Raw genomic sequence first — 230,686 nt, 5'->3', positions numbered from 1 at the left:
ATAACCACGTCCGGCTCCAGCACCCAGCAACTAGACAACTTCACTTCATTGCCCTATGTTAATTCATCATCGGTTTGTCGCCTAAGAGGAAGGCCGACTAAGAACGGATTTGCCGCCCGACATCGGGATCCCCCTGTTTTATGGCTATTGCTAGATTTTTCGTTAATTCGTTCCAGTCGCTACGTTGCTACACGGGCGCCCTGAGCCTTTGTTCATCACTTTTTAATGGGAATACTTTCATTTTCTTTCCAAGCCGGCAACATTTTATAAAGTGGCTTATCATTACGGTAGCCAAGTACGTATTCAGCTTGCATGATCGTATGAATTTCTCTTGTTCCTTCATAAATGACTGGTGCTTTTGAATTACGTAAATAACGCTCAACAGGGTATTCATCAGAGAACCCATAAGCACCATGAATTTGTACAGCATCATCAGCAGCTTTATTTGCAAAATCGCAAGCTTGCCATTTAGCTAGAGAAGTTTCACGAGTATTGCGTTTCCCGGCATTTTTTAATTCTCCGGCACGATAAACGAGTAGGCGACTCATTTGTAGCCCAGCTTCCATGTTGGCAAGCATTTGTTGTACGAGTTGATGTTTCCCTATTTCCTTACCAAAGGTGGATCGTTCATGGCAATAAGCTACACTTGCTTCTAAACAAGCCATAATTTGTCCGACTGCGCCTGCTGCTACTGTAAATCTACCGTTATCTAAAGCTGACATTGCAATTTTAAAACCTTCTCCTTCTTCTCCAAGGAGATTTTCTTTTGGAACTTTCACGTGGTCAAAAAAGATCTCCCCTGTATTCCCTGAACGAATGCCCAGTTTGCCTTTAATAGCTTGTGAAGAAAACCCTTCCCATTCTCTTTCTACAATAAATGCTGAAATCCCTTTATGTTTTTCTGATCGATCTTTTGTGTAGGCGAAAACAATGAAGTTGTCTGCTGTATCGCATAAGGAAATCCACGTTTTTTGACCATTTAGTATATAGTAGTCGCCTTGTCGATAAGCGGTTGAATCCATTGCAGCAACATCTGACCCCGCGCCAGGCTCTGTTAGTCCAAATGCGCCAATTTTCACTCCTTTTGCTTGAGGGACTAAGTATTTCTGTTTTTGTTCTTCATTTGCCCATTGTAATAACGTCATGCTATTTAAACCGGTGTGGACAGAAACAGCCGTACGAAATGCCGTATCTCCACGTTCCAATTCTTCACAAACAATGGCAAGTGCATTATAATCCATTCCACTACCACCGTATTTCTCTGGTATGCACACACCCATTAATCCTAAATCAGCTAGTTTTTCTAAAATAGCTGGGTCAAATTTTCCGTTTCGATCCCAATCGGCGATATAAGGCATAATCTCTTTATCTGTAAATTGACGTACCGTATTGCGTAACATATTTTGTTCTTCCGTAAATTGAAAATCCATTTTCATTACAACTCCTTTTAAATAGTGAATGTATTTTTATAACGATGTTTTTTTAAAAAATTTGCATAGGATTCAAAGGTGGTTAATCATTTAAAATCATTTGATTATGTTCCCCCGCATTTGGCGGGTGATATCGATACGATACAGGTGTACGCGATAGTTTTAACGGACTTCCAATTAAATGAATATCCCCAGCGGTTGGATGCTTCATTTGAACAAACATGTCTCTAGCTAATAACTGTGAATCTCTTGCTACCTCAGCCAGATTTTGAATAGGACCACATGGAATAGATTGCTGTCTGCATTCTTTTAGCCAATAAGCTGTTGGTTGTTGTAAAAACAACTGCTGTAGTAGTGGTACTAACTCGTTTCTGTTCGCTACACGATTAGGATTGGTTTTAAATTTAGGATCTGTTTTTAAAGAAGCAGCACCAAGAATATCGCATAACATCTGAAACTGTCGGTCATTTCCAGCGGCTATGACCATTTCTCCATCTTTTGTATGAAACGTCTGATAAGGAACGATGTTCGCATGCTGATTACCGAGCTGTGAGGGTATTTCTCCAGACATGAAATAGTTGCTTCCAATATTGACGAGTGCACTAACCGCTGCATCATACAAGGCAATATCTAATTTTTGACCTTGCTTGGATTTAGATCTTTCTAGTAAAGCAGCTTGTATGCCTATCGTTGCATACATACCCGTTAAAACATCTGTGATCGCAACTCCCATTTTTTGTGGTCCTGTTTGTTCATCGCCAGTAATGCTCATCAGTCCACTCATAGCTTGAATAATAAAATCGTAACCAGGCAAATCTTTAAAGGGTCCTGTTTCCCCAAAACCAGTAATCGAACAATAAATTAATTTTGGGTTAATGGAGGATAATGTGTGATAACTTAGTCCGAAACGCTCCATTGTACCTGTTTTAAAATTGTGAATGATAACGTCGCTCTCTTTAACCAGTTGTTTAATTTTTTCCGCACCTGATGCCGATTTTAGGTCAAGAGTAATACTTTTCTTATTACGATTTGCACATAAATAATATGCACTCACTTCTTCTTGAAAAGGAGGACCCCATTTACGTGTTTCATCACTTCCACCAGGCGCTTCCACTTTAATAATTTCTGCACCTAAATCGCCCATAATCATGGTGCAATATGGCCCTGCCAATACTCTAGATAAATCTAGAACACGAATATGTTCCAAAGCTCCTGCCATGCTTTCCCTCCTTCTAATACATATTTTGACTGAAACACTTACATGCATGGAATATTCATAACCGCTATACTTTCTGATCGTATAAAAAAAGCCAGTTCAATTTAAATTACAAACGACTGTAATTTAAATATGAACTGGCTTTCGCCTGCTTAGACAACTCTGGAATGGAGTTGTAGTCAGGCTAGGCAGTAAGTTGATAGGAATTATTTAGTAGGAGTAAATAATTTCTTATTTTTCAGTATACTATAAATAGAATGAAATGTAAACGATTGCTTGTAAGGTTTTATATGGTGCCGTAATCTCCTTATTCATAATAAGAAAAGAGGAAACGGCACCAACATAGTAGCTTCATTTAGAAACGGTATACAAACATTTCCTAGAAATGGAAGCAGAACAGTGTACAAATATCGAACGAGGAGTCCCCATTATTTAGTAGCTTTTTGTAATTTATGAATCATTTTTAAAGAGCGTCCTGTTCCTATTGCAACAGACTCCAAAGGATTAGGTGCTAGGTGAACAGGCACAATCAACTCATGAGATAACCACTCCTGCATACCTTGTAGCAAAGCTCCACCTCCTGTAAGTACAATGCCGTGATCTACAATATCACCACTTAACTCAGGAGGACAGTTCTCTAATGTGGTACGAATAGCTCCTAATACTTGTTCCAATGATTCTTTTAAAGCAAGATAAACTTCCTTGGAAGTAATGGTAAGCGTCTTTGGTAAGCCAGTAACCATATCACGACCGCGAATTTCCATTGTCTCTTCTTTATGGTTTGGATGTGCATAACCTATCTCCATTTTTATATTTTCTGCTGTTCGTTCACCAATAAGAATGTTATAGTTTTTGCGGATATGATGAATAATTTCTTCATCCATTTTATCTCCGCCAACTCGAACGGAATTGCAGGACACGACGCCGCCGAAAGATATAATACCGACTTCCGAAGTACCTCCACCAATGTCAACAACTACATTGGCGACAGGCTCATCCACAGGTAAATCCGCTCCAATAGCAGCGGCGATTGGTTCTTCAATTAAGTGAACTTGTTTTGCACCGTAGCTTGATACTGCATTATGGATAGCTCTTCGTTCTACAGTCGTGCTTCCTGATGGTGTACATACGACAACAACAGGTTTACGCATGGACATGCCAATTTGCTTGCTTACTTTTTTTAAAAACGCTTTTAACATTTGGGATGTAACATCATAATCCGCAATCACGCCGTCTTTTAATGGTCGGATAGGAATGATGTTCTGTGGTGTTTTTCCGACCATTTCTTTTGCCTCAGTACCTACTGCCACTACTTGTTTTGTATTTACATCAATAGCAACAACAGATGGTTCATTTAAAACAATTCCTTTTGATTTCGTGTATATTAAAATGTTTGCGGTTCCTAAATCAATTCCAACTTCTGCAGTAGAAAACATAATTGAATCCTCCAATAAATACATTTTTCTTTTTATACTAATTAAGAAAGCATAAAAGTTTAAAGGTTTATAGTATAAGCAAAACTACGATTTGCGCTATAAAGAATATCATGGATATAAGGTGCTGTATGACTTTTGCTTCAAGTATTGGAAATACTTAACTAGGTTAGATAACAGCACCTAACCCTACTTGTTTAAAGATGCACTTTATAGCATTCTCTTAATTTTTACCATTTTAGGGGGTAGCTGGACAAGTGTTAGTTTACATTATAGGAAAGTTTATAGTATAAGAAAAACGAACATCTCCCAAAAATACTTGGCAAAAAGCTGGTGCTTCTATCCAACATGACATGATAACATGAACTAACATGCCAGTCAGCCACTTCATGTTAAAAATCTATTATACTATATTTTTTATCTATCGGGGGAATAGGAGCGTAACAATTTCATTACAGATTGTCAGGTTTTGTAATATAAGCTCGAACATTTCAAGTGTGTCAATACTAAATTTAATGAAATGTTTTCCTAGAGGTTGAAAATTTGCCATTTTTTTTGCCTATAAGCAAATAATAGTTCCTTATGTCTCAAGACTTGATTGTATAGACAAATATGAATAACTGTTTTTGGAAATCGATGGCATAATTATTACAAAAAATCCATGCTATGATGAATTTGCACAAAACAAAACCAGAGGGAGTGTATACAAACATGTTTAAGAAAGTAGCTGTTACCGTAGCTATATCATCAGCTTTATTATTTGGTGGAGCTTTATCAGCCTCAGCAGATACGATGTCTAAAGATAACTCACAATGTCAGTACAAAGTCTACTATTCTATAAATGGTAATTGGCAAAGTATTTCTGAAAATAATATAAATCAATTGCTTCAGAAGTATATGAGTAATATGCAACGTTATGGAAAAAAGATAGATTGGAATAATGTTCATATAGAAAAACAAGAAGCTAACAAGGAAAATGCTAATCAAGCAGCAGATAAGCAAGATAAAAAAGAAGCAAATCAATCAACACCAGAACAACCAAAGCAAGTAGAACAGAAACCAAAAGAACAAACGCCTGCAGAACAACCTGCAGAGAAGCCCGCACAACAAAAACCTGTACAACAAGAAAAACCAAGTAATCAACAAGCGCAAGAGAAAGAGCAGCAAGAGCCTTCTCAAGCAGATAAAAGCGAGTTAAGTCAATTTGAGCAGGAAGTTGTTGATTTAACGAATCAAGAAAGAGCAAAACAAGGTTTACCTGCACTAAAAATAGATACAGAGCTTAGCAAAGTGGCACGTGCAAAGTCTAAAGACATGGCAGCAAATGGATATTTTGCTCATAATAGCCCAACATACGGCTCTCCATTTGATATGATGAAACAATTTGGGGTTAACTACTCAACAGCAGGAGAAAACATTGCAAAAGGGCAGCGTAGCCCGCAAGAAGTAGTCAATGCTTGGATGAATAGCCAAGGACACCGTGAAAATATTATGAATGCTAAGTTTACACATATCGGTGTTGGTTATGTAGAGCAAGGCAACCATTGGACACAACAGTTTATTGGTAAATAATATACCATTCTTTATATGTTTAGCTTGTAGAGAAACAACTCGTTTCCTACAAGCTTTTTTCTGCGTGGTTTTCCTGATGTGCCTCTTCAATAGAACGAGGAAATCTACGACAGCAAAACACGACAAGCAACTTCGAGAGATCTTCGTGTTTTCACTCGAATGCTCGCGCTAAGAGTGAGTGATAAAAGAGCTCTCCACTGCTATAATGAGAAAGGTTGCCCAAGCTGATGTCCGGAAGAAAAGGGCATCCTTAGTAGATAAGACAAGCTTATTACATACAAAGTGTGTATGCACCCATACCTTGTTAAACTTTTCCAATAAGAATAGTTGTGATTTTATCATGTTAAACCTACTATTAAATTGGTATAATAAGGAAAAAGGCGAGGTGATATGATTTTTACGAGAAAGATGATAGCGGTTAGTGTATTCGTTATTGGTACGTTTTCTATTATGAAGTTTCGTTGGAATTCAATTGGTTCGAAAGTATAGTTGGAAGTCTAGTAGCTGCTTGTATTTTCTTAATGACGCAACACAAACCAGATGAGGAATAAGGAGGAAATAAATGTGTTACGTGTGAAGAAATTCTTTTTGAACTCAATATTTTCCTCTATCATGTTATGTATTTTAATAACCATGATATTTTTTGAACTACAGACGTGGATGTATTTAATCATAATTGTTGTTGCAATAATAACGATCCTTTTAAAGTTAATGATTTACATAAAAGAAGAATATTAACACGAGGTGACGTTTCGTATATATTTACGAAATACTAAAACAGCAGGCTACATTTAACTTTTTTAATAGTTTGAGATAAAGCGGTTAAGCATCTTGCATGTTTACCAAAATAAACAAATAACAGCATTAATGTGTTTAAATGAGGGAACATAATGAAATCGTCAATAAAAATAATCGTTTTAGTACTTTATTTTTTTACATTTAATTATTTAACGTCTGTCTTTGAAATACCAAGAAACATATATTTTATTATTTTTGGCTTTCCTATAATGCTAAGTGGCATGTTAACAATCATGTATATATTTAGAGATAAAAAATAAACGCTGTGCGCTAAATTGTAGCCATCTCCGGTATAAGTAAAGGGAGATGGTGATTTTTGATTAAGAGAATTGATTTATCGTCATAATTTCATTTACATGAAAAACCAAGGCGTGTCTTAAAGCTTTAAGGAAGTGGAGCATTGGAGAAGTAAAATTGATTTTCATAAAAACTGACACATATGAAGTCGACTTTATCTTGCTGTTATAGCAATCCAGCGGTATAATAGCTTGTGGTGAAAGGAGCTACTTTAAATGATTCGTACGGTAGGAATATACCTCTATGCTAGCATTTTAGTACTCGGAACATTTTTTAAATTGCAGAGAGCGAAGAGATTACAACATGAACTAACGAAAGAAGAAATTTTCATTCAACCAAGTCTTGTCTCGAAGAAGGTGTTTCAACGAACTGGGAGCACTATTAAAATAGAAGGGCAAGAAAAACTTCCGGAAGGCCCAGCACTATTTGTTTCTAATCATCAAGGGTTGTTTGATATATTAGTGTTACTCGGTTATTTAGGGAAGCCAGTTGGATTTATAGCAAAAAAAGAGATTAAAAAACTACCCATTATTTCCTCTTGGATGGAGCTAATTCATTGTGTGTTTATAGATCGTAAAGATCGTCGACAATCGGTTCGTGCTATCGGTCAAGGGATTGAGTATTTGAAAGAAGGGCACTCTATCGTTATTTTTCCTGAGGGGACCAGAAGCAGGGGGAGACAACTTCATTCCTTTAAACCTGGCAGCTTTCGTTTAGCAATAAAAGCGAACGTACCGATTGTACCTGTTGTGATAGACGGAACATATCATATGTTAGAGGAACAGGATGGAAAAGTTTCTCCGTCATCTGTGCGTCTTACGATCAAAGATGCTATTACTCCTGATAAATATATGGAGATGAAGAGTAACGAGTTAGCGACACATATAGAAGAAATAATTAAAAAGCAACTAGAAATAAATGCGTTAGGGCAAGATAAAGAAAAAGAAGAAAATCAACTGTTATCAGCGGAATAAAGTTAGAAGTAGTGCTTGTAGTCTAACCGTGGGAGTTATGTTACATAACGCTCACGGTTTCACGTTTCAAATTTATTTTTCGAAACATACTATAGTAGAGGTGATAACATGGTGCAAGGTACGGCAAATTGGAATACAGAAATTACGAAAGAGTGGTTGCAATCCTATGTAAATGACTGGGTGCAATTTTACAAGAAAGAGACAAAAGAAGGGAAAGTTGCTTCTTATATTCCAGTATTAAAAAAAGCTGATCCAAATCTTTTAGGAATTACTATCATTGGCAAAGACGGAATGAATGTTCAATCAGGAGATGTTGACACTCCATTTACCATTCAAAGCATTTCCAAAATATTTAGTTTTATAGTAGCTTGTATGGAAAGAGGAGTATCTTATGTGCTCGATCGAGTGGATGTGGAACCGACAGGAGAAGCGTTTAATTCTATCATGCATTTAGAGATGCGTAAATTAAAGAAACCATTTAATCCATTTATTAATGCGGGAGCAATTACAGTAACATCATTATTAAATGGAAAAAGTTCAGAAGAAAAATTAGAACCGATATTTCAGTTGTTTACGAAAATTCTCGGTTACAGACCGTGCATAAATGAAGACGTCTATGTATCCGAACGAGAAACTTCTGTAAGAAATCGAGCTATTGGTTATTATCTCATCGAGTTAGGTTATTTGGAGTCTGCGTTAGAGTTGACGCTCGATACGTATTTTAAGCAATGTTCTATAGAAGTGACAACAGAAGATTTGGCCAAACTTGGTTTAGTTTTAGCTAATGATGGGATAGATCCTCAGACAGCCGAAGAAATCATTCCTAGAAATGTTGTTCGTCTAGCAAAAGCGCTCATGTTAACTTGTGGAATGTATGACGCTTCAGGGAAATTTGCTGCCTATGTTGGTATACCAGCCAAAAGTGGAGTTTCAGGAGGGATTATTGCTACAGCTCCCCCGAGAGTTAGAAAAGAAACATTGCCTTTTATTGAAGGGTGTGGCATCGGTGTATATGGTCCTGCGTTGGATGACAAGGGAAATAGTATTGCAGGCATAAAATTATTAAAGCATATTGCAACCAAATGGGATTTAAGTGTTTTTTAGAAGTAGTAGAGATATTCAAGTAAGCGTTGACACAATCAATTGCACGTCAACATCCAGTGAGATGGTGACGATATTATTTAACGATTGCTTTTTCACAGTGGTTACGAGATAGCATCATGAATAGATTGGATACGTGTGAAAAACTTAAAATATGCACCGCAAAATTTTGTTTGCTTCACTTTGTAATATTGGATGAGACTAGGATAAAAAGTATGCTGAAACTTACAACTATATAGAGATGGAAACTTTTGCTGTTAGGAGAGAAGTTGCTTATAATAGAAGGGAACAATTAGCGGAAAGTGGGGGATGTAATGATACGGGTCATGTTTGTTTGCCTTGGTAATATTTGCCGCTCGCCAATGGCTGAAGCTATTTTTGCTAATTTAATACAAAAAGAAGGGTTAACAGACCGAATTGAGGTGGAATCTGCCGGAACTGGCGCATGGCATATTGGCAAACCACCTCATAAAAAAACGATAGCGATTTTAAAAAAGTATGAGATTCCAACGGATGGATTAGTTGCCCAACAAATAACGCCTAAAGATAAAGGTAAAGCGGATTATTTCATTGCTATGGACGAGGAAAATAAACAAGATTTATTACGGATGTTTGGAGAGAACGATAAAATACGAATTGCAAAATTAATGGATTTTGTGAAGCGTAAGCAAGAAGAGAATGTGCCTGACCCTTATTTTACAGGTAATTTTTCATATACATATGAATTGGTAACTGAAGGGTGTTATCAACTCTTACAATATTTAAAACAAAAACATGCGATACAATAAGGAGTGTACATGATGGGAAAAAGAAAATTAGTTACAGGAGTCGTACTAGGGGCAACAGCAGGTGGATTAATTAGTCTTTTAGATAAAGAAACAAGAGTTTATGCAAAAGAAAAACTTGCATCCGCAAAATCTGGTGCAAGCTACATGTTAAAAAATCCGTCTGAGACGATCCACTCCGTGCGGACTAATTTTGATAAATTAAATCAAGCATTTGCAAAAGGTGCTGAGAATACCATTAATGCTTTGAACCAAGCGGAAACAACACTTGAAAAAGTAACGAATAAAGGGAAATCGGATCGAATAGAATAGAGTATGATGGACAAGTCATACTTCATAATGATGAACCAATGATCTGACCTTGTATAATAACCTATGCTTAAAACACATATCTAAGCATGAGGGAACAAGTTTGGGAGTTGAGTAATGGTAAATAAAGTACTTTCTTTTGGAAAGCAGTTATATCAACGAATGATAAAGATAGACTTGTTTGGATTGGCTGCACAGTTAGCTTATTTCTTTTTGTTGTCACTGTTTCCATTTCTATTATTTTTAGTGACGCTTGTTGGTTATTTACCGATGGATGAATTAGCTGTATTAGATATTATTTCTTCGTATGCTCCACCTCAGATTGAGGAGTTGATTTCAACAAATGTTACGAATTTAATTAATCAACAAAACGGTGGATTGCTTTCTTTTGGTATAATTGCCACACTTTGGGCATCTTCTAATGGTGTAAACGCATTAATGCGAGGCTTTAACTATGCGTATGAAGTAGATGAAAACCGTTCGTTTATTGTTTCAAGACTCATTGCAATTATACTGACGATAGCGATGATAGGGATTATAATTATCGCATTATTACTACCTATATTTGGTAAATTAGTTGGTTCTTATTTATTTTCATTTATCGGTTTATCAGAAGGTTTTATTCATGTATGGGAAGCATTGCGTTGGGTTGTTTCGTCTGTCGTTTTCTTTATTGTCTTTCTTTCATTATATAAGCTTGCGCCGAACAAACGAATCTATTTAAAGAATGCAGCGCCAGGAGCTTTGTTTGCTACAGTAGCATGGCAACTAGTTTCATTAGGTTTTTCTTACTATGTGAGTAATATCGGTAATTATTCAGCTACTTATGGCAGTCTTGGAACTGTCATTGCACTCATGATTTGGTTTTATTTATCAGGGATCATTATCCTAACTGGCGGCCTAATAAATGCTGTGATTCGAAAAAACAAACATGTAAGATAATCTAGGCTTAGACAAGCCATTTTCATAAACTTTGTCAATGATCTTTGCATATAGAAAGAGCAATTATATTTTAATAGGCCTTAGGGAAATTTGTAATCCCCTAAGGCTTTATCGGTCTTGATAGGTGGAGTAAACCTATTATTTTAATAACCGTAACCCATTTAAAATAACTAAAATGGTACTACCCTCATGTCCTATTACTCCTAATGGCATATCAAGAATTTGTAAGAAATTAGACGCAATGAGTATAGTGATAACTGCAAGGGAGAAAAATATATTTTGTTTTACGACGCGATTCATTTTTTGAGACGTGTGAATCGCGTTGGTTATTTTGCTAAGGTTGTTTTTCATAAGCACGACATCTGCAGTTTCTAACGCTACATCTGTTCCTTCTCCCATTGCAATGCCAATATTTGCTGTAGCTAATGCTGGGCCATCGTTAATTCCGTCACCAACCATGCAAACATGTTGATATTTTCCCTTCAGTTTTTTTATTTCTTCCACTTTCTCATGTGGTAAACAATTTGCTACATATTCATCAATACCAGCTTCTTCTGCAATGGCTTTCGCAGTAAGGTCATGATCTCCCGTAAGCATAACGGTGTGAATTCTATGTTGTTTTAATAGTTTAATAGCTTGTATGCTGTCTTCTCTTACCGTATCTTTCAGTGCAAATAAAGCTACAATCTGCTGTCCTTTTTTTACATAGACGATTGTTTTCCCCTCGGCAGCAAGTTGCTTCGTTATATCCTCAAAAGTCGTTTCATAACCAATATAATCAGGCTTACCAATCTCCCAAGTTTCATCCTCAATTACGGCTGAAATACCGTTTCCTGTAAGCGTAGAAACTTGAATATTTTGTAATGAAGTACCTATTTGTTGTTGCTTGCCAAATGTAACGATAGCGTGGGCAAGTGGGTGTGTTGTATCTTGCTCCATAGCCATTGCAATCGGTAATATATCCTCTTGCTTATGATCGGGATGTACATGAAAATCAGTCACTTCCGGTTTCCCTTTTGTTAATGTACCTGTCTTATCAAATGCAATGGCTTGAATATGTCCCATGTTTTCAATGTGGACACCACCTTTAAACAGCACCCCTGCTCTTGCGCTTTTAGATATGGCAGATAAGGTAGCAGGCATAATGGAGGCTACAAGGGCACATGGGGAAGCAACAACGAGTAAGATCATAGCTCGATAAATACTTTCCTGGAGAGTCCAGTCAAACAAAAGATGAGGAATGAACATCATCAAGATCACGACAATTAATACAATTTTCACGTACGCTCCTTCAAACTTTTCAATAAATAACTGGGAAGGAGATTTCTCATCTTGTGCTGATTGAATCATTTGGATGATTTTTTGAAATAGCGTTTGATTTGCTGCTTTCGTAATCTCGATATATATCGAACCATCCAAAGCAACTGTTCCTGCAAAAACTTCTTCATTTTCTGTTTTACGAACCGGAATAGATTCTCCGGTAATGGCACTTTCATCTATGGATGTTGCTCCACGGGAAATGATACCATCTGCGGGGATTCGCTCTCCGGCACGTACATAGATCATGTCACCTATTTGTAAAGACGAAACAGCAACCATTTCTTTTTGATCGCCATTCATTCGTAATGCTTCTTCAGGTTGTAATTTCATAAGCGAAGATATTTCTTTGTTACTTTTATTCATCGTATACGTTTCAAGCGCACCTGATAGAGCAAAAATAAAGATTAGAATGGCACCTTCTGTCCAATAACCAATTGCAGCAGCACCAATCGCAGCGAATATCATTAGCATTTCTACATTTAAGTCTTTATGACGTATGGTTTCTGTAATTCCTTCTTTCGCTTTGGCATACCCTCCGATTACAAATGCGACGAGATGAAGAATTACCCACAAACTGTCAGACAGATGATTTTCAAATGTCCAGGCGATTGCAATAAGTAACCCACTAAATAGAGCTGCAATCAGCTCTTTATGTTCAGATATTTTTTTCGTTATCTTTGTTTCGGTTAACATGACCGACCTCTCCTATCGTTACTTATTGTTAATAAAGTTTACGGTTTTTTAGCGACGGGTGAGAAGACATACAGAATACATGGCTAAAATCCCCCAACCTAAAATCAACGCATCTTTTCTATAATTATTATTATATAATATTTATTGTTATATTATCATAGTAGGTGAGAATGTCAAGGCTGTATATGTTTATTTTACCATGAAACTGTGCTTGAATTTGCTTTTTTTCATTAAAAATTAGCCTAATGTAACAATAATAGCACTTTTTCAGAAAAAACAATAAAATAAATGGTACTTGATTTATTAATTGATAAATATTATCAATTAATAATTTTGTAAAAGATGTGTCTGTAAGCTATTGGTTTCGAAAAAAGATTTTCATTTAAACATATATATAAATTGGAGTGTGTGAACTTAGGTTTCTCTAACAATTAGAGTGAAAGGGTAACAAGTTGTTTTTTTTCTTTAATTTATGTGTATATTCTGTTACAATCCGATATGTACTTATAAATACAACAGATGGAGGAGTCATGATGAAATATATAAAGATATCCTTGATTTTAATTGCTTCAATAGTGTTTATTACTGCTTGCTCTAACAGTACAGGTGATTCAAACAGCGAGGATAAAAATAGTGAAACAGATAAGAGATGGCAAGAGGTAAAAGAAAAAGGAGAGCTAGTTGTTGGAACGTCCGGCACCCTAATAGCAGCCTCCTATTATGATGGGGAAGAAGAAAGTGAGGATCAATTGACGGGATATGATGTAGAAGTAATGCGCGAAGTTGCTAAACGTTTAGAAGTAGATATTTCGTTTGAAATTATGGGAATTGATAGCATGTTACCAGCTATTAAAAGTGGTAGAATTGATGTTGCAGCAAATGATATTGAAGCAACGGACAAGCGAAAAGAGTCCTTTAACTTTAGTGAGCCTTACAAATATTCTTATACTACCATGGTAGTGCGAAAAGAAGATAATTCTGGAATTGAATCGCTGGAAGATTTAAAGGGGAAAATAGCTGGTGGTGGAGCCACTACTATATATAGTCAAATTGCCGAACATTTTGGCGCAGAAGTAAAAACGTACGGAAATGCTCCGAATGAGGCTTATTTACGTGATGTTCACAACGGTAGATCAGATGTCATCGTAAACGATTATTATTTATCAAAATTTGGTGTTGCAGGATTTCCAGAGTTTGATATTCATCTTCATCCAGATTTAAAGTTTCACCCAACAGAACAAGCTGTAGTAATCGCCAAAGATGCAGACATGCTTACTGAAAAAATAAATGATGCTTTAGCTGCAATGAGAGAAGATGGGACGTTATCAGAGTTAGCTAAGAAATTTTATCAAGAAGATGCTTCTCAAAAACCTGAGGGTGATATACAAGAAATTGAAGGATTAGATTTATAATTCATACAAGTGAATTTTTAATCAGTTGTCGGTTTTCTTCCATGAGCACTAATTATTAATCGATCAGGGTTATGACTTCAGCCTTTTATAAAAAAGGGCATGGAGGTGTTGTTACTCCCGCTTAGAATGGTTCAACTTATTTTTCCTATACTAATGGGAGTCTTACAGCGCTTTACACCCAGAATAACCGGTTTAGCAGCCATTTTGAAAGCCATCCTCAGTATTTGGATGGCTTTGTTGCAAAATAGGCGAGCTTTTGCAGACAAATACTTGCATACGAGTGATAGCTTTTCCCATACATGTGAGAGAAAGGGAGATGAATGGTGCAAACATTCCAATTTAGTGACATATTTGATGTTCAGTTAGCGATCGATAATCTTCCGTTTGTATTGAGCGGACTGCCAATGACTTTACTTGTCTCGGTTATTGGTATGCTATTGGGTCTTGTTTTAGGGCTATTGCTTGCTTTAGCGCGAAATTCTACTTATTTTTTCTTGCGCTTACCTGCTAGATTATACATATCGTTTATGCGGGGGACGCCAATCCTTGTTTTTTTGTTCATTCTGTATTTTGGACTTCCGGTTATTGGGATTAAATTGACAGCATTCATGGCAGCTTGCTTAGGGTTTGGTTTAAATAGTGCTGCGTATATTGCTGAAATTGATCGTGCCTCGTTGAATAGTGTAGATAAAGGACAATGGGAATCAGCAAAAGCATTAAATTTAACTTATTGGCAGACGTTGCGAAAAGTTATCTTGCCACAAGCGACTAGAATTGCTATTCCACCATTAACAAATGTATTTATGGATTTAGTCAAAGCTACTTCGTTAGCCGCGGTAATTACGGTCCCAGAGCTGTTCCAAAAAACGCAAATTGTTGCAGGTAGAGAATTTGATGCCATGACGATGTATATTCTCGTAGCGCTCATTTATTGGCCGCTATGTATCGTTATTGCTTTTATCCAAGAACGTTTAGAAGCACGCTTCAGTAAATATGTCGTGCAGGAAGCAGTTTAATTCCTTTTTTGTTCTACTATAACGTACAAAGGTTTACCGTATAAGAAAAGAAAAACTACAGCTTTTGCCAAGTACTATGGGGAAAGCTGTAGTTTTTCTGCTCTAGGAGTAAAAGTTTATTCTATCACAGTAACTGTACCTAAGGTTTGCTTAACATGTGTATGAACATTACAACGTGATACCGACCCTTCCTCAAGTTTGGTGTAACTTTTCAAATGACAGATAATACTATACAATTAAAAAAAAGGGGTGTGAGTAAAATGAGTTTACCAAATGGAGAACTTGTCTCCTTAAAAAAGTTTTACCAAATGCGGCAGCAGACCGATCAGCTTCTGGAATATATTGATGGCGTCGTTTACATGTTGCCCCCACCCTCCACCGTTCATCAACGGCTATCTATGCGATTAGCCGCGCAATTATATAACCTATTAGAAAGCGGTGATTGTGAGGTTTTTTCGGCGCCGTTTGATGTGAAACTAAGTAATGAAAATATTCCTGGAGATAAAGTGGTTATCCCTGATTTGTCTGTCATCTGTGACAAAAGTGGCTTGGATGATCAACAATATACAGGTGCTCCTACAATGATTATTGAAATAATTAGCCCATCCAATCAGGCGCATGACCTTATTACCAAATTGAATTTATATATGCAGTATGGGGTCAAAGAATATTGGATTGTGAACCCCCTGCTCAACACAATCATGGTATATGCCTTAAATGAAAAAGCGAAATACGAACAGAAAGACATTGTCCGTGAAAAGGGTATTGTGACATCATCAGTGCTTCCTGATTTTTCAGTTGATGCTGAGAAGTTTTTTCAGCAATAACAGCGTTACGCGGAGAGGGTTCTCTTGTCCCTAAAAAAGTCAGTCCAAATGTAACATCTGGGCTGACTTTTTGCGCGCTATAGGAAATAAAGAAATCCGCTCCCTCTCGTCAAAAATTCGCTCGTCGTAGCGCTAAACTCGCTCAATAAGTTCTAATAATTTCCTTTTTACGTCCCCACTCGATTTGTTTCGTGTTGGGTGTTCTTCTGTACTAACATAGCTACAGTAATCACAATTAAGATAAAGCTTATAAAATAAAAGAATGAAACGCGTTCAAAAACGTCAATAAAATAGCCACCAATAAAAGGTCCGCTAATGCTACCAATACTAAACATGATGCCAACCATTAAATTTCCAGCTGGTAGTAAGTTTCCGGGGAGTAAATCTGTCATATAAGAGATACCTAAGGAAAACAAAGAACCTACACACATTCCTGCTAAAGTGAACAAGATAAATAAAGCAAGGATAGAAGACTCTAGAACGGCAGTAAACAGGAAACATAGCGAACCGAGTGATAATACAGTTATTAGTACCGATCTTCTACCAAATTTATCGCTTAATGCACCTAATGGAAATTGGGTAATTAAGCTCCCTGCAGCAAAGCAAGGAATAATAAGTGAAAGTGTGTTAACTTCATGGCCAATGCGGAGGCCATAGATAGGGAAAATGCTATGTAAAGATGCCTCTAAGAAACCATATCCAAAACCAGGTAACATTGCAATCCAGGCTATTTTAAAGGTTTGTTTAAAGCGTTGTATTGAACTTGTCGGATAAACTGGGTCTACAGATTGTTCAGGCCATTGATTACGAAGGAAAAACAATAATAGCCAGACGGTGAAGCTCAAAGCTGCAGAAGCTAGAAAAGGCACCGATTGGTGAATGGATAAAAGTCTTGTCATTAATGGACCTATAGCAAAACCTGCTCCAAATGATAAACCATAAAGAGCAATACTTCTTCCTCTTGTTTCCGCTGTAGCTGTTGCGGTTATCCATGTTTGTGTGCCAAAGTGCAACATCTGGTCACCAATTCCTATAATAAGTCGCAATATAAACCAAAACCATAAAGACTCCCATACTGGAAATATAGCCAAAGAAAGAATGACGAGCAAACCGCCGACAAAAATCATTGGTTTAAAACCAAATTTTCGCATGGGCTTTTCCATAAATGGAGAAGCGATTAAAACGCCGATATATAACCCTGTTGCATGTAAACCGTTAATGGAAGAGGCTACGCCATTTTGTTCAAGAATAATAGAAATTAATGGTAATAACATTCCTTGTGAGAAACCGGATATGAATACAAGTGCAATTAATATCCATAAACGATATTTGGTCAGTTGCATGATGGACTCTTCCCTTCTGAGTGTTTCTCTGTTGTTTGTTGACTTGGCAACTCTTTAGGATGCTTGAGCATGAAACAGAAATCTTCACCTGATGACGTATTTTTGGGTGAAATTTGATTATGTGTATATGTTTTTATAAAGATTGTAGCTTTCTAAAACGACAAGGTGGTAAACAGTTATTTGCCCAATCAAACGGTTGATTCGATCCTTATAATTGGATAAACCTAGCAATAATTTACTAGGAATAGAGGAAAAGGTCAATTATTGTGAATAAATTAGCCATATCGTTTATGATAAAAAGGAGAAGTATAATAAAAAATAGGAGGGAAGTTTATGAAATTACATTTAAAAGAACATGGTTTTAGAACTGAATTAGACTTTGGGCAGTTAGATATTTCTGGAGATGAGGAATTTGGTTTTCGCCCGTATCAACTAATGGTTGCTTCGATCGCTAGTTGCAGTGGTTCAGTCTTTCGTCAAATCCTTCAAAAGCAGCGCACAGACGTTCATGACATGCAAATTAATGCTACTGTCGAAAGAAATAAAGATGAAGCAAACCGCATCGAGAAAATAGCGCTTACTTTTATTATTAAAGGTAGCCATTTAGATGCAGAAAAATTGTACAAAAGCTTACATGTAGCCCGTAATAACTGCTCTATGGTGCGTTCTGTGGAGGACAGTATTGAAATTGTAGAGAGAATAGAAATTATTGAACTTAGCAGATGATTTGTTCACGTAGGTATAAAATTCATATGTCAGAAAAAGCTAAGGAAAAAGAAAGGGTTTGACATATGAACAGACGGAAGCATTCCATTTTCTTGATTCTTTTTGTTTCTTTCATAGTTATGGCGCTCGAACCAAGTCAAATACTAGCTGAAGAAAAGAAAGAGTCTTTTAAAATCCCTAGCCATGTACTAAATATTTCAAAAGATAATACTTTTCCTAATTCTACAGAGGATGAGGAAGTAATTGAGCCAAGTGAATTAACGAAAGAATTAACAGATAGTTTAGATATTCAAATTGAAAATCCAGTGTTAATTAAAATGTTAAATGAAACAACTTTAAACCCATCTCCAATTGCTTTTGGTTATCGAGGAATGGTTTATCTAGGACGTTGGCCGTTAAATTATGAATCGCTGGAAACAACGATTAATTGGGAATACCAGCAAGTAAATAAAAATGAGTTGAATAATACGAGTGGGTCAGAGCCTCAAGAAATAAACTATATACAACAAGAACAAAAAGAAATCAAAGGAGCATTGACGAATAAAATTAGCAAACCGTCCGATGTGAAAAAAATGATGTTGCTCACAGCAAAAGAAAAAACGGAACTGCCACTTTCGTATCAGACAGTGATTGGAAAAAACACAAAAAAAGATAATACGTATAAAGTGCCAAGTGATAAACTTGCCGTTCTCCAATCGTATGCGCCAGCAGTAAATGAAAAAGGACAAGTTACATTTGGGGAAGTATATGTGAAGTTAAAGGGATCTGATAAATCCATAGCTGTCAAAAACGTGACGAAACAAGGAATTGGAGCCTGGATTCCCATTCAAGATCATGTCTCTTTCTCTTATAAATTAAACTAACGTATTTCTAAACAAGCTATTGCCCTTGCGATGGCTTGTTTACATTTGCTTTAAAAGGGGTCGTTTTCCTTTCCTACAGTGTTAGAATAACTTGGCCTGTGAGCAAGTAATATGTCGACAGCCTCTGTTATTTTTATACATAAATAAAATATAGTTTACGCTGATAAGCTAGTTTTTGATCTAAGGAAGTAAACGTTTGAAAATCATATTTTCTTTACCATGAGCGTATAATAAATTGTAAAATACTGAAAATGTAAGAAGGGGTTGATTTTTTCTCTTTAATACTTTATCATAATGAAGTATTAAAGAGATGCGAAAGTGAGGAAAAAATAAAATGGAATGGGTCGTCCTTATATCTGTTCTCATATTAACCATATTAAGTTTGTTACGTGTAAATGTCATTATTGCTATTATTGCGGCTGCAATTAGTGCTGGTTTGATGTCTGGATTAAATATAAAAGAAGCTGTTGAATTGTTAGTTAGTGGAATGGGTGGTGGTGCCAATACTGCGTTAAGCTATATATTATTAGGTGCTTTTGCTGTAACGATTAGCTATACAGGTATTACATCATTACTAGTAACTTATCTTATTCGAGTATTATCAGGTAAAAAGACGATGCTTTTACTCGTAATAGCAGCTGTAGCATCACTATCACAAAACGTCATTCCTGTTCACATTGCATTTATTCCAATACTTATTCCACCTTTATTGCCACTATTTGATAAAATGCGTTTAGATCGGCGTGCAGTGGCGACGGCATTAACGTTTGGGCTAAAAGCTCCCTATATTCTAATTCCCGCAGGATTTGGTCTCATTTTTCATGAAACGATTGTGGAAAGTATGAAGCAAAATGGTGCGAGCATCACAGTGAACGAAACAGTGTTGGCGATGCTTATTCCAGGTTCAGGGATGATTGTAGGTTTGCTGATCGCTATTTTTATTACGTACCGTAAAGATCGTGTAGTCAATGATGAACTAAAAGAAGAGACATCAAAGGAAGAAACAAAGGCAGTAACATTCAACAAACAACATGTATTTACACTTATAGCAGTTGCTGGTGCTTTAACAGCGCAAATTATAACAAGCAACCTCATTATAGGAGCTCTTACGGGGCTTGTGCTCATGTTTTTATTTTTTGTTATTCCGTTTCATAAAGCAGATCAAGTTGTCAGTGAAGGTATCGGCATGATGGGAACAATTGCTTTTGTCATGCTTGTGGCCTCAGGTTTTGGAAAAGTATTGACAGAAACAGGTTCCGTAGCAGCGCTTGTAGAAGTATCTTCTGGATTTTTAAATCAAAATAAGGCGCTTATTGCTTTCATTTTGTTACTAGTAGGTCTAATCGTTACGATTGGGATCGGTTCTTCTTTTGGAACCATTCCTATCTTAGCCGCATTGTATGTTCCTATTTGCTTAGCTGCAGGCTTTTCCCCATTAGCTACAGCTGCATTAATTGGAACGGCAGGTGCACTAGGCGATGCAGGGTCGCCAGCTTCAGATAGTACATTAGGTCCAACTTCAGGATTAAATGCTGACGGCAGACATCACCATATTTGGGACACGGTGGTACCGACTTTTATACACTATAATATACCCCTATTTATCTTTGGTTGGGTAGCTGCAATTATTTTGTAAACAAGCCTAAATAAAAATACTGTTTGAATTTAAAATCACTATGACATGACACCCCGTAGGAAGCTTTTTATCCTATGGGGTGTTCGTTTTAGTGTTGCTTCCCTTATTGTTTGTGATAATAGATAAGAATAAATAGGCTGAAAATGTGCATAGTAAGATCAAAAAAGGTGATCATCCATGAGAAAAAGATTTTCTATATGTGCAGTTTTAGTTATATTGGCTTCCTTATGTACGCCACTTTCATCTTTAGCGTCTGGCTATGGATGGGGGTACAGTAAAAACGAAGCGCATAAAATCCCTGATATTGGAAAATATGCAAGCCTGCTTGAAAAATACAATGCGTATTATGCAGATTCATCTGGAGAAAAAAATGTATACGTAACATTTGATAACGGCTATGAACAAGGTTATACAGCTGATATTTTAGATGTATTAAAAAAGCACCAAGTTCCAGCAACTTTTTTTGTTACAGGGCACTACGTTAAAGAAGAACCTGAATTAGTAAAACGTATGGTAAGGGAAGGGCATATTGTAGGTAACCACTCGTATCATCATCCTGACTTTACGGTTATGAATAAAGAAAATATAAAAAAAGAATTAGAATCATTGGAGGAAGCAGTTGCAGCAATTTCCGATCAAAAAGATATGAAATATTTACGCCCGCCAAGAGGAATGTTTAATGAAGATACATTAAAATGGGCGAATGAATTGGGTTATATTCACATCTTTTGGTCGCTTGCCTTTAAAGATTGGGAGACAGATAAGCAAAAAGGGTGGAAATATGCATTTGATCAAGTAAAAGAGCAAATTCATCCAGGCGCGATTATTTTATTACACACCGTTTCCTCCGATAATGCAAAAGCGCTTGAAAAAATGATTCGTGCGTTACAAAAACAGGGCTACTCATTTAAAAGTCTTGATGATCTGGTGTTAAGAAATAAACTCCCTGAAGCTATATACGGCTTATAGTTTCCCTTTACAGCGCATTAGGGGAGGGCTTTCAACAGAAGGAAAATTGAAGGTCCTCTTCCATTGTTTGAAACCATCATGCTTGCAAAAACGGAAGGAGCATGCTTAATGACGGGAGATATAGAATTTGGCAAGCAAAATGAAAGTTATGCTCAAGAATGAAGCCAATCATTTTGAAACTAAAGTCACGTGTACATTTTTATTTAAAATTTTCCTAATATTTGATATGATTAGAAAAAGTACTTAAACGAGGAGTTGATAATATGAAAAGAGAAGCACTTATTCCGCCTAAAGCATATAATATTGCCATGGAGATAGAGCGTCACGCAAACTGTAAGAATAAACTAGCACTGATAAAGGAGAATGAATTTGGAGAAACCGACCAGCTTACATATAAGGAGCTAGTAAAGCAAGCTAACCAAATTGGTAACGTTTTCTTAAAAGCTGGCTTAAAAAAAGGTGACAAAATTTTAATTATGGTCAATCGCTCTTTTGAAGCATATGAAGTATATTTAGCTGCATTAAAAACAGGAATCATTATTATTCCTAGCTCTGAAATGTTAAAAACGAAAGATTTGCAATACCGTGTATCACACGGAGAAGTAAGTGGTGTCGTTAGTTTGCATCGTTTCGCAAACCAATTCGAAGGAATACGTGAATATGATCAGTTACATAAATTTGTTATTGGTGCAGCGGTAGATGGATGGGTATTTTTGGATGAAGAAAAGAAACAAGTCAGTGAGCAATTAGAAGTTGTTGACACAAGTAGAGAAGATACCGCTTTTTTACCATACACATCAGGTACAACTGGGAATCCAAAAGGGGTTGTCCATAGCCATGCTTGGGGGTACGCTCATTTAAAGGCAGCTGCATATAATTGGCTTGCTATCCAAGATGGAGATCGTGTATGGGCGACAGCAGGACCTGGTTGGCAAAAATGGGTGTGGAGCCCATTTTTATCCGTTCTCGGAACAGGTGCAACAGGCTTTTTTTACACCGGAAAATTTAACGCTGAAAAACATTTACAATTAATAGATGATTATGAAATAAACATAATCTGCAGTACGCCAACAGAATATCGTATGATGGCGAAAGTTGATAGCCTTCCACATTATAAGCTAACGTCCCTTCATAGCGCTGTATCAGCAGGCGAGCCACTAAACGTTGAAGTAATAGACATATTTAAGCATCATTTTAATATTACTGTACGAGATGGGTATGGACAAACGGAGAACACATTATTGCTAGGGTTTACAAAGGATATGCAGGTGCGACCGGGATCAATGGGAAAGCCAACTCCAGGCAATAATGTAGAGGTAATTGATGAAAATGGTGTTCCGCTAGGCCCAAATGAAGTCGGAGATATTGCAGTGAGATTAGATAGCCCGGCTTTGTTTTCTGAATATTATAAGGATACAGAGCGTACCAGTATGGCTAAACGAGGTTCGTATTATATAACAGGGGATCGTGCTTATAAGGACGAGGATGGCTTTTTCTGGTTTGAAGGAAGAAGTGATGATATTATTATTAGCTCTGGCTATACGATTGGTCCTTTTGAAGTGGAAGATGCGCTTATAAGGCATACAGCCGTACAAGACTGTGCAGTCGTTGCAAGCCCTGATGAAATAAGAGGAAATGTAGTAAAAGCATTTATTGTTCTTCGGGAAGGCTTCCAACCGAGTGATCAGCTAATAGAAGAATTACAAAATCATGTGAAAACGATAACGGGGCCCTATAAGTATCCAAGAAAGATTGAATTTATGGATGATTTACCAAAAACAACATCTGGTAAGACGAGGAGAGTAGAATTACGAAATAAAGAAAAGGTGGTAAATAAATAGACCTATCTTGTGAGGAGACCAAATAAATGGTTCTCCTCTTTTTCTTGGACTATAGAAAGAAATTATAGACCAAACGGACGTCATTTTATCTGCATGGAGAATGAATGATAGTCAAGTTTTCTAATAGAGATTCATTCACCTTGTGATGTTATGATGCATTTGAAAGTGAGCAAAGACCTTGAAAGTCAAATAAAGTCAAAGTATAATAATAGTCGAAAGGTCAAACAAAGTCAAAGTAATGCGTAATTCATTAAAAACAAGCTTAAAACCTCGTATTACAGAAAAAAATAAAAAAGTAATACAAACCCCTTGAAAGTCAAAGAAGGTCAGAGTATAATATTAATTGAAAGGTCAAAGTTAGTCAAAGTCAAACATTGATGAATATATAGGTAAACTTTAAAGGAGGAGTTCCATATGTTATGTCAAAATTGTAAACAAAATGAAGCAACAGTTAATGTAGCAATGCAATTAAACGATCAACATATGCAAATGCATCTATGCAATGAATGCTTCCGTAAAATGCAAGGTCAAATGATGAATGGTAGTAACTTTTTTTCTCAATCCCCATTTAGCAATGCTTATGGGTCATTTGCAGCATCAGGAAATGGTTCACCGAAAATGGGAACACGCACAAGACAACAAGCAGGAAATCAAGGAAATGGTTTGCTTGAACAGTTAGGTAAAAATCTAACTGATGAGGCAAGGGGTGGAAAGATTGACCCAGTAATCGGGCGAGACAATGAAGTGAAACGGGTTATTGAAACATTGAATCGTAGAAATAAAAACAACCCTGTTTTAATTGGTGAACCAGGTGTTGGTAAAACAGCTATTGCAGAAGGTTTAGCTTCAAAGATAGTAGAAGGGGATGTCCCAACCAAATTATTGAATAAAGAAATTTATTTGCTTGATGTAGCATCACTCGTTGCCAATACGGGCGTACGAGGACAATTTGAAGAGCGAATGAAACAATTAATCCAGGAGTTGCAACAACGCCAAGATGTAATTCTATTTGTTGATGAAATTCATTTACTAGTCGGTGCAGGAACAGCAGAAAGCTCACAAATGGATGCTGGAAACATCTTGAAACCAGCGCTTGCTAGAGGGGAGATTCAACTAGTTGGAGCAACCACGCTAAAAGAATATCGTCAAATTGAAAAAGATGCAGCATTAGAACGTCGTTTACAACCAATTATCGTTGAAGAACCAACTCCGGAAGAAGCGGTGCAAATATTAAAGGGTATTAAAGATCGTTACGAAAAATTCCATGAAGTACGCTATTCTGATGAAGTAATAGTAGCTTGTGTAAACTTGTCTAAACGCTATATCCAAGATCGCTACTTACCAGATAAAGCAATTGATTTAATGGATGAAGTTGGTTCTAGACTAAATTTAAATAATTCATCTAAAGATTCTGAGTCTATTCATCATCGTTTAGAAGAAATAAAAAAAGAAAAAGAAGCTGCGGCTGAGCGTGAAGATTATGAACGAGCAGCACACTTACGTTATCAAGAAATTCAGTTGCAAAAACAGTTAGAAAAAGCAAAAGGGGAAGAGCAAGATATAGATGTAGATGTGTCTGATATTGAGTTAATCGTCGAAGAAAAAACGGGTATTCCAGTTACGAAACTACAAGCAGATGAACAAGAAAAGATGAAAAATCTTGCTAAACATTTAGGCGAAAAAGTTATTGGACAACAAGAAGCAGTTAATAAAGTAGCAAAAGCAATACGCCGTAGTAGAGCTGGTTTAAAAGCAAAAGAACGCCCAATCGGTTCGTTCCTATTTGTCGGACCAACTGGAGTAGGTAAAACAGAACTAACAAAAGTGCTAGCTGAAGAATTGTTTGGTACAAGAGATGCGCTTATTCGACTTGACATGAGTGAATACATGGAGAAACATGCTGTATCTAAAATTATTGGGTCACCTCCTGGTTATGTAGGACATGAAGAAGCCGGACAATTAACTGAAAAAGTGCGTCGTAATCCGTACTCCATCGTTTTATTAGATGAAATTGAAAAGGCGCACCCAGATGTACAAAATATGTTCTTGCAAATCATGGAGGATGGTCACTTAACAGATTCTCAAGGTAGAACAGTGAGCTTTAAAGATACTGTCATTATTATGACAAGTAATGCGGGAACTGGAGATAAAACAATAAGTGTCGGTTTTAATAAAGATAAGCACAATTCTGTCTCCACGTTGGAAAGACTAAGTGACTATTTCAAACCAGAATTTCTTAACCGTTTTGATGCGATTATCCGCTTTAATGAGTTAGAAAAAGAACACCTATTAGAAATTGTAGATTTAATGCTTCAAGAGCTACAAGATACCATTGAAGAAAACAATATTTCAATTACCATTACGGACGAAGCAAAAGAAAAGCTTGTTGATGTAGGATATGATGCACGATTTGGTGCACGTCCACTACGAAGAGTAATTCAAGACAAAGTAGAAGACCAGTTAACGGATCTAATACTTGAAAATGAAAATGTAAATCATGTTCAAGTCGACGTCATAAACGACAATATCGTAGTGAAACAAGCTTAAAAATTACAATGAAAAGCTACTGAGCACGAATAAGTGTTCAGTAGCTTTTTTTAAACTATAGGAAAGCAGATTTTATCGTATAAGAAAAACCATTAAGAGTTGGTGGAAGTCTTTGCTTTTCTAATGAAAAATCGTCTAAGGTGAGCCACTAACGGAAGACCCACTTCATGCTTTTGTCTGTACCTGAAAACAACCGTTCAAATTTCACTTTACACCTAGTCTAAGGATAACTTTAAAGTACATCCAAAAAATGACTGTTTGTATCGTTCATAAATGCACCTTGTTTGCAAGAGAATAAACAGTAAACTCCAAAATGCAAAGGGTGCAGTTTCTTATGTACAAAAGACAGCATATTTCCATAATAATTCTTGCTATAGTTATCACTTTTATACCTTTTCAACCTGTACATAGTGATAATGTTACCAAGGATATGCAAGTTCATTTCATTAATGTTGGTCAAGGTGACAGTATATATATTCGAACCCCGAGTAATAAACATATTTTAATCGATGGCGGACCCCCGAAATATGGAAAAAAGGTAGTCAATTACTTAAAGCAGCAAGGTGTGAAAAAATTAGATTTAGTAGTAGCGACACATCCAGACGTAGATCATATTGGCGGGCTCGTCACCGTAATGAAACAATTGGAAATAAAAAAGATGTTAGATTCCGGTAAGTTGCATACAACGAAAAGGTATTCCAAATATATTCAGGAGCTTGTAAAACAGGAAATTCCTATATCAATTGCAAAAATGGATGAAGAAATAGAGCTTGATCCATTATTAAATATCCAAGTACTTAACACGTATCAACCGTCAAGGTCGAACAACCAATCTTCTATCGTTTTACAAGTATCGTATAAGCAAGTTGATTTTTTATTTATGGGGGATGTAGAAATGGAACAAGAAAAAGATATTCGAAAAAAAGTCGATGCGCCAGTCGAAATATTAAAAGTCGCACATCATGGATCGAAAACAAGTTCTTCGCTCTCGTTTTTGCAATCTATCCAGCCGAATATAGCTATTTTAACGTATCACAAGAATAACCGTTATGGACACCCAGTTGAAAGAGTGATTCATCATTTATATAAAGTAGGAGCTTCCATATATTCAACGGGAGCGTTAGGGCACCTAGTAATTCGTACAGATGGGACAACCTATATAGTCGAGCCGGAAAAAGAACCTTATGACGCTTTATATGCTAGTTAATTATTTACAAAAATATACAAAAGTGATATCATTATAATATAAAAATGATAGGTAGGTGTAGGCATATGAAGGAGAAACCAGCTTGGTCGTTTAATGGGTATGCGGGAGTTTTAATTATTGCATGTTTGTTGGCGGGTACGGTATTTAGCTTTTTAGAACAACAATTTATTATTGGAATTCTTTGTGTCATCGTAGCTGTTACTTTAGGAAGTGGAATTACGTTAATCCAGCCAAACCAGTCTGCAGTTGTCATGTTTTTAGGGAAGTACATGGGTAGTATTCGGAAGGAAGGAATTGTGATAACCGTCCCTTTCTCTGTTCGTAAAATGATTTCGCTTCGTGTGCGAAATTTTAATAGTAATCGCTTAAAGGTTAATGATGTTAACGGAAATCCAATTGAGATTGCTGCGGTTATTGTTTTCAAAGTCATTGATAGTGCAAAAGCCGTATTTGATGTGGATCGGTATGAACAATTTGTAGAAATTCAAAGCGAGACGGCAATTCGTGCGGTAGCTACCAAATATCCTTATGATTCTTTTTCAGACGCGGAACTATCCCTTCGTGGAAATGCAGAAGAGGTATCGAATGAGTTGAGAGTTGAATTACAAGAGCGTTTGAAGGTAGCAGGTGTAGAAGTAATTGAAACACGGTTAACCCATCTGGCTTATTCTACGGAAATTGCTCAAGCAATGCTCCAACGTCAACAAGCAAGTGCGATTATTGCAGCAAGAAAACAAATTGTGGAAGGAGCAGTAGGGATGGTGCAGGATGCCATTATGCAATTAGAGAAAGATGGCTCTGTAGAACTTGATGATGAGCGCCGTGTGGCCATGGCCAATAATTTACTCGTATCCATTGTTGCTGATCAAGGCACGCAACCTGTTATAAACACAGGATCCCTATACCAGTAATTAAAAGAGGGGTTTTATGGCAAAAAAGAAAAGCTTTCCGTTACGGATGGATCCAAAGTTGTATGAAATATTGCAAGTTTGGGCTAAAGATGAATTTCGCAGTGTAAATAGTCATATAGAATTTCTGTTACGAGAAGCAACTAAAAAAGCGGGTAGACTACCAAAAAGTGATGATAAAAAAATAGGAGAAGATTAATTGTAAAGCTTGCAAAAAGCCAAGGTGGCATTCTGCAAGCTTTTTTTGTACTTATTTTATGTAATGAGTCACATTCCATATAAACTTTTCCATAGTTATCCCGAACATATAGCTTGTGTGTTTATAAAACAATCATTGTATAAAAAATAGCAAAAGTGTTGATAAATAGCGCATTGAAAATATGTCGAGAAAAACTTGTTACATATTTGCTAAAAAAAGGTTGACGAGTGAGTTGTTATGTTATATGGTTAGTTACATAAGTAATTAACCAATGAAGGTGATGAGATGAAGCCTAAATTAGATGAAAGCAAACCGATCTTCTTGCAAATTAAAGAGCAGTTGGAAGATTCGATTATAACTGGTGCTGTAAATCCTGGCGAACGAGTACCATCGACAAATGAATTTGCCAGTTACTATAAGATAAATCCGGCAACGGCTGCAAAAGGAATTAATGAACTCGTTGATGAGTGCATTTTGTATAAGCGAAGGGGTGTAGGTATGTTTGTAACGGACGATGCAAAGCAATTATTAATTGATAAGCGAAAGCAATCCTTTTACAAAAATTATGTATTACCGTTAAAAAGTGAAGCAAAGAAACTGCATATTAGTCAATCAGAGTTGGAAAAAATGGTAGAAAGGTTGGATGAAGAATGAAAATTGAAGTTCGCCAGTTGACAAAGCAGTATAAGAACAAGTTTGCTTTAAACCATGTTTCCTTCACCTTAGATGAACCGAAAATTTACGGATTGTTAGGAAGGAATGGCGCTGGAAAAACAACGTTCATGGATATGCTAGCAGGAAATATTTTACCAACAAAGGGCGATATTTTCGTAAACGGAGAGAAACCATTTGATAATCGACATGTACAGGAAAATGTTTGTTTGATTAAAGAAGGAAATAACTTTAAAAAAGAGTGGAAAGTGAAAGAGGTAATTCGACTTTATTCATTTTTCTATCCAAAGTTTGATCAACAGTTAGCGAAACAGTTATTAGAAACGTATAACTTGAATCCAAATGCAAAAGTAAAGACACTTTCCAAAGGAATGGAATCCGCACTCGGTATAACAGTTGGATTAGCTAGCAAGACGCCAGTTACCATTTTTGATGAGCCTTATATTGGGTTGGACGCTGCAGCGCGAAAACAATTTTATGATGTCATGTTGCAAGAGTATGAAAGTGAAAAACGAATGATTATTTTTTCCACGCACTTAATTGATGAAGTGAGTCTTATGTTTGAAGAAGTGCTTATATTACAACAAGGGGAATTGGTATTGCAAAAATCTGCAGAAGCATTACGCCAACAAACGATTTCTGTAACCGGACGACAAGAACAAGTGCAGCAGTTTATAAAAAATAAACAATTAATTAGTAAGAAAGAATTCATGGGTACGATGACTGCTTATGTATTTGCAGATAGGCAAGAAGCAATAGAAGAAGGGCTGGAAGTTGAAAGTATTCCAACGCAAGACTTAATGATACAGTTAACAGAAAAAGAAAGAGAGGATCGCCATGAAGCAATCAGTTAAAGGGTTAATTTATTTTTTATTAGTGGAAATTCGCAGGCCATTAATCATATTTTGGACCATTTTATTTACTATTTTACTTGTTTCACTCGCTTTTTCTTATTGGCTATCACAAATAGAAGAAGGCCCTTTTACTTTTAGTTTAACAGGACCTATCTATGTGTTCTTTAGTGTTTGGGGATTTATTTGTATTAAAGAAATTATTCCTTTTTCGATTAAGCTTGGCGCTACTCGGAAGCAAATATGGAGTACAATCGGTCTATTTTTCCTTAGTTTAGCAATGATCAAAGCCGTATTTGTTCAATTTTTACGAGAAGCGATATGGTTAATCAACGATTGGGTTGGCATTGATGTTTTTAGGTTTTTACACCCTGCTCATTTTCTTACCGATAACTGGTATAGCCGTATGGTCATAGATGTTGCTATTTTTTCCTTTCTCTTTGTAATATCTTATGTTATTGGCTTTGTATTCTATAAGTACGGGCTCATTGGCGGTGGAGGTTTGTTAGGGGTTATTTTACTTGCTTTACTGATGACAATTGCCACAGGGGACTTTGCCCAATTTGTACGAGAAATGATAGCGAACATGAGCCTTACTTTTTATATACAATTGTTTGCAGTGAGCGTCGTGCTTTACCTGTGCTCTTTCTTACTCATCCGTCGAATGACAACGATAAAAGTTCAATAATATTTAGCTTACCCTATCCACATGCTTTGTTAGTTTGAAGCAAATGGATAGGGTAATAATTTATTTTATTGGGTTCGACGAATAAAAGTCCGATTAAAACGATAGATGGATGCTAGTAGTATAAGCGCAATGAGCACGATACTTATAATCGTTGTATACATCAATTCAGAAGATACGTCGCCGGTAACAAGGAGTTCTTGAATATACACGGATAAATTAGTTGGACTCCATGCTAAACGGGTTCCTAGTAAGCTTGTTACAAGACTGATACCAGCTGTTGTCCCAATGGTTGCAAAAGCGACTATGCCAGGTGATTGTGTTACTGTATTAAAGAAAATGGAAACGGTGCAAACAAACAGCAACCATAGCCCGTAGTAAAAAATGACAGCGAGCAACATAGAGAAAGTGATTTCCCCATAAAGTATGTTCGTATAATACCAGCTCGCCATCATACCAATAATAAAAGCAGCGAAGACGAGTAAAAGGAGGGAAAGCCACTTCGCAAGCACAAATTTGGTATATGACACAGGTTTGACAAGGACAAGCTCTATAACTCCGCTTTTTCGCTCCCCACTAATGATACCCATGGATAAGAGGACAATAACTAGAACACCTAACGTAGAATATTGGCTTACACTCATCATGATGGCATCAGCAGGTGAAAACGTAGGTAACTCAATTACTGCACCACCTTCTAAACCACCAACCGATTCTAAGATATCTGGAAGGTAGTAATTTGTGATCGGGTCCATAATAGCTAAAAGAATAAAAACGAGAGGAACCCATATCCACTTTTTATTACGCCAATTTTCTAACACTTCTTTTTTAAAAAGTACTTTCATCATGCATCGTTCACCGCCTTCATAAACATTTCTTCTAGTGTAGCTTGCTCAAGTTTAAATGCTAATAAAGGCCATTTTTCATCCGCGGCTTGTTGCAATATTTCTTGTCTTGCTGTTTCTATATTAGTAGCAATCACTTGTACGGTGTCTCTTTCTAGTAATGTTCTTGTAACATGAGGAAGAGCTGCCACTTTCTTTTGATAAAATGCTTGGTTTTCCAAGAATTGTAACGTTATTTTTGTCGTTTGATATTTTTGACGTAAGTCCTTCATTTTTCCTGATTCAATCATTTCTCCCTTACGTAATAAAATTAATTCATCACTAATTTCATCTGCATCACTTAAAATATGGGTGGAGAATAATACGGTCATTTCTGTTTTTAGCTCTTCCAGTAACGTAAGCACTTCTCTACGTCCGATCGGATCAAGGGATGATACAGGTTCGTCGAGCATGAGTAGCTTCGGTTGATGGATAATTGCTTGGGCAATGCCGAGGCGTTGCTTCATACCACCTGAATAATTGCCAATTCGTTTGTTTTTTGCTTCAGCAATCCCTGTTATATCAAGTAGTTCCGCACTTCTTTTACGTGATGCGGTCTTGGTTAGACCACCCAGCTGTCCGCTATAGACGAGAAATTCACTTCCTGTCATCCATGAATAGAATACAGGATGCTGTGGTAAGTAACCAATAAGCGTTCGCCTATCGATACTTTTATGTTTGTCAAAAATAATTTCTCCTGATGTAGGTTGTAAGAGACCGGCAATCATTTGTAGTGTCGTCGTTTTTCCCGCACCATTTGGACCAATTAATGCAATACATTGATGTGGAGTGAATTGATAGGCCAGATCTTTTACCGCATATGTATTGTTAAACTGCTTTGCCAAATTAGAAACAGATAAAATCGTCATTTATTGCTGTCTCCTTCCGAATAGAAAGTATAAAATGGGGCCAATAATATTAAGAAAAATGATGATAATGAACCATAACCACTTAGGACCATTTGTATTTTTGGCTTTTGTCCAATCAATGAGTGCAACAATCACTAATATAACTTGAATAATGATAAGCGGTGCAACGACAGCCCAGTTAATAGAATGTAAGATATCTTCCATTATCCATCTCTCCTTTAACGAGTTAGCAAAATAATACTGAGCGTAAACAGTGAAAATACGAATAGTATTCCCCAAGATTTAGGGTTTCCCCAATTAAACGTCCAACCAATTCCAAAACGTTTTTCTAAAAAAATTGACGGATCCTGTTTATTAACATAAAATACGCCTAGTTTCCAATAGCGGTCATTGTCACGATCAATAATTTTATCGTTTCGCTCATCCGCTATTTTTACTCTACTACCACCTTGACCAGTAGAGAATGCTAAATAGATAACGCCAACTAACATAAGCCCATGAATAATGACAGATGCAACAGTAAATACATGGTTACCTTTAGGAAGAAGAGAAATAAATTGTGCTACAAAGAGCCATATCGTGAGCAATATACTGCTAGCGATCATATACAGTGACCAGCGTCTTCGAAAAATGACATTTTGTTGTAAAGATCTATCTGGATTTTCCGAACTAATCTGTTGCTTTACCTTTCCAATGAGAATATTGACTGCGAAGAATAACGTGATTAGAAATAGCTGGGTTAACGGTAAAGCAAATACGGATAAATAAGATTTGGAAACAAAATTTGTCGCTTCACCGAGAAAATCAAAGTTAGTCGGCAATTGATCTGGAAATTGGGCATACCATACATATGTCAGTGTGGTGGTGGTTAGGAAAATTAGAAATGGTATGATAAACCATTTATTAGAAAACCTTAGTTGCTGCGTACGAAACGTTGTGTGAACCATGACTTTTTCTGTTTTATCGTCCCACCATGTAGCGGCTTTTTTCCGTTGCTTCATTATCCTGTGAAAATAAAGATAAATAAAGAATTCAATGATCATATAGCCAAAAATGAGAAAGGTGAGAAATATGCCTCCTCTTTTATCTTCCATGATCGATTCGGGCGAAACTAATACAATTCCAAACATAACGATGCTTACAACTACTGTAAGTAAAGCGTATTTTTTTCGTAATTGTTTCATTTCTGAGGTTGCATATATTTCTTCAGGGATGGACACACCAAAGCTTTCTGTTTTCCTAGTCAAATAGGGTATGAAAATGAAAAAAAGTGCTAGTGGAATAAATGTGATAGCTAAACTAAAAGTGTTCATAGTTAGTTGCCTCCATGCATAAGGTTATCGAAAACGCGTTCGCAAATTTCCGAAAAATCTTCCTGCTTTAAATCACGGCAAATGCTCTCGGCTATGAGTGGGCGTAAGTTCTTTTCTAATGCCATTTTGTAAGCTTCTGTCGCCTTTGGAATGCCATCTGGATGAATCATTACCCCTTTCTGGCGATGAACTTGTAAAAACCCTTCCTGTTTTAATTGTTGGTAGGCTTTATTAACAGTATGTAAGTTAATACCGATATCAGCAGCTAGTGATCGAACAGATGGTAAAGCATCACCTGGAAGTAGCTCTTTCTTTGCAATTCCTTCAATAATTTGTCTCATCAATTGTAAGTAAATGGGGTCTTCCGATTCAAAATCTAGTTCAATAAACACACTATATAAACTCCTTTTTTGTTCTATCTGTTATACTTATAATATAACAGATAAATAAAAATAACAATGTTTGTTTTATTTTTCTTGACAATTTGTTTAATAGTAGCTGTTTAGAATGGTTAGCACTTTACGCCTCTTACAGTGTTAAAAAATTATATTGCCAAATTGTTATGGTGAACGCCCTTTTTTATCGTAAAAAAAGAGTCGGAATAAAGTAATCTTTATTCCGACTCCATGTGCGAGTTATAGTTGCTTATATTGTTGAATGATAGCTCCTAGCAATTCGTGTATAGAATGTTGCTTTTTAGGAGTGAGTTGTTTTAATTGAAATAATCTTTCTTTGAATTCTGGAAATGTCATTACATATTCCATTATTTCTACAGCCTCATCGTCAAATGATTGATCAGAAGTTTGAAAGACGTGCTTTAGTTCAGCAATCACATTTTCATGAAATGTGTTATTGCCTGCTAAATAGTCAATGGACACATGAAAAAGATCTGAAAGTTTCATTAGCGAAGAAATATCAGGGGTAACATGGCTGTTTTCCCATTTAGCTATGACAGAGCGTGAAAGCTGAAGCTTATCTGCTAATTGCTGCTGAGTCCAACCTTGTTGCTCTCGTAAACGTTTAATGTTGTATGCAATTTGTATGTTCATGGACTATCACACTCAATTGGTTAAAATTAGAAAATATTCTATAGTAATTTCCATCCTACCATGATTCTTAAAAGAAAATGGGAAATCATTGTTCTTATTTTGAGCATATTGTAAAATGTTCCTATAAAGAATAAAAGAGGAGGAAATCCATGATCTGCTGTCTAAAGATTTATCACCCAACAGTTACGACTTTAACCAAATGTAAGATGTTGCGATTTATGTTTAAAGATTATCCACTTCAAATTGAAGTGATATCAAAAAATGCTGTACTTATATATGTATGGAATGTACCAAAAAAGGAAGTTTGGCAAGCTTTTATTAACTTTGAAAGTACGAATGTAATTACTGGATACGGATTTAGTGAGGAAAAAGCGGAAGCAAGACTGATAGCAGAAGCAATGGTAATTAAGTTGTTATCCATGCGAAACAGGAGACAAAAGCATCCACTTGTTTTGTAAAATGGATGAAGGTTTCCATACACCCAATAAATAAACTGGCAGCTTAAGGTATTATATTGCAAAACTGCCAGTTCATTTTTTCTTCACTTTGCTATCCCGCACAGGTTTATTTGTGGTGAAGATGGTGGAGTGCTTCCTGTAGATAAGGGAAAGAGAACGTAAATGAATGATCTAGTGCTTTTTGGGGAATGACGTACTGACCTTTAGTTATTAAGCCCGCCATTTCGCCAAGTGCCGTGTACATAAATATGGAAGGAACAGGAAACCAATAGGGTCGTTTTAACACTTTTGCTAATGTCTGCATAAATGCTTTGTTTTGCTTTGGGTGTGGTGCAGTTATATTTACAGGTCCAGATATAGCTTTATTTTCCATACAAAAAACGATTAATTTCACAGCATCTTCAATATGAATCCATGATATCCATTGTTCCCCGGACCCAATTTTTCCTCCTACACCTAGTTGGACAGGGAATCGCATCATTGGTAAAGCGCCACCGTTTCCTAGAACAACACCAAAACGAGTAAGTACTGTGCGAATATTGTATTTCTCAGCTTGTTTAGCGACGTTTTCCCATTTCGTTGTAACCTTTGCTAGAAAGTCATCACCAGGAGTAGTCGTGTTTTCCGAAAACATCAGGTCATTGGAAGTTCCAAAATATCCTACAGCAGAACCACTAATGAATACATCTGGCTTATTTGGCAATTTTTCCATAAATGCTAGTATTTTTTCGGTTGTTTGAATTCTGCTGGATAAAATGGATTGTTTCTTTGTTTTTGTCCAATAACCAAATAAAGATTCACCAGCAAGGTTAATTACACTTTTAATAGGCGGCAATTGTTCAATAGGATAGTCATAACCAATGAAAGTTTGTTTATTTGTATCTGTATGTTCTTGGGGGGAGCGTGTCAACACATATACATGATAATCACGCTCACATAAATAGTCCGTTAACGCTTGGCCAATAAATCCAGTTCCTCCTGTTATTAGTACATTCATGTTTTCTCCTCCTTCATATTCAATATGTTAATCTTAAGTTAATGTCAGTTTCCCCAATATGTGCTATTCCATGTTTCTCATCAGCAGAGCGCATTCAAAGATGCTATCATTTCGTAAATTTTATTTGCTCACATAAGATGTAGCGGCAAGGGGTTTTGGGTCTAAGTTAGTATAAGTTTTCGTTATAAAGACTTGCAATCATGAAAGGGCTACATTACATTTCAACTTCTATCTCATTATAAACGATACAAAAAAGCTAAAGTAGCAAAAGGTGCTATCCACAAAGTACGGCGAAAAGATGATCTGTACTCGAAAATGTAACAATGCTACGCAGTGGAGAACGAAACCTTGTTAGCATGTTAAAAAAGCCTTCCTTAATAATATAGAATAACTTTTTCATTCCGCCCCATTTTGGTATGATGAAAAAAAGGAGAGAGAGTGGAATGTCAAAAATCACTCGTATTACAACACAGAAAAAAACGCATCAACGATATAATATTTTTTTGACTGATGATAATAAAGGGGAACGCTACGGTTTTAGTGTAGACGAATCTGTATTAATTCATTTTCAGTTACGAAAAGGCATGGAAATTTCAGATTCCATGATGGACGCCATCAAAAGAAGTGATAGCATGTACCAATCTTATACCCTTGCTATTCGATATTTAAGCTTCCGCATGCGAACAAAAAAAGAAATAGAGGACTACTTAACAAAAAAAGAAGTAGATCAAGCTCATATAGTAAGCGTGATGGACAAGTTGGTAGAAGAGCAACTTCTTAATGACCATCAGTTTGCTGACATGTTTGTACGATCACGAATAAATACATCCACAAAAGGCCCGGCAATCATTAAGCAGGAATTGTTGAAAAAAGGAGTAGAGGAAAATATTGCAGATGATGCGTTAAAGCAATTCTCATATGCCATTCAATATGATAAAGTGAAAAAATTGGTGGAGAAAAAACAACAACAGAAAAAAACAGAGTCATATAAAAAGCGACTACAAAAAATGCAAACTTTTTTACAACAAAAAGGTTATGATAAAAGTGTAGTCCAAACAGTGGTGCAGGAACTTCCATCAGCCATTGATAGGAATGCCGAATGGGATGCTATTACCCATCATGGAGAAAAATTAAAGAAAAAGCATGCAATGAAAAGAACAGGGTTTGAGTTGAGGCAGAAAATAACAGAAGGATTGTATAGAAAAGGTTTTTCTTTTGAACTTATTCAGCAGTATTTAGAAAGACATGTGGATGATAAAGAGTAATCGTGATAGGGCTGTTAGGTTTCTTTTCTGCTTGTTGATTGGTAAAATAAAGAGGATTTAGTTTCTATCGCTGTAGGAAATAAGAATTTCGCTAAGCTAAACATGTAATAAAAATGCAAATGGGGAGAAGGATGGGAAACAAAAATGAACAATAATTATCGCTATAGTGACTATTCTATTGAGCAATTGCGCCAGGAAATAGGCAGGTTAAAAGAAAAAGCACAAAAAGCAGAACAGCTAGGAAATATTTCTGAGGTGGCAGTTAATGAGCGTAAAATGCAGGTTGCTTTAGCTTATACAATAAATCCAGATGATTTTACAGCAAATGAGACGTATGAATTTACAACAGATCCAGGATGGAACTTCAAGGTGGACTATATAAACGGTGTGTTTGCTTGGGGGCACAGAGTTAATTTATTAGGAGAGATACTAGAAAAACAGGAAGCAATTCCGATATCTTTGTTAGGGAAACGCGTAGAATAAATGGATGTTTTCAAGTTGTTATATAGTTTTTTTAAATCTACAGGTGGTGCAGAGTTTGACTTATGTGCATGCTAATAGTATATAATATAAAGTCTAAAATTGCCTAACCAAAGAAAACAGCAGGGGTTAGCCTGCTGTTTTACATCGGAAGAGAAGAAAGTGTAGAATTTGATTTAACGGAATAGCCACATCCGGCTCCAGCGCCCAGCAACTAGGCGACTTCACTCCATTGCCCTAAGCTAAGCCATCATTGAAGTTCGTGCTTTAACATGATTCCTAAAACTTAGTTGATTCGTTCCACTCGCTACGTTGCTAGGGCGCTCTGATCCTTTGTTCTTTAAATGGGACTTTCTTCTACATATAGTTTATGCTGAAGTTTCTTTTCTGAAAAGATCCATCCTGTGTAAGAACTTGTAATGTGCATCGAATCATCTATTTGCACAACGGCAACAAAAGGATAATGCCCTTTGGAGCGATAGCGTAAGTCGATGAATCGCACTTCCGTATAATCTTTATATTCGTTAATTTCCCATCGGTATACGGGAGAAAATGAAAGGAAAGCAGCAATATTTTTATCCGTCTTGGCCATTTTCATCAGCTCTGTATCTGGGAGCGGTACTCTTGTGAACTCATCAATAATTTCAATGTGATTGTTATCGACGACACCAACATAGAACCTATCTTTAGTCGTTATAGCGACACGCCAATAATTTTGTTTAATCGTTGGTGATGTAGCAATCTGCTCTAAGTCGGAAAAATAGCTGTTAATTTTCTTTACGATGAATCGTTTATCCATATAACGTTTAATGTAATAAAGTACAATAACGCTATAGATAACAGCCCATATAAATGCAGGATTTGCCCCTAACGCCCAAGCGGCAATGCCGGCAATATGCAAGAAAAATATATATGGATCGAACGTATTAATAAATCCATAAGCTACCCATCGATTAGAGAAGGGTCGATATGCTTGTGTTCCATAGGCATTAAAAATATCCACTAACACATGGATGATTACTGCTATAGCAGTCCATAGCCAAATATGAAAGAAACTCTTTTCTGGTATAAACAAGTGGATTATACTTGCAATTAAAATTCCCCACATAAGAACTGCTGGAATAGAATGTGTAATTCCACGGTGATGGCGTATATAGGTAGCATTATTTTTTAATTTTAAAACGGTATCAAAATCTGGTGCATGGGAACCTACAATTGTTCCTACTAGGACAGCATTGAATAAAGCGGGGTCATTGCTTATAACAGGATCAATGGTAGCTAATCCCCCAAGCGCAACTCCCATTACAATATGGGTACCAGTATCCATAATGTTTTTTCCTCCTTAAGCTGCGTTTATAGTTTGTATATTCCTACTGCAGTAATAGGTATGTTCAAAAGCCTACGTATGTTTTTGCGAACTCTGAACACGCACTATAAAGGACAGGAAATATTTTATGATGTTTTTATTGTACCATATAGGAAGTGAATTTATGAATGATGAAAAACTACAATCTATTGACATTTTAACATTTCGACGTGATTTACTAAGCTGGTATAAGGAAAATAAACGCGATTTACCTTGGCGCCAAGATCAGGATCCTTACCGAGTATGGGTCTCTGAAGTAATGCTACAACAAACAAAAGTAGATACGGTTATTCCATATTTTAATCGTTTTATGTCTAAGTTCCCAACTGTAGAAGCATTAGCACAAGCGGATGAGCAAGTAGTGTTAAAGGAGTGGGAAGGGCTTGGCTATTACTCTAGAGCGAGAAATTTGCAAAATGCAGTGAAAGAGGTAGCAACGAAGTACAATGGAAGGGTGCCAGATGATGCAGAGCAACTAGGTGCATTAAAAGGGGTAGGGCCGTATACAAAGGGAGCGATTTTATCCATTGCTTACAATCAGCCAGAGCCAGCTGTTGATGGAAATGTCATGCGTGTTTTATCCCGAGTATTAAAAATTGAAAGTGATATTACGCAACAACGGACGAAAAAACTATTTGAAGTCTATGCACGCAAGCTCATTGATCCACAAGACCCCTCATCGTTTAATCAAGCTGTCATGGAATTAGGGGCTTTAATATGTACACCTAAATCTCCAGCTTGTTTATTATGTCCGGTTCAAGCGCATTGCCAAGCTTTTGTAGCAGGTACGGAAGAACAGTTGCCTGTAAAAAAGAAAGCAAAAAAACAAAAGAATATTGCTTATGTTGTGTTGTTAGCAGTTGATGACCAAGATAATTATGTAATTGAAAAGCGAAAAGAAGATGGTTTGTTAGCTAATTTGTGGCAATTTCCTATGGTTCCTATAAAAGAAGTAGAGTGGGTTCATTTAGAAAATTGGGTTTATAATGAGTATGGATTAGAAATAACGTTAGGAGAAAAACAAGGTAAGCTAAAGCATGTTTTTTCCCATTTAATATGGCATTTAGAAGTATATGAAGCAAAACTAATTAAAAAGTTAAGCAAAAGTAACAGGTTACAGGTAGTTAGTAAACAGGAATTAACAAATTATCCTTTTCCTGTACCACATCAAAAAATTAGAAATAGTTTATATGAAAAGGAACAAAATATGTAACAGGAACACAAGGCAAATTGATGCCTTGTGTTTTTTATACTATAGGAAAGTGAATTTTTAGGGCTTATAGTATAACCAAAACGACGTTCTATCGTTATAAATATTTTGGCGACAGCCATCGTTTTTTATTTTTTTCTTGCTTGCATCTCTTTATTAATTTCATGCAGGATGCTTAGTCCTTCTGGGTTTATATATGGCAAAAGCTGTGACAAAGCGTGTTGAAAATAATCTAATTCATTCTTATCCCAATCTTGTTTACTGATCATGGAAAGTTCTGTGAAATCACGTCTGTTTTCTTCCATAACTCACCCTCCAGTAAGTCCATAACAATTTCAGTTATAAGATAAAGCTATATAAATACCCCGTTCTTAATATGCGTATTTGACCAAGGTTTTATTCGTTTATGGAATGAATAACCAAAAAATCATTATTTTACTACAAAAATAATGGATAACTTCATGTGTTATCGGACAAATTAATTATTGCGGAGGTGATATTGATGGCTAAAAAGCAACAACCAAACCAAACTTCTACTGGTACAAACATTCAAAAGGTTAAGCAACAGAATCAACAAGCCGCTCAAGGGCAAGGTCAGTACGGTACAGAATATGGTGCTGAACAAACAAATGCTCAAGAAGTAAGAAAGCAAAACCAAAAATCTCAACAAAACAAAAAGTAACAATTTATAGCCTCAATTATGCCAAGGACTATACCAAAAGCTGTGTTAAAGCATTTGGTATAGTCCTATTTTTATTTTGCTATAGGAGTAAATTTTTACTGTTTATAGTATAAAAACGACAGCTTTCGTTATAAGACTTGCGACAAGCATAGTTTTCTCTTGCATTCTTAGTGGGAAGGTATATTTTGTAAATAGAAACAGGCAAGATGTTTGCATATTGAAAATGAATTACTTTATATTTCTCTCTATTACCATTATAATAATATGCATGATTCGTTATGGAGGTTTTTTGTAAAGGAAAGGGAGATTGAATGGTTGCTCCGATCCCAGGAACTAATATACAAATACAAAGTTATAAACATAATGGACGGTTGCATCGTATGTGGACAAACAGTCTTGTTTTAAAAGGGACAGAGACCGTTGTTATCGGAGCAAATGACCGAACAGAGGTAAAAGAAAGCGATGGTAGGTCATGGTTTACGAGAGAACCAGCTATTTGTTATTTTCATGCAGCGCATTGGTTTAACGTCATCGGTATGCTTCGAACAGACGGTATTTATTACTATTGTAATATCAGCTCTCCATTTCTATATGAGCATCGTGCAATTAAATATATTGATTATGACTTAGATGTAAAAGTTTATCCAGATATGACATATACTTTATTAGATGAAGACGAGTATGAGCTACATCGACAACAAATGAAATACCCAAGTAAACTTGATTATATCTTACATCACCAATTGAATATTCTTGTAAGATGGGTGAGACAAAGGTATGGTCCTTTTTCACCAGGGTTTGTCGATGAATGGTATGAGCGATACTTAACATATCGATAAAGCAAAAGGAGAACGAAAATAGAATGATTACACCTTGTTACAAATGAGTAGCAAGGCTTTTCTTTGCACTGTAGGAAAGTAAAAAGTCTATAAGTATAAGAAAAAACTACAGCTTTCGCTATCATACCTGGCGACAAGCCAAGGGGGTTCTAGTGTTGGCTTGATGCTGCAATTGTATCGTGTATTTAAACGGACAACTGCTTTTACTTTATTTTTTCGTAAAGGACGTATTCGAAATGAATTCAATGAAGCAATATATGTATTTTGTAAAACCTTATAAATGGAAGATATTTTGGACAGTTATAGTCGGGATTGTTAAATTTGGCATTCCGTTATTAATGCCTTTGATCCTAAAATTTGTAATTGATAACATTATTGGTAATGAAGCACTGAGTCAAACGGAAAAGACAACCCAACTTATTTGGTTGATGGGAACTGCTTTTATCATTTTCTTTGTTTTACGACCACCTATTGAATATATTCGACAATATTTAGCTCAGTGGGTTGGAAATAAGGTGCTTTTTGATATTCGGGACCGTTTATTTGACCATTTACAGCGTTTAAGTTTGAGATTCTATTCCAAAACAAAAACAGGCGAAATTATTTCCCGGGTAATACATGATGTCGAACAAACAAAAACGTTTGTCATTACAGGACTAATGAATATTTGGTTGGACCTGATAACGATACTGATTGCTATCGGAATTATGTTGTCGATGGATATTGAATTAACCATTGTAGCTATTATTCTATTTCCTTTGTTTGGTTTTTCCATTAAATATTTTTATGGAAGACTGCGGCAACTCACTCGTAAACGCTCACAAGCGCTTGCAGAAGTTCAAGGTCATCTACATGAACGCGTGCAAGGCATGCCGGTAACGAGAAGCTTTGCATTGGAAGATTATGAACAAGAACAATTCGCTAAAAGGAATAATAATTTTTTGAACAGAGCACTGGAGCATACAAATTGGAATGCTAAAACTTTTGCAGTAACGAATACAATTACAGATGTAGCACCTCTGTTAGTAATCGCTTATGCGAGCTATCAAGTTATTCATGGTCATTTAACAATGGGAACAATGGTCGCTTTTGTCGGATATATGGAACGGGTGTATAGCCCGTTAAGAAGATTAATTAATTCTTCGACAACACTTGTGCAATCGATCGCTTCCATCGACCGCGTTTTTGAGTTAATGAATGAGAAATATGATATTACAGATCGACCTCATGCGGCGGAATTAGATAACCTACGTGGTGAAGTAACTTTTGAGCATGTTTATTTTCAATATGAGGATGAAGAACAGGCTGTGTTAAGGGATGTTTCCCTTCATGTGAAAGAAGGAGAAACCATTGCTCTTGTCGGTATGAGTGGCGGAGGGAAGTCAACGTTTGTAAGTCTCATACCACGTTTTTATGATGCTACGAGTGGAGCAATAAAAGTAGATGGAATTGATGTTAGAGATGTGAAGGTGCGTTCACTACGAGATCAAATTGGAATGGTACTACAAGACAACACCCTGTTTAGCGAATCAATCGCAATGAATATTCGCATGGGCAACCCTCATGCTACGGATGAAGAAGTGATGAAAGCAGCTAAAGCGGCAAATGCTCATGAATTTATTCAGCAGTTACCATATGGCTATGATACGCTTGTTGGTGAACGAGGTGTGAAATTATCAGGGGGACAGAAACAACGAATTGCCATTGCACGTGTTTTTTTAAAGAATCCACCAATGCTTATTTTTGATGAAGCAACATCCGCTCTTGATTTAGAAAGTGAGCATACGATTCAAGAGGCAATGGAAAAATTGGCATCTAACCGTACAACGTTTATTGTTGCGCATCGATTAGCCACAATCACGCATGCGGATCGTATTGTCGTAATGGAAGATGGAAAAATTAAAGAAATTGGAACGCATCATGAACTGATGCATAAACAAGGAATATATTATAATTTGTACCAAGTGCAACACCTAGACACTACTGTTGAACAAGGTTAAGCAAAGAAGTATACGTGATAGCTTCAAAAAATAAAATTGGAATTAGATGATGATTCGCACAAGCGTGTTATGAAGGTTTTTAATTCACTATAGGAAAGTAGGTTCATAGTATAAGAAAACGGTATGAAATTTTTACATGATCGGGGCGAGTAGATTACCGCCCCGTAGCTTTTATTCCACCATAGGAATTAAAACATATGTCTAACAATTTTTACATGTTCACTTCCTTCTTAAAGTGAACATGCGAGTATATAAAATCTAAAGAGTATCAAGACTTGTATTGCGCGAATTGAATGAAAGTTGTTTCATCTTCAATGACGCCACAAGCTGCACACTGGATTTTAAATTTAGGCCCTTGATACATGATATGAAAGGTTTCCACTTGATTTGTTTCATATGTCTCGACTATTTCTCCCGTTTGTGCATCCATCTTTATCGGGTTTGCTACTTGATCAATTTTGTTAAATCTCGTCTTATTTGTTTTGCAATTGGGACAACAATATGGCGCTTGCATTATGATCCTCCTTCTGTTCTTTTTCCTATTATTCTAATAGAGAGGTTGTTTTATGCATACGTAAAAGGACTGCTTGTAACTTTACAAACAGTCCTTGCTTACTATATAGGGAACCATCAAGCTGTTTAAATGAGATTCGTTTCGGTATTACGAGCGATAAGCTAACTTACTCTTATGTGGCTTACTTCGTTTGCATGTGTTGAAATGTTTTCTCTACAGCCGCGATGGTTTCTTCAATATCTTTTTCCGTATGTGCAATGGTTAAGAACCAAGCTTCATATTTTGATGGGGCTAGGTTAATTCCTTGGCGAAGCATGAGGCGGAAAAATGTTGCAAAGCTTTCTCCATCGCTAGCCTCAGCTTGCTCATAATTGGTAATCTCGCCATCACCAAAATATAGGGTAAGGGCTCCGCAAAGTCGATTGACGGAAATGGAAATATTGTATTTGTCAGCTTTCTCTAAAATTCCCGTTTCCAACTTTTCACCAAGCTGATCAAGCTTTTCGTAAAGGCCATCTTCTTGTAGTACTTCTAGACATGCTATTCCAGCTGCCATGGAAGCTGGATTTCCAGCCATCGTTCCCGCTTGGTAAGCAGGGCCAAGCGGAGCTACTTGTTCCATGATCTGTTTTTTACCGCCATATGCACCAATTGGTAGACCACCACCAATGATTTTACCCATAGCTGTCATATCAGGTTCAATACCATATATTTGCTGAGAGCTTCCATATGTAAAGCGAAATGCAGTAATTACTTCGTCATAAATAACGAGGGCTCCAGCATTGTGTGTAAGGTCGTTGACAGCTTGGAGAAAGCCTTCCTTAGGCTCTACAATCCCAAAATTTCCAACGATAGGTTCAACAAGCACAGCTGCTATTTGGCCTTTCCAAATATCTAAAGCATGTTTCAACGCTTCTATGTTATTAAAAGGAACCGTAATAACATCTTGGGCTACGGATTCCGGGATACCTGCTGAATCAGGTGTACCGAGCGTTGCTGGACCAGAGCCCGCTTCTACGAGGACAGAATCAAAATGTCCATGGTAACAGCCAGCAAACTTAATAATTTTTGTTCGGTTAGTATAAGCTCTTGCAACACGAACAGTGGTCATTACGGCTTCTGTACCTGAGTTGACAAAACGCACTTTTTCCAACGAAGGAATGGCTTGCTTCAGCATTTTAGCAAACTGGTTCTCTAATTTTGTTGGTGTACCATATAACACACCATTCGTAGCTGCGTGTGTAATCGCTTTGGCAATATGTGGGTGCGCATGACCTGTAATAATTGGCCCGTAAGCCCCTAAATAATCAATATATTTATTACCGTCGACATCCCAAAAATAAGCGCCTTCCCCTTTTTCCATGTAAACGGGTGCGCCGCCTCCAACTGCTTTATAAGCACGTGATGGTGAATTAACACCTCCCACAATATGCTTCAATGCTTCCTGATGAAGTGCTTCTGATGTTAAAAAATTCATAATTATTTTCCTCCTAGGTTACATGAATCCATGTAATTGTATACCAATTACCTAAATTTGCAATACGTACCTTGCAAACTTGTTGAAAACTGGAATCATGCCTTGCTTGTAAAACTTTGAAAACATGGTGTATTCACCTGAGCCCTTTAGCTCCTGTTGTAAAAAGTAAGTTAATCACCTATTTTATAGCTTATCAGATTAGTGTGCTGTTATAAAGCAGAAGAGCGTGCCGCTTTTTTAAGTCTAGAAAGGTAGAAATTACGAATAAAAATAAAATTGATAAAGTGCACAATAAAATAAAATGAAATAATATACATACTAGGTATGAGCACAGATGATACAAGCATATTTTGTAATGCTTTATAGGCAAAAGCAGCATGAATAACGGCTACGAAAAATGGTAGAAAAAATAGAAAGGCAATTTGCCTCGTTGCAATTTTCTTCATTTCTTTATTTGTTAAGCCAATACGATAAAGGGAATAGTAATGAGCAATGTCCTTATCAATGCCTTGATACATACGGAAATAAAGAATCGATCCAGCGGCTAGAAAAAATAGCACACTAATAAAAATCCCAAAAAAGAACAAATACGACATCGATTCATTGAAACTTGTATATAAGTCTGCTCTAGAGCCTGCACGGATAGTATCATTGGAAGCAGCAACTTCTGCTTGTTCTATTTTCTCGACGTACTGTACCCAATTAGGTATATTTGCCGTATAATAAAAAGCTTTTTCCCCGTGTTTTTGAAATTTGTCAAATGTAGCATCTGATACAACTAGTGCACTTCCACCTAATGCGGTAGCATTCGTCGTATTTTTACCCAGCTTTATTTTCAGTTCGATTTGTCCTTTTTCAGGAATAAATCGTAATTTTTTTGGTGGAGGTGGGATATATGGGCTAAACACAGCTTCCGTAAGTAATATGGCCTCATTATGTTGTAAAGTTTCTAGTTTTTTTTGTTGATTTACATCCATCATTTTATTGTAATCGGAGAAACCAAATACAATTACTTCCACATTGTCCCACTCAGATTTATTCGAGACAGACGACGTTTTTACAGCAGGGATGGCTAAGGATTGAAAGGGTATTTCTGATTCATGAAAAAAAGATTCCACTTCTTTTATAGTTTCATCCAATTCCGCTTTATTTTCTTCCCCTTCTGTAAGCAGAGAGTAATCATGCGGTACGAAACGTTCGCTTTCTTCTTCCGCTGCTTGGAATAGCCCGTACAATACTCCGGAAGATGTAAAAGCAACGGCGCTTAATATAGTTACCATAGAGAGTAACTTAGCGTTATCTTTTAATTTATATGTTAAGTCGGAAATAATTAATAAGTTTAGTCGCTTGTAAAAAATGTTTTTTCTGCGTTGTAAAAAACTAGTTAAAGCGATACTAAATTGCGTAAATAAAAAATATGTCCCTGGAATAATTAATGCTAAAATAATAAACATTCGATACATCATAGATATAAGGTCAGCAGTATATGCTAAATAATAGGAATAAGTTACAGCAGCTAACGCTAGTACGCTTATAATCCAAGAAAAACGCGGTTTTTTCCTTGGTGCTTGAGCGCCACGAAATACTTCCATAATCGATTTTGTTCGCAATGTAAGTACAACAAGCAGCGAATTGATTTCAAACATAAAAAAGAACAGTATCACAGTGATAGCAATTGCCTTCCAGGATAAATAAAAGGAAAACACTTCCCCTGTTCCTAAAATGACAGAAAATATCATTAAGAAAAGCTTCGTGAATAAAGCTCCTACTAATATTCCTGCAACAATAGAGGCTACACCGATAATTGTATTTTCCAAAATGAGCATTCGATTTAATTGGAATTTACTAATTCCTAACGTTGTTAAAATACCATATTCTTTCTTGCGTGATTTAATAAAGGCAGACGTTGAATATAGTACAAATAAAAAAGAAAACAAATAAATAATGACTTCAGAAGCAACGATGCCCGTTTTTACGGCATCAATAAAGTCGTATGTTGCTATTTCAGGGTGGAAGATAACTACGGCATACATAAAAAAGACGATGACAGCAAACATACAACTTAGAAAATAACTTAAATATGCACGTGTATTACGTTTGACATTATTAAAAGTGAACTGTCTGAAGGTCATGGATGTTTCCTCCCAATAATGACTGCATGTTTAAGATTGCTTCAAAAAAAGTTTGCCGATTGTCACCTTGATGTATTTCGTTATACAATTTTCCATCTTTAATGAAAATGACTTTTTGGCAAAAACTTGCAGCAAACGGGTCATGCGTTACCATTAGTGTTGCTGTTTCATAATGCTTTTGCAAGTGACTTAGCGTATTCATTACTTGTAGTGACGCTTTAGAATCTAAATTACCAGTTGGTTCATCAGCAAATATAATGGAAGGATTATGAATAAGCGCTCTAGCGATGGCCGCTCGTTGCATTTGACCACCAGATACTTCCATAATGCGTTTTTCTAAAATATTTTCAATGCCTAATTGTTTAGAAATGATATGTAATTTTGGTGTCATCTCTTTCACTTTTACTTTATTTAATGTTAAAGGGAGCAAAATATTTTCTCCAATAGTTAATGTTTCCAATAAATTAAAGTCTTGAAAAACAAACCCCATTTCTTTTCTTCTAAATTTCGCCAATTTGTGATGAGAGAAAGAAGTGACATCTTCTCCATGAATAATAATTTTTCCCGAACTCGGTTTATCAATGGTCGACAGTAAGTTTAGCAAGGTCGTCTTGCCACTTCCTGAAGGTCCCATAATACCTATGAATTCTCCTTGTTGTACAGTAAGCGTAAATTGGTGCAAAGCTTCGTACGAAATTCCACGTTTGCTACCGTACGTTTTGGATAAATTTTCTGCTTGTAGTAACGGCATATGTGCACATCCCTATTTGGTAGCGATTTTATACTATGTTTAAAAAGTTAGGTTATATAGTTTTTACTTCAAACGTGTTTATAACCAAACGAATCTATTCATCATAATTCTATGATACAGGAGCCATATATCCTATTGATTTTTCTTTCAAACAGTAATGGTTAAGCTTACAAGGTTGTAAGCCTAACGATGACTAAAATGGATGGACACGGTAGTTCCTTTTCCTTCTTCAGATGCAATGGTTAACTCGTGTCCAAGTTCTGTACAAATTTGTTTAGATAAATATAGACCCATTCCTGTTGATTCTCTAAATTTCCTCCCATTTTTCCCGGTGAAAAAGGGATCAAAAACTCTGTTGATGTCTTCACGCGGAATTCCGTAGCCAGTATCGGTGATTTGCAATACCAGTTTATGATCGTCGGATAAACTTGTACAAAAATATATTTTGGCTACTTCGTCTTTCGAATATTTGATGGCATTGGAAACAGCTTGACTAATTACAAAACGGAGCCATTTAGAATCGGTTGTTACCACGTATTTTTCTTCAATGGTAAGTTCAGGATACACTTGGTTACGAATAAAGCTAGATTTAAATTCTTGAATAATATCTTTAACTAAATCTCTTAATACAATTTGTTGTACTTGAAAATCACGATCAAACTTTTGCAATCGAGATTGGTATAAGGCTAAATCTAAACCTTGTTGCATACGCTCTAATTCTTCGTGCATACTGTGCAAGAAATTTTGGGACAACTGTAATTTTTCTTTTTGCAAAGTTAGATGCATGACAGAAACAGGTGTCTTCATTTGATGCACCCATTGTTGAATGAAATGAAACTCCATTTGTTTTTGTTCTTTCAACCGCTCGATTTCTTCGGCGTAGCGGTTTGTTTGTGCATCATGTTGCTGCTTAATATTTAAAAGTAATTGTGTTGGCGGATCTGGTAGCCACGTTGCATTATCCTTATCATGATGGATTGTCACGTAATAATCACGTAATCGGTAATAACGATAGGCCAGAAATAGGAGTAATCCAAATGTTAATAAAATAAATAAATAGATAATCAAATCCCAGTCCATTGGTACAGCTTTAATACCATAAAATAGCTGAACGATGAGGATGAAAACAATTAACTGTGTGTAAAAGAAAAGTATGGTTGGGACACTATCTTTGAGAAAATCTTTCATTATTGTTCACTCCACGTATCGATCATTTTGTATCCGGCACCACGAACGGTTTGAATACTTTGGTGTACACCAATATCTTCAAGCTTTTTACGTACGCGCGTAATATTAACGGATAACGTGTTGTCATCCACAAAATGTTCGTCATCCCATAGCATTTCCAATAAGAAGGTTCGTGATAATACGTGATTTACATTCTCCATAAATGCTTTAAGTAGAATAAATTCATTTTTTGTTAAAATAGCTTTATGCCCGTTAAGACTAACTTCCATTGCAGTTAAATGTAAGCATAAATCACGAATCTCTAACAAGTCTATAGGTGTACTTGAGGCGTATTCTCCATAGATTCTACGCATAATTCCTTTTATTTTTGCCTGAACCACATCAAAGTTAAATGGCTTGGTAATATAGTCATCGCCACCGTTTTCTATTGCCATCACCTGATCCATACCTGAATCACGTGCGGAAATAAATATAATTGGACAATTAGATATACTGCGGATTTTTCGGCACCAATAAAACCCATCATAGCTAGGAAGATTAATATCAAGTAATATTAAATGTGGTTCAAAGACTTGAAACTCTTCTACAATACGGTCGAATTCTTGAACAAGCTGTATGTCGTATTCGTATTTTTCTAGATAATCTTTTAATAAGTCAGCAATTTTTTTGTCATCTTCTATAAGATAAATTTTCTTCATTGGATTCACCTTCCTTTTCTACTTTATAGCTAACCCACCAACAATCCTCCGCTGTGCCACAAGTAAATGGTTAATGCTCGAACAAATTCATGTATTTTAGGTTAAAACAATTAGTTCATTAGTTCATAAAAACTAATACATTCCATCTTTAAGTCACTACTACTATATAAAAGCTTACATCCTATTTTACTCTATCTCTTTTACAATTTGAACTGTACTCTTTTTATAGGGGCACTTTATTTGAAAAAACGGTTTTGGAATTTCTATAGTCTGTCTTATGGAAAACGATAAACGATAGAAGTCGTCATCAATTGTTCTTGGGAAGCCACGTTTTACTAAAAGTATTGACAACCATGTCTAATCCTTTGCATAAACTAATAATACTATGCAATTGGAGAGGGTGTGCTATGTTAGCGTGGTTACTAATCATTGCTGTCACTTTTGTTATGGGTAGGAGCTTCATTGATTTTATCCATGTAGGGAAAATGCAGACTTATATACGAAGAAGCGGTTTTTCTTTGGAACTTTTCTATATGCTATTGGTCATTTATGCAGTAGTTATCGTTGGATTTGGACTCATTTATTTTGTGCTGTCCATGCAAGATATCGTACTTGTAGAAAATGGAGCATTGAGACAAGTGAGTATACTTGACGCTCTTGGACAGGCTGTTTATTTTAGTGGAGTAACAATGCTAACAATCGGATATGGTGATATAACGCCTGTTGGTATTGGGAAAATTATCGCCCTCATGCAGGCCTTAATTGGTTATATATTACCTACTGCTTTTGTGTTAAGATTAGTGCAATACCAAGATCAGAGCAGGAATCAGTGAATAAGTAGGCGAATATATGATATAGTAGAAACGCAACTATTGGATGGAGGGATAACGATGACTGTACAAGTAGGAGAAAAAGTAGCGGATTTTTCTCTACCAAATCAAGCTGGAGAATTAGTTCGTTTATCTGATTATAAAGGAAAATATATCGTTTTATATTTTTATCCAAAAGATATGACACCAGGCTGTACAACAGAAGCTTGTGATTTTAGAGATGCGCATGAGAGCTTTGAAGATCTTGATGCGGTGATTATTGGTGTTAGTCCTGATCCTGTTGCATCGCATCAGAAGTTTATTGATAAGCATGACTTGCCATTTATGTTATTGGCTGATGAAGAAAAACAAGTGGCAGAACAATTTGGTGTTTGGAAACTAAAGAAAAACTTTGGCCGAGAATATTATGGTATAGAACGCTCCACGTTTATTATAGATAAAGAAGGCGTGTTACAGAAGGAATTCCGTAAAGTAAAAGTGAAGGGGCATGTAGAAGAGGCGCTGTCATTTATTCGCGAGCAATTGCAGTAAATATGTAACAAGTGGCCTCTCATAGAACTTTACTATCTTTATAACTAAAGGCAAACAAACGGAAGTGCTCTTAGCTCTCATATGCACTTACTTTTAATCCGTCGTTTTAAGGGCAGATAGTCGATTTTGACTATCTGCTTTTTTATAGTCTAGGAAATTATAAAAATTTTGCAGCTGGATAAACTTACTAAGTTATTTAGCCACGCCCGGCTCCGCCGCCCAGCAACTAGGCGACTTCACGAATCGCCCTACGATAAGTCATCATTGGTTCGCTCCAGTCGCTACGTTGCTAACCGGGCGCTTGCGCCTTTGTTCTTTACGGTATAGGGAAACTTTAAGTGTTTTTAAAGAATTAGGAATAAGCCTGATATTTTAACAAACAATGAAGAAAGGTAGCGATACATTCAATTTATTGTCATCATGGGTAATAAGCTAAGTCTTTATAACGAAAAAATTTAAATTTTCGTATTAGGAACAAGTTTTTAAAAACGGTTATAAGACGATAAATTTTTAATAGCATACTAGGGAAAAAGAACTCTTATTTCTATGTTAAAGTGTTAAATTCTTTTATAATTTAAAAGCATAAAGGATGATAAAAACTGATAAATTAGGAGGGTAGGATACATATGCGAATATATACACGTTCTGGAGATAAAGGAAAAACATCGCTTATATATGGTGAGCGCGTGAATAAAAATGATCTTCGCGTTGAAGCTTATGGAACTTGTGACGAGGCAAATTCGATGATTGGTTTAGCTATTAGTTATTTGCAACAAGAGAGTACGTTTAAAGAAAAAGAGTTTGTTATCGAAGAACTTTCCCGTGTGCAAACATTGTTGTTTCATGTTGGTTCAGAGCTAGCTACACCATTAGATAAAGAAGTCCCTTGGAAATTAACCGAGAAGCATATTGAAACATTGGAAAAGCAAATTGATAATTGGGATAAGCAGTTAGAGCCGTTAAAAAATTTTATTTTGCCATCTGGAGTACCAGCCTCTTCGGCCTTGCATGTCGCTAGAACAGTATCGCGAAGAGCAGAACGTCTAGCTGTAGGGATAGAAAACGTCAATCCATTAAGCCTTACTTTTCTGAATCGCTTATCGGATTATTTATTTGTTGCAGCGAGATACATGAACCAATTGCTTGAAGGAGAAGAAAGAACTTTGCACACTACATGATTTTTGTAGCAGAATAATAGCGTAAGCAGCCTTCTTAAGATAATACCTAGAAATGTGTATTATAGGAAAGTATGAAGTTTTAATTTTTATAGTAACAAGAAAAACTACAGCTGCTTCCGTAAAAATTTGATAAGCCAAGTTTTTCTAATATGAGAATGTAGGTAAATGTGTGTATGCATGTAATTAATCTGTGCGGGGTAAAATAATTATAATATGATTACTTGTTAATAGAAATTCTACGCAAACAATTATTTTAAGGGGCTATGATTGACAGAACGCGGTTGTAGGGCTTAAACTATTTATAAAGATTATAATTTAAGAATAGAATTATTTTTGTATAAACTACTGAAAGTGAGGTGGATGAGGGTGTCTGAAAACAGATTGCAAGAGGCTATAAGCACATTAAAAGCATCAGGCGTCCGTATCACTCCACAACGACATGCGGTTCTTGAGTACTTACTCAATTCGATGGTTCATCCTACAGCTGATGATATTTATAAAGCTCTTGAGGGTAAGTTTCCTAATATGAGTGTCGCAACGGTTTACAATAATTTACGTGTATTGCGTGAAGTAGGCCTCGTTAGAGAATTAACATATGGCGACTCTTCAAGCAGGTTTGATTGTAATACTTCAGATCATTACCATATTATTTGTAACTCATGTGGAAAAATTGTTGACTTTCATTATCCTTCGTTGGATGAAGTCGAGGCATTAGCTGAGCAGGTAACTGGATTTAAAGTCAGTCATCATCGCATGGAATTGTATGGTGAATGTGAAGAATGCCAAAAAGAAGAAAAAAACAAACAAAAAAGTGGATAATGAATGTAAAAAAGTCTCGATTGCATTTAGCGATCGAGACTTTTTTACAACTACAGGAAATGACAGTGCGTATTTCACTATAAATATAGCACTAAGCCAAGTTCTTCTAAACTTTAATTAGAATGCAATGCGTGTGTGTTTGTATTCCGAATATAAAATGTGCTTTAAGAAACAATATTCATACCCAATAACCATCTAAATAGGCTGACGCGGGAATGGTTATTTTTTTATAGAACTTTCCTCTTTTTTCATTGCTTTCCAATAGCGCCTTGTATTGTATTTTTCATCAAATTCTTTACCTTCTAATTCTTTATCCAGTGTCAATGGTTGTTTACAATGCATACAGGCGTCAACGCGGCCAAGCATCTTTGTTGGTTTTTCGCAGCTTGGACAAATAATCGGCACTGCTTTTAGCGATAAAGTCCCTATCCAAAGGTAAACTACACAACTTAAGACGACCATTATAACCCCTAGTATGAAGAATGTAACCATAAGCCACGGAATTTTTTTGGTTAGTATGCCACCATACATAAGAAGAATTCCAGCAAATATAAGAATCAATGCAAAGGATCTAATTTTGTTTATTTTGCTTGAATATACGATTTGAGCCATGATGTCCCCCCTTAACCCCTTCATAAGTAGTATAGCATATATTATATGAAAAAGATTTGATAATTCAATTCGCATTTTGCGTTGTCTATTACCGAGTAATGAGCTGAAAAAATCATGCACTTCCCTGAACCCTTTTATAATCCATTCCTAAGAAGACTACTTAAAAACAAATAAGACTAGGAAAGAATTTGACTAATAAAAGAGGGAATCGAACCTTTTACAGCGAATGTAATATAATACGACAATTTATGCAAGTAAATGTACATATAAATGACATTCTATGTCGATTTAAGTTCATATCTGTAAACAAATGGAGGAAAAGTAATGGAACAATACTTGCGATCAATTTATCAACACCATGCTAGCAATTCTGATGTATTAGGAATTTTAATATTGGAAAAAACGAAGCCTGATAGCCCAATAACGGATAATTTCGATGTCGTTTTACTTATCATTGTTCAAGAAGCTGAAAAAACTTGGAATGTGAAACACTATGAATTTGCGGATAAAACGTGTGCGCTTCATATAGTAACGGAAGAACTATTAATGGAATGGATAGATACGAGCGGTTACCGGAATGCAGTGGAGTGGATAATTTATGGTAGAATCATTTTTGACCGAAATGAATTTTTTAATAATTTAAAAGCTACGTTGCAAAGCTTTCCAGATGATAAACGAAATTTACGTAAAATCATGGAGTTTGGTAAGCTTATAAAAAGCTACAATGAAGCTAAAGAGTTATTTGAAGCGGGTGAATATATGGATACGAATAGTAAAATTTTATATTCACTTCATTATTTGGCTAGATTGGCTGTTATTGAAAAAGGGTATTATCCGGAAGTAACTGTTTGGAGCCAGGTAAAACAAATTGATATTGAAGTTTATAAACTATACGAAGAATTTATAGAAAGTAAAGAAGAACTGAAGAAGAGAGTACAGTTAATGTTAATCGCTATGGATTATGTCATTAAAGCAAGAGCAAATATGGCTGTAAAGCATTTGTTAGACATGATGCACACAAAAAACGAATGGTACTATGGTGAATTAAAAGCTTTGCCTAAGCTTCAGCCTTATTCTCTAGACTTATCAGCGATTATAACGTACCTTGTTGATAAAAATATGCTAATAACTGCTACAGAGCAAACAAAAGGCGAAGGAGTGTATCATAGAAAATATATGGTAAGTAAATAGTGGAACGATTTTTTATACTATAGTAAGTAAATCATAAAAGCTTAAAGGTTTATAGCATAAAAAAATCGGGCTTCCACGATAAAGAGTTGGAGATGAACCAATTATTTCCAATGTTTTTCAAACGGTTATTTTGGGGTAATGAGCAAGAGGTTCGTCATAATTGTGTTCAACAAGCCCCCTTCTATTTTGCTTATTTGCAATGAAATGAAGTATAAATTAAGAACATCTTTTATACGTATTAAATTTGTTGCACTAGTGATGTAAGGAAATGAACTTTTAATATAATTAAACTCTAAGACGTTTTCATATGAAAAGGCACTTCAGATTTCGAAAAGGAAAAGGTTAAAGATTACTACTCTATTTCAAAGAAAGAAAGAGAACTGCTCATTTGTATCAGAACTTCAAATTCCCATCGCAATATTTAAATTTTCATAGTATAAGAGAAAGGATTGTTTTAGCAAAAAAATATAAAAAAGGATTGACTTTAAAATTAACACATGGTACAGTTATAAGCGTCGCAAAAATTGCGTTGGAAATTAGCGGTAAAAATGTTCGAAAAAACTTATTGACATATCTTATAGAAATGTGTTAAGTTAATTAAGTCGCCATTTTGAATAAATAAGTCACAAAAAACTTTTTAAAAAAGTTGTTGACAAGGTTTTTGAAAAATGGTAAACTTAAGAAGTTGCGTCAAAAAAGACGAACTAACAAATTTGCTCTTTGAAAACTGAACAAAACAACCAGTATGTCAAGGAAAAAACAAACCCTGTTTTTTCTTAAGAAATAAACTGAGAGAAATCTCAGCAGCTAAGAATGATGAAGAACGGTGTTCATCATCACAAACTTTTATGGAGAGTTTGATCTTGGCTCAGGACGAACGCTGGCGGCGTGCCTAATACATGCAAGTCGAGCGCGGGAAGCAAGCAGATCTCCTTCGGGAGTGACGCTTGTGGAACGAGCGGCGGACGGGTGAGTAACACGTGGGCAACCTACCTGTAAGACTGGGATAACTCCGGGAAACCGGGGCTAATACCGGATGAAACAAAGCGTCGCATGACGCAATGTTAAAAGGCGGCATATGCTGTCACTTACAGATGGGCCCGCGGCGCATTAGCTAGTTGGTGAGGTAAAGGCTCACCAAGGCAACGATGCGTAGCCGACCTGAGAGGGTGATCGGCCACACTGGGACTGAGACACGGCCCAGACTCCTACGGGAGGCAGCAGTAGGGAATCTTCCGCAATGGACGAAAGTCTGACGGAGCAACGCCGCGTGAGTGATGAAGGTTTTCGGATCGTAAAACTCTGTTGTTAGGGAAGAACAAGTGCCATTCAAATAGGCTGGCACCTTGACGGTACCTAACCAGAAAGCCCCGGCTAACTACGTGCCAGCAGCCGCGGTAATACGTAGGGGGCAAGCGTTGTCCGGAATTATTGGGCGTAAAGCGCGCGCAGGCGGTCCTTTAAGTCTGATGTGAAAGCCCACGGCTTAACCGTGGAGGGCCATTGGAAACTGGAGGACTTGAGTACAGAAGAGGAGAGTGGAATTCCACGTGTAGCGGTGAAATGCGTAGAGATGTGGAGGAACACCAGTGGCGAAGGCGACTCTCTGGTCTGTAACTGACGCTGAGGTGCGAAAGCGTGGGTAGCGAACAGGATTAGATACCCTGGTAGTCCACGCCGTAAACGATGAGTGCTAGGTGTTAGGGGGTTTCCGCCCCTTAGTGCTGAAGTTAACGCATTAAGCACTCCGCCTGGGGAGTACGGCCGCAAGGCTGAAACTCAAAAGAATTGACGGGGACCCGCACAAGCGGTGGAGCATGTGGTTTAATTCGAAGCAACGCGAAGAACCTTACCAGGTCTTGACATCCTCTGACACCCCTAGAGATAGGGCATTCCCTTCGGGGACAGAGTGACAGGTGGTGCATGGTTGTCGTCAGCTCGTGTCGTGAGATGTTGGGTTAAGTCCCGCAACGAGCGCAACCCTTGATCTTAGTTGCCAGCATTTAGTTGGGCACTCTAAGGTGACTGCCGGTGACAAACCGGAGGAAGGTGGGGATGACGTCAAATCATCATGCCCCTTATGACCTGGGCTACACACGTGCTACAATGGATGGAACAAAGGGTAGCGAAGCCGCGAGGCCAAGCAAATCCCATAAAACCATTCTCAGTTCGGATTGCAGGCTGCAACTCGCCTGCATGAAGCCGGAATCGCTAGTAATCGCGGATCAGCATGCCGCGGTGAATACGTTCCCGGGTCTTGTACACACCGCCCGTCACACCACGAGAGTTGGTAACACCCGAAGTCGGTGAGGTAACCTTTTGGAGCCAGCCGCCGAAGGTGGGACCAATGATTGGGGTGAAGTCGTAACAAGGTAGCCGTATCGGAAGGTGCGGCTGGATCACCTCCTTTCTAAGGAAATATAGAAGGCGGAAGCGTTTGGTTAGCGACGTATGAACTGGACTGACCCAAAGGAGATAAAGGAAACACGATGAACGTAAGTGAATCGATTGTTGACTTATCGTACGGAGGGGAAGGAAGTTGCACTAGTCGCTGAACGCTGGAGCTAGACTATTATACGGAAGACATACTCGGTTGTTTGGTTCAGTTTTGAGAGAGTAAATGCTTGTCTCTCAAGGATGAGATAGAAGGATCTTCTGTTAAAACCCGTCACGTCCTGTGACGAACACAGAAGTCACCACATCCTGTGGAAGCTTGTACCTTGAAAACTAAATAAGAGTAACAACGACATCAAACCAAAAGCGGAAGCGAATGTTTAGCGATGTACAGACTGGACTGACTCGTAGGAGATAAAGGAAACACGATGAACGTAAGTGAATCGATGTTGACTTATCGTACGAAGAGGAAGGAAGTCATGCTAATCGCTATGAGCTGAAGCTAGAAAACCAAAAGCTGAAAAGCAATATGCTTATTCATAGATAAATTTGTAAGATTAGTTAAGTGAATAAGGGCGCACGGTGGATGCCTTGGCACTAGGAGCCGAAGAAGGACGGGACTAACACCGATATGTCCTGGGGAGTCGTAAGTAGACATCGATCCAGGAATTTCCGAATGGGGGAACCCGCTGCTCGTAATGGAGCAGTACTTCTATCTGAATTCATAGGGTAGAAGAGGCATACCCGGGGAACTGAAACATCTCAGTACCCGGAGGAAGAGAAAGCAAACGCGATTTCCCAAGTAGCGGCGAGCGAAACGGAATTAGCCCAAACCAGAAGGCTTGCCTTCTGGGGTTGTAGGACACTCCATTGGAGTTATCAAGAGATTCTTTAGATGAAGCGATCTGGAAAGGTCGGCCAAAGAAGGTAACAGCCCTGTAATCGAAAAAGAATCTCCTCCGGAGTGGATCCTGAGTACGGCGGAACACGAGGAATTCCGTCGGAATCCGGGAGGACCATCTCCCAAGGCTAAATACTCCCTAGTGACCGATAGTGAACCAGTACCGTGAGGGAAAGGTGAAAAGCACCCCGGAAGGGGAGTGAAATAGAACCTGAAACCGTGTGCCTACAAGTAGTCGAAGCCCGTTAATGGGTGACGGCGTACCTTTTGTAGAATGGACCGGCGAGTTACGATCGTATGCAAGGTTAAGTGGAAGACACGGAGCCGTAGCGAAAGCGAGTCTGAATAGGGCGAATATAGTATGCGGTCGTAGACCCGAAACCGTGTGATCTACCCATGTCCAGGGTGAAGGTCAGGTAACACTGACTGGAGGCCCGAACCCACGTATGTTGAAAAATGCGGGGATGAGGTGTGGGTAGGGGTGAAATGCCAATCGAACACGGAGATAGCTGGTTCTCTCCGAAATAGCTTTAGGGCTAGCCTCAAGGAAAGAGTACTGGAGGTAGAGCACTGATTGAACTAGGGGCCCTCATCGGGTTACCGAATTCAGTCAAACTCCGAATGCCAGCTACTTATCCTTGGGAGTCAGACTATGGGTGATAAGGTTCATAGTCGAAAGGGAAACAGCCCAGACCGCCAGCTAAGGTCCCAAAGTATACGTTAAGTGGAAAAGGATGTGGAGTTGCCCAGACAACCAGGATGTTGGCTTAGAAGCAGCCACCATTTAAAGAGTGCGTAATAGCTCACTGGTCGAGTGACTCTGCGCCGAAAATGTACCGGGGCTAAACGTATCACCGAAGCTGCGGATTGTTCTTACGAACAATGGTAGGAGAGCGTTCTAAGTGCTGTGAAGTCAGATCGTGAGGACTGGTGGAGCGCTTAGAAGTGAGAATGCCGGTATGAGTAGCGAAAAAAGAGTGAGAATCTCTTTCACCGAATGCCTAAGGTTTCCTGAGGAAGGCTCGTCCTCTCAGGGTTAGTCGGGACCTAAGCCGAGGCCGAAAGGCGTAGGCGATGGACAACAGGTAGATATTCCTGTACCACCTCATGAACGTTTGAACGATGGGGGGACGCAGTAGGATAAGGAATGCGCACCGATGGACGTGTGCGCCCAAGCAGTGAGAAAGTCGGATAGGCAAATCCGTTCGACAATTTCAAGCTGTGATGGGGAGGGAAATAGAGTACCGAAGTTCCGGATTTCACACTGCCAAGAAAAGCCTCTAGTGAGTTCATAGGTGCCCGTACCGCAAACCGACACAGGTAGGCGAGGAGAGAATCCTAAGGTGAGCGGGAGAACTCTCGTTAAGGAACTCGGCAAAATGACCCCGTAACTTCGGGAGAAGGGGTGCTCCTTTAAGGAGGAGCCGCAGTGAATAGGCCCAAGCGACTGTTTAGCAAAAACACAGGTCTCTGCGAAGCCGAAAGGCGAAGTATAGGGGCTGACACCTGCCCGGTGCTGGAAGGTTAAGGGGAAGCGTTAGCACTTCGGTGCGAAGCGTAGAACCGAAGCCCCAGTAAACGGCGGCCGTAACTATAACGGTCCTAAGGTAGCGAAATTCCTTGTCGGGTAAGTTCCGACCCGCACGAAAGGTGCAACGACTTGGGCACTGTCTCAACGAGAGACCCGGTGAAATTATACTATGCGTGAAGATGCGCATTACCCGCGACAGGACGGAAAGACCCCGTGGAGCTTTACTGTAGCCTGATATTGAATGTTGGTACAGCTTGTACAGGATAGGTGGGAGCCATCGAAGCGTGAGCGCTAGCTTACGTGGAGGCAACCGTGGGATACCACCCTGGCTGTACGAACCTTCTAACCCAGGGCCGTAATCCGGTCCGGAGACAGTGTCAGGCGGGCAGTTTGACTGGGGCGGTCGCCTCCCAAAAGGTAACGGAGGCGCCCAAAGGTTCCCTCAGAATGGTTGGAAATCATTCGTAGAGTGTAAAGGCAGAAGGGAGCTTGACTGCGAGACCTACAAGTCGAGCAGGGACGAAAGTCGGGCTTAGTGATCCGGTGGTTCCGCATGGAAGGGCCATCGCTCAACGGATAAAAGCTACCCCGGGGATAACAGGCTTATCTCCCCCAAGAGTTCACATCGACGGGGAGGTTTGGCACCTCGATGTCGGCTCATCGCATCCTGGGGCTGTAGTCGGTCCCAAGGGTTGGGCTGTTCGCCCATTAAAGCGGTACGCGAGCTGGGTTCAGAACGTCGTGAGACAGTTCGGTCCCTATCCGTCGTGGGCGCAGGAGGTTTGAGAGGAGCTGTCCTTAGTACGAGAGGACCGGGATGGACACACCGCTGGTGTACCAGTTGTTCCGCCAGGAGCATAGCTGGGTAGCTACGTGTGGCAGGGATAAGTGCTGAAAGCATCTAAGCATGAAGCCCCCCTCAAGATGAGACTTCCCATCACTATAAGTGAGTAAGATCCCTCAGAGATGATGAGGTTGATAGGTTCGAGGTGGAAGCGTGGTGACACGTGGAGCTGACGAATACTAATCGATCGAGGACTTAACTAACCTTTTTGGTAGATGTACGTTGAATGATCTCTTATTTAGTTTTCAAGGTAACAAGGAAAAAATGACTTTTTTCAACAAAGATCTTGATTTTTTCACAAAAACGATTATAATAAGATTTGTGCCTCTTTGAAGCACAACATAACAGATAGCAACTTTGCCTGGTAGTAATGGCGGAGAGGTCACACCTGTTCCCATGCCGAACACAGTAGTTAAGCTCTCCAGCGCCGATGGTAGTTGGGACTTTGTCCCTGCAAGAGTAGGACGCCGCCAGGCATAGTCATTCTAATTGGTATTATTCCACAGTAGCTCAGTGGTAGAGCAATCGGCTGTTAACCGATCGGTCGTAGGTTCGAATCCTACCTGTGGAGCCAATGGAGAGCTGTCCGAGTGGCCGAAGGAGCACGATTGGAAATCGTGTAGGCCGTTACCGCGGCCTCGAGGGTTCGAATCCCTCGCTCTCCGCCACTATAAACTGTCACATACATAATTGGCCCGTTGGTCAAGTGGTTAAGACACCGCCCTTTCACGGCGGTAACACGGGTTCGAATCCCGTACGGGTCACCATTTGAGGAGGATTAGCTCAGCTGGGAGAGCACTTGCCTTACAAGCAAGGGGTCGCAGGTTCGAGCCCTGCATCCTCCACCAGTTCGAAAATGCTTGAAACTTTAATTTAGTTTTAGTAAACTGTTTTATAGGCTCTTGAAAATATCATTCATATCGCGGGGTGGAGCAGTCTGGTAGCTCGTTGGGCTCATAACCCAAAGGTCACAGGTTCAAATCCTGTCCCCGCAACCAATATTTGTTAGTTTTTTGGTCCGGTAGTTCAGTTGGTTAGAATGCCTGCCTGTCACGCAGGAGGTCGCGGGTTCGAGTCCCGTCCGGACCGCCACTTTAAACTAGTTTTGCTTTCATACATAAAACAAATGGCTCGATAGCTCAGTCGGTAGAGCAAGGGACTGAAAATCCCTGTGTCGGCGGTTCGATTCCGTCTCGAGCCACCATTTTTGTTTCCATATCGTGGAGGGGTAGCGAAGTGGCTAAACGCGGCGGACTGTAAATCCGCTCCCTCAGGGTTCGGGAGTTCGAATCTCTCCCCCTCCACCATTTTCATATTTAGGGGTATAGTTTAATGGTAAAACGAAGGTCTCCAAAACCTTTGATGTGGGTTCGATTCCTACTACCCCTGCCAATCATATGGCGGCCGTGGCGAAGTGGTTAACGCACCGGATTGTGGCTCCGGCACACGTGGGTTCGATCCCCACCGGTCGCCCTTTTTGTATATTGGGCCATAGCCAAGCGGTAAGGCATCGGGTTTTGATCCCGTGTACCCCAGGTTCGAATCCTGGTGGCCCAGCCATGAAGCGGAAGTAGTTCAGTGGTAGAACACCACCTTGCCAAGGTGGGGGTCGCGGGTTCGAATCCCGTCTTCCGCTCCAATTTTGTTTTTAGGATGGCGGTATAGCCAAGTGGTAAGGCAGAGGTCTGCAAAACCTTTATCACCGGTTCAAATCCGGTTACCGCCTCCAATATACTATGCCGGTGTGGCGGAATTGGCAGACGCGCGGGACTCAAAATCCCGTTCCCTTTTTGGGAGTGTCGGTTCGACCCCGACCACCGGTATCATTAAGATCGATATGACGACATTCTTACGGAATTTATTCGTAGGGATGTCGTTTTTTTGCGTTGTATATAACATAGTACGTGCGATATCCAGTCCCGCGCGTACGGACGAACAGACGCTTTCCTTTAAACTAACCAGAGGAGAGCGCTTTTTTAATGGGATATATTAGGCGAAGAAATGAGTTGCCGTATGAAATAGATATGGCGACAGAACTGGTAGAATTTGAAACATGGTCTTTTGATGATGCCTTGGAACGATTTATGGCAGACGCAAAACAGCGAGGATTAAGATCGGATACTATTCGATATTATAAAGATAAAACTGCGATATTTCGCCGATGGCTTGGAGAGGAAAAATCGGATTTTATTAGCGGAGTCCTGCGCGCTGATATTGATAGATAAGTAGAAAAAAACTCGACAATTGAGTAACGGTTCTATAAATACGCACATACGAGGTTTTGATAATACATTAAAGAATCATTGATTATTTATTGAAAAGATTAATATACTCGATATTTAGGCAATATCTTTACATTGAAAACTCAATGGTTATTCATTTCCGGGTAAATAATTCTATATCAGCCATAATCTATTTTTATCATGTAACAAAAATAGGTTATGGCTTTAAATATAAGTTAGTTATTTAGAATAAAGTTTATTGCAATAATTACGAATTATTCTGATATAATAAGGTTGATAAGAGTATTATGAAACAATTCAACAATCGGGCCATTTAATGGAATAACCATCTGTGAAAATGGGGATTTTGGGGGATTACTTATGACGAAAATAATTTTGGAAACAAGTGTAGCAAATGAAGTTCCAAATTTAAGTGTTTTTCAAGAGAACTTATATAATTGTCCGTTAGTATTTTTTGTTCATGGTTATGGGGCAGATCGTGAACAAGCTATTGATTTTGGGTATTGCTTGCAAAAAAAGGCTTTTATTACGTAAGCATAGATTGTAAAGGACACGGTGCAAGAAAGCAGGAAAATGAATACAAAAAATTCTTTAATGTTTTCCCACCAGATACTGGATTAGATACGTATGTCCATATGCATGAAGTTATTGAACAATCGGCAATTGATATAGAGAACTTAATTGAATATTTTAAGGATAAAGATAGAATTGATACAAGTAAAATTGGTATATCAGGTTTTTCAATGGGAGGCTATGCCTCATTTTATATATCGGCAAATAATCCTGATATAAAGGTTGCTATTCCCATAGCGGGTAAGCCATCATTCACAAAAGCATGGCTCGATACCATTACCTCAACTGCCACCTATGAATAATGGAGTACACAGATTCAAGATGAGGTGAAAGAAGTCGAAAAAAGAACTGAATACTTTCAAATGATAGACCCCTTTGACAAGTTGAGTGGTTTTTTTCCAAAACCATTTTTTTATTAATGGCGACCAAGATATTGATTCGCCGTACTTTTAATCGTTAGAACTATACAAGAAGTTATCACCGCTGTATTCTGAACATCCCGATAAACTTAAACTTAGTATGCCTTTTGTTAATCATCAGTTTACTTACAGTATGAAGCTCGGGGCGTGCGACTGGTTTGAAAAACATCTCAAATAATAAATAATTAGGGGCTGTGAGAACATAGGTGTTTACTGCCATCGGGCGCTATTCACTAACAAGGTATGTAGCCAAATAGCGTATAAAGGCCATATTCTTGCATAAGGGTTATCAGCACCGAGCAGGATTATTATTGTATAAAAATATCGAGTTACTTGTATAAAAAGCCACTTTAAAATCGGAAATGCGAGAACGTCGTACTAAAGGTTGGTAAATCTATATGACGAGGAGGAAAATATGATGATAATTGAAAGAGTTACATCGCTCGAACAGTCTAAGTTAGATTTACTAATAGAAGATAGTTTATCTGAAGGTTATAAATTTATAAAGAGATTAGTTGATGAATATACATTAGGGAGCAACAAATTTGATAATAATGGAGAGGCACTTTATGTTGCAATAATTAATGACGAGGTTATTGGAATTGGGGGTCTTAATATTGACCCCTATCTTAATCTTTCCGATGTAGGAAGAGTAAGGCATCTTTATGTTTTGCGTAAAAACAGAGGTATTGGTGTAGGAAAGAAACTTCTAAATACAATAATTGATAAAGCAAGGGATAGTTTTCGGACAATAAGGTTACTATCTACTGATAATCCAGCTGCAGTTAATTTATATATAGAATGTGGATTCTCAAAAGTAGAAGGAATTCATAAAGCTAGTCATATATTGGAAATATCAAAAGCTGATAATGAATGATTGGTGTTAAACAATACGAACGGGCGCGCTTATGGAACAAGGAACTACGTCCAGTACTGTAGAATAGGGTTAGATAGTGGAGTAAAAGCTCAATCTGAAAAGAGTGTAATTTAGATCAAGGGTGATAGAAATTGTTGAATTTAGAAAAAGTGACTAAAGATAAAGAAAGCATTTTACATAACCTCATGCAATTCTATATATATATGAATTTAGTAAGTTTGTCCCTGAAATTAGATTAGAACAAGACGGCACGTTTAATCAATTTAATTTAAATAGGTATTGGGAAAACCCCAATTTCCACGCTTTTTTTTATTAAGTTAGAGAATGAATACATTGGCTTTGCTCTTGTAGAAAGTGAATCAAAATCCTTTCCTAATACTTTTCATGAGTTCTTTATCATTGCAACATATAGCGGGAAAGGTTATGGAAAAACGTAGCAACAGAACTTATGCTTATGTTTCGAGGTAATTGGATTATCACTCAAATTGAAGCAAATTATCCCGCTCAGGCATTTTGAGAAAACTTGTTTATAGGTTGACTAACGGGGATGTAACTGAACGATATGATAAAGAGAGAAGGTCCATCCAAGAATTTCACACATCCTCAATAGCAGATGCTGAATAATTTTGTTAGTACATTCTACACAGTATATCTACCGCAATAGACATTTCAGGAATAACATTAATATAGATTAGTCTTCATAAATTTTTTGTCTCTAAGCTTGAGGAATATAATTTCTAATCAGGGGGTATTTATATGCCATTTGAACAATGTAAGTACATAAAAACTGTAATGTCAAACTTCAACAAAGATTGGTTCTTTGCAGGTGGTTGGGCAATAGATATTTTTCTTGGAAAAGAAACTAGAGATCACCATGATATTGAGATTGGTATATTTAGAGAAGATCAAACTGAATTAAAGCAAGTTTTTGATAACTGGGAATTAAAAAAAGTTGTAAAAGGAGAATTTATATCTTGGAATAACGAGTTTTTAGAATTACCTGTTCATGAAATACATGCCATAAATAATATGAATAAGCAGAAATTAGAAATTCTCTTAAACGAGTCTGACGCTGATAATTGGAGGTTTAGAAGGGATTTAAGAATTTCCTATCCTCTACAATCAGCTATAAAGTATTCTAAAGGAGGCTTACCTTATTTGGAACCAGGGATAGTTTTATTATATAAGGTGAGAAACACAAGAGAAAAAGACCATAAGGATTTTTTATCTGTGTGTGCCAGGCATGCACACATTCTCTAGGGTTCGAGTCCCGAACCACGAAGGCAGTAGTAGTGGTTAGCCTAAGACAAGGGTGTCTGGGGTGACCCAGAATCTGAAGGAAGTCGGCGGCAAATCTCCGCCCTTAGGAACACGAACTTCATAGAAGGCTAGGTGTACTTGGATGAGACTGCACAACAAGTCAAAGTCCTTACTGCCAAAGGGTACACAGAGTAAATGAAGTGGGGATATGGAGAGGAAGAATGTGTGCTTACCCCGGGAGATCTGACAGAAAAGCGGTGCACACGCCGTAACCGAACATGTAAGTGTTCGCTGAACTGTCAGAAGTCAGCCGAAGCCGTAGTACTAGATATTTCTAGGAAGGGCTGAATCATTGAAGAAGAATGGTCGCTTCGGAGTACGCAATACTTGATGAAGCAGAAACAAGAAAACCTTCCTAGTGAAGGAAGCGGTGAATCCCGTGGGGGACACTAGAAGGGCTGAGAGAAATTGCCACACAAGAAGAAAGAGCCATTCACGTAGGAGTTAGATATCATGTTGGAAAGCATTCTATCACGAGAAAACTTAATATGTGCACTGAAACGTGTCGAACGTAACAAAGGAAGCCACGGTGTGGATGAAATGCCCGTACAAAACCTACGAGCGCATCTCATGGAACACTGGGCTTCCGTTCGAGAACAACTCGAATCAGGTACCTACTATCCTCAACCCGTTCGCCGTGTCGAAATCCCGAAACCAAACGGCGGAGTGAGGAAGCTAGGAATTCCTACCGTGCTAGACCGTTTCATCCAACAAGCAATCGCACAAGTTCTAACAACCATCTATGACGCAACATTTTCTGAACATAGTTATGGTTTTCGCCCAAACAGACGAGGACATGACGCGGTTAGGAAAGCGAGAAGCTATATGAAAGATGGCTATCGCTGGGTTATAGACATGGATTTAGAGAAATTCTTTGATAAAGTACATCACGACCGATTAATGAGGAAACTGAGCCAAAAGGTCAAAGATCCGAGAGTACTTAAACTTATACGTAGGTATCTCCAAGCTGGCATTATGGAGGACGGAATCGTTCAACCAAACACAGAAGGAGCCCCTCAAGGCGGACCATTAAGTCCGTTGCTATCCAACATCGTTTTAGATGAGCTAGATAAAGAATTAGAGCGAAGGGGGCTCCATTTCGTCCGTTATGCGGACGACTGTAACATATATGTTCAATCGAGGAGAGCGGGATCGCGAGTGATGAAAAGTATCACTACATTTATCGAAGGAAAACTCAAATTAAAAGTAAATGAACAGAAAAGTGCAGTAGACCGCCCATGGAAGCGTAAATTCCTAGGATTTTCTTTCACATTCCATAAAGAGAACCCAAAGATTCGGGTTTCTAAAGAAAGTATCAAACGCTTTAAACAGCGTGTCAGAGAACTAACCTCAAGAAAGAAGTCTATGAATATGCAGGATAGAATCGCAAAGCTAAATCGATACTTAGTAGGTTGGCTAGGCTACTATCAGCTAGCAGAGACGCCCTCTATATTTGAAGTTTTGGATAGCTGGATTCGAAGAAGGATGCGAATGATACGCTGGAAAGAATGGAAGAAAGTCAAAACAAAATACAAGAATTTAATAAAACTTGGAATTAGTAAAGGAAAAGCATGGGAGTGGGCAAACACGAGAAAGGCTTATTGGCGTATAGCTAAAAGTCCGATCTTACATAGAGCATTAGGTGATCGATACTGGTCAAACCTAGGCTTAAAGAGTCTACATAAACGATATCAAACGATGCGTTGGACTTAAATGAAACCGCCGTATACGGAACCGTACGTACGGTGGTGTGAGAGGTCGGGGGTTAGTCGCCCCCTCCTACTCGATTAAGGATAATCTTAAATTTGAGCAGCAGAACTGGCTTAGACAAGCTATAAAAATTCATGAACCAAAGCATGAGTGGCTTGAATTATTAGGTTAGATATTTACTCCATAAATGGGCGTAGTTGTAGAGTAACAGCTGCGCTTCAATAGGCAGTTAATGGAATAAGAAGATCAAGTAAACTAGGGAATTAATGTAAATATATACACTAGCACTGCATGAAAATAAATCTCGAACATCCATTTTTAGAATATTATATACATTAAATCATTGGATCGTATGTTAGGTCATCTAAGTGCAAAGCATCTCCTAATTCGTATTGGGCTAAGGTTTCTTCAAAAATTTGTCTATGTTTTTGCCGCCTTCGCCCGCTGGATGAACGTTCAGGTTCCTTAAAGATTTCCAAAACAAACATAGACATCTTATTGTCGTAACAGTCGCGAATCCAATCCAGCATTTCCAATAAAGTGCCTTTAAAGCCTAATTTGTGCTTGATTAACAGCGTAATGCAAAAAGTAATCATTGCTAGATAGAGGAAAAGATTTTCATATCCTTCTAGAAAAAATCGATGAATTATTGGTAGGAAAATATTACTCGAAAGTAAGCTTAACAGAATTGAAAAATATTCTTGATACATTAAATAAGATTATAGAAACTAATAAAAACAAAGGGAGAGAGATAAAGTAATGACAAATAACCTAAAACAACTAACCGATCGTATTTACTATTTACCTCACGACCCTAAAACAGATCGACCAATATTATCTGCTATATGTGGAACTCAGCAGACTTTAATTGTAGATACTGGAAACTCTGATGAACATGCTAAATTATTTCTTAATGAGATAGAACAACAGCAGGTAAATAATTTTCATTCTGTTATGTTAACACATTGGCATTGGGATCATAGCTTTGGAGCAAATAAAATGAATATGTTAACTATCGCACATGAAAAAACAAAAAAGCATCTTGAAAAAATTATGGATTATGAATGGTCAGATGACGCTTTAAATAATCGTGTAGAAAAAGGCTTAGAGAGTCAGTTTTGTTCAGAAATGATAAAAAAAGAATTTGATGATAACCGAAATATCAATATTACCTTACCTAATATTACTTTTAAAGAAAAGTTTGAGGTGCATTTAGGTGATACCCGGTGTATAGTTAAACATGTAGGTGGCGATCACTCTGATGATTCTTCAATTATTTTTGTTGAGGAAGAAAAGGTTCTTTTCTTAGGGGATTGTTTATATCCGAGTGTATATACGAAACAACCACAATATAAGGTTGATAATGTTAGAAATGTGATAGAAAAAATTGAAATGTTTGATGCAGAAATTTATGTACTTTCACATCAAACTCCATTAACTAAAGATGAATTTATGGGGTATATAAATCTTTTGATTTGTCAAATTAAGCGAGACAACATGTTTTGATCAAATTCTTTATCGACATGGGACATGAAACACTCCATCGGTGTTTTGTAACCTAATGATTTTCTTGGAATATTGTTTCTTCTAAGTGCTACTTCAGAAATATACGTTTGGGTTATGGGGTTGAAATCCATATCCTTTGGTAGCCCATTTCTTCGAAGCAGACCGTTGGAATGTTCATTCAATCCTCTTTGTGAAGGGGTTCCAGGATCTGCAAAATAAATATCAATATCTTGCTTATTACTGATAGATTTCCAATTAGAAAACTCTTTACCACAGTCGAAAATAATCGATTTAAACAAGTGTTTCGGCAGTGGAGCGAGCCAGTCATTAAGCGATGATTCAACATTAGCAGCTCTTCTTCCCTCTGGCTTAATGGCAATGATACATTTTGTTAATCGCTCAACCAATGTGATGACAGCACTTTTATGGTGGCGACCAACAATCGTGTCTCCTTCTAGGTGACCAAATTCTTTCTTGTAGTTCGGATGGTCATTGTCTCGGTCTTGAATGCCGCGTCTAAAGCTTTGTTTCCCTCTTTTTTCTTTATAGCCATTTGGATTGCGTTTGCCTTGCATAGGTAAAGTATTTACATCAAATTCGCCTTTTTTAAACTTACGGTAAAGCGTACGCATGCTACAGGAAATAGGTCTTTCATTCCGACCGATGATGACATCAGGCGTCCAACCGTCACGGGCTTTTTCTTCAATGTAGGCTCTTTCTTCATCTGTTAACTGCGTTCTTTTTCGACCACATTTAGCTTTGTTCGCTTGATAGTTCAAATGAATGTCTATCGCAGTTAGACCGTTTTTCAATTCGCGAATCACACGATATATAGTTTCATGACCACGCTTTAATTTTTCAGCAATTTTTCGACCTGATAGACCAAATTCAAGATATTCCTCTATGAATATGATCTCTGTTTTGGTAAGATGGGTATAGGACATGTCAGATACACTCTCCTTAACTTTGGTAGGTTTTGATTGAGTATATCATGGCATGTCTTTTTTGTATTGCATCTCTTTGAAGTCACAATATCACACTAACCACAGCTTTAGCTGCCTGCCCTTGACCGCCGTGCCCATTCTTAGTAATCGCTGGAAGGGGTCGGGGCCCCACCAGCGGAGCTTAGAATGGATTGTCCGTGGTACGCTATTCATGCGGATGTTGCCTTAAGGCATTTTTTCAACCATCCGTCGTTTACATCTCACCACGGACACAAACAAGGTCAAGGGTGGTGGTAGGGTGACCTTCACTTAAAGCCCTAATCTGATGAGAATATTTTATGTGTCTCGCTTAATTTTACAATCTAGGTCTTTTAAAGTTAATTTGTGATTTAACAGAAAAATATCAAAGAAACCGCCTGAATTTGGTCAATGAGCTATCTGCTCAATTAAATCGTAAATTAAGTCAGTTAGAAGAGGAAATTGTTTATTGTTTCATTAATGGTATATAAGTTGTATAAAACAGTGAATTTTTCCAATATAAAATGGTCAATTTTTGTATGACTTATATTTGAAATTCTAAAATTAATAAGGAGGAAGTAATGACTAATATCATACTGCTATTTTCTTCTTTAGCCTCTGGTTATTTTTTAGGTAGCCTTAACTCTGCTGTCATTGTTGGAAAATTATATGGGAAAGATATAAGGAGTTGTGGAAGTAGAAGCGCGGGGCTAACCAATACGTTGAGGGTATTAGGTAAAACCGCTGCGGTATTTGTTCTTGTCGGAGATGTATTAAAAGGGATAATTGCTTGTTTTATAGGTCTAATTTTCTTTGAAGTTTACTTCTATACGGGAGATGCTCAAGATAGTTTAAGCCTTTTAGTCGCAGGTTTAGGAGCAGTTATTGGGCATAACTGGCCTTTATTTTTTAAATTTAGAGGGGGGAAGGGAGCATTAACAGCAGTGTCTGTGCTGTTTATGGTTAATTGGATTCTGGCTCTTTTATGCATTGCTTTTTTTATATTAATTGTAGCTATGACACGGTATGTATCTTTAGGAACAATTAGTGCTACTGGACTTATTCCAGTTGTCTCATTTATTTCTGTTTTTGGACATACCTTTTATTTTAATATATTTGCTTGTTTAATGGCTGCCATTATTATTATTAAACACAGAGAAAATATACAAAGGTTACTTTCAGGCACAGAAAATAAACTTATATTTTGATTTTAATGGTAGTGGATTTACCATTAAGGTTATAGTTTTGGGGGAGTGCTATTGGGAGTTGAAATACATGTAACGTAACGAAATGTGCATGCTTTTCGAGAAAGAACTTCGCAACCTTTAAAGATTCTATTGGAATTGTTTTATAAGTTGATAAAATTTTAAACATAGATATTACGTTTTGGTGGGCTAAAATAAAGGCGTACTGCTGGTGGTATCCCATTAAGTGATAAAAGTAGGGATAATGTAAATACTTAAATGATACAGAAATAGGTTGACTAAAGAAAGAATATTTGTTAAATTATAAATAATTAAACATTTAAGAGCTGCTTAATCTAATAGACTCTATTCCAGAAATAGAGCATTCCTTAGATAAAACCAGTAATAAAAATGGAGGTATATTATTTTATACTCCTTTTTATTACTGGTTTTAATTTTTATTAGAGAAGGTAGCGATTCCATAAGTAAGATTTTAATTATAAGAGGTAAAAGTTTTTCAAAATAAAACATTTCATTTTCTTAATCAGCAGTAAATCAGCTTTTCTCCTTGTTGGTAAATACATACAAAGTAAGCAGAATCGCGTAGAATATGATTTACGAAAATCTATGTATTATCGTGGTACATCACCATCTAACAACGATACAACAGACTTATTGGAAACTTACTTGTCCTTGGCAGTTAAGATGTTATTGAGCTTATTCAAATTATTAACAAACGTTTTCTTCAGATCAAATGTGCCATCCACGGGCGCTAAATGATTGCACGTAACGCCTATAGTTTTAGTATATATTAAACGAAAGGAAGAAATAAAGTGAGATATTATTTGGAAGCGGATACAATTATTATGAATGCGAGAGTTTTTACCATGGATGACCTGCAACCGAGAGCTGAGGCAATAGCAATTAAAGATGGAAACATTGCATACGTTGGATCTGAGGAAGAGGCTTTTTCTTGGAAAGGTGAGAATACTCAAATTGTAGATGTGAATGGAAAAACGGTATTACCAGGATTTATTGAAAGTCATACACATCCGGTTGAATACGGATTAAATTTACTTAAATTAGACTGTCGCCCTAACGAAACTCCATCCATAGGAGCTATCCTAAAAAAAGTTAAAGAAAAAGCGGATCGATTGCCAGAAGGTGAATGGATTAGAGGATGGGGGTGGGATGACAGTAGAATGAAAGAAAAGCGAAATCCAACACGATGGGATTTAGATAAAGTTGCTCCAAACCATCCGGTTATTTTAGAGAGAACCTGTAAACATATGGCTGTATGTAATTCAAAAGCGCTAGAAATTAGTGGTGTTTCTGAAAATACTTCAAGTCCTGATGGTGGGCATATAGAACGTGAAAAAGATACTGGGAAATTAACAGGCCTGGTTCAAGAAAAAGCTCAAGGAATGATAGCTGTCCCTCAATACAAAGTGAAAGATATCATAAAAGGAATGAAATTAGCGCAAAAAGATTTTGCTAAATGGGGAATAACAACCGCCCATGAAATGGGTACACAGGCTAACTACTTTAGGGCTTATCAGGAAATGGATATGAATAAAGACTTACAAGTAAGAATTAGGCCATGGTTTTGGGCGATCGATCAAAATGGATTTCAAGGTTATTTTGATGAAGTTTTAGCCTTGGGTATTCAAAGTCGTTTGGGTGACGATATGATAAAAGTTCAAGGCATGAAGTTCATGCTTGATGGTAGTGTAGGGGGGAAAACGGCAGCAGTAGAAATGCCCTATGAAAATGAAGAGAACCGCGGTATCCTGTATGATAATGCAGATCACTTTTCCCCTTTTGTGAAACAAGCCTTAGAAGCTGGATTAAGAGTGGCGATACATGGAATTGGAGAAAGAGCAATAGAAGTAGCTATTACTGCGTTTGAACGAGCAAGTACATCTGTTGATATCAAGAAAATGAGAAATCGTATTGAACATTGTGGTCTTCCAACTCATGATCATTTAAGGAGGATGAAGAATCTTGAATTAATAGCTGCTTCCTCCATAGGTTTTGTTTATTATTTGGGTGATAGTTATTTGAAAAACCTTGGAGAAGAAAGAGTAAAACGGGTTTATCCTCATCGTTACTTTAAGGAGTATAACATTGTTGCACCAGGAAATTCAGACTTGCCTGTTACTGGTGGCAATCCATGGACGGGGATTTATGCAGCGGTAAACAGAAAAACAATATCTGGTCAAGTACTTGATGAAACGCAAAACATTACTATACACGATGCGATTAAAGCATACACAGCCGATGCAGCATATAGTTCAGGGGAAGAACATTTAATTGGTGTAATTAGACCTTCCGCAAAAGCAGATATTATTGTTGTTTCTGAGAATCCGTACGAAATAGATGTAGAGAACCTAATAGATATCAATGTGGAATATACGTTTTTAAATGGAAAATTAATCTACAATCAATAAAAAAATAAACTATAGAAGGGTAGGACCATGAATGTTCCCGGAAGAACAAAAAATGGTATTAGGTTCCATAGTGATTCTTTATTTCTTCTTTTTATTCGCCCTTTCTGTTTACATTAATAAAAGTTCGATTAAAACATATGATGATTACAATTTGGCAAGCAGAAATGTATCATTATTTCCTATTATCCTAACTTTTGTTGGGACTGCTGTTGGGGGATCGACATTACTCGGTTTTATGGAAAATGGATATGTTTTAGGGATGGGACAGCAATGGTTGAACATTAGCTTATTAGTAGTGGGAATACTTATGGCCTTCTTTCTAGTAAAAAAGATTAGAAAGATAGGAAGTAAACATAGAATGGTTACCATTGGTGACTTTACAGCACTTCGATACGGTGAATCCGCACGTATTCCTACTGTTATAAGTATATTGATTGCCTATTGCGCAATTACAGGTATGCAATTTACTGCTATTGCCACTATATTAAATTTGACGATTGGCCTTAGCATGACCACAGGGGTTTTAATTAGTTGGGTTCTATTAACCATCAAGACATATTACGGGGGATTAAAATCTGTTATATGGCAGGATGCTGTTCATGGGACTATACAGACAGTTGGTGTATTCTTACTATTCTTTGCCACTTTAATTGTTGCAGGAGATTTTAGTACTATTTCACAAAATGCTCAGGCAATAAACGAAGGAAGCCACTTAAATGTTTTTGGAATACCGACAACAGAAGTTTTAATATATACTGTTACAATTGGAGGTTATCAGTTTGTTCGGCAAGATTTATGGCAAAGGTATTGGGCAGCCAGTAGTGATAGAGTAGCTCTTCGTGGATACTGGGCTTCCATCATCCTTGGTTGTTTAATTGGAGCATTTGTAATTGCTATTGGAGTCTTGGGAAAATATGGTTTACAACTTAATATGGAAAATTCAGCGTTAATTTATTATGAAGTTATTACAAACGTTTTTCATTTCCCAATAATTATAATCATGATTACCGCGTTAATGGCAACCGTTATTTCAACTGCTGATTCCTTTTTTATGGCAAGTTCTTCTTCCGTTATCAATGATTTAATTAAACCTAGAATGAAGAATAGGGATGATACAAAGTTATTGAAATACAGTCGCTTATCCGTAATTTTAGTTTCAGTCTTTGCATTATTGCTTTCCTTGTATATTCCACAATTAGTAAATCTATGGGTAACTGGTACAGCCATGTTGGTATCGGGCTTATTGGCACCTGTTGTTTTTGGGCTATTTTGGAAAGGTGCAACTAAACAAGCAGGTATTTCATCCATGTGGTTAGGGCTCGTTGTTGCGGTTACATGGCAAATTTCAGGTCATTCTTTTGGAGTACATCCGGTATTTCTCGGATTGCCTATTTCTATTCTAACGTTGCTTATTGTTTCATTCCTGACAAAGGACAAGGAGCAAGATAACTCTATAGATATAGCAAATTAATTATTATTAGGAGGCGGTGACCACTTTGGTTTTGAAAATAACGAAAGATAGTAATACGAATTAGCTTATTTCATTTCACTTAGCTAAGAGGCAGAAAATAATATAAAAACACTTTTTGTATATGTCGCTCTGTACTAGTTTTTAAAGTTCTACGCAATGTCTTTTTTTGTTTTTAATCTATAATCCTGAACTGTCCATAAGAAACCCAGTATCCCAAGGCCGCCTATTAACAAAAACAGAACTGTCATCATAGCATTCGATAATAAAGCACTAACCATTAGGCCTAAACTACCTAATATTTGTCCTGCATCCATGGATAATCCGCTCACTGCTATATAAGAGCCTCTTGCATCTTTATTTGCCAATTGAGCTACATAGGTTGAACGAATAGGCTGGAAAAGAATTTCTCCTACAGTAGCTACTGCGATTGCAACTGTTAACAGGACTATCACGTTATTCCATGCTAAGAAGCTATAACCCAATACGTACATAAACAAGCCTACGAACAAAGTAGTATTCATATTTATTTTCTGAGCTATGTTTCCAACTATACCCGATGCTAAAATTACAATCATCGTATTAGTAACAATTAGAATGCTTAACATTTTGGGACCATCAATGATGAGTCCGAAAATCGAAGTATGAATATCTTCATTTAGACGAACAGCGATAAAGCCATATAGCTGAAATTCTAACGATAGAATGAGTAGTGTTGATACGCAAAGGACCATAAAACGAACGTCTTTTAATACTTTTATATAATCGGAAATAAAGCCTAAAATAACACCATTTTTCTTATCATTTTTTGGCACATAATCATCTTGAATCCATCCCACTGTTAACAAGAATGTAAAGATTGAGAGGATGGCAAATCCTAAAAACAGCTCAAATTTATGAGTTTGGAAGAATAAACCACCGAGGATGATCCCAATGGAGAATGCAAGATTGCTAGACCAATAGACAAATCGATACATTAAGGGCTGTTCTTCCTCTGAACTAACGTCTATTAGGAGTGCTTCTGAGGCAGGGTCGATAAATCTGCTGGTAATACTTAATAGAAAAAACATAAAAAAAGTAAGCCAGACAGATTCAAACCATGGAGAATTAGCAATAGCAATAATGACAAATGAAATTGTTTGAATTATACTTCCTGCTACCATGACTTTTTTTCTTCCAAACCGATCTGCAAAAGAACCCCCATACATACCAAATATGATCGATACAACGGTTGTCAATGTTAAAATTGCTCCAGCCCAAGCTATTCCTAGATTACTGGAAAAATAGATGGCCATAAAGGGAAATATACTCATTTCCGCTATATCCGAAACAAATGAAACAACCATGCGGATTTTAATATTCAAATGAAATTGTTTAAAATCAGATAAATTCATTACTTTTCTTCTCCTTCCCTCTTAATATTGTATATTGGAAATTAAGAAGGAAAAAGTGCAATGTATGTTTTTATATTTCACATTTTTTAGAGAATTTGTTTTTCTAAATGAGAAAAGTCCAACAGTAAATAAGCATGTAGTCCATACTCTAATCTACTAGCTATAATTATTATTAAAGGGGTATCCTATATTAAAAATACATCTTTCAAAAAATGCTTGTGATAATCATTATATTAGCTATTTATAAATTATAAGCTCATTCTTTTTTTATCCATAACTTCTGGAATATTGGCCAACCGTATCCGCTTATATGAATTCCTTGTAAATTTGATTGGAAGGTGTCCTGTTCAGATGCATGAACGGTAAAAATAATGGTGCCATCTTCTTTTAACTTTTCTTCAACTGCTTGAAATACTTGAAGAAATCCCTCAAAATTAGGCTGTTTTATTATAGCATTGAACCCTTTGTCTAATTCGTCAAGTTGAGAAGGACTAAGAAATCTACGAATTCCATATTCATTGCGAAGCAGTATTAGAATTGCTAACTCTATATTATCTTCAAACCCTTCTCCTGTGTAAACGGCATCAAAGGATAACATGAAATCTTCATTGTAAATATCCGCTAACTCAATTGGGTGAACTTTAACCTTAATGCCGATCTCCTTTAGTTTGTGTGCCATCCAATTGGCATCCTCTAAAAAATCTTCAAAACGTAATGCAGCTAAATGGATAATTTCACCTTTGTATTTCGATTTATTAAGAAGTTGTTTTGCCTTCATAGTCGAATGCTTCATGTTCTTGTAATCGCTCTTACTTGGAATAAAACTTGTGGAAGGTGCTTCTCTTGCTCCCCCCAAGTCCTGTACCATTTTTCGCGAATCAATCATTTCACTCACTGCCTGTTTAAAGAAACAGCTTTGGTGGGCACCTGACTTTTTCATGTTAAATATTAAGTAATTACTTCCATTATCATAAATGGTATAAGTTAATCCTTTCGTTTTATCTTTTCCTAGATTATCATGGGTAAAAAAATTCAATGGATTAAGGTTAGTTTCAGGTAGTTTCCACATTTGAATTTGGTCTAAAAAAGGTCTTCCTTGAAAATGATATTCAAAAGCCTTTAAAACAATTTTTTTATCATTCACAAAGTCAATTTTGAAAGGTCCCGTTCCTATAAGAATGGAGCTATTAATATCATATCCTATAGGGATAATAGATGTGAAAATAGCACTTAAAAAATTGGAAAATACACGATTCCCATCTTTTAAGTGAAAGGATATGATGTACTTGTTTTGAATCGTAATATCTTCTATCCCCTCCAACAACCATTTATTTGGAATATCTATTCCACCATTTATAAGTGATTGAAATGTCCATTGAACGTCATTACTAGTTAAAGTTTTTCCATCATGAAATCGAACCCCTTTGCGAATATAAAAGGTCCAAATGGAGTAGTCCTCGTTAACTTCCCATCCATGTGCAAGATGGGGTTCGATCGTTTTGCTAACAGGATTATAACGAACTAGTGTGTCAAAGACCTCATTTAGGATATGAGCCTCTGTAGCAATTGTTACAAAAAAAGGGTTCATATTATACATACTGTGTTGACATGGCATATGTAAAATATCATTCGTTTCCTCTTGATTCTCTATATGTTGAATACCAAATGCATTTTTAATCGTAGATAAAAGATTCTCTTTTAGGCTAGAGGAAAAATTACTTTGTTTTACAAAGTTTACTGCTTCTTTCACTTTCTCCTTTTTAACCAAATTTCCAACATGAAGAAGTGCTGCTTCGTCCAAAGGCTTTAAAAATGTTAAGGTTGATTTTTTGCCACGACCACGTTGACCTTTCCAAGCAACATACCCTTTTTCAATCCATTTTTGCAATATATAGTGAGCATTTCTAGAAGAACAGAAAAGAATAGCTGCTATTTCTTGTTTGGATATAAGTATTTTGTCCGCCTGTTGATATTTAAATTTTAAATCAATATAGTACTCTAAAACCTCCATTTGAAAACAAACCCCTTCAAAATATGAAAAATAAAATTTCATATTTCACTTTTTTCTTATTATTTTCCAATATACAATAAAACATAGATAATGAAAAGGAAAAAAATTACTTTCATAGCATGATTATACTATAATAAAGAAATTTCAGATTTTTTATAGTTATATTATATTAGGAATTTATTTTTTAATAGTTAGAACAAAGGCGCATTTGGTTGCGCCATAGCAATAAATTTTATGCTTTCTTATCTTATGAAAAAGTAGGGTGTGATATATGTTAGATATTTATCTAATCAAGTTGCCAACAAAAATACATAATTTTTCTCGTTTATTAAATGTTGTTGATTTAGAAAAAAAAGAAAAAATTAGATCTTTTGTTAGAATATCCGATTCTTATAGAACGTTGATTTCTGATTTGTTAGTTAGATATATATTGTCAAAAAGATTACATGTCAGCTACAATGATTTAACGTTTGGGTTAGGGGAATTTGGTAAACCTTTTTGTTCTTCTCATCATGTTCATTACAATATTTCACACTCCGGTGATTGGATAGTTATGGCAGTTGGAGAATTCGGGATAGGAGTTGATATAGAAAAAGTGAATAGATGGGATTTTGACGATATAGTACTAACATTTTTTTCAAGTATGGATATACAACATTATCTTCGAACTCCTGCTGCAGAGAGGAAAGAAACTTTTTTTGAAATATGGACATTGAAGGAGTCTTTTGTGAAAAATATGGGACTAGGATTAAATGTGCCTTTAGATCGGTTTTCGATATGGAAGTACAAGGAAGAAATATATATTAAACAAGACTTTGATGATAATGAGTACTATTTTAAACAATATGATGCTGTAGCTAACTATAAATTATCGGTTTGTTATAGAGATGATTCTTTTCCAAAAGAGTGCCAACTAAACGAAGTTAATATGGACTTGTTAGAAAATTTTTTTGTTTGATGATAGGAGGTCATTGAATGAGCAAATTAAAACCGTTAATCTTAAATCTGCTGAAAGAGAAAGAAATTTCAAAGAATGCTGCTAAAGAAATTATTCAATCTGTAAATGAAATATCGGAAACAACCGTTCAAAATGTAGACAGGAAGGTTGCAATTATTGGAATCTCGTCTGAGTTACCAGGAGCGAAAACATTTGATGATTTTTGGGAAGTTTTAATGAATCAGGACGATAAAATAACGGAATTAAACGACTCGAGAAAGTCGCTATGTAATAATTTTATTAAGAATAATCAGGAAAGATTAGAAATCTCTTCGGAAAAACCTTTTTGGGATGCAGCATGGTTAGATGATATAGAAAAATTTGAACCTGAATTTTTTGGTATCACGGAAGCTGAGGCAAAAGTTATGGATCCTCAACAAAGAAGGTTTCTTCAAATTGCTTACAACTGTTTTGAAGATGCAGGGTATGCTGGTGATAGAATGAAGGGGTCTAATACGGGAGTGTATTTGTCTGCTGCAATGACGAATTACGCTGAATCCTTTCTAGAATATACTCCACTGAGTGTTCCTGGAAATGTTCCTGCATTTATTGCATCTCGATTATCCTATATTTTTGATTTAAAAGGCCCTTCTTATGTTGTAAATTCTACATGCGCTTCTTCTATGTTGGCAATTCACGAAGCATGCGTTGGATTGATGAATAGTGATTGTGACACAGCTTTAGTTGGAGGGGTGAATATATTTCCTTTTCCAATTAATAGTAACAAACTATTTATGAATGCAGCGGGTATTATGTCCGAACAACAAAAGAGCAAGCCTTTTGATAATTCAGCTAATGGAATCGGAAGAGGGGAAGGAGTTATATCACTTCTGTTAAAGCCTTTAGATAAAGCGTTAGAAGATCGGGATCATATTCATGCTGTTATCTCTGCATCGAAAGTAAACAATGATGGGACTTCAGCTGGGATTACAGCACCTAACCCAAAAGCACATGCTGATTTGTTGCAAGGAGCTTGGAAATTAGCAGGTATAACTCCAGAACAACTTGACTATATTGAAACACATGGTACTGGTACATATCTTGGAGACCCAATTGAAATAAAAGGTATCGAAGAAGTAATTGAGCGGTATACAAATCGTAAACAATTTATTCCTATTGGATCAGTTAAAGGTAATATTGGGCACTTATTAGATGGTGCGGCTGGGCTATCCGGAATTATAAAAGCTATTCACGTTATGAAAAGAGGCGTGGTTCCTCCTACAGTTAATATGCTGGAACCAAATGAACATATTGATTTTGTTGATTCCCCAGTTTTTATTCCTACGACACCCTACTATTTGAGAGAAAACAAATATGATGAAGCTCCGATTAGAACCGGAATAAGTTGTTTTGGTTTTAATGGTACAAATGTTCACATTGTTTTAGAGGAGCCACCTAACATAGATTATAACATCCAACAAATAACAGACGGGCATAAAAAATATGTATTACCTATTTCCGCAAAAACGACCGAGTCATTAGAAAAGATTATTAATCGTTACGCATTCATAGATGAATCTGAGTTTCATTTACAGAACATTGCTTTTACATTATGTACAGGTAGAGAACACCATGTTCATCGATTAGCTATTATTGCAAGCAATACAAAAGAATTTGTGGAAATTTGTAAAGATTTATCAACTACCGACTTTGAAAATTGGACAAAAATTATATGTGAGGTAAACGTAGAAGATGATTTACTTCAACTAGCAAAGTCCTATGTAGACGGAGGTAAATGTAGTTGGCATAAACAATTTGGTAATACAACAATAAATAAGGTTTCATTACCGACCTATTCTTTTTATGAAAAATCTTATTGGACCAATAGTTTAATAAATCATAAACATGATCATGATACTTACCAACGGTCTAATCTGGAAGAAATTATTCATGTAGCTGAAAATATTTTGGAAATGAAAGATATCAAAAAAGAAGATAGTTTCATATCTGTAGGAGGCAACTCCCTATCAGGGTTACAATTTATTTCCCGATTAAAATCTAAATTTAAGAGTGAAATAGAAATGGAAGATTTATTTACTTCTTTTGCAGAAATAGAGCAGAAAATCTTTAAAACAGATGTTACGTCCATGAAAGATGTTCCCAAAGTGATGGTGAATGAGGATAAATTATTCCCTGTGTCCTATGGTCAAAAAAGGTTAAGTATTATTGATCAAATAACAGAACAGAAAATGGTGTATAATACGCCATTTGTCTTTAAAGTAGCTGGTCCTATTAACAATAATAAGTTCAAGAAAACTTTCGATTTATTATCAATACGGCACGAAATGCTAAGAACTATTTTTGTAAGAAGTGAATCGGAAACAAAACAGAAGGTATTGGACAAACCTAATTATTTATATGAGTTTAAAGACTTTGCATTATATAACAATGCGGAAGCAAATGCTTTTGCTCAAATTGATAAGTGGAAAGAAACTCCTTATGATTTGGAAAAGGGTCCACTGATTAGAGTATTAGTTTATAAAATTTCAGATAATGAAAGCATTTTCTCACTTATGATGCACCATATCATTATGGATGGCTGGTCGCTAGCTATACTATCAGATGAATTATTCACTTTATATAATAGTGATAATAAGGTAATGGATGAACTACAAAAAATAGAAAACACATATATTGATTATACGATATGGCAACATCAACTTATAGCAAGTGAGACCTTTGAAGAGCATGAAAAATATTGGTTAAATAAATTTACTGATGACCTTCCTGTTACAGAGATTGTAGGGGATAAAATTAGACCAAATATTTTTGAATTTACTGGAAAGCTAAAAAAGTTTTCTTTTAGTTCTAGTCAGGCAAGAAGATTACGCGAGTATGCTAGTAAAGAAGAAAGCACACTCTATATGTTATTGGTTTCTAGTATATTTAAGTTAATTAATAGTATGACAGGACAAGAGGATATGGTGATCGGTTCTCCAATTTCTGGTAGATTTAATGAAGCTTTGGAGAAAATAGTTGGTCTATTTACAAATACCATTCCGGTAAGGGTTAACTATAATTCTAAAGATGATTTTTGTACGCTTTTATCAAGCGTAAAAGAAGTTTTACTAGAGGATTTTCAGCATCAAGATTATCCATTTAATTTATTAGTTGAAAAACTACAGTTACCACGAGATGCAAGTCGATCGCCAATTTTTAATATAAATGTCGCACTACAGAACTTTAAATTCAAGAATACGGAAACCCATCTTGATAGTTATGAATTAACACCGATACTGACAGCACACAAAACAACGAAATGGGATTTAGAATTTGAATTTGTTGAAATGCCAGATGGTGAATTGATTTGTAATATAGAATATTACGATAAAATATATTCTGATGAATTTATCGATACATTAATTAACAATTATCATACTATATTGGATGATATTCTAAATGGAGAACAAATAATAGACTATAACATCGTGGATCATGGAAACAGTATAAAGGGAGAAACGGTTCACACAAAATATTCCTTTATTGAAATGATTCAAGAGAGTGCTAACAAATATCCAAATCATGTTGCAATTGAAGATGAGAATGGCACCGTATCTTATCAAGAACTCTTACATATAAGTAGGGGAATAGCTAGTGAACTTCAAAACATGGATTATCCTATTACTAGTACTTTGATCATTACTGAGAATAATCGTTACACAATAATGAGTATTTTAGCAAGTTTGTTAGCTAATGTTACCTTTGTACCTATTTCTCCTGATACACCTAAATCTAAAATTGAATCGATTGTTAAGCAAACAAATGCAGAATGTATTTTAACAGTGGAAAATTTCTACTCTCTAACTAACAAAATTTTATATGAAAGTAAAGATATAAGAGTAGTGAAGATCCTTGACTCGGATAAGCTAGAAGAATCCGCTATAGGTGAAAAAAGTGAATTGATGGACGAATCACTATGGAACTTTTTTGCCGAAGAACAAAAGACCGATATAGGGGCGAGTGGCTGGAATAGTAGTTATACAGGGGAGCCATTTAGTGATGTAGAAATGGATGAATACGTGACTAACGCAGTAAGTAAGATACTTGATCTCTTACCAAATCATTCAAAGGTACTTGAAATTGGCTGTGGTTCAGGATTGACAACATTTTCGTTAGCTGCACATGTAGATTCATATATAGCAACAGACTTATCCCCTTCTATTATTAATAGAAATAGGAATAAAGCAAAAGAAGAGGATATTAATCATATAGATTTTCGAGTAGCTAAAGCACACGAAATTAATTATAAAGGCAAGGATGTAGACGCTGTTATTATCAATAGTGTTGTACATTGTTTTCCAAATTATGATTACTTGAAAATAGTATTAAAAAATGCAGTAGAGTCCTTAAAAGAAGGTGGGTTTGTTTTTTTAGGAGATTTGCTACATTTAGATAAAAATAAGGATTTCCTAAGTTCATTAAGAACATATAAAGAAAATCATCCAAATAGGAACACAAAACTAGATTGGGAAACAGATTTATTTGTAAATGATTTTATATTAGAAAATATCGTAAAAGATATTGACGCAGATGTGGAATTGATAAGTTCAAATAAAACTTACACAATCCCAAATGAACTTAATCAGTATAGATTTGATGTGATCATAAAGATTAAAAAGAAAAATACTGGCGTAAAGGGAAAATCCTTAAATAGAATGTTAGGAAAAACCTCTGTACTAGAAAGTAAAGCTGGTAGTTTGGATAAGACAGTAAGTGACAAACCAGCGTATGTATTATTTACATCCGGAAGCACTGGGATACCTAAAGGGGTAGTAATCTCAAGGGGAAATCTTAATAACTACCTCACTTGGGCAAAACATTATTATTCTAATGAAAGACTATTAAATATGCCACTCTTTACATCTATTTCGGTGGATTTAACGATAACATCGATGTTTTTACCGTTACTTACTGGCGGAAAAATATTATCTTGTGAAGGTGAGATTGACCAAAAGTTTGAAAAGCTCACGAATATTAGGGAAAAGATATCGATTAAAGGAACGCCTAAGCAAATAAAACTTCTAATAGAGAATAAAAAGGAATTACCAGATATACAGAACTTTATTCTTGGAGGAGAAGCATTAGATGTATCCTTATGCAGAGAGATATATTCTAGATTTCCCAATTCCAGAATATTTAATGAATATGGCCCCACTGAAGCCACGGTGGGTACGATTATTCATGAAGTAACTAAAGAGGATTTCGTCTCTAGTTACATTCCAATCGGGATTCCAATCCAAAATACATCTATTTATATTGTTGATAATCAGGGTAATCTAGCTCCTCCTCATGCAATTGGAGAGATCGTGTTATCTGGGGAAAGTGTAGCGTTAGGTTACTTAGGTAACAAAAAGTTAACTAGAGAAAAATTTGTTCCAAATACAATAGAGTACTTGCAACCTGGTTATATCTATAAAACAGGTGATATAGGCCAAATACTGCCAAATGGTGAAGTGGTTTGTTTTGGGCGAAAAGATAATATGGTCAAGCTACGCGGACATCGAGTGGAATTAGAGGAAATAGAGAGGTACTTACGTGATTTACCAACGGTTCAAGATGCTGCTGTTCGTCTTCATACGAATAGCAATCAAGACGAAAGGTTATGTGCTTATCTTGTAACGAATAGAGAGATCAATCAAACAGAGATTGATAAACTACTTCTACAAAATATACCAGAGACCTTGTTGCCATCTCATTATGAAAAATTGGATTCGATTCCAGTTACTACAAGCGGAAAAGTTGACAGAGCTTCGTTACCTAAACCTAAAATAAAGAAGTTTTCCGATGATACTGAACATGATTTAGAGTTAACGAATTTGGAAAAAGAATTGTTAGAAATTATGAAAAGTATTTTGGGAGATGAAGAGGTTGGTGTTAATTCCGATTTCTTTAGAGTTGGTGGGGACTCCATAAAAGCACTAAGACTAATATCAAGGGCTAAAGAAAGAAATATCCCTATTCGAATTAACCAAATCTTTAACTTAAGGACTGTTCGAAAAATTGCGAAGGAGTCTAGCAAGCAGTATCTTCAATCCGAGAACAGACATATAGAAGCTAAAGAGATTCATCTAGCGCCAATGCAGAAATGGTTCTTTGAACAATCCTTTACACACCCACATTATTGGAACTTACTAATGACAGTAGAATTACCAAAGGATGTTAATCTAGAAACTTTACAAAACGCTTTTAGATGGATCATTTCTAAAAATGAAAGTTTAGTTACGTGGTTCGATCTGACTGATCATGAACCTAGAGCATTTGTAGAACCTGATCTTGCTAACAATTTTCAATTAGTTTCGAAGGATTTTAGAACAATATCCAAGGAGAAGTTGAAGAAAGAGATGGAAAAGGTGCAATTCACTTTACAACATGAATTCAAATTTGGAAAGGAATTACCTATAAAAGGGCTCGTTTCATTAACAAATTCTCAGCCATTATTAACTTTATTCGTACATCACTTAGTTGTAGATGGTATTTCTTGGAGGGTATTAATGGATGAATTAGAGAGAACATACTCCGATATGCTTGCTGGAAAAGATATCAATCGTGTATTCGTAGAGCCTTTTTCTAGTTGGGTTAATCGCCTAAGGAATATAAACGTAAGCAAAGAAGATACGGCCTATTGGGATAACCTGAACATTGATCATGTGCACCCTCTATGCGTTACTCCAGTGAGAGAGGATTATATTTTTAGTGAGAGATATCATACTATTAGTAAAATAGATCGTGATAAAACGACATTAATTCTGGGAGCGAAAAATATAAATGAGGATTTCCGTACAGATGCCATGATAGTAACTGCATTCTCAAAAGCATTTATGAAAGTCTTCGGGGAAAGAGATATATTATTTAATTTTGAAGGACATGGTCGTAATGATACAAAAATAGATTTAGATTTAAGTAACACGATCGGATGGTTTACAACGATGTATCCACTTCTTGTATCATCTAATTCTGAGTCTATATCGTTACTAAAATCTGTTAATGAGTCAATAGCGAATACCGGAAGCGGTATAAGTTATATGGTCGCTAGATGGTTTCAAGAAAGGAAAAGTTTGAAAAAAATAAATTCTAATATTTTGGTGAACTACTTGGGTGAGTTTGATAATGATATTGGCACACATACCAATATATCGAACGAAAAAGAAAGACTGTTTAAATATGCGGAAGATCTTCCACAAGCACCTGCAATTCATCCAGATAATAAATTAAATTACTTATTGGAGATAAACATTTATGTGTTAAATGGACAATTCACTATAAGTCTAGAGACGGACCAAGAGAAAATTAGTAAAAGTGAAGCTGATTTGCTAATTGCAAATTTCAGGGAATATATGGGTGAACTTGTAGATGAAGTAAAGAATGTTCAGAGAGTATGACCATGGATCGTTTTCAGCTTAGAAGTGTAGAGATAAAAAGTAGTATTTGTCTCATTGAATCTAGCAGTACATGTTAATGTTTAATACAAATATAAATTTCAGATTTTATCAAGGATATAAGGGGCTGTGAGACTCCCACTTCAAGAATGGGGAATGTTAGCTAACAAGTTTAAGCGGGAGATAACAGCACCTAAATCCCTTTTTGGGCAGAGGACTTTAGGTCATACCTTTTAGTACTAACAATTAGTGGAGGGTGATAGAATTTGAAGATTCACTTTATATATGTATCTTTACGTTAGTTTATTAAATTGGAGGGGCTTGGCAGATTAAATAGTAATGCATCATATGATTGCATTTTCTTTTAAGAAATAATATTACTGAATACATCGCAAGGAATCGACTTTTATGGTTGGTTTTACTTTTCATATTTCCTTAATAAAAACATCATTAAAACTTTGGGAGTGATAACCTTGAAACAAAGCAATATATCACGGAAAATACTGAGTCTAGTGGGTGACGAAAAACTGGATACCCAAATAGCACATGACTTATTAAATGAAGTCGAACAATTCCAATCTGAACCAATTGCAATAGTTGGAATGTCGTTAAAATTTCCCAATACTAACAATGTTGATGAACTATGGGACGGCCTTACTGAAAAGCGAGATTATATAACAAAATTTCCTCGAGAACGCTTTGATCTTGTTATGAACTCAAACAAAAAGCTTAGAAATAAGTATAGTCATATAGCTGGTGATATAGAGGGAGACAGCAGGTCATATGGATCCTGGTTAACGGATATAGAGCAGTTTGATCCTGACTATTTTGATTTGAGTGAGCACGAGGCTAAATTTATGGGACCATCCGAGCGGTTATTTTTACAAACTGCAATAGAGTCCCTTAAAAGAGCAGGTTATGGAGAAGAGGATTTAAAAGGTTCCAATACAGGAGTATACGTTGCACATACCCCGCACCCTGCTTTTGACTATTTACGACTGTTCGACGATGTTGATGAACGTGCATTTTTATCCAATATTCCAGCAAATCTTGGTTATCATCTGTCATATTCCCTAGATTTAAGGGGTCCAGTGATGGCAGTCAATACAACATGCTCGTCTTCTTTAACGGCAATTCACACGGCCAAAAATGCTTTGCGACAAGGAGATTGTGATTTAGCGGTAGTAAGTGGCGTTAATTTAGACTTATTTCCTTATTGGGAAAAGAACGCCCCTGATTATGTGGTCAGAAGTAATAACTATCGCTGTAAACCTTTCGATAAGGACGCGGATGGAATTATTGGGGGCGAGGGCATTGCTGTTGTTGTAGTAAAGAGGTTATCTGATGCGATTCGTGAAGGAAACCATATTCATAGTGTAATAAAAGGCTCTAGTGTTAGTAGTGATGGCATGTCAAACGGTATGCAAGTACCTAATCCAGATGCGCAGTCAAAAGCCATAGTTGCTGCTTTGGATGAAGCAGGATTAACATTTGACCAAATTAACTTTGTGGAAGCACATGGAGCTGGTACACAAGTTGGGGATTTAATAGAAGTTGAGGGGTTAAATAAAGCATATACAAAGAGGGCGAAAAAGAAGAAAGATTGCTACTTAGGTTCTATAAAATCTAATTTCGGTCATATGGGCGATGCAGCCGGAATTTCTGGACTAATTAAAGCTACACTTTCTATTGAAAAACGGATGATACCAGGGGTGAATCATTTTAAAGAAGTGAATCCAAAGATTGACTTAAATAACACAGCTTTTAAAGTGAGTGCTGATAATCAAGCTATTTCAGAGGCAGGTATATTAAGAGCGGGTGTTAATTCGATTGGAATAAGTGGAACGAATGTTCATGTTGTAATAGAAGAGTATAGGGATGACGACCTTCGTCAGGATATTCAAGTTGAACAAGAATTACCTTTATTAATCTCTAGTAAAACAAGACGTGCACTTTGGGAGCAATTAGGAGTTCTTTCCAAACACCTTCAACATAATAAGCACTACGCCATAGGAAGTTTAGCTTATACGCTCAATAATTGTAGAAATCATGAGAAATCAAGGGTATGTATTTTTGCAAAAGGGATTGAAGATCTAATAGAGAAAATTGGAAGGGTACTACATGTTAGAACCTTTGAGAAAGTCCCTCTTAACTTTTATCAACAGGGAATCTTCTTAGCTGACGAAGAAGAGACCCAGTTAGAAAGCATCAGGAACCTGGATCACTTTCTTCAGCAAGAAGATTCGTATACAGGATTAGTGAAGAAATACCTTGATGGAGATTGTGTGGATGATATATGTAAAAAACTTTTTACGCACCAAAAAATAGCTCCATTACCAGTAAGTATTTTCAATACAAAACGGATTTGGCCAGCAGATAAAGAGGTTTTGCAGGAACAGACGAAAGAATTATTTTATGAGAAGAAGTGGATTCACCATTACCTTGATTCAGGAAAAGATAATGTAAACATAAATGGAAAATGGTTAATTTTAATGAATGAAAATGATCCAATTCTTCTTGAATTAAAGAATATCCTTATAGAAAATGGGGCAGAAGTTATCGAAATTAATAAAGATAATAATTTCAGGAAAAAATCATCTGCTCAATATGGTATTAATATTCAATCAGAGGACGACTTTCAGCATCTATTTGAGGATATAGGTGCAGACGCACTCAAAGAATTAAAGGGAATAGTTCATGGTTTTACTTTAAAACCCTTTGATAAAACAATGACTAATAAAGAAGATATAGAGTTAACGCAAGAGGAGGGAGTATTTTCTCTTTTTAATCTAACAAAGATTTTATTTAGGTTTGATGTTACGCATCCAATTCAAATTAATACACTTTCTTCCCTAACTGAACAAGTGAATGAAAATGAAGAAGTTATTCCAGCAAGGGTTACATTATTTGGTTTAGCGAAAGTAATTTCACAGGAACAGCCAACGATTAGTTCCTTCTTAATTGATCATGATTTAATAGGAGATCCTATAGAAATCGCTAAACAGTTAGTAGAGGAATTACGTACACCAAAAGAAGTAAGACCAGAGTTAATAGCTTATCGAACAAATCAAAGATATACGAAAGTAATTGAAAGACAACGTGAGGATATAAAGGCTAATCCAATTACATTGAGAGAAAACGGGAACTATGTCATTGCAGGAGGTACTGGTTATTTAGGAGTACAGCTAGGAAGCTTTTTGAGTGAAAAAAATAAAGTGAATATTATTTTGTTAGCTAGAAATTTACTGCCTAACCGTTCTGAATGGGATGAAATTATTAATAGAAATAATGCGGATGATGAAATGCTCATTTATAAAATAAAGATGATCCGATCGATTGAGCAAAATGGTTCCAAAGTAAATATAATGAAATGTGATGTTACAGACGAATTTGCCGTTAAGAATACATTTACAATAATTAAAAATAAATACGGAGATATTAACGGAGCTTTTATGTTAGCGAAGCAGCTGTACCATTTATGGATAAAGGAGCTAAATATTAATCAGTTCAAAAAAGGGATTTACAATAGAGTTTTGAGCACTCATTTTATTGAAAGAGAGTTAGATACGAATACATTGGATTTCTTTATTTTATTCTCATCCATTTCTTCTTTAATGGGTACTAAATCGGCGAGTGAATGTTGTGCTGTAAATCAATATTTGGACTCTATGGCAGGTTATTTAAACCATAAAGGGATTAACGGTAATACAATTAATCTTACATTGATTTTAGATGATAAGAAAGATTTTGGAAATGATACAGCAATTCCTCCAATAGATTTTGTTGAATTCCAGAATGCACTAAAGTGTTTTTTTCAGAATGGTTACCAATGGAGTTTGGTTTCAAAATTTGATTTAGAGCAAGTTCATTATTTGAAACCAGTGTTAAAGATACCTTTTGGAGAAACGTTTTGGAAAGAAGTCGATGATTATCATTACGCCAAGCAAAAGGTGAATATGGATGTTCAAATAGAGGACGAAAGTATACAGAAAGAATTAAATAAGGAAGAGATCGAATTAATATTATATGATATTTGGGATAAAGTTTTGGGAGTAGTTGATGTTGGAGAAAGTGACAATTTCTTTAGTAGCGGAGGGAGTTCACTGAGTGCATTAAGATTTGTGCAACTGATGAATCAGCATTTCAAAGGAATAAATTTTGAGGTGCCTGATTTGTATAGTAACCCTACTTTTGAAAATCAGCTTTCCTATTGTGACCGTTTCTACAACGGTGCTGAGAAAGATGAATTAGACGATATACTTGAAGCTCTAACAAATGATGACATTTCCTCAGAGGAAGCACTTCATTTATTAAATAGGAAATGAAGGAGTGAAAAAAATTGAAAACAGCAATCGTATTTCCTGGACAAGGATCTCAATACACTAACATGGGAAGGTTTTTATATGAAAATCATAAGATCGCTAGAAGATTATATGACGAAGCTAGTGAGATACTTGGTTATAATCTTTTAGTAGCATGTGAAAATAAATCTGGGGAGTTAAATGATACTAATATTACCCAACCTGCAATACTAGTTTATAGTATTGCAAGTTGGGAGATATTTAAAGAGTTAAATCAAGTTGAGGAAATTTATTTTTCTGGCCATAGTTTGGGAGAATTAACTGCTGCTGTTTGCGGTGAGGCTATTTCATTCTCAGAAGCGGTTCAATTAGTTCAATTAAGAGCAAAATTAATGAGCCAATGTGGAGCAGATGGAGGAATGATGGTTTGTTTTGGTCTTAATTACACGGAAGTGGAGTCTATATGTAAAGAAGTAAGTACAAATAACAACCATGTAACTATCGCAAATTATAATATGAAAGACCAGCTGGTGCTAAGTGGGCATCAAGATGCATTGCATAGAGTGGCTGAAATACTTAATGGGCAAGGTGCTGTTACCAAGAAATTGGATGTTAGTGTACCTGCGCATAGTCAATTAATGCAGCCTGCAAAGGATGGTTTTCGTGAAGCATTAAGAAAAATTCAGAAGAAAGATAGTAAGTACCCCATATACTCATGTATTACTGGCGAACCTTACTTACATTCAAACGACATTGTTAATCAATTAAGCGAGCAACTAACAGAAGGTGTGCAATGGCCTGTAGTTATGGATAAATTGATTCGTGAAGGTATTAGCCATTTTATAGAAATTGGCCCTAAAACTGTATTAACCAAGATCATTGAAGCTGAATATCCAAATGTGTTTGTTTCCCCTTACAACGAAATAAATGGGTATCATACCTTATTTCATTCAGAAGCGCAATCCTACTCTATGAACGATATTATTTCGTTCTTACAAGCTAGTTTAAGAATCATAGTTGGGACCCCTATTAAAATAAAGATAGAGCAGTCGAAATTTGAAAAAGAAATACATGCCCCATTCATAGAATTGAGGCAGGAGTTAGGGAAATTAAAGAAAAATAATCGACCTCAAATTGATTCTATTTATTCGAAAAAATTATCTAACCAGTTCTTTTCTATTCTATTTAATAAGGGCTTTAATAGGGAAGAAACAGTGGACCTATTAAAATCATCTATTAGGGATAAAAATATCCTTGCAAGAATTCATAAACTATATATTTAAGAAGGGGGTAGAAAATGTTTTGTGAAGAAATGGTAAAAGTGGAGCAAAATTATTATGAGAAACAATGCTTATGGTTTAATAAAACGAAATATTTATTAAAAGATTTAGAGAAAAAAGCATTTCAGCTTGCAATACTTTTTAGAGAGCAAGGAATAGAACATAAAAAAGAGCAAAAGGTGCTAATCATGTTGAGGAGATCACCTGCGCTGTTTGTTGCACACTATGCGACATTTTTAGCAGGAGGAGTAATTGTATCCATCGATCCAGATACACCTGAGGATCGGCTACATACAATTATTGAAGAAACGAATCCTAATGTGATCTTGGTCCATACCAATCAATCCTTGAATGATAAGAGCAGAATTATTTATTTGGACGATGAATTAGAAATGTTAGATGGATCGGCTGCATTTCAATTAAGTGGGAATGAAAATTTTTCATTAAATGCAGCTGCATATATTGTCTTTACTTCAGGGACAACGGGTAAACCTAAGGGTGTAATTGTAGAATGGAAGTCCTTAATGAAACTAATTGAATGGCATACTAAAACCTTCCATGTAGGCTCCGATTCAATTGTGTCATTAACAGCTTCCCCGGGATTTGATGCGTCTATATGGGAAATATGGAGTGCTATTGGTGCAAAAGCTTCCATTCATATTACATCAGATGCACAAAGATTACTTCCAAATGAATTACAAAAAGAATGGGAAATACATAAGGTAACACATTCTTTTGTTTCTACTCCTATTGCTGAAAGATTGTTAGATTTGCCTTGGAAAAATCACGAAACTACATTGAAATACATGCTAGTAGGGGGAGATAAATTAACAAAATTTCCATTAGATAGTGTTCCGTTTAATTTAGTTAATAATTATGGGCCAAGTGAAGCAACTGTTGTCAGCACATCTGGTACCATTCAACCAAAGAGAGACGGAGGTAATGAATTTCCTCATATTGGAAAGCCACTACCTTATATGGATTGTTTTATTCTAGATGAACACGGGAATGAAATTTCAGAAGTTGGAGAACAAGGAACACTTTGGCTTTCTGGCGTTGCATTAGCAAGGGGATACTTGAACACTAAAATAGAAACTGATAAAAAGTTCAGAAAAATAAAGGTTAGAGGGGAATTAATCAGAGCCTATAATACAGGCGACATTGTCAGTAAAGGTAAAGATGGAAATTTTTATTTTCATGGAAGGAAAGATTTTCAGGTAAATATTAATGGGGTTAGAATTGAGTTAGGTGAGATTGAAAAAGTATTACAAACACATGCAAAAGTTTTACATGCTATTGTGTTACCAATAGAATTTCATTCAAAGAAATTGATTGTAGCTTCTGTTGTACTAGAGAAGAATTCGATATTTGTAGAAGAAGAAATAAAAGCATACATAAGGAGAAAGCTTACAAAAAGTTTAGTCCCAATACAAATACTATATCATGATCAAGTCCCGTTAACGGATAACGGGAAAATAGACAGAAGAATTTTAACTGTTTTACATGAAGAACATTTACAAAACAAGCAAAAATTGAAAAACAACACTTATTTGGAAGATGTTAATGATAGCGTGATGACTCAAATTACAAAGGTTTACTCTGATGTCCTACAAATTCAATGTTATCCTAATACAGATATATTTGAGATGGGCGGAAATTCGATGGACGCTGCTCGAATAGCTGCAACCTTGTCAAATTTGTTTAGGGTGAAATGTACCCCTCATTTTATTCAAAAGGTTAGAACACCAATAAATGTATATCATCAAATTAGGAAACCTTTGCAAAATACATTAGATGGGCAACGTAAGGAATCTCCAGTCATAAATAGAGATGAATGGATTCGAGTAACAAGCATGAAAAAAGGATTATGGTATTTATGGAAAACAAATGAGAATAACACTTTTTATAATATTGGAGCCACTTTTCATCTGAAAGATACGATAGATATTCCTTTATTGTCGGAAATAATTGTTACTATTATCGAACGTGAACCAACGTTTTCTACTATATTTCGGGAAAATGCAAGAGGCGAAATTGAGAGAAAATATCAAAGAAAATTTGATACTACGGAATGGTTCTATCAAATGAAAGTTGATTCCAAAGAAGAGGCACTAATTCATGCTAATTCCATTTACAATACGAACTTTGATTTGGAGAAAGATTTGCTCATTAGAGGTGCATTAATTCAAACAAATAATGATGAGACTGTTTTTGTACTAGCTACGCATCATATTGTATGCGATGGATTGTCTTTACAAAAAATATTACGTGACATTTCTACTGCATATAACGATAGAAGCTTAAATACTAGTACAAAAGAGAACATATATAGTACCGAGTATATAGCTTCAAGTGAAGAACAACTGTCAACATATTGGAAAGAAAAGGCAGGCCATTTTCATTTAGCGCAAGTATCAATGAAGGAAAATGCCGAATCTTTATTAGCTAAAGGGGAAATATACGAATGTAAAAGTAGATTAAGTGTCGGCAAATCAATAGATCAATTGGCGAAAAAGCATAAAATAAGTAAGTTTATTATTTTATTAACGGGTTGGGCTATCAATCTAACAAAATACTTTAGACAAGAAACCATCACAATTGGAATTCCTTATCATGGTAGGGGAGATATTGACTTTTCCAAGGTAGGGATGTTTGTTAATTTAATACCGGTTACAATTACTATTTCAAAAGAAAAAACATTCATCGATATATTAACTGAAGTAAATGAATTGATGCAGGAACATATGGAACATGGGGATTTTTCCATTGTTGATATTGCTTCACTAACAGAAAATAGGAAGCAATTTGATATCGTTAATAATACATTTAGTGAAAAAATCCATTTAGATGTAGAGTTAGGAAATAAACGAGCAGAGTTCATTGAGCAAGATACAGGTGGAGCTAGATTCCCAATTAGCGGTTTTTTTCATGTGCAAGATGAAGAAATAGCGGGGCATGTTGAATTCTCATATGCCAACTTTGACACATCAGAAATTAAATTATTAACGGATAGCTATTTTAACCTAATGGATTCTCTTGTGCGTTACCCTGACCAACAGTGGCAGAGTGCTTTTAAGAAGACATCTGTCATAGAGGCACAGGAGTATTACAATTTGATGAAAGAAAGTAAACCACTACACCAATTATTCGAGGATTCTGTCGCAAAGCATAAAGACTATATTGCTGTTGAAGATCATACAAGTGCATTTACATATGGAGAATTAAATCAACATGCAAACCGATTTGCTTCATTACTACATTCCAAAGGTATCAGAAAGGGGGATTATGTTCCTGTTTTCATGACGCGAAATAAGGAACTGCTTGCTGTTATTTTAGGAATTTTAAAAATAGGTGCAATCTATGTTCCTTTAGATGTGGAGCATCCAAAAGAAAGAATAAAAAATATATTAAACAGAATAGAACCTCGAGTTTTAATATCTAACAAAAAAGTTGATTATATAAGCACGGGAAGATGGGAACTAATCTATACAATTGATATGGAAACATGTCATCAACTACCTATATTCAAAATGGAACACATTAAAACAAAAGATCCAGCTTATTTGATGTTCACATCAGGCTCGACTGGAAACCCAAAAGGGGTGTTATGTCCTCACCTAGGGGCCAGTCTTCGAGTGTTATGGCAAAAAAATCAACAACACTTGAAGCCGAGTAATCGAATTTTATTTAAAACGCCTTATACATTTGACGTATCAATATGGGAAATATTTTATACACTCTCTGTTGGTGCTACTTTAGTTATCGGAGCAAATGATTTGCATAAGGATCCTGAGAAAATATATGCATTTATTAAAAATAAATCGATAAATTATTGTCATTTTGTCCCAACTGTTTTTCAACGAGTGTTAGATTATTTTGAAGGATTAAGTACGGATACACTCTCATTAAAATACTTGCATTTAAGCGGTGAAGCATTGTCGAAACAACTAGCCAAAAAGATACAAGAAATCTTGCCCAATACAAACATTTTTAATTTATACGGACCTACTGAAACAGGTATTGAAGTTACTGTACAGGAAGTCAGTAATGGAAACTACAATATTGGCAAACCTCTTCCATATGTTTCTTTACAAGTTATCGATGAGGATGAAAATCCAGTACCAATAGGTTATCCTGGAGAATTATTAATTGGTGGACCATCTTTGGCGTTAGGATATTTTAAAGATGAGAATGAAACACAGAAGTCTTTCATTATAAAAGATTCACAACGCTTCTATAAAACAGGTGATTTAGTAAGGATTACGAGTAATGGAAGTATCGACTTTCTTGGAAGAAAAGATGATCAAGTGAAGGTGAATGGAATTCGTATCGAAACGGAAGAAATTGAAAGATGTGTAATGAATTTGGAAAACGTGAAAGATGCCACAGTCGTTTTAGCTGAAGGGATGAGGGGAAAACAATTAGTTTGCTTCTACACCTCTGTAAATGAACATGAAGCTACCGATATTGAAGTGAAAAAGCAGGTATCGAATAATCTCCCTGTATCGTACATTCCATCAGCATTTATTGAATTATCTGATCTACCTATTACACAAAACGGGAAAAGAGATAGAAAACGATTAGGTGAAATGGCGTATGAATATCTAAATAAGAAAGTGGAATCTAATTTTATTGAAGCCAAGACAGAACTTCAGAAATCCATTGTAAAGGTATGGAGTGATGTCTTAAAAATCAATAGAGTTGGTTTGGGTGATAACTTCTTTGAGCTAGGAGGAGATTCTATTAAATCTTTACAAATTGTTTCAAAATTACGTGCAGAAGGAGTTAACCTTACTCCTAGGGATTTCCTTAAATATCCAACTATATTAGAGTTAACTGCTATTCTAAAATAAATAAAGGTAGGTTGATAGAATGAATCAGAACATAAAGAAGCTTCCACTTACTCCTTTACAGACTGTTATGTTAATGGAGAACTTAAAGAATCCTTCTTCTGAGGCCTATTGGCAAGTTGTTTCCTATGAGATTCCAAGTTATCATACGGAAGATGATGTAACTAATTCATGGACAAAAGTAATAAAGGCAAATCCTGCTTTAAGAACGAAGATAGATTGGAATAATGGTTCTGAACCTATGCAAGTTATTGATAGCACTTGTGTGGCATCTATTACTACAATTCATTATGAACAGTTAATTAGAGCATGTGGAAGCTTTGAAAATTGGTTGAATCATGAATTACAAACTTTTCAACAATCATCCTTAGATACATTACAAAAATTGTATATGGTTGAACATTGGAAGGATGGCAAGCACTTATTAGTTTGGCTACATCATCATATTCTTGTTGATGGATGGTCTATGTCGCAAATTTTAGATGACTTTTTTAATGTTTTAAATCACGACTACTACATGTTAAAGGAACGGCCTGATGTTGAAGCATACATCGAATTTATGGAGCAATCGGATTATAAAGAACAGAGTGAAGCCTATTGGTTGAATGTATTACGTGAAGCAAAAGCGGCAGAGCGGCTATCTTTTGAGTGTTCCTCTTCTGAAAGTAAGGAAGAAAAATTCGAAATTTTTGATAGAAAATTAAGTCAAAAGGCTTGCAGAAATATTCATTCGTACAGCGTTCAAAATAAAGTTACTGTATCGAGTATTGTGATGTCTATTTGGGGCTTATTACTTAATAGATATCAATTAACGAACCAACTTTTTGTTGGTTCTACATTTGCTTTAAGGCCGTATCAATTAAGAGAGTCGCATGAAATGAACGGAATGCTAATTAATACGTTACCAGTAAAGCTAGATCTGAAACCTGATATCTCTATCAAAGAGTATTTCTTAAATACTATGGATACGATTCAAGATGTATCGGAGTATAGCGGGGTTCCGTATTCTAAGCTTTTGCAACTAAGCAATTTACCAGGAGATACCGAACTGTTTAAGTCTTCTGTTATATTCCAAAATTATCAAGGTGGCTTACACTTTGAAGACGCTGAACTAGTTCATCAAAAAGGAACGAGTTCTGATCCTTTGTCTTTAACCATCAGCTTAAACCGTGATAACGGTGAATGGAGATTAGGTTGGGATGCTAGTAAATATCAGAAACAAGATTTACTAGAGCTTATGGAATCATTAGAACACATATTTGAAGAAATAGAAGTTTATGGAGATAAATTGATAAAAGAATTGAATTTAACTACCTTGGAAAATGAAAAATTGAAAATCTGCTTAGAAAATGAATTACCGATAAATCAAATTAACTATTCCATTGATTCTATGGTCGATTGGTCGAGTGATGAATTAGCACTGTCTGATGGAAAAACGGAGTTATCTTATAAGCAAGTAAGAACCTATATAGAACAGGTGTCTAATTATTTATCACAACAAGATGTTAAAAGTGGGGACACAGTTGCCCTGAATGGAGAAAAAGGTATTGAAGTTGCAATCGGTATGTTCGCTTGCTGGAGAATTGGTGCTAGGTGGTGCAATTTAGATAGACGCGTGCCAAAAACAAGAAATGATCAAATAATAAAAGTATTAAATCCCAAAATTATTTTAAACCTAGAGGAAATGAAAGGGCTTTTAAAAGACAATGTATGTCAGAATCAATTGGAATTAAATTCCTATGCATTTAAGGAAGAGGACTTAGCATATTTTATCTCCACTTCTGGGAGTACAGGCAAACCAAAACTTGTCTCCTTAGGAATAAAAGGTGTTTTTCAAATTATCGAAAGTTGGAAAAAATTCTATTGTTTTAAAGAGAACCAACATATTCTACAACTCGGAAGCTGGACTTCCGATGTTTATTTGGGTGATTTACTTAAGGCATGGTCCACTGGAGGTTCACTAATCGTATGTGATGAGAATAGAAGAGTGGATATGGATTATTTATATGTTCTTTCTAAAGAATATAAAATATCTTTTGTTGAGTCAACACCTCACTTAATCAGGGAATTCATAAAGTATTTGTATGATAAAAATCAGATACTAGAACATTTGAAAACGATAGTAGTAGGATCTGATGTTTTTCGTCTCGAAGAGAAAAATGAGATTTGTAACATGCTTTGGAAAGGTGTGGATTTTTATAATGGATATGGATTGAGTGAATGTACAATTGAATCTGTTGTCTACCACTGCAATGATAATATGGACCAATTGTCCGTTTCAGGTATGTGTCCAATTGGTCAGCCTTTGCCAGGGACATTATTGCGAATTGTAGATGAAACAGGAAATTCAGTAGCACCAGGGATGATAGGGGAGTTACATATTGGTGGTGATCAAGTTATGAATGGATATGTAACTATGAATAGTATGGATACGTCAAAGATTTATGAACATAACCATATAAAGTATTTTATGACCGGAGATAACGTGCGTTTAAATACAAATGGAATGATCGAGTTTTATGGAAGGGAAGATCAACAAGTTAAGATACGTGGATTTAGAGTGGAATTAGGAGAAATAGAAAATGCTTTCCTAAGTTTGGAGACAGGTATGGAATGTTTTGTCACATATTCATCGATGGAGGGGGAGAAGGAATTAGTAGTTTTTCTAAGTGGGACAAAGGATTCTGAAGATGTGATTCGAGAAAAGATTAGTAAGAGAATCCCTTATTATGCGATTCCTCGTTTTATTGTGCTACTTCATCGTCTCCCACGCAATTCCAATGGGAAAATTGACCGTCCACTACTCATGGAGGAATCAGAAAAAATAGTTCATCAATCACAAAAGGTTGTTTCGGTTGTATCTAATGAGATAGAAGACATTGTAAGGAATGAGTGGGAAATGGTATTAGGTAGAAAAGTATTTACGAATAAAACATTTTTTGATCAAGGAGGTCATTCTCTCATTGTATTAAAACTATTTAACCAGCTGCAGCAGAGATTACCTGATTATGAATTTGTAATTGGAGATTTGTTTCGATACCCAACGATAGATAGATTTGTTGAACAATTATCGCATCGAATTGATAATAATTCTTCAACCAATGGTCAAACAGAGTCTGTCAATAAGATAGACTTATTGGAAAAAGTTAAACAGGGTGATGTATCAATAGATGAAGCTATGTATATATTAGGTGGTAATAACACGTGAAGATGGAACAACGTGAAGGCTATATCATATTTAATCCAAACAAAAAAGCAAAAGTAAAATTAATGTGTTTTCATCACGCTGGGGGTTCCGCTTTATCCTTTATACCTTTAGTGAGAACTTTACCTAAGGATGTTGAGACCTATCTTTTTGAGCTGCCTGGGAGGGGAATATCGGCGAATCAAAATTTTGTTGCTGATTTTTCAGAGGCTATGGCATATTTTCTTCCTAAAGTAATAGATTGTATGGACAGGCCAACCGTATTTCTTGGACATAGTTTAGGAGGACTTTTTTCATATGCTATAACTGGTAGTTTAAGTAAGAAACAGAATTATATTGAAAGAGTTATCATCTCAGCAGCTAAATCTCCTCAAACAGTTCTTGAATATGCGATACATCCTGAAAAACCATTCATTGTAAGATCAAGAGATAGTGTGAAAATGGATATAGAAGCTTTAGGAGGAATACCAGTAGATGTGGATGATTCTTTATTGCATTCCATTATTAATATTACTGGAAATGACTTTCACTTATTGGATACATTTACTTTAGATGGCGTAGTAAAATCATCTTTTCCATTCGAATTATGGCTAGGGAAATATGACAAGGCTGTTCATGAACGAGAGATTTATAAGTGGCGTGAGGAAATTCAAGGAGATTTTTGTTATCGATATTTTAATGGAGGCCATTTTTTTATAAGTGAAAGTACTGAGCCGGCTGATCTATTAAAGGAAACTTTGTTGACTATTATGATAAATATTGAAAATAAAATAGTTTAGGAGTTTAGCTATAAATAGCATGCATAATACAAAAACGGAGGGGATTTAAAATGTTTAATAACGCAGATTTATACAAGCCGGCTAGAAATTGGAAAGATATTGAACTGTGGAAAGATGTTACAGAGGAACAATGGAATGATTGGCTGTGGCAGTTAAGAAATACAATTAAAACCTTGGAGGATCTCAAAAAAGTAATTAATTTAACCCCAGAAGAAGAAGCGGGGGTTAAGATTTCAATTAAGACTATACCACTTAATATTACACCATATTTTGCATCTTTAATGAATCCAGATAATCCACGATGTCCGATTCGTATGCAATCTGTTCCGATTTCTGAAGAGATTTATAAAACAAAATATGATTTAGAAGATCCTTTAGATGAAGACGAAGATTCTCCAGTTCCCGGTATAACACACCGATATCCTGATCGAGTATTATTCTTAGTAACTAATCAATGCTCTATGTATTGTAGGTATTGTACAAGACGGCGTTTTTCAGGTCAAATTGGAATGGGGATTGCCAAAAACTTGCTTGATAATGCAATAGAATATATTAGACAAACACCTGAAGTTCGCGATGTGCTCATATCAGGAGGAGACGGGTTACTAATTAATGATACTGTATTGGAATATATAATAAAAAATCTCAGAGCTATCAAACATGTAGAAATTATACGTATTGGTACCAGAGCACCAGTAGTATTCCCGCAACGAATTACGAATGAATTATGTGAGATTTTAAAGAAGTACCATCCAATCTGGCTCAATACTCATTTTAATAGCTCCATAGAAATAACGGAGGAATCTAAGCGCGCATGTGAAATGCTTGTTAACGCGGGTGTTCCAGTAGGAAACCAAGCGGTAATTTTGGCAGGTATTAATGACAGTGTTCCGATTATGAAAAAGTTGAATCACGATCTGGTTAAAATGCGAGTACGTCCATACTATATTTATCAATGTGATTTATCCGAAGGAATTGGGCATTTTAGAGCGCCTATCTCAAAAGGATTAGAGATAATAGAAGGGTTGCAAGGACATACGTCAGGTTATGCAGTACCTAAATTTGTCGTTGATGCTCCAGGTGGTGGTGGTAAAATTGTTGTCCAACCTAATTATATTATTTCCCAAAGCGCTGATAAGGTAGTACTTCGAAATTTTGAAGGTGTTATTACCACATATCCAGAGCCGAATAATTATGTATCCGGGCAAGCAGATGATTATTTTAAAACAATTTATCCTGATATGGAAGCATATCAGTCGAAAATAGGAATATCATCATTGATTAATGAATCAGAATTTAATCTCGTTCCAAAAGATTTAAAACGTACCAATCGTCGTCTAGAATATAATCAAGATCAAAAACATTCTACTATAAAGGATAGAAGAGAAAAAAGAGATCAATTAAAAGAAAAGAAATATCAAAAACAACAAGCTATATCGTCTAAAAATTAAACTTACTTTTTTATAGAATCCCTTGATCAGTAGAAAGGAAAGCTTCGAAAGGGTAAGAAAGATAAATATAATAAGTCAGCATAACTCCCAATTTTTGGGGTGTGAAAACAAGCAAGAGATAGAAATAACTTTTCGAGTTATGTTTTATGATGTTAATAAAACAATTTTGATTTTATTGCCAGTTTAATTCTAAAGCCAATAAAAAATTCAGCACTTTCCTCTTCGTTAAATCATAAATTGGCCGCATCCAATGTAAAGCTGGTAGCGTTTCAAAGGAAGTAATTGTGGACGAATGACATCAAATTACTAGTGGTAAATTTACAGTTAATTAAATTTTTTGAGTATGGTGAAGGAGTGGATATAAGAATGAATAGTATATACGGAAAATTATCCTCGGAGGTTTATGAAATTGATAAGTACATTGGTAAATCTTTCGGTGATTTGGAGTACTACCAAGATCGATTAAAAGGAATAGAAGGGAAGGTTTTAGAGCCTGCAGTCGGAAATGGACGTATATTAATTCCTTTACTAGAAAACGGTTTAGATATAGAGGGGATAGATTCTTCAAATAATATGTTGGAATTATTCAACAAAAATTGCAATGAAAGAGGTATTCATACTAGCTGTTATAAACAAGATATGTCCAATTTCACTATTAATCAAAAGTATGAGGCTATTATTGTACCAACGGGTTCATTTTTACTTTTGCATCAATTAGAAGAGGCAATTAGCTCTTTAAAATGTTTTTATGAACACTTAGAGAAAAATGGAAGATTAATTTTAGATATTTTTCTACCGGAAAACACCAAAGAAGGTTTTGTATCAAAACGAGGATTTACCAATCCACAAGGAGATACAATTATGTTAGAGGAAACATTGGTTAAAATTGACCAAATCAATCAATTTGCTGTCTATCATAATCGCTATGAAAAATGGAGACAAGGAAAGCTAATGGATTCTGAACTTGAAATATTTCCATTAAAGTGGTACGGAGTGGAAGAATTTCGTTTAATATTAGAAAAAATAGGATTTACATCGATAGTGATTTCTTCAGACTATATATATAATCAATATCCAACGAAAGCCTCGCAAATTATTACGTTTGAAGCTACAAAACACTAAAAAGTGGCTCTTCGCTATTTAGTGTGAAACTAGTGTGAAACTCAACAATTAGTGAGGTATGAACCCTTGCTAATTGGAGATTCTCTTTATTAAAAAATGGAAGTTGTTTACCATATTGGGTTAAGTGGATGACAGCAGTAATAAGAGGATGAAAAAGGTATAGAAAGGTGATATTAACCAATTAACAGATAGCAAACAATGGCCACAATGAATAGTCTTACATCCTTTATTCATCTCAAAGCACAAGGGAGTTTTTGTTGATTTATATCATCGTAAACAGTAGAAGTGTGGTATGGAAAATGTACCTCACTTCTAACCGCTCCCCCCCTAAATGAGAAATTATAAGAAATCAAGAGCATATGGAAGATATTTTGGATGATTGAGGGAGGATGAATAAAGATGAGTATTATCGATAAAATTAATGAATTATACGATAAACGCCACCAAGTGGAACTTGGTGGTGGTGAAGAACGAATAGACAAACAACATATTAAAGGGAAGATGACGGCCCGTGAGAGAATTGACTATTTACTAGATAAAGAGACGTTTGTAGAATTGAATCCTTTCATGAAAAGCAGATCTTTTTCTTATGATGAGGATATGTACAATGGCGAAGGGGTAGTGACTGGGTTTGGAAAAATAAATGGGAAAAAAGTATATTTATTCGCCCAGGATTTCACTGTTTATGGTGGAACGTTGGGGGAAGTGCATGGTCTGAAAATTGCTAAAGTAATGGATTTAGCAGCTAAGAATAAAGTTCCTTTTATTGGTTTAAATGATTCTGGTGGTGCACGTATCCAAGAAGGTGTTTCTTCATTGGATGGATACGGACAAGTATTTTACCGAAACGTTATATATTCTGGTGTCATTCCACAAATTTCTGTTATTATGGGCCCTAGTGCTGGTGGAGCTGTCTATTCACCAGCTCTCACCGATTTTGTCGTCATGGTGGAGAAAAGCTCTCAAATGTTTATTACCGGTCCAAAGGTGATAGAAGCTGTAACTGGAGAGAATATATCAGTAGAAGAATTAGGAGGAGCACATGTCCACAATTCGAAAAGTGGCAGTGCTCATATGCAGGCTAAGACAGAAAAAGAAGCATTAGATATGGTCAAAGAATTATTAAATTATTTACCCTCAAATTATACTGAATTTCCAACGACATATCCTTATGAAATGATGATTAATGAAGAGAGACCTGCTTTAGCAGATATCGTGCCATTTGATTCTATAAGACCCTATGATGTCAAAAAAGTGATTAAAGAGGTAGTCGATGAAAGCAGTTTTTTTGAAATTCATGCTGGATTTGCTAAAAATATAGTAGTAGGGTTTGCTCGTATAGGAGGTAGAAGCATTGGTCTTGTATGTAATCAGCCCAAATATATGGCAGGTGGATTAGATATCGATTCTTCAGACAAAGCCAGTCGGTTTATTCGCTTTTGTGATTGTTTTAATATCCCGGTTATTACTTTAGAAGATGTTACAGGTTTCCTTCCTGGAATCAAACAAGAATATGGCGGTATCATTAGACATGGTGCTAAAATTCTATACGCGTATTCAGAAGCTACGGTTCCAAAAATTACTGTCATTATGAGAAAAGCATATGGAGGTGCATATGTAGCTTTAAACAGCAAATCAATTGGTGCAGATTTAGTATATGCATGGCCTAATGCTGAAATTGCTGTCATGGGACCTGAAGGAGCAGCGAATATCATTTATCAAAAGGAAATTAGCATGAGCGAGCACCCGTCTCAAACGAGAAGAGAGAAAATTGACATGTTTCGTAAAAAGTTTACAAATCCTTATATTGCTGCTGGTCTTGGAATGGTTGATACAGTTATCGATCCGAGAGAAACACGTATAAAGTTATTACAGTCTTTAGAGATGCTAGAAAATAAGCAGGAAAAAAGACCTGAAAAGAAACATGGGAATATTTCTTTATGAACAATAAATTGAAAATAAATAACTGAAATTGATAAGTACATGGAAATATTTCACCATAAGTTTAGTTCCTTTTTAGTTAATTATCCCCTCTGAAGATAAAATTCTTCAAGGGGATATTTTTGGTACGGAAAATGTAGAGGGTATGCAGTCACAATGGATGGGTTTTGCTGTGTTTTTTACTTGCCCTTCTAAAGTTGGTTGAAGGCAGTAATCCATGATTTTGCGTCCATCTTCTAGAATGTGAAACTCTGTTCCTTCTTTGAGGACGTAAGATAGCTAGTTATTTACAGAGATAATACAATTTCTTTTTATAGATGAATAGATTGTACTGACTTTAGCTGAAAAACGATAATTTTAATGTCTTTAATAAATAATCTTGCAAGAATAAACATATTAACCAAACAAACATGCCCACCCCAATTGATATAAACAGTGGAGTTGAGTTCTTAAGTAAAAAGTATACAATTAATAGTAATATGGCTGTTGCAGGGAATCCCCACAACACGCCTAATGCAAACTTACTTAATGTGTGATTTTGTTCTCCTTGAAGATATAGCCAGATTATACTTAACAAACTTACTAATGGTAACGCAGCTACTACACCGCCGTATGTTGGAAACCTTCTAGCTACTTCAGTTACTATTCCTATAACTATTGCAGAAATTATTACCTTCATGATTACGTACACTTTTTAACACCCTCACTTAATGTTTTAAACCCCAGCTCTATTATTTCTCTTTCTTTTGAACTAAGACAATTTAACACTTTTTTTAAGGCTCTTCGCTAAATACGATGAAATAGCATAAAACACAGTTTAATAGCTTCTATAAAATCTATGAAAAAACCAAATCAAAACCGGACAAGGGAACGGATTTAATTGCTTCGCTCCACAATCACCACCTGATACAAGTCCAATTAAGCAACATCTTATTCGATGTATAATTTTCTTTCTAGGTGGTATCCTAAGTATTGGACAAGGGAACGGGTTTGGTTGCGAGCGACACATGACTCCATACTGATACCTGTTCTTTTTATTTGATGGAAAAGTCTAGTTTCCCAGCAAGAAGATACACCATAGCTACAATATTTTTATCAGACCGGTACCCTCTTGCCTTTCGTTTAGCCGTCTGGAACAAGCTGTTAATACCCTCTAAAATACCATTATTTAATTGCGATTGAAACCATTGAACTACACCATCAAAATGCTTTTTTAACGTCTTTGCCAGCTTTATCATTGGTTCTAGTCGAGATCGTAATCCCCATTGTATCCAGTCTTCCAATACCATAGGAGCGATGGGAGCAGGGTATTGATAAATTTCTTGCAAACAAAGTCGCATACGATAAGCTTTGGCAGTATCTAATTCTGTATCTTTCAGTTTATCCAGCATGGCTTTTTGTTTCTTCGTTAAATTTTCTTCATTTTTCAACCAAGCATAACGGGTATTTTTGAGCTCAGCACATGTCTTACGCTCGTTGCGACGAACTTCGTCTACAGCTTTGTTAGCCTCTTGAATCACATGAAATTTATCAAAAGTGATAGAGGCTTCCGGAAAATAGTCAGAGGCGCCTTTAATAAAAGCAGGTGACATATCCATGCAGACTTCTGTTATATTTTTCGCATGACCACCTTGTTCTTCTAGGCGTTCTTTACACGTTTTCCATGTAGCAGCATCTTTTCCTTTGGCAACATGAATGACATTCTTTTTATCTGAGTCCACAAATATAGTAATATATTGGTGCCCGCGCTTTGATGACGTTTCATCCGTATTAATCTTAGTAACATGAGAAAGGTCTTGATGAGCCATAGCTTGATCTACATAATGATGTAATATTCGCCATAAACGTGTATCGTGCTCCCCCACTAAGCGACTTACTGCATTCATTGGCATGTCTTTAACAAGCATCATAATCCACGCATCAAATAGCTTTGTAAAAGAAGCTCGTGGTTTTATAGCCCAAGGGATAGAAACACGACGCTTTTTTCCGCAGTTTTCACAATCTGTACGTGGGTGTTCTGCATGAATATAGCATGGGTATTCTAAAAAGTTTAAATGACGCCATGTCCGGTTGTAATCAGCAATATCAAAAAAACGTTGATTTTTAGCCCCGCACTCCGAACATGAAAATAAAGCATCTCTATCTACTTTTAAATAGACATCTAGCTGTTGCTTTATTTCATCAAATATACAGACATGGATATACCAAGGTTCTGGAATATGGAACACATTTTCAATATCCTTAATTTCTATTAACATATGAAAACCACCTAACATTTTATTTTGATAGTTTTCAGTATGTCCAACCTTATTTCATTTTAATCAGCGAAGGGGCTTTATTAATTTCAATTCATCCAGACTAGTGTTGCGATAAAGAACTTCTTCCCCAGTTTCTGTCAAGCAAAGTGTTACTTTCCTTTCATCTAATGAATCCCTTTGCTTTTTAAGATAACCTTTTTGAATTATTCTTTTAACATTTTCCGAGGCTGTGTTATGAGAAACATTTAGAAAGGTAGCTACTTCCCCAATTCCGATTCCTTTATTTTTTTCAATATGCTGTAGTATCCTTATAGCCTGGTGAGTTATTTTATCTTTATGAGAAAAATGTAAATGATAATAAATGTCTGTCCAATATTTATTTAACTTTAATACTTTATTCATCCTATTCCTCCATTATATCTATAATTACGATTATTTCTATATATACGATGTAAAGTGTACAATATTCACTCATTTTTTTCAAATAGTATTCTTTAATAATATTATATTATGTTCTAAAATTTAGTTGAAAAGTGTGATATAGTTTAACAAGTGCCCATGCTTAATATTTGATTGTGCATTTATAGGCAACACGCAGTTGCTTGACGGACAAACAGGGAGATTCCTCTCAAGGTATCTCCCTGTTTAAATACATGTGTATTTATTTTTTTCTTAACGAGTCGAAACTAAGTTATATTTTGCTCTATCCTTATTTTCTGTATTCAATATTCAAATGAATTTCTTTTAATTGCTTTATAAATGCACTTTCCTCTTTAGGTGAAATTTGTGCTGTTTTATATTGATTGTAACTAATTTCAATTCTACGGATAGAAAGTGATGGAGCTACAAAAGGGTTCGTAGTTTTTCTAATTGATCTAATATCTTTTATATTTATTGTTTGTTTCATCCATCCACATCGTATAATTAATAGTTCGTGTTTTATGATATATCGCGTGTGAAACCAAATTGCTCCAATAAAACAAATAACGATGAGTGCTAAAATCATGCCAATTATACTTACTTGGACGATTGCTACGTATAACATTCGGCAAAACATAACAATTAAAGCCCATATGGGAATTGCCATCCATACATCCATCTTCGACTTAAAAACCACTATATTCCTCCTTTCTTTTTACCTAAATTGATTTGTTCGTATGTAAGTCAACTTCATAATTGCTCTTGTTAGACATTTAAGTCTACATTTGTTGTTTGCTCAAGCAGTTTCATGTTAAATTAGCAATTCAACTCGTTTTTCGATAAATACCAGGAGATACGCCATACACTTTTTTAAAAACACGGTGGAAATACGGATATGCTCCGAATCCACAGTTTTCAGCTATATGTTCCAATGTCATATTTGTATACTTCATTTGATCTATAGCAGCAGCTAGCCGTATTTCTTGTGCATATTCAATTATCGTCTTATTAGTGTACTGCTTAAATAAATGCACAGAGCGAGAGACGCTTAACATAGCATGGTTAGCGACATCATCAACAGTAAAACCAGTTGTAGCGTTTTCTTCAATATAGCGCATCATTTTTGTGACGACAAACGGTCTGCAGTGAGCTGCCTGATCTTTAATAGCTCTTTCGATTAATAAACATAGGCTGCGGAATAAGTACCCCATTAGTTCATCATTTTTATCAGAAAGGGGTCTGCGTTTTTCTGCTATTAAATATCTCCACAAAGAAACAATTTTATCTGTTAAGTCAATTTTTATAGTAGTTGGTTTATTAAAACGATTCCACCATTGATCTACCCATTCCCCAGAAAAAAATATGTGATAATCACCACTTGCTTGACCACCTTCAATCTGTAATTGGTAATACTCACCTGGAGCAACAAAAATAATATCTCCTTTTTCTAAATGGATCTTTTTATCTTTAATGACAGCCTGGCTGACACCTTCTGTTTGTAGGCGAAATAAATACGAGTCATAACCATTTTTATGCGTGGCAAAGTAACCGTTTGTATGATAGGCATAGCCACAATATCCAATTTGTATCATGATATCACCCATTTCGTAGCAAAATAGTATATGTTTCTATTATATCGTTTATATCTTCATTATGACAGTTACGTTAAGATATATATAGATATGAGTTAACCACCTATCATATATTTATAAAGCAAAAAAGGCATATTAGTTATTTTGAAAACGGATTTATAAAGACCTGCGGTAGTATGTCAAGTAAAAATAAATAGTTTTTTAGTTATCGAGGTACAATTTGCTTAAAAAAGGCAACACTAAACCGACTCCAGTAAATATGTGTAAAATACTGCAAATTACTCAAAGGATTAGAAGCTAATTATGCTTCATGTATTGACGCTCCTTTGTGGCGTGTAAATTTGGTTTTTGCGTAGTAGCGCATCCACCAAACGCACTAGTTTTCTTGCAGTTAAGACGAGGGCTCTTTTGTGTTGATGCTTTGGTACTTCATCGAACTTTTTCGCGTAATACTCTTTGTATTCAGGAACATGCCTTCTTACCAAGTTGGCGGCTTCAACGAGGTAATAACGGAGATACTGATTTCCATTATTCGATAACGATGTGTCGTCAGCTGTAAAGCGACCAGATTGGTGTTTACGCCAATAGAGTCCTGCATATTTGGCGATCTTCGCTTCGTGAATTGTCCCAAATGACCCTAAGACCATTATCTAGGAACATCACGGAACGTCCAAGACATTTGACATATTATCTTAGGTCTTTACTAATTCATGAGTTTGTCCAAACCAAGTTACTTGGAACGGAAGGCGGCGACTCCAGCGGGAAAAGCATGAGACTTGAGACCCCGCAACGAGCGTTTTTTGCGAGTGAGGAGGCTCAAGCCATGCCCTGAGGAAAGCGTCCGCCTGCAGTGGAAAGTAACGGTAGCACTAGCAGATACAATTTTTATAAATTAGTTAGAATAAAATAGGCGGAAAAATAACGCCTAAACATAATATACGAGGAGAGATTGAGTTGAAACATTTACGTGTAGGCATCATCGGCTGTGGAAATATTTTTCCCATGCATGCGCAATCCGTATTGGGTAGAGACGATGCAAAAATAGTTGCTGTTTGTGATATAAAAGAAGACAAAGTGGAAGCGAAAGCTGCAAAACACGATTGTGCAGCTTATGCCAATTACTTAGAAATGTTCCAATTAGAAGATTTGGATGTCATTCATATATGTTTGCCTCATCATTTACATGCCCCTGTGGCAATAGAAGCTGCTAAGCGGAAAATTCATATTTTAACAGAAAAACCGATGTCGATTAGCTATGCAGATGCTGTTGCCATGGTTGAGGCTGCAGAAGATAACAATGTAACTCTAGGTGTAATTTTTCAAAACCGTTATAATCCAGGTTCGCGTTTAATTAAAGAAATGTTAATGAATGGAGAATTAGGAGCTATTAAGTCTGGTAAACTATCTGTTACTTGGGATCGCTCTGATGCTTACTATCAGAATAGTGATTGGAAAGGGACGTGGGAAATGGAAGGCGGAGGCGTTATTATTGATCAAGCCATCCATACGATGGATCTTATGCGTTGGTTTGTAAATAGTGAAATAAAGTACGTAGACGCCAATATTAGTAATCGAGCACATGAGATAATTGAAGTGGAAGATGCTGCAGAAGGGGTTATTGCTTATCAAAATGGAGTAGTTACTGCTTTTCATGCTATAAACTATTACTCCTACGATGCTCCGGTTGAAATTGAACTGCATTGTGAAAATGGGTTTGCGAAAATGATAGCTGATAAAGCAAATGTTCAACTCAATGATGGTAGAGAATTTATTGCCGATCATAATCCACTTGAGACATTTCATTATGATTCTGGAGCGAAGGGCTATTGGGGCGTTAGTCATGTAAAGCAAATTAATAATTTCTATGATTCTATTCGCGATGATCAAACACCAGATATTACTGGCAAAGAAGCATTAAAAACACAAAAAATGATTGCTGCTATTTATGAGTCAGGAAAAAAGAAAGAGCGCGTAGTTTTCGAATAAAAATTTGTTGCTTTGGCATACGGATTCAACGAAGTAGTCACGTCCGGCTCCAGCGCCCAGCAACTAGGCAACTTTACGATAAGTCATCATCGGTTCGTTCCTCACCGTGACTCCTAAAACTTTCGTTGATTCGTTCCACTCGCTACGTTGCTAAACGGGCGCTTACGCCTTTGTTCTATTATAGGAAAATATAAAAGTTAAAAGTTTATAGTATAAGAAAAACTACGCTATTCGCCATAAGACTTGGCGACAACCTAAGTTTTTCTATACAAGGAGAAGAAAATAGCAGGCAATAAAGCATTTTTAAAGAAAACCTAATTTATTGAGGGAGGAAATAACATGCAAGTTGTAGTTTGGAACGAAAATCGTCACGAAAAGACAAATTCAGTTGTAGCTAATATTTATCCAGAAGGTATTCACGGCGCAATTGCTACCTTCTTAAAAGAAGACGGGCTTGCAGTAAAGACAGCTACCTTAGATGAGCCGGAGCATGGACTGACAGAAGAAGTTTTAAAGCAAACCGATGTTCTTATCTGGTGGGGGCATCAAGCACATGATGAAGTGGAAGATCGTATTGTTGAGAGCGTTCATCAACGAGTGCTGGATGGAATGGGATTAGTTGTCTTACACTCTGCGCATTTTTCTAAAATCTTTAGAAAGTTAATGGGGACAACATGTGATTTGAAGTGGCGTGAAGCTGATGATAAAGAGCGCTTATGGATTGTGGATCCAAGCCATCCAATTACTGCAGGGTTAGGTGAGTATATTGAATTAGAAAGGGAAGAAATGTACGGAGAGCATTTTGATATTCCTGCACCTGATGAATTAATTTTTTTAAGTTGGTTCGAAGGTGGCGAAGTATTTAGAAGTGGAGCAACGTATCAGCGTGGAAAAGGGAAAATTTTTTATTTCCGACCTGGCCATGAAACATACCCGACCTACTATAATAAAGAAATTCAAACCGTAATTAAAAATGGAGTGAAGTGGGTTGGCCCTACTAACACGCCAACACCGACGTATGGAAATGCGACATCGCTTGAAAGGATTACAAAAAAATAACGCTTGAGAACGAAAGCAAGGAGTGGAAATTATGGAAAAAATACGTGTAGCCGTTATAGGATGTGGGAGCATTGCTAAGCATAGACATTTGGTAGAATATGATGCGCACAATCAGGTTCATATTGTTGCAGTTTGCGATATTGTTGAAACGAGAGCAAAAGAAATGGCAGCAAAATATGGTGCTACGGCATATACCGATTATCTTGATTTGTTAAAAAATGAGCAAATAGATGCAGTTAGTGTTTGCTTGCCAAACTATTTACATGCACCAGTGAGTATTGACGCAATACAAGCTGATTGTCATGTCCTTTGTGAGAAACCAATGGCAACATCCCAACAAGAAGCAGAAAATATGATTCAAGCTGCTAAAACGAAACAAAAAAAATTAATGATCGCGCATAATCAGCGCTTTGTTGCCTCGCATGTAAAAGCGAAAGAGCTGATTGAAAGGGGAGAACTAGGTGAAATTTATAGTTTTCGTACGACATTTGGGCATGGTGGACCAGAAGGATGGAGCGTAGACGGAGCAGAAAGCTGGTTTTTCAAAAAAGAGGAAGCATTTATCGGTGCGATGGGAGATCTAGGCGTGCATAAAGCAGACTTGCTTCGCTATCTATTAGGTGAGGAATTTACCGAAGTGTCAGCGATGGTCGAAACGAATGCGAAAGAAAATGCAACTGTCGATGACAATGCTGTCTGTATTTTGAAATCAGCTAGTGGAGTAATTGGAACATTAACCGCAAGTTGGGCGTACAACGCAACGGAAGATAATTCTACGGTTATTTATGGAAAGAAAGCTGTATTACGAATAGAAGATGATCCGAGCTATGGACTAATTGTACAGTATTCGAACGGGGATACAGTGAACTATCAGCTTGGTAAGATTCAGTCAAATGATGCTGGTGGACAAACAACGACACATGTTATTGATCATTTCATCACTTCCATTGTGGAAAATAAAGAACCGCTCATTAATGGAGAAGAAGGTATGAAATCACTTCATATTATTCTCGCTGCGCTTGCATCGAGTGAAACGAAGCAATGGACGCAAATACAATAATTAGCCATATTATCTAAAGGAGGAGAATTTTGTGAAACTGGGCGTATTTACGGTACTACTATCGAATAAATCGTTTGAAGAAATGTTACGATATGTGCAAGAGGCAGGGTTGAAAGCTGTGGAAATCGGTACAGGTGGTTATCCTGGTAATGCGCATTGTAATTTAGATAAGCTGTTGGAAAGTGAAACAAAGCGTAAAGAATACTTGGACAAAGTACACGAACATGGGCTTACGATTAGTGCTTTTAGTTGCCATGGTAATCCACTATCACCTGATGAGACTTTTGCTACAGAATCGCATGACACGTTTGTTAAAACAGTCAAATTAGCGAGTTTAATGGGTGTACCTGTGGTAAATACCTTTTCTGGGACGCCAGGGGATTCGGATGGAGCAAAATATCCGAATTGGCCCGTTACACCATGGCCGAATGAATATAGTGACGTACTTCAATGGCAGTGGAAAGAAAAGTTGATTCCATATTGGAAAGCGCAAGGGGAGTTTGCTAAACAACACGGTGTGAAAATTGGTTTGGAGCTTCATGCAGGTTTTTTGGTGCATACGCCATATACGATGTTGAAATTGCGCGAAGCAACGAATGATGCTATTGGTGCTAATTTAGACCCAAGTCATTTGTGGTGGCAAGGTATTGACCCAGTAGCTGCTATAAAAATTCTAGGAAAAGCAAATGCCATTCATCATTTCCACGCCAAAGATACGTATATTGACCAAGACAATGTGAACATGTACGGTTTAACAGATATGCAACCGTATCCTAACGTACAAACGAGAGCATGGACGTTTCGCTCTGTCGGGTTTGGTCATAGCGTGCAGGAGTGGTCCAATATTATTAGTGCACTAAGGACTTATCAATATGATTATGTGGTTAGTATCGAACATGAAGATCCAATGATGTCGATGAAGGAAGGATTACAAAAAGCGATTCAAAATCTAAACAGCGTCATGATAGAAGAAGCACCTGTCGATATGTGGTGGGCATAAGTTAAAATAGGAGAAACTGTGTAAAAAAAGAGAGCTTGGAAGGGTAGTTACCCCCAAAAGTTAGATTTTTAACACTAACCTTTCGAGGGGGGGGTTGGTACTAAGCTCTTGTTACACAGTTTCTTTTTGTATAAAGATAAGAAAGCATAGAATCTAAGGGTTTATCTTGTTTTGGTTGGATACAAGCAAAACATCATTTATAATGATACACGAAGAGGTGTATGTTATGAACAAAGATGATAAGAATGTAGAGCAGATAATAGAAGAATTAACGAAAGAAGAAATGGCGAGAATGCAAAAACAAGCACAGAAACAATGGCGAAAAATCCCATTTCCTTTGTCATTGCATGACGCTTTAAACAGATATACAAAGGCTGATTTAGACGGTATTAGAAAATATTTAGAGATCAAAAATGCAAGCAAATTAAAGAAAGCTGAAATCGTTCATCTCTTAGAGAAAAATATCCCTGATCATCTATATCCGTCGGTTCTTTTATGGGATAAGGAACGTTTTAATATGCTATTAAAAATCGCCGAAAATAACGGGAAAATAATGGCTCCAGATCTAGAAATGGATGAAATGGAGTATCTACGTCATACCGGGTTTATTTATACTGGAACTTGGGAAGGAAATAAGGTTTTTGCCTTGCCAAATGAACTGTACGACCCTATTCTAGCTTTGAAACATGATTTACATGTACGAGCTACGATAAAACGAAATACAAAATGGATAAAGCTAACGCGTGGCTTATTATATTATTACGGCGTATTAGACCCGGTGCGGTTAATCCAGATGGTAGAAAAATATATGAAAGAACCTATTGACGTTACAATGTATTTCAAAGTTATTGCAGATTCGACACATTATTGTCCGGAAATAACTGTTGACACAGATTCATTTTCACATATAGATGTGTTGGAACCGAAAGAGGTGAAGCGAGAACAGCAACTGAAAGAAAGCATTCCTTACTATGATTTTACAGAAAAACAACTCCTTGAAGCTGGAGCACCAGGTTTTGTGGAAAGAAATGCTAGTTACCAGCAATTCGTTCATTTTCTAACGAAAAACTTTGATATGGATATAGAAGATGCAGATATGATCGTAGAAGAGTGTACGTATACGATAAAATCTGGCGACAGTCCCAATCAGGTTATTTCCTATTTATCCCAGATGTTAGAGTTCGATAGCGAACAATTAGTGAAAGCTGTAATGGATAAAGTAATCCACTTAATGAATAACACAAGGGGATGGGTACTAAAAGGACATACTCCTGATGAAGCATTTGGATTGGAGAAAAAACATCTTCAACCGATGCCAGAAACGAAATCTAATTCCAAGATAAGTGGAAAGACTCATTCTAACCCTAGTCAAAAGGTTGTCAAAATTGGTAGAAATCAGCCTTGTCCATGCGGTAGCGGAAAAAAACATAAAAAATGTTGTGGAAAATAAAGGATTAAGACGTACATTTAGACTAAACTCTCACAAATATTGCTAAGCGCAAGCATGTGAGAGTTTTTGAATGTAGTTTAGCTGGATGAACAAGATTAGTCAGCCAGCGCCATGAAATAACCAAACAATTTCATAAATATATAATAAGCGCATCTATGTTATGATGAAAAGTGCATACGTCATACATATGCCGATTACCAACATAGGAGTGGAGCGAGATTGAACAAGAAAGACATCGCAAATATTCGTAAGCAATTCAAACTAAACAATGATCTTTTAAAAATCCATGAGATTTTCAATGTATACATCATGAAAGAATCAAGTGAAGTATATCATCATCAGAGTACACCATTTGAGTTATTAAAGGACGAACAGAAAGAGCTATTTATGGCCAATTTTAAAAAAGTATTAACTGGCCAGCTTGATCAGAAATTATTTGAGTTAAAATTTAAACGCGAAGCAGAAGATAATAGTCAGCTTATCCTGCATCAAGGATTACTGAGTAGTGACACCGAAGAATGGAAAGCGCATATGCTTCGACTCGTAGAAAAAATGCTAAAAGATAAGCAATATGAAATGGACATTGTTGTTAGTTTTATTCGTGGGGAATACTTGAAACCAATGAAACCCCAGCGTGAAGAAGCCGAAGAAAGTGAACGGGACACGGTACATTCTCACTCATTTATCTTATGCAGTATGAATAAGACACAAGATCCTAAAAAAGAGCTATTATTTGATTATGTGGAAAAGGAATTTAAATATAATATTGTCGTCGATCCAATTATTAACTTGAAAGCACCGATATCTGGATTTCTGTTTCCTTGCTTTACTGACAATGCTGCAGATGTGAATCATGTTCTTTACTCAGCAGGAAAAGCAAATGAATTAAATTACCATTTTATCGAGGAAGTATTGAATGCAGAAGAAATTATGACGGCTGAAGAAGATAAAATAGTCTTTGAAGAAATTGTAAAGAAAGTAGCGGGCGAGCGTATAAATACGTCGACTCTTTCCAATGTGTATGATGAAATCTACCATGTTATTGAAGAAAGTGAGGAAGAGCAAGAAGTACCGAAACTAGACTATAAAGACGTAGAAAGAGTTCTAAAGAGCAGTGGTGTAAAAGATGTGGATACGGAAAAGGTAGAAGAGGCATTCAAGACAGTCATTGATGATGAAAAGTTCGAATTAAAAGCGAATAATATTGTGCCGAAACCAACGTCAAAGTCGATCAAAATAAAGACAAAAGTAGCGGATATTTCCATTAGCCCACAAGACCTAAGATATGTGCGTCAAATTCATTTCGGAGGGAAATTAAGCCTTATGATTGAAGTAGAAGAAAATACGATGATTGAAGGTTTTGAATTGATCCCAGAAGTGTTGTTTGAAAAAGTGGAAGGAGAAGAGGAATAATTCGTATTGCCATGTTTGTATTATCATGTTAACTGGGACAATGGAAGAAAAGGTCCATCAATATACAATGGGAGGGGTTTTTTTGTATTATGATGAACAGACAAAAACGATTACTACGAATAGGTTATTATTAAGACTATTTCAAAAAGAAGATGCAGCCGAAGTTGCTAAACTTTGTAATAACTACAATATTTATAAGCATACATTGAATTTACCGTATCCTTATCAAATAGACGATGCTGTATCATGGATAAAGAACCATCATGATAATTTTTGTGAGGATAAATTATATGAATTTGCAGATAAGACGAACGGTAGATTGTACGGTTCCATAGCATTATCGAACAATCAAAGATTTCTTCATGGTGAAATAGCTTATTTCATTGGGGAAGTATTTTGGGGAAAAGGTTTTGCGACAGAAGCAGCAAAAGCTATCTTACAATTTGCGTTTACTGAAAAACATTATCATAAAGTGTTTGCTCGCTGTTTTTTGTCAAATGCAGCATCCAGTAAAGTTTTGCAAAAAATCGGCATGGAAAAAGAAGGAGTATTGAAGGAGCATGTAAAGAAAGAAGATCGATTTAAAGATCTTGTATACTATGGTGTAATTAACAAGCAATAGTAAAAATGATGTTGAGTTTACTTTAATAGTATGATAACCTATGTGAAATTGAATATAAAATACGATGAAGAGAAGAGTATATAAAAGGAATGCATAAGAGAGAGCCCCGGTGCTGAAAAGGGGTATGCAGTCTTTTATGGAACCAAGCCTCGGAGTAGCACGTTGGATTGCAAATGATAGCGTGACAGGAGCTCCTGTTATTGAGCTAAAGTATAAGCAAAGGTCCTTTTGCCGTACTTAAAAGGTTTATATGGTGACATATAAATAAACTGGGGTGGCACCACGGTTATCATTCTTAATCTCGTCCCCAAGACAATCGTCTTGGGGGTGGGATTTTTTATTTTGGTCAAGTATAAAAATTTAAAGGTTTATAAGAAAAACGACAGCGTTTTTTATATGAATTGGCGATAAGTCAAATTTCTCATGCTTGGTTTATAGCTTCCCTATAGAGATGCTATTATAATTTTATTTTTCTGATAAATTTAAATTAATCCCCAATATAAGGTGATGTACGACTCCCACTTCCAAAATTAGGGATGTAAGCTGAACTAATTTAAGTGAAGGTAACAGCTCTAAATCCTTGATTCGTTTAAGGGGCTTTAGGTCATACCCTTGCCGTACTAACAATCAGTAGGGAATGAAAAAAAGCCCCCACTGATTGAAGATTCACTTTATACGTATCTCGAGATTTCAAATTGCAGGTAAGGCTAGTTTTAGCATTTGTTAATTTTTTGAGACAGGGGTTTCTTACGTAAATTTTTTATGGTTAAAAAGCTTAAATGAACCGAGCTAAGGGAGGAAGGATATTTGAATGTAAAAAAAGAAATAACACGCTGGAAATATGCATGCATATTATTATTTGGCATTGGTATTTCTAATATAGGCGAATGGGTTTATTTTATTGCGTTAAATTTAATTGTTTTGGATATGACAGATTCTCCTTTAGCGGTATCTGTATTGTATATTATCAAGCCTTTAGCAACTTTATTTACCAGTTTTTGGGCGGGGAGTTTTATTGATCGCTTAAACAAACGAAGCCTAATGATTTTTCTTGATATAATAAGGGCACTTTTTATTGTTTTATTACCACTGTTATCATCTGTTCCTTCTATTTATTTGTTTGTGTTTATCATAAACATGGCAAGTGCGATGTTCAGTCCAGTTTCCCTCATCTATATAACGAAACTAATACTACAGGGAGATAGAAAAAGATTCAATGCACTATATAGCTTAGTAACGTCAGGAGCTTTTTTCATTGGTCCAGCAGTTGCAGGATTATTGTTCTATATTGGCACGCCAACATTAGCAATCTATATAAACGCAGTCGCTCTCTTTTCCTCTGGGTTAATTACTTATTTTATGCCTAATTTAGAGAATAATTATGGAACAATGCAAGAAAAAATATCTTTTAAAATATTACGGAAAGATTGGAACGTAGTAATGGATTTTAGCCGTGAACATAAGTATACGATGTGGATCTATGTATTATTTAGTTGTGTGATGGTTGTCATGGCTAGTGCGGTTGATTCATTGGAAGCGGCTTTTGCGAAGGAAGTCTTGCTTTTATCCAATAGCGAATACGGCATTTTAGTATCAATTGCAGGTGCTGGAATCGTACTAGGAGCTTGCATCAACACTTTATTTATAAAGAAGATAGCTGTTTCGTTGCTCATTGGTTTAGGCTCTGTGCTTGTTTCATTTGGCTATGTTATTTATGCTATTTCTACCACATTTTTATTTGCTGGAATTGGATTTTTTATACTCGCTTTCTTTATTTCTTATGCCAATGCTGGGTTTCTTACCTTTTATCAAAACAATATACCTACAGATGTTATGGGAAGGGTTGGTAGTATATATCGTTTATTTGAGGCGATGTTAATTATTTTCACAACAACGATAATAGGTACGCTTGCGCAAATGATTTCTATTCGCATAGCAGTCATAGCTGGGGTTTTTGTCATGCTATTACTCGCTTTCACTTTGCTGATAGCTAGTCGATTACCTTCTAAAAAGCGTTGTTTTAATGTCTTATAAATTATAGTAAAATAATGGGTAACATTCTTAGTATGAGAAAAAGTTAGATTTTCTAGCTTGCTTCTATTTTCATTGTAGCTAACGATAAAAATAAAGAAAAGTAGCGGAATCAGTGGCCTCGTTTTTATAATTTGATTCTAGTTGTACATGTGAAAAGATATGGGGGAGGTGTTAGAGAGTGGTTCGATCCGTCAAAGGGCAATTTATATGTTGGATATTAATTTCAATAGCTTTTATCTATGTTGTCTCAACCTATACGGAATTTACTGGGAATGATGTAACGAACCTATTATTTTACATTGCTATGATTTCTTCCATTTTTAATGCTGGAATGGCTACACAAAAATTTTTAGATAACAGAAAAAAAGATCACAGTAACCATTAGTCTGAACAGGAGGGGGGAGATTTTGTTGCAGCAACAAGCCGAAATGAATAAGCGACCTAGGAAAAAATTTGTAACGAAGAGGAAAATATTGCTGTTTACCATGGTAACGGCTGTTCTCCTTAGTGTTGTAAAAGTATACCTTGATACAAACACGTTTAAAGTGAATAAGCTCCAATTTTATAGCAATAAAATCCCCGTTGATAAAGCCGTTCATATTTTGCAAATTACGGATGTGCATAACAAAGTGTTTGGGGAAAACAACGAAGCCCTCATTCAAACGGTAAAAGATTTAAATCCTGATATGATTGTTCTTACAGGAGATTTAATAGATAGAAAGACTACGGAGTTTCATCCTATGTTTACGTTGGTTGAAGAGCTAACATCTTTGCAGGAACAGGTCTTTTTTGTAACTGGTAATCATGAATGGGAAAATCCAAATAAGGAGGGATTTTTACAAGGGCTTAAAGCGCGTGGCGTGAAAGTGTTAAACAATGAAAATAGTGAACTGACCATCAACCAAGTTAAGTTAAATCTTGTTGGGATTGATGATAGTTCTACAAATCATGACAACGTCACGCAAGCTTTTGCTGGTTTAAATAATGACCGTTATACGATATTGCTTTCTCACTCACCTACTATTGTAGAAAAAGAGCGTAATCTTGCTGCTGACTTAATTTTAAGCGGTCATACGCATGGTGGGCAAGTAAGACTTCCTTTACTTGGAGCACTCGTATCTCCTGATGAAGGATGGTTTCCCAAGTATGATAAAGGAACTTATTCCATGCATCCAAAACAGTTTCTATATATCGATAGTGGTTTAGGAACAAGCGTTGCACCAATACGATTTTTAAATCAGAGCCAAATGAGTATGATCAGGGTTTCTTATGGTAAGTAAATTTGCGCCATGAAAGTAAAGGAGTTGGAATAACGATGCATAGGAAAATGAATGTTACGCAAGCTTTGTTCACAGGTGGTTTTGTTGGTTTTATTCTATGTATTTATTATTTTTTTGTGCCGGATTTTTCTTATAAAGGGATTGTTGGGATTATGGTAAGCGCATTGGCAGCTTTCGTTGGAGCTCTTATTGCTTTTCAATGGATCTCTGGTAATGAGAATGAATGATATTTTATACTTTATTATATATGGAGGGATTTTCAATCGAAAATACAAAAAATCAAACTATGATTACAACAGCTGATTATCCTATAAAATTAAGTAAAGATTTTATGACATTTTTGAACTATATAGCTAGTAAAGATGTAAAATTAACGAAAACGCGTGGATATATTACTAGAAAAGACTTACAAGCTATTTATGTACAACTCTCGCCACATAAACCAGCTATCTTGGAAAAAGCAAACCAAGATGATGTTCCATATGTTCATCTGTTATATTATATTGCTATGGAATTGCGCCTAATAAGGAAAGTGGCAAGTAAAAGTATAAGTCGGTTAATGATAGATGAAGAAAGAGTTACTGCTTTTAAAGAACTAAAAGAAGCGGAAAAATATGTGACATTATTGGAAGCTTTTTGGACGAAAGTAGATTGGAACGAGTTGACTAAGGGCTACAGCAGAAGATATGTAAGCATGGTGGACTTTTGGTTGGAAGAACTTATAGAAAAAGATATTCCTTATGGAACATGGTTATATACTGCGGAAAATCATTCGTGTTCATTAATTACATACGGTGAAACCTTTGAACAGTTGCTGGACTATGGTTATTTCTTATATTATTTCGAGTATTTCGGTCTTTGGGAAGTGCAAGTAACAGTTCAAGAAAGTACAACTATACATGAATTGCAACGAGTGAAATTTAACCCACTGTTAAAAAAGCTACGATTACCTTTATTGTATACATGGTGCCCTGGTGAAGATGAGGGTTTAACAGGTTTAGATTCTTTCTTTATGGAAATGTTGATTCCTGAATACCATAACGAAATAAACGTGAAAAAGGAAGCAATAGAACAAGAGGAAAGGACACCGTCATTTATTGAGGCGGTAAAGCCATTATTTCCGAAAGATGAATTAGAAAATACGCTTCCGTCCTATGAATATAAGCTGGGAATCACTGGAAATTGTATTTTTAAAGTCATGTTACATAATAATTGCTGGAGAAAGTTACGTTTGCCATTATCCGCTTCGTTAGAAAACTTGCATGACTTTATTCAGTATGCTTTTGATTTTGATGACGATCATCTTTATAGTTTTTTTATGGATGGCAAAAAATTTAGTAAACATGCTTATAATTCCCGAATGGATTTTACCGGACCTTATGCGCATCAGACTAGTTTGAATCAGTTAGATTTATTTGAAGGCCAGAAGTTTTTATACTTATTTGATTTTGGAGATGAGTGGGAGTTTTATATTACAATAGAAGCTATACAAGAGGGAAATGAAGAAAAGGAATCTATTATAGAAATGAAAGGCGAATCTCCTGATCAATATGATTAATATGCATAAAGTATTGATATGGGATCGTCGTCGGATAATATTTGTGAATTTGGCAAAAACCAATTGTATGATGGTAGCTCACATACCTTTATTTCCGATGGTGAGGAGCATTTACTAAGCCAACTTGAACAAAATCCATTAAATTCCTTCATTTGGAATCGCCTTGGTAATTTGTATGATAAGGGAGGTCGTCCAGAATTAGCTGCAAGTGCATTTGAGCATTCTCTTGCTCTGGATTTTTTTCAAGTAGAATCTTATTATTCCCTAGGAGTTCTGCTCTTTCAGATAGGCGAACTTGAGGAAGCTGCCCTTCATTTTCGTAAAGCGCTTGTCGCAGCAGCTAAATATGACAAATTAAGCGCTGTTGATTTAAGGGATTTTTTAAGTGACAGTTTAGATAAATTATTTTATATTCATTTTCATTCAGATAAGGAAATACCCTTTGTTCCTACTAAGAAGGAAACAGCATCTATAAGAGATCAAGAAATTTTAAATTATATTGATCAGCAGCTAGATTTGGATGTTGAAATAATTTCCGGAAATTTACAATCTTTTTATCCAATTGCAGAAATTTTTATGGGGAAAATGGCACATCGGATTCCCAAAAGAGAACGAACTTGGGAAAAGCCCAATGTATCTAAGAGTAGAAAAGTTAAAAAACGGCATAAACGAACGAAGAAAAAGTAAAAATTTTACTGTATATAATTACATTAACGTTGATGAAAGGCTTCAAAGTCTTATTAATGGTGCCATGTAGGGGGCTTATCTAAGTCCCCTATATTGGGGGGCAGTGTAAACACTAGTCGATAGGAGTTTATTACCTAAAAACTGTTTCTCTTGAATTTCCCGATCTAACTTACTATTTATCCACACGTATTTATAACAAGAGTTCGGTTTTAAATACTTCTACGGCATTTCCAGCAATTTTTACCTTAATGGGGTTATTATCTTCAATATAAACTTGTACTTCAATAATACCGGGTCTCCCCATAGCTTCTCCTTGTTTAGCTTTAAACGTAAATAATGAATTATTATGCTGCACTAAATTATGATGAACAAGGTATGCCCCTAAAGGCCCGTTAGCATTACCAGTTACAGGGTCTTCTTTTATGCCTATTGCAGGAGCAAACATGCGCCCATGTATTAAAGCATCACTGTCATCTATAGCTGTTGTAAAAACATAATATCCATTACAATGAATAATTTTACTTAGTTTGGAAAGGACAGTATAGTCTGGTTTGATACGATTTAAAGTGATCATATCTTTTATGCCAATCATAACTTTGGAGTGTCCTGTTGATACGATTTGTATATCACATCCCTCTAATAAATCATCGGAATGTAAGTTTAGTGCTGTTAATAAATTATTTTTATTTTCCCCTTCTATTATATCCCCAAATTCAATTTCACCTTGGGTCATAACAATTTTATAGTCTTCTTTTTCTTTTATTATATCGACAGGAAGTATTCCAGCACCTGTTTTATGATACACTGTTGAACTCCCTAAATGTTTTTCATTAGCTCTCGCATAATGAGCTGCAATTGTAGCATGGCCACAGATGGGGACTTCATTTGTTGGTGTGAAAAAACGAACATGTACATCATAATTAGAATTATTTGCAGGAAAGATAAACGCAGTCTCTGAGTTGTTAAGTTCTTTAGCTATCTTTTGCATTTGATCTGTTGTCAATCCACTCGCATTTGTTATAACACCGGCTGGGTTTCCTGTAAACTTTTGCTGTGTAAACGAGTCAATTTGATATAGTTTATATTTTCTTTGCATACGCATAACTTCCTTTCACTTCATTCAAAAAAATGTCTGAAAATACCTCGTGATTTTTTTATTATTAAGGATTTATGGTGCTAAGTCAACTGCTGAGTTGGTTAAAGGCAACACGTACCTATTTTGTATGTTCCCTATTTTTGTGTTTAAAGGAACGTCACTTGTAAAGGGTTGATCTCCCGACCACCAAATCTCACCCCAAAAGGAGGCATGTCCAATGCAGGACAAGAATAGTTTAGCACACACGTAGTGGAGATGTAAGTATCATTTAGTTTTTGCACCAAAATATAGAAGACAACTTATCTATGGAAAATATAAAAAAAGTATAGGAGAAATAATCAGAGAATGCTATGAAAGAAAAGATGTTAAAATACACGAAGCAAATGCATGCAGGGACCACGTCCATATGTTGGTGAGTATACCACCAAAACGGAGTATATCTCAATTTTTCGGTTACTTAAAAGGAAAAAAGTAGTTTAATAATCTTTGACCGTCACGCCAACTTAAATATGGAAATTGAAAATTCTGGTGTCGAGGCTACTTTGTAGATACGGTGGGAAGAAATAAAAATCAAATCCAAGAATATATACGAAATCAGCTTAAAGGCGATTATATGAGTGATCAGTTAACATTATTTGAAGCATTTGATCCGTTCACCGGGAAGAAAAATAAAAAGAAATAAGAGATTCTTTTAGAATCAGCGAGTGCGTGTGATGCAGAAGGGGAACCATTCAGTGGGCCTTTTAGACTTAGGCTGGCAACAGAGACTTCGAGCCGCAGAGCAAACCACCAGTTCACACTGGTGGTTTTGATTGGCAAGATTACTAGTGGCAGGAAGTTTAACTTTCCCTATTTATCCTAGGTATTATACTACAATATTTCATCCCCGCCTTAGCAAAAGAAACATGGATGAGCCAATAGCAATAATCAACCTATTACTTCGTTTTCCCTTCTCCTTGTAAAGCTTTAAATGTCCATTCTAGATTTAAAGCGTCACCTTGGAATTCATTTTGGTCCTGTCCATTATCTACGAAGTTAAATTTTACCGAAATATCATCTAGAGTGCCTGCCGGAAGTCCTTTCTCACCAAAATTAGGGTAAAAGACATGCTCATTAACTGCTTCTGGTTCCATATTTTTCAAGTCAGTTAATGTTGTTTTGTAAATTACTTCATCCAACTTATCGGCATTGTAAAGGAATTCAACTTCAATATGCTTACCAAAATCATCTGTATTATCTCCTTTGGCATCAACAACGGAATAATCAGTTTCTAACAACACTTTTTCAATATCTAACGTGCCATTGTTTTGTAATTCAAATGTTCGAACCATGGAATCACCAGGTTTTAAATTATGAAGATCAATGATTTCGGTTGGCTCAGCGTTTAGATCGAGTGTTCCTGCTGCAAAAGTATTTTGGCTCACTTCTTCATCACTAAAATATGCATAAGTCCCTCCTGTAATCAACGTTAAACCAAGAGTTGCTGATAATACTCCAATACCAATTTGTTTTTTAATTCCCATTATTAATTCTCCTCCTTGTATTTTTCCCCTTTGGTAAATGGTAGAAGAAAGAAGTCGCTATAGATTACCAACGTATTTAAGTCGATAAAACTTCTTTAGGCTTTTTCCATTTTCAGAAGGGATTTTATAGTAAACTACCCAACATTTTTCTAAGATAGGTTGATTGAAGGGAGGGCTCGGTGTTGATAAAAAACGAGATAAACTAAGCTAGCCGATGTTTTAAGCATGTGTTCATGTTAGGTAGTTGCTAATAGTGAAACATATTTCAATTTCAACATGAACTTTCCCATGGATGATGCTCTTCACATGCTGTAAAAAAGCTAAAATTCCTAGGAGAATAGTTACATGTGAGCTGTACTCGTCGATTAGTTCGTGTTATCTTCTACTAAAAAATTTGCTTCGCCTAGAAGTATTTGATACGCGCGATTAGAAATGAATCCATTTTCTTCCTGGTGGTTTAGTAACGTGATAAGACCATTCAAGTGCTTTATTACCTTGTCTTGTAAACCTTGTTTTTCATATTGATGGATTGCTGTTAAGTGAACCTTTAGGGCATGTGCGGTTTTGCTAGATAATTCTTTTCCTTCAAACCGTTCAACGAGCGTTTTCATCGTAGTTGCATTAGCAGGCATGTTGACAAGTAAAGGGTAATCTGTAATGATTCCATCTACTCCGAAATGTAATAACTGTGTGATTGTCTTTCGATCATTGACGGTGTAAGGCCATGTTTTTAAGCGATGTTGGTGAATCCGATGAACCGTATCATTATTTAATAGCCCTTTGTTAGGGTTTACATAACTGGCGTAGGTTTGAAAGGATGCTAACTGTTCGTTCGTTATTTTTCCAGCGACTGTTTGTCCATAACCAATTAATACACCAGTGGCGATGTCTGGAAGCAGCTGGTGAATTTTCTTTACCGCATTCCAATGAAAGGATTGAACGACAATATTACTGTCTTTGGTCGTGATGTTACGTTGGATGAGTTCCTCTGCTATTTTTTGTTCAATTCCTGGATAAAGCTCTGGGTTTTTTAATTCAACAAGAATCCCTATATTACTTCCAGTGTAACGATCCAATACTTCCCCAAGTGTTGGGACTTTTTCACCGGCAAAAGATTCATGAAACCAGCTACCAGCATCAAGTGCTCTAATTTCCTCAAATGTGAAGTCCTTGACGCGTCCAGTACCGTTTGTTGTACGATCAACAGTTGTATCATGCATAAGAATTAATTCGCCGTCTTTGGTCATTTGTACATCAACTTCAAAGTAATCAGCCTGATATTCAAGTGATTTTTCAAATGCTGCCATCGTATTCTCTGGTGCTTGTCCTGATGCACCGCGATGGGCAATAGAAAAAGGGGCTGGGTTTGTTGCTTTTGCTGCTGCAGCCATCGTTGGCAGTAGAAGGGAGATGCTAGCAACAAACAATGTAATAGCTAAAACCTTTTTAGCATGTTTTTTCAATGTTATTTCTCCTCCATTTTTCCCAATAACATAGAAGCGTAGAATGTTTCTTTGTTTACTTCTACCACGATCATAGATGAAGTGGGGATTTTAAACGACAGGAAATCATCAAGACTTCTATATAGATGAAAGGTGTCGTTTTGCTTATACGATCACGCGTTACATTTTATGCTCGCCTATCATGCAAGTGAAAACGATTGTTTTACAAACTAGACAACAGTCTAAGAGGGTAAATATAATTATTTCCACTTTGTTATTAGGGCGTCTGTACCATCTTTCAGCGTTTGATAGGCTTTGTTAGAAAGAGAGTTTCGTTCTTTTTGTTTATCTATAAGAATATGAAAATGCTCTAGTTGCTTTACAACTTTATCAGCTTTATTTTGATCTTCAAATTGACGCACGGTTTCTAAGTGAGTTAAAAGTAGACGTGTCGCTTTTTCATCTGTCAATTCTCCATTTTTGGAGAATTGCTTTACTTGGTCAGTCAAGTTTTGTGAAGAAAATGATTTGGATGTAGTAAAGTTAATGACTTCAGCAATTTCAGTGTTATCAATGGTTCCAGTTAGTTTCTCAGCTTGTGGCCCATATGCATAGACTGGGACGTTAACAGCCGTGTGCCCTGTTGTTGTCCAGCCGATTAATGCACGCTCATTTATGATATTGGCGATAGCACTTGCTTTATTTTGGGAAGACGTAATGAACTTCATTTCCTTTTTGGTTAAATTGGTAATTCCAGTATACTTTTTTATGACTTCTTCCAGATTGGCGTCATTTTTATCTAATTGCTTGCTAATATATTCTGGTGATCTTTTAACATTGCGAATAACTTCTTTGTTATAACCATACTCTCCATTTGCACCTATAGACATTCCGCCAGTCTCGTGGTCAGAGGACACAATTACGAGCGTATTTTTATCTTTTTTCGCAAAATCTAATGCTTCTTTTACTGCTTTATCAAATGCAAGTGTTTCTTGGATATTTGTTGCAGGATAATTACTATGCCCTGCATGGTCAATACGTCCACCTTCTACCATTAAAAAGAAGCCGTCGTCATCCTGTTGTAATACATCCAATGCTTTGTTGGTCATTTCATCAATACTGGGCTCATCTGTTAAGTCGCGGTCCAGTTCATAGGTCATATGGCTGTCATTAAATAAGCCTAAGAGTTTACTCGCGTCTGTCTTTTTCATATCAGCTTTGTTTTCTATTAATTGATAACCATGATCTTCTGCAAGCTCCAAGAGGTTTTTTCCGTCTTTTCGTTTTCCTCCTGTTTCTTTAGGAATAAATTGTCTCTTCCCACCACCGAGTAGAACGTCAACATCATGGTCTAAAAGCATTTGTTCAGCGATGTTATTTTCTTTATTTCGGTCATCAATATGTGAGGCAAAAGCGGCTGGGGTTGCATGAGTAATTCTAGCGGTGGAAACAAGTCCTGTAGACATATTGCTTTCTTCAGCAGCTTCAAGTACTGTTTGAACATCAAAATGTTGTTCATTTTCATGATGTTCTTTGTTTTTCGGGGCTTTTCCAATTACTCCATTGTCTGTTTTATGTGTGGAAGAAAAAGCTGTTGCTGCTGCGGCTGAATCTGTAACCGTGTTGTCATGAGAAAAAGTTCTTGCATAACCTACGTTTTTAAATTGATCCATGGTTAAGTCCTCGGCACCATATCCAGCGCCATTTAAATACGCTGCTGCAGATATTTGACTTTCTGCCATTCCATCACCAATTAATAGAATGACATTTTTGGCTGCGTTTGTCGTTTGTTGTGTTTCGTCACTCATGTTGTCGCTAGCAGAACTAACCATACTAAAAGTAACGACAGAAGCAGCTAACAATGTACCTATTGTAATACCAGCTAAATTTTTCGCCCGCTGTTTCACTTTATCTCCTCCATTTTGAATCGTTCTATCTTATCTATCACATTAATATATAAATATGTAGAAAATATTAATCTACAGTTAAAGAAATGTAAATATTGAATTATTTTCATTTTTTGTCTAGATTTTTATATATAATAGAAGAAAGAATAAGTAGATAAGCAGGTTTCTAGCAAAGGGTAGGTGGTTTGGTATGTATAGGGAAAAATATTTCTTTCTTTTCATCGTTATTGGTTACTTGTTATTTGTAACTATTTCGCAATGTATTACACCAACAACTGCTTATTTTACAGACAGTAGGGAAGTTAGTGGTAATATAACTATTTCAACACAATTCAGTAAAGAAGTAGATAAAGAGACTAGAAGTGAGCAAGAAAACGATGTGGAGCAACCTTTGCCATCAAAAAATGGGGAGGAGAAAGGTAATTCCAAAGAAAAAGAAGAAGACGATGAACAAGGTGTGATAGATAATCATAATTTGAATGCTAATGAGGAAGAAAAGGAAAAACAGCGAGCAATGAAAGAAAAGCAGCAAGTTACGAAGGAACAGAAAGCATTGCAATCAAAATAAGAATTCATTGGAGTGAGAATAGTGCGTGGAAAACGGATTGGCAGACTATTTGGCAATGGTGTTATGGGATTACTATGTATTCTCTTACTTATCACGTTATTTGTTGTCGTGTTTATGCGGGCTTCTGGTGGAGAAACTAGTCTATTTGGTTATCAACTGAAGACGGTTCTTTCAGGATCTATGGAGCCGGATATGCCAACAGGTTCCATTATTGCGATTGAATCGCCGACGAATAAAGAAGATTTTCAAGAAGGGGATATCATTACGTTTCAAACCAAAGAAGGTTTAATTGTTACCCACCGTATTGATGAAGTGAAAAATAGTGGAAAGCAGTATGTTACAAAGGGGGATGCGAATAACGCTCCTGATTCTGAGCCTGTTTTAGCAGAAAATATTGTTGGAGTGTACACAGGTTTTTCCATTCCATATGTAGGATATGCGGTGAATTTTGCTAATAGCAGTACAGGAGTGGCATTGTTGCTTATTGCGTCAGGATTTTGTTTGCTTATTACATCTATTATTATCATTTGGCGTGCATTAAGGAAGTTAGAAGGGGGGAAGGGTGGAAAGCAAGTAGAATTATAAATTTGGAAGATATACCTTCTTTGAATGTCAGTTTTGCATTTGTCATGTAACAAAACAAGGGTATTCACAATGAGGACAATCCAAGTACGGCTAATAATTGTATAAAATGGAAAATGAACAGAATTCATCAAAGTGGCGAGGTTCAACTATTATCGACTTGCAAAGCGCATTATTCTGTAGATACTTCATGCAAGATATTATTTAAAAACTTAAATAGGAGTGGGTGTACCGCCACCCACTCCATATACTACTTAGAAGGCTCTTTTTTAACGAGAAAATAGATGGAAGTAGTTCATTTTGTTTACAATTTTTAAAGTAGAGATTGAATGTACTTTTCTAACTGAGGTATAACTTGATCATAGCTAAACTTTTGTGCAGTAGCTATACTATTTATTTTGCAATTGTTTACTCATGGAATCATTTGCTAAAATAGTAGCTATGCTTTTAGATAAACCATGGACACCACCCACCTGAGGAGTAAAACAAGCAATGATAATGATGAACGGCGTATTCTTGAACACCTCTACTGTTTGTTATGACAACTGGTGTCCCGCAAGGCATGGATTCTAAAGGTGATAGCCCAAAACCTTGATACCAAGAAGCAAATAAAAAAACAAGTTAGCTTGTTGATAAGCTTCTACAATTTTTTCTTGACGGGGTTAAATCAATTATTGAATAGGAAAGACTGTATTATGTTCTGCCTCATGTTGGTAAATCCATTTAACTTAAAATAATTAGAAACACTATTTCTGTTGTGGCTTGTTTTACATATAAAGCGTTATACGGTCAGTGCTTAGTTAACGAAAAAAGTAGTTTTTTAAGACACCTCTAAAAATTTCTCATTTAGGAAACAGGGAAAATATGTGAAGTATATAAATTTTGTTATACACTTCACATGATTCTCTTGAATTATTTTTATGCTTAAAAATTTAAAAGCTACTGTAAGACTATTGCCCAAAAGGGGAAAATAAGATAGCGTTTTCATGTAATAAAACATAATCTAAAAGAAACGGATTGAAAATAAGATTCAAGTTTTAATTGGATAAAAAACTATACATTTACGGAATCGAAACATATACTACTAACATACAATAAATGGACACCGTTTGAAAGGAATAATCGTCAATGTCATATAATTAAAAACGGCTTATTAATAAAAGGCAATGATTATTGGTCTATTGCAGTTCGTGTTACTCTAACGAATAGCCAATTTCAATAAATGTTGGTAAAGGAGGCGTCATAATGAATGTTGAATCACATTGTATGAATGTATTGAAGGTTTATGATTGGATTAACCAAAACATAAATATTAAATCCAAGGAGCATGTGTCTATAAGTGATGATAATGCGGGAGATTTTTGTATTAACTTTAACATACCGTGTGATGGTACTAGAACGTTAATTTGGGACGGTACAAATGTTGGGAACTTCACTGGAAATTTCACTGTATCAATTAATGAACAATGTATGAATAGTATTGATTTGTTTGTAAACGGAAATTATGTAACTAGTTTAACAGGGGGGCAGGCTTATAGCGTGCAGTTCACTGAACTTCAGTCAGTTGAGGTGCAGTGTCAAGCAACAGCTGGTGCTGGATACTGTTCGGGAACATTATATATTCAAACTGCGGTTCAAGACAGTGATTCGCCGAGCTATGAAATTAATTGTTTTTTGTCAGACATGGAAGGAAATCAATTGGATGAAAGCTCTGAGAATGCTATATGCTGTGTTGAGCAATCCGATCCTGAAAATCGCACTCATATAGAAACAATGGTAAGCGGTAAGAAAATAACTTTACAAGAAGTAGATATAGTATTGAAAGGGTTTATAACCATTCAATTTATTGATGAAATGGGAGACGTAGGCGGTGAATGCACCCTTCCGTTTTGGGAAGCAGAAACCGTTTATTTATGTGCACCTGTAGGTACTTCAATCGAATGTAAGCTATCCGATTTCAAATGTAAGGTTAATTTTGTTGAATTCTGTGGCTGCTGTGTTGAGTTAAGTATTCGTATTTCCATTTGCCTTAGTGTGTTTGCTACAAGTCCTGCAACTGTTTATTTGAAAGGAAAGTATTGCGAACCTAGAAGTGGTAATTTTCAAATTCCTTATTCCAAACAAAGTATTCCTTTCTGACACAATGCTAGGAAACAAGTGTTTCGGCAGTGGAGCGAGCCAGCGATGATTCAACATTAGCAGCTCTTCTTCCTTCTGGCTTAATGGCAATAATACATTTTGTTAATTGCTCAATCAATGTGATGACAGCACTTTTATGGTGGCGACCAACAATCGTGTCTCCTTCTAGGTGACCGAATCCTTTCTTGTAATTCGGATGATCATTGCCTCGGTCTTGAATGCCGCGTCTAAAGCTTTGTTTCCCACTTTTTTCCTTATAGCCATTTGGCTTGCGTTTGCCTTGCATAGGTAAAGTATTCACATCGAATTCGCTTGCTTCAAACTTACAATAAAGGGTACGCATGCTACAGGAAATAGATCTTTCATTCCGACCGATGATGACATCAGGCGTCCAACCGTCACGGGCTTTTTCTTCAATGTAGGCTCTTTCTTCATCTGTTAACTGCGTTCTTTTTCGACCGCATTTAGCTTTGTTCGCTTGATAGTTCAAATGAATGTCTATCGCAGTTAGACCGTTTTTTAGTTCGCGAATTACCGCCTGACCAAATTCAAGTTATTCCTCTATAAATATGAGCTCTGTTTTGGTAAGATGGGTATAGGACATGTCAGATACACTCTCCTTAACTTTGGTTGGTTTTGATTGAGTATATCATGGCATGTCTTTTTTGTATTGCATGGTGTCATATCTCTTTGAAGTTATGATATCACACTAACCACAGCTTTAGCTGCCTGCCCTTGACCACCGTGCCCATTCTTAATGATCGCTGGAAGGGGTCGAAGCCCCACCAGCGGAGCTTAGAATGGATTGTCCGTGGTACGCTATTCATGCGGATGTTTCCTTATGGCATTTTTTCAACTAGCCGCCGCTTACAACTCACCACGGACACAAACAAGGTCAAGGGCGGTGGTAGGGTGACCTTCACTTAAAGCCCCTAATCTGATGACAATACTTTGTGTGTCTCGCTTAATTTTACAATCTAGGTTAATGAAAAAGATAGTCTTTTTCATTAACGAAAATTAGGAATAAAACAAGTTTTTGTACGAAATTAGGTTAGGTTAATTATACGCAGTTTTTATTTGTTCATATCTTATTAATGAGGTGAATTTTTTATGAAGGGAGTATTACAAATAAATGCGTATAAGACCTAATAGAAACAAAAAAAATTGTATTAAATTTGGTTGCTCTGGAGGTAGTGGATGCAAAGTTATAAATAATATAACATGTGGAAGTAGTTCTGGTTTAACAGGACCTACCGGACCTACCGGGCCCATAGGTCCAACAGGTCCAACGGGAGCGACCGGAGCCATAGGTCCATCAGGTCCAACGGGAGCGACCGGAGCCATAGGTCCATCAGGTCCAACGGGAGCGACCGGAGCCATAGGCCCAGCAGGTCCAACAGGAGCGACCGGAGCCATAGGTCCAACGGGAGCGACCGGAGCCATAGGCCCATCAGGTCCAACGGGAGCGACCGGAGCCATAGGTCCATCAGGTCCAACGGGAGCGACCGGAGCCATAGGTCCATCAGGCCCAACGGGAGCGACCGGAGCCATAGGCCCAGCAGGTCCAACGGGAGCGACCGGAGCCATAGGCCCATCAGGTCCAACGGGAGCGACCGGAGCCATAGGTCCAGCAGGTCCAACGGGAGCGACCGGAGCCATAGGCCCATCAGGTCCAACGGGAGCGACCGGAGCCATAGGCCCATCAGGTCCAACGGGAGCGACCGGAGCCATAGGCCCATCAGGTCCAACGGGAGCGACCGGAGCCATAGGCCCATCAGGTCCAACGGGAGCGACCGGAGCCATAGGCCCAGCAGGTCCAACAGGAGCGACCGGAGCCATAGGCCCATCAGGTCCAACAGGAGCGACCGGAGCCATAGGCCCAGCAGGCCCAACAGGAGCGACCGGAGCTATAGGTCCATCAGGTCCAACAGGAGCGACCGGAGCCATAGGTCCAGCAGGTCCAACGGGAGCGACCGGAGCCATAGGTCCAACGGGAGCGACCGGAGCCATAGGCCCATCAGGTCCAACGGGGGCGACCGGAGCCACAGGTCCATCAGGCCCAACGGGAGCGACCGGAGCCACAGGTCCAACTGGGGGGGCATTTGGGACGTTTGCTGATTTAGCATCATACCAAACACAAGCTTTAACTTATGGAGAAGCAGTGACTTTTACACCTGGTAGGTTTTTTTCTAATAATTTTAGTTTTGATGGTACTGATACTTTAACTATTCAAGAAGCAGGAACTTATTATTTAATTGGTACACTAATGCCTTCTACGACCTCCAATGGTCCTTTCGGTGTAGCAATATCACTTAATGGTAACATTGTCGGTCCCTTTGGTTTATATGGAGCCAACTATGGAACTTCTGCTGGACAGGAAGTTGTAGCTTTTGGGCTTGAAAATCTAGCTGTAGGAGATACCATTAGTCTTGTTAATATTAGCCCACTTCCCATTAGTATAGGTGGCACAATATCAGGAGTACAGCCCTCATCTCGATTAGTTGTGTATCGTATTTTCTAAATTAAAAAATATCTAGATAATTCAAGCAAACGAAATGAAACTAGATATAGCTCCATTTAATGTTTTCTTTCATTTTGTCCATTGTATAAAGGTTCCATTGTCTGACCTAAAAGTTCGTATGCCAATGTTGGAAGTGGATGTTTTACAACATTTTGTACCTGTAAAATATCTCCTACTGCCAATCGGTAGGAGATATTTTATAATTTTAAGTGGAAATTGCTTAAAAATATACAGAGCGAGGTCCAGATTGCCCTTCTATCGTATCAATCGTTACTTCTGCATTACTTGGAGGAAGAGGAAAATTGGTAATTACGGTATTTGATTCAATACCAAGAGCCCCGCTTAATGAAGTCTCTCCAAAGACAAAAACACCAAGCCCTCCTTTTGTGACTTTTATATCACCTAATTGCTCCATATATTGTGCAATGGTTCTTCCTTGAGAATTTGGTTCCGTTAACCTTCCACCTTTAACGACAGTTGTACCTTTTATAGCTCTAAAAAAACCAGCAAAAGGAAGAATAAAGGGAACGAGTTGATCAAATTCTCCTATTTCAATAATGAAGTCCACACGGGTTTTCGTTCTAGGTGGTACGACAATAGGTATTTCCTCCCGCCATGTTATGGACTCTTTGCTTTCTTCCGCTTGGGTTGTAGAAACATTAAATTTGAAGTTTGTAGATACAGTAATATCTAGACTACCAAAAAATACATCCGTACTAGCTTTGGCCTGCAAAGAAGTGCCAACTTCATATCCTTCTGTTGTTTCCGTACGAAATACATTTTCTGTTGTTCGTTCAAATGTAATCGTTTGGGGCTCAGAGGGGCGATCTGTATTATTTGTTATTTCTTTTCTTGCCACAATCGTTCTAGGTGGTGTATCAGATGTAATTCTACCCCCGGGAGGATCTATTCTGGGAGTATCATTCCCCCAAAGTAATTGCACACGATCATAATCTCTTGGATATTCTAATCCATCGTCAGATAACCATCTTAAACCAGCTTCTCCTGTTAACCGAAGCAAATCTATAATTGCCATGAATATCACACTCCTCTTTATTCAAATTCATCAAAGGAAATAACAGTATTACCAAGATTTTCAACAGGTATAATAATTTCCCTATTTCTAAATGGATCGGTTATGCTTTGTATTTCTATTAAAAGAGTTGGCTCAATACGATATTCGGTGATGTACTCCCCAATATTTGTGCAACGGAGTCCATTGAATTCAGGGCGAACCTCAATTTGTGGATATACAGACTCCTGTATAATTTCTGTTATAGGAAAGTAATGTTCTGTTACACCATTGACAGGTCGAGTCGTTGTAACTCCTAAAAATCCTGTAATGTCGAAGTTGAATTGAAAAACACTCCTTTCTTGAGTGAGTCTTGTTTGTAGACTAATTCTAGTAATGGTGTCAGGGAGTAAACGAATTGGTTGTTCTATATTCCAAAATTGTCTTCCAAATTGGGAGTTTGTTTGGTTGAGGTCAATGTCTAGGGATTGAGCTGTATCAGAAAATATCGTTGTAAAAGGGATATTGCCTGGTAACGTTGATTCTGTTAGCGTATCAGAAAAATTATTTAGGTCAAAAGGAGTATTCATATTATAAAAATTATCTCCACCAATAGAAACGGCCTCTAATAAGCGCCAAGACTCTGACGTTTGTGTATGTTGATTAAATTGAATCGTATCTGTAATCACTTTATTGGATGTATTTTCAAAGGTCAATGTATCCAATGTTTGGGGGTTACTGAGTAGTATAACTTCTGGATCTTCATAAAAAGTGGGTGAAGTAGATGATACTTTAATGCCTTGTGCAATACTATTGCTGGAGTGAGGTAACGTGAAAATAGTGTAATCCCCTCCCCTGTTCTCTTCGGTCCAAAAACTAGCAAAAGCTGAAAAAAGTTCAATAAGGTCTACTGTTTCTGCTTCTGAATTTAAAAGACAAAGATTTATAAAGCGAGATGATGTTGTATTCATCGTATTTTCCAAATTATCGCTAGGTGGATTATCAGCAAAGTCGGAGAATAACGAATTACTAGTTAATAATTCATTTGCAGTTGGCAAATTTTTCGATGATTTAGCTTCTTCTGTCTCCATATGATTCGGTTGCTTATTAATACCATGTACATGTGTGGATGATAAAGAGATATCATCCAGTAGTATTGGAGCCTCTCCTGTATTTCCTAATTCGTTAATTAAAATGAATGCTGTTGCTGTTCCTTGAGGAGCTGTGGTCGTTTTTTGGCATATGGACAACCAATTTTCTTTTTCTATATTTGGTATTTTGTCAGCAGGAATATTAACAAATAGTCCGCTACCTAGATATTTATAGGAGTTATCATGGAAAGTTATTTGTAAAAGAATCGAATTGGAAGGCTCATTTCCTATTTTCCCTAAGTGAATTTGAAATTCAAATTGTTCTTTAGAATGAACAGAGACGTATTGGGCTAAATAGGAGGAAGTATTATTTCCCGCGAAAATGGCTGCGCATGAGCCAGAATGTGAATGCTGATTCGTTACGGATGTGTTTGCTGCTCTCCATGGTTCTATGGTTGAAGATTCAAACCCACTGTTTTCAACAAAATTTAAATTAGTCATTATCTTCCCTTCCTTCTAACTAGTTCTAACTAGTTTTTATTTTATACTATAGGAAACCAATGAATTATAGACAGGGGTGGAAAAGGTTCATTTCATTGGTCATGAAGTTGGTTTCCTAATTTAGCAGAGGCGTTTCATGACAGCACGATAATGATGGAAACACAAACTACCTACCATGAAGTAGAAATTTTGACAGTAAAGCAATGGATTCCACCAAAGTACAAACAGCTAATATTCCTATAAAAAAGATACAAAACCGGAAAAAATAGCGACTCTTACTTATTTCGTCTTTGAGCGTGGTATTGTTTCATATAAAATCTTTCATTTCAGTTGTTAACATCTCCTTATAAAAAATTTTAGAAAGGACAAGTTTTCTAATTTTTTCCATACAATAAACAGTATGCAATAAATAAGAATGTATGCCTTAAATTGCTACGCATGAAAGGGGCTTGCTCTACTTGAAGATGTATTTTTTCCTGTATTCATCATATAAATTTCGCCTATAAATACGAATGTAAAGCCTCTGTGAAATTTAACAAAGCAGGATTTTGGTTATCTTTTTTATGTGCAGTAACCCATTCAGCATCCAATGAAAAATTTTCAATTTCTTTATATACCACATCGAAATTCAATGATTTTTTAGAAGGAACGATTGAAACTCCCAACTCAGCAGACACTAAACTAATTATCATATGGTATTCCGTAGACTCGTGATGAATATTAGGAGTGAACCCTGCTTTTTTACACAAGAGATTAAACTTACTATATAAGTAAGGCCAGGTTTCTTTAGAAATAAAAATCATTGATTCGCTATGAAGATCTTTCAAATGGACTGGTTCTTTTAAAGCGAGCGAGTGCCCCTTTGGAACTACAAGTACACAATTGTCTTTCTTTACTGTATGTAGTATAAGGTCATTATTTTTTATTGGTGGATGAAGGATGCCGATGTCAATACTTCCGTTTAACAGTCCTTTTACTTGATTTGCAGTAGAGATCTCTTGTAGCCCAATTTTAACGGAAGGGAATCGCTTTTGATATCGTCTAATTAAAGGTGGTAGAATTTCAAATGTAGCAGAACCCACAAACCCGATTTTTAATTCTCCGCTTTCCCCTCTTTCTGTCTGTTTGGCCATCTCCACTGCGTAATCAATTTGTGCAAGCCCTTGCCTTATATGTTTTAAAAAAACTGTTCCTGCTGTTGTTAGCGTAACTGTCCTCTTTGACCTCTTCAACAAAGTTACACCAATTTCCCTTTCTAGGTGCTTTATTTGCTGACTAAGGGGGGGCTGCGTCATTTGCAATCGAAGTGCTGCTTTTCCAAAATGTAGTTCTTCAGCTACAACTATAAAATAGCGTAGATGGTGTAGTTCTATCATCCACTCTTCCTTTCTGAATGCGAATTCAGTCGTTTAACATATTAAATGTACGACAAATTTATATTGGAAATAATTCCCTGTGAAACATATAATTAATAATACACTAAATATAATTCATTTTAAATATTTTAAATTAAAGGAGTGAAGACTTTGGATAATGTAGACGTTGAAAGCGAAACACTAACAGTAAGAGGGGCAGAACTTGTCGTTGATAGTCTTATTCAGCAAGGTGTCACTCATGTTTTTGCTATTCCAGGAGCAAAAATTGATGCAGTATTTGATGCATTAAAAGATAGGGGGCCTGAATTAATCGTTTGCCGTCATGAACAAAATGCAGTTTTTATGGCAGCAGCAATTGGTAGATTAACGGGGAAGCCAGGGGTATGTTTAGTGACTTCAGGGCCTGGAGCATCTAATTTGGCTACTGGTCTATTAACCGCCAATAAAGAAGGGGATCCAGTAGTTGCTCTAGCCGGAGCTGTAAAAAGGTCGGACCTTCTAAAAAATACACATCAATCAATGGATAACGTAGCATTGTTTCAATCGATTACAAAATACAGTGCAGAGGTGGAAGATTCTCATAATATCCCTGAAGCCATAACCAATGCGTTTAGAGTGGCAACATCTGGGGTGAAAGGGGCAACTTTTCTTAGTTTCCCACAGGATGTGGTATTAGAACAGGTAAAGGTTAACACGCTAAAATCTTTATCCGTTCCAAAACTCGGAAGTGCTCCGGAAAAAGATATTCGTAGAGCAATAGCTACTATTCGCAAAGCGCATTTCCCTGTTGTTTTAGTGGGAATGAGAGGTGGAAGGCCTGAAACAGTAGGAGCTGTACGTCAACTATTAAGGAAATGGAAGTTACCGTTTGTTGAAACGTATCAAGCAGCAGGGACGCTTTCTCATGATTTAGAAGATCAATATTTTGGTAGAATTGGGTTATTTCACAATCAACCTGGGGATATGTTGTTAGAAAAATCCGATGTCGTATTGACAATTGGTTACAACCCAATTGAATACGACCCGGTATTATGGAATCAGGGTAAGCGTACCATTTTACATCTTGATGTCATTCAAGCAGACGTTGATTTTGACTATCAGCCTGAAATTGAACTTGTGGGAGATATTACTGAAACGTTGGAGCATATGGCACAAGTTTCCCTTCCAGTCTTTCATGATGAGTCATTTAAGCCTACGCTTCGACAATTACAAAAAGCATTAGAATTTCAAAGTAAGCTTCCAAGAGAAAGGAAAACGGATCGCGTACATCCGCTACAAATTATATATGAATTACGCAAATTGGTGGATGATGATACAACGATAACTTGTGATGTGGGTTCTCATGCCATTTGGATGGCAAGATATTTTCGATGCTATCGCCCTTTAGGGCTTCTATTCTCAAATGGTATGCAGACACTTGGTGTTGCCCTCCCTTGGGCAATTGCTTCAACGCTTGTCCATCCGGGCAAGAAAGTTATCTCTGTGTCTGGAGATGGAGGTTTCTTGTTCTCATCCATGGAATTAGAAACGGCGGTCAGACTGAAAGCGCCAATTGTTCATCTTGTTTGGAATGATAGCTCTTATGATATGGTGGCGTTCCAACAGCAAATGAAATATAATCGTACATCAGGAATAGAGTTCGGTAGTATTGATGTTGTAAAATATGCGGAGAGTTTTGGAGCGAAGGGGTTTAGAGTAAATTCCTCCAATGATCTTTCCATTGTACTTCGAAAAGCTATTCATACAGATGGCCCTGTGTTAATTGATATTCCGGTTGATTACAGTGATAATATTCATTTAGCTGACGGGAAGTTTCCTAGGGTATCTGATGAGGCATAATATGTTAATTCAAATTTTAATTCATTAAGGAAGTGAAAAGAGAAAATGAGAAATCCTATGAAGCAAAACTGTTTTCCAAACACCAATGAAAAATGGGATCAAGTTTTTCAGTTTTCGACAATGGTATCATTGTTGGACGGCATCTATGATGGGAACTTTTATATGTCTGAAGCAAAAAAAGTTGGCGATTTTGGTATTGGTACATTTAATCAATTGGACGGAGAATTAATTGGTTTTGATGGTGCATTTTACCGTCTCCGTTCTGATGGACAAGCTTACCCAGTTAAAGGAAGTGACTGTTCGCCATTTTGTTCGCTAACGTATTTTACTTCAGATATTTATAAAGAAATTAATCAACCGATGTCTAGTGAAGACTTTGAAAACAAGATGCAGTTGATTTTTCCTAGTAAAAATCTTTTTTATGCTATACGTATGGAAGGTGTATTTAAAAAAATAAAAACAAGAACGGTTGAAATTCAGCAAAAACCGTATGTGCCAATGACAGAAGCTGTGAAATCACAGCCTATATTCGAGTTTAACGATATCAAGGGAACGATCGTAGGGTTTTGGACCCCACATTATGTTAATGGGGTGGCAGTATCTGGCTTTCACCTTCATTTTATTGATGAACATCGTCGTTCTGGTGGACATGTATTTAATTATGAAATTGAAAAATGCACGGTTCAAATGTCACAAAAATCAAGTATGCACCTTAGACTTCCCAATACGAAGGATTTTTTTAAAGCTAATTTAGATAAGCATGATCTTGTAACTGGAATTGAAGCTACAGAAGGAGATCCAGAATAGTTAAAAAGTACATTTGACATAACAAGTGGTGTTAGACGTTGTGAAATGCTTTTAATAAGTGCTGTATTAGTGGTTGCGGATGAAAGGATTTACGTAGTCTCTACTAAGTTCTTCAAAGGCTTGCAAAATTGAAGTTTTTTCCTGTACTTACAATGAAGGAACCTAAAAAATGAGAAGTGGCTTTTTCTCGAGAAATTCCACTTCTCCACTCTTTACATATCATGACAATAAATCTTTGCTACATTCCTTGCCACTCCTTCTAAATATGCTTCTGCATGTATCATTGCTTCTTCTAGTTGACATGGACCAGGTGTGATACTAAATGCTGCATCAATCCCATAAGCATATATCGCTTCATATCCTTTTCCTAGCGTGCCGCAAAACGCGATGACCTTAGGAACACCACATTTTTTGGCAGCTCTTGCAACACCAATAGGAGTTTTGCCGTTAATCGTTTGGCTATCTATCTTTCCTTCTCCTGTAATGACGAGATCAGCGTGCTTTACTCGGTTAAAAAATTGGCTTTCTTTTAGCACAATTTCAATTCCGGGTCTCAACTTGGCTTGAAGTACAGCTAATAGACTAGCTCCTAAGCCACCTGCAGCACCTGAACCAGGTACATTTTTAACACTGGTACCAGTAGCTTTTACCATGACTTCATGAAAAGTATATAATGCATCGTCTAATTGTTGAACCATCTCTTCTGTCGCTCCCTTTTGTGGACTGTAAATGGCACTTGCTCCATCAGGGCCAAGAAGCAAATTAGCCACATCACAAGCAACTTCTACTTCTATAGATTTTAAGCGGACGTCTAGATGTGACAAATCTATGTGAGCTAGATGAGATAATGCCCCGCCACCTCGCTCTAGTTGATAGCCATGATTGTCGTAAAAAATACCGCCAAGTGCCTCAATCATCCCTGCACCACCGTCATTTGTAGCGCTACCACCAATCCCTAGGATAATTTTCGTAACGCCTTTATCTAAGGCTGCTTTGATTAATTCACCTGTACCAAAAGTAGTAGTTATCAATGGATTTCGTTTTTCTTTTGGAACGAGGTGAAGACCTGATGCCTCTGCCATTTCAATGATTGCAGTTGATCTATCTCTCGAGATCGCATAGGTTGCAACTACGCTCTCTCCTAACGGTCCTGTAACTTCTTTTTCATATAGTGTTCCTTGTAATCCGTCTGCTAAGGATTGGGTTGTTCCTTCACCACCATCAGCCATTGGAATAATATCTATCTCTAAAGCGTCTGCATATACAGAACGAAATCCACGCTCTATAGCCTTAGCAGCTTGTTTTGCTGTCATGCTTTCTTTAAATGAATCTGGAGCAATCACAATTTTGGGTTTCTTCATTTTTGCTCACTTCCTTTCTTGCGCTATAGGAATAAGGTTTTTTCCATATTTTTCTATGTTAATACTTATAAAAACCATTGAAATACACCGTAGATAAGGGTAGAGACGATAGCCATTGTAATACCTACGAACGATTCATATGGAATTAATTTCAACCGTTCTTGCACTTGCATGCCAACACTGCCTGCTGTGGCATGAAAGAAACTACCGTGTGGCATATGATCAAGTACGGTAGCACCTGCATGAATCATAGCAGCTCCTGCTAAACCAGCAACCCCGGATTCTAAAATAGCTCCGCTAAACACACTGCTTGCTACAACAGATCCTGCTGTAGTCGATGCGGTTGCTGCTGACATAAACATTCCTGATATTGGCGCTAGCGCAAAAGCAGGTAAACCGAATCCTTCTAATACATGGATAAGGACGGTATCTAATTTAGAATTCGTAATAATTCCAGCTACTGTTCCTGTTCCAATGAGTAAAATTGCAACCGGTGCCATTTTTGCTAATCCACTTTTAATATAAGTATTTGTGTTCTTCCATTTCCCCATTGCTATAACGCCGACTAATCCACCAACAGGTAATGCAATCATTGGATCAATATTTATCTGAAATAGTGGACGCATTATAAGTAAAAGAATGGCTACAATAGGAGCTAATGCAGCTGTGAACAAAGAAGGTAGCGATTCCATATTGGTTTGTTCAATTTCACTTGCTTGAATAGCCGTACCTTTTGCCGAAACTCGTTTTGCGATCATATAAGTTACCATGAGTCCAAAAAGCGCTGGAATCATTCCTGCTGCCATAACCGATGTTAACGACACATCAAAAGCTTCCGATACAGCAATCGTATTCGGGTTCGGTGACATGATGTTCCCTGCTTTACCTCCACCTACCATGGCAATGAGGATGGCAAATCTTGATAGCCTAGCTTCTGAAGCTATGACTAAAGCAATTGGTGCTACCGTAATAACGGCAACATCAACAAATACACCTACTGCCGTTAACAACATAGTGGCTATAGCTAAAGCAAGCAATGCTCTCGTATGCCCGAATTTGAAAACAATTGATTGTGCGAGTTTTGAGGCTGCGCCTGATTCGATTAGTACGCCTGCTAATACACCAGCAGCTAAAATTCTTAGTATAGCGGGCATAATATTTTGCGCGCCCGTAACCATTAATTGCACGGTATCTACTAGGCTCGCACCACCGACAAGACCACCTACAATGGCGCCAGTAATTAAACTGTAAGCAGCTGGGATTTTCTTTAAAATCATAAAAATAGCTAAGAATAAACCGATAATTGCGCCCCATGCACTTACTTCAATCTCCATTAGGTTTTCCTCCTTCAACGTTTTATGTTATAGGTCTATTGTAGAGGGGAAGTAGGTCATGAATCATTGTGCAAACGCATAAAAAGTAAGTGCTTTCATTAGGATGTTTGGTGCATATGCATTATGTTGCTAACTTATAAAGAATTTCTCCCACTTTTAGCTCGATAAGATCCTGTAGATGTCTTGGGTTTTTCCCAGTTATTGCATGAATTTTGTCCAACCGGTATGCTAATGTATTACGATGAATGAAGAGGATATTTGCTGTTTTTGTCATTTCTCCATTCGCTTTAACGTAGGTTGTAAATGTTTCATCTAGTGTTTTACCGTCATTTGCATGAAGTATTTTTTTATAAATAGAGCTAATCGCTTGTGCTTCTTCATTTGCGGCCTGTAAAAAACGATAACATAAGATAGATAGCCCTAGTGTTTGTTGGTCCCAAACTCCGCCTTCTGGATATAAAGCTTCTGCTGTATCTTTAACAATTTGTGCCGTTTCAAAGGAACGTCTCCAGCCAATAAATCCACTTGCAAATGGGCCTAAGGCAACCGTTAAATCCGAAATAGGTGCAGAGGGTAATTTGTTTGTTAACCATTTGTTTAAGGAATCATTTGTATTTAGATATGGCTTCTGTTGTTTTTTTAAAATAACAAATTGGTTTGTATAAAAACGAACGATTTCATCTTCTTCTGTAACCAACGTATTTGCCCAAGCTTCAATTTGGTTTACAGGTTGGGTAGTGGCGGTATGATAAGGTATAGAAAGAAGAATAGTGGCAAATGTTTCTTCTATATTAATTTTAAGCGACCGCGCTCTATCTAGTATGTATGCTTGTTCTTTATCGGAACCTAATAATAAATGAGAAATAACATCATCACGCATCCTAGCATTTCGATCGATCTCTCGAGTCAAAAAAGCTTGCTCTAACGTTAGTTCTGCTCCCATTTGCACTAATTTAGAAAAGCCTCTAATTTTTTCAGGCTCACCGGTAATACCAATAACTCCAGCAATATCATCATGAAATCGAATTGGTAAATTAATACCAGGTTTTGCTTTACCTTGCCAACTTTCTTCTACTGAATGAATATCGATGGTTCGTTTTTGTTCAATTGCCTTACAGGCCCCATGGTGAAGCTGCCCAACACGATTTGTGTCACCTGAAGCAAGGATCGTTCCTGTTTTATCCATTACATTGACATTTAATTCCAAAATAGACATTGTACGTTTTACAATTTCTGAAGCAAGTTGTTCTGTTAACATGGGAAAAAACCTCCATTATATAATGTCTTTTTACTATCGTAAGGGTTATGATTTATCATAAAGGATTATGGGCACAATTTGTATAGATGCATAATAAATATCATGGCACTGTTTGCAAACTGTACGAAAAATGCCATATTTTTTTCCGATATAAGAAGTATAAAATTTGATGCTACGGCGTAACCAAATGAGCCCCATCCGGCTCCATCGCCCAGTAACTAGGCGACTTCACGAATCTCCTTACGATAAGTCATCATCGGTTCATTCTAAAGAGGAAGGCCGACCGACTAAAGGCGGGTTTGCCGGAGGGTGTCGGCATACTCCTGTTGCAGAAGCATGATTCCTATTACTTTCGTTGATTCGTTCCACTTACTACGTTGCTAACCGGGCGCCCCGAGCCTTTGTGCCAAATCAATATTTGTAGGATGAAAACGAGGAAAGATAGCTATGAAATAGGAAGTAGTTCCATTTTTTGCTTCTTGTTAATGAAATTGAAGGTATTAATATAGTTTATAGAGGGAATTGAAATTTAAGAGGGAGGACAACACGAATGAATATGGTGCAAGAGATTGAAACAAAGGTGAAGACTTCCATATTGGAAGCTTTGGTACGAGCAAAACTAGTAGGTCAGAAAGTCCAGATATCGCAAATTGTCTTGGAAAAGCCAAACAACGACCAGCACGGGGATTACGCAACGAATATTGCGATGCAACTAACAAAAGTAGCAAAGCAACCGCCAAGACAAATTGCCCAAGCTATTGTCGACCACATCGATGTAGCGGGTACATATATACAGAAGGTGGACATTGCTGGACCTGGTTTTATTAATATTTTTATGGACTATGATTATTTAACACCGTTAGTACCGTATATATTGGAAGAACAAGCGAATTATGGCAAACATGATGCGAAAGATTATCGTATTCAAATTGAGTTTGTTTCTGCCAATCCTACAGGGGATCTTCATTTAGGGCATGCTCGTGGTGCGAGTTATGGAGATGCCCTTGGTAACGTATTGGAAGCTGCTGGTTATCACGTCGAGCGAGAATATTATATCAATGACGCTGGGAATCAAATGTATAACCTTGCTTTATCAGTGGAAGCGCGGTATATGCAAGCGCTAGGACGAGAAGCGGAAATGCCAGCAGATGGCTATTACGGGCAAGACATTATCGATATTGGGAAAAAATTAGCTGCAGATGAAGGCGATGTATGGTTGCACAAACCGAAAGAAGAGCGTTTAGCCTATTTTCGGCGCTACGGATTAGACTTTGAATTGAAAAAGATCGAGCATGATTTAAACCAATTTCGGGTGCCATTTGACCAATGGTTTTCGGAAATGTCTTTATATGAAAAGGGCAAAGTAGATCAAGCACTTGATAAAATGCGCACATCTGGTGACATTTATGAACAGGATGGTGCTACATGGTTTCGCACGACAAAATATGGCGACGATAAAGATCGCGTCGTTATTAAATCAGATGGCAGCTACACGTATTTAGCGTCTGATATTGCTTACCATAATGATAAACTGGAGCGTGGTTTTGATCAGTTAATTAACGTATGGGGAGCAGATCATCATGGCTATGTTCCGCGAATGGAAGCGGCAATCCAAGCATTAGGGTATCCAAAAGAGAAGTTGGAGACGGAGATTATTCAAATGGTGAATTTATTTGAAGACGGCGAGCGAGTGAAAATGAGTAAGCGGTCTGGAAAGGCGCTCACACTAAGGCAACTAATGGAAGACGTAGGCGTTGATGCCATGCGTTACATGATGAATACGCGCTCTTGTGATACGCATTTGGATTTTGATATAAATCTTGCCCGTTCCCAATCAAATGACAACCCGGTTTATTATGTACAATATGCCCATGCACGCATTTGTACGTTACTAGATAAAGCTGAAGCAAGTGGGTATGCTTATGAAAAGTATGATAGTTCTTTATTAAAACAAACGAGTGAAATAAACTTGTTAAAGCTATTAGCTTCATTTCCGCAACTGGTGTTGGACGCCGCGGAGAAACGAATTCCGCATAAAATAACCCAGTACGCATTTGATGTAGCTTCTCAATTGCACAGTTTCTATAATGCAGAGAAAGTGTTAGATGAAAGTCAGTTAGAAGTAACGAAAGCAAGGCTAGCGTTGCTACAAGCAGTTAAAATAACGCTTGGTAATGCACTTCGTATGGTTGGTGTACATGCACCAGAAAAAATGTAAAATATTTTACATGAGAAGCCGAACAATCTAATGATAATTGTTCGGCTATTTGTATTGTAAAAATATGTAGAAGGTAAATCCCGTTCGTCTGAAATGCGCTCGCCCTCGCGCGAAGTTCGCTCCCGTTCGTCGAAAACTCGCTCATCCCCGCGTAGAGTTCGCTCCCGTTCGTCGTAAACGCTCATCCTCGCGTAGAGTTCGCTCCCGTTCGTCGAAAACTCGCTCATCCTCGCGAGTAATTCGCTCCCGCTCGTCGGAAATCGCTCATCCTCGCGTAGAGTTCGCTCCCGTTCATCGAAAATTGCTCTCCCTCGCGTAGAGTTCGCTCCCGTTCGTCGAAAACTCGCTCATCCCCGCGAGTAATTCGCTCCCGCTCGTCGTAAACGCTCATCCTCGCGAGTAATTCGCTCCCGCTCATCGAAACTCGCTCATCCTCGCGCGTAATTCGCTCCAGTTCATCGAAAATTCGCTCGCCCTCGCGTGTAGTTCGCTCCTGTTCGTCGAAAACTCGCTCATCCTCGCGAGTAATTCGCTCCCGCTCAACGAAACTCGCTCATCCTCGCGTGTAGTTCGCTCCGCTCGTTCAAAATCGCTCGCCCTCGCGTAGAGTTCGCTCCTGTTCGTCGAAAACTCGCTCGCCCTCGCGTGTAGTTCGCTCCCGATCGTCGAAAACTCGCTCGTCCCCGCGAGTAACTCGCTCCCGCTCGTCTGAAATTCGCTCCCGCTCGTCGTAAACGCTCATCCTCGCGAGTAATTCGCTCCCGCTCATCGAAACTCGCTCATCCCCGCGAGTAAATCGCTCCCGATCGTCGAAAATTCGCTCGCCCTCGCGCGAAATTCGCTCCCGATCGTCGAAAACTTGCTCGCCTTCGCGCGAAATTCGCTCGCCCCCGCGTAGAGTTCGCTCCTGTTCATCGAAAACTCGCTCATCCTCGCGTAGAGTTCGCTCCCGTTCGTCTGAAATTCGCTCGCCCTCGCGTGTAGTTCGCTCCTGTTCGTCTGAAATTCGCTCGCCCTCGCGAGTAAATCGCTCCCGCTCATCGAAACTCGCTCATCCCCGCGAGTAAATCGCTCCCGATCGTCGAAAACTCGCTCGCCCTCGCGCGAAATTCGCTCCCGATCGTCGAAAACTTGCTCGCCTTCGCGCGAAATTCGCTCGCCCTCGCGTAGAGTTCGCTCCTGTTCGTCGAAAACTCGCTCATCCCCGCGTAGAGTTCGCTCCCGATCGTCGAAACTCGCTCGCCTTCGCGTGTAGTTCGCTCCCGCTCGTCGTAAACGCTCATCCCCGCGCGAAATTCGCTCCCGTTCATCGAAAACTCGCTCGCCCTCGCGTAGAGTTCGCTCCCGTTCGTCAAAAATCGCTCGCCCTCGCGAGAAAATCGCTCCCGCTTGTCGAAAATTCGCTCCCGCTCATCCGAAGTATTCTATTTTTTAAACAGAATATGTATAGCTATTTCTTATTTGTTTAAACTATCCACAAGTAAAGAAGATACAATCTTGGTTATCTAAAATAAGTTAACATTCATGAATTATTGACGAGTTAAGAATGACAAGTCCAATAATTTTTTTGAACGGTAACGGCCAATCTATGAGGAGGTATGAAAGTGAAGCAACCATTACATGTTACGTCTGAAATTGGTGCATTACAAACAGTGTTGTTGCATCGACCTGGTAAAGAAGTTGAAAATTTAACCCCTGATTATTTAGAGCATTTGTTATTTGATGATATTCCTCATTTACCAATGATCCAAAAAGAGCATGATTATTTTGCTCAAACGCTACGAAATAGAGGTATTGAAGTACTTTATTTAACCAATTTGATGACAGAATCGCTTCATACAGAAGAGTTAAGACAGCAATTTGTGAAGCAAATATTAACGGAATCAAATGTCCATGGTGGTAGTGCGCAAAAAATAGCTGATTATTTACTGTCGTTTGACACCGAAGAGATGGTAAAGAAAATCATGGCTGGTGTGAGGAAATCAGAAATTCCAGTAGAGAAAAGGAACCATCTATATGAATTGTTAGATAATCATTACCCATTTTATTTAGATCCGATGCCGAATCTTTATTTTACGAGAGATCCAGCGGCAACGATAGGTAATGGGTTAACGATTAATACCATGAGAGAAGTTGCAAGAAGGCGAGAATCGCTATTTATGAGTTATATTATTCATCATCATCCGAGGTATGCGGAGTTTGATATCCCTATTTGGTTGGATCGCGATTATCCGTGCCCGATAGAAGGTGGCGATGAGCTTGTTTTAAGCAAAGATACGATCGCCATTGGTATAAGTGCAAGATCGGCAGCAAAATCCATTGAGCAATTGGCTATTAATATGTTTAAACGCCAAAAGGAAATAAAGCGCGTTGTTGCTGTAGAAATTCCGAAGTCAAGAGCATTTATGCACTTAGATACCGTATTTACAATGGTTGATTTCGATAAATTTACCATCCACCCCGAAATTCAAAATAAAGATGGACAAATGGATATTTATATTTTGGAACAAGGGAAAGAAGAAGATACCGTAAAAATAACGCATAAAACGAATTTGTTGGAAACACTGAAAGAAGTACTGAAGCTGAAAGATGTTGCATTAATCCCATGTGGAGGAGGAGACGTTATTGCTGCGCCGAGAGAGCAATGGAATGACGGTTCAAACACATTGGCAATTGCACCTGGTGTTGTTGTCACATATGACCGTAACTACGTGTCTAACAAATTGCTACGCGAACATGGCATGGAAGTTATTGAAGTCACTAGCTCTGAATTATCTCGAGGTCGTGGTGGTCCGCGCTGTATGAGTATGCCGTTATCGAGAGAAGATTTATAAAGCTAAAAAGCATGCAAGCGGGAAACTACTTGCATAGTGAAAAAATTAACAAAAGGTAATTACCATTAAATTAGATTAATCATTTTAGGAGGATGAAAATGGCGACAAAGTTAACGAATCAATTAACAGGTAAACATTTTTTGACATTAAAAGATTTTACAGCGGCTGAGATTCATTATTTGCTTGATTTAGCAGCTGATTTAAAAGCAAAGAAAAAATCTGGCACGCCACACCATTATATGAAAGGGCAGAATATTGCCTTATTATTTGAAAAACCCTCAACCAGAACACGTTGTGCTTTTACAGTAGCATGTATTGATTTAGGAGCACATCCAGAATATCTTGGGAAAAATGACATTCAATTTGGGAAGAAAGAATCTGTTCGTGATACAGCCATTGTATTAGGAAGAATGTTTGACGGTATTCAATTTCGCGGATTTGATCAGGAAACGGTAAATGGTTTAGCGGAAAATTCTGGCGTTCCTGTATGGAATGGGTTAACAAATGAATTCCACCCTACACAAATTCTTGCAGACTTATTAACGATAAAAGAACATATTGGACATTTAGAAGGTGTTAAGTTCGTTTATGTTGGTGATGGCAGAAACAATATGGGAAACAGCTTGTTAATCGGCTGTGCGAAGGTTGGCATGGATGTGCGCATTTGCTCTCCAGAGTTATTACTTCCGAATGAGGATGTCGTTCGTTACGCGGAAGAAGTGGCGAAAGATTCGGGAGCAAACATTACGATTACTTCTGATATTGATGAAGCTGTTTCTGGAGCTGAAGTGATTTATACCGACGTGTGGGTATCTATGGGAGAAGAAGATAAGTTTAAAGAGCGAATTGATTTACTTTACCCATATCAAGTAAATAAAGCAATGCTTGAGAAAACAGGTAATCAAGATAATGTCATGTTCCTCCATTGTTTACCGAGCTTTCACGATTTAGAGACAGAAGTAGGACGAGATATACACGAAAAATTTGGTCTATCGGAAATGGAAGTAACAGACGAAGTATTTCAAAGCAAAAATTCATTTGTCTTTGACGAGGCAGAAAACAGATTGCATACGATTAAGGCTGTAATGGCTGCAACGAATGGAAATGAAATTAGCTAATCAACCCCTATTTATAAAGGGAGGTGCACAAAATGAGTGAAGATGAAAAAAAGCTAGGGTTAGTGGCGCTTATTGCGCTAGTTGTCGGTTCCATGGTTGGAGGAGGAGCATTCAACTTAGCCGGAGATATAGCACTTGGATCTAATTCCGGTGCAGCTATTATTGGCTGGATTATTACAGGCATTGGAATCGTAGCCCTTGCTTTTGTCTTTCAAAATTTAACCCAAAGGAAACCAGAATTGGATAGCGGTATTTACAGTTATGCAAAAGCTGGGTTTGGAACATTTTTAGGTTTTAATAGTGCATGGGGGTATTGGTTATCGGCGTTTTTAGGTAACGTCGCTTATGCTACATTAGTTTTTTCATCAATTGGTTACTTTATCCCTATGTTCGAAGGCGGTCAAAATGTCGCTAGTATTATCGGTGCTTCCGTCGTTTTATGGTCCGTACATTTTCTTGTTTTACGAGGTGTTAGTTCAGCTGCGCTTATTAATACGGTAGCAACGATTGCTAAAGTAATTCCTATACTTTTGTTTATTATTATAGCGATCATTGCGTTTAAATGGGATACATTTTCATTTGAATTCTGGGGCAGTGAAGGTTTTAGTTGGGCCTCTGTTGGTGAACAAGTTAGAAGCATGATGTTAGTTACTTTATGGGTATTTATCGGTGTTGAAGGTGCTGTTGTAATGTCAGGGAGAGCAAGAAATCGTTCTGATGTTGGCAAAGCTACAGTAATTGGGTTAATTAGTGTGCTCTTAATTTACATTTTAATCTCTTTGTTATCGTTAGGGATTATGTCAAGAGAAGAATTAGCTAATTTACCAAATCCTGCAATGGCTTACGTGTTAGAAGAAATTGTTGGAAAATGGGGAGCTATTGTTATTAACCTTGGTCTGATTATCTCGGTTATGGGGGCTTGGCTTGGTTGGACGTTGTTCGCAGCGGAGTTACCTTACGTCACGGCAAAAGACAAAGTGTTTCCTAAATGGCTAGCAAAAGAAAATAAAAATCACGCCCCTGTCAATTCATTATGGTTAACCAATGGGCTTATCCAGTTATTTCTTATTACACTGTTATTTTCTGAGGCGGCATATAATTTTATGTTCTCTTTAGCAACTTCAGCTATCCTTATTCCCTATATGTTATCGGCTTTTTACCAAGTAAAATTGACCATGACAGGTGAAGGATATGAAGTAGAAGAAAAGCGTGCTAAGGAGAGAGTGATTGGATTTATTGCGAGTATTTATGCATTGTGGCTCGTATATGCTGCTGGAATAAGCTATTTGCTTTTAACCATGTTGTTATATGCTCCAGGGATCATTCTTTATAAACGGGCGTTAAAAGAAAATGGTATTCAAAAGCAAGACACGAAGGTAGAAAAATCGCTAATGATTGCATTTGTTGTCTTAGCAGTAATTGGAATAGGTGGGTTAGTTACTGGCAGAATAACCATCTAACAGAAAGGAAGGATGGAATGGCAAAGGAACGTATTGTGATTGCCCTAGGTGGTAATGCGATTCAGTCTGGTAGTGCAACGGCTGAAGCACAGCAAGAAGCGTTAAACCATACGGCAAAACAGTTAATAGAAATTATTAAACAAGGCTACCAAGTAGCTATTACACACGGTAATGGTCCTCAAGTAGGGAATATCTTATTACAACAAGTTCAATCTCATAGTGAACAGACGCCTGCGATGCCTTTGGATACGTGTGGGGCTATGAGTCAAGGAATGATTGGTTATTGGTTGGAGAATGCACTCTATGGTCAGTTACATGAAACTGGCCTTAACAACCAAGTAGCTACGGTTGTAACTAGAGTAGAAGTTGATCCGGATGATAAAGCTTTTCAACAACCAAGCAAACCAATTGGTCCATTTTACTCGGAAAACGAAGCGAAGGAACAGATGGACAAGAACGACATTACATTTAAGGAAGATGCTGGAAGAGGATGGAGAAGAGTAGTTCCTTCTCCTCAGCCATTGAAAATTTTAGAACATGAAGTCATTAAAGCTTTAATGGATAAGGAAATGATTGTGATTAGTACGGGTGGCGGTGGTATTCCAGTTTATTCTAAGAATGACCAGATGATTGGTGTAGAAGCTGTGATAGATAAAGATTTTGCTTCTGAGAAATTAGGAGAGCTCATTCAAGCAGATAAGTTAGTAATTTTAACTGAAGTAGAACATGTATATGTAAATTATCAAAAACCGGAGCAAAAAGTGCTCGAACAAGTTACCACAACAGAATTACGAAGATACGCGGAAGATGGTCAATTTGCTGCAGGTAGTATGTTGCCAAAAATAGAAGCTGCCATTACATTTGTTGAATCGAAACCTGGTAGAAAATGTATTATTACTTCACTAAGTAAAGCTGCGGAAGCTGTAGGAGAAAATGCTGGAACAGTTATTAAAAATGAATAGATAGGATGCTTTATTTGCTTATAAAAACTCTCGCTTCTAGGAATTGGGTTTTTCATTTTAAAACTTGAAGCGGGAGCTAGCATTTTAAGGATTGCCCAGGTAGGAAAATTCTCTAGGAAATGGAGGGGTTTTGCTTTATCAATAAAAAAGAACGGCAAGAAAAAATCTGTGCAATTATACGAACCAACGAAGTGCGTACACAAAAAGAATTGCGTGAATTATTGAAGAATCAAGGGTATGATATTACACTAGCAACCATTTCAAGAGATATACAGGAATTAAAAGTGAGGAAAGAGTATTCTTCAAATGGGGTAGAGAGTTATCATTTACCCAATAATGTAACAGAAAAATCAACGATTCAAAAGTTACAACAGTATTTTTCAGAAGCGATCTTATCCATTGAAGTGTCAGGTGTCTTTGTCATTATTAGAACAGATCCAGGCAATGCGAAAGCCATTGGATATATGATGGATTCGTTAGAATGGAAGCAACTAGCAGGTGTCATTAGTGGTGATGACAATTGTTTATTACTATGCAAAACAGAATCTGAAGCAGAAAAAGTAAAAAAGAAGTGTTTGGAAATATGGGGTAGAGGTAGAAATTAAACAATTGAATAGAAAAATACGGGCTTCCATTCATTAGATGATTTAAAGATTTTCAAAAACGATAGCGCATTACTTCATGCGCTTTTTATATACCCTTACTTTGTAAAAATGAGTAGAAATTACAAATTAATAAAATATTGTTATAAGTTTTTACAAACAATTAATACTTGTGTATAATAAAATCAAATAATGGGGAGAGTTTAGTGAGATGACAATGTGTTAGGTTAGCTTTTTGTATGAAAAATGAAATCATAATATTGCAATAGAGTAATTAGCTGCTGATTTTAAAATCTATCTTATATAACTGAGGTGAGCTTATGAGATCATGCCACTTTGCTATTTTAAAATTGCTTGATAAAGAGGAAAGTAAGGTTTTGACGAGCGCTCAACTGGCTATGGAGATTAACGTAAGTCCGAAGACAGTAAGAACGAAAATAAAACATTTAAATATGATTCTTAGTGACTACAATATGTGTATTAAGTCATTACGGGGAAAAGGGTATATCTTAAAAGGGAAAGATAATAGGAAAATAAATGAATTGTTATCAAGTAATGTAAATGAGCGTCGCTCTCAAATCCCCGTAGATTCAAGTGAAAGAGTAAATTATCTATTAGAGAAACTATTATTTAGTAATGGTTTTATAAAAATGGAAGATTTACATGCAGAGTTATTCATTAGTAGATCCACTTTACAAGGTGATTTAAAAAAGGTTCGAAAATTACTACAACTTTATGGGCTATTTATTGAACATAAACCCAACTTCGGTATGAAAATAGTTGGTGATGAAACGTTAATTCGCTTTTGTTTGTCTGAATACATTTTTAATCAGCACCCGTTACTTTTAAAGGAGCAAATGAGAAATATTTTATCGTTGAAAGAATTGACGATCATAAGAAATTCCATTATCGAAAATATCAGAAAATATAATGTTGCTATTTCTGATATTAGCTTACATAATTTAATTATTCATGTATCAATTGCATACAAACGTTTGCTAGAACACAAGTCTGTTGAATTTATGAGAGAAAAAGTATATTCGTTATTTTATGAAAAAGAATATGAAGTAGCAAAAAAGATATTAGAGAGAATGGAAAGCGGATTAGGAATTAAATTTCCTGAAACAGAAGTTGCTTATTTAACTATTCATTTAAAAGGAGCCAAGCTGACTTCCACTCCTGATAACTTAAATTTTCAAAATATAGTTGATGAGAATATTTATTGTGTAGCAAAGCAGTTTATACAGGTCATTGATGATGCGTACGATTTAAAGTTAACAGGTGACGAAGAACTGCTAATAAATTTATGCCTACATCTTAAACCTGCAATTAGTCGATTTCGTTATCAAATGAATCTACGTAATCCAATGTTGGAGGAAATAAAAATGAAATATCCTCTTTCATTTGAAGCGGCATTAACAGGGGTTAGTGTAATAAATAAACGATTTAGTGTTCAGTTTAATGAAAGTGAAATCGGCTATGTTGCGCTTCATATAGAGGCTGCATTAGAAAAGGTAAAACGCTCATATAAGGAGCGCAAGCGTAGTTTAATTGTTTGCGCTACGGGTCTGGGGAGTTCGCAATTGCTTATGCATAAGTTGACAAATATTTTTGGGAAGAAGCTTCATATTACTGAAACAGTAGAACAATATAACTTAACACGTTTAAATCTTAAAAATTATGATTTTATCATTAGTACAATTCCAATCAAAAATAAACTACCAATACCAGTTGTTCATATAAGTAGTATTCTTGGTAATATAGATATTTCTAAAATCGAGCGTATGTTAGATTATTCGGATATAAACTTACGAGAATTTATTTTTTCAGAGTTTACCTTTTTGCAACGTGATTTTCGAACGCCACATTCAATTATTAGATTTTTAACAAATAACGTAGTACAGAAAGGGCAAGCAGACACAGATTATATACAATCTGTATTAGAACGAGAGAGTTTTTCACCAACGAGTTTTGGTAATATGGTAGCAATTCCCCATCCACTAAAACCAGGAACAAATGCTACCTTTCTCTCTATATTAACATTGTCTCGTCCCATAAACTGGGGCGACAAATCTGTTCAATTAGTCATATTGCTGAATATAAATAAAAATAGGAAAGAAGATTTGCAACCTATGTATCAATCTCTTGTCCATTTAATTGATGATAAACAAAAGGTCTTCCAGTTACTAAGGTGCAAGACGTATAGGAATGTAATAGAAATAATAAAAGAATAGCCTCAAAAGAAGCAAGTATTTTAGTTGAACGTATAGTTATTTATTACACTATAGGTGTATAGGTATAAAAGCTTAAAGGTTTATAAGAATAGAAAAACTACAGATTCGCCAAATCTTATGGCAAAAGCTGTAGTTTTTCTTATGTCTCTAAAACATAACTTTATATCTATTGAAAAAGGGGAAAATTTTTAGGTCGAAGTGACTTTTTACCGTTACTAGCGGTAAAAGTGAAGCTCGATATGTATGCATTAACATATTATGATGAAGGTGAAATAAATTTTTAATTTAATATTCATAGAAAGGATGTTGATTTTCAATGACTGGATTAAAAATAGCGGTGATTGGAGGGGGGTCTTCCTATACACCGGAGCTGTTAGAGGGGCTTATTAACCATCAAGAAACTTTACGAGTAAAAGAAATCTGGTTAGTAGATATTGAAGAAGGAAAACAAAAGTTGTCTATTATAGAAGGGTTATCAAAGCGAATGATTCAAGCATCAGGACATTCAGTTAAAATTATTGCAACTTTCAATAGACAAGAGGCGATAAAAGGTGCAGATTATATTATTACCCAATTTAGAGTTGGGCAACTTAAAATGCGTCGATATGATGAATATATTGCTATAAAACATGGAGTAATCGGTCAGGAGACCACTGGAGCAGGTGGTTTTATGAAAGCATTACGCACCATACCAGTTATTTTAGATATTTGTAATGATATAGAGCAACTTGCTCCCGAAGCATGGCTATTGAATTTCACCAATCCAGCAGGCATTGTAACAGAGGCAGTATTAAAACATAGCAATGTAAAAGTTATTGGTTTATGCAATAATCCAATAAACTATTATAAAAAATTTGCAGCTATTTATAACGTTTCTATGAACGATGTTAGTATCAACTTCACAGGTATAAATCATTTACTTTGGCTGACTGAGTTATATATTAAAGGCGAGTCAAGGATCAAAGATGTTTTTCATGGGTGTTCAGATATTTATGAAGCAAAAAATATTCCTGACTTTGGCTGGGATCTTCAGTTCTTAAGAACTTTAGGTGCTATTCCATGTGGTTATCATAAATACTATTATCAGTCTGATCGAATTTTACAACAACAATTGGAAGAATTTAAACGAAATGAAACCCGCGCTGACCAGGTTCAAAAGATTGAGCGAGAACTATTTGCAACTTATCAAAACCCAAATTTAAGTGAAAAACCAAAAGTCTTAGAACAAAGAGGCGGTGCGTACTATTCGGAGGCGGCTGTTCATTTGATGAAATCGATTGAGTTGAATACAAAAGAAGTGCATACATTAAACGTTCGTAATAATGGAACAATTTCGTGTCTACCCATCAATGCTTGTATAGAAGTAAATTGTGTGGTGGAACGGCATCAAGTTACTCCATTGCAAGTAGGACGAGTTTCTCCGCAAATCAGAGGGCTGTTACAACATGTTAAAGCATACGAAGAGCTCACTGTTGAAGCTGGGGTGAACGGGGATAAAGGTGTTGCCCATCTAGCACTGACATCACACCCTCTTATTCCATCCGCTGAACAGGCGAAAACTATTTTAAAAGAAATGTTTTTTGTTAATAAAGAATTTTTACCGCAATTTAAGATTTAAGGAGGGAAACGTACAATGAAAATAACGTTGCTTTGCGCATTAGGGATGAGTACAAGTCTTTTGGTAGAAAGAATGAAAAAAGCAGCTAATCGAAGAGAGTTGGATGTGAAAATAGAAGCACATTCAGTAGAGGAAATAGATAGACAACTTAAAGATTCGGATGTCATACTCTTAGGTCCACAAATTCGCTATAAAAAAAAGGAATTATATAAAAAAGCAGAAGAGGAAAAGGTGCCAATAGCTATTATTGATATGCAAGCATATGGGGCAACAGATGGTGAAAAAGTGCTGGATCAGGCGCTTCACTTAAAAAAGTAATGATGAGGAGGGTGTATGGTGAATCGTTTTAATGAATTTATGGAACGTTATTTTATGCCAGTTGCAGGGAAATTAGCTGAACAACGTCATTTAAAATCAGTTAGAGATGGAATTATAGCAAGCATGCCACTATTAATTATTGGAAGCGTTTTCTTAATTATTTCATCTCCACCAATTGAATCGTGGGCTGAATTTATGAAACCCTATGCACAAACGTTAAGTATTCCGGTAAATGCTACCTTTGGTTTGTTAGGATTAATCGCAGTTTTTTCAATTGCGTATAGTCTTGCGAAAAGCTATGGAATGGATGAATTATCTGCTGGTGTACTAAGTGTGGCTACATTTTTCGTCGCTACCCCTTTGACTGAAGAAGGAAATATACCGTTAAACTTAATGGGAAGTGAAGGACTATTTATTGCCATTGTTTTAGCCATTTTCACAGTAGAAGTTTTCCGTTTTTTTGAAAACAAAAACGTTGTTATTCGTATGCCTGAAGGGGTGCCCCCGTCAGTATGGCGAGCATTTACAGCTCTTATTCCCGGAGCGGTCATTATTTTTATAGTATGGGGAGTAGATTTATTGTTGCGTCACTTCTTCGATTTATCATTGCATGGAGTAGTCGCCGCTATTTTAAGGCAGCCTTTAGAAGCTATGGGGTCAAGTTTGTGGGGAGCAGTTATTGCAATAATTCTTATCCATTTACTGTGGTCGTTTGGAATTCATGGCATATCCGTTGTAGCAAGTGTTATGGCTCCAATTTGGTATAGTTTAACAGAACAAAATGTTGCTGCACAACAGGCTGGTGAGGAACTTCCATATATAATTGGGCAACCATTTATGGCGATATGGTGGGCAGTTGGTGGTTCAGGCATGGCTTTAGCATTAACCATACTTTTTGTTTGGCGAGCTCGTTCGAGGCATTTAAAAGGATTGGGACGAGGCTCTATTTGGGCAAGTTTCTTTAATATAAGTGAACCAATCGTTTTTGGAGCTCCAATTGTAATGAACCCGTTGTTATTTTTACCTTTCATACTAGCACCATTAACAGTAGGTATTATCACGTATTTTTCAATGTCGCTTGGATTTGTAGGAAAACCTTATGTAATTGTTCCATGGACGACACCGCCTCCTTTTTCTGGAATATTGACAACAGGTGATTGGCGTGGTGGTGTATTAATGATGATCAATATTATTGTAGCTATCTGTATTTATTATCCGTTTTTCCGTTTGTACGATAAAAAACTATTAGAAGAAGAGCAAGCTAGTGAGTCAGTGGCTGCTACTACAGAAAGTTAGGAGTCTTATTATGGGTAACAATACAGTCAAACTTATTATAAATGCGGATGATTTTGGGCTTACGGCTGGTGTGACATATGGAATTCTATTTGCTCATCAATATGGCATCGTATCAAGTACAACTGTCATGGTTAATATGCCATTTGCCAAAGAGAGTTTAAAAGAAGCAAAAAAACATCCTAATTTGGGAGTAGGCTTGCATCTCGTTTTTGATGCAGGTCGTCCCGTCTTTGCTTCCCAAAGTAGTTTAACGAGTCATTCTGGATATTTTTTGAAAAAGGAAGGGTTAATGCAATCTGCTAAAAGAGAGGATATAAAAAATGAGGTCAAGGATCAGCTTGATTTAGCACATAAATGGTATGGGAATATAACGCATATAGATAGTCATCATCACCTGCACCATCATTTTCCATTGTTACTGGATGTCGTTTTAGAGACTGCAAAAAACTATAATATGCCGGTTAGATTGCTTCCTGACACAAAGATATCGTAGAAAATAGCGAGTCCAGATTATTTTTGTGGAGGTTTTTATGGGGAAGAAAGCGTTTCAATAAATAATCTTAAAGATATGATAACAAGTTTAAAGCCAGGAATTACAGAAATGATGTGCCACCCAGGATTTATGGATTCTAGTTTATACAAAATTAGCAGTTATAACAGTATGAGAATGATAGAAGTGGCTGTTTTAACTAACATCAAGTTGAAAGAACATATACAAAAACAATCTATTGAATTGATTCATTATGGAGGAGTCGCGGATGGACATTGAGAATGCATCAATGAATATTATTTTACATGCAAGCAATGCAAAACAACATTTGTATGAGGCATTAAATCATGCTCGTGAGGCTGAATTTAATGCCATTGAATCTTCAATGAAGCTTGTTCATACTGAATTATTACAAGCGCATAAATTACAAACGAAGCTAATTCAAGAAGATACAAAGGGGGAGCTTGAAAATATCCCTGTCTTATTAGTTCATGCTCAGGATCATTTAATGTCTGTAATATCAGAAAAAAGCTTAATAGAAGAATTAATAATACTTCATCGAAATCAAAATGAACAAAGTGAAAAAATTAATCATTTAATGAATAGGATGTATGATAATTAAGTATCAACAATTGAATAAGGTGTACTTATGAAAATAGGGGGAAAAAGTTTCATGAAGCGGTTAAAAATATTACTCTCTTCATATATATTAAAAAAAGGAATGAAGGGGATTGAAAATTGATACCAGGTATTGAAGTTTTTTTAAATGAACATTTATCATGGGTAGAAGAGAAGCGAGTAGGATTAATTACAAATCATACAGGAGTTACAAGTGATTTAAAGAGTAGCATTCATTTATTATATGCACATCCAGAAGTATATTTAACGGCACTGTATGGTCCTGAACACGGTATTCGAGGTAACCGGGAAGCTGGAGAGTATGTGGAATCTTATGTAGATGAAAAAACCGGCTTACCTGTTTACAGTTTATATGGTCCGACTTGGAAGCCAAAAGAAGAAATGCTTGAGGATGTAGATGTGTTATTATTTGATATTCAGGATATAGGTTCCAATGTTTATACCTATATTTATACTCTTGGATTTGTTATGGAAGCAGCTGCAGAGTACGATAAACAAATAATTGTTTTAGATAGACCGAATCCAATTGGTGGTATGAAAGTGGAGGGACCGTTGCGATCAAAAGATGCAGTAAGTTTTATGGGGAGATTTTTACTCCCTGTAAGGCATGGGATGACGGTTGGAGAATTAGCTTTAATGTGGAACCAAGAATACAGTTTGGGAATAGATGTAAAAGTAGCTAAAGCTAAAAGTTGGAAAAGAAACGTGTATTTTTCTGACACTCATCTCCCCTGGGTTCTAACATCGCCAAATATTCCTACTGAACAGACAGCTTATTTGTATACTGGAACGGAACTATTGGATGACACGTCACTGTCTACAGGGATTGGTACTACAAAACCCTTTGAATTAGTAGGTGCTCCATGGATTGAAAGTGAAGCATTGGCAGAAGAAATGAACAAACGTAATCTTGCAGGTGTTAAGTTTCGACCAGCTTATTTTACTCCAAGATTCGGAAAGTATAAGGGAGAATTAATTGGTGGGGTACAGGTTCATATAAGTAATATTTCAGAAGTTGACTTGGTTTCTTTAGGGTTAAACTTGCTTGATGCAATGAGAGATCAAAACCCACAAAAATTTAAAATGAATGAGAGTTATGTTCATTTAATTGGAAATACTAAAGTACCTACTAAGATTATGAACGATCATCCAGTCAGTGAAATAATTAACTCGTGGCAAGAAGATTTGAATAAGTGGGTAAAAAATGTTCGTAATAAGTATTTAATTTATCCTCCTTATCCAGATAAAGCCAAACCTTACAAGCCATCAGGGGCGTTAGGGATTATGCCCTTGGATGTGGAAATGATTTTAGGTCAAAATGTGGCATTAGCTTTAAGAGGTTATGATAAAAATGGCAGAAAACTAGAGATTGATACTAGTTTAATTACTTGGACTACGTCAGGGAATATTGGGTATATAGAAAACGAGATATTCCATGCTGAAAAAGAAGGAGAGGGACAAATAACAGCAAAATATGGAAGCTATACAGCTAACCGAGAAATACTTGTTTCGGCACGCTATGTAAACAATATAAGGTATGGTATTCATTCTAACTATACTAGAGTTGTGTTAGATATAAATATGAGAATGAATGACTTTAAAATAGTTGAAGGGAAAAATACTTTAACTATCCAAATACCTTATGCAAAGATTTGTGGTGAGTTATTACAAGAAGGAGGCACCATTGAAATAAGCAATAGTCCTGTATTGTCATCTATTGAATATTTGAAAAAAGATACAATGTTCATTGCTAATTTTCATTTGCAAGAAAGAAAAGTGTTCTATGAAACGCCTGATTTTGCATCGCGGATAGTTGTTGATATAATGCATTAAATTGAAGAGTGCGAATGTTTCGTTTTTTCAACTGTAGACGTTGTTTTATTTAATAAAGTCTAAGTGAATACAGATCATGAGTTAATGTAAAAGCTAGTTGAGGGAATTATATTCTATTTGTTATCGTTGACTTCTATACATTCTTGTGCAATAATAATGACTATCATTATTTGGAAGAAAAGCGATGAAGAGAAGAGTAGATCAAGTGAATTCTTATACAGAGAGCTTCGGTAGCTGAAAAGAAGCAAGGAATAATTGATTGAACATGGTCTCTGAGCTGCATATCTGAGCTTTTAAGTAAAGGTATGACGAGATTTGACACTCGTTATCTATGTCATAGTATAAGAACATGTTGTCTATTGTTCCGTACTAATGGAGGCTATTCATGTGAATGATTAGTGAACAAAGGTGGTAACACGAGTATACCCTCGTCCTTTGACAATATTTATTGTCTTGGACGGGGGTTTTTTGCATGAAAGGAAACACAAGATTTTTATAAATTTTTGAAGAGAGGAAAAAAGTGATGAATATACTAATTGGTGGGGCTTGGCCATATGCAAATGGATCATTGCACTTAGGGCATATATCCAGTCTTTTGTCTGGAGATATTTTAGCGCGTTATTACAGAGCAAAGGGTGATCATGTGCTATATGTGTCTGGAAGTGATTGTAATGGAACACCTATTACAATACGGGCCAAACAAGAGGGAGTGGAACCAAAAAAAATAGCCGATACGTATCATAAAGAGTTTAAACAATGTTTTGATCAGCTTGGCTTCACTTACGATTGCTATACACGTACAGATGCACAACATCACCATACCACGGTTGGAGAAATATTCACTACCTTAATGGAAAAGGGGAACATTTATCGCAAAGAGGTGGAACAAGCTTATTGTAGTACTTGTGAACAGTTTTTACCTGATCGTTTCGTAGAAGGTATTTGTCCACATTGTGGAAAAGAAGCACGTGGAGATCAATGTGAGCATTGCTCCAAGATACTTGAACCATTAGAACTGGTGAATAAAAAATGTAAACTATGTGACAATTCACCTGTAACAAGAAACACAGAGCATTTTTATTTTAAGTTGCGTACTTTTCAACAATTATTGGAACATTACCTCAAAGATGTGAAAGAAAAGGGGATTTGGCGAGACAATGCACTTAAAATAGCAGAAAGATATTTACAGGAAGGCTTACATGATAGAGCAATTTCAAGAGACCTACCAGTCGGTGTACCTGTACCTGTTGAAGGTTATGAGCACAAAAAGATTTACGTTTGGTTTGAAGCAGTTGCTGGTTATTATACCGCTAGTAAAAAATGGGCAGAGGATAATCAGAAGGATCATACTTCTTTTTGGGGGGAGGACGCGATCTCTTATTATGTTCATGGAAAGGATAATGTCCCGTTTCATGCAATTATTTGGCCTGGTATATTATTAGGTATAAATAAGCCGGCCCTTCCAACTTATATGGTTTCTAATGAGTATGTAACGATCGAGAAGAAGAAGCTATCTACTAGTAAAAACTGGGCGGTTTGGGTCCCGCACATGTTGGAGAAATATGACCCAGATTCCATACGATATTTCTTAACAATCAATGCCCCTGAACATCGAGATGCTGATTTTTCCTGGCGTGAATTTGTCTATAGCCATAATAGCGAGCTGCTTGGGGCTTATGGTAACTTTGTGAATAGGAGTGTGAAGTTTATTGAAAAATTCTTTCATGGAGTCGTGCCTAAAGGACAGATTAATAAAGAAATGAAGTATCAGGTAGATGAGCTTTATCACCAAGTGGGTGAAATGATTGAGCACACTCACTTTAAACAAGCGCTAGAGTTAATTTTTGAGTTTATTAGAGGTGCGAATAAATATTTTGATCAGCAAAAGCCATGGATTCAAGTAAAAGACTCTCCTAAAGATTGTCAAAATACGTTGAGAAGTTGTGTCTATATTATTGCCAATTTAGCTCAGTTATTACACCCGTTTTTACCATTTTCCAGCGATAAATTGAAACATGCATTTAACATAGAGGAAATACAATGGAAAGCGATTGATATAAACAATTCATCTTCTATAAATATTTCTGAGCCGTTATTTGAAAGAATTGATGTCACTGTTATTGACGAAGAAATAGAACAGTTAAGAAAGCAATCCTCTTTATAAAGGGGGCTTTCTTGTACGATAGGAAAGTACAAAAGTTAAAGGTTTATAGTATAAGAAGAAATACGGATTTCGCTAAAGGATTTGGCGAATACCTAATTTTTTTGAAAGCAAAGATGAATAAAATGAGTGAATTCAAGCTAGGAATAAAAGAGAATGATGTTCAGTTTTTCTTATTAGTAGGCACCAATATTTCTTTTGAAAGGTAACTTTGGGATCAAAATTATCAAATTTGAGGTGAAAAAAGCCTGAGAAGGGACTGTCAACAATTTCTGCTAAGATTTAGCAGACGTTATATTTTCATTTTTAGCCTCTATTGTAAAAAAGCTTGGCGATAAGCCAAGCTTTTTTATGTCTACACTATAGTTGTACTTAATCAAAATAATACCAAAAAACAACCAAATTATGCAGAAATTTTAATATACCTTGTTATACATTAATATGTCACAAAGAAATTATTGACTGTAAACGCTTTTAAATATATAATGTAATCAAACATAACCAATACTTAACCAAAATATGATATTAATTTGTTGTTTTTATTTTTATGAGGATATAATTAACAAGTTATTGGTTAACTTTATTAATAAAATATGGAAGGGTGTATTTAATGACGAATATTGCATGGGGAATCGCACCGATTGGTTGGAGAAATGATGACATTCCTGAAATTGGAGCAGAAAACACGCTATCACACGTTTTAAGTGACATTGCTGTTGCTGATTATGCAGGAACAGAAGTGGGAGGCTTCTTTCCAGAAGCAGAAGTACTAAATAAGGAATTGGAACTTCGTAAATTAAGAATTGCTGGTAAGTGGTTTAGTAGTTATATTATTCGAGATGGTATCGAGGATGCGGAAAAAGCATTTCGTAAGCATTGTGAATATTTAAATGCGGTAAATGCAGATGTCGCTGTAGTATCTGAACAAACGTATAGCATTCAGGGAACTGATAAGAATGTATTTGCCGAAAAACCGTTTTTTTCAGATGGAGAATGGGACCGTTTATGTAGCGGATTAGATCTTCTTGGTAAGGTAGCGCATGAATATGAGTTGATACTTGTCTATCATCATCATATGGGAACGGGTATTCAAACCCTAGAAGAGGTCGATCGTTTAATGTACAATACAGACCAAAATTATGTGAATTTGCTTTATGACACAGGGCATATCTATGTGTCTGATAATGAATATATGCATCTACTAAATAAGCATATAGATAGAATAAAACATGTTCATTTTAAAGATGTTCGTAAAGATGAAAAAGAGGAATGTAAGAAAGAGGGGAAATCATTTTTACAATCATTTTTAGCTGGAATGTTCACGGTTCCTGGTGATGGAAATATTGATTTTATCCCAGTTTATAAAAAATTGCTTGCATCTGGATATGAAGGGTGGATTATTATAGAAGCAGAACAAGATCCTAATAAAGCGCATCCTTTAGAATATGCCTTAAAAGGAAAAAAGTACATTGATGAGACATTATTGCCTTTAAATAAATCATTGACATCTATACAGTAATTTTCTCTGGCGTCATCAACCTATTTAGAATAAGTCGAATATTTATGACACAGGAGGGGCTGGGAACTAATTGAAAAAAATAAATGTGGGAATTGTTGGTTTAGGAAGAATGGGTCTTACTCATGCTGAAAATATTGTGGAAAGAATTCCAGAAGCTGTATTGGTAGCTGTTTGTAGTTTTGTGGATGAAGAACTCCAAATGGCAAAAACAAAGCTAGGTGTGAAGAAAACGTATACAAGCTTTGAAAATATGCTCTTGGACGCTGAAATTGATGCAGTAGTGATTGCTTCTCCATCGGGGCTTCATGGTGAACATATCCGTTTAGCTATGAAAAAAGGGCTGCATGTATTTTGTGAAAAGCCAATTGGTGTAGAAGTAGAAGATATAGAAAAAACGATTGAAGTAGTAGAAGGTTATCCGAAACAAATATTCCACTTAGGTTTTATGAGACGTTATGATGAGTCTTATCAATATGCAAAACAAAAGGTAGACAATGGTGAAATTGGTGATTTAACCTTAATTCGCTGTTATGGCATTGATCCAGCTTCTGAATTAGAGAATTTTGTGAAATTTGCAACAAATAGTAAAAGTGGTGGGCTATTCGCTGACATGGCTATCCATGATATCGATTTAGTCAGATGGTTCTCTGGAAAAGAAGTGAAACGCGTGTGGGCAATTGGAAAGAATACTACTTATCCTGAATTAGATGATTTAGGTGATTTAGAAACTGGAGCCGCTATGATGCAATTAGAGGATGATACAATGGCTCTTTTAGTTGCCGGTAGAAATGCGACGCACGGTTATCATGTGGAAACGGAACTAATAGGGTCAAAAGGAATGTTGCGCATTGCGCAGGAACCTGAAAAGAATCACGTTTCCATTTTTAATAATCAAGGAGTAGTAAGGCCTACTTCACAACATTTTTCTGAACGTTTTAAAGGGGCCTTTTTCCGAGAGATGAAAGAATTTATTCTATGTATTCAGGATGGGAAACAACCAGGTGTAACTGTATACGATGGTTTGGAAAGTACTGTAATTGCCAATGCTTGTCAAGAATCGGTTGACACTGGAAAAATGGTCGAAATATCTAAATAAATTCATTAAAAGAAGTTAGAAACGAGGGGGATACATTGAATGCGTTTGCCCTAGTGACATTTGTTGTCATTATAGCTCTAGTATGGCTTTATGCATGGCGGAAAAGTAGAAATATTGATATTTCTACTGCAGAAGGATTTTTTATGGGGGGTCATAGTTTAACGGGGTTGTCTATAGCAGGGACAATTATTATGACGAACTTATCAACAGAACAACTAGTTGGACAGAATGGTCAAAGTTATGCAGCTGGAATGGAAGTCATGGCTTGGGAGGTCACCTCTGCAATTGCGATTGTTTTACTAGCTTTAGTTTTTCTACCGAGGTACATGAAGTATGGCGTTAATACGATTTCTGACTTTATTGAAATCCGCTATGATACGTTTACAAAAAGGCTTATCTCCATCCTGTTTATGTTTACGTACTTGACTTCATTTTTGCCTGTAGTACTTTATTCTGGAGCTTTGGTTTTTAATAAGTTGTTTAACATAGATGAAATCCTAGGTGTAGATCCACTAATAGCAGTTGCTATTTGTGCAGCTTTTATTGGCGCTGTAGGAGTTTTATACCTCTTAATGGGAGGGCTTTCATTAAGTGCTTTTAGTGATACTATTTATGGGTTTGGTTTACTTACAGGAGGTATACTGATATTAATCTTGGGAATAGTGACACTTGGAAATGGGAGCGCTATGGACGGGGTTCATTTTATTCGTGAAAATACAGCGGAAAAGTTAAATGCTTGGGGCGCTATAGATTCTGATTATGTCCCGTGGCCTACCTTAATGTTAGGGATGTTGTTCAATAATTTATATTTTTGGTGCTGTAATCAAATGATTGTACAAAAAGCGTTAGGTGGAAAAAATTTGAAAGAAGGACAAAAAGGTGCGCTTTATGTAGCTTTCTTTAAAGTTTTTGGAGCCTTATTTCTAGTATTACCAGGTATTGTTGCTTTTAATATGTTTGATGGAGGCATTGCTAATCAAGATGATGCTTATCCGAGTTTAGTTTCGGCAGTGTTACCTGAATGGGCATATGGCATATTTGCGGCTGTTATATTTGGTGCAATATTAAGCTCATTTGTTGGTTCATTAAACTCAACGGCCACTTTGTTTTCTTTGGATTTTTACAAGCCAATCTTTAATAAAGATGCAACAGATAGACAAGTCGCTAGGATGGGAAAAATTGTAACCGTCATTGTTGGGTTTATATCAATAATCATTGCGCCATTAATTGCTTTTGCACCAACTGGCTTATATAACGTTATACAGGAGTTTAACGGGTTATATAGTTTGCCGTTACTAGTTATTATTCTATTTGGTTTTTGGAACAAGCGAGTTACTGCGCAAGGGGCCAAAATTACTTTCTCCTTCCACCTTGTTGTTTATATTGCAGCTCAAGGGTTGCTCGCTGAGATAAACTATCTTTATATATTTAGTGTTTTATTTATATTAGATTGTTTCGTTTTATGGTTGTCGACAAGAATAAATCCATTAAAAGAACCTTTTCAATTCCAAGCAAATCTTAATAAGGTTGATATGACTCCTTGGAAACATGTGAAATGGGTGAGTGCCATAGCTTTGTTATTAGTGGTAATTATGTATACTGTTTTTTCGCCTGTTGTGTTAGCTAATTAAAGGAAAATAACAACGATGAAATATCTAAAAGAGAGAGGATAGCAAATCATGGAAAAAGAAAAAGTGAATGTAGTAGGAGTAATTGGAGCAGGAAGAATTGGGAGATTACATATTAATAATATGAGAAATATGCCTAATGTACGCCTGAAAACAGTATCAGATCCCCAGGCTGATCACATGAAAGATTGGTTTTCTGAGTCTGGAGTGGAAAATTTAACCAAAGACTATAAAAATATTATAGACGACCCAGAAATTAATGTGGTGTTTATATGTGCTCCTACCAGTTTGCATGTTCAAATTATCACAGAAGCAGCAAAAGCAGGAAAGCATATCTTTTGCGAAAAGCCGATATGCTTCTCAGATGAAAATACGTGTAAAGCTCATAAGGTAGTAAAACAAGCTGGTGTGAAGTTTCAATTGGGTTTTAATAGAAGATTTGATCGTAACTTTGCAAAAACGAAAGAATTGGTAAAAAATAAAGCTATTGGTGATTTGCATATTTTAAAGATTCAATCTCGAGATCCTGAACCCCCTTCTTTGGAATATGTATCTCACTCTGGTGGTATATTTATGGATATGAGTATTCATGATTTTGATATGGCGCGTTTCATATCGGGTTCTGAGGTTGAAGAAGTATATGTAGTAGGTGGAGCGCTCATAAATCCAGAGTTTAAGCAGTATGAAGATATTGACACAGCATTAATTACTTTGAAATTTGAAAACGGTTTAGTAGGTGTTATTGACAATAGTCGACAAGCAGTATATGGATATGATCAGCAATTAGAGGCATTTGGGTCAAAAGGATCAGCAAAAGTAAATAATGAAAAAGAATCTAGTGTTGAGGTTCTGTTAAAAGAGGGCGTAAAAAGTAGTAATCCGCTACACTTCTTTTTAGAAAGATATAATGATGCTTTTATAGAAGAGGTAGAACAGTTTTTTGAAGCAATTAATAACGATGAGGAAGTTCCTTGTGGCTTCGTTGATGGTATTATGGCGCAACGAATTGCTTCTGCGGCAAAAGAATCGTTATTAACTGGGCTTCCAATAAAAGTAGAAAAATATCAATGATTTTATCTGTGGATAATGGAGAAAATTAAATCTTATAGATGTCGTACAAAAATAAGGTATGAACAATAGGGGGAATGTATATGCCGTTACTTACATTTGATTTGATAGAAGGTAGGACGGAAGAAGAAATCAAGTTATTATTAGATGCATCTCACCGTGCTGTTGTTAAAGCATTTGAAGTTCCTGAGGGTGATAGGTATCAAATAGTTCATCAGCATCCGAAACACGAACTAATTATAGAAGATACAGGCTTAGGATTTAAAAGAAGCGATAAAGTGGTGGCCGTTTCTGTAAGAAGTACTCCTCGAACGGATAAGCAAAAGAAATCATTCTACAACATCCTTGTCAAGGAATTGAGTGAGAATTGCGGTATGGACTCAAAGGATGTAATGGTTTCAATTGTGACAAACAGTGCAAGCGATTGGAGCTTTGGATTTGGTGAGGCACAATTTTTAAATGGTGAATTATAGATTTAATACAAAAAAACGTAACAGAATAGATAAAGTGCTATTTGTCCCGGGGTATAAAGTGCTATAACACTCTCGCTCAAAGAATTGCAGATGCAAATCTGTACAAGTCTAAGTCGGGGATAACACATCTAAGTTACCTCCTTCCTAAGAGGCGATGAGGTCATATCTTCGGTTACTGATAATCGGTGGGGGAAGGAGGAAACCCCCACTGATTGAAGATCACTTTATTCTGTTATGTTTTTTCTTTTTCACTGTAATTAAATATAAAATTTTTAGGGTATATTTTAGGGGGGACGTCGGCGTTCTATCCTCATAAAGATCTTGGTAATAGCCAAGTTTTATAAAAGGGAATGAAGATGAAGAGCAAAAAATAGCTGATAGCATATAAAAACTAAAAATAGTAGCAGCATAATGCCGTATTTTAAAAAACGAGGGGGAGGGAAAAGAAAAGGGCAGAATGTATACATTAGCCCTAGCAAATGAAGGGAATGAGCAAGCGATTTAGAAGTTTAATGACTTTTATTTTAATTGACATAATTAATTTTAATACCTTTCTCCTTACAATAGACTTTATAGTTTTTTGGAATAGAATCTGAAGTAATGATTTGATGAAACTTTTCTATATTTGAATAGGTGACTAAAGCAGCTTTATCGAATTTTGAATGATCGACTAACAGAATGTTTCGATCCGTCTTTTCGACAATCCGACTTTTAATATCATATTCTAGTAAATCTGAATTCGTAACACCTCGTTCAATTGAAAGCCCTGTTGCTGCCATAAAGCTTTTGGTAATATTGATACGTTTAAAGTATTCCCAAGACTCTACATTGACAAAGGATCTGGTAGCACGCTTATATGTCATACCTATTAATATGAGCTGATAATTACTTAACTCAGCGGCTTTATTAATGATATTTAAGTTATTGGTAATGATGGTTACTCTTTTATCTGGATCAAAAAAATCGCCTATACAACTAGTTGTTGTACCGGAATCAATAAAAACAAGATCGTTATCCTCAATTTCCGCCGCTGCGGCTTTACCAATGGCTATTTTCTCTTCTGAATGGCTGGAGTGACGATGTTCGTAGGGTTTAAGTTGATTAGAAACAGAAGCAACGCCACCATAGACTTTTTTTATTGTTCCATTCTCAACAATTTTGTTTATATCGCGACGAATCGTGTTTTTAGACACATTAAACTTATCACAAAGTTCATCAATGCTTGCACTACCGTTTTCGTAAACGTAAGCTTCAATTTCCTGTATTCTTTTTAATTTCATTTTAAGCACTTCCTTAGTCATATTATTGTATTTCAAGATACCATTTTCATCGTAGTTAATCAACAGTTAACCATATTTTGATAACAAAGTGATGATAATAAATGATCAAACCTTGACTTTAATATAAGTTTAATATAATATTGAATTGTAATCAACATATAACTAAATGTTAATCAAAAGATAACAATAAAACTCAAAAAGAGGTGTTCATAATGGGTGAAATTAGAACTTTGAAAAACTTTGTGAATGGAAAATGGGTTGGAAGTGAAACGAAAACTTTTGAAGATGTTTTAAATCCAGCAACAGAGGAAGTCGTTGCAAGAGTTCCTATTTCCACAAAAAAAGAATTAAATGAAGCCGTAGAAATAGCCAGTGAAGCTTTTCAATCATGGAGTAACACTGCTGTACCAAAAAGAGCACGTATCTTATTTAAGTTCCAACAGTTACTCATGGAAAACAAGGAAGAGCTTGCTCGTTTAATAACAATTGAAAATGGAAAGGCATACAGTGAAGCTCTAGGGGAAGTGCAACGTGGAATTGAAAATGTAGAATTTGCTGCTGGAGCACCTTCTTTAACAATGGGAGATTCATTGTCATCCATTGCTACCGATGTAGAAGCGACCAATTATCGTTACCCTATTGGTGTAGTTGGCGGAATCTCACCTTTCAATTTTCCGATGATGGTGCCTTGTTGGATGTTCCCAATGGCCATTGCATGTGGAAACACATTTATTTTGAAACCATCCGAACGTACGCCACTTTTAACAGAAAAATTAGCAGAGTTATTTAAAGAAGCTGGTCTTCCAAATGGCGTGTTTCAAATTGTAAATGGTGCACATGACGTAGTAAATGGAATACTTGAACATCCAGAAATAAAAGCAGTATCTTTTGTAGGGTCAGAACCTGTTGGAAAGTATGTTTACCAAAAAGGTTCTGAAAACCTTAAGCGCGTGCAAGCTTTAACTGGTGCTAAAAACCATACCATTGTTTTAAATGATGCTGACTTAGATGAAACGATTCGTAATGTAATCGCTGCTGCTTATGGTTCTGCTGGTGAAAGATGTATGGCTGCATCCGTTGTGGCAGTAGAAGAAGGTATTTATGATGCATTTATGGAACAGCTGGTATCTGAGGCTAAACAGTTAAAAATGGGTAATGGATTAGATGAAGATGTGTTTTTAGGGCCAGTAATTCGCAAAGAACATCAACAAAAAACATTTGATTATATTCAAAAAGGTGTAGACGAAGGTGCTACATTAGTATTGGATGGCCGTGAAGGAATTCCAAGTGAAGGATATTTTGTCGGTCCAACTATATTTACGGATGTCACTCCAGAAATGACCATTTGGAAAGAGGAATTATTTACGCCTGTTCTTTGTGTTGTGAAAGTGAAGAATCTGGCAGCAGGAGTAGAATTGGCCAATAAATCTGTCTTCGCTAATGGCGCATGCTTGTTCACGAATAATGCAAATGCAATCCGTTATTTCCGTGAAAATATAGATGCGGGTATGCTCGGAGTTAACTTAGGTGTTCCAGCACCAATGGCATTCTTCCCATTCTCAGGATGGAAATCATCTTTTTATGGAACATTGCACGCCAATGGAAAAGACGGTGTTGAATTCTACACACATAAGAAAGTAGTTACCGCTAGATATGCAACAAAAGATTTTAAATAAAGGAGCATGGTGATGAGTAAGTTGCAATATAAACCGAACGATCATAAGGTTTCTGGAGTTACCATTTTGCAAGATGTTCATGAAAGAAATTCAGATTTAAAATACGTCGCATTTAAACTCATTCAGTTGGATGAGCAAGCGACTTATGCTGAAGAATTGACTGATAAAGAAGTATGTATTGTTGTTTTAACAGGAAAGGCTTCTGTAAAAACAGGAGATCAACTGTTTGAAGAATTAGGAACGCGCGATTCTGTATTTGAAAAGAAACCGACAGATAGTGTTTATATTTCAAAGGATTCTATATTTAAAATAGTTGCAAAAAGTGCTTGTAAGATAGCATTATGCTATGCACCTACAACAGAAAAACGGCAAGCTCAAGTGATACGGTCAGCTGATAACTCTGTAGAGCATCGAGGGAAATATCAGAATAAAAGAATGGTACACAATATATTGCCAGATAGTTCAGCTGTATCTAGTAGTTTATTAGTTGTAGAGGTATATACAGATGGGGGTAACTTTTCAAGTTACCCTCCTCACAAGCATGATCAGGATAACTTGCCAGAAGAATCATTTTTAGAGGAAACGTACTATCATGAAATAGACCCAGAACAAGGCTTTGTGTTCCAGCGTGTGTATACAGATGATCGTTCTTTAGATGAAACGATGAGTGTAGAGCATAGCGATGTCGTTTCCGTTCCCAAAGGCTATCACCCTGTTGGAGTGCCAGATGGTTACACTTCCTATTATTTAAATGTCATGGCTGGTCCTAAAAAGATTTGGAAGTTTCATAACGATCCAGATCATGAGTGGATTTTGAAGAGGAAGTAATACCTACTTTCATACGATTAAAAAATAGTTGTAGATAGATTCTGAATATATTGTATGGCGCTGTAACACCATTATCACAATAATTGGAGTTGTTTGCTGGACAAATCTAAGTGGTAGTTCACAGCGCCTCTAGTGCAGCAGTAAATCATGAAGAATCATTTTATTTTACTAGGTTAGCAAACTTTCTAAGTTGGAAATTGGAGGATAAAACCATGAGGTTAAAAAAAGGAAATAAAAAAATGGATATAATTGCTATTGGTAGAGCATGTATTGATTTAAATGCTGTTGAATATAATCGGCCAATGGAAGAAACCATGACTTTTCAAAAGTATGTCGGTGGTTCTCCAGCAAATATTGCTATTGGAACGTCAAATTTAGGGCTAAATGTTGGGTTTATTGGAAAAGTATCCGATGATCAGCACGGAAGATTTATAGCGACTTATATGGCTGGAAAAGGTGTAGATACTTCGAAAACGGTGGTGGATCAAGAAGGAAGGAAGTCGGGGTTAGCATTTACGGAAATTAAGAGTCCTAGTGAATGTTCTATTTTAATGTATAGAGATAATGTAGCAGACCTTTATTTAACACCACAGGAAGTGGATGAAAAATATATCCGTGAGGCTGAAGTTCTTTTAGTATCTGGAACAGCTCTTGCACAAAGTCCTTCTCGAGAGGCTGTATTAACTGCTGTTGCATACGCAAAAGCAAACGATGTAAAAGTTATCTTTGAAATCGACTACCGTCCATACACATGGAAGTCAGAGGAAGAAGTATCCACTTATTACACATTAGTAGCACAAAAAGCGGATATTGTCATCGGTACTCGTGATGAATTTGATATGTTGGAAGGGAAAGAAGGCGGAGATAATCAAGATACTGTAAAGGAATTATTTAAATATGAGCCTGAATTAATTGTCATTAAACACGGTGTCGAAGGATCTTTTGCATATAGTAAAGAGGGAAAAGAATATAAAGCGAACGCTTACAAGACCGAAGTTTTAAAGACCTTTGGTGCTGGGGATGCTTATGCTTCTGCATTTCTTTATGCGTTATTTAATGAGAAAGATGTAGAAACCGCTTTAAAATATGCTAGTGCAGCAGCAGCGATTGTTGTTAGTAAGCATAGTTCTTCTGAAGCGATGCCAACTGTTTCAGAGATTGAGGAATTAATCAACAATCAATCCCAATAGATATGGAGGCGAGATTTTATGGTAGCAACCATTCGTTTAACAACTGCCCAAGCGTTAATAAAGTTTTTAAATCAGCAGTATTTATCTGTTGATGGCAAAGAACATCCTTTTGTTGAAGGTATCTTTCATATATATGGCCATGGCAATGTTCTTGGAATTGGGGAAGCTTTAGAAGAAGACGCAGGCCACTTAAAAACCTTTATGGGAAAAAACGAACAGGGGATGGCTCATGCAGCAATTGCTTTTTCTAAACAATCCTTACGTAAAAAGATCTATGCTTTATCTAGTTCAGCTGGGCCAGGATCAGCGAATATGATCACAGCTGCCGGCACAGCTTTGGCGAATCAGATTCCTGTTTTATTCTTACCAGCAGATACATTTGCTACAAGACAGCCAGATCCAGTATTACAACAAATAGAACAAGAGTCAAGCATTGCTATTTCAACTAATGACGCATTCAAAGCTGTTTCGCGTTATTGGGATCGCGTTCAAAGACCAGAACAGCTAATGTCTGCTTTAATCAGAGCGTTTGAAGTAATGACCAATCCAGCTACGATGGGGCCAGCTACGATTTGCTTACCTCAAGATGTAGAAGGAGAAGCGTACAATTATCCGGTTGAATTTTTTCAAAAACGCGTACATTATATCAACCGTACAGTACCTACAAAGCGCGAAATGGAAGGAAGTGTAGAAAGAATTAAAAACAGTCGTCAACCAGTAATTGTTGTTGGCGGTGGTTGTAAGTACTCAGAAGCAAGAGAGGAATTAATCCACATCTCAGAACGACATGATATTCCATTAGTAGAAACACATGCTGGGAAATCGACTGTAGAGTGGCAATTCAAAAATAATTTAGGTGGACTAGGAATTTTAGGTACATCTGCTGCAAATAAGGTAGTTAAAGAGGCAGATCTAATAATTGGTATTGGTACAAGATATACCGATTTCACCACTTCTTCTAAAACGTTGTTTAATTTGGAGAAAAGTCAATTTCTTAACATTAATATAAGTCGTATGCAAGCATATAAGTTGGACGCATTTCAAGTTGTTGGTGATGCAAAAGCGACACTTAAAGAGTTAGCGCCACTATTAGAAGGATATAAGGCAAATTATGGTACGCAATTAGAAGAATTAAAAAGGGAATGGCTAGATGAAAGAACTCGTTTAGCAAATGTTCAATTTAAACGGAAAGATTTTGTTCCTGAAATAGACGGACAATTTTCACAAGAAACGTTAAACGAATACGCAAATGTTTTACAGACAGAACTAACGCAAACAGAAGTATTTGTTGCATTAAATGAATCGCTTAATGAAGACGCTATTGTTGTTTCGGCGGCTGGTTCATTACCAGGAGATATGCAAAGATTATGGAATCCGGTCGTTCCTAATACGTATCACTTGGAATATGGTTACTCTTGTATGGGGTATGAAATTGCTGGTGCATTAGGAGCACGTCTAGCGGAACCAGATAAAGAAGTGTATGCCTTTGTTGGTGATGGGAGTTTCTTAATGCTACATTCGGAACTTGTTACAGCTATTCAATACAATAAAAAAATTAATATTATTCTATTTGATAACTCTGGATTTGGTTGTATTAATAATCTACAAATGGGTAACGGGTGCGCAAACCAAGGAACAGAATTTAGAACAGCAGCTGGTACAATTTTAAACATAGACTATGCAAAAGTAGCAGAGGGTTACGGCGCTAAGACCTATAAAATAAGTAATCTTGATGAATTGAGACTAGCTATTGAAGATGCGAAAAAACAACCAAATTCCACATTAATTGAAATTAAAGTTCTTCCAAAAACAATGTCAGATGGCTATGAGGGAAGTTGGTGGAATGTCGGTTTATCTGAAGTTTCTAAACAGGAAAGTATAAATAAGGCATTTCAAAATAAGCAAGAAGCAATGAAGCAGGCGAAAGGTTATTAAGGAATAACTAACGTAAATGAGAAAGCTTTGCAAAATGAATTAGGAGAAATGAACATGGCATTAGTTACATTAAATGATATACTTCCTCAAGCTAAGCAAGCAGGATATGCTGTAGGACATTTTAACATCAATGGTCTTATTTGGCCACAAGCTATATTAGAGGCAGCTCAAGAGGCAAAGGCTCCTGTTATTATTGCTTCTTCGGATAGATTGGTGGATTATCTTGGTGGTTTCAAACTAATTTCTAATATGGTTCGTAATCTAATGGAAGTTCAGCAAATTACTGTTCCGGTTGTATTACATTTGGATCATGGGCAAAGTGTAGAAAGATGTTTTGAAGCGATTGACGCTGGATATAGCTCTGTGATGTACGATGGTAGCCACTTTCCAATTGATGAGAATATTAAAAATACGAAACAAGTAGTAGACTATGCACATGTAAATGGTGTATCCGTTGAAGCAGAAATTGGTACGGTTGGTGGTTATGAAGATGGTCTAATAGGCAATATTTGTTATGCCAATTTACGAGAATGTGTAGAGCTTGTGGAGAAAACAAGAGTTGATGCGCTTGCTGCTGCACTAGGTTCTGTACATGGCAAGTATGTTGGTGAACCAAAGCTAGGATTTAAGCAGATGGCTGAAATATCTAAAGAAGTTGAAATCCCACTTGTCTTACATGGAGCGAGTGGAATACCGTTAGACCAACTGCAAAGATCAATACGCTTAGGGCATGCTAAGATTAATATTAATACTGAAATGAATATAGCTTGGAGAGAAGCACTACAACAAAGTTTGGTAGAAAATCCAGAAGTATATGAGCCAAAGAAATTATTGGAGTTAAGTAAACAGGCAATAAAGGAAACAGTACATGAAAAAATCCAAGAATTTGGTTCAAGTAATAAAGCAATGAATAAAGTAGAATAGAAGTAATCGTTGATGCTTTGTTTTGTGTTTAACTTATAGTTAACTAAACTTGAAACATCATAGTAACCGTAGGGGGTCGAATTTGCTTTTGTGACTTTCTGCGGTTATTTTATGACGTTAATCAAGAAATTGTTGATGAAAGAATGAACAAATCCACCTATGAACGAATGTGGGTATAGGTAAAAAAGCTTTCCTATCTTAAGAGGTTTAACTGTGCAAAAAAACCGAACATATGTTAGTATAATTGTACAGATTAATTTTGAAAATTTAATTTTAGTGAGGTGAAATATTGTATAATTATCTAAATTACTTTTCAAATGAACAATTTTTTGAATGATTAAAATCCTTGATAGTAGAAGGCGTGTGCGAGGAATAAGATAACTTAACTTTGATGGAGGGATGCCAATATGAAAGCGAGCACTTTGGCCGTTTTTCAAGAAACATCGGGTTGTTTTAATTCGGTAAATGAATGGAACCACATGTATAATTTCTTTCACGCGAAGCAAACAGAAGAAATACTGTGCGATGAACAAGTAGGATATATGTTTACGGACGAAAAAGAAACAGAAGATGCTAAGCAGCATATATTACGAAAGGCATTTAATAACATCGTTTTTGTTGAGCGCATTCATCAAGTTGCTTACCGTAATGCTTTAATAAACTCAAATTTAAAAAAAGAAGAAGATCATGCTGATGAAATCTTTAAGCAATTGCAAGCAGCGTTAACTACTACGGAACAAAAGGACTTACTTACCGAATTAGAGGCTGCATGGAACAGTATGTATGCGGTTTTCTTAGAATACAGTTATTGTCAAGGTATAGCTGATAGTCCAGTGATTCATAAGGAACTAAAGCAATATGGAATTTGTATTTTGAAGGAATGTGCATAGGTTCATTTCATTTTACTTTTGCTTGCATTCTTACATGATAGAGTAAATAATACAGATAGGACACCCTGAAGTTAGCGCGATATTAAACTAACTGTTGGGTGTTTTTTATGATGGTATTCAATAAGTATAAGTTAGGAGAATGCCGGTGGGTGATATTGCAAATTAAACCATAAAGGGATCCATGTATGGCAATAAAGGTACTCTACCTAGCTTTTGACAAAAAATATAAACCTTGAAATATTTCTATTAATCTAAAAGTAGATGAGGAAGGGGAAGTACAATGAATAATAGAAACCCAACCGACAGTTCAATTGTCTTAATGATGTACAAGAAGGTATTCAAAAGTTGGCTAAAGAAATGGCTCACAATTTAGTTGCTTAAATTAGCTTTCTTTCTGGAAAAAATATTAAATTTTGCATTTACAATATGAGCATAATTATCAATGGTAAATAAAACATTAGGAGGAGAAACTCATGAGTGAAACGAAAAAAGCTTTAATTTTGGTCGATGTCCAAAAGGCATTTGATGATAAAAAATGGGGTGAGAGAAATAATCAAGAAGCAGAAGAGAATATGAGAAAAATACTACAATTTTGGAGGGAAAAGAAGTGGATAGTATTTCATATACAACACACGTCTGATAATCCTCATTCCGTATTTCATATGGCAAATAAAGGCTTTGCTATCAAAGAAATAGTTGAACCAATCGAGGGGGAAGTTATCATTACAAAAAAAGTAAACAGTAGTTTTATTGGTACTAACTTAGAAGAACAATTAAAAGCAAATGAAGTATCAACCGTTGTAATTATGGGATTGACTACACCGCATTGTGTATCAACGACTGCAAGAATGAGTGGTAATTTAGGGTTTGATACATATCTGATTTCAGATGCTACTGCAGCATTTGGATTGAAAGATCAACATAATAGATATTATGATGCAGAAACTATACATAATGTATCTATGGCTACATTGCATGGTGAATTTGCCACGATACGGACAACGGAGCAACTAATTAACAGTTTATAAAAAAATATTTCATTACAAGGTGCAATTATGCAATCCTTTCGTTTATCTCAAATAATTTAGAAAATGATGCAGTCAGGGTTTTTATCCGGGTATAAGGTGTTATAAGACTCCCGCTTCGAATTGAAGATGTGCGTTGATCAAGTCTGAGTGGTAGATAACAGCCCTAAATTCAGATTCGTTCAGATGCCTTTAAGTCATACCCTTGAGGTGCTAACAACCAGTGGGGGGATGGAAGAACCACTCATTGGAGTTCACTTCATGTACACTGGGTTCGCTTTAACTATTGTCCTCTTTCAAAAAAATCTGTTTTCCAACACCTCAAATTCATCGATAGACTTAATATTCAAATGGACGGTTATAGTTCCAATCTGAGTTGTGCAAAGTTGAAGAAATGCGGTCTATCTTATAGGAAATAGAAAATGAATCGCTTTCGCCATTTTTACTCCATGTTTCGAAAAAATAGATGATATAAGTATCATCATCAATAATTTCAGCTTTTGTTTCTTGGATTATATGGTATCCGTCAATTTCCACTTTAGAAATACCTTCTTTTTGTGGGAATTTTGCTAGCATTTCATCTCCCTCTGAGGCAAATTTTATAGCATCTTCTGCAGTAAATGGAGGGAGAGGCTCTGATGCAAATTGAAAACCGCCCCACATGAATGCCAATATAATAACTGGAAACGATAGACTAATCCAAATTGCTTTTTTGCTTTTTATTTTTATATAGAGAATGCGATCAATCACAGCATATAATAATGCCAGAAATGCGCCAAATAAAATGAATAACCAATTAAAAAGAAAAGAGTCAAGAGTCACCACAATAATACCGAAAAATCCTCCAAATAAACTATGTAATAAAATGTAAAGCCATTTATTTTTAAAGATGCCTTTTTTATGAATGAGCTCTACTATAATTGAAATAGGACTTCCATATAAAAGCAGTACAGGAAAAATATAAATGCTATAAATGAAAGTCCACCCTAAAAAGTCCACTTCTAAATAATAGGAAGCTGATTCTATTGGGAATAGATAAGAAATTGCAAAGTAGATAGCAGTAAAAATAGTAAGTATGTAAGAAGTAATAAGTTTTCTAAATAAAAGGGGGAGAGTGTTCATATTAACGCTCCTTCAAAATCAATAAATATGAGACAATTTTTTCACTACAAAATCGTTTTGACTGGATATAGAGCGAATTCATTCCTAGCTATAAAGAATTGTTATTCGTTCTTTATCATGTTGAAATAAATTGGAGATTAGGATATAACGTTACTATAAAGAAAAAAATCGCTATGTCCATTGCAGTTCCATTTTTCTATATGTTAACAATGATAAGAAATAATCATCAACCTGAAGCTTACAGATAGATGATTCTGTCCATTGAAAAATCAGTGAAAGATAGTTTTCTTTCACTGAATTTGTATTTATTTAACTTTAAATTGCGGGTTTAATCCAGCAGGTGGTCATTTAAGCCATCGAAGGCTCATGCCAATGTCTGTCAGAGAACCAATTTTCCTTTGTATAGGACATCTCCCAGAAGGCAAGCTCGTATTCTTTAGCAATGATAAATTGCTCTTTCATCTTTTCTTTTTCCTTCTCGGTAGATTCGGCTGCAATTTGATTAAGTAACTTAATCTGTTCATTGGTTGAATCTTGAAACCAGTCGCTTGCATAGGTAGCGATCCAATTTTGATAGATTTCTTCGGTTGGTTTGGCATTTTGGTACGTTTTTCCGATATCTGCGTATAACCAATAACAAGGCAACATGGCTGCAATCGCTTGACCTAGACTTCCAGATGCTGCAGCGCGATATAGGTGTGATGTATAAGCGTAAGCAGTTGGGGCTGGTTTGAAATGATCCCAATCTGTATCTGTGATGTTTAAGATTTCTGCATGCTGTTTATGCACGGTTAGCTCTGCTTGTGCAGTTCCTTTTGCTTTGTCAGCTAGCATCGCCGTTACTTGAAAATCTTCAGCCAATGTAGCTGCTAAGGCATGGACTTTTCCATAGTGCTTTAAGTAATAAATGTCTTGTAAAATATAATACTTGAAAATGTCTAGGGATAAATCACCTTTGGCGATCCCTTTTACAAATGGATGTTTTATACTTTGCTCCCAACTTTTTGCGGTTACCTCTCGTAATGTGTCTGTAAATGACATAAAAAATTCCTCCTCATACATATTTCATTGCTCGAGGAAGAAAGGGATATACTTAATACACGCAATCTATCTGTGTAAAAGGACTTTTGTCCATACACATAAACATGAAACAGATAACGCTGTTAAGTAGTTTTCCACTTCCCTCCGCTGGTACAAACCAGATCAGGTTCTAAGGGTCATTGTCTCAGCCGCCATTGGGCTCCCCTAGTAGAAACACTATACTTGAAGCATATCATAGTGTCATACAAAGTCAACCGTATTTTTCAAGAGATAAGAAAGCATAAAAATTTGATGCTATGGGATAACCAAATAACCGAATGAGCCACGTCTGGCTCCAGCGACCAGCAACTAGGCGACTTCATGAATCGTCCTACGATAAGTCATCATTGATTCGTGCTAAATAGGAAGGCCGGATAAAGACGGGCTTGCCGGGGGGCGGCGCATACTCCTGTTGCAGGAGCATGATTCCTAAAACTTTAGTCGATTCATTCCAGTCCCTACGTTGCTAAACGGGCGCCCTGAGCCTTTGTTCTAATATTATTTGTATTTGTTATAGCAGGTGGAAATAAAGCAACAAATGTTCTATAATAGATGTAATTGTTAGGGGGTAGTAAATTGAGACCAGTATTAACTAAGGATTTGGATGTGCAAGCTTTCAAAAATTACTATTGGTTAAAAGAAGAGTTACAATCTTTTTGTAAGCAATATGACATTGGTACTTCAGGATCAAAATTAGAACTTACGAACCGCATTGAAACTTTCTTGCTTACAGGTGAGATAAAAAAGCCAACCCGGAAAAGAAGCGGTAATAAAAAAGCAAAAACAAAAGACGAATTAAGCCTAGATACTGTAATTACGGAAAATCATCGTTGTAGTCAGCATGTGCGGGCTTTTTTTAAAACAATTATCCCGAATTTTCACTTCTCTACGCATATTCAAAACTATTTTAAAGAAAATGTAGGTAACACGTATCATGTAGAGCAAATTCATGCAGAATGCTTGGTTACAAATTTGCCATCCATAAGCGTGCTGGAAAAAATAGGGATGTGCAAAACGAAAGAAGCAGATGATAGGATAAAGTGGATATTGAAGAGAACCAGCGTTAACGAGGCTTAGTAAGATGCCTTGTTAACGCTGTTTATTAGCAAATCATGGTATTAATGTAGTTGGCAGTTCTCTTGCAGAAGCCTATGCTATTACAGAGCAACTGGAATTTTGTGCTCGCTTGTACTGGCAGTCCAAAGCAATTGGTGATCCCATCATATTAGCCGACGATGAAATGACGATGATGGTAGAAAGATTTAAAGATTATGGCCAACCTAAAGATACGCTAAAGTGAATTTTACAACGGTCTTAAAGCATTTTATAGTTGGGATAAAATAAACCTCCTCCCTTACTTCTTAACTCAGTGTAACAAAGATAAAAAAGAATAAGCATTTTAGATAAAACTCCTTTAGAAGTGAAGGGGTTTTATTTGTGTCTCCAATAATACTTATAAAATATTAAAATAATTAAATTAAATAAAATATTGACAAAATTTAATTTATGGTGGTACTATCTATATAACATTAATTTATATGCCGTTTATAAAACGTCATACAAAATATTGTTCTAATATTTCTTCTAAAGATATATCATGAAATAAATCGTCTATTTAAATGCTTGATAGATGAGAAGAAATATTTACCCTTCATACACTATAGGAAACCATCATGGATGCAGGACGAAATAATAGCTCCTAGATAAAATAGGAAGAGAGCTCTTATAAGCGGAGGTGAAAAAGTGAAAGAAGAATGTATGTATGATGTTACGATTATAGGTGGTGGACCAATAGGTTTATTTGCTGCTTTTTATGGGGGATTACGACAGATGAAAGTGAAAATCATCGAAACCTTACCTCATTTAGGTGGGCAATTGTCTGCATTATATCCTGAAAAGTATATTCATGATGTTGCGGCATATCCGAAAGTGAAGGCACAAGTATTAATTAATCAGTTAACGGAACAAGCAATGCAATTTAATCCCCATATTGTATTACAGCAAACGGTAGAAAATGTAGTAAAGGTTAATAACCAATATTTTCAACTTGCTACAGACAAAGAAGTGCATTATTCAAAAACAATTCTTATTACTGCTGGTATAGGAGCCTTTGAACCTCGACGAATAAAATTAGCAAACGCTTATACATACGAAGGAAAGAACTTACACTATTTTGTTCAAGATGTAAATCGTTATAAGGATAAAAACGTTTGTATATTAGGTGGTGGAGACTCAGCAGTAGATTGGGCAATGATGATGGAGCCAATAGCAAAAAATGTGAAAATAATTCACCGAAGAGAACAATTCAGGGCTCACGAACATACTGTTTCCAAACTGTTTGACTCTAAGGTTGACGTATTTACTCCGTTTCAATTACATGAAATTGTAGGAGAAGGAAAAATAGAAGAAATCACTATTCAAAACGTAAAAGACTCAGAAACGATAAAAATTCCGTTAGACGAATTAATCGCTAGTTATGGCTTTATATCTTCTTTAGGTCCGATTAAAAATTGGGGGCTAGAATTTGTGAAAAATGCTATTCAAGTAGATTCAGCTATGAATACGAATATCCAAGGTATTTACGCTGCTGGCGATGTTGTTACCTTCTATGGAAAAGTGAAGTTAATTGCTTCAGGATTTGGTGATGCCGTCACTGCAATTAGCAGTGCTAAAACGTATATAGATCCTAAAGCTAGGCATCAACCCCAACATAGCACAACTTTATTTGAAAAATGGGAAAAAATGAAAAACTGAGATTGGAGAGAGGAACATGGCGTTTGTTATTACATCTCCTTGCTCTTTTGAAAAGTCTGCTGAGTGTGTAGAAGTTTGTCCTGTAGATGCGATTTATTCAGGAAATGAAATGTACTACATAGACCCTGACATATGTATAGACTGTGCAGCATGTGAGCCAGTTTGCCCAGTTCAAGCTATATATGCAGAAGAAGACGTCCCTGAAAAAGAGAAGGAATATATTGAGAAAAACAGAGATTTTTTTCTAGCACTGTAGGAAAGGAGTTCATTTAATGGATTATCGTATAAACAAAATTAAAGGCGTCTATAACCATAATGATTTGTCGATAGTGAAGTTCTTCTAATAGTATAGGTGAAATGAAAACGCTTTTTACTATAGGGAATTCGTAAAAAGTCATGTTTTTCAATTATAAATAAGGTAGGGCGAAAAATGAAAAAAACTTATATAGCTACGGATTTTTTTAGCAGAAAGTCCGTATCCTAATGGAAAATTTCATCTAGAGTATTTGCGCAAATACAATGAATAGGTAGGTGAAATCATGTTTTATAATCAAGAAATGGAAACGCTTCCTAGAGAAAGTATGGAAAAACTTCAATTATCAAGACTTAAAAAAACAGTGCAAACCGTTTACAATAAAACCCCATATTATCATAAAAAATTTGCAGCATTAAATCTAACCCCAAACGACATTCAATCCTTAGAAGATATTCAGAAATTACCATTTACGCAAAAGAAAGATCTGCGTGATAATTATCCATTCCAATTATTTGCACTACCAATAAGTGTTATTGATAGAATCCATGCTTCTAGTGGTACAAGTGGCAAACCGACTGTTGTAGGATACACTAGAAACGATTTGGAAGTATGGGCGGAAATTGTTGCAAGAGCAATTGTTGCTTGTGGAGGAAATAAGCAACGTATTCTACAAAATGCATTTGGTTATGGTTTGTTTACTGGTGGGCTTGGTTTACATTATGGATCAGAAAAACTAGGAATGGCCACGGTCCCCGTTTCAGGAGGAAACACAGAAAGGCAAGTGTTATTAATAGAAGATTTTAAACCTAGCGTCATTGTTGGTACTCCTTCCTATATTTTAAATATTGCTGACAAAATGGAACAATTAGGAAAAGATCCCCGAAAAACCAGCTTGCAATATGGAATATTTGGTGCTGAACCTTGGTCAGAGAAGATGCGCAAAGAGTTAGAAGAGAGATTAGGAATTAAAGCCATGGATATTTATGGATTAAGTGAAGTGATGGGACCTGGAATTTCTTGTGAATGTTTACAAGCACAATCTGGTCTGCATGTCGCTGATGATCATTTTTATGTGGAAGTCATTCATCCAGATACGTTGGACCCCGTACCAGAAGGAGAAGAAGGGGAGCTTGTTTTTACTAGTTTAACCAAAGAAGCTTTTCCAATTATTCGTTATCGTACTGGTGATATAGCTTCCATTACGAAAGAACCTTGTATATGCGGTAGAACAACAACGAGAATGTCGCGTGTAAAAGGAAGAATTGATGATATGCTTATTGTTCGTGGCGTGAATGTTTACCCGACAGAGATAGAGAGCGCTCTATTGGAGATGAAGGAGCTAGAACCACATTATCAGCTTTATGTTGTGAATCAAGGCTCATTAGATAAAGTGTTGTTAAAAGTAGAGATCAATGAAACGATGTACCGACAATTAGATGGGGACTTAGAGCATGCAAAAATAAAAGCGCTTTCTAATCAAGTTTTTCAACAATTAAAAAGCAAATGTCTCGTTAGTATAGATGTTAGCATTGAACATCCTGGTACGATCCCTCGATCGATGGGGAAAGCGATTCGTGTTGTCAGAGACAGCGGAATAAAAATTTAAGGAGGTTGCAAACCATGGTTTTAACTCCTTTTGACCAATTAACAGCTGATGAAAAATATGATCATTTTATGGAAAGGATTGAAAAGGGTGAAAAAATAGAGGCGGAAGATTGGATACCAGACGAATATAGAAAGGCATTGATACGTTTAATTTCGATGCATGGGATTAGTGAAATTATGGGGGCACTCCCTGAAAAAGAATGGGTACCTAAGGCACCAACTTTACATCGAAAATTAGCTATTATGGCTAAAGTTCAGGATGAAATGGGACATGGTCAGTTGCTGTTACGCGTCGTAGAAGATTTAATCCAACCATTGGGGAAAACAAGAGACCATATTATGGAGGATTTATTTACAAAACGGCTTAAATTTCATAATGTCTTTCATATGCCTGCACCATCATGGGGAGATGCAGCTATTATTGCTTGGTTAGTGGATGGAGCGGCTATTTTATCACAAACGATGATGTTAAATACTTCTTATGGACCATATGGAAGAGCATTGAAAAGAATTTGTCAGGAGGAATCCTTCCATGCGAAACATGGAGAAAGCTTGACACTAGCTTTGGCTAGTGGAACGGAAAAACAAAAAGCCATGTTACAGGAAGCACTTCATCGTTGGTGGGAATCGTTATTAACCTTTTTTGGCCCCAAGTCAAAGCAAGAAACAGGTCACACCAATGTTGATATTGGTATAAAGTATAAACTCCGAACAAAAACAAATGAGCAATTACGGCAAGAATTTTTAACGAAATATGTACCAAAAATTCAATTACTTGGATTAAGCATTCCAGACGAACAGTTGCGTTTTGATGAAGATACACAAGAATGGCGTTATACAGAGCCAGATTGGCAGAAATTCAAAAGAATAGTAGCTGGGAATGGACCAAAATCAGATGAAAGGCTAGCTTTGCGCAGGAATTCTTATGAAAATAGTCAATGGGTTCGAGATGCGTTAAGGCATTTCAAAGAACAAGCAAGCGAACATGTTGGATGACGGAGAGGAGTGCGATCATGGCAAGTGAACAATTTTATGAAGCATTTGAAGTTTTTAGCAGGAAAAGAGATGGATTACCTTTAGAACACCGATTTAGCTTAACAGCACCCAACAAGGAAATGGCTTATATCATGGCGAAAGAAAACTTTTTTCGGCGTGAAGCCGTGAAGGAATTGTGGGTTGTAAGTCGAAAAGATATCAGGAAGATGAGCCAAGAAGAAAGAGAAGCCTTTCAATTAATGGATAATAAAGCGTATCGGGAAACTCGTGGCTATGTAGATCTCCCTAAGAAATGGAAAGAATTTAATCATGATACAAAAGTGAAGGAGGGGTAAAGAGGTTGCAACGAGAAGATATGGTTTTGTGTGAATTACTTTATCAATTAGCAGATGATAATTTCATCCTAGCCTATCGTGGCTCGGAATGGCTTGGGTTGGCGCCTCATATTGAGGAGGATGTTGCTTTTTCATCCATCAATCAAGATATGATGGGGCATGGGGTCATGTATTATCAATTGCTGGAGGAATTAGGAGCAGGAGATGTTGATGCATTATCGCATTGTAGGGAGCCAGAATCCTTTCGAAATGCTATTCTTTTAGAGCGGAAGAACGGATTAGGCCATTATTTAGAAAATCCCAATTACGATTGGGCCTATACGGTAGTTCGCCATTATTTGTTCAGTGTGTTGAAACAAATTCGCTTAGAATCTCTTTATCATTCTAGTTATGAGCCTTTGAAACAAGCAGCAGAGAAAATCTCATCGGAGCATTACTACCATTCTATGCATTGGGAAACTTGGTTTACACAATTAATGTCGAGTACGAAAGAGGCCCGTCATCGTATGAAGAATGCTATCAACTATTGTTGGCAAGAATTTGACGGGGTAATCTCTTTAGGTAGATATGGTGAAGAAATATGTGATCATCAGTTGATAGTGGAAGAAGAAAAATTGCGAAATGAATGGTTGAAAAGAGTTTGTACTACATTTGGCGAAATGCAATTTTCACCTAAGACATCTCCTGGCATGGAAAGTGGAAATGGGCGTAATGGAGAACATACGGAAGATTTAACGGAAGCTCTGGAAGTGTTAAGTGAAGTTTACGGAGGTGATAAGCAAGCAGTTTCTTGGTAATAAAGATGAAGTGAGGGATAAAGGATGACGAAAAACGTACTTCTCAAGAAGGAAGTACAGCAAGTATTACAACAAGTAACTGATCCAGAAATGCCGTATATTAGTATTGTTGAGCTAGGAATGTTGGAAAATATAGCAATGAAAAGGGACGGTTTTGTTCAAGTGGAGCTATTGCCAACTTTTAGTGGATGTCCAGCTTTAAATATGATTCAAGCAGATGTAAAAGAAAAAGTGAAAGAGCGTTTATTAGAATGGAATGATGATTTAGAAGTTGAAGTTACATTTCGTTTTCATCCTCCGTGGACAACGGATCGCATTACGGAAACGGGGAAAGAAAAATTAAGACAAAATGGAGTTTCACCCCCACCAGCTTCTTTTACTGCGGGTGAACCTTGGAAGATTCCATGCCCTTATTGTCATTCCATGTATACAACGATGGAGAACATATTTGGGCCAACAGCATGTCGAAGTATTCTTTATTGTAATGCATGTAAAAACCCATTTGAAGCAATGAAACCGATTGCTAATTTATTTGAAGGAGTGGAAAATAAATGGTTAAATTAATAGCATTGTATAAACGCCCTGAGGATAAGGTTAGTTTTGATGAACATTATCAGAATGTTCATACGCCCATTACTAAAAAGATTCCTGGATTACGTAAAATGGAAGTTACTAAAATTGTAGGATCACCTAGTGGGGAAAGTAAGTACTATCTGTTATGTGAAATGTATTATGATGATCACGATGCATTAAAAGCGGCGATGAAAACGGATGAAGCAAAAGCCTCTGGAAAAGATTTGATGTCATTCGCTGGGGATTTAGTGACGATGATGATTGGTGAGGAAGTTGAATAACTATCAATATATTAAAGTTTGGACGGACAACGAAATTGGAAACATTGAGTTGCACCGCCCAAAAGTTTTAAATGCTATTAATCAATCGATGGTAGCAGAAATTTTAACTGCATTATGTGAATTTGATTATTCAGAGCAAGTGAAAGTCATTGTTTTATTTGGCGCCGGTAAATCTTTTGCTGCTGGAGCAGATATTAAAGAAATGATGGGAGAAAATGCGATTTCCATGGAATTGAAAAATCAGTTTGCTGATTGGGATCGTATTGCATTAATAAAAAAACCAGTAATAGCTGCAGTGCACGGATTTGTCCTCGGTGGTGGATTTGAGCTTGCATTATGTGCTGATATGATATTTGCAGCAGCAAATAGTAAATTTGGATTTCCAGAAGTGAAACTTGGTGTTATGCCTAGTGCTGGAGGTTGTGTGAAATTAACGAAATTAATAGGGAAAAGAAAGGCATTAGAATTTCTATGGAGTGGAAATCATTTGGAAGCAGAAGAAGCGAAACATTGGGGGATGGTAAATCGGATAGTACCAAATGAACTTCTTATGCAAGAGACGATACATTTTGCTGAAAAATTAAAGAAGCAACCGGCTTTGGCTTTACGGCTAATAAAAGATACGGTTAGAAGAGCAGAGAATGTAACTGAATATGAAGCGATGCAATATGAACGAAAAAACTTTTCTTTGCTTTTTGCTTCTGAGGATCAACAAGAAGGGATGCAGGCATTTATGGAAAAGCGATCGCCACATTTTCAGGGGAAATAGGAGTTGGGCAAATGTTTCAGACCATTCATTATGAAGAAAAGGATCAGGTTGCTTGGCTAACCTTGAATCGACCTGAGAAATTAAATGCATTTACAAGTATGATGAATCAAGAAATGATCGAAGTATTTCAAAGCGTGGGAAAGAATCATAAAATACGTGCCCTTGTTATTACTGGTGCCGGAAAAGCATTCTGTTCTGGAGAAGATATTAGCAGCCTACAACCTGAGATGCAACTAGGGGAAATTATTAAATCCCGCTACCAACCGATGATGAAAGAGCTTGCTCGAGTGGAAAAACCAATTATTGCTTCTATTAATGGAGCAACAGCAGGTGCTGGGTTAAGCTTGGCTTTGGCGTGTGATTTTCGAATTGCTTCGGAACAAGCTTCATTTATGGAGGCGTTTATCCATATTGGGTTAATTCCTGACTCTGGAAATTTATATTATTTGCCTCGTATCGTCGGTTTAGCTAAAGCCCTTGAATTAGCTATTTTAGGTGAGAAACTAACGGCAAAAGAAGCGAAGGAGGTTGGTCTAGTAACAAAAGTAGTCCCACCAGATCAGTTAGAGGCAGAAACGACTTCATTTGTTGATCGCTTGGCTCATATGCCTACAAAAGCAATTGGGTTAATCAAGCGTTACATGTACCAAAGCTTTGAAACGAACTTAAATAATATGCTAGATTATGAGGCGTTTGGACAAGAGATTGCTGGTAAGACAGAAGATTATACAGAAGGGGTTCAGTCCTTTTTGGATAAACGATCCCCTAAATATAAAGGATATTAAAAAAGGAGCGTTGGAAATGGTAAAAACAACAGAACAGCCAATTTTTGCGAAAGAGCTAAAGCGTGAGACATACCAAATGGTTATTAATGGAAAACCGACACAGGCTAAGTCAGGTGAACTGGCGACAGTTTACAATCCTGCAACAGGTGAAGTCATTGCTGAAGTGCCAAGAGCAAATCTGGAAGATGTAGACTTAGCGGTAGAAGCAGCTCGAGAAGCTTTTGATAATGGCAAATGGAAGCGTTATCCAGTAGGGAAGCGTGCACGCGTATTAAACAACATTGCTTCGATTATGAGGGAGCGGTTTCATCAATTAGTTGAGATGGAAGTTATGAATAGTGGTAAAACCATCTCCGCAGCTCAAGGTCAAGTCATGCAGGCAATAGAAGATTTCGAGTTTTATGCTGGAGCCATTGTTGGACATTGTGGCACGGTAAATAATGTTCCCGGGCAGTTTTTTAATTATACGCAAAAAGAACCAATCGGTGTAGCAGCGCAAATTATACCTTGGAATTACCCAATGATGATGGCTGCTTGGAAGGTGGCGCCTGCCATTGCAACAGGCTGTTCTATTGTATTAAAACCCGCCAGTTTAACACCAATTACGGCAATTTTGTTAGCAGAAATTTGTATAGAAGCAGGTGTACCTGAAGGGGTTGTTAATGTAGTAACAGGCCCAGGTGCAACGATTGGCACTTATTTAACGGAACATAAAGGCATTGACAAAGTTGCCTTTACAGGGGAAACAAATACAGGGAAGGATATTATGGCAAAAGCTTCGGAAACCTTAAAGCGGGTTACCTTAGAGTTGGGAGGAAAATCTCCGAACATCGTATTCCCAGATGCCGATTTAGAGGCGGCTGTTAATGGGTCCGTTTTCGGTATTTTTTACAACACTGGTCAATCTTGTGAAGCGAGATCGCGCTTATTTATTCATGAAGATATGTATGCTGAATTTATGGAAAGTTTCCTCGATAAGACAAGGAAACTAGTTGTAGATGACCCGATGTCAGAAAAGTCTCACGTTGGTGCGATTATTAGTAAACAACAATTGGATAAGATCCATCGTTATGTAGAAGGAGCAAAGGAAGAGGGTGCAACCGTTGTAACAGGGGGACATCCCTTAAAAGTAGAAGGTTTTGCAGAAGGATATTGGTATGCACCAACCGTAATAACAAATGTAACAAATGATATGAAAATTGCGCAAGAGGAAGTTTTTGGTCCTGTCGTTGTTGTGATGACATTTACAGATGAAAAAGAAGTGATTCAGTTGGCTAATGATACGAAATACGGTCTGGCTGCGGCTATTTGGGCGAAAGACCAAGGTCTTATAAAGCGTGTGTCTGATCGTATTCAGGCTGGTGTGGTGATGGTGAACTGCCCGTTTTCTGCTTTTCCTGGCACTCCATTTGGTGGATATAAACAGTCTGGATTTGGTCGTGAACTAGGAATAGAGACGCTAGATTTATATACAGAAACAAAAAGTGTTTTATCGTATGCAGGAAGAAAACCGTTAAATCCATTAAATCTATAAAAAAATACGTATGATCTTGGAATAAAAAGCGAGCGAATGTCCTTTAGGGAAAAGTTCGCTTTTTATTTCAAATGGCAGAAAAGGAGAAGATTTCGATGCGTGGATATTTTGTAGTTGTAGGCGCAGGGGTAATGGGAAGAGGAATTGCTTATGTTGCTTCATTAAGTGGTTATTTTGTTAAGCTTGTGGATGTAAAAGAAGAAGTCCTTGTCAAAGCGAAACAAGAGATAGATGTATTGTATGAAAAGGGAATAGCTAATGGAAAGATAACAGAGGCAAAGGCGATAGCAGGAAAGGATAGCATTCGTTATGAAACAGATTTAGAAATAGCGGTGAAAGATGCCATCATTATCATTGAGGCTGTTCCGGAAAGAATAGAGATTAAAAAAGATATCTTTTCCATACTTGATCGCCATGCACCAAGAAATTGTTTATTTGCTACAAATACGTCGACCATGAGTCCAACGGAGATAGCTTCATACACAACCAAACCCGATTTCGTTATTGCTATGCATTTTTTTAATCCAGTTCATAAAATGCCATTAGTTGAAATTGTTCGTGGTTTGGAAACAAGCGATGAAGCAGTAAAAATAGCAGAAAACGTTGCTGAAAAACTGGGTAAAGAAACGGTGACAATTCAAGAATTCCCTGGGTTTGTAACAAGTCGTATTAGTTGCTTAGTAGGTAATGAAGCATTTTATATGCTACAGGAAGGACTTGGTACCCCTGAAGAAATTGATAAAGCGATTAAGCTCGGATTGAATTATCCAATGGGACCATTTGAATTAGGTGATTTAGTCGGTTTAGATACAAGGCTTCATAATCTTCGGTATTTACATCAAAAGTTAGGGGATAAATACCGTCCTGCCCCCCTTTTAGAACAGTATGTAAAAGCAGGGCGATTAGGAAGAAAAACAGGAAAAGGTGTCTATGTGTATGAAGGAGGGAGTGAGAAGTGAAAGAAGTTGTTATCGTTGATGCAGTAAGGACGCCAATAGGAAGATACAACGGTTCATTAAAATATGTACGTCCAGATGATTTAGCGTCGGTTGTCATTCAAGCGATCATTGATAGACAGCCAAAGTTACCCATAGATGCCATCAACGAAGTGATTTTAGGTAATGCAAATGGTGCTGGGGAAGAAAATAGAAACGTTGCTCGTATGTCTCTCCTACTTGCTGGGCTCCCTGTTCATGTAACTGGTACAACCGTAAATCGCCTTTGTGGTTCAGGAATGGATGCTGTTCATATGGCGGCACGCGCAATAATGGTTGGAGATGGGGATATTTATATTGCTGGTGGAACGGAGAGCATGACAAGAGCACCGTATGTTTTACCTAAATCAGAATTCGCTTTTCAACGAGGGGATAAGACTTTACTAGATACTACGATTGGCTGGCGTTTCACTAATCCAAGGCTAGAAGCAATGTATGGTGCTGATTCCATGCCGCAAACGGCAGAGAATGTGGCAAAACAATTTCAAATAACAAGAGAAGAACAAGATGATTTTGCTTATGCTAGTCAAATGAAAGCTAAAGCAGCAATAGAAGCAAATAAGTTTTATGATGAACTTACTCCAGTAAAGTATATGTTTAAAGGGGAAGAGAAGGTTGTTGATAAAGATGAGCATCCACGCCCCGCAACAACTCGAGAAAAACTAGCTAGCTTACAACCATTATTTAGCGGAGGGACGGTTACAGCAGGTAATGCATCTGGAATAAATGACGGGGCATCGGCATTGTTATTAATGAGCAAAGAAAAAGCAGAGCAATTAGGTACGGAGCCTATGGCACGCTACATAGCGAGTGGAACATCGGGGGTAGAGCCTTCTATCATGGGTATTGGCCCTATTGAAGCATCCAAAAAAGCATTGCAACGAGCTAATCTACAAATAGAAGACGTGGATTTAGTTGAATTGAATGAAGCATTCGCATCGCAGTCGATTGCATGTATGAAACAACTTGAATTAAATCCGGAAATAGTTAATGTTAACGGAGGCTCAATTGCATTTGGTCACCCATTAGGAGCTAGTGGAGCAAGAATTCTTACGACTTTATTACATGAAATGAACCGTCGTAATAGTAAATATGCGCTTGCTACAATGTGTATAGGTGTGGGGCAAGGAATTGCGACAGTTATTGAAAAATGGTAAGTTAGGGGGAGAAGAAATGAGTAATGTTTTATTAGAAACAAAAGAACGAATTGCCTATGTCACGATAAATCGACCTGAAGTGTTAAATTGTTTTAATTATTCTACATTACTAGAGTTAGAGCGTGTTATAGAAGATCTATCCATCAATCAGGAAATCTGGGCGGTAGCCATTACAGGGCGGGGGGAGAAGGCGTTTAGTGCAGGAGCAGATTTAAAAGAGCGTAGACAATTAGGAAACAAGGAAGTTATTCGTAACGTCAAAAAAATCAGCTCGGTGTTTGAACAAGTTGCCAATCTTCCTCAACCAACCATTGCCTTAATGAATGGGTATGCTTTAGGAGGTGGGTTGGAGCTTGCGCTTGCATGTGATTTTCGCATAGCTGTTTCTTATGCGACAATGGGGTTAACGGAAACAAGTATGGGAATTATACCTGGTGCTGGTGGTACACAACGACTTCCTAGAATAATAGGGCAAGCAAAAGCAATGGAATTAATTTTATTAGCTAAACAGATTTCTGCTAACAAAGCTTTGGAGTATGGTCTTGTTCATCAAGTAGTGGAACAAGAAAAACTTTTTGAAAGCTGTGAATTATTTGTTGAGTCTATCATCCGCATGCCGCAAATCGCCATTCGACAAGCAAAGTTTGCTATTCAACATGGGATGAACACAGATTTAAAAACTGGGATAAAAATAGAAGAAAGTGCATATCACAGAACAATTCCAACGAAAGATCGGGTCGAAGCACTAACCGCATTTTATGAAAAAAGACCCCCTAAATTTATTGGTGAATGAATAGATGCATGGAACGTGTTCCTCCCATAATCTCTTTAAAAGGTAATACAGTTTCATACTAGCAAAGGATGATAATCGTGGAAAGTAAACCAAACACACGTTCAATGATTTTTACGTTATTTGGAGATTATATTCGGTACTACGGTAATGAAATATGGGTTGGTAGCTTAATTAAATTATTGGAGCCATTTGACCATAATGAACAGTCTATAAGATCAGCTGTTTCTAGAATGAGTAAGCAGGGGTGGGTTGTCAGTCGTAAGGAAGCAAACAAAAGTTATTATTCATTGACCGAGCGTGGAAAAAAAAGAATGAAAGAAGCAGCCGGCCGTATTTATAGAATGGAGCCAGCGAAGTGGGATGGAAAATGGCGGACGTTACTGTATACCATACCTGAAGAAAGAAGACATATTCGCGATGAATTGCGTAAAGAACTAATTTGGAGCGGTTTTGGCCTACTTTCCAATGGCGTTTGGATTACACCAAATCCGTTAAAAGAGCAAATTTATGACATTATTGATAAATATGATATTAAAGAAGATGTTTATTTTTTTGAAGCTAAAAATGAAGGTTTTCAAGTAAATAAACAAATCATACGCAGCTGTTGGGATATAGATCATATAAATATGCTATACGAAAAGTTTATTCATGCGTATGAGGAAAAAATGATTGCCAATGCCATGAAGATAGAACGTGGGGACATGAGTGATCAAGAATGTTTTGTAGAACGAACTTTACTTGTTCATTACTATCGGAAATCATTGTTTGTCGATCCAAGTATTCCAAAAGAATTATTGCCAGAGAAATGGTTAGGTGAACGTGCGGCGAAGTTATTTAATGAGTATTATCAAATTCTTGCAACAAAAGCGAATGCTTTTTTCAAAGCGATTTATTTAGCAGGATATGATAACTGTCCAAAGCAAAAACAAATCATTGCGAAGGAGGAGTAAATTGGGCAATTTGTTAACGGAACGACTAAATATTACTTATCCTATTTTACAGGGAGGGATGGGAAATATAAGTGACCCTGGGCTTGCAGCAGCAGTTTCGAATGTTGGTGGCTTAGGGACAATAGGGGCAGGGAATATGCCAGTTGAAGAGGTTTTAACAAAAATAAAAGAAATGATGAAAAGAACATCAAAGCCTTATTGTGTAAATGTTCCTATATCTGTTCATCCGCATACAGAACAATTAATTCAGGGATTAATTGAATTAAAGGTTCCTGTCGTTTCTTTGTCTGCAGGCAACCCAGCACCATTTGTTCCATTGCTGAAAGAGCATGATATAACGGTTATCTGTGTCTCTTCCACCGTAAGCCAAGCCAAAAAAGCTGAAGCTGCTGGGGTGGATATTATTGTTTGTGAAGGATATGAGGCTGCTGGGATTAATGCACTAAATGAAAGTACTACAATGACACTTATTCCCCAAGTTGTTGAAAAAGTAAGTGTCCCCGTTGTCGCTGCGGGAGGAATTGCTAATGGTAAAGGTTTGGCGGCGGCTTTATCGTTAGGGGCGCTAGGTGTACAAATGGGAACGCGTTTTATTGCTACGAAGGAATCGCCTTATCATGATAATTATAAACAGAAAATTATTCATGCTACGGATGAATCAACGATTATTGTTGGAAGAAGATATCATCGTATTCGTAGATTAATGAAAACAAACTATGTTCATAAGTTGGCAGAACTCGAAATGAAACATGAGAAGCCCGATTTATTTATAGAAGAAACAAGCGAAGATCACCATAAATTAGGGGCGATCGTAGGCGATTTGGATAATGGTTTTATTAATGGTGGACAAATAGCCGGCTTGATTGATGATTGTCCAACTGTAGAGGAATTGATAGCAACGATGGTAAGAGATGCAAAACAGATATTAAAGTTTAGTATGGAAAAACTTATGTAGGCGTTAACTGGTGGTATCGTGTTAAGTTGACGTATATACGGAATGAATTGGGAGGGAAGGGATACCTCCCAACAGCAATGGTTTATTTTTTCAGTATTTGTTTGAAATCTTTCCCTTTTTGTACATATGTATCAATGGATAATTGAATAAGCTCAAGATCTTTTGCTGCTATTTCGCGAACGATTTTACCCGGAGATCCTACTACCAGGGAACGTGAAGGTATTTTTTTACCTTGTGGTATAAGGGTATTTGCTCCTATGATGCATTCTTCGCCGATCTCTACATGATCTAGAATGGTAGACCCCATTCCAATAATGGTTCTTTTACCTATTTTACAACCATGTAAAATAACATTATGTCCTACTGTAACCTCATCTTCTACCACTACAGGACAATTTTCGAACAGATGGATAGTAGAATTGTCTTGAATACTGCACTTTTCCCCTATTGTAATGGCATCCTCATCCCCTCTTAAGACGGTATTAAACCAAATAGTAGATTCTTCCCCAATAGTTACATCGCCAATTAAGTATGCACCTGGCGCCACGAAAACGCTATCATGAACAAAGGGATGGTGTTGGTTGTATGGAATCATCATGATATCACCTCTTTGGAAGATTTAGTAATAAAAATAACATGATAAAAGACATAAAATACTGTTTGACTCTTACATGGTGAACGTCATCTGTTGTGATAATATATCCTAAGTCTAAGGAAAGTTTGAGAAGAAGTATTTTTATGTGGAAGTAGGGAGCAAACGAAAATTTCAAAACTTGTTTTTTATTTTAACATTGCTGACCTTTTTTTAAAAGGCTAAATGTTAAAAAAACAGAAAATAAAATGATAAATCGGTTTCGTTTCACATTCAGGAAATGGTTTGTTTTTACTTGCTCTACCCTAGTTCTAGAAAGACGCAGGTGCGATTACAACTACGTCAATCGTGAATAGTTGACCGCTTTGAAGAGTGACCAGTGTTTATTATAATGGTGTAATTATTAATTCCTCAGCAGTCAGGATAAACAAACCCTTAAAATAAACACATCCTCACATATTTTTAGAGTGAATAAAGCTAATTGACTGTTTTGTAAGATAATTATACTGGAATTGTTTATACGAGGATAGTTTCCGTGCTCATTGGCATACTTATTAGTACTTAAAATGACAAACGGCACATCTTAGTCTGCGGGCAGCAAAGTAAAGAACTGCACCACTCAATTCCCCATACTTTGTAGTGTATCTGCCTATCCAATTATATTATATCTTTTTTTCGGGGAAGAAAAAATTACTTTTATTCATTTTTGTTCCTTGAGCATAGCGAAAGGCATGATACTTAGTATAAGAAAAACGAAGGCATTCGCATATGATTTGGCGATAAGGCAAGTTTTTCTAAAAATTTAATTTCTCTTTCACAACTTCTGGAAGGGAAAGAACAAACTTTATGCCCGATTCGTTTAAAATCCCTTCAGATAATAAGCCCACTAGAAAAGACTAGATGAAGTAGTTTACTTTATTTCATAATTTTTTTTAAATAGAATTCAAAAATTAAATCAATTAAAATAACCATAGTAGAGCGAGGGGTGATATCATAGCCAGCAAATTGCACCTTTTGAACATCTGCACTAATAGCATTTTTGGTATGACGTACAAGCGTACTATCCGCAGAATTTGTAATGGCTAGAGAGTCTACCCACTTATAATGTATTTTCTCTGCTGCATGGATAATAGTTTTTGTTTCACCACTGGAGGATATAAATACGATTAGGTCTCCTTGATTAATCGTATTTGGAAGCAAGTCAATAATATGAGATTCATATACATAAGAAGTAGGTTTATTCACTTGCATGAACAATTTACTGAAGTATTCACCAGCTATTTTTGTTAGTCCAACAGCAACAATAAGCACTCGATTTGCTTGAATAAGCTGTTCGCAAATTGTTTCTAATTCCTCTATTTTAAGGGAGTTTAATGTTTGTTCTGCATCTTGCCGATATCTATCCAGCATATTATCTGCGGGTAGTACATCAGCATAGATGTTTTTTAAGTTGTATTTTAGCTCTGAGAAGCCTGATAGCCCGAGTTTTCGACACATACGTATTATCGTTGTATTACTAACATTATTAGACTCTGCCATAGCAGTTAGGGACTGGTTTTTAGCAAGTTCTAAATGTTCTTCAATATAGTATAGCACATGCTTTTCTGCGTAAGTCAACTCTCCTAAATAGTTGGCGAATCGATCCATTACTTTACCCATATACAATCTCCTCTATCAGTTCGCTTCATTTTTAATAGTATATCATGCATGAATGTATTTATGAACGAAATTTGGACATAGATACTCGTATATTCATTCCGTACAATTATACGCTTCGTGTACAAAAATTATCCCTAGATTGGTGTTACAATCTGTTTGTAAGAGGTTTCAACTACTTAAAAATTCATTATAGAGAGGTGAGCAAATTGGAATTAAAAAAAATGACTGAACAAGAGTTAGTCTTGTTTGATGTAACAGCAACATCAAAACAGCAAGTTATTGAGTCACTTGTAGAAGCACTTCATAGGAAAGGATATCTTACTTCTAAACAAACATTTTTGCAAGCTGTAATCGAGAGGGAATCGGTTTCTCCTACTGGCTTGGAATCTGGGTTAGCAATTCCTCATGGAAAGAGTAGGGCTGTTAAGAAAGCGGTTTTCGCTGTAGCTCGGTTACGTGATGAAATAGATGATTGGGAAAGCGTTAATCCATCCAATAGAGTGAAACTGGTATTTTTATTAGCTATACCTGAGAATGAGGCAGGAAGTACACACTTGAATATCTTATCTGAACTAAGTACTCGATTAATGGATCAAGTCTACATTGAAAAAATAATGGAGGCATCCTCTCCCGAAGATTTTCTCCAACAATTAGATGAACCAATTGCTAAGGAAGACGGGGAACAAGAGTATACCAAAACAGTTTTAGCAATTACAGCCTGTGCTACAGGAATAGCGCATACGTATATGGCAGCTGAAGCGTTGGAAAAAGCTGGGCGTGAAATGGGGGTTCGGGTTTTAACTGAGAAACAGGGGGCTAATGGGATTGAAGATGAGCATCAAGCGAAAATGATTCAAGAAGCAGATGCAATTATTTTTGCTACAGATATTAACCCAAAAGGAAAAGAACGATTTCAAGGGAAGCAATATGTTCAAACAAGGGTAGCTGAGCCCCTAAAAAACGCCAAAAATATTATTCAGCGTTCATTAAATAACCCAGATGGAAAGGTTACTTCGCAATATCAAGAAGATAACATGATTCAGGAAAAAAAAGGTAATTTGCTTGCGGATATGGCACAAGCGGTTATGACGGGTATCTCCTATATGATCCCAGTTATTGTTGCGGCTGGACTTATGATGGGGATTGCTAAGTTAGGTGCTATGCCATTTGGATTAGTAGATGAAATACATGATATTAAATACGCTACACATTCGAATGAATTATTTGTTATTTTGCATTATCTTGATAAATTTGGTGCTTTAATTTTTAAGTTTATGTACCCTATTTTTGGTGCTTTTGTAGCATATGCTATTGCTGACCGTTCTGGAATCGTTTCTGGATTTATCGGAGGTGTATTTGCGGCAGGGTTACATTTTACTTTTTGGGGAATCGAAGGAGGAATTCCTTCTGGATTTTTCGGCGCACTTATTCTTGGTATGACAGCAGGTTATATCTCCAAATTTTTAAATGACAAAATAAAATTAAGTAAGAACTTACAAGCAATGAAGCCAATGTTAATTATACCAGCTATCTCAGTGTTATCTATTTTCTTTTTAAACTTTTATGTGATAGACCCAGTATTTGGTGGTTTAAACGAACTATTAAGAAATTGGATAGAAAGCGCTCAAAATTCTGGGGCTGTAATGCTTTCTGCTATTATTGCAGGTACAACTGCTTTTGACCTCGGAGGACCTATTAATAAAGCGGCGGGAGCGATAGCAATTGGATTAGCGGCAGATCAGATTTTTCCTTTGACTCCACGTGTATTAGCTATTGTCATTCCTCCAATAGGTTTAGGACTAGCAACCGTAATTGACAAGTATGTAGTTGGGCGTCGTGTCTTTGATGAAAACCTTAGAGTTGCAGGTAATACTTCGCTTTTACTTGGTTTTATTGCTATTAGCGAAGGTGCCATACCTTTTATGCTTCGTAATCCAATTATTACAATTCCAATAAATATTATTGGTGCGATAATAGGGGCGATAACAGCAGTAATCTTAGGAGCAGTTCAATGGTATCCTTTACCAGCTATTTGGGGGTGGCCGTTAGTTGAAAATGTTGGAACGTATCTCGTTGGGTTAGTTGTAGGTGTACTATTTATTGCATTTGCAAATATATTTATACGTTACGCAATCTTAAAAAGAAAAGAAAGTTAATTTTTGAAGGGGGTTACAGGCTATTCCAAACTGAGCCCCTTTGTTAAACATCCACTCTAATAGTCAAGATAAGCAAATTAAAATAGAGGATAAAGATCCTGAAAGCTTTCTTGTTTAGAACCTTTAGGTCATCGCCAAGGTAGTAACAATCAGTGAGGTATAGACTTGAAACCATTGATTGTAGATTCATTTTAAATGGAGGGAACAACATGAAGAAACGAGTATATGTCGTACCACATTCTCATTGGGATAGAGAATGGTATTTTACGATTGAAGACTCCAATGTTTTATTAGTAGAGAATATGGACTATTTAATAGATGTCTTAGAAAATGATACTGCATATACAGCGTATGTTTTTGATGCACAAGTAAGTATTGTGGAAGAATACTTAAGTTTACGCCCCGAACAAGAAGAACGATTAAAAAAATTGGTCGCTGATAAGAGATTGTTTATCGGCCCTTGGTATACCCAGACAGATTCTCTTCTTGTTCATAAAGAGTCAATCATTCGTAATTTACTTTATGGAACAAAAATTTCTCAAAAATATGGTCATAGCATGAATTGTGGCTATTTACCTGATATTTTTGGTCAAAATCAATACTTCCCTTCTATATTTACTGGTTTTGGAATTGATAATAGTATTCTTCAACGCGGTGTTTATACAGATCAGCTGAAGGGTGATTTGAATTTCACTTGGATTTCTCCAGATAAGAAGAAAGTTAAGGCAAATAATATGTATTTTGGTTACGGTCCAGGGAAGTTTCTACAAGCAACAGAAGAATATAAAGAATCACGTTTGTATCCAATCCTTGAAAAACTATCGAGTATGAATAGACATACGGATCAACTATTATTACCATCCGGCGGAGATCAAGTTCTAATAAGAAAGCACTTTCCAGAAACCATCCAAAAGTTGAACAAGGAAACAGAGGATTATGAGTTTTTGTTATCAGATTACGAAACATATATGAAAGATACATGGGGTGATTACCATCGGTTTGATAATGAAATAGAAGGTGAGCTTATTGCTACACAAAACGCACGAATTCATCATACAATTCGTTCGCAACGTTATGATATAAAAAAAGCAAATTATGAAGTAGAGCATAAATTATTGCATCAATTAGAGCCGTTAGCTGTAATTGGTCATTCATTTGGTTTACGCTATCCGCAGGAATGGCTAGATAAAATATGGAAATTACTGTTTGATGTTCATGCGCATGATAGCATTGGTGGTTGTAACTCCGATGATACAAATAAAGATATCATACAACGGTTGCAAAAGGTAAAACGTATTGCTGATGGTCTATTAAATATTTGGAAGAAAAGAATGACTGAAGCAATAAGTAGCAAGCAACATGATTTGTCTTCTATATTTGTGTTTTTTAACACAAATGCAAGTGAATTTTCTGGGGTAGTGGAAGCTGTTATTTTTACTAAATCAAGGGAATTTATACTAAGAGATACGGTTGAAGATACTCAGGTCATGGCTGAAGTGAAACGTCAAAAATATGTAAGTGGTGGCAAACAGATTATTGTCACAGCTGAAGGAGAGCAGGAAGTCGAAATACCAGGCTATTATCGAAATTCTATTATGGTAGCAATGGATAATGTACCATCATTAGGTTATAAAACTCTTAAAGTAGAGAAAGTGAATAAACGTCTTCCAACTGTTATACAAGAGGAATCCACTTCCATTGCTAATGAACAATTTGAAATCAAATTGAAGGATGGTCAGCTAATCGTTACGGACAAGAAAAAAAAGATAGAGTTGGATCATTTTTTACGATTTGAAAATGTGGCGGACGCTGGTGATTCCTATGATTTTTCACCTTTGGATGGGGATAAGCCCATCTATTTGGAACAGGCTGAACTTATATCAGTAAGTAAAGGGGAACTTTCACAGTTTATGGTCGTGAAGCATGAAGCTTTGGTACCCAAAAATTTGAAGGAGCGTACAGAAAATATTGCTTCTAAGTTGTTAATGATTACTACAACTTTGGAGTTGCGAAAAGAAGAACACATGGTTCGGGTAAAACATGATATTGCAAATGAGGTGGAAGACCATCGTGTGCGTGTGTTACTACAAACTGGTGCAGAGCATGCTAACCAATCATTTGCAGATCAAGGTTTCAGTATCATTCAAAGACCTATAACCAATTCTTACATGAAATCGTGGCGGGAGGATGGATTTACAGAAGCACCTGTACCTATTTATCCTTTAGAGAATTTCACTGGAAATAAAAGTGACACGCACATTTTTGCTGCTGTAACGAGAGGGATAAAAGAGTACGAGTTGTTAGAATTTGGAGATCTAGCACTTACATTGTATAGAAGCGTTGGACTACTAGGAAAGGATAATCTCGCTTGGCGACCCGGACGTGCATCGGGAATTAATAATAAAGTTGTATTTACACCAGATGCGCAGATGAAAAGAAAAATGACGTTTGAATATGCCGTTGTAATTGAGGATAGTAATGTAGAACCTTCGCAGTTATTTGTACGCACTGATCAATATGTCGGTCGCTATGTGACATATCAAAAACAGGATTTAAATACGTTTGAAGAACGTCTGGAACGTTTTGAATTTCCGATGGAGATAAAAGACCTTCCTAAGACTGCCTCTATATTGAAACAAGAAAATCCCAATATTTTGATGAGCAGCTGTAAACGAGCTTATAATAATGAGTCTATTATTATTCGTTTTTATAACCCAACGGAAAAAGAACAGCAGCTTGAATTAAGTCATGTGTTTCCGTCGCTCAATGTAACAAATTTAGCTGAAGATCAGCAATTAGAGGTAAATAAGAATTTGATAATAACGCCAAAAGCCTATTTGACATTAAGTCTAAAATAAGAAGGTGAAAAGATGGAAATGGAATTTTTAAATCGATTAGAAATAAAACTAAAAGAAATATATGGAGACAAATACAGGTCTTCATATATCGATTCGTTTAAAGAACTAATTGAATTATGGAGCTCTTTTCAATGGAAAGAGGTAAAGCCAATTTCTGAAAAAAGTATTTATTTAATTACGTATGGCGACAGTATATACAGAGAAAATAAGCCTACATTAGCTTCATTGCACGAGTTTTTAAATGAAAAGTTAGCAGGAATAGTCACAGATGTACATGTATTACCTATGTTTCCTTATACATCAGACGATGGTTTTTCCGTCACAAATTATCGGGAAATTCAACCAAAGCTAGGTAATTGGGAAAATATTGAGTTACTTTCTAAAGACTATCGCTTAATGTTTGATTTTGTTGCTAATCATATATCCAAGGAAAGTAGATGGTTTCAAGGATATTTAAATGGGGAGGAAACGTATCAGGATTATTTTATCCCTAAAGATGATTCTTTCGATACTTCTAAGGTTGTTCGTCCACGTACATCTCCTTTATATCACCAATATCAAGGGAAGAATGGGGTTAAAACTGCTTGGACTACATTTAGTGAAGATCAAGTTGATTTAAACTTTAGTTACTTTCCTTTGCTATTAGAAATGACAGATATTTTGTTGTTGTACGCTAGTAAAGGAGGAACGAGCATTCGTTTGGATGCAATTGGGTTTATTTGGAAGAAGTCAGGTACTTCTTCAATTCATATGCCGCAAGCTCATGCGATTATTCAACTATGGAGAATGATATTAGATTATTTGCAGCCAAACACGCAGATTATCACCGAAACAAACGTTCCTCATCAAGAAAATATTAGCTACTTTGGAGATGGAACAAATGAAGCAAATATGGTATATCAATTTTCATTGCCACCTTTAGTTTTATTTGCATTAACTACACATAATAGTAAGAAATTAAGCAACTGGGCTGAAAAAATTGGTAAAGTTTCTGATACGTCCACTTTCTTTAATTTTCTTGCTAGTCACGATGGCATAGGGATGCGTCCTGTAGAAGGAATATTATCTGAAGATGAGAAAGAGTTATTAGTTGAAAAAGTGAAAAAGAATGGTGGAAGAATATCTTATAAAAATAATCCTGACGGCACAAAATCTGTTTATGAATTAAATATTAATTATTCTGATGCACTTATGAATGAGGAAGATATTTCTGAACAGATGCAAGTAAATAAAATATTGGCTGCTCACGCTATTCTTCTTTCATTTATTGGTGTACCCGCTATTTACTATCATTCTATATTGGGTTCAAGAAATGATTTGCGTGGTGTGCAGCAATCGAATATAAACCGACGGATAAATAGAGAAAAGCTGGAGTTACAGGCTATTATAAAGGAATTGGGATTTGACAGCAGACGAAAAGGAATTTTTGAAGGCTTGCTTGACATGATTACTATTCGCAAACAAGAAAAATCGTTCTCACCTTATGCTGAACAAGAGGTACTTCATTTAGGGGGAAATGTATTTTCGCTACGTCGATTTTGTGAAAAATCAGAAGAAGAAATCCTTTTTGTTGTAAATGTGGATAGTCAGCCTATTACTATACCAATCCCTGCCACTGGTGTTGATTTATGGAGTAGGCAAGAAGTAGAGGAACAAATAAGATTAAATCCTTATCAATTTATGTGGATTAAACAGAATAAATAATCAGTCAGCAGTAGCATGGGAGTGTGTGAAATGAAATTTTTAGTTGCCTTTGATTCATTTAAAGAATCTTTATCGGGTTTTGAGGTGGGCGAGGCTGTAAGAGCGGGAATAGAGATTGCTACACCTCAAGAGAGTATTCGGAATTGTCCGATATCGGATGGGGGAGAAGGAAGTATGGAGGCATTGCTTTCTAACTTCCATGCTGAGGAAAAAAGTGTTACTGTTCATGATGCGTTGATGAGGCCTATTGTGGCAAAATATCTTCTGCTTGATAAATACACTGTGTTTATCGAAAGTGCTAGTTGCATAGGGTTGGCAAATATTCCTAAAGAAAAACGCAACTTAATGAAAGTCACCTCTTTTGGCTTAGGAGAGCAGATGAGAGATGCTATTTTAGCTGGTTATCGAAATTTAATTATTTCGCTAGGGGGAAGTGCAACAAATGATGGGGGACTTGGCATGCTTCAGGCTTTAGGTTGGGAATTTTACGATGCGAATGATCAACTTATTGATACAAGCACTAACCCACTGCTTCATGTGCACTCTTTTTCTGAACAAAACAAAATGCCAGAGTTAAAATCTTGCTCTATTACTATTTTAAGTGATGTTTCAAGCCCTTTTTATGGTAAAGAGGGAGCTGCATTTATTTATGCGGGGCAAAAAGGTGCCACATCAGAACAAATTTTGCATTTAGATTGTGGGCTTGAAAAATTAGCTAACATTTTAAAAAGCAAGTATGATGTAGATGTTCAAAATATACCTGGTTCAGGTGCTGCTGGAGGACTTGGTGGGAGTATAGTTGCTGCTTTGAATGGAGTAATGAAGTCAGGTATAGATACTATGATAGAGCTAACCAATTTGGAAAAATATATTATCCAGTCTGACATCATTTTTACTGGGGAAGGCAGTTTAGATAAACAATCTCTAAACGGGAAAGTGCCTATAGGAGTTGCCCAACTGGCTAAAAAGCATAATAAAATGGTTATTGGACTCGCTGGAAGGGTAGATACGGATCTAAATGAAATGAATCAATATCTAGATGCTTTTTTTTCAATTCAAACCGAATGCCGTACTTTAGAAGAAGCATTAGCAAAGGAAATAACGCATTTGCAACTTAGTAAAACTGCAGAACAAATTGTACGATTAATGAATGCTAGAATCGGTATACATTAACTGTTCATTAATGCAAGATTGTAAGAGCAAAACTTAAAAGTACATGTTTGCTTAGCACTTACAGGACAAAATAAAGAAATTCTTCTGGAATTAACGTGTAAATGCAATGGAAGTAAGAACTTAACTTTTTGGTAGACCTGAAAAGTCATGAGACGTAATGAAGACGAGTCCAGATAAGGTGGAATTTAGTATTTATAAATCCACCTTGTCTGGATATTTTTTGAAAATATGGGTATAAGGTGGTGTAAGACTCCCGTTTCAAAAATTGAAAGATGTAAGTTAAACAAAGTCCAAGTGGAAGAAAACAGCACAGAAATCCTGATTCATTTAGAGGTCTTTTAGCTCATACCTTTGCCATACTAACAATCAGTGGGAAAAGTAGAAAATCCCACTAATTGCAGAATCATTTCTAGGATAAAGTGACGGATGTCTTATCAAAAACTTTCTCACCATTAATAATCGTTGCTACAACCTCAATATCTTTGATTTTTTCTGGTTCAATCGTTAAAGGGTCGTCATTTAGTATAGCAAAATCAGCTTTTTTCCCGATTTCAATACTACCAGTGTTTTCTTCATCAAAAATTAATTTTGCCCCATAAATGGTCATTGCTTTGATTGCAGTAATGACATCTATACGTTGTTCTGCACCGAGAGTTTTTCCTGCTCTCGTTTTTCGAGTGACAGCAGCCCAAATCGAAAAAAGAGGAGATATAGGTGTGATGGGACAATCGGAATGTAATGTATATAGCAAATCGTTTTCTTTTGCTTCAGCTAACGGATTTATACGTCGTGCCCGCTCTGGTCCAAGGAATATTTTTTCGTGTCTGTCTCCCCAATAGAAAACATGATTAATGAAAAAAGACCCGGCTACTTGCAGTTTTTGCATTCTCTTAATGTCATCTGGCGTAGCTGTTTGAACATGTTCAATACGGTGCTGATGTCTCTCTTTTGGATGAACATTGAGGGCATTTTCGTACGCATCTAAGATAGAACCAATTGCTTTATCTCCATTACCATGGGTGGTAATTCGATATCCACGTTGGTGTAAAGCGAGCACATCTTCCTCAAAACTTGCTTGCTCATGAATAAGGTCACCATAGATGTTAGGATGCTTGTAATAAGGTTCTCTTAATGCACCAGTGAGTCCTTGAATAGAGCCATCCTGAAACATCTTAATACTATCTAAGCGTGCAAGGCCGTTTGAGCCGTTCTGTATAAGTTTATTGAGATCCTCTGGAGAGTAATGATGGAAAGGTCCATCTTCTCTTAATAATTGGTGCATAATCATTAATTGAGTCCGCATTGGATTTCGTTGCAATTTGGCTGCTTTTAAATGAGCTTGCAACTGAGGTAGGTTATCAACTTTAGCATCTGTATTTGTGGTAATCCCTTGAGCAATATACTCTTTTGCAGCATTCTCAAGTGCCTTTACCATCTCGTCAATTGTATTTTCAGGTATTTTTTGTTGGATAGGTTCAATGGCGGCTGGTTCATAAAGGACCCCATCTAATTTTCCATTTTCGTCTTTGCCGAAGTGACCACCAATTGGTTGTGCCACATTATCATCCACATTTGCATGAAATAAAGCAAGGGAATTAGCTACTGCTAAATGTCCAGATATATGACGGATAAGTACTGGGTGATTCGGTGAGACGGTATCCAAATCATTTCTTGTTGGATGACGGTTCTCGGTAAGGAGTGTATCGTCATATCCAAAACCTATAATCCACTCTCCTTCTGGTGTTGAGGCTACTTTATTTTCAATCCGCTTTAAAATATCTGGTATAGAAGCATTTGGTGGCGTACTACAGTTCACCTGATCATAAAACAGTCCATACATTAAAATATGATTATGCGTGTCAATAAAGCCAGGAAGCATCGTTTTGCCAGCTAGGTCTATCGTTTCTACTGTATCTGTTGCAGTTATTACCTCAAGTGGAGGCTGTTTTTCCTCCCAAATTCCAATAATAGTTCCATTTTTAATAGCGATAGAACTTGCGATGGTGTTTGTCTCATCCATCGTTAAAATATTTCCGTTTATGAAAATTTTTTGATCGCTCATCATGCATTTCCCCTTTCTAAAAATGTTTGTTCTCGTCTGGGAAATTATAAAATTTTGCAGCTGTGGATAAACTTACTAAGTTATTTTGCCACGTCCGGCTCCAGCGCCCAGCAACTAGGCGATTTCACTCCATTGCCCTACGATAAGTCATTATTGGTTCGTTCTAAAAAGGAAGGCCGATTAAAGACGGGCTTGCCGGGGGACGAAGGCATACTCCTGTTGCAGGAGCATGATTCCTAAAACTTTCGTTGATTTGTTCCACTCTCTACGTTGCTAACCGGGCGCTTTCGCCTTTGTTCTACATTTTCATTATTTTTCTTTTTTAGTGTGAAAAAGTAAGCCTCTACTTGTTCATCTTGATCATGTTTTGTAAGTAAGCTAACGACAATAAATATACTAAATGAAGTGATTAAACCAGGGATAATCATATGTAGTCCATATGGTTGTTCGAATAGGTCCCAAATAACAGCTACTGCCAATGATCCAATGACACTTGCAAGCATACCCATTTTAGTAGCTCGTTTCCAAAACATGGCCCCCATCACTGGAACAACCATAGTGATGGCGGATAAGGCTAAAGCATACGTGTATATAGCGATGATGTCAGTAATGAGTAGTGCGACAATAAGACCTCCTATTGCCATGCCCGCTACGGAATATCGAGATACCTTCAACACTTGCTCACTATTTGCATGAGGGGAGACCCAGCTTTGATAAATATCTTTTGATATGTTCATCGCTCCGCTTAGGAGAAAAGAGGTAGCGCCTGTTAAGACTGCTGCAAACAAAGAGACCATAAAAAATCCACCAATAGCAGGGGGGAAAACGGTTGTTAGAAATTCTGTATAAACTAAATCCGGGTGTATGTTTGCTGAAATAGACTGGCGAGCAATAATGCCAATACCAATTGCAAAAATGCCTATGAGTGCTGTTAAGATAAATCCAACCGAAACAGCTCCTACTGCTATTTTTTCTGTTTTTGCTGCAGAAATGCGTTGCCAAGATGTCTGCCATACAAGGTAAAATGGACCGAATATGATTAAGTAATTGAATAATTCACTTGTACTTAGCCCTTCAAAGCTTACTATTTTGTCAGGGGTATTTTGCAGGACGACATCTAATCCACCAACATAATTAAGACCAATGACAAACATTAGAATTAGGCCCAGTAGTATGAGGACAGATTGAATGGCATCTGTCCACGCAACACTAGGAAGACCCCCCAACAGAGTGAAAACAACACAAATTATAAATCCGATAAGCATAGAGCTAAATAAAGGCAGATCAATAATGGATGTAAGGATGGACCCCATTCCTACAATTTGCATCCCAAATGTCGGTGTCATGTAAAGAATGCTAATAATGAGAGCAGGTATGAGCCCCGCAGCTTTTCCAAAGCGACGTACAAACAGATCTGGTATTGTATACAATTTTAATTTGCGAATGGTTGCTCCTAGTAAAACAGCTAATAGTACCGAAAAAAATAAAGTAGGTAATTTAGTAAGAAACCAGGATAGACCAATCTCAAACCCTTTACCTGAAGCCCCAATTACAGCAGCAGATCCCATGGAGGTTGCAATAATACTCCCAGCTATCGGAAAAAAACCGAGGCTGAAATTTGCCATTGTATAGTCGTCTGCTGTTTCAATTTTTCGAGAGTAATAGATTCCTACAGCCATGATACCGATAATAAAAAGAATGATCCAAATAATATACCAATTCATCAATGCACCCCTCTCGCTACGAGCTCTATTTAGAGTATTAATATTTATGAATAATTAGAGAAATAACTTAAATTAATGGTTTGTTAATAAAACAAGCCAATAACTGCTATAAATTTTATTAATCTATTTTTTCACTAGGGAACTATATACTTGTTTATCCCACCACCCTTTATAAAATTGTTTTTCTAAGCAAAGGAGAAGCTTTCTTATTATGGGAAAATGTAGAAGTTTAAAGGTTTATAGTATAAAAAAACTACAGCTTTCACTATAAAACTTGAAAACAAGCCAAGTTTTGCTAATATAGAGACAGCTTGAAGGAGTTTCTTCTCATTGTATAGAACTGTTTTTTTAATGAGAATAAAGTCAGTACGTCCGGACCAGTTAAACGGAGGAAGAATATAAGGGGAAAACATGAAACTTCATGAAACAAAGTAGTTAGCAAATACGTATCAATATATAAGTTCAAATGTAAAAAAAATTCTTCGTTATTATTAAGCTAACAAGCGGCTTTATGATATATCTTAACTTTTCTATAGTGGAAGCAAAACTACGTAAGCTATCGCTATAAAGACTTTACGATAGTCAAAATTTTCTCCTGAAAGGGGCATGAATATGGGAAAAAAGAAAGTAGATATCGGCTTGATTTTGGTTTATATGCTATTACTAGTCATGTTAATCATTTTAGTAACTTTGTTTATAGCTATACCATTTGCCATTTCCTTTGCTGTTATTTATCTTGCTCAAGTAATACCGTTCATAGATTTTCATTTTTATGGAGACTTTTGGGGGAACTTCTGGTTTTTTACAGGTTTCACATTGTTAAGCTTATTTATGCTAGTAATCATTGAAATTGCGATATTTATTGATCGAAAAGATAAAACTTTTCATTCTTTAGATGATATTGGTCCTACCAATTTGAAGGAATGGGTTATTTTCTTAACGGTTTTTAGTGTGTACATAAATACGTTTAACCTCTATTCTGAACGACTAGACACGAATTTTATTGGAGCTACAATCATAAGCTTGGTATTTGTTTTTCTACTATACGTTTTTGGGAAAATTATTGATTTATTTGCTGACGAAGAAGATGAGCCAAATGTGATGGAAGAAAAATAATTCAGAGTGGGAGCTTAAAATGTTTTCGTTGCGGTTAACGGGCAATTTCCGATGAACGAGAGCTATTTTAACGTGGTAGGGAGTGAAATTCCGTTTTTCGAGAGCGACTTCTGCATGGTAGGGAGCGAACCTCCGTCTGACAAGAGCGACTTTTTCCATGATCATAATTACAACCCATTAGAAATGTTAAGGTTAATGATGTAAAATTTATTATAACATTTGCTATATTTGCAGTAATCACGAGCCTCGTCTCCTCCTACCTTGGAGGTTTTTGGCTACTCACCTAGCTAATACAACTATAATATTATTATAGCATTTGATACTGTTTTCTTCTATTAAGCCTTTCATAGACTTTAGAGAATTCTTCATACTTATCCTCCTCAAAGTTAGCTTTTTTAAAGTGCTATATCATGATTTCTTAATGCTGATATATATATGCTATTACACTAGTATGGTTGGTTATTTAAACAAAGCAAGAGCCACGCTCTTTAGCTGTGGCTCTTCTGTGTAACTTCATCTATCATTTAATGATGTCCCTCTGCAAATGCAATATCAGCTGGCACATGTTCCCCTTGGTAAACCTGCTTATATTCATTGGGCGTATAATGGCTTTCTTTTTTAAAAATTCTGCTAAAATACGTAAGATCTAGATATCCAACTTGTTCGGCGACTTCTGTGACCGATAAATCGGATGTACGCAATAGCTTTTTTGCTTGTTCTATTCGATAGTGCCGTACATAACTTACGAAGGACATGCCGACGGTTTCTTTGAAAAAGCGGCTTACATAACTTTTATTTAAATGCATGAACGCTGCTAATGAATCCAAATTTATTTCTTCATAATAATGTTCGTGGACGTATTGCATCATCTGAGCGGCGCTTTCTTTTAAGGTATCGGTGACAGATTTTCGTTCATAGTTTAATAAGGATACTTGATTTAGTGCCAAAATTGCCCGGTGAATGGAAGATTTACATTCCTCTACTTTTAACGGCTTCACCAAGTAGTCAACTGCTCCACAACGAATCGCTGTTTGAATATGTTTAAAGTTTTCCTCATTGTCTATTAAAATAACTTTCACGTTTGGGTGGCGTTTAACGATATTTATCTTATATTGAAAAATTTCTTCACTCGATCCACTGACATCTAATATAAGCATATCAGGGCGTTGTTCTAATGAACGTGCATATGCTTCTTCAGCAGATAAGGCATCATCAAAAAATATGACATTAAAAAAGTGCTCTGCAAAAATTCGCTTTAAAAAAACACGGTCTGCTTGTTCTGGACTAGCTAATAATACACGACACATGATATCCCCTCTCTTTACGTTTTTCCTGATGATCTTTAGAACCAAATCCTCTGCTTCCATACTAATTTATAAAGGTGTACACGTATTGTGTAACGATGTGAAATGTATCTTCTGTTATAAGTATAACATGATAATGGAGGGAATTTTATGTTTATATATGCATCAGTTTGTGAAATGATGAGCTAATGTCAAAATTGTCCAAAAACAAATATAAATAGTCCTAACGATTAATTTGTAAACGCTTTATTATAAAAGTATAGAAATTAATTGAAAAGGGGATGTCAAACATGGCTATAAATTTAGCGCAAGAAACTGTACAAACATATGAGGTAGAGACGCTAATTCAAAAAGCGAAACATGCTCAACATATATATGCCAGTTTCACCCAAGAACAAGTAGATGAAATCGTAAAGGCCATATCTGTCCGGTTAACAGAAGCTGCAGAGGACTTAGCATATAAAGCGCATACTGAAACAGGATTCGGTAATGTGAAAGATAAAACGACGAAAAACTTATTCGCTAGTCAGCAAGTATACGAGAGCATAAAAGATGAACCAACTGTAGGCATTATTGATCGAGATGAAATGAATAAAGTAATTGAAATTGGCGTGCCAATGGGAGTAATTGCAGCCCTTGTACCGGTTACCAATCCAACATCTACGGTTATTTTTAAAACACTAGTCGCATTAAAAACAAGAAATGCGATTGTATTATCACCACATCCAAAAGCTGTCAACTGTATTGTTGAAGCGGCACGGTTAGTGGAAGAAGCAGCAGTAAATGCTGGAGCGCCAAAAGGTCTAGTACAAGTAATTGAATCTCCAAGCCTAGAAGGAACGCAAGCATTAATGCAACACGATGATACAGCATTAATTTTGGCAACTGGTGGTGGACCAATGGTAAAAGCTGCTTACTCTTCCGGCAATCCAGCAATTGGAGTCGGCCCGGGTAACGGCCCGGCCTTTATTGAAAAATCAGCTCATATTGAAGAAGCAATCGATCGAATTATTACGAGTAAGACATTTGATAACGGTACGATTTGTGCTTCAGAGCAATCCATTATTGTTGAGAAAAGCATTAAAAAAGAAGTTGTCGAGGAATTGAAAAAGCGTAAAGCTTATTTCATGAATCAAGAAGAATCAGAGAAAGTTTCTCACTTTATTATGCGAGAAAATGGTACGATGAACCCACAAATTGTAGGTAAAACCGTTACAGAGGTGGCTAAACTATGTGGAATTATCATTCCTGCAGATACAAGTGTGCTTATTTCAGAGGAAACGACAATTGGACCTAACAACCCGTATTCACGTGAAAAATTAACCCCAATTCTTGCAATGTACACGGTAAATGATTGGGATCAAGGTGTTACAACATGCAATACCATTTTAGAAAATGAGGGTGCAGGACATACAGCTATGTTGCACACAACAAATGATGAGTTAGTAGAAGATTTTGGACTACGCATCAAAGCTTCCCGTATTTTAATTAATACACCGGGAACATTTGGAGGTATTGGTTTTTCTACAAATCTAGCTCCTTCCCTAACATTGGGCTGTGGTGCAATTGGTGGAAGCAGTATTACGGATAACGTAAGTGTTCGTCAATTAATGAATATTAATCGAGTTGCGTATAATAAATAATAATATGGTAGAAAAGCATCCAGACTTTGTAATAAGCGAAGTTTGGATGTTTTTTTACTATAGGAATGCATAAGCGAACCTAGTATGAATGTTGCTCAATTAGCTTAACGAAACATACAGTAGGAGTTAGATGAAACCCTCTTTCTGTAGTTTCGTTTATTTTAGTTTACTAAGAGTTTCCATAAACACCTATTAGGGTATAGGAAAATATATTGCCTAGGAGGAAGAATAGCGACGTTGAAAGCTCAAACAGATGAGCAAAAGGTTGCTTTTAGAAACTGTATTCATAATAAAGGTCCCGTTTCATACGGTATACTCGCTTTATACAAGTCGCTAGAAAAGCTCTATCATTATTTAAAAACTGTACAACACTTTGTTATATGTTTCTACCCCAAGAATTCTTCACTTTTTAAAAAACTATCTCATCTCACCAAAATTAAATCTAAAAAATTATAATATTCTTTATCCATTCTCGCATATTATTTTCATAACAGATAATTTATCAATTGAAGTTTTTAAAACGCATCTATTACTTCAACATTGACTAGTTTGATGCATGTTTTTAAAAAGTTCAATGCTTTTAGAACAAGTTTTGCTTTTAAAAACTGATATGGTCCTTATTCACTATTTTTTGTATATATAATTAGTAAATAATGCTATTTAACTAGGACTATATTACTGAATTAACGCTTACATTTTAGTTTTTGTTTAGAAATCGTTGATAAAGTATGGGAATGGTGAAAATAATTTGAATGGATGGAGGAATTATTATGAAGGCTATTATTGTAGATGATGAACAATCTGCTTTAGACTATTTGGAACAACAGCTCAAAAAGATTAGTGAAATGTATGTTATTGGTAAATTAACTAATCCTATCCATGCACATAAAACTATTCTTAAAGAGGACGTGGATGTAATATTTTTAGATATAGGGTTGCCGGAAATGAATGGTATTCGTTTGGCTGAAAAAGTTTTAAAAGACAAGCCCAACTTACTTATTGTATTTGTGACTGCCTATGATAAATATGCTGTAAAGGCATTTGAACTTAATGCAATCGATTATCTAGTTAAGCCGATTCCACCTGACCGTTTGAAAAAAACAGTTGAACGAATAGAGAGCCATAATAATTTACAGTCATCTACAATGGAAAAAACTTCACCACTTTATGTAAATGTACTAGGCCAATTTTCGGTTGAATCGGTTAAAGGGAAGCGTGAATTTGTTGCTTGGAGAACGAAAAAGGCAGCGGAATTATTTTTATATTTATTACATCATAGAGGGAAAATGGTCAGAAAGTCATTTTTAATTGAACTACTTTGGCCTGATCTAGCACTAGAACGAGCCAATTCATTGTTGTATACAACAATTTATTACGTGAGAAAAACACTGAGAATGTATTATAGACATTTGAGATTACAAAATGTTTCTGATGGCTACGTTTTAGAAACAGAGAATATTATTTTAGATTTTGAAGAATGGAAAGAACAAATTAAAACGCTACCACCTTTGAATGAAACAACCGTTAATAACTATACTCAAGTGTTGTTTTTATACAGAGGTGCATATTTACAAGGATATGATTTTTGGTGGGCTGAATCAGAACGATATTATTGGGAACAGATTTGGTTGACGAAAGCTTTGGAGGTTGCGGCATTTTATCAAAAGAATCAAAATATATCTGAAGCAAAACTATGGTATAACTATATATGTAAAATTATGCCAGAAACAGAAAGTGCTCATTTTGCTCTAATGAAAATTTACGCGCTTGAAAATAACCCTGCTTATGTACATCAACAATACGAATCTCTGAAAAGCTACTTAAAAACTGAAGTAGGAGTGCTCCCAAACAATGATATTGTTGGCTGGTACAACTCGTGGAAGTCAGGCAAAAAAGTCTTCTCTCATTAATATTTAGAGGGAATAGCTTAAAAAGGAAGCGCAAATGCTCTATTTTTACACTATTTTCAGGTTTTATAGTATATGCAAATTAATAATTACTGCCATAAAAACTTGTCGATCGTCAAGCTTTTCTAAGGTATTTAGATAAATGTTTAGAAATTGCAAAGGAGTATAACATAAAATAATTTGAAATGTAATCTGTGAAGGATCGATTTATTCGTGGTTAAAACTATCTTATGGTGGCCCGTCTTACTTTATGAAAATCTGTTTAATGGGCGTAAATAATTGACTATGTAACTAAAGTATAGCAATTTGAAATCATATCTTTTTCATAATAATGTAAAGTTAAACATCTAAAAAATTAAAGATAAATTAACAAAAAAATCTAATTTGACTATTTTTTTCTAATATATTATAATTTCTATGAATAATAACAAGGTGGTGGTAGAAATGATTAAGTGCGTGGATCGCTATACTTCTGGGACAAAAAAATGCTAGTTAAAATGAAGAAGCCAATTCTACAAATGAATTGGCTTCTTTTTACGGGGGGATTTTGGTGTCGACTTATTGGTTAAAACAGCCTGATGTTCAGGTAGAAGAAACGGAACATGGACAAATTATCTGTACATTGTTAAACCGTTCAGAAACCATTGTATATGAAGGTATAACTGTATTTATAAATTTTTTAACCTATTTACAACAGCCGCGAAACTTTGAAGAACTTCTCGTTTGGGGCGAACAAAATAAAATTACAAAAGAAGTGCTAGTAGAAACATTACAAACTCTGGTAAATGATAAAATCTTGTTAACTGGTAATCAACCTTGGAATTTAGCAGGAGAAAGTAGACTGTGGAGTTATCTTGCAGCACAAACATCCTCGCTTGATCAGCTAGCAGACAGTGAACGAGCATGGTGTTCAAGCCGAGTTGGAATCATTGGTGTAGGAGGCGTTGGGAGTAGAGTTGCTCATGAGTTAGCGGCAATGGGAATTCCCTCCCTAATTTTAATTGATCATGATAATGTAAGCACTCACAATTTAACGCATCAATCATTGTATCCTAAAAACGCTGTTGGTGAATTGAAAGTAAACGTTTTAAAAAATATATTACATCATAGATATGGAACGTTAATAGAAACTGTACACGACCCTATCACCCAAGAAATTTCTGCTAACATTTTAGAAAAACTTAAAACATGTTCGGTTGTTATATTATGTGCGGATGAGCCTTCTGTAGATACATTAGCTGATTGGATCACACCATATCTTACAAAGAACAATATTGCGCACATAGTTGGGGGGGGCTATCACGGTCATTCTACTAGTACAGGGACAACTGTAATTCCAGGAGTAACTGGTTGTTGGAAATGTTACGATTCGCTTGTGGAGAGAAAAGATATGCATCGTGTTTATCAACATATCCGTGGTATCTCTGGTTCTTTTAACCCGCTGATACAAATTCTTGTAAGTTTTATCATATCGGATACAGTAGCTGTTATTACTAATTTAACAAGGCCTTTGCTTGTGAATGGAATGGGTGATTTTGATTTAGAAACTGGAAAATTCAAATGGAGGCCAGGTTCACGTAATGAAAATTGCGATTGGTGTGCGAGTATATCAAAATCCTATCCTAGTTTTATGAAATAAGTTTAAATATGCTTGCTGTGTAGAATAAAGTGTATGTAATTTCTTTTAGTGAACAAAGGCTCAGGGCGACCGTTTAGCAATGTAGCGAGTGGAGAGATTAACTAAAATTCTAGAAATCATCCCACTAAATCTCTTAAAAAAAGAAGGAGGTCATAACATGTCAATCTTAAACTTTAATAATTTGTTGCAATTTCACTCTATTTTAAAAAATATCCCCTTTCAAAAAAAAGAAGAGCAACAGTTAGCAGATCTTTTTTTGCAAACCATTGTTGAAACAGAAATGAATTCAAATACACTAAATCCATTGAAATATGTACCTGTGATCAAGTCATTTCCCGCTTTGAACCAACGTGCTGAGGAAATTAGTCATGCTTATAGTTTATTTGCAGAAAAAAGAAAATCTGCTTGGACATACTTGTCCTTGTCCCTATACAACAAACAATATGATCAGATCATTGAACCGGAGAGTGATCGATTATTAAAATCGATAGAACCCGCTCATTCTAAAAATCGTATTATCATTGCACCCTTTCATATGGGTATGCATACGATGTCCATGCCTTTAGTTACACGTTATTTTGATAAAACAACAATACTTGTAAATAGTGATGAAATAGATATCATTCAGCAATGGATGTCTACATATCTTGAAGCAGCATACAGTGATTCCATAGATATGGTCCCTGTACCTTCACATACAAGCCCATTAAAATTTACTAAAGCTATTATGAGGGGAGCAACGGGGGTTATTTTCCCAGAGTTTTCATATGGTATTAATCAAGAAGAAGAGGAAGTGCCCTTCTTAGGTGGGACATTTAAAGCACCAATTGGTGTTTATGTGCTTGCCAAGCGTCTGTCAGCGAAAGTATATCCTCTGGGTTCTTTTTGGAATGAAGAGGAAAACAAAGTTCGTTTCATGGTTGGAGATAGTCTTGATCCAAATTCATTATCTCAGTCCACCTTTCTACAACACTTATTTGCACAAGGAGAAGAATGGATTGCTAAAAATCCTGAGCAATGGCTTTGGGATCATTTAATAGAGTAGAGCAGCCTTGGATTTACCAAAAGATATTCTCTATGAAAAATATATGAATGTCACTATTTTTCACCAGAATGTATTCTTTCGATAAAACATGAGTAGTGGGAAGTAATCCATCGTCATTAAATTATTTCTTTTTAAGGGCGACTATATTTTTAGTAATGGTTGTACTTCAGTTCGTGGATGAAAAAATACCATTGATTGAAGGGTCATTTTATTAGTAGAAATGGGTTTTTACGATGTGGATACTTTTAAAAAACAAATCGTTTACCAAGCTTTTCTTAGGGAAGATCTTTTCAAATATTGGTGATAGTATGTATGCTATTGCAGCAATGTGGTTGGTGTATGAGTTAAGTCATTCGGCGTTTTATACTGGATTAGCTGGGTTTTTGACAAGAATTCCGGATGTGTTTCAGTTTTTGGCTGGACCATTTATCGATCGCTGGTCTTTGCGAAAAACTTTACTAATCACTCAAGCATGTCAAATTATACTTGTGCTTATTATACCAATCGCTTACTACACCGGAGATTTAAATGTCTGGATGGTACTTATCATTATGCCAGTTATATCTTGCATTCAACAATTTTCGTATCCAGCACAAATGGTTGCATTGCCAAAGTTATTAAAGCAAAATGAGTTGGTAAAAGGTAATTCTCTCTTTTCTTTTGCTAATCAGGGTATTGATATGACATTTCATGGCATTGCTGGAGTACTTATAAGCATAGTTGGTGCGGTTAGCATTTATTTATTAGATGCTATTGTTTTTATTGTGGCACTGCTATTATTTTGGACATTGCCCATCTTAAAAACGTATGAAAAAGAGAAACAAGAAAAACAAAAACTGACAGAGGCGTTTCAAAAGTATGGTAAAGACCTAAAGGAAGGATTCCAGTATGTTTTTCAATCCATTATAAGTAAGTTTTTTATTGCTACCATTATTGCTAACTTTTCTTTTGGTATCGCTTTGGCGGTAATGCCTGTCTACGCAGATTTTCGTGGAGGATCTACTATCTATGGATTTCTTATGGGTGCATTTTCTGCTGGATTCTTAATTGGAGCACTATTAAGCTCCATTGCCAGTGCTTTTCCACTAGGCAAGACGATGATTGTAACTTATTTGTTTAGTGCCTTCCTTTGGATAAGTTCTGCATTTCTTCCATGGGATATCCTCGCTGTCATTGTGTATGGAATATCACTGATACCACTTGGTGCTACACAAGTACTACTATCAGCAACGGGGCAACGTATTATTCCAAGTTCACTACTAGCAAGAGTTTTTTCTGTTATTACAAGCTTGTCTTCTATAACGATGCCTCTTGGTTTTTTAATTGGAGGTACACTAGGATCCGTTTTCGGTGGGCAAATTATATTTGCTATCGGAGGTCTCGGTATGCTTTCCATTTCATTTGTGTGGTTGATCTTGTCAGAATTACGTCAAATCCCAAAAGTTAATGATATTACCCCAGAAACATATGGACTTAAAAGATCCATTAACTAACTTTTACCTGAAAAACATTCTTTTTCTTTACACCAGAAAGCATATAATTTCGGGATAAGCAAATTTATGGCTTTTGTCATAAAGATTTGGCGATAAGTTAAGTTTTTTTAACAATACGAAACATGGTTTTTCAAGTTAAGGGTTAATCATAAGCGTTAAATAGCCTTACCTATCATTAGGTAGGGCTATTTAACGCTTATTTTTTTAATTGGAGATGAAAGTTTAAGGATTTAATATTTAGAAATGTTTAATATTTGTTCAGAATGTGTCTTTAAAATATTCACGAATGGGAAGGAGGGGAGGAGAAAAGTTGATTTTAAAAACATTCCGCAAAAAAGCAGTTTTGTTTTTTATTGTTATGGTACTCGTGTTACAAGGGTTTACATCTACAATAGTTGGAGGTGAGGTAGACAATAAAGATCCGTACTTAGATATTCTTACAAATAAGGAAGCAACAACAGAGAATGCAATTGTGAACATTCAAAGCGATTTTTCCACATTTCATATGCTTGAAATCAAACTGCCAAAAGGTGCTACGTATGATGAGGAAAAGACGGGTTCCATCCAACAAGAAGCTACTTTAGATTACAATGCGAAAAAACATGTGTTAACGCTAAAAGGGGAAAAAGGTGTACCCAAGCAACAAATAGCATTTGTCTTAAGTAATCTGCAGCAACCTCATAACACGTTAGCTATTACTGGAAAGTTAGATGGAAGTGTGGTATTTGAAGAGAATTATTCATTTCAAGTAAAGGAAGTACCGGATAGTTCGAAACCTGAGAAGAAAAAACAGAACAAAGACACCTCGGAAAATAAAGTAGAAAAAGATAAGAATGAGGAAAAGGATAAGAACAAAAAAGAAGCAGTAAAGCCAGAAGCTAAAAATAAAGATTCTATCAAACAACAGGAGAAGCAACAGCAGTATCCATCGTATACGACACCTGCAAAATATATAGCTAACATAAATAAAAACTGGCCAAATCCTGGATCACTAAAACTGACAAAAGAAGCAGAGTCAACTGGTGAATATGGAGAATGGGAGATAGAGCTAACAGCTCAAGGGAAAAATTTAAAACAAAATTCCGATGTTGTGTTAGTTTTTGATCGTTCTAACTCCATGAGGGGAAGTCGCCTGTATAAAGCTCAACAAGCTGCACAACAGTTTGTTGAAAATTTATTAACAGAAGATGCAACGACTAGAATAGCGTTAGTTCCGTTTGGCACAGAAGCAGACAGACATGTGGATTTTACAGATCATAACGAAAAACAAGTATTGAAAAGGGCGATTGAACGAATCCGTGTAACTGGAGGACCAGATGGAGCAACGAATATTCAAGCAGGACTTCATCGAGCAAAACAATTACTGAATGGAAGTAATGCAGACAGAAAAACGATTGTCCTTTTAAGTGATGGAGAACCGACCTTTAGTTTTAGAGGGTATAAGGCAGAAGGGTATACATGGCCGGATAATCAATATAACTTTATGCTCTCTGATTTTAATTATCGTGAACGAATTGGTCGAGGGAATTCTTACTATTTGGGATGGAGTGGATCGTATCGGGTTGATGGGTTCACAGTCAGAACAAATGGAGTTGCAACTCTTTCTGAAGCAGTTCAAATTATGAATTCCGGTAAAGATATTTATTCCATCGGCATAGATGTAGGTGGATATGAAGAAGCAGTTTACGTTTTAAAAAATAGCCAAAATAGAGGTTATTATGAAGGAACCGAAGATGAATTGCAACAAATTTTCACTGAGATTAGCGCGGATCTGTCACAGTATGCAGCAAGTAATAGTGTTGTAACTGACCCAATGGGAGACATGTTCAATCTCGTAAAAGATGGCAGTTACAGTGGGGAAAACTTTTCAGCAAGTCATGGAGAAGTAAATTGGAATGATGCAAACGAAACGTTTACTTGGGATATAGGTGATATTAAGGAAAATGAAACGTATACGTTAAAGTACAAGGTGACTATTGATTGGGATAAGAATCCAAAAGGAAAAGAACGATATCCAACGAACAAAGATACACCGCTAAATTATACGGATCCAAATGGCGACTCGCAAACGAAACCATTTCCAATTCCAGAAGCAGGAATTGATAAAGGGAAAATTATGAAAAAGGGTTATCGTGTAAATGTAGACGGAGAGCCAATTGACAAGAATGGTAATGTCGTTTCTGATCCATCCTTAGCAGAGCAATTTTATGAAGAAGCGCATCAAGAAAATGATCAGCAAGAATTAAAGTTTGATGAAACGTATCAAGTAACAGCAAATGATGTGGCTGATTATACATTGCACGTAGGTGAAAACCCAAAACGTGTAAGTTTAAAAGCAGATAATCCAATAGAAACGGTTTGGTTTGGTTATGTGAAAGAAACGGATCTGATTGCTGGTGATGTCACTGCAGAATATGTGGATGAAGAAGGCAATAAGATAGCTTCCAATGAAATTTTCACTGGTAAACTTGGTGACACATACACGACGAAGCAGAAAGATATTTCAGGATATACATTTGTAAAAGTAGACGAGGACGGTGCTCCAGCAACTGGAAAGTTCCAAAAAGATCCGCAGACTGTCCGTTATATATACAAGCAACAACTCGGAACACTAACGGTTCAAAAAGTGGATAAAAACGGTGAAACTTTACAAGGAGCGACTTTTGAATTAAAAAATGCTAATGGAGAAATAGTAGAATCTCAAGAAACAAATGAAGCGGGTATAGCAGAATTTAAAGAATTGCCGTGGGGAGAGTATGAACTAACAGAAACAAAGGCTCCAGAAGGCTACCGTTTGCTAAATAATCCTATCCATGTAGAAATATCTGCCGAAAACCTTCATGAAGAGATTGAAGTAGAAAATAGTAAAAACGGTTGGATTTTGCCAGACACTGGTGGGATTGGAACGTTACTATTTTATGGATCCGGTGCTGGGCTAATGTTAGTAGCCATTCTATTGTTTATACGAAAAAAAAGAAGGGATCAAACATCCAAAGAACAAATAACATCAACGGAAAATATGCTTTAAGATGATGATGTATTTTAAAGCTATATATGCTTATAAAGATCAAAATAAGATTATTCATGTGTCATTAATGAGAGGAGAAGTTAAATGAACGTAACGAAAAAAAAGACGATAAACATCGCATTAATCTTTACTTTAATTGTATCCTTGTTGCTTCCACAAGTAGCATTTGCCAAGGAAATAAAAGGGGACGAGGACAATCCGTCATTAACCATTCATAAGTTCGAACAAGAACCTGGAACAGCACCTGGTGAAGATGGAACAGGTTTACCTGGCCAAAATGCAGAAGGGGATCCAGTTGAAGGGGTAACATTTACGTTAAAACAAACACATCAATATAATTCGGAAACAGATAAGTGGACAGAGGTTGCTGACGGAAAAACGATTGAAAAACAGACTGGTGAAGATGGAACAGTCGTTTTTACAAAGGGTGATGGTTTAGAACTCGGTCGTTATGAAGTTACTGAAACAGATGGACCTGCAAATGTTATTTTAAATCCAGATCCATTTTATGTTGATATTCCAATGACGAACAAAGATCGCACGACATTAAATTACGATGTCCATGTATATCCAAAAAATGAAACCGTTCGTTCTGCTGTGGAAATAGTGAAAAAGGATGAAGATGGAAATCCACTACCAGGTGTAAGTTTTATCTTATATAACGAAGATGGTACCCCTGCTGTAGATAAAGAAGGAAATGAGATTGGGGAGCTAACAACCAATGAAGCCGGAAAAATTAAAGTGGAGGGTTTAGCACAAGGAAAATACTATTTCCAAGAAACGAAAGCTCCAGAAGGATATGCATTAAATACAACAAGAATTCCATTTGAAGTTAAGAAAGCCGGAGAAAACTTACAAGATATAGTAGTAGAGTGGTCGACAGTCGATGGAATTGTCGATGAAAATGGAGTAGTAACAAACTATAATACTCCTGAAATTGACAAGGACGCAAATGGCGAAAAGAAACTAGATTTTGATCGTAATAAAGAATATAAGTACAACCTTACAATTAAAACACCAAAAGATATTAAAAAATATAAAGCACTTGGTGTGACAGACACTTTAGATGATCGTTTACAGTTTGTTTCTAATGGTAGTCTTGATGGTGGATGGAAGGTTGAAGGTACAGATAAATCCAATGTTGAGTTTAAACAAAAAGGGCAAACTTTAATTTGGGAAGTTAAAGATCCGAGTCAATTAACCGCTGGTGAGAACGTTACAATTACATTTACAGCAAAAATTAAACCGGATGCTGAATTAAAAGAAGGCGAAATTGGCATTGAAAATACGGCTGATCTTCATTTTAATAACAATAAAGGATCGTACACAAGACCGGCTGATCCAGATAATCCTGATCCATACGAGCCATACGAGCCAGAAGATCCAGATAAACCAACTGAACCTGGAGAACCAATTGAACCACCAAGTCCAGAAGAACCGCCAGTAGTAGTACCTACAGAAGGTGGCTTAGAGGTTATTAAAGTGGATGCATCTGATAATAATGTAAAACTAAAAGGTGCAGAATTTAAATTAACAGATATGGATGGGAATGTCATCGACACATCTAATGCTGGTACAGTCGTTGAAGTAAACGGAGATGTATTCAACGGCAAATTAGAAAATTTAGCTACTGGAGAAGATGGTACATTCTCTATTACTGGTCTTACACCAGGAACATATCAGCTTCATGAAACAAAAGCACCAACATATACTACAGAAGAAGGCGAAGAAAAGCCTTATCGTTTACTATCTAAACCTGTAGAAGTAAAAGTAGAGAACAATAAAGATTTGAGTTATGAAGTTGAAAACTCGAAGTCACTTTGGGAACTACCAACAACAGGTGGTATTGGAACAATTATTTTCACACTTATTGGTTTAACGTTAATGGGAATGGCGCTTGCACTATATTTCCGTCGTAGAAAGCTAGAAGCTATTGCATAGTTAGAAGAATGGTTGAATAGGAGGAAGAAATATTCTTTCTCCTATTTCCCATGTTACATATTTCTGTAAAGAATAATTTTTTTATTAATTTATTTTTTGTTCTATAAGCTATACATAATTACATTTGTAATGAAATAGATTCAATAGTATAAAATTATTTACGATAGGAAGGGAAAATGATGAAGCGAGCAATAATTATTATCATATTTTTAGTTGGATTGGGTGTCTTTTCCTATCCTATAATAAGTAACATTTTATCGACACAAGTACACCAATCTGTAGTAAAAGAATATGCCGAGACAGTTGAAAACATGGATGAAGAGGAAATTAAACAAGAAAAAAAGAAAGCAGCTGAACATAATAAAAAATTGGAGAATTCCGAAGTCGATTTTGTTGATCCTTTCTCCGAAGAAGGGGCGGATGGAAACAAGGCAGCTGGAAACAAAAGCTATTACGATGCACTAAATATTGACCCAGCAATTGGAAGTATCGAGATCCCTAAAATAGGTTCAAACCTGCCTATTTATCATGGCACTGGGGAAGACGTATTATCTCGTGGTGTTGGGCATATGGAGAATTCTTCCTTACCTACAGGCGAAAAAGGGACTCACAGCGTACTCACTGCTCATCGAGGTCTACCTAGTGCGAAATTATTTCGTAATTTAGATGAGCTTGGCAAAGGAGATCAATTTTATGTTAATGTGTTGAACGAAAAATATGCCTATGAAGTGTATGATGTAGAAATTGTGCTGCCACATGAAACGCAGTGGCTACAAACAGAAGATAATGAAGAATATATGACATTATTAACATGTGAACC

Annotated in this window: 177 protein-coding genes, 14 tRNA genes, 3 rRNA genes, 4 pseudogenes, 1 riboswitch and 2 other annotated features (1 of these 201 cut by a window edge); of the genes and pseudogenes, 148 read left to right on the top strand and 50 right to left on the bottom strand. The window is 36.5% G+C overall.

Annotated elements, in window-relative coordinates; genetic code table 11:
* Positions 1 to 215: 215 nt before the first annotated feature.
* The 3 genes from D9780_RS13330 to mreBH form a co-directional block, all read right to left on the bottom strand.
* Positions 216 to 1,430: an acyl-CoA dehydrogenase family protein gene (locus D9780_RS13330; protein ID WP_121640416.1), complete on the bottom strand. Its 1,215-nt coding sequence runs from the start codon at positions 1,428 to 1,430 to the stop codon at positions 216 to 218.
* Between the two features lie 82 nt (positions 1,431 to 1,512).
* Complete coding sequence (locus D9780_RS13325; protein WP_121640415.1) at positions 1,513 to 2,649, bottom strand: CaiB/BaiF CoA transferase family protein; 1,137 nt, start codon at positions 2,647 to 2,649, stop codon at positions 1,513 to 1,515.
* Between the two features lie 425 nt (positions 2,650 to 3,074).
* A complete protein-coding gene (gene mreBH / locus D9780_RS13320) occupies positions 3,075 to 4,082 on the bottom strand; it encodes a rod-share determining protein MreBH (protein ID WP_116277691.1) in 1,008 nt (335 codons plus the stop codon).
* Between the two features lie 708 nt (positions 4,083 to 4,790).
* Here mreBH and D9780_RS13315 point away from each other — a divergent pair.
* The 7 genes from D9780_RS13315 (at position 4,791) to D9780_RS13290 (ending at position 10,857) form a co-directional block, all read left to right on the top strand.
* Positions 4,791 to 5,651 carry a CAP domain-containing protein gene (locus tag D9780_RS13315; protein ID WP_121640414.1) on the top strand — a complete coding sequence of 287 codons (861 nt, stop codon included), beginning with the start codon at positions 4,791 to 4,793 and terminating at the stop codon, positions 5,649 to 5,651.
* An 890-nt stretch (positions 5,652 to 6,541) separates the two neighbouring features.
* The gene (locus D9780_RS21155; protein WP_162985874.1) at positions 6,542 to 6,709 is read left to right on the top strand and encodes a hypothetical protein; all 168 of its coding nucleotides are present in this window, start codon (positions 6,542 to 6,544) and stop codon (positions 6,707 to 6,709) included.
* A 252-nt stretch (positions 6,710 to 6,961) separates the two neighbouring features.
* Positions 6,962 to 7,720 carry a lysophospholipid acyltransferase family protein gene (locus D9780_RS13310; RefSeq protein WP_121640413.1) on the top strand — a complete coding sequence of 253 codons (759 nt, stop codon included), beginning with the start codon at positions 6,962 to 6,964 and terminating at the stop codon, positions 7,718 to 7,720.
* Positions 7,721 to 7,828: 108 nt separating this feature from the next.
* The gene (locus D9780_RS13305) at positions 7,829 to 8,824 is read left to right on the top strand and encodes a glutaminase (protein WP_116277694.1); all 996 of its coding nucleotides are present in this window, start codon (positions 7,829 to 7,831) and stop codon (positions 8,822 to 8,824) included.
* A 311-nt stretch (positions 8,825 to 9,135) separates the two neighbouring features.
* Positions 9,136 to 9,609, top strand: coding sequence for a low molecular weight protein-tyrosine-phosphatase (locus D9780_RS13300; RefSeq protein ID WP_121640412.1), 474 nt, complete (start codon positions 9,136 to 9,138; stop codon positions 9,607 to 9,609).
* A gap of 9 nt (positions 9,610 to 9,618) precedes the next feature.
* Complete coding sequence (locus D9780_RS13295; RefSeq protein WP_240458693.1) at positions 9,619 to 9,918, top strand: YtxH domain-containing protein; 300 nt, start codon at positions 9,619 to 9,621, stop codon at positions 9,916 to 9,918.
* 114 nt (positions 9,919 to 10,032) lie between these two features.
* Positions 10,033 to 10,857 (top strand): YihY/virulence factor BrkB family protein, encoded by an 825-nt coding sequence (locus D9780_RS13290; RefSeq protein WP_121640411.1) that lies wholly within the window; start codon positions 10,033 to 10,035, stop codon positions 10,855 to 10,857.
* A 138-nt stretch (positions 10,858 to 10,995) separates the two neighbouring features.
* Here the strand turns inward: D9780_RS13290 and D9780_RS13285 are convergent, their stop codons facing one another.
* Complete coding sequence (locus tag D9780_RS13285) at positions 10,996 to 12,870, bottom strand: heavy metal translocating P-type ATPase (protein WP_121640410.1); 1,875 nt, start codon at positions 12,868 to 12,870, stop codon at positions 10,996 to 10,998.
* Between the two features lie 533 nt (positions 12,871 to 13,403).
* Between D9780_RS13285 and D9780_RS13280 the strand changes: the two genes are divergently transcribed.
* The 3 genes from D9780_RS13280 to D9780_RS13270 all read left to right on the top strand — a co-directional run bounded on the left by D9780_RS13280 (position 13,404) and on the right by D9780_RS13270 (position 16,125).
* Entirely contained in the window at positions 13,404 to 14,282 is an 879-nt protein-coding gene (locus D9780_RS13280) for a transporter substrate-binding domain-containing protein (RefSeq protein ID WP_121640409.1), read from the top strand.
* 320 nt (positions 14,283 to 14,602) lie between these two features.
* Entirely contained in the window at positions 14,603 to 15,298 is a 696-nt protein-coding gene (locus tag D9780_RS13275; protein WP_073011285.1) for an amino acid ABC transporter permease, read from the top strand.
* 260 nt (positions 15,299 to 15,558) lie between these two features.
* Positions 15,559 to 16,125: a Uma2 family endonuclease gene (locus D9780_RS13270; RefSeq protein WP_073011303.1), complete on the top strand. Its 567-nt coding sequence runs from the start codon at positions 15,559 to 15,561 to the stop codon at positions 16,123 to 16,125.
* 167 nt (positions 16,126 to 16,292) lie between these two features.
* Here the strand turns inward: D9780_RS13270 and D9780_RS13265 are convergent, their stop codons facing one another.
* Positions 16,293 to 17,468, bottom strand: coding sequence for an MFS transporter (locus D9780_RS13265; protein ID WP_073011305.1), 1,176 nt, complete (start codon positions 17,466 to 17,468; stop codon positions 16,293 to 16,295).
* A 333-nt stretch (positions 17,469 to 17,801) separates the two neighbouring features.
* On the opposite strand from D9780_RS13265, the gene D9780_RS13260 reads away from it, so the two are divergent.
* The 12 genes from D9780_RS13260 (at position 17,802) to D9780_RS13205 (ending at position 30,575) form a co-directional block, all read left to right on the top strand.
* Entirely contained in the window at positions 17,802 to 18,194 is a 393-nt protein-coding gene (locus D9780_RS13260; RefSeq protein ID WP_073011308.1) for an OsmC family protein, read from the top strand.
* A gap of 119 nt (positions 18,195 to 18,313) precedes the next feature.
* Positions 18,314 to 19,057 carry a YfkD family protein gene (locus tag D9780_RS13255; protein WP_371413744.1) on the top strand — a complete coding sequence of 248 codons (744 nt, stop codon included), beginning with the start codon at positions 18,314 to 18,316 and terminating at the stop codon, positions 19,055 to 19,057.
* Between the two features lie 334 nt (positions 19,058 to 19,391).
* On the top strand, positions 19,392 to 20,693 hold the full coding sequence (locus D9780_RS13250) for a Na+/H+ antiporter family protein (protein ID WP_121640407.1): 1,302 nt from the start codon (positions 19,392 to 19,394) through the stop codon (positions 20,691 to 20,693).
* A 177-nt stretch (positions 20,694 to 20,870) separates the two neighbouring features.
* Positions 20,871 to 21,662, top strand: a complete 792-nt coding sequence (gene pdaA / locus D9780_RS13245) for a delta-lactam-biosynthetic de-N-acetylase (protein WP_121640406.1) — start codon at positions 20,871 to 20,873, stop codon at positions 21,660 to 21,662.
* Between the two features lie 263 nt (positions 21,663 to 21,925).
* Positions 21,926 to 23,503: an acyl-CoA synthetase MbcS gene (mbcS, locus tag D9780_RS13240; protein WP_121640405.1), complete on the top strand. Its 1,578-nt coding sequence runs from the start codon at positions 21,926 to 21,928 to the stop codon at positions 23,501 to 23,503.
* A gap of 414 nt (positions 23,504 to 23,917) precedes the next feature.
* The gene (locus tag D9780_RS13235; protein WP_121640404.1) at positions 23,918 to 26,050 is read left to right on the top strand and encodes an ATP-dependent Clp protease ATP-binding subunit; all 2,133 of its coding nucleotides are present in this window, start codon (positions 23,918 to 23,920) and stop codon (positions 26,048 to 26,050) included.
* 334 nt (positions 26,051 to 26,384) lie between these two features.
* On the top strand, positions 26,385 to 27,257 hold the full coding sequence (locus D9780_RS13230) for a ComEC/Rec2 family competence protein (protein ID WP_121640403.1): 873 nt from the start codon (positions 26,385 to 26,387) through the stop codon (positions 27,255 to 27,257).
* Positions 27,258 to 27,322: 65 nt separating this feature from the next.
* Entirely contained in the window at positions 27,323 to 28,168 is an 846-nt protein-coding gene (locus D9780_RS13225; RefSeq protein ID WP_121640402.1) for an SPFH domain-containing protein, read from the top strand.
* A 16-nt stretch (positions 28,169 to 28,184) separates the two neighbouring features.
* The gene (locus D9780_RS13220) at positions 28,185 to 28,364 is read left to right on the top strand and encodes a type II toxin-antitoxin system antitoxin (RefSeq protein ID WP_116277707.1); all 180 of its coding nucleotides are present in this window, start codon (positions 28,185 to 28,187) and stop codon (positions 28,362 to 28,364) included.
* A 285-nt stretch (positions 28,365 to 28,649) separates the two neighbouring features.
* Positions 28,650 to 29,018 (top strand): GntR family transcriptional regulator, encoded by a 369-nt coding sequence (locus D9780_RS13215; protein WP_121640401.1) that lies wholly within the window; start codon positions 28,650 to 28,652, stop codon positions 29,016 to 29,018.
* A complete protein-coding gene (locus tag D9780_RS13210) occupies positions 29,015 to 29,890 on the top strand; it encodes an ABC transporter ATP-binding protein (protein ID WP_116277708.1) in 876 nt (291 codons plus the stop codon). Before D9780_RS13215 ends, D9780_RS13210 begins: the two co-directional genes overlap by 4 nt.
* On the top strand, positions 29,874 to 30,575 hold the full coding sequence (locus D9780_RS13205; RefSeq protein ID WP_116277709.1) for a hypothetical protein: 702 nt from the start codon (positions 29,874 to 29,876) through the stop codon (positions 30,573 to 30,575). Before D9780_RS13210 ends, D9780_RS13205 begins: the two co-directional genes overlap by 17 nt.
* A gap of 65 nt (positions 30,576 to 30,640) precedes the next feature.
* Here D9780_RS13205 and D9780_RS13200 read toward each other — a convergent pair whose 3' ends face one another.
* From D9780_RS13200 to D9780_RS13175, 6 genes are all read right to left on the bottom strand, one after another.
* A complete protein-coding gene (locus tag D9780_RS13200; protein ID WP_121640400.1) occupies positions 30,641 to 31,420 on the bottom strand; it encodes an ABC transporter permease in 780 nt (259 codons plus the stop codon).
* A complete protein-coding gene (locus D9780_RS13195; protein ID WP_121640399.1) occupies positions 31,417 to 32,325 on the bottom strand; it encodes an ABC transporter ATP-binding protein in 909 nt (302 codons plus the stop codon). Before D9780_RS13195 ends, D9780_RS13200 begins: the two co-directional genes overlap by 4 nt.
* Positions 32,326 to 32,529, bottom strand: a complete 204-nt coding sequence (locus D9780_RS13190; protein ID WP_073011344.1) for a PLDc N-terminal domain-containing protein — start codon at positions 32,527 to 32,529, stop codon at positions 32,326 to 32,328. It lies immediately after the preceding gene.
* Positions 32,530 to 32,543: 14 nt separating this feature from the next.
* A complete protein-coding gene (locus D9780_RS13185) occupies positions 32,544 to 33,638 on the bottom strand; it encodes a DUF1648 domain-containing protein (protein ID WP_121640398.1) in 1,095 nt (364 codons plus the stop codon).
* Positions 33,639 to 33,640: 2 nt separating this feature from the next.
* Positions 33,641 to 34,030, bottom strand: a complete 390-nt coding sequence (locus tag D9780_RS13180) for a GntR family transcriptional regulator (RefSeq protein ID WP_121640397.1) — start codon at positions 34,028 to 34,030, stop codon at positions 33,641 to 33,643.
* A 243-nt stretch (positions 34,031 to 34,273) separates the two neighbouring features.
* Positions 34,274 to 34,687: a helix-turn-helix domain-containing protein gene (locus D9780_RS13175; RefSeq protein ID WP_073011352.1), complete on the bottom strand. Its 414-nt coding sequence runs from the start codon at positions 34,685 to 34,687 to the stop codon at positions 34,274 to 34,276.
* Positions 34,688 to 34,836: 149 nt separating this feature from the next.
* Here D9780_RS13175 and D9780_RS13170 point away from each other — a divergent pair, with 149 nt between their 5' ends.
* Positions 34,837 to 35,145, top strand: a complete 309-nt coding sequence (locus D9780_RS13170) for a hypothetical protein (protein ID WP_073011355.1) — start codon at positions 34,837 to 34,839, stop codon at positions 35,143 to 35,145.
* A 106-nt stretch (positions 35,146 to 35,251) separates the two neighbouring features.
* Here the strand turns inward: D9780_RS13170 and D9780_RS13165 are convergent, their stop codons facing one another.
* A complete protein-coding gene (locus D9780_RS13165) occupies positions 35,252 to 36,142 on the bottom strand; it encodes a TIGR01777 family oxidoreductase (RefSeq protein WP_121640396.1) in 891 nt (296 codons plus the stop codon).
* A gap of 443 nt (positions 36,143 to 36,585) precedes the next feature.
* Here D9780_RS13165 and recX point away from each other — a divergent pair, with 443 nt between their 5' ends.
* Positions 36,586 to 37,407, top strand: coding sequence for a recombination regulator RecX (gene recX, locus D9780_RS13160; RefSeq protein ID WP_121640395.1), 822 nt, complete (start codon positions 36,586 to 36,588; stop codon positions 37,405 to 37,407).
* 144 nt (positions 37,408 to 37,551) lie between these two features.
* A complete protein-coding gene (locus tag D9780_RS13155) occupies positions 37,552 to 37,890 on the top strand; it encodes a YfhH family protein (protein WP_121640394.1) in 339 nt (112 codons plus the stop codon).
* Positions 37,891 to 38,227: 337 nt separating this feature from the next.
* Here the strand turns inward: D9780_RS13155 and D9780_RS13150 are convergent, their stop codons facing one another.
* Complete coding sequence (locus tag D9780_RS13150) at positions 38,228 to 39,214, bottom strand: metal-dependent hydrolase (protein WP_073011382.1); 987 nt, start codon at positions 39,212 to 39,214, stop codon at positions 38,228 to 38,230.
* A 163-nt stretch (positions 39,215 to 39,377) separates the two neighbouring features.
* Here D9780_RS13150 and mutY point away from each other — a divergent pair, with 163 nt between their 5' ends.
* Complete coding sequence (mutY, locus tag D9780_RS13145) at positions 39,378 to 40,466, top strand: A/G-specific adenine glycosylase (protein WP_121640393.1); 1,089 nt, start codon at positions 39,378 to 39,380, stop codon at positions 40,464 to 40,466.
* Between the two features lie 125 nt (positions 40,467 to 40,591).
* Here the strand turns inward: mutY and D9780_RS21150 are convergent, their stop codons facing one another.
* Positions 40,592 to 40,768: a hypothetical protein gene (locus tag D9780_RS21150; protein ID WP_162985873.1), complete on the bottom strand. Its 177-nt coding sequence runs from the start codon at positions 40,766 to 40,768 to the stop codon at positions 40,592 to 40,594.
* Between the two features lie 197 nt (positions 40,769 to 40,965).
* Between D9780_RS21150 and D9780_RS13140 the strand changes: the two genes are divergently transcribed.
* From D9780_RS13140 to D9780_RS13130, 3 genes are all read left to right on the top strand, one after another.
* On the top strand, positions 40,966 to 41,145 hold the full coding sequence (locus tag D9780_RS13140) for a gamma-type small acid-soluble spore protein (protein ID WP_073011385.1): 180 nt from the start codon (positions 40,966 to 40,968) through the stop codon (positions 41,143 to 41,145).
* A 311-nt stretch (positions 41,146 to 41,456) separates the two neighbouring features.
* On the top strand, positions 41,457 to 41,984 hold the full coding sequence (locus tag D9780_RS13135) for a nucleoside tri-diphosphate phosphatase (RefSeq protein WP_073011388.1): 528 nt from the start codon (positions 41,457 to 41,459) through the stop codon (positions 41,982 to 41,984).
* Between the two features lie 236 nt (positions 41,985 to 42,220).
* Positions 42,221 to 43,984 carry an ABC transporter ATP-binding protein gene (locus tag D9780_RS13130; RefSeq protein WP_073011391.1) on the top strand — a complete coding sequence of 588 codons (1,764 nt, stop codon included), beginning with the start codon at positions 42,221 to 42,223 and terminating at the stop codon, positions 43,982 to 43,984.
* Positions 43,985 to 44,252: 268 nt separating this feature from the next.
* On the opposite strand, the gene D9780_RS13125 is transcribed toward D9780_RS13130, so the two are convergent.
* The 6 genes from D9780_RS13125 to D9780_RS13100 form a co-directional block, all read right to left on the bottom strand.
* Positions 44,253 to 44,498 carry a DNA alkylation repair protein gene (locus D9780_RS13125; RefSeq protein ID WP_073011393.1) on the bottom strand — a complete coding sequence of 82 codons (246 nt, stop codon included), beginning with the start codon at positions 44,496 to 44,498 and terminating at the stop codon, positions 44,253 to 44,255.
* 181 nt (positions 44,499 to 44,679) lie between these two features.
* Complete coding sequence (locus tag D9780_RS13120; protein WP_121640392.1) at positions 44,680 to 45,975, bottom strand: glutamate-1-semialdehyde 2,1-aminomutase; 1,296 nt, start codon at positions 45,973 to 45,975, stop codon at positions 44,680 to 44,682.
* Positions 45,976 to 46,184: 209 nt separating this feature from the next.
* Entirely contained in the window at positions 46,185 to 48,107 is a 1,923-nt protein-coding gene (locus tag D9780_RS13115; RefSeq protein WP_121640391.1) for an FtsX-like permease family protein, read from the bottom strand.
* On the bottom strand, positions 48,082 to 48,858 hold the full coding sequence (locus tag D9780_RS13110) for an ABC transporter ATP-binding protein (RefSeq protein WP_077702770.1): 777 nt from the start codon (positions 48,856 to 48,858) through the stop codon (positions 48,082 to 48,084). The genes D9780_RS13115 and D9780_RS13110 overlap by 26 nt, the downstream gene beginning before the upstream one ends.
* Positions 48,859 to 49,041: 183 nt before the next feature.
* Positions 49,042 to 50,046: a sensor histidine kinase gene (locus tag D9780_RS13105; RefSeq protein ID WP_240458692.1), complete on the bottom strand. Its 1,005-nt coding sequence runs from the start codon at positions 50,044 to 50,046 to the stop codon at positions 49,042 to 49,044.
* On the bottom strand, positions 50,046 to 50,744 hold the full coding sequence (locus tag D9780_RS13100; RefSeq protein WP_073011408.1) for a response regulator transcription factor: 699 nt from the start codon (positions 50,742 to 50,744) through the stop codon (positions 50,046 to 50,048). The genes D9780_RS13105 and D9780_RS13100 overlap by 1 nt, the downstream gene beginning before the upstream one ends.
* Positions 50,745 to 51,151: 407 nt before the next feature.
* Here D9780_RS13100 and D9780_RS13095 point away from each other — a divergent pair, with 407 nt between their 5' ends.
* The 4 genes from D9780_RS13095 to perR all read left to right on the top strand — a co-directional run bounded on the left by D9780_RS13095 (position 51,152) and on the right by perR (position 54,102).
* Positions 51,152 to 51,577 carry a potassium channel family protein gene (locus D9780_RS13095; RefSeq protein WP_121640390.1) on the top strand — a complete coding sequence of 142 codons (426 nt, stop codon included), beginning with the start codon at positions 51,152 to 51,154 and terminating at the stop codon, positions 51,575 to 51,577.
* A 57-nt stretch (positions 51,578 to 51,634) separates the two neighbouring features.
* Positions 51,635 to 52,105 carry a thioredoxin-dependent thiol peroxidase gene (gene bcp / locus D9780_RS13090; protein ID WP_121640389.1) on the top strand — a complete coding sequence of 157 codons (471 nt, stop codon included), beginning with the start codon at positions 51,635 to 51,637 and terminating at the stop codon, positions 52,103 to 52,105.
* 626 nt (positions 52,106 to 52,731) lie between these two features.
* Positions 52,732 to 53,283 (top strand): cob(I)yrinic acid a,c-diamide adenosyltransferase, encoded by a 552-nt coding sequence (locus D9780_RS13085; RefSeq protein WP_116277724.1) that lies wholly within the window; start codon positions 52,732 to 52,734, stop codon positions 53,281 to 53,283.
* A gap of 360 nt (positions 53,284 to 53,643) precedes the next feature.
* A complete protein-coding gene (gene perR / locus D9780_RS13080; protein ID WP_073011417.1) occupies positions 53,644 to 54,102 on the top strand; it encodes a peroxide-responsive transcriptional repressor PerR in 459 nt (152 codons plus the stop codon).
* A gap of 219 nt (positions 54,103 to 54,321) precedes the next feature.
* On the opposite strand, the gene D9780_RS13075 is transcribed toward perR, so the two are convergent.
* On the bottom strand, positions 54,322 to 54,714 hold the full coding sequence (locus D9780_RS13075; RefSeq protein WP_073011419.1) for a YgzB family protein: 393 nt from the start codon (positions 54,712 to 54,714) through the stop codon (positions 54,322 to 54,324).
* 324 nt (positions 54,715 to 55,038) lie between these two features.
* Between D9780_RS13075 and D9780_RS13070 the strand changes: the two genes are divergently transcribed.
* The 25 genes from D9780_RS13070 (at position 55,039) to D9780_RS12940 (ending at position 70,223) form a co-directional block, all read left to right on the top strand.
* The gene (locus tag D9780_RS13070; protein ID WP_073011420.1) at positions 55,039 to 55,905 is read left to right on the top strand and encodes a nucleotidyltransferase-like protein; all 867 of its coding nucleotides are present in this window, start codon (positions 55,039 to 55,041) and stop codon (positions 55,903 to 55,905) included.
* A gap of 845 nt (positions 55,906 to 56,750) precedes the next feature.
* A 16S ribosomal RNA gene (locus tag D9780_RS13060) occupies positions 56,751 to 58,315 on the top strand.
* Between the two features lie 543 nt (positions 58,316 to 58,858).
* Positions 58,859 to 61,778: ribosomal RNA gene (locus tag D9780_RS13055) — 23S ribosomal RNA — on the top strand.
* Positions 61,779 to 61,935: 157 nt separating this feature from the next.
* A 5S ribosomal RNA gene (gene rrf / locus D9780_RS13050) occupies positions 61,936 to 62,051 on the top strand.
* The 16S, 23S and 5S rRNA genes sit together here with 14 tRNA genes alongside, the layout of an rRNA operon.
* 23 nt (positions 62,052 to 62,074) lie before the next feature.
* Positions 62,075 to 62,149, top strand: a tRNA-Asn gene (locus tag D9780_RS13045).
* 2 nt (positions 62,150 to 62,151) lie between these two features.
* Positions 62,152 to 62,243 (top strand) — tRNA-Ser (locus D9780_RS13040).
* 24 nt (positions 62,244 to 62,267) lie between these two features.
* Positions 62,268 to 62,342 (top strand) — tRNA-Glu (locus tag D9780_RS13035).
* Positions 62,343 to 62,347: 5 nt separating this feature from the next.
* A tRNA-Val gene (locus D9780_RS13030) sits at positions 62,348 to 62,423 on the top strand.
* Between the two features lie 73 nt (positions 62,424 to 62,496).
* A tRNA-Met gene (locus D9780_RS13025) sits at positions 62,497 to 62,573 on the top strand.
* A gap of 17 nt (positions 62,574 to 62,590) precedes the next feature.
* A tRNA-Asp gene (locus tag D9780_RS13020) sits at positions 62,591 to 62,667 on the top strand.
* A gap of 36 nt (positions 62,668 to 62,703) precedes the next feature.
* Positions 62,704 to 62,779, top strand: a tRNA-Phe gene (locus D9780_RS13015).
* An 18-nt stretch (positions 62,780 to 62,797) separates the two neighbouring features.
* Positions 62,798 to 62,882, top strand: a tRNA-Tyr gene (locus tag D9780_RS13010).
* 11 nt (positions 62,883 to 62,893) lie between these two features.
* A tRNA-Trp gene (locus D9780_RS13005) sits at positions 62,894 to 62,967 on the top strand.
* A gap of 8 nt (positions 62,968 to 62,975) precedes the next feature.
* Positions 62,976 to 63,048: transfer RNA gene (locus D9780_RS13000), tRNA-His, on the top strand.
* Between the two features lie 12 nt (positions 63,049 to 63,060).
* Positions 63,061 to 63,135, top strand: a tRNA-Gln gene (locus D9780_RS12995).
* A gap of 4 nt (positions 63,136 to 63,139) precedes the next feature.
* A tRNA-Gly gene (locus D9780_RS12990) sits at positions 63,140 to 63,214 on the top strand.
* A 16-nt stretch (positions 63,215 to 63,230) separates the two neighbouring features.
* A tRNA-Cys gene (locus D9780_RS12985) sits at positions 63,231 to 63,304 on the top strand.
* 9 nt (positions 63,305 to 63,313) lie between these two features.
* A tRNA-Leu gene (locus D9780_RS12980) sits at positions 63,314 to 63,398 on the top strand.
* 156 nt (positions 63,399 to 63,554) lie between these two features.
* The gene (locus D9780_RS12975) at positions 63,555 to 63,800 is read left to right on the top strand and encodes a hypothetical protein (protein WP_121640387.1); all 246 of its coding nucleotides are present in this window, start codon (positions 63,555 to 63,557) and stop codon (positions 63,798 to 63,800) included.
* Between the two features lie 378 nt (positions 63,801 to 64,178).
* On the top strand, positions 64,179 to 64,352 hold the full coding sequence (locus D9780_RS21440; RefSeq protein ID WP_240458691.1) for a hypothetical protein: 174 nt from the start codon (positions 64,179 to 64,181) through the stop codon (positions 64,350 to 64,352).
* A complete protein-coding gene (locus tag D9780_RS21435) occupies positions 64,322 to 64,693 on the top strand; it encodes an alpha/beta hydrolase family protein (protein ID WP_240458690.1) in 372 nt (123 codons plus the stop codon). Before D9780_RS21440 ends, D9780_RS21435 begins: the two co-directional genes overlap by 31 nt.
* Positions 64,694 to 65,225: 532 nt before the next feature.
* Positions 65,226 to 65,687 carry a GNAT family N-acetyltransferase gene (locus D9780_RS12965; protein WP_121640386.1) on the top strand — a complete coding sequence of 154 codons (462 nt, stop codon included), beginning with the start codon at positions 65,226 to 65,228 and terminating at the stop codon, positions 65,685 to 65,687.
* A gap of 756 nt (positions 65,688 to 66,443) precedes the next feature.
* Complete coding sequence (locus D9780_RS12955) at positions 66,444 to 66,947, top strand: nucleotidyltransferase domain-containing protein (RefSeq protein ID WP_121640385.1); 504 nt, start codon at positions 66,444 to 66,446, stop codon at positions 66,945 to 66,947.
* Positions 66,948 to 67,457: 510 nt separating this feature from the next.
* The gene (gene ltrA, locus D9780_RS12950) at positions 67,458 to 68,720 is read left to right on the top strand and encodes a group II intron reverse transcriptase/maturase (protein ID WP_121638889.1); all 1,263 of its coding nucleotides are present in this window, start codon (positions 67,458 to 67,460) and stop codon (positions 68,718 to 68,720) included.
* 756 nt (positions 68,721 to 69,476) lie between these two features.
* Positions 69,477 to 70,223 (top strand): MBL fold metallo-hydrolase, encoded by a 747-nt coding sequence (locus D9780_RS12940; protein ID WP_121640383.1) that lies wholly within the window; start codon positions 69,477 to 69,479, stop codon positions 70,221 to 70,223.
* On the opposite strand, the gene D9780_RS12935 is transcribed toward D9780_RS12940, so the two are convergent.
* A complete protein-coding gene (locus D9780_RS12935) occupies positions 70,196 to 71,167 on the bottom strand; it encodes an IS30 family transposase (protein ID WP_121639266.1) in 972 nt (323 codons plus the stop codon). The genes D9780_RS12940 and D9780_RS12935 overlap by 28 nt on opposite strands.
* A gap of 599 nt (positions 71,168 to 71,766) precedes the next feature.
* Between D9780_RS12935 and plsY the strand changes: the two genes are divergently transcribed.
* The 3 genes from plsY to D9780_RS12920 all read left to right on the top strand — a co-directional run bounded on the left by plsY (position 71,767) and on the right by D9780_RS12920 (position 76,290).
* On the top strand, positions 71,767 to 72,393 hold the full coding sequence (plsY, locus tag D9780_RS12930; protein ID WP_121640382.1) for a glycerol-3-phosphate 1-O-acyltransferase PlsY: 627 nt from the start codon (positions 71,767 to 71,769) through the stop codon (positions 72,391 to 72,393).
* Positions 72,394 to 73,202: 809 nt separating this feature from the next.
* Positions 73,203 to 74,819, top strand: a complete 1,617-nt coding sequence (locus D9780_RS12925) for an amidohydrolase (RefSeq protein WP_121640381.1) — start codon at positions 73,203 to 73,205, stop codon at positions 74,817 to 74,819.
* A gap of 31 nt (positions 74,820 to 74,850) precedes the next feature.
* Positions 74,851 to 76,290, top strand: coding sequence for a sodium:solute symporter family protein (locus tag D9780_RS12920; protein ID WP_121640380.1), 1,440 nt, complete (start codon positions 74,851 to 74,853; stop codon positions 76,288 to 76,290).
* Positions 76,291 to 76,439: 149 nt separating this feature from the next.
* On the opposite strand, the gene D9780_RS12915 is transcribed toward D9780_RS12920, so the two are convergent.
* The gene (locus D9780_RS12915; protein WP_121640379.1) at positions 76,440 to 77,681 is read right to left on the bottom strand and encodes an MFS transporter; all 1,242 of its coding nucleotides are present in this window, start codon (positions 77,679 to 77,681) and stop codon (positions 76,440 to 76,442) included.
* Positions 77,682 to 77,937: 256 nt separating this feature from the next.
* Positions 77,938 to 79,692, bottom strand: coding sequence for an ABC transporter substrate-binding protein (locus tag D9780_RS12910; RefSeq protein ID WP_162985872.1), 1,755 nt, complete (start codon positions 79,690 to 79,692; stop codon positions 77,938 to 77,940).
* Positions 79,693 to 79,963: 271 nt separating this feature from the next.
* Here D9780_RS12910 and D9780_RS12905 point away from each other — a divergent pair, with 271 nt between their 5' ends.
* The 10 genes from D9780_RS12905 (at position 79,964) to D9780_RS12860 (ending at position 106,997) form a co-directional block, all read left to right on the top strand.
* On the top strand, positions 79,964 to 80,650 hold the full coding sequence (locus tag D9780_RS12905) for a 4'-phosphopantetheinyl transferase family protein (protein ID WP_121640377.1): 687 nt from the start codon (positions 79,964 to 79,966) through the stop codon (positions 80,648 to 80,650).
* Positions 80,651 to 80,667: 17 nt separating this feature from the next.
* A complete protein-coding gene (locus D9780_RS12900; protein WP_121640376.1) occupies positions 80,668 to 88,068 on the top strand; it encodes a condensation domain-containing protein in 7,401 nt (2,466 codons plus the stop codon).
* Between the two features lie 470 nt (positions 88,069 to 88,538).
* A complete protein-coding gene (locus tag D9780_RS12895; protein ID WP_240458689.1) occupies positions 88,539 to 92,390 on the top strand; it encodes a beta-ketoacyl synthase N-terminal-like domain-containing protein in 3,852 nt (1,283 codons plus the stop codon).
* 14 nt (positions 92,391 to 92,404) lie between these two features.
* Positions 92,405 to 93,649: an ACP S-malonyltransferase gene (locus D9780_RS12890; RefSeq protein WP_073013000.1), complete on the top strand. Its 1,245-nt coding sequence runs from the start codon at positions 92,405 to 92,407 to the stop codon at positions 93,647 to 93,649.
* 14 nt (positions 93,650 to 93,663) lie between these two features.
* Positions 93,664 to 98,499 carry a non-ribosomal peptide synthetase gene (locus D9780_RS12885; protein WP_121640375.1) on the top strand — a complete coding sequence of 1,612 codons (4,836 nt, stop codon included), beginning with the start codon at positions 93,664 to 93,666 and terminating at the stop codon, positions 98,497 to 98,499.
* Between the two features lie 19 nt (positions 98,500 to 98,518).
* Positions 98,519 to 101,704 carry a condensation domain-containing protein gene (locus D9780_RS12880; RefSeq protein WP_121640374.1) on the top strand — a complete coding sequence of 1,062 codons (3,186 nt, stop codon included), beginning with the start codon at positions 98,519 to 98,521 and terminating at the stop codon, positions 101,702 to 101,704.
* A 2-nt stretch (positions 101,705 to 101,706) separates the two neighbouring features.
* Complete coding sequence (locus D9780_RS12875) at positions 101,707 to 102,480, top strand: thioesterase II family protein (protein ID WP_121641499.1); 774 nt, start codon at positions 101,707 to 101,709, stop codon at positions 102,478 to 102,480.
* Between the two features lie 50 nt (positions 102,481 to 102,530).
* A complete protein-coding gene (gene ablA / locus D9780_RS12870; RefSeq protein WP_121640373.1) occupies positions 102,531 to 103,931 on the top strand; it encodes a lysine 2,3-aminomutase in 1,401 nt (466 codons plus the stop codon).
* A gap of 366 nt (positions 103,932 to 104,297) precedes the next feature.
* Entirely contained in the window at positions 104,298 to 105,053 is a 756-nt protein-coding gene (locus D9780_RS12865; RefSeq protein ID WP_121641498.1) for a methyltransferase domain-containing protein, read from the top strand.
* Positions 105,054 to 105,452: 399 nt separating this feature from the next.
* Entirely contained in the window at positions 105,453 to 106,997 is a 1,545-nt protein-coding gene (locus D9780_RS12860; RefSeq protein WP_121640372.1) for an acyl-CoA carboxylase subunit beta, read from the top strand.
* A gap of 334 nt (positions 106,998 to 107,331) precedes the next feature.
* Here D9780_RS12860 and D9780_RS12855 read toward each other — a convergent pair whose 3' ends face one another.
* The 6 genes and pseudogenes from D9780_RS12855 to D9780_RS12830 all read right to left on the bottom strand — a co-directional run.
* Positions 107,332 to 107,685, bottom strand: coding sequence for a DUF3147 family protein (locus D9780_RS12855; protein WP_116279544.1), 354 nt, complete (start codon positions 107,683 to 107,685; stop codon positions 107,332 to 107,334).
* Between the two features lie 343 nt (positions 107,686 to 108,028).
* Positions 108,029 to 109,252 (bottom strand): ISL3 family transposase, encoded by a 1,224-nt coding sequence (locus D9780_RS12850; RefSeq protein WP_121638963.1) that lies wholly within the window; start codon positions 109,250 to 109,252, stop codon positions 108,029 to 108,031.
* A 69-nt stretch (positions 109,253 to 109,321) separates the two neighbouring features.
* A pseudogene (locus tag D9780_RS12845) lies at positions 109,322 to 109,654 on the bottom strand (MarR family winged helix-turn-helix transcriptional regulator); the annotation flags it as partial.
* A 307-nt stretch (positions 109,655 to 109,961) separates the two neighbouring features.
* Positions 109,962 to 110,369 carry a PH domain-containing protein gene (locus D9780_RS12840; RefSeq protein WP_121640370.1) on the bottom strand — a complete coding sequence of 136 codons (408 nt, stop codon included), beginning with the start codon at positions 110,367 to 110,369 and terminating at the stop codon, positions 109,962 to 109,964.
* Positions 110,370 to 110,496: 127 nt separating this feature from the next.
* Positions 110,497 to 111,264 (bottom strand): AraC family transcriptional regulator, encoded by a 768-nt coding sequence (locus tag D9780_RS12835; protein ID WP_240458688.1) that lies wholly within the window; start codon positions 111,262 to 111,264, stop codon positions 110,497 to 110,499.
* A gap of 308 nt (positions 111,265 to 111,572) precedes the next feature.
* Positions 111,573 to 111,881: pseudogene (locus D9780_RS12830) on the bottom strand (transposase); the annotation flags it as partial.
* 337 nt (positions 111,882 to 112,218) lie between these two features.
* Here D9780_RS12830 and D9780_RS12825 point away from each other — a divergent pair.
* The 13 genes from D9780_RS12825 to D9780_RS12765 all read left to right on the top strand — a co-directional run bounded on the left by D9780_RS12825 (position 112,219) and on the right by D9780_RS12765 (position 125,413).
* Positions 112,219 to 113,250: a Gfo/Idh/MocA family protein gene (locus tag D9780_RS12825; protein ID WP_116279237.1), complete on the top strand. Its 1,032-nt coding sequence runs from the start codon at positions 112,219 to 112,221 to the stop codon at positions 113,248 to 113,250.
* A gap of 339 nt (positions 113,251 to 113,589) precedes the next feature.
* The gene (locus D9780_RS12820) at positions 113,590 to 114,309 is read left to right on the top strand and encodes a ThuA domain-containing protein (protein WP_121640368.1); all 720 of its coding nucleotides are present in this window, start codon (positions 113,590 to 113,592) and stop codon (positions 114,307 to 114,309) included.
* A gap of 31 nt (positions 114,310 to 114,340) precedes the next feature.
* Complete coding sequence (locus D9780_RS12815; protein ID WP_121640367.1) at positions 114,341 to 115,369, top strand: Gfo/Idh/MocA family protein; 1,029 nt, start codon at positions 114,341 to 114,343, stop codon at positions 115,367 to 115,369.
* A 31-nt stretch (positions 115,370 to 115,400) separates the two neighbouring features.
* On the top strand, positions 115,401 to 116,369 hold the full coding sequence (locus D9780_RS12810) for a sugar phosphate isomerase/epimerase family protein (RefSeq protein ID WP_121640366.1): 969 nt from the start codon (positions 115,401 to 115,403) through the stop codon (positions 116,367 to 116,369).
* A 226-nt stretch (positions 116,370 to 116,595) separates the two neighbouring features.
* Entirely contained in the window at positions 116,596 to 117,819 is a 1,224-nt protein-coding gene (locus tag D9780_RS12805) for a YecA family protein (RefSeq protein ID WP_121640365.1), read from the top strand.
* Positions 117,820 to 118,038: 219 nt separating this feature from the next.
* A complete protein-coding gene (locus tag D9780_RS12800) occupies positions 118,039 to 119,232 on the top strand; it encodes a DUF4317 domain-containing protein (RefSeq protein ID WP_121640364.1) in 1,194 nt (397 codons plus the stop codon).
* An 82-nt stretch (positions 119,233 to 119,314) separates the two neighbouring features.
* Positions 119,315 to 119,854, top strand: coding sequence for a GNAT family N-acetyltransferase (locus D9780_RS12795; RefSeq protein WP_240458687.1), 540 nt, complete (start codon positions 119,315 to 119,317; stop codon positions 119,852 to 119,854).
* Between the two features lie 55 nt (positions 119,855 to 119,909).
* Positions 119,910 to 120,166 (top strand) — a binding site (T-box leader).
* 495 nt (positions 120,167 to 120,661) lie between these two features.
* The gene (locus D9780_RS12790) at positions 120,662 to 121,888 is read left to right on the top strand and encodes an MFS transporter (protein ID WP_121640363.1); all 1,227 of its coding nucleotides are present in this window, start codon (positions 120,662 to 120,664) and stop codon (positions 121,886 to 121,888) included.
* A 178-nt stretch (positions 121,889 to 122,066) separates the two neighbouring features.
* Positions 122,067 to 122,273 carry a hypothetical protein gene (locus D9780_RS12785; RefSeq protein ID WP_121640362.1) on the top strand — a complete coding sequence of 69 codons (207 nt, stop codon included), beginning with the start codon at positions 122,067 to 122,069 and terminating at the stop codon, positions 122,271 to 122,273.
* A 22-nt stretch (positions 122,274 to 122,295) separates the two neighbouring features.
* Positions 122,296 to 123,168 carry a metallophosphoesterase gene (locus D9780_RS12780; protein WP_240458686.1) on the top strand — a complete coding sequence of 291 codons (873 nt, stop codon included), beginning with the start codon at positions 122,296 to 122,298 and terminating at the stop codon, positions 123,166 to 123,168.
* A gap of 35 nt (positions 123,169 to 123,203) precedes the next feature.
* Complete coding sequence (locus tag D9780_RS12775; protein ID WP_121640361.1) at positions 123,204 to 123,395, top strand: hypothetical protein; 192 nt, start codon at positions 123,204 to 123,206, stop codon at positions 123,393 to 123,395.
* Positions 123,392 to 124,726 carry a plasmid pRiA4b ORF-3 family protein gene (locus D9780_RS12770; protein WP_121640360.1) on the top strand — a complete coding sequence of 445 codons (1,335 nt, stop codon included), beginning with the start codon at positions 123,392 to 123,394 and terminating at the stop codon, positions 124,724 to 124,726. The genes D9780_RS12775 and D9780_RS12770 overlap by 4 nt, the downstream gene beginning before the upstream one ends.
* A gap of 18 nt (positions 124,727 to 124,744) precedes the next feature.
* Positions 124,745 to 125,413, top strand: a complete 669-nt coding sequence (locus D9780_RS12765) for a tetratricopeptide repeat protein (RefSeq protein ID WP_121640359.1) — start codon at positions 124,745 to 124,747, stop codon at positions 125,411 to 125,413.
* 190 nt (positions 125,414 to 125,603) lie between these two features.
* On the opposite strand, the gene D9780_RS12760 is transcribed toward D9780_RS12765, so the two are convergent.
* Positions 125,604 to 126,509: a PhzF family isomerase gene (locus tag D9780_RS12760; protein ID WP_121640358.1), complete on the bottom strand. Its 906-nt coding sequence runs from the start codon at positions 126,507 to 126,509 to the stop codon at positions 125,604 to 125,606.
* A 217-nt stretch (positions 126,510 to 126,726) separates the two neighbouring features.
* Between D9780_RS12760 and tnpA the strand changes: the two are divergent.
* Positions 126,727 to 127,191 (top strand): annotated as a pseudogene (gene tnpA / locus D9780_RS12755) (IS200/IS605 family transposase).
* A 253-nt stretch (positions 127,192 to 127,444) separates the two neighbouring features.
* On the opposite strand, the gene D9780_RS12750 reads toward tnpA, so the two are convergent.
* The 3 genes from D9780_RS12750 to D9780_RS12740 form a co-directional block, all read right to left on the bottom strand.
* A complete protein-coding gene (locus tag D9780_RS12750) occupies positions 127,445 to 128,032 on the bottom strand; it encodes a CalY family protein (RefSeq protein WP_121640357.1) in 588 nt (195 codons plus the stop codon).
* A 365-nt stretch (positions 128,033 to 128,397) separates the two neighbouring features.
* Positions 128,398 to 129,495, bottom strand: coding sequence for a glycerophosphodiester phosphodiesterase (locus D9780_RS12745; RefSeq protein WP_240458685.1), 1,098 nt, complete (start codon positions 129,493 to 129,495; stop codon positions 128,398 to 128,400).
* Positions 129,496 to 129,734: 239 nt separating this feature from the next.
* Positions 129,735 to 131,381, bottom strand: coding sequence for an alkaline phosphatase (locus tag D9780_RS12740; RefSeq protein WP_121640356.1), 1,647 nt, complete (start codon positions 131,379 to 131,381; stop codon positions 129,735 to 129,737).
* A 190-nt stretch (positions 131,382 to 131,571) separates the two neighbouring features.
* Between D9780_RS12740 and D9780_RS12735 the strand changes: the two genes are divergently transcribed.
* A complete protein-coding gene (locus D9780_RS12735; protein WP_121640355.1) occupies positions 131,572 to 131,949 on the top strand; it encodes a hypothetical protein in 378 nt (125 codons plus the stop codon).
* A gap of 63 nt (positions 131,950 to 132,012) precedes the next feature.
* A complete protein-coding gene (gene sipW / locus D9780_RS12730; protein ID WP_121641494.1) occupies positions 132,013 to 132,534 on the top strand; it encodes a signal peptidase I SipW in 522 nt (173 codons plus the stop codon).
* A 444-nt stretch (positions 132,535 to 132,978) separates the two neighbouring features.
* Here sipW and D9780_RS21675 read toward each other — a convergent pair whose 3' ends face one another.
* A complete protein-coding gene (locus D9780_RS21675) occupies positions 132,979 to 133,095 on the bottom strand; it encodes a hypothetical protein (RefSeq protein ID WP_121640354.1) in 117 nt (38 codons plus the stop codon).
* 681 nt (positions 133,096 to 133,776) lie between these two features.
* On the opposite strand from D9780_RS21675, the gene D9780_RS12720 reads away from it, so the two are divergent.
* The gene (locus D9780_RS12720; RefSeq protein ID WP_121640353.1) at positions 133,777 to 134,670 is read left to right on the top strand and encodes a BMQ_0737 family morphogenetic spore coat protein; all 894 of its coding nucleotides are present in this window, start codon (positions 133,777 to 133,779) and stop codon (positions 134,668 to 134,670) included.
* A gap of 7 nt (positions 134,671 to 134,677) precedes the next feature.
* On the opposite strand, the gene D9780_RS12715 is transcribed toward D9780_RS12720, so the two are convergent.
* The gene (locus D9780_RS12715) at positions 134,678 to 135,160 is read right to left on the bottom strand and encodes an IS30 family transposase (protein WP_162985871.1); all 483 of its coding nucleotides are present in this window, start codon (positions 135,158 to 135,160) and stop codon (positions 134,678 to 134,680) included.
* Between the two features lie 642 nt (positions 135,161 to 135,802).
* Here D9780_RS12715 and D9780_RS21670 point away from each other — a divergent pair.
* A complete protein-coding gene (locus D9780_RS21670) occupies positions 135,803 to 137,191 on the top strand; it encodes a collagen-like protein (RefSeq protein ID WP_162985870.1) in 1,389 nt (462 codons plus the stop codon).
* 220 nt (positions 137,192 to 137,411) lie between these two features.
* Here the strand turns inward: D9780_RS21670 and D9780_RS12705 are convergent, their stop codons facing one another.
* The 3 genes from D9780_RS12705 to alsR form a co-directional block, all read right to left on the bottom strand.
* Positions 137,412 to 138,227 carry an ETX/MTX2 family pore-forming toxin gene (locus D9780_RS12705; protein WP_121640351.1) on the bottom strand — a complete coding sequence of 272 codons (816 nt, stop codon included), beginning with the start codon at positions 138,225 to 138,227 and terminating at the stop codon, positions 137,412 to 137,414.
* Positions 138,228 to 138,244: 17 nt separating this feature from the next.
* A complete protein-coding gene (locus D9780_RS12700) occupies positions 138,245 to 139,795 on the bottom strand; it encodes an NTTRR-F1 domain (protein WP_121640350.1) in 1,551 nt (516 codons plus the stop codon).
* Positions 139,796 to 140,295: 500 nt separating this feature from the next.
* Positions 140,296 to 141,168 (bottom strand): acetoin biosynthesis transcriptional regulator AlsR, encoded by an 873-nt coding sequence (gene alsR, locus D9780_RS12695; RefSeq protein WP_121641493.1) that lies wholly within the window; start codon positions 141,166 to 141,168, stop codon positions 140,296 to 140,298.
* Positions 141,169 to 141,321: 153 nt separating this feature from the next.
* On the opposite strand from alsR, the gene alsS reads away from it, so the two are divergent.
* Together alsS and budA are read left to right on the top strand one after the other, a co-directional pair.
* Positions 141,322 to 143,010, top strand: coding sequence for an acetolactate synthase AlsS (alsS, locus tag D9780_RS12690; protein WP_121640349.1), 1,689 nt, complete (start codon positions 141,322 to 141,324; stop codon positions 143,008 to 143,010).
* 45 nt (positions 143,011 to 143,055) lie between these two features.
* Positions 143,056 to 143,817 carry an acetolactate decarboxylase gene (gene budA, locus D9780_RS12685; protein WP_121640348.1) on the top strand — a complete coding sequence of 254 codons (762 nt, stop codon included), beginning with the start codon at positions 143,056 to 143,058 and terminating at the stop codon, positions 143,815 to 143,817.
* Positions 143,818 to 144,029: 212 nt separating this feature from the next.
* Here the strand turns inward: budA and D9780_RS12680 are convergent, their stop codons facing one another.
* From D9780_RS12680 to D9780_RS12670, 3 genes are all read right to left on the bottom strand, one after another.
* Positions 144,030 to 145,178 (bottom strand): glycerate kinase, encoded by a 1,149-nt coding sequence (locus tag D9780_RS12680; RefSeq protein ID WP_121640347.1) that lies wholly within the window; start codon positions 145,176 to 145,178, stop codon positions 144,030 to 144,032.
* 65 nt (positions 145,179 to 145,243) lie between these two features.
* On the bottom strand, positions 145,244 to 146,512 hold the full coding sequence (locus D9780_RS12675; RefSeq protein WP_121640346.1) for a GntP family permease: 1,269 nt from the start codon (positions 146,510 to 146,512) through the stop codon (positions 145,244 to 145,246).
* Positions 146,513 to 146,633: 121 nt separating this feature from the next.
* Positions 146,634 to 147,770, bottom strand: a complete 1,137-nt coding sequence (locus tag D9780_RS12670; protein ID WP_121640345.1) for a CdaR family transcriptional regulator — start codon at positions 147,768 to 147,770, stop codon at positions 146,634 to 146,636.
* 550 nt (positions 147,771 to 148,320) lie between these two features.
* On the opposite strand from D9780_RS12670, the gene argS reads away from it, so the two are divergent.
* The 19 genes and pseudogenes from argS (at position 148,321) to D9780_RS12545 (ending at position 173,337) form a co-directional block, all read left to right on the top strand.
* A complete protein-coding gene (gene argS / locus D9780_RS12665) occupies positions 148,321 to 149,988 on the top strand; it encodes an arginine--tRNA ligase (RefSeq protein WP_121640344.1) in 1,668 nt (555 codons plus the stop codon).
* A gap of 1,604 nt (positions 149,989 to 151,592) precedes the next feature.
* Positions 151,593 to 152,822, top strand: coding sequence for an arginine deiminase (gene arcA, locus D9780_RS12640; RefSeq protein WP_121640339.1), 1,230 nt, complete (start codon positions 151,593 to 151,595; stop codon positions 152,820 to 152,822).
* A 98-nt stretch (positions 152,823 to 152,920) separates the two neighbouring features.
* Positions 152,921 to 153,940 (top strand): ornithine carbamoyltransferase, encoded by a 1,020-nt coding sequence (argF, locus tag D9780_RS12635; protein WP_121640338.1) that lies wholly within the window; start codon positions 152,921 to 152,923, stop codon positions 153,938 to 153,940.
* A gap of 32 nt (positions 153,941 to 153,972) precedes the next feature.
* Positions 153,973 to 155,400 carry an arginine-ornithine antiporter gene (arcD, locus tag D9780_RS12630; RefSeq protein WP_121640337.1) on the top strand — a complete coding sequence of 476 codons (1,428 nt, stop codon included), beginning with the start codon at positions 153,973 to 153,975 and terminating at the stop codon, positions 155,398 to 155,400.
* 17 nt (positions 155,401 to 155,417) lie between these two features.
* The gene (gene arcC, locus D9780_RS12625; RefSeq protein WP_121640336.1) at positions 155,418 to 156,362 is read left to right on the top strand and encodes a carbamate kinase; all 945 of its coding nucleotides are present in this window, start codon (positions 155,418 to 155,420) and stop codon (positions 156,360 to 156,362) included.
* Positions 156,363 to 156,481: 119 nt separating this feature from the next.
* On the top strand, positions 156,482 to 156,967 hold the full coding sequence (locus D9780_RS12620; protein WP_084723624.1) for an arginine repressor: 486 nt from the start codon (positions 156,482 to 156,484) through the stop codon (positions 156,965 to 156,967).
* A 317-nt stretch (positions 156,968 to 157,284) separates the two neighbouring features.
* Positions 157,285 to 159,198 (top strand): BglG family transcription antiterminator, encoded by a 1,914-nt coding sequence (locus D9780_RS12615; protein WP_121640335.1) that lies wholly within the window; start codon positions 157,285 to 157,287, stop codon positions 159,196 to 159,198.
* Between the two features lie 316 nt (positions 159,199 to 159,514).
* A complete protein-coding gene (locus D9780_RS12610) occupies positions 159,515 to 160,816 on the top strand; it encodes a 6-phospho-beta-glucosidase (RefSeq protein WP_121640334.1) in 1,302 nt (433 codons plus the stop codon).
* Between the two features lie 15 nt (positions 160,817 to 160,831).
* Positions 160,832 to 161,134 carry a PTS sugar transporter subunit IIB gene (locus tag D9780_RS12605; protein WP_073008861.1) on the top strand — a complete coding sequence of 101 codons (303 nt, stop codon included), beginning with the start codon at positions 160,832 to 160,834 and terminating at the stop codon, positions 161,132 to 161,134.
* A gap of 18 nt (positions 161,135 to 161,152) precedes the next feature.
* Positions 161,153 to 162,430, top strand: a complete 1,278-nt coding sequence (gene celB / locus D9780_RS12600) for a PTS cellobiose transporter subunit IIC (RefSeq protein ID WP_205601134.1) — start codon at positions 161,153 to 161,155, stop codon at positions 162,428 to 162,430.
* Positions 162,431 to 162,440: 10 nt separating this feature from the next.
* Positions 162,441 to 163,199: pseudogene (locus tag D9780_RS21420) on the top strand (ChbG/HpnK family deacetylase).
* Positions 163,189 to 163,542, top strand: a complete 354-nt coding sequence (locus D9780_RS12585) for a PTS lactose/cellobiose transporter subunit IIA (protein WP_121640330.1) — start codon at positions 163,189 to 163,191, stop codon at positions 163,540 to 163,542. The pseudogene D9780_RS21420 and the gene D9780_RS12585 overlap by 11 nt, the downstream one beginning before the upstream one ends.
* A gap of 116 nt (positions 163,543 to 163,658) precedes the next feature.
* A complete protein-coding gene (locus D9780_RS12580) occupies positions 163,659 to 165,392 on the top strand; it encodes an exo-beta-N-acetylmuramidase NamZ family protein (RefSeq protein WP_121640329.1) in 1,734 nt (577 codons plus the stop codon).
* 175 nt (positions 165,393 to 165,567) lie between these two features.
* Positions 165,568 to 165,831: a binding site (T-box leader), on the top strand.
* A gap of 84 nt (positions 165,832 to 165,915) precedes the next feature.
* The gene (metG, locus tag D9780_RS12575; protein WP_121640328.1) at positions 165,916 to 167,556 is read left to right on the top strand and encodes a methionine--tRNA ligase; all 1,641 of its coding nucleotides are present in this window, start codon (positions 165,916 to 165,918) and stop codon (positions 167,554 to 167,556) included.
* Positions 167,557 to 168,163: 607 nt separating this feature from the next.
* Positions 168,164 to 169,072, top strand: coding sequence for a myo-inosose-2 dehydratase (gene iolE / locus D9780_RS12565; RefSeq protein WP_121640326.1), 909 nt, complete (start codon positions 168,164 to 168,166; stop codon positions 169,070 to 169,072).
* A gap of 70 nt (positions 169,073 to 169,142) precedes the next feature.
* Positions 169,143 to 170,168 carry an inositol 2-dehydrogenase gene (gene iolG / locus D9780_RS12560; protein WP_121640325.1) on the top strand — a complete coding sequence of 342 codons (1,026 nt, stop codon included), beginning with the start codon at positions 169,143 to 169,145 and terminating at the stop codon, positions 170,166 to 170,168.
* A gap of 35 nt (positions 170,169 to 170,203) precedes the next feature.
* The gene (locus tag D9780_RS12555; RefSeq protein ID WP_121640324.1) at positions 170,204 to 171,799 is read left to right on the top strand and encodes a solute:sodium symporter family transporter; all 1,596 of its coding nucleotides are present in this window, start codon (positions 170,204 to 170,206) and stop codon (positions 171,797 to 171,799) included.
* Between the two features lie 48 nt (positions 171,800 to 171,847).
* A complete protein-coding gene (gene iolG, locus D9780_RS12550; RefSeq protein ID WP_073008990.1) occupies positions 171,848 to 172,867 on the top strand; it encodes an inositol 2-dehydrogenase in 1,020 nt (339 codons plus the stop codon).
* An 80-nt stretch (positions 172,868 to 172,947) separates the two neighbouring features.
* Complete coding sequence (locus D9780_RS12545) at positions 172,948 to 173,337, top strand: tautomerase family protein (RefSeq protein ID WP_121640323.1); 390 nt, start codon at positions 172,948 to 172,950, stop codon at positions 173,335 to 173,337.
* Positions 173,338 to 173,861: 524 nt separating this feature from the next.
* Here the strand turns inward: D9780_RS12545 and D9780_RS12540 are convergent.
* Positions 173,862 to 174,617: a DeoR/GlpR family DNA-binding transcription regulator gene (locus D9780_RS12540; protein WP_121640322.1), complete on the bottom strand. Its 756-nt coding sequence runs from the start codon at positions 174,615 to 174,617 to the stop codon at positions 173,862 to 173,864.
* Between the two features lie 212 nt (positions 174,618 to 174,829).
* Here D9780_RS12540 and D9780_RS12535 point away from each other — a divergent pair, with 212 nt between their 5' ends.
* The 7 genes from D9780_RS12535 (at position 174,830) to D9780_RS12505 (ending at position 183,088) form a co-directional block, all read left to right on the top strand.
* Positions 174,830 to 176,293, top strand: coding sequence for a CoA-acylating methylmalonate-semialdehyde dehydrogenase (locus D9780_RS12535; RefSeq protein WP_121640321.1), 1,464 nt, complete (start codon positions 174,830 to 174,832; stop codon positions 176,291 to 176,293).
* A 12-nt stretch (positions 176,294 to 176,305) separates the two neighbouring features.
* Positions 176,306 to 177,121 (top strand): 5-deoxy-glucuronate isomerase, encoded by an 816-nt coding sequence (gene iolB, locus D9780_RS12530; RefSeq protein WP_121640320.1) that lies wholly within the window; start codon positions 176,306 to 176,308, stop codon positions 177,119 to 177,121.
* 212 nt (positions 177,122 to 177,333) lie between these two features.
* Complete coding sequence (gene iolC, locus D9780_RS12525; RefSeq protein ID WP_121640319.1) at positions 177,334 to 178,311, top strand: 5-dehydro-2-deoxygluconokinase; 978 nt, start codon at positions 177,334 to 177,336, stop codon at positions 178,309 to 178,311.
* A gap of 18 nt (positions 178,312 to 178,329) precedes the next feature.
* A complete protein-coding gene (iolD, locus tag D9780_RS12520; RefSeq protein ID WP_121640318.1) occupies positions 178,330 to 180,246 on the top strand; it encodes a 3D-(3,5/4)-trihydroxycyclohexane-1,2-dione acylhydrolase (decyclizing) in 1,917 nt (638 codons plus the stop codon).
* A gap of 54 nt (positions 180,247 to 180,300) precedes the next feature.
* On the top strand, positions 180,301 to 181,170 hold the full coding sequence (gene fba / locus D9780_RS12515; RefSeq protein WP_073008813.1) for a class II fructose-1,6-bisphosphate aldolase: 870 nt from the start codon (positions 180,301 to 180,303) through the stop codon (positions 181,168 to 181,170).
* A gap of 407 nt (positions 181,171 to 181,577) precedes the next feature.
* Positions 181,578 to 182,060 carry a hypothetical protein gene (locus D9780_RS12510; protein ID WP_121640317.1) on the top strand — a complete coding sequence of 161 codons (483 nt, stop codon included), beginning with the start codon at positions 181,578 to 181,580 and terminating at the stop codon, positions 182,058 to 182,060.
* A gap of 473 nt (positions 182,061 to 182,533) precedes the next feature.
* Positions 182,534 to 183,088 carry a cysteine hydrolase family protein gene (locus D9780_RS12505; RefSeq protein WP_121640316.1) on the top strand — a complete coding sequence of 185 codons (555 nt, stop codon included), beginning with the start codon at positions 182,534 to 182,536 and terminating at the stop codon, positions 183,086 to 183,088.
* Positions 183,089 to 183,424: 336 nt separating this feature from the next.
* Here D9780_RS12505 and D9780_RS12500 read toward each other — a convergent pair whose 3' ends face one another.
* Both D9780_RS12500 and tenA read right to left on the bottom strand, forming a co-directional pair.
* A complete protein-coding gene (locus D9780_RS12500; RefSeq protein WP_121640315.1) occupies positions 183,425 to 184,207 on the bottom strand; it encodes a hypothetical protein in 783 nt (260 codons plus the stop codon).
* A gap of 348 nt (positions 184,208 to 184,555) precedes the next feature.
* Complete coding sequence (gene tenA / locus D9780_RS12495) at positions 184,556 to 185,248, bottom strand: thiaminase II (RefSeq protein WP_121640314.1); 693 nt, start codon at positions 185,246 to 185,248, stop codon at positions 184,556 to 184,558.
* Positions 185,249 to 185,370: 122 nt separating this feature from the next.
* Positions 185,371 to 185,464, bottom strand: a riboswitch (TPP riboswitch).
* A gap of 399 nt (positions 185,465 to 185,863) precedes the next feature.
* Here tenA and D9780_RS12490 point away from each other — a divergent pair.
* The 18 genes from D9780_RS12490 to D9780_RS12405 all read left to right on the top strand — a co-directional run bounded on the left by D9780_RS12490 (position 185,864) and on the right by D9780_RS12405 (position 200,822).
* A complete protein-coding gene (locus D9780_RS12490) occupies positions 185,864 to 186,364 on the top strand; it encodes a DUF6434 domain-containing protein (protein WP_205601079.1) in 501 nt (166 codons plus the stop codon).
* A 40-nt stretch (positions 186,365 to 186,404) separates the two neighbouring features.
* Positions 186,405 to 186,587, top strand: a complete 183-nt coding sequence (locus D9780_RS21665) for a class II aldolase/adducin head domain-containing protein (RefSeq protein WP_121640313.1) — start codon at positions 186,405 to 186,407, stop codon at positions 186,585 to 186,587.
* A gap of 458 nt (positions 186,588 to 187,045) precedes the next feature.
* Complete coding sequence (locus D9780_RS12480; protein WP_073008987.1) at positions 187,046 to 188,041, top strand: NAD(P)/FAD-dependent oxidoreductase; 996 nt, start codon at positions 187,046 to 187,048, stop codon at positions 188,039 to 188,041.
* Between the two features lie 16 nt (positions 188,042 to 188,057).
* Positions 188,058 to 188,297, top strand: coding sequence for a ferredoxin family protein (locus tag D9780_RS12475; RefSeq protein WP_121640312.1), 240 nt, complete (start codon positions 188,058 to 188,060; stop codon positions 188,295 to 188,297).
* A gap of 283 nt (positions 188,298 to 188,580) precedes the next feature.
* Positions 188,581 to 189,903: a phenylacetate--CoA ligase family protein gene (locus D9780_RS12470; protein WP_073008787.1), complete on the top strand. Its 1,323-nt coding sequence runs from the start codon at positions 188,581 to 188,583 to the stop codon at positions 189,901 to 189,903.
* A 14-nt stretch (positions 189,904 to 189,917) separates the two neighbouring features.
* On the top strand, positions 189,918 to 190,898 hold the full coding sequence (gene paaA / locus D9780_RS12465; protein ID WP_121640311.1) for a 1,2-phenylacetyl-CoA epoxidase subunit PaaA: 981 nt from the start codon (positions 189,918 to 189,920) through the stop codon (positions 190,896 to 190,898).
* Between the two features lie 17 nt (positions 190,899 to 190,915).
* Positions 190,916 to 191,233, top strand: coding sequence for a 1,2-phenylacetyl-CoA epoxidase subunit PaaB (gene paaB / locus D9780_RS12460; protein WP_073008781.1), 318 nt, complete (start codon positions 190,916 to 190,918; stop codon positions 191,231 to 191,233).
* Between the two features lie 5 nt (positions 191,234 to 191,238).
* Positions 191,239 to 192,030: a 1,2-phenylacetyl-CoA epoxidase subunit PaaC gene (paaC, locus tag D9780_RS12455; RefSeq protein ID WP_240458682.1), complete on the top strand. Its 792-nt coding sequence runs from the start codon at positions 191,239 to 191,241 to the stop codon at positions 192,028 to 192,030.
* 24 nt (positions 192,031 to 192,054) lie between these two features.
* On the top strand, positions 192,055 to 192,594 hold the full coding sequence (gene paaD, locus D9780_RS12450; protein ID WP_121640310.1) for a 1,2-phenylacetyl-CoA epoxidase subunit PaaD: 540 nt from the start codon (positions 192,055 to 192,057) through the stop codon (positions 192,592 to 192,594).
* The gene (locus tag D9780_RS12445) at positions 192,582 to 192,884 is read left to right on the top strand and encodes an EthD family reductase (RefSeq protein WP_077705907.1); all 303 of its coding nucleotides are present in this window, start codon (positions 192,582 to 192,584) and stop codon (positions 192,882 to 192,884) included. Before paaD ends, D9780_RS12445 begins: the two co-directional genes overlap by 13 nt.
* Positions 192,877 to 193,653, top strand: coding sequence for an enoyl-CoA hydratase/isomerase family protein (locus D9780_RS12440; protein WP_121640309.1), 777 nt, complete (start codon positions 192,877 to 192,879; stop codon positions 193,651 to 193,653). Before D9780_RS12445 ends, D9780_RS12440 begins: the two co-directional genes overlap by 8 nt.
* 11 nt (positions 193,654 to 193,664) lie before the next feature.
* A complete protein-coding gene (locus tag D9780_RS12435) occupies positions 193,665 to 194,438 on the top strand; it encodes an enoyl-CoA hydratase/isomerase family protein (protein WP_121640308.1) in 774 nt (257 codons plus the stop codon).
* A 16-nt stretch (positions 194,439 to 194,454) separates the two neighbouring features.
* Complete coding sequence (locus D9780_RS12430) at positions 194,455 to 195,972, top strand: aldehyde dehydrogenase family protein (RefSeq protein ID WP_121640307.1); 1,518 nt, start codon at positions 194,455 to 194,457, stop codon at positions 195,970 to 195,972.
* 95 nt (positions 195,973 to 196,067) lie between these two features.
* A complete protein-coding gene (locus D9780_RS12425) occupies positions 196,068 to 196,931 on the top strand; it encodes a 3-hydroxyacyl-CoA dehydrogenase (protein WP_116278300.1) in 864 nt (287 codons plus the stop codon).
* Positions 196,928 to 198,124 (top strand): thiolase family protein, encoded by a 1,197-nt coding sequence (locus D9780_RS12420; RefSeq protein ID WP_121640306.1) that lies wholly within the window; start codon positions 196,928 to 196,930, stop codon positions 198,122 to 198,124. Before D9780_RS12425 ends, D9780_RS12420 begins: the two co-directional genes overlap by 4 nt.
* A gap of 16 nt (positions 198,125 to 198,140) precedes the next feature.
* Positions 198,141 to 198,917 (top strand): enoyl-CoA hydratase-related protein, encoded by a 777-nt coding sequence (locus tag D9780_RS12415; protein WP_121640305.1) that lies wholly within the window; start codon positions 198,141 to 198,143, stop codon positions 198,915 to 198,917.
* 104 nt (positions 198,918 to 199,021) lie between these two features.
* Positions 199,022 to 199,867 carry a phenylacetic acid degradation operon negative regulatory protein PaaX gene (paaX, locus tag D9780_RS12410; RefSeq protein ID WP_121641491.1) on the top strand — a complete coding sequence of 282 codons (846 nt, stop codon included), beginning with the start codon at positions 199,022 to 199,024 and terminating at the stop codon, positions 199,865 to 199,867.
* 1 nt (position 199,868) lies between these two features.
* Entirely contained in the window at positions 199,869 to 200,822 is a 954-nt protein-coding gene (locus tag D9780_RS12405; RefSeq protein WP_240458681.1) for an NAD(P)H-dependent flavin oxidoreductase, read from the top strand.
* Between the two features lie 82 nt (positions 200,823 to 200,904).
* On the opposite strand, the gene D9780_RS12400 is transcribed toward D9780_RS12405, so the two are convergent.
* Complete coding sequence (locus tag D9780_RS12400; RefSeq protein WP_121640303.1) at positions 200,905 to 201,420, bottom strand: gamma carbonic anhydrase family protein; 516 nt, start codon at positions 201,418 to 201,420, stop codon at positions 200,905 to 200,907.
* 909 nt (positions 201,421 to 202,329) lie between these two features.
* On the bottom strand, positions 202,330 to 203,073 hold the full coding sequence (locus tag D9780_RS12395; RefSeq protein WP_121640302.1) for a MurR/RpiR family transcriptional regulator: 744 nt from the start codon (positions 203,071 to 203,073) through the stop codon (positions 202,330 to 202,332).
* A gap of 206 nt (positions 203,074 to 203,279) precedes the next feature.
* Between D9780_RS12395 and D9780_RS12390 the strand changes: the two genes are divergently transcribed.
* From D9780_RS12390 to D9780_RS12375, 4 genes are all read left to right on the top strand, one after another.
* Entirely contained in the window at positions 203,280 to 205,229 is a 1,950-nt protein-coding gene (locus D9780_RS12390) for a fructose-specific PTS transporter subunit EIIC (RefSeq protein WP_240458680.1), read from the top strand.
* Between the two features lie 209 nt (positions 205,230 to 205,438).
* The gene (locus D9780_RS12385; RefSeq protein WP_121640301.1) at positions 205,439 to 208,087 is read left to right on the top strand and encodes a glycoside hydrolase family 38 N-terminal domain-containing protein; all 2,649 of its coding nucleotides are present in this window, start codon (positions 205,439 to 205,441) and stop codon (positions 208,085 to 208,087) included.
* A gap of 12 nt (positions 208,088 to 208,099) precedes the next feature.
* Positions 208,100 to 209,791 carry a sugar phosphorylase gene (locus tag D9780_RS12380; protein WP_121640300.1) on the top strand — a complete coding sequence of 564 codons (1,692 nt, stop codon included), beginning with the start codon at positions 208,100 to 208,102 and terminating at the stop codon, positions 209,789 to 209,791.
* Between the two features lie 30 nt (positions 209,792 to 209,821).
* A complete protein-coding gene (locus tag D9780_RS12375; RefSeq protein ID WP_162985869.1) occupies positions 209,822 to 210,964 on the top strand; it encodes a glycerate kinase family protein in 1,143 nt (380 codons plus the stop codon).
* Positions 210,965 to 211,373: 409 nt separating this feature from the next.
* On the opposite strand, the gene D9780_RS12370 is transcribed toward D9780_RS12375, so the two are convergent.
* Both D9780_RS12370 and D9780_RS12365 read right to left on the bottom strand, forming a co-directional pair.
* A complete protein-coding gene (locus D9780_RS12370) occupies positions 211,374 to 213,029 on the bottom strand; it encodes an amidohydrolase (RefSeq protein ID WP_121640298.1) in 1,656 nt (551 codons plus the stop codon).
* A 233-nt stretch (positions 213,030 to 213,262) separates the two neighbouring features.
* Complete coding sequence (locus D9780_RS12365) at positions 213,263 to 214,750, bottom strand: sodium:solute symporter family protein (protein ID WP_121640297.1); 1,488 nt, start codon at positions 214,748 to 214,750, stop codon at positions 213,263 to 213,265.
* 612 nt (positions 214,751 to 215,362) lie between these two features.
* On the opposite strand from D9780_RS12365, the gene D9780_RS12360 reads away from it, so the two are divergent.
* Positions 215,363 to 215,866 carry a hypothetical protein gene (locus tag D9780_RS12360; protein WP_121640296.1) on the top strand — a complete coding sequence of 168 codons (504 nt, stop codon included), beginning with the start codon at positions 215,363 to 215,365 and terminating at the stop codon, positions 215,864 to 215,866.
* A 524-nt stretch (positions 215,867 to 216,390) separates the two neighbouring features.
* On the opposite strand, the gene D9780_RS12355 is transcribed toward D9780_RS12360, so the two are convergent.
* Positions 216,391 to 217,173, bottom strand: a complete 783-nt coding sequence (locus D9780_RS12355) for a helix-turn-helix domain-containing protein (RefSeq protein ID WP_162985868.1) — start codon at positions 217,171 to 217,173, stop codon at positions 216,391 to 216,393.
* Between the two features lie 287 nt (positions 217,174 to 217,460).
* On the opposite strand from D9780_RS12355, the gene D9780_RS12350 reads away from it, so the two are divergent.
* From D9780_RS12350 to D9780_RS12310, 8 genes are all read left to right on the top strand, one after another.
* Positions 217,461 to 218,813 carry an acetaldehyde dehydrogenase (acetylating) gene (locus D9780_RS12350; RefSeq protein ID WP_121640294.1) on the top strand — a complete coding sequence of 451 codons (1,353 nt, stop codon included), beginning with the start codon at positions 217,461 to 217,463 and terminating at the stop codon, positions 218,811 to 218,813.
* A 770-nt stretch (positions 218,814 to 219,583) separates the two neighbouring features.
* Positions 219,584 to 220,723, top strand: a complete 1,140-nt coding sequence (locus tag D9780_RS12340) for a response regulator (protein ID WP_162985867.1) — start codon at positions 219,584 to 219,586, stop codon at positions 220,721 to 220,723.
* Between the two features lie 547 nt (positions 220,724 to 221,270).
* On the top strand, positions 221,271 to 222,359 hold the full coding sequence (locus D9780_RS12335) for a ThiF family adenylyltransferase (RefSeq protein ID WP_162985866.1): 1,089 nt from the start codon (positions 221,271 to 221,273) through the stop codon (positions 222,357 to 222,359).
* 157 nt (positions 222,360 to 222,516) lie between these two features.
* Positions 222,517 to 223,404: an LpxL/LpxP family acyltransferase gene (locus D9780_RS12330; RefSeq protein WP_121640290.1), complete on the top strand. Its 888-nt coding sequence runs from the start codon at positions 222,517 to 222,519 to the stop codon at positions 223,402 to 223,404.
* 233 nt (positions 223,405 to 223,637) lie between these two features.
* Positions 223,638 to 224,897, top strand: coding sequence for an MFS transporter (locus D9780_RS12325; RefSeq protein WP_121640289.1), 1,260 nt, complete (start codon positions 223,638 to 223,640; stop codon positions 224,895 to 224,897).
* Between the two features lie 310 nt (positions 224,898 to 225,207).
* Positions 225,208 to 227,925: a SpaA isopeptide-forming pilin-related protein gene (locus tag D9780_RS12320; protein ID WP_162985865.1), complete on the top strand. Its 2,718-nt coding sequence runs from the start codon at positions 225,208 to 225,210 to the stop codon at positions 227,923 to 227,925.
* Between the two features lie 84 nt (positions 227,926 to 228,009).
* Complete coding sequence (locus D9780_RS12315; protein WP_121640287.1) at positions 228,010 to 229,866, top strand: SpaH/EbpB family LPXTG-anchored major pilin; 1,857 nt, start codon at positions 228,010 to 228,012, stop codon at positions 229,864 to 229,866.
* A 176-nt stretch (positions 229,867 to 230,042) separates the two neighbouring features.
* Positions 230,043 to 230,686, top strand: partial view of a class C sortase gene (locus D9780_RS12310; protein ID WP_240458679.1) — the 5' portion only. Its footprint extends 199 nt past the window's final position; the window shows 644 of its 843 coding nt (coding positions 1–644); its start codon is at positions 230,043 to 230,045; the stop codon falls past the right edge of the window.

This window comes from Virgibacillus sp. Bac330, from assembly GCF_003667845.1.
Taxonomy (GTDB): domain Bacteria; phylum Bacillota; class Bacilli; order Bacillales; family Amphibacillaceae; genus Virgibacillus; species Virgibacillus chiguensis.
Note: the sequence above shows the minus strand (reverse complement) of the source record. Positions and strands in the feature narration are given on the sequence as shown.

What these genes read in the sequence shown, in the direction of transcription:
- D9780_RS13330 (WP_121640416.1), bottom strand. Translation starts at nt 1,430, where the DNA reads ATGGATTTTCAATTTACGGAAGAACAAAATATGTTACGCAATACGGTA.
- D9780_RS13325 (WP_121640415.1), bottom strand. Translation starts at nt 2,649, where the DNA reads ATGGCAGGAGCTTTGGAACATATTCGTGTTCTAGATTTATCTAGAGTA.
- mreBH (WP_116277691.1), bottom strand. Translation starts at nt 4,082, where the DNA reads ATGTTTTCTACTGCAGAAGTTGGAATTGATTTAGGAACCGCAAACATT.
- D9780_RS13315 (WP_121640414.1), top strand. Translation starts at nt 4,791, where the DNA reads ATGTTTAAGAAAGTAGCTGTTACCGTAGCTATATCATCAGCTTTATTA.
- D9780_RS21155 (WP_162985874.1), top strand. Translation starts at nt 6,542, where the DNA reads ATGAAATCGTCAATAAAAATAATCGTTTTAGTACTTTATTTTTTTACA.
- D9780_RS13310 (WP_121640413.1), top strand. Translation starts at nt 6,962, where the DNA reads ATGATTCGTACGGTAGGAATATACCTCTATGCTAGCATTTTAGTACTC.
- D9780_RS13305 (WP_116277694.1), top strand. Translation starts at nt 7,829, where the DNA reads ATGGTGCAAGGTACGGCAAATTGGAATACAGAAATTACGAAAGAGTGG.
- D9780_RS13300 (WP_121640412.1), top strand. Translation starts at nt 9,136, where the DNA reads ATGATACGGGTCATGTTTGTTTGCCTTGGTAATATTTGCCGCTCGCCA.
- D9780_RS13295 (WP_240458693.1), top strand. Translation starts at nt 9,619, where the DNA reads ATGATGGGAAAAAGAAAATTAGTTACAGGAGTCGTACTAGGGGCAACA.
- D9780_RS13290 (WP_121640411.1), top strand. Translation starts at nt 10,033, where the DNA reads ATGGTAAATAAAGTACTTTCTTTTGGAAAGCAGTTATATCAACGAATG.
- D9780_RS13285 (WP_121640410.1), bottom strand. Translation starts at nt 12,870, where the DNA reads ATGTTAACCGAAACAAAGATAACGAAAAAAATATCTGAACATAAAGAG.
- D9780_RS13280 (WP_121640409.1), top strand. Translation starts at nt 13,404, where the DNA reads ATGAAATATATAAAGATATCCTTGATTTTAATTGCTTCAATAGTGTTT.
- D9780_RS13275 (WP_073011285.1), top strand. Translation starts at nt 14,603, where the DNA reads ATGGTGCAAACATTCCAATTTAGTGACATATTTGATGTTCAGTTAGCG.
- D9780_RS13270 (WP_073011303.1), top strand. Translation starts at nt 15,559, where the DNA reads ATGAGTTTACCAAATGGAGAACTTGTCTCCTTAAAAAAGTTTTACCAA.
- D9780_RS13265 (WP_073011305.1), bottom strand. Translation starts at nt 17,468, where the DNA reads ATGCAACTGACCAAATATCGTTTATGGATATTAATTGCACTTGTATTC.
- D9780_RS13260 (WP_073011308.1), top strand. Translation starts at nt 17,802, where the DNA reads ATGAAATTACATTTAAAAGAACATGGTTTTAGAACTGAATTAGACTTT.
- D9780_RS13255 (WP_371413744.1), top strand. Translation starts at nt 18,314, where the DNA reads ATGGCGCTCGAACCAAGTCAAATACTAGCTGAAGAAAAGAAAGAGTCT.
- D9780_RS13250 (WP_121640407.1), top strand. Translation starts at nt 19,392, where the DNA reads ATGGAATGGGTCGTCCTTATATCTGTTCTCATATTAACCATATTAAGT.
- pdaA (WP_121640406.1), top strand. Translation starts at nt 20,871, where the DNA reads ATGAGAAAAAGATTTTCTATATGTGCAGTTTTAGTTATATTGGCTTCC.
- mbcS (WP_121640405.1), top strand. Translation starts at nt 21,926, where the DNA reads ATGAAAAGAGAAGCACTTATTCCGCCTAAAGCATATAATATTGCCATG.
- D9780_RS13235 (WP_121640404.1), top strand. Translation starts at nt 23,918, where the DNA reads ATGTTATGTCAAAATTGTAAACAAAATGAAGCAACAGTTAATGTAGCA.
- D9780_RS13230 (WP_121640403.1), top strand. Translation starts at nt 26,385, where the DNA reads ATGTACAAAAGACAGCATATTTCCATAATAATTCTTGCTATAGTTATC.
- D9780_RS13225 (WP_121640402.1), top strand. Translation starts at nt 27,323, where the DNA reads ATGAAGGAGAAACCAGCTTGGTCGTTTAATGGGTATGCGGGAGTTTTA.
- D9780_RS13220 (WP_116277707.1), top strand. Translation starts at nt 28,185, where the DNA reads ATGGCAAAAAAGAAAAGCTTTCCGTTACGGATGGATCCAAAGTTGTAT.
- D9780_RS13215 (WP_121640401.1), top strand. Translation starts at nt 28,650, where the DNA reads ATGAAGCCTAAATTAGATGAAAGCAAACCGATCTTCTTGCAAATTAAA.
- D9780_RS13210 (WP_116277708.1), top strand. Translation starts at nt 29,015, where the DNA reads ATGAAAATTGAAGTTCGCCAGTTGACAAAGCAGTATAAGAACAAGTTT.
- D9780_RS13205 (WP_116277709.1), top strand. Translation starts at nt 29,874, where the DNA reads ATGAAGCAATCAGTTAAAGGGTTAATTTATTTTTTATTAGTGGAAATT.
- D9780_RS13200 (WP_121640400.1), bottom strand. Translation starts at nt 31,420, where the DNA reads ATGATGAAAGTACTTTTTAAAAAAGAAGTGTTAGAAAATTGGCGTAAT.
- D9780_RS13195 (WP_121640399.1), bottom strand. Translation starts at nt 32,325, where the DNA reads ATGACGATTTTATCTGTTTCTAATTTGGCAAAGCAGTTTAACAATACA.
- D9780_RS13190 (WP_073011344.1), bottom strand. Translation starts at nt 32,529, where the DNA reads ATGGAAGATATCTTACATTCTATTAACTGGGCTGTCGTTGCACCGCTT.
- D9780_RS13185 (WP_121640398.1), bottom strand. Translation starts at nt 33,638, where the DNA reads ATGAACACTTTTAGTTTAGCTATCACATTTATTCCACTAGCACTTTTT.
- D9780_RS13175 (WP_073011352.1), bottom strand. Translation starts at nt 34,687, where the DNA reads ATGAACATACAAATTGCATACAACATTAAACGTTTACGAGAGCAACAA.
- D9780_RS13170 (WP_073011355.1), top strand. Translation starts at nt 34,837, where the DNA reads ATGATCTGCTGTCTAAAGATTTATCACCCAACAGTTACGACTTTAACC.
- D9780_RS13165 (WP_121640396.1), bottom strand. Translation starts at nt 36,142, where the DNA reads ATGAATGTACTAATAACAGGAGGAACTGGATTTATTGGCCAAGCGTTA.
- recX (WP_121640395.1), top strand. Translation starts at nt 36,586, where the DNA reads ATGTCAAAAATCACTCGTATTACAACACAGAAAAAAACGCATCAACGA.
- D9780_RS13155 (WP_121640394.1), top strand. Translation starts at nt 37,552, where the DNA reads ATGAACAATAATTATCGCTATAGTGACTATTCTATTGAGCAATTGCGC.
- D9780_RS13150 (WP_073011382.1), bottom strand. Translation starts at nt 39,214, where the DNA reads ATGGATACTGGTACCCATATTGTAATGGGAGTTGCGCTTGGGGGATTA.
- mutY (WP_121640393.1), top strand. Translation starts at nt 39,378, where the DNA reads ATGAATGATGAAAAACTACAATCTATTGACATTTTAACATTTCGACGT.
- D9780_RS21150 (WP_162985873.1), bottom strand. Translation starts at nt 40,768, where the DNA reads ATGGAAGAAAACAGACGTGATTTCACAGAACTTTCCATGATCAGTAAA.
- D9780_RS13140 (WP_073011385.1), top strand. Translation starts at nt 40,966, where the DNA reads ATGGCTAAAAAGCAACAACCAAACCAAACTTCTACTGGTACAAACATT.
- D9780_RS13135 (WP_073011388.1), top strand. Translation starts at nt 41,457, where the DNA reads ATGGTTGCTCCGATCCCAGGAACTAATATACAAATACAAAGTTATAAA.
- D9780_RS13130 (WP_073011391.1), top strand. Translation starts at nt 42,221, where the DNA reads ATGAATTCAATGAAGCAATATATGTATTTTGTAAAACCTTATAAATGG.
- D9780_RS13125 (WP_073011393.1), bottom strand. Translation starts at nt 44,498, where the DNA reads ATGCAAGCGCCATATTGTTGTCCCAATTGCAAAACAAATAAGACGAGA.
- D9780_RS13120 (WP_121640392.1), bottom strand. Translation starts at nt 45,975, where the DNA reads ATGAATTTTTTAACATCAGAAGCACTTCATCAGGAAGCATTGAAGCAT.
- D9780_RS13115 (WP_121640391.1), bottom strand. Translation starts at nt 48,107, where the DNA reads ATGACCTTCAGACAGTTCACTTTTAATAATGTCAAACGTAATACACGT.
- D9780_RS13110 (WP_077702770.1), bottom strand. Translation starts at nt 48,858, where the DNA reads ATGCCGTTACTACAAGCAGAAAATTTATCCAAAACGTACGGTAGCAAA.
- D9780_RS13105 (WP_240458692.1), bottom strand. Translation starts at nt 50,046, where the DNA reads ATGAAAGATTTTCTCAAAGATAGTGTCCCAACCATACTTTTCTTTTAC.
- D9780_RS13100 (WP_073011408.1), bottom strand. Translation starts at nt 50,744, where the DNA reads ATGAAGAAAATTTATCTTATAGAAGATGACAAAAAAATTGCTGACTTA.
- D9780_RS13095 (WP_121640390.1), top strand. Translation starts at nt 51,152, where the DNA reads ATGTTAGCGTGGTTACTAATCATTGCTGTCACTTTTGTTATGGGTAGG.
- bcp (WP_121640389.1), top strand. Translation starts at nt 51,635, where the DNA reads ATGACTGTACAAGTAGGAGAAAAAGTAGCGGATTTTTCTCTACCAAAT.
- D9780_RS13085 (WP_116277724.1), top strand. Translation starts at nt 52,732, where the DNA reads ATGCGAATATATACACGTTCTGGAGATAAAGGAAAAACATCGCTTATA.
- perR (WP_073011417.1), top strand. Translation starts at nt 53,644, where the DNA reads ATGAGGGTGTCTGAAAACAGATTGCAAGAGGCTATAAGCACATTAAAA.
- D9780_RS13075 (WP_073011419.1), bottom strand. Translation starts at nt 54,714, where the DNA reads ATGGCTCAAATCGTATATTCAAGCAAAATAAACAAAATTAGATCCTTT.
- D9780_RS13070 (WP_073011420.1), top strand. Translation starts at nt 55,039, where the DNA reads ATGGAACAATACTTGCGATCAATTTATCAACACCATGCTAGCAATTCT.
- D9780_RS12975 (WP_121640387.1), top strand. Translation starts at nt 63,555, where the DNA reads ATGGGATATATTAGGCGAAGAAATGAGTTGCCGTATGAAATAGATATG.
- D9780_RS21440 (WP_240458691.1), top strand. Translation starts at nt 64,179, where the DNA reads ATGACGAAAATAATTTTGGAAACAAGTGTAGCAAATGAAGTTCCAAAT.
- D9780_RS12965 (WP_121640386.1), top strand. Translation starts at nt 65,226, where the DNA reads ATGATGATAATTGAAAGAGTTACATCGCTCGAACAGTCTAAGTTAGAT.
- D9780_RS12955 (WP_121640385.1), top strand. Translation starts at nt 66,444, where the DNA reads ATGCCATTTGAACAATGTAAGTACATAAAAACTGTAATGTCAAACTTC.
- D9780_RS12940 (WP_121640383.1), top strand. Translation starts at nt 69,477, where the DNA reads ATGACAAATAACCTAAAACAACTAACCGATCGTATTTACTATTTACCT.
- D9780_RS12935 (WP_121639266.1), bottom strand. Translation starts at nt 71,167, where the DNA reads ATGTCCTATACCCATCTTACCAAAACAGAGATCATATTCATAGAGGAA.
- plsY (WP_121640382.1), top strand. Translation starts at nt 71,767, where the DNA reads ATGACTAATATCATACTGCTATTTTCTTCTTTAGCCTCTGGTTATTTT.
- D9780_RS12920 (WP_121640380.1), top strand. Translation starts at nt 74,851, where the DNA reads ATGTTCCCGGAAGAACAAAAAATGGTATTAGGTTCCATAGTGATTCTT.
- D9780_RS12915 (WP_121640379.1), bottom strand. Translation starts at nt 77,681, where the DNA reads ATGAATTTATCTGATTTTAAACAATTTCATTTGAATATTAAAATCCGC.
- D9780_RS12910 (WP_162985872.1), bottom strand. Translation starts at nt 79,692, where the DNA reads ATGGAGGTTTTAGAGTACTATATTGATTTAAAATTTAAATATCAACAG.
- D9780_RS12905 (WP_121640377.1), top strand. Translation starts at nt 79,964, where the DNA reads ATGTTAGATATTTATCTAATCAAGTTGCCAACAAAAATACATAATTTT.
- D9780_RS12900 (WP_121640376.1), top strand. Translation starts at nt 80,668, where the DNA reads ATGAGCAAATTAAAACCGTTAATCTTAAATCTGCTGAAAGAGAAAGAA.
- D9780_RS12885 (WP_121640375.1), top strand. Translation starts at nt 93,664, where the DNA reads ATGTTTTGTGAAGAAATGGTAAAAGTGGAGCAAAATTATTATGAGAAA.
- D9780_RS12880 (WP_121640374.1), top strand. Translation starts at nt 98,519, where the DNA reads ATGAATCAGAACATAAAGAAGCTTCCACTTACTCCTTTACAGACTGTT.
- D9780_RS12875 (WP_121641499.1), top strand. Translation starts at nt 101,707, where the DNA reads ATGGAACAACGTGAAGGCTATATCATATTTAATCCAAACAAAAAAGCA.
- ablA (WP_121640373.1), top strand. Translation starts at nt 102,531, where the DNA reads ATGTTTAATAACGCAGATTTATACAAGCCGGCTAGAAATTGGAAAGAT.
- D9780_RS12865 (WP_121641498.1), top strand. Translation starts at nt 104,298, where the DNA reads ATGAATAGTATATACGGAAAATTATCCTCGGAGGTTTATGAAATTGAT.
- D9780_RS12860 (WP_121640372.1), top strand. Translation starts at nt 105,453, where the DNA reads ATGAGTATTATCGATAAAATTAATGAATTATACGATAAACGCCACCAA.
- D9780_RS12850 (WP_121638963.1), bottom strand. Translation starts at nt 109,252, where the DNA reads ATGTTAATAGAAATTAAGGATATTGAAAATGTGTTCCATATTCCAGAA.
- D9780_RS12835 (WP_240458688.1), bottom strand. Translation starts at nt 111,264, where the DNA reads ATGATACAAATTGGATATTGTGGCTATGCCTATCATACAAACGGTTAC.
- D9780_RS12820 (WP_121640368.1), top strand. Translation starts at nt 113,590, where the DNA reads ATGCAAGTTGTAGTTTGGAACGAAAATCGTCACGAAAAGACAAATTCA.
- D9780_RS12815 (WP_121640367.1), top strand. Translation starts at nt 114,341, where the DNA reads ATGGAAAAAATACGTGTAGCCGTTATAGGATGTGGGAGCATTGCTAAG.
- D9780_RS12805 (WP_121640365.1), top strand. Translation starts at nt 116,596, where the DNA reads ATGAACAAAGATGATAAGAATGTAGAGCAGATAATAGAAGAATTAACG.
- D9780_RS12775 (WP_121640361.1), top strand. Translation starts at nt 123,204, where the DNA reads ATGCATAGGAAAATGAATGTTACGCAAGCTTTGTTCACAGGTGGTTTT.
- D9780_RS12770 (WP_121640360.1), top strand. Translation starts at nt 123,392, where the DNA reads ATGATATTTTATACTTTATTATATATGGAGGGATTTTCAATCGAAAAT.
- D9780_RS12765 (WP_121640359.1), top strand. Translation starts at nt 124,745, where the DNA reads ATGGGATCGTCGTCGGATAATATTTGTGAATTTGGCAAAAACCAATTG.
- D9780_RS12760 (WP_121640358.1), bottom strand. Translation starts at nt 126,509, where the DNA reads ATGCAAAGAAAATATAAACTATATCAAATTGACTCGTTTACACAGCAA.
- D9780_RS12750 (WP_121640357.1), bottom strand. Translation starts at nt 128,032, where the DNA reads ATGGGAATTAAAAAACAAATTGGTATTGGAGTATTATCAGCAACTCTT.
- D9780_RS12735 (WP_121640355.1), top strand. Translation starts at nt 131,572, where the DNA reads ATGTATAGGGAAAAATATTTCTTTCTTTTCATCGTTATTGGTTACTTG.
- sipW (WP_121641494.1), top strand. Translation starts at nt 132,013, where the DNA reads ATGGGATTACTATGTATTCTCTTACTTATCACGTTATTTGTTGTCGTG.
- D9780_RS21675 (WP_121640354.1), bottom strand. Translation starts at nt 133,095, where the DNA reads ATGCCTTGCGGGACACCAGTTGTCATAACAAACAGTAGAGGTGTTCAA.
- D9780_RS12720 (WP_121640353.1), top strand. Translation starts at nt 133,777, where the DNA reads ATGAATGTTGAATCACATTGTATGAATGTATTGAAGGTTTATGATTGG.
- D9780_RS21670 (WP_162985870.1), top strand. Translation starts at nt 135,803, where the DNA reads ATGCGTATAAGACCTAATAGAAACAAAAAAAATTGTATTAAATTTGGT.
- D9780_RS12705 (WP_121640351.1), bottom strand. Translation starts at nt 138,227, where the DNA reads ATGGCAATTATAGATTTGCTTCGGTTAACAGGAGAAGCTGGTTTAAGA.
- D9780_RS12700 (WP_121640350.1), bottom strand. Translation starts at nt 139,795, where the DNA reads ATGACTAATTTAAATTTTGTTGAAAACAGTGGGTTTGAATCTTCAACC.
- budA (WP_121640348.1), top strand. Translation starts at nt 143,056, where the DNA reads ATGAGAAATCCTATGAAGCAAAACTGTTTTCCAAACACCAATGAAAAA.
- D9780_RS12680 (WP_121640347.1), bottom strand. Translation starts at nt 145,178, where the DNA reads ATGAAGAAACCCAAAATTGTGATTGCTCCAGATTCATTTAAAGAAAGC.
- D9780_RS12675 (WP_121640346.1), bottom strand. Translation starts at nt 146,512, where the DNA reads ATGGAGATTGAAGTAAGTGCATGGGGCGCAATTATCGGTTTATTCTTA.
- D9780_RS12670 (WP_121640345.1), bottom strand. Translation starts at nt 147,770, where the DNA reads ATGTTAACAGAACAACTTGCTTCAGAAATTGTAAAACGTACAATGTCT.
- argS (WP_121640344.1), top strand. Translation starts at nt 148,321, where the DNA reads ATGAATATGGTGCAAGAGATTGAAACAAAGGTGAAGACTTCCATATTG.
- argF (WP_121640338.1), top strand. Translation starts at nt 152,921, where the DNA reads ATGGCGACAAAGTTAACGAATCAATTAACAGGTAAACATTTTTTGACA.
- arcD (WP_121640337.1), top strand. Translation starts at nt 153,973, where the DNA reads ATGAGTGAAGATGAAAAAAAGCTAGGGTTAGTGGCGCTTATTGCGCTA.
- arcC (WP_121640336.1), top strand. Translation starts at nt 155,418, where the DNA reads ATGGCAAAGGAACGTATTGTGATTGCCCTAGGTGGTAATGCGATTCAG.
- D9780_RS12620 (WP_084723624.1), top strand. Translation starts at nt 156,482, where the DNA reads ATGGAGGGGTTTTGCTTTATCAATAAAAAAGAACGGCAAGAAAAAATC.
- D9780_RS12615 (WP_121640335.1), top strand. Translation starts at nt 157,285, where the DNA reads ATGAGATCATGCCACTTTGCTATTTTAAAATTGCTTGATAAAGAGGAA.
- D9780_RS12610 (WP_121640334.1), top strand. Translation starts at nt 159,515, where the DNA reads ATGACTGGATTAAAAATAGCGGTGATTGGAGGGGGGTCTTCCTATACA.
- D9780_RS12605 (WP_073008861.1), top strand. Translation starts at nt 160,832, where the DNA reads ATGAAAATAACGTTGCTTTGCGCATTAGGGATGAGTACAAGTCTTTTG.
- D9780_RS12585 (WP_121640330.1), top strand. Translation starts at nt 163,189, where the DNA reads ATGGACATTGAGAATGCATCAATGAATATTATTTTACATGCAAGCAAT.
- metG (WP_121640328.1), top strand. Translation starts at nt 165,916, where the DNA reads ATGAATATACTAATTGGTGGGGCTTGGCCATATGCAAATGGATCATTG.
- iolE (WP_121640326.1), top strand. Translation starts at nt 168,164, where the DNA reads ATGACGAATATTGCATGGGGAATCGCACCGATTGGTTGGAGAAATGAT.
- iolG (WP_073008990.1), top strand. Translation starts at nt 171,848, where the DNA reads ATGGAAAAAGAAAAAGTGAATGTAGTAGGAGTAATTGGAGCAGGAAGA.
- D9780_RS12545 (WP_121640323.1), top strand. Translation starts at nt 172,948, where the DNA reads ATGCCGTTACTTACATTTGATTTGATAGAAGGTAGGACGGAAGAAGAA.
- D9780_RS12540 (WP_121640322.1), bottom strand. Translation starts at nt 174,617, where the DNA reads ATGAAATTAAAAAGAATACAGGAAATTGAAGCTTACGTTTACGAAAAC.
- D9780_RS12535 (WP_121640321.1), top strand. Translation starts at nt 174,830, where the DNA reads ATGGGTGAAATTAGAACTTTGAAAAACTTTGTGAATGGAAAATGGGTT.
- iolB (WP_121640320.1), top strand. Translation starts at nt 176,306, where the DNA reads ATGAGTAAGTTGCAATATAAACCGAACGATCATAAGGTTTCTGGAGTT.
- iolC (WP_121640319.1), top strand. Translation starts at nt 177,334, where the DNA reads ATGAGGTTAAAAAAAGGAAATAAAAAAATGGATATAATTGCTATTGGT.
- iolD (WP_121640318.1), top strand. Translation starts at nt 178,330, where the DNA reads ATGGTAGCAACCATTCGTTTAACAACTGCCCAAGCGTTAATAAAGTTT.
- fba (WP_073008813.1), top strand. Translation starts at nt 180,301, where the DNA reads ATGGCATTAGTTACATTAAATGATATACTTCCTCAAGCTAAGCAAGCA.
- D9780_RS12510 (WP_121640317.1), top strand. Translation starts at nt 181,578, where the DNA reads ATGAAAGCGAGCACTTTGGCCGTTTTTCAAGAAACATCGGGTTGTTTT.
- D9780_RS12505 (WP_121640316.1), top strand. Translation starts at nt 182,534, where the DNA reads ATGAGTGAAACGAAAAAAGCTTTAATTTTGGTCGATGTCCAAAAGGCA.
- D9780_RS12500 (WP_121640315.1), bottom strand. Translation starts at nt 184,207, where the DNA reads ATGAACACTCTCCCCCTTTTATTTAGAAAACTTATTACTTCTTACATA.
- tenA (WP_121640314.1), bottom strand. Translation starts at nt 185,248, where the DNA reads ATGTCATTTACAGACACATTACGAGAGGTAACCGCAAAAAGTTGGGAG.
- D9780_RS12480 (WP_073008987.1), top strand. Translation starts at nt 187,046, where the DNA reads ATGTATGATGTTACGATTATAGGTGGTGGACCAATAGGTTTATTTGCT.
- D9780_RS12475 (WP_121640312.1), top strand. Translation starts at nt 188,058, where the DNA reads ATGGCGTTTGTTATTACATCTCCTTGCTCTTTTGAAAAGTCTGCTGAG.
- D9780_RS12470 (WP_073008787.1), top strand. Translation starts at nt 188,581, where the DNA reads ATGTTTTATAATCAAGAAATGGAAACGCTTCCTAGAGAAAGTATGGAA.
- paaA (WP_121640311.1), top strand. Translation starts at nt 189,918, where the DNA reads ATGGTTTTAACTCCTTTTGACCAATTAACAGCTGATGAAAAATATGAT.
- paaB (WP_073008781.1), top strand. Translation starts at nt 190,916, where the DNA reads ATGGCAAGTGAACAATTTTATGAAGCATTTGAAGTTTTTAGCAGGAAA.
- paaD (WP_121640310.1), top strand. Translation starts at nt 192,055, where the DNA reads ATGACGAAAAACGTACTTCTCAAGAAGGAAGTACAGCAAGTATTACAA.
- D9780_RS12445 (WP_077705907.1), top strand. Translation starts at nt 192,582, where the DNA reads ATGGTTAAATTAATAGCATTGTATAAACGCCCTGAGGATAAGGTTAGT.
- D9780_RS12435 (WP_121640308.1), top strand. Translation starts at nt 193,665, where the DNA reads ATGTTTCAGACCATTCATTATGAAGAAAAGGATCAGGTTGCTTGGCTA.
- D9780_RS12430 (WP_121640307.1), top strand. Translation starts at nt 194,455, where the DNA reads ATGGTAAAAACAACAGAACAGCCAATTTTTGCGAAAGAGCTAAAGCGT.
- D9780_RS12425 (WP_116278300.1), top strand. Translation starts at nt 196,068, where the DNA reads ATGCGTGGATATTTTGTAGTTGTAGGCGCAGGGGTAATGGGAAGAGGA.
- D9780_RS12415 (WP_121640305.1), top strand. Translation starts at nt 198,141, where the DNA reads ATGAGTAATGTTTTATTAGAAACAAAAGAACGAATTGCCTATGTCACG.
- paaX (WP_121641491.1), top strand. Translation starts at nt 199,022, where the DNA reads ATGATTTTTACGTTATTTGGAGATTATATTCGGTACTACGGTAATGAA.
- D9780_RS12400 (WP_121640303.1), bottom strand. Translation starts at nt 201,420, where the DNA reads ATGATGATTCCATACAACCAACACCATCCCTTTGTTCATGATAGCGTT.
- D9780_RS12395 (WP_121640302.1), bottom strand. Translation starts at nt 203,073, where the DNA reads ATGGGTAAAGTAATGGATCGATTCGCCAACTATTTAGGAGAGTTGACT.
- D9780_RS12385 (WP_121640301.1), top strand. Translation starts at nt 205,439, where the DNA reads ATGAAGAAACGAGTATATGTCGTACCACATTCTCATTGGGATAGAGAA.
- D9780_RS12380 (WP_121640300.1), top strand. Translation starts at nt 208,100, where the DNA reads ATGGAAATGGAATTTTTAAATCGATTAGAAATAAAACTAAAAGAAATA.
- D9780_RS12375 (WP_162985869.1), top strand. Translation starts at nt 209,822, where the DNA reads ATGAAATTTTTAGTTGCCTTTGATTCATTTAAAGAATCTTTATCGGGT.
- D9780_RS12370 (WP_121640298.1), bottom strand. Translation starts at nt 213,029, where the DNA reads ATGATGAGCGATCAAAAAATTTTCATAAACGGAAATATTTTAACGATG.
- D9780_RS12365 (WP_121640297.1), bottom strand. Translation starts at nt 214,750, where the DNA reads ATGAATTGGTATATTATTTGGATCATTCTTTTTATTATCGGTATCATG.
- D9780_RS12360 (WP_121640296.1), top strand. Translation starts at nt 215,363, where the DNA reads ATGGGAAAAAAGAAAGTAGATATCGGCTTGATTTTGGTTTATATGCTA.
- D9780_RS12355 (WP_162985868.1), bottom strand. Translation starts at nt 217,173, where the DNA reads ATGTGTCGTGTATTATTAGCTAGTCCAGAACAAGCAGACCGTGTTTTT.
- D9780_RS12350 (WP_121640294.1), top strand. Translation starts at nt 217,461, where the DNA reads ATGGCTATAAATTTAGCGCAAGAAACTGTACAAACATATGAGGTAGAG.
- D9780_RS12340 (WP_162985867.1), top strand. Translation starts at nt 219,584, where the DNA reads ATGAAGGCTATTATTGTAGATGATGAACAATCTGCTTTAGACTATTTG.
- D9780_RS12330 (WP_121640290.1), top strand. Translation starts at nt 222,517, where the DNA reads ATGTCAATCTTAAACTTTAATAATTTGTTGCAATTTCACTCTATTTTA.
- D9780_RS12325 (WP_121640289.1), top strand. Translation starts at nt 223,638, where the DNA reads ATGTGGATACTTTTAAAAAACAAATCGTTTACCAAGCTTTTCTTAGGG.
- D9780_RS12315 (WP_121640287.1), top strand. Translation starts at nt 228,010, where the DNA reads ATGAACGTAACGAAAAAAAAGACGATAAACATCGCATTAATCTTTACT.